This is a genomic window from Pseudomonas gorinensis (assembly GCF_042015035.1).
Taxonomy (GTDB): Bacteria; Pseudomonadota; Gammaproteobacteria; order Pseudomonadales; family Pseudomonadaceae; genus Aquipseudomonas; species Aquipseudomonas gorinensis.
The window spans coordinates 4,120,285-4,350,970 of the sequence record NZ_CP167125.1; the positions used below are offsets into that span (position 1 = coordinate 4,120,285).

Below are 230,686 nucleotides of genomic sequence, written 5' to 3' on the forward strand. Positions count from 1 at the left end.
ACAGAATCGGCCATTAGTGGACGCTCAGGCTCCTTGGTATCGAGCACAATCCCACGTCCAATCGCGGAGAGGCATACCGATAACGGCATCTTAAATTTCCCGAAAAAAGGTAGGGTTGCGGAAGCGATGACCAAATCGCAGACAATAAAAAACCCCGTAGACGCTAATCTACGGGGTTTCTAAGAGTGGAGGCCGAGGTCGGAATCGAACCGGCGTAGGCGGATTTGCAATCCGCTGCATAACCATTTTGCTACTCGGCCTCAAACGATCAATGCTGCTGTTGCTGACATTCACCGCATAAAAACATGAGTGGGCTATAAAACCCTGCCTCTACTCTAACTCATTGAATACATTGAATACATTGAATACATTGAATACATTGAAGTTTTTAACGCTTCATTGCGTTCGATGGGCGCCATTATGTACTCATTTGCCTATGCCTGCAACCCCTTGATTTCAAAAAATATTCTGCCCAGTCATCAAGGGGTTGCGTGTGCGCCCTACTCCTTGATGACCTGTTCCCGGTACTGCGGGTCGGCCTTTATTTGCGCTTCGGTGAATGGCAGCGGGCGGAGTTTTTTCTCGGAGAATGCTTGGGTCTGGTCCTTGGCATAGTTGGACGCGGGGTTGCTGGACTGGGAGAACGCGAGCACGCCCAATGCGTTCGGCCCCTGGTCGTCGAAGCTGACGATTTGCAGGTAACTGCTGCCGCTGACCACTTCGCGTTTGCCATCGGCCCTTGGCACGGTTTGCATGGCGTTATAGATGCCGAGCGCTTGCGGGCCGCCGTGGATGGGGGTTTGCCCGGAGACTTGGATATCGCCCCAGCGGCTGTTGGCGCTGAGACCGAGCCTGGCGACTTCAGCAGCAGAGGCCAGCATGGCTTCGCGCAAGGCCTTGGCAACGTCGGGGCGGTCGATGGCGAGGCCACGGGGGGTGGTCAATGGTTCGGCCGGGTCGAAAGCCACGCGCCAGGCATCGGGGGTTTGTTGCAGGTGCTCCGCGAGGTTGATGAAGTGCACCAGGCCCAGGCCGCTGTCGAGGTTGGCGTGCCGGTCCCAGTGTTTGAGGCTGGTACACAGCGGTTGCAACGCGGCAGCATCGCTGCCCAGTTGCGTGGCGCAGTATTCCAGCAGGTCGGGCATGATTTGGCCCGCCACATACACTTCGTTGTCCATGACCATGTTGTGCAGGTCCGCAACCGTGATCGGCCGTTGCTCCAGGGATTGCAGGCGCTGCACGGCGAAGCGCGCGCGCGGGCCAAGGCCGATGTGGTCCTGGCTGATCACTGGAGAGAAGCCGGTCAAGGGCGCCTTGGGGTTGGCCATCCAGGCCGAGTCGTTGGCGTGTTGCACGTAGTCGGTGCGCTGCAGTTGCGGCAGTTGGGCGGCGGCGAAAATGCCCGGTTGCGCGGCATGCGGGTCGATGTCCCAGGCGCAGGCGCTGCGGGCGCCGTCGAGGATGATAAATTGCAGGCCGGCCCGCGGGTCGCTGCATTGGGCGAGTTTGGCGGCGCTGACGTTGGGCACCACCGACAAGTTCATGTACAGGCTCTGGCCCTGATCATCGGCGGCCACGGTGTTGACCCACGGGATACCTTGCAGGGTGTGCACCGAGGTTTGTAGTGCCTTGAGGCTGGGGGCGCGGTTCATCGCGTACCACTGTTGCAGCACGCGGTCATTGCCCAGGTTGGCGTCGCGCAGGCTGAAGGCGTGCTGGCTGTCCCAATCCAGCTTGCCGGGCCATTGCACCACGGGGCCGAAGCTCGAACTGTAGACCGTACGGGACACGGCCTTGAGGCTGCCGTCGGCCTGTTTGACTTGCACCGTCACCGAGGTTTTCGCCAGGGGGATGGATTGACCGTCCAGCAGGTAGCGCGTGGAATCCTTGGGGTCGAGGGTCAGTCGGTACAGGGTGAAGTGTTTGGACGTGTCGACCGTATGGGTCCAGGCCACATGCTGGTTGAAACCGATGTTGATCACCGGCAGACCCGGCAGCGCCGCGCCCATCACATCCAGTTGGCCGGGGATGGTCAGGTGCATCTGGTAAAAACGCATGCCGCCCACCCAGGGGAAATGCGGGTTGGCCAGCAGCATGCCACGACCATTAAATGAACGATCACGGCCCACCGCGACGGCGTTGCTGCCGCGATCGAGACTGAAGCGCTGCTGCTGGGCCGCCGCCAGTTCAAACGCCCTTGCGCGACGCTGCACGCTGGCGGTGGCCTGGGGTGGCGCCGCACCAACCAGGGCTTCGGCGAATTGGCCAACGCCGCCTTCGACCAGCAGCCTGCGGGTCAGCTTCACCAGATCTTCCACCACCAGCGGCCGCACCCACCCGGCCTGGCATGGCGCCGGGGCGCCCTGCTCTTTGAGATAGCGGTTGTAGCCGGCCACATAACCTTCGATGCGTTGGCGGATCGCCGGGCTCTGCGCGTTCCAGAAGGCGGCTACGGCCTCGGGGGTATTCAGCCAGGTGAAGAACACATCGCTGGCGAGGTTGTTGCGTTCCTCCAGGGTCGCCTGTTCCGGGCCGAAGAACCGCGCGCGCTGGCCATTGACGGTGACCACTTCATTGGCCAGCAGGCACAGGTTGTCCTGGGCGTAGGCGTAACCGATGCCAAACCCCAGGCCGCGCTCATCGCTGGCGCGGATGTGCGGCACGCCGAAGCTGGTGCGCCGGATATCGGCGGACGCCTGCGCCACCTGCTCGCGCGCCGATGCAGCCAGGCTCAAGCCCAGCATCAGTCCCGCCACGCACATCCTGGACAACCGGTTGGAAATAATCACACAGACTCCACAGTCAAATTGAACACCCTTGCCTGGGGTCATTCCCCCACCGTAAGGACGCAACAGACCGTGAATAATTTAGCGACGCAGTCCGTTCATTGAACGCGACTGCGTTGTGACAAAACCGATACCGACAAATTTTCTACATGCGGCACTTCATGATTTCGCTCACTCGTTCGTCTTATTGAATAAGAGCGCCATCATTTTCCTGATCAGGCTCTGATAAGGAGTTTTTTGCATGTACAACTCGCAACTGCCCACGGACGGACACTCAACGACCGCCGATGCCACGTTTGGCAGCGGCGTACAAGCCTTCGGCAAAGCGCCAGAGCAGCAAGGCAACCAACGAATTCGGCATTTACTCAAGTGTTTCGGCTTGCGCACCAGCCTGATCCGGCTGAAGGTCATCGACGCCCTGCTCACGGCCGCCGCCCACCAGCGCACCCTCGGGGTACGCGGCGTGCACAGCCACTTGCTGGAACTGGGCATCCCTTTGTCGTTCCTCAGCGTGCGTGAGGTACTCAAGCGCCTGTGCAGCGAGGGCGTGATCACCCTCAATGCCGATAAAAGCTACAGCCTCCATGAAGAGGCTGCCAAAGTGCTCGAAGGCCGCGCCTGACTCGACGACGTCAATCAGAAGTTAGGCTTGACCTTACGACGCATCACGCCATTGATCACCACCACGGTGACCGCCACCGCAATGGCGATGTACTGGAACGTTTTTTCGCTGATAACCCCAGTGTTCTGCAGGTAGGACAGGCCAAACATCGTCCCCAGTACCACCAGGGAGATCAGGATTGAATATTTCAAGCGTTGCTTTTGGGTCATGACGGGTTCCTGAACCTTGAGAATGTATCCACTTTGTATCGCCGAACATGCCAGGCACATACCCGATGACGGGGATGGAATGGGGTCGGCAGGGTCTCATGTTACAGGCGATGAAAAGCTTTGGCTTGTTCGATGCTTTTATTGAGCCAGCCTGATGTCACCCCGTGAGAACCCTGGAGGATTTTGAAATGTTCCGTCGAATCACCTGGCTGATTCCCCTGCTGATCATGCTGAGCATGAGCGGCTGCATCATATTCCCCCACGGCGGCGGCTGGCATGACCACCGCTATGAAGGTGGCGGACCGGGTTACTACCATCGCTGAGGGGCAGGTTCCCGCCTATCCGTTTCTGCGGTAACGGCGGCTGGTCAGCCATGGATGCATCAACTTCACTCCCTCATCGGGGGCAAGTCGAATCGTCGCACCGCCCCTCCCACATTTTCAACCGAGTACACCAGGCACAACTCCGGTCGGCGCCAGGGCAGCCACAGCCAGAGCAAAGGCAGACTCAGGTCGACCTGATGTATGCAGATCCAAATGTGGGAGGGGGCTTGCCCCCGATAGCAGTGGGTCAGCCACAGACGCATCAACTGACACACACCCGCAAGGACTTTTTCAAAAGTTAACCAACACTAAGCCTTACACAACACGGTATCTCCAGAGGGAACCCCCTCGGGTGTTTTTTGCACCCAAAAGGGGCGTCTGGGGAACAGGGATCCTCCTACTGGCAGGCGCTTATTCTCGGCACGTCTGAAAAGGTACCCTCCGATGACAAGTCTTTCCTCCACGCCCTTACCGCACCTTCTGCCCCAACAGCCTCCCCTCCTGATCGATACACCCACGCCCGCCCTCCCGGGCAACCAGCCCCCCACCACCGACACCGAACAGTCCGATTCAACCCAAACAAACCCCTCAACCACCGATACCGCCAGTGGCAGCTTGGCGCAAACCCTGGCAGACAAGCAGAACCTGCGCAGCCTGGGGCAAAAACTCAACGACATGGCCCAGCGCCTGGGTGTAAACGCCACGCCGCAGGAGATCCTGGCCGCGCTGAAGTCGACCCCCATGGATGTGCAAGCCGCCGCGTCCTATCCCGTCACCCCCGGCCATGCCACGACAATCGAGGCCTTCATCACCTCCATAGGCGTGGCTGTACCGAACAGCCATTTCGCCTTGACCGCATTGGCAGACGCCGTGCTCAGCAGGGCCATTGAACACCCCCTGGGCAATCTGGGCGGTGCCCTGTCCTGGCCGCTGCCGCTGAGTATCGCGGAGCAACGCACGTTGCTCAGTGCCGCCACGCAATATGTCACGCTCCACCCCAACCCACCGTCGATGGGGGCAAGCCTGGGCCCGCTGGATTATCTCAACAGCAATCAGCCACTCAGCGGCGAAGCCGCACGTGATCCAGCGAAGGTGCTGGAAACCCTGCTCAGTACCCCCCGTGCACAAGCGCTGGGGCAAGCCATGCAGACTCAATTGAACGGCATTGCGACTGACACCAGCGTCAATGACTACACACTGGCCGCGCTCAATCTGATGCTGGACCCACAGTCCATCAGCACGCCCCATCGAAACACCGTCGCCGGGTTTGATCTGGCACAGTCGGAGCATTGGGGCAAACCCGCATCAGCCATATTCCCGACCCTGAGCAAGCACTTGAGCGAGCAAGGCCACGCCACGGCCGAAATGGCCAACGTCGGCGCTTACCTGATGCTGGCCCGCAAGGCGCCCGAGTTGCTGATCAAGGACATCCCCAGCAACGTGACCTATGGCAGCCCTGCCTGGGTCAACCTGTCGATCGCCGCGGCAACAATAGAAGCCCAGACACCGGGCAAAGTGCCCAACATGAGCTTTGCCCAGGTCATGAATGCCGCCGAAGACGCCAGCCTGCAAGATCCAGCCATGACCCAACAGGCACAACGCGCCGCCCTGCGGGTGTGGGGCGTGGTGAATGGCGCACTCTCCCAGCAAGAAGCGGATCGCTACAGCCCCGACGACGTCGAGAAGGTCCGCAGCGCGTTCAATCAACAGGCGAATGAACGATTGGAGGCGTCCACCCAGATCCAGGCTGAAATGCCAAGCCGCAAAGACATTGCCCTGGCCGCACTTAAACAACGGTTCGGCTCGGATGTGCCCTTTGAAGAAAAACTGCTGAGCGTCAAGAACACCAAGCAACCCCACATACAGCCGCTCTACGACCCCAATCGTGCCCCGGCAGGCTTGCACTCGTTGCTGGATATCGCCATGAGTGGCTTGCACCAGTACGAATGGGAAAGCACAGACCCACGCATCCTCCGCGCCACGCAAGGCGAGTCCCTGCAATTCGACGTGAACAGCACCTTCAACGATCAGTTCACCCAAGCCATCGATTCAAGAAAAAAGGGCATTGCTACGGCGGTCAAACACATGATTGCCCAATTGCCCCTGGCCGACAGGCAAAACCTGGAGCATGGGGAACTTGAGTTCTACCAGCACAATACCTACAAGCTGGGGCTAGGATTTACCGGAAGAACCCTTCACAGCAAAAACGACAATTTGCTGGTTAAAGCCACAGGGCCAAGCGGCGAGACGGTGTATAAGATCGACCTGAAACAAGGGCGCGTGACCCAGGTTCCCACCACCGTTTTGACCGATCAGCACGAACGTAACGCCAGCCTGGTCTACCCGATTGAGCGGTTCACACCAACCACCTCGCCTGAGGCCGACTTCGCCCAGGACAAGACCGTCAGTTCTCCTCCGCCCACGCCTTCGAGCTACACAAGTGCCCGAACACAGTCCATTGCCGATGCCTTTGTCGAACACCTGGACATTGCCGGCAAAGACGTGGTCCGGCAGGCCAAGGGGGCTACCAGCTACGATCAGCAGATGGACACGGAGTGGAAACTGGTCAGCTTTTTACTGGACCTGATTCCACTCAGGTCGGCCATTGTCAACTTTCAAAACGGTGACTACCTGGATGGCGCGACAGACCTGGGCATGGATATCTTTGGTTTCGTCACTGCCGGCGCAGGGGCGGCAGCGAAAGTGACAAAAGCCGGAACCTCGGCCGTCAGTGCCGCAACCAAGGCCCTGCGGGTGGCCAAAATACTCGGGACCACCGTCATCGGTGAGCTCAACCCCTTCAGTGGTATAGGCGATCTGGTTCAAGGCGGTGCGAGGCTGATCGACAACGGGATTGAACAGGTCAAGCACATAGGTCGTCATCACAACGTGTTGAATGTCGCCAGTGCCGAATATGGACCTATTACCCAAGGCACCTTCAAGGCTGCCGACCAAACCGTCGAGGGAAGCACCATCCTGTTTGATGGCCAACGGTATGCCTATGATCCCGACAAGGGCAAACCTTACGGAGCGCCGATCGAGGCATTCAACCCGCTGCACAGGATGATGCCGCCCTCCCCCCGCGCGCGTGACAGCATGCGCTACGATCCTTTAAGCAGAACCAATCGCCCCATGCAAAACCGCGTTCAACCCAGGGTTCCGTTGCCTATGGATGAGTACGCCACCAGCCCCCATACCGGTGGAGCCCTGATCGAGGACCATTTCACACCCGACAGAATCCGCTTCACCCGAGAAAAGTTCTCGCTTGAAAAGACCGCTTACTTCCAGGATATGGCGGCGGGCGGCATGCCACCACGCCCAGCGCTTCCTGATATCACGCCGGCAATGTCCCCCAACGAGCTGATCGCCAAATCCCTGAAAGAAACTGACGTCCTGGTCTTTGGAGAAGACCATTTAGAAGTCGCCAGCCTGATCACCATGCGTGACGCCATGAAAACCTTCAAGGAAGGAGACGTCAGAGCGTTGTACGTGGAAGGCGCAACGCTCGACGCGTATGGCCTGATCCATGATGAATCACTCGTGGAAGGCATTAAGAGCAGGGTGGGGGGTAACACGCTTTACGATGAACTGAAAAAAGCCGCTGAAGAATTCGATATCGAAATCATGCCTCTCGAGCATCGCTATCTGACTCGGCACTCAGACACTAAGGGTTATTTCTCCGGGCTGAGTACACTGCCCAAATCCTCAGCGGAATACATCGCGTTGTCGAAACAGCGCCTCGAAGAGGTGAACTATTACGGGGCCAGGCAAGTGATGAAAAATGAACTGGGAGGGAAATCGGTCGTGTGGGTCGGGCGGTCCCACATGAACACCACCGAAGGCGTTCCTGGCATTGCCGAATTGACCGGCGGCATCGGTATCGGCGTCTACCAGAAGGCAGACATCGCCCAGAGCGTGGGGCTCAAGGCGGGCAAACAAAGAGACACAACGGCACGCCTATCCACAACGGATGACACGGCGGGCGATCTGCAAATTCAAGTTAAGGTGTAAGGCAGGGTAAAACCAAAACCCCGGGGCGAATCTCCCGGGGTTTTGTCTATTGAGCGATCAGCCTCCATGCACCCATCGCTGATGCAACCATCGCGCGAACGCATCCAGCGCAAAGCCCAGCAGCCCGATCAGCAGCACCATCGCCATCAGTTCCGAATAAGCCAGGCGGTCCCGCGTGTCGAGGATGTAATACCCCAGCCCGGCACTGACCCCAAGCATCTCGCACGGCACCAGCACGATCCACAAAATGCCGATGGCCAGGCGCACGCCGGTCAACACATGCCCGACCACGCCTGGAATGATCACCCGACGCAGCGTCTCCCAGCGCGTGGCACTCAGGCTCTGGCTCAACTGCAACCAGCGTGGGTCCAGCTGGCGCACCCCGGCAGCGGTGTTGAGCATGATCGGCCACACCGCGGCAAACGCCAGCAGGAAGTAGATCGGCTGGTCCCCGACGCCCATCAGCATCACCACGATCGGCATCCACGACAGGGGCGAGATCATCCGCAGGAACTGAAAGGCCGGCGTGGTCGCAGCCTCCAGGTTGCGCGAACTGCCCACCAGCAACCCCAGCGGTACGCCCACCAGCAAGGCAAGAAACAGCCCGACCACAATGCGCTTGAGGCTCACCGCAATGTGCAGGTACAGCTCGCCGCGCCCCAGCAACTCCCACAGGCTGCCGAACGTGGCCGCCAGTGAAAAACGCGCTGACAAGCCGTCGGCAGCGCCAAACACCTTCACACCCAGCCACCAGAGCAACAGCAACCCGGCCAAGCCTCCCAACCCGAGCAACCAGCCCGGCCACGCTACGGTTTTACCTCGGTTCAAGCGCCGATCTCCTCGTGCCGCTCAAAGCCCTCCGGCAAGCCAAAGGTCTTCATGCCACCCACGGCCTCGATAGCGTTGCGCACAAAGCGGTCATCCACGAGGTCCTTGGCGACGAAGGCCGGGTCGAGATCGGCGAGGAACTTCTTGTCGCCTTCGATCAAGGTGTCTTTCAGGCGCCGTACCAGTTCCTCGGTGTAGCTGGGGAAGGGATAGGGCTGGAAGTCGATGCGATGTTCGTCCCAGTTGGCATGCTGGATCGCACCCTCCGCCAGGTACGCAGCGCGGTCGCTGGCCGCCGGTGCCAGGACCTTGCTCAAGACCGGTTCGGCATGCGGCGTGTAGCGGTTCGGGCCATCCTTGGACAACAGCTTCACCGCTTCTTCGCGGTGGTCGCGGGTCCAGACCTGGGCCTTGACGATGGCATTCACCACCTTCTGCGACCATTCCGGGCGGTTGACCAGGTCATGCTCATGCATGAACACCACGCAGCACGCATGGTTGCGCCACACATCGCCGGTAAAACGCTGCACGCGACCGACCTTGAGGTTTTCCGCCAGGGCATTGAACGGCTCGGCGACGATGTAGCCGTCGATGCGCTTGCTGGCCAATGCCGGCGGCATGTCCGAGGGCGGCAGCACGATCAGGTTCACCTCATTGGCGGCAATCGCGCCACCAGCCGCACGGGCAACGGGGGTGAGGCCGTTATCGCGGAACAGTTGCTGCACCACCACGTTATGGATCGAATACCAGAACGGAATCGCCACCGACTTACCGCCCAGTTGCTTCACGTCAGTGATGCCCGGCGCCACGGTCAGCCCGGAACCGCCGACGTGGTTCCACGCCACGACCTTGGCCGGGACCTGGCTGCCATAGCGTGCCCACACGGTCATTGGCGACAGCAGGTGAATCACGTTGACCTGGCCCGAGATAAACGCCTCGATCACCTGGGCCCAACTGCGTAGCAGCACCGGGCGCTCGGCCTTGATGCCCTCGGCCTCGAACAGGCCATTGTTATGCGCCACCAGCAATGGCGTGGCGTCGGTGATCGGCAAATAACCGATGCGTACCGGTGCATCCGGTTCATTGGCCGCGCGTGCCTGCAGGCTGCTCAACAGCGGCAAGGCACCAGCGGCGCTGAGCACCGCAGAGAGTTTGAGAAAATCACGGCGCGAGTGGGTCAGGTCATCCAGACACATGGCTAGGCTCCAGCAGGTCAAGGGGGTTGGGTTGAGGGCGGCTCGCCTGCCGTAGGGTTTTAAGAATCTCGATGCGCAGCGCGCCAATCGCTTCTACCTGTTCCTCGCGGGGTTGCGGCAGGTCGATCCGCCATTCGCCCAGCGTGCGCGCCGGGCGGTTACCCAGTAGCAGGATGCGGTCGGACAGCAGCAAGGCTTCGTCGATGTCGTGGGTGATCAACACCGCCGCCGAACCCTGTTCGCGATTGACCTTGAGCAACAGGTGCTGCATGTCGGCACGGGTCACTTCGTCCAAGGCACCAAAGGGTTCATCGAGCAGCAGTACTTGCGGCTGGCGCGCCAGGCAGCGGGCCAACGCCGTGCGCTGGGCCATGCCACCGGACAACTGCGCCGGGAACTGCTGGCGCGCATGCTCAAGGCCCACGGCCGCGATGGCATGGTCAACGCGCTGGCGCCGCTCCTCGGGGCTCAGGTGCGGCTGACGGGTGAAGTCCAGGCCAAACGCCACATTCTTTTCCAGGCTCAGCCACGGCAACAGGCTTGGGTCCTGGAACGCCACCGCCACACGCGGGTGCGGGCCGCTCAATGGCTCGCCCAGTACCTGTACGCCGCCGCCCTGAGGCGCCTGCAAGCCGGCGAGCACCCGCAACAGGCTGGATTTGCCCACACCGCTGGGGCCGAGGATCGATACCACTTCGCCGGGCTGCAACTGCAGGTCGAAGCCTTGCAGCACCGGGCCGCTGGCGTACCCCAGGGCAATGCCCCGGGCCGTCAGAACCGCCTGGCTCATAACGCGGCCTGGCGTTGCAGTTCGGTGCGCAGTTGCACCAGGCTGGGCGTCACAATCGGCACAAAGGCCGACTCACGCCAGCGCCGGGCAAAACCACTGCCGTGCGCGGTGAGGTAGGCCTTGCCGCCACTGGCCTGCAGCTCAAGTTGCACGGCGCTCGCAGCGGTTTCCGCGAGGGCGATGCGCAGCTTGAACAATGGCACCGGTTCGGCGGCAAAACGTCCGGCCAGCAACCCTTTCTTGAGTTCGGTGACCAGGTGATCGAGGGTCACGCGCAACGCCTCCAACTCTTCACGCAACACGGTGCGGGACGCGCCCAGATGATAGGCCACTTCCGCCAACGAGCGACGCGCCAGGCCAATCGACATGCCGCATTGCAGGCCAAGAAACGCCGGGCGCACCGCCGGCAGGAACTGGCGTGCATCCTCATGCAGCAACCAGTCGCGACTCAGCTCCACACCTTCCAGCCCCAGGGCGGCCGTGTTGCTGGATTGCAAGCCGAGCAAATCAAGGTCGTGTGAGCGCTGCAAGCCCGCCACTGAGTCCGGGATCGCCAGGATAAACGGCGCACCACCGTCGGCATGTTCAATCGCGGCGGCGGCGACGAAGCCGTTCTTGCGCAAGTTGGTCACCCAGTGCAGGCGACCGTTCAGGGTCCAACCGTCGTCGCTCGGCTCGCCGCTGATCTGCAAGGTCTCGATACCCGAGAGGAACTTCATTGCATTCGACAGCCCCGTGGCCCCGGCCAGCTTGCCGCTGAGCAGGTCCGGCAACAACTGCTCACGCAGCCGCTCGTTGGGGCTGTGCAACAGATACTCGATAAACGAACGCTGCCCCCAGCACACAAAGGCTGCCGCCAGGGAATGGCTGGCAACATTCGCGATGGCGTCCACCGCCCCGCCCACATCGCCGCCGAGGCCACCGAGGTGCTTGGGTACGCCGATTCGCAACACGTTGGCGTCTGCCAACCGCGGCAGCACTTCCTGTGGGTCGCAACTGCCCACATCCAGGGCCTGCGCTTGAACATCGAGCCAACGGCTCAAGATTGGGTCAAGCATTCATGTTTCTCCTTGTTAAAGCAGATGACCATCACCGACGCGTGCGCGCCTTCAACTGGCCGGTTGTTCCCAACGGTACTGCGCCAGCTCCGGGTTCAGCGGGGTACGGGCAAACACATTAGCGAAGTTGCACAGAGTGGCCAGGCTGACCCCCAATATAACCTCCAGCGCCTGGCCTTCGGAGTAGCCGGCGGCCCGGAACGCCTCGTAGCCGGCATCGCTCACATCGCCTCGGGTAGCGATCACTTCGCGGGTGAACGCGGCGAGCGTCTCATAACGAGCATCAGGCAGTTCGCCACGCTGGCGCAGGGCTTCGATCACGGTTTCGGGCAGCTTGGCTTTGTTGCGCGCCACGGCGGTGTGGCCGGCCACGCAGAAATCGCAACCGTGGGTGGTCGCGGCAATCAGTTGCACCACTTCGCGATCGGCCAGGCTCAGCTCGGCCTTGGCGTTCAGGCCGGAAACGGTGATGTAGGTCTCCAACGCGGCCGGCGCATTGGCCAGCACGGCCAGCAGGTTGGGGATGAAACCCGAGCCTTTCAGCGCATTTTCCAGGAAGGGTTTGGCCGCTGGCGGAGCGGTTTCGAGGGTGAGCAGCGGTACGCGGGACATGGTGCGGTCTCCTTATTGGTTCGTGTACCAAGTCTGTTGGTTATAAAAAAACGCCTCAATAGGCTAAAGTAGCGATTACTTGCTCTTGAGTCTTTCCATTAGATGAATTCGTCCGGTGCACTTGTCGATTGGTTATTAGACAGCCTTGAACTCGAGACCAGCTTGTTTCATGTCGGGCGTTACTGCGGTGACTGGCACGCCAGCACCCACGGCCTGGCACGGGCCAGTTTCCACCTGCTCGTGCAGGGCCAATGCTGGCTGCATATCGACGGCGAGCCCAGCCCCCAGCACCTGAACAATGGCGACGCGGTGTTTCTGTTGCGTGACCTTGAGTACCGACTGTCCGGCGAAGCCACGGCGGCGGGTGCGCAGGAATGCCCACGTCGTCCGATGGTGCCACTGGACAGCGCGGCCACCGACGGCGTGGGGCTGGTCTGCGGGTTCTTTCACTTCCAATCCGGCTTGTCCGCAATGATTGTCGACAGCCTGCCCGCGTGGATCATCCTGCGTGCCGGCGACCCGTCATTGACCGCCGCGCGCAACCTGTTCGAACTGATCCTGCAAGAGTGCGAACGCACTCCGGCGCCCTCGTCCACCCTGCTCGAACGTCTGTGCCACCTGCTGTTCCTGTATGTACTGCGCCAACAAGTGATCGGCAACACCGACTTGGGCGGCCTCGCCGCGCTGGGCCGGCAGCCGGCATTTGCGCACCTGCTGGAACAATTGATCGCCCGGCCGGCGGAGCCCTGGACCCTGGAAAGCATGGCCGCCTGCACCGGCCTGTCGCGCTCGGCGTTTTTCAAGCGCTTCAATGAGCTGTGCGGGCAATCGCCAGGGCAAGTGCTACTGATGATGCGCATGCGCCATGCCTGCCAGCTGTTCAAAAACGACCAGACCGTGGCCGATGTTGCGCTGGAGGTGGGGTATCAGTCGGTGGCCGCGTTTACGCGGGCGTTCCACAAGGTCATTGGCCAGCAGCCGGGGGCCTATCGCAAGGGCCAGGCGCCAGGCGTGAAGCGCTAAGCCCACGCATCGTAATAAATGGGACGGTTTTGCAGGCGCCCGCCCCTAACGCTGTAACCCACTGCCGGGCCGCGCGCACAGTTCCACCAGCCAATCGACAAACACCCGCACCCGCCGTGATAACTGGCGGTGCGGCGGGTACAGCGCCGTCAGGGCCATTGTCGGGACTGGCAAGTGTGGCAGCACTTCCACCAGCGTCCCCCGGGCCAGTTGCTGCATCGCATGATAATGGGGGGCCTGGATCAACCCGTATCCGGCTTCGCAAGCAGAGAAATAGCCGTCTGAACTGTTCACCGCGACAGTCTTGGCCAGGTTGACGCTCCGCAACTCGTTCGCTAATGCGAATTCCAGCCCGAAGCGTTTGCCGCTGGCGCTGGACACATACTCAACCATCTGATGCCGGGCCAGGTCGTCCAGGGTTTGGGGCACCCCCATACGCTTCAGGTACCCGGGGCTGGCCAAGGTCAGTTGGTCCATCATTGCCAGCGGCCTGGCCACCAGTGATTCGTCCAGGGCCGGGCCACCGCGCAGCACGCAATCCACACCTTCGCGTATCAGGTCCACCGGGCGGTCATTAAGGCTGATCTCCAGTTCAATCTGCGGGTAACGCGAGGTGAACGTCGGCAACGCGGGGATCACGATAAGGCGCCCGATACCCGACGGCATATCAATGCTCAGGGTGCCGCGCGGGTTCTGGCTGCGGGTAGAAAACACCGCTTCGGTTTCCTCCAGGTCTGTCAGCAATTGCACGCAACGCTGGTAATACGCCGTGCCATCCAGGGTCGGACTGACCTGACGCGTCGTGCGCTGCAACAACTGCACGCCCAGGTGCGCTTCCAGTTGCTTGATCAGGATCGTCACCGACGCGCGTGGCAGTTGCAGGCTGTCGGCCGCCTTGGCGAACCCGCCCAACTCGACAATCCGGGTAAACACGCGCATTGCGTTGAAACGGTCCAAATCCCGCCACCTCTATGGATTATTTAGAATTTACGAATAGTGATAGTACTTTTAGCCGGTTTATCCCGGTTTTGTCGAGGGTAACAATAGGCGCCTACCTCAACAGGAGCTGCACCCATGCACACTCGTCAACTCGGTAAAAACGGCCCACGTGTTTCCGCCATCGGCCTCGGCTGCATGGGCATGACCGACTTCTACACCCCCGACACCGATACCACCGAGGCCACGGCCACCCTGCATCGCGCGCTGGAACTGGGGGTCAACTTCCTCGACACCGCGGACATGTACGGCCCGCACACCAATGAACAACTGATCGGCCAGGCGATTGCCGGCAAACGCGAGCAAGTGTTCCTGGCGAGCAAATTCGGCATCGTGCGCGACCCGGCGAACCCGTCGCGGCGCGGCGTCAATGGGCGTCCCGAGTACATCCGCGAGGCCATCGACGGCACGTTGCGGCGGCTGGGCATAGAAACACTGGACCTGTATTACCAGCACCGCATTGACCCTGAGGTCGCCATCGAAGAAACCGTCGGCGCCATGGCCGAACTGGTCAAGCAAGGCAAGGTGCGTTACCTGGGCCTGAGCGAAGCGTCCGCTGCCACCTTGGAACGCGCCCACAAGGTGCACCCGATCAGCGCGCTGCAAAGCGAATATTCCTTGTGGAGCCGCGACCAGGAAGACAACGGCTGCCTGGCCGCCTGCCAACGCCTGGGCATTGCCTTCGTGCCCTACAGTCCGTTGGGCCGGGGCTTTCTCACCGGTGCCCTGCAAAGCCCGGACGATTTCGGCGCCGATGACTATCGCCGTCTCAGCCCACGTTTCCAGGGCGATAACTTTGCGAAAAACCTGCAATTGGTGAAACAGGTACAACGCCTGGCGGCTGACAAAGGCGTCACCGCCGGGCAATTGGCCTTGGCCTGGGTGCTCGCGCAAGGTGACTTCATCATCCCAATCCCCGGGACCAAGCAGCGCAGGTACCTGGAACAGAACGTAGCGGCTGTATCGATCACCCTCACCCCGGCCGAACTGGCGGCGTTGGACGCCATCTTCCCTGCCGACGCCACAGCTGGCCTGCGCTACCCCAAGGAAGTCATGGCAATGCTGGATATCTGACGAGCCCTGCCAGGGAGCCCCTTTATCAAGGGGCTCCCACTTCCTTGCACCCTCGTACCTAAAGCTATTGCGCGCCAAGCCGATAGCCCTACGAAGCTCTAACAAAGCCGCGTCGACAATAAACGCTTCGTAAGGACGACCCCCATGCCCCCACTGCGCTCTATCCAAGCTCGCTACACCGTGTTCCTGGTGCTGTTCGTCCTGATGCTATTAGTGTTGACCGTCGTGGGCATCGGCCAATTGGTCGCGCCCACCCTGCGCCAGACTGAAGAGCAGGTCGTACTCAATCGCATCGCCGAGGTTGCGGTACAGATCCAGGGCGAGTTGAACAAAGTCCAGGCCCAGCAACGCACCATCACCCAAACCATCCCCCTGCTCGACAGCGATGCCATCGACAAGGTCCTGCCAGGCCTGGTGGACCAGTATGGCGAGCTGAAAGTGTTCGGCGGTGGTATCTGGCCGCTGCCCAACCAGCGCACGCCCGGGCGCAACAAGCACAGCACCTTCTGGCACCGTGATGCGTCGGGCAAGCTGGCCGTGAACACCTTCTGGAACAGCGACCCGGCGCCCAACTACTACGACCAGAGCTGGTACAAGGGCGGCCTCGCCGCGCCACGCGGGCAATGTGCCTGGGCCGCGGCCTACAAGGACGACGCCAGCCAGGAGCCGCGCACCAACTGCGCCATGGCCATCCAGCGTGATGGCGCGGCGTATGGCGTTGCCACTATCGACGTGACCCTGGGTTTCTTCAACGACCTGGTGGCGAGCAAGGAAAAAGACATCGGCGGGCAAATGCTGATCGTCGAAGGCGACGGCAAGATCATCAGCAACAGCACACGTATCAACAGCCCGGTGGTGCTGAAGAACATCAGCGAACTGAGCGGCACCTCGGCGTTCGCCGCCATGATCAACAAAGCCCTTGGCCAGCGTGACCAGAAGTTGCAACGCAGCGAGTTCGACAACCAGGGCGTGGCCAGCACCTTCTACATGCGCCCGATCGAAGGCACGCCATGGTTCCTCGCGACCGCCCTGCCCACCTCGCTGATCACCGCCCAGCGCGATGACGTGCTCGGCACCCTGGCGCTGCTGCAAATTCCCATGGTACTGCTGCTGGTGCTGCTGGCGGCCTATGCGATTCGCCAGTTGGTCCAGCGCATGAAAACGCTGAAAAGCAACATCGACGCACTCTCCGCCGGCGACGCCGACCTCACGCGACGCATCACCATCCGCGCCGAAGACGAACTCGGCGCCATCGGCCACTCGGTCAACCGCTTTATCGTCTACCTGCAAAACATGATCGGCGAAGTGACCCTGGCCACCGGGGCCATGTCGTCTGGCCTGGCGCAATTGCAGCAAACCTCGGCGCAGACCAACAGTATCCTGGTGCGGCATGCCTCGGAGACCGACCAGACCGTCACCGCGATCACCGAAATGAGCTCCACCGCCGACACGGTGGCGCACAACGCCGCCGAAACCGCTGCATTCACCCAGCGCGCCAATGAGCACGCCGACCGCTCCCGTGTGGTCGTGGGTGAAGCCTCTACCAGCGTCAGTGCGTTGATCGGTGAAGTCGCCAGTGCCACCCACACCGTGGAAAACATGCGCCAGGACGCCGCGCGCATCACTGAAACCCTCGGGGTCATTGGCGCGATTGCCGGCCAGACCAACCTGTTGGCACTCAACGCGGCGATCGAAGCCGCGCGTGCCGGCGAGCAAGGCCGTGGGTTTGCGGTGGTGGCGGACGAAGTGCGTGCGTTGGCGGCGCGGACCCAGGCCAGCACCTCGCAGATCAATGAGATGCTCGCGCGCCTGACCACGGGCGTGAGTTCGTCCGTGGCGGCCATGGAAAACACCCAGGCCAGCTGCCAGTCGGCGGCGGACGCTACCGCACGGGTGAACAGCGGCCTGGATGAGATGGCTGGCTCGGTCAGCCATATCAACAACCTCAGTACCCAGATCGCCACGGCCGCCGAGCAACAGAGCGCGGTGACCGAAGAGATCAACCGCAGCATGGTGCAGATCCGACATATGGTCGAAGAGCTGGTACAAAGCGGCCATGCCACTGAAACCAATACACAAAGCCTGCTGGATGCGAACGGTCGGGTGATTGCGTTGATGAGCCGATTCAAGGTGCGCTGATAAATGGATGAAACACTCCCGTGCAATACGCGGGAGTGGGACTATTCTGACAGCTCACGGTGCATTGTTTCGCCACACAGGAGGTGTGCCATGCGCGCTGAGCAGTCGATTCGCCTGGAGCGGATCAGTCAGGAACGTTTTATCCAGGCCCCTATCGACGCCGTTTACGACTATGTGACCCAACCGGATCGCTGGCACGAATGGCACCCCACCTCCCTTGGTGCCGAGACCGGCACCAGCGGCTCACTCCCCGCCGGCGCGCGTTTCACCGAGGTCATCGACCTGCTGGGTGTACGGGTTCCCATGAGTTATCGCGTGCAGATCGCGCACAAGCCGGGGGAGTTCAAGACCGTGTTCACCTCCCTGGCTGTCGACGGCTCCCTACACTACGTCTTGCAACCCTATAACGGCGGCACGCTGTTCAAGCGCGTGTTGACCTATGAGACGGAGTTGCAACTGGCGAGCTTGCATGAACGCATGATCGAGTTGTCCACGATCGCGCTGGACCAGCTCAAGCACCGGCTGGAAAATCCCGACTTCGTATAATTTTGAAACATTACCACTGGCGTCGCGCACCGGCGGGCGCTGGCTTGCCCGCGATGACGTGGTCATGATCGCCACCATCCCAATGGCCCCCTCCTGCTGACGAGACCTTCCATGAAAACCCCTTTGCGCCTGGCCCTGCTGTCAGCCCTGTTCACCACCGCCCTGGCCCAAGCCGCCGACTTGATACCCATCGACGTACACCGCGACGCTAATTGCGGCTGCTGCAAAAAATGGATCAGCCACCTGGAAAATAACGGTTTCAAGGTCAATGACCACGTCGAAACCAACATGAGCGCGGTCAAGCAACGCCTGGGCGTCGCCCCGCGCCTGGGTTCCTGCCATACCGCGGTCATCGACGGCAAATTCGTCGAGGGTCATGTCCCCGCCGAACAGGTGTTGGCGTTGCGCAAGCGCGACGACCTGCTGGGCATCGCCGCACCGGGCATGCCCATGGGGTCGCCGGGGATGGAAGTGGACGGTCAAGCCGAGGCCTATCAGGTCATTGGCCTGACGCGTGACGGCCAGGATGTTGTGGTCGCCGAGTATCCGGCGCACTGATCGGTGTTGGTCGGTTACCTCGGGCTGTTCGTCGCGGCCTTTGGTGCCGCGACCCTGCTGCCGCTGCAATCGGAAGCCGTACTGGTGGGCTTGCTGCTCAGCGGCCAGTACAGTTTGTGGTGGTTGCTGGGCATCGCCACCTTGGGCAATGTGCTGGGGTCGCTGGTCAATTGGCTGTTGGGCCGCTGGGTGGATCACTTCAAGGCGCGACGCTGGTTCCCGGTGAGTGCCCGGCAACTGGACAAGGCCCGCGGCCATTACGCGCGTTGGGGGCACTGGACGTTGTTGCTCAGTTGGGTGCCGATCATAGGCGACCCCCTGACCTTGGTGGCCGGGGTGATGCGCGAACCCCTGTGGCGCTTCTTGCTTATGGTCTCTATCGCCAAAACAGCGCGCTATGGCCTCGTAGCCTATCTGACGGGGCCTTGGACATAGTCATCTGTCGGCGCTGACCGGCAGGCCAATCTGTACCAGCTGGCGCAACGATTCATTCAACTCCGGCGTAGAACCCTCAACAATCCGCGGCTCCACGACGTAATAGAGGTACGGTTTGTACCCGTCGAATCGTTCAAGGTCCTGGCGGTAGATCAAACGCTGCACGGGGGCGCCTTCTGGCCACGAGTCGCCGACCAGCTTCGACTCGCTGAACACCACCACATCATTCAATCCACGGACATAGCGCATGATCAGGGTCAATTTATCCTGCGCTTGACGCCATGGGTAATAGGGAATACTCACCAGCGCGGAGTTGGGAATAGGATGCACCGTATGGCCGGGGTATTCGGCAAAATAAGGCGCCTCAAGCCTGACAATCGAGCCGAATACCTTCGCAACGGTGATTCTCGAATACAGATCGACGGCAGGATTCTGCTTCCTCAGCACATACTTGATTTCCACCCGGCCGCCTGCAGCGGCACGCACCACACCATATGGGACATTGTGCGTGACCGTCCTGCCAGCCGTGATGACCCGTTCAAAATCACGATGCACAATCACACCCCCGTTGGGCGGGTAGGACCGGAAGTCTATGTCGTACAGACTTCCCGCCGGGGCGATGGCTGCAGAGTTGTGCATCTCGATGAGCAGGTCCTCGCCATTGAGTCGCTCTATATCGATAGTGTCAACGGGGCCATCGGTGATAATGGCCGGGCCCTCTAGCCGCGTACTATCCAAGTTCACCTGCACCTTGGTATCTGCGGACCTGTCCGTCGACGTGTTGCCTACCTGGTCCACCAGTAAAAACCCTACCAACAGGTCGGTGCCGTCGCCCCCTTCCATCAGTTGGTCACGACTGATGTTGAACACGGTTTCGCGGCCAACCCCCGCCACTTGTTGGATGATAAGGACGCTTGCCCAAGAGAAATGGATCATGTCCCGGGCATGCATGTTCGGATAGGGGGCAACTGTCACCGTTACCCCGCGTATGGCATCCGGAGGGTCAATAATCGTGGTCGACAGGGTGAACTTGAGCTCTGAATGCCCTACGCCAGGGAACGGTGGATTATTGTTTCTTCCACCCGGCAGGTCAGTCTTCACCAACACGCTCAAGGTGTAGGAAGCGGCCTCGCCTCCCTCTTTGAAATGCACCACGTACCCCAGCCGCACCTCACCATCAGGAAGGTTCTTGTGTTCAATGCTGAAGAAATAATGGTTGGCCGCCTCATCGCCCTCCTTGAGCATCAGGGTTGCCAATTGCAGCATATCGGGCATGCGCACGATATTGATCACATCGCCCGGGCTTGCCAGCCAGTTCCTGTCCACCACCACCGTCAAGCCATACGTCAGCAACCAGAGGCCAACGCCCCCGTCATAGCCAATGACGTTTTGCTTCATACCCGGAATATTGAGGCGATCGAGTTGCCTGGGTTGGCGGGGTGATTGGGGGGCCAGGGCAATGTCCATGGATTCTCTCCGACTGATCAAGCGAACACTCAAGCGACGCTATTGAGCGGTTGGTGTTATCAAACAATGATGGGCGGGGCATGGCTACTGTCAGAGTTGACAGGTAGCGACCAGTGGTCTCAACACCGGCCGCTTCTCGTTCCATTCGTCGCCACCTGTCAGAGTTGACAGTAGTCAGCGGTCCTCGCGCAGAGGTTCAATTTCGCCATACGCCTGCGAGGAAATCCTCATGATCAAGCACCCTGCACCGGTCAATCCGTTTGTACCCGATCTGCCACCGGTCGAGATTGGGCTCTTGCAACCCCCTATCGTAGGCGACCACGAGCGGGCCGATGGTGGCATCGGCATTCGGCATACCGAGATTCCCCTGGTGGTGCATATTGCCCGTCCGCCTTCAACGCCCAAAGGCACCAGCTTTGAGTTTTACTGGGCAGGCGTCGCGGTGGCGTTCAACCAGATTCGCGACGGCGACGAAAACCTGACCCGTATCCCCTTTACGATCTCCCAAAATTTCATTCGCGAGTCGTGGGCCGACCCGGTACAGGTCAGGGTCATCCGTCTCAGTGGGAACCCTTCGGAAACCATGCCGTTGCGGTTGCGCGTCAATCTGCGTCGTCCAGGAGGCATCGCGCCGGAACCCACCCAGCCCGGCAATCGAAAACTGGTCCTGGTGCTGCCGCCCGATGTAGAAATTGACGGTATCAATGATGACCGTGCCAAGCTCGGTGTTCAGATAACGTTCCGACACTGGGAGAATATGGCGCCCTATGATCTACTTCGGCTGGCCTGGGGCAACGTGATCATAGAGTACCGAGTGCAACCCGCTGACGTCGGGTCTGACATCAAGCTCACCGTGGAGTACGCCACGATTATCGATGTCGGCGACAGCGAGCAATTGCCAGTCGCTTTCCAAGTGATAGGCCCCACCGGCAATGGTCCCGACCCAAGGGCTCTGTGGTCGGTCATAACCTGGATATCGGTGTACCTGCGCAATGATCGTTTGGACCCTCCCTGGTTGGATTTTCCCGATACGGCCCCCACCATCGACTTGGCTCAGTTGGGCAATCAACACGTAAGAATCGGGCTCTATGTCTCAGCCGCCAATGCCCGGATCTACGAGCGCGTCTTTCTGATTTGGGCCGGGACCAATGAAAATGGCTCTGTACCCCATATTGACGATCAGGTGTTACCTGGGGGCAGGACTTACTATTTCGACGTACCGAATGCCTTGGTCAAGGCCATTGCCAGTGGCAGCGCAACCGTTCACTACTTGCTGGAGGGTAACGGGCAGCCGACCAAGCGCTCGCACAATCTGTTCCTGTCGGTTATCGGTGAAGCGCTGAAATGGCCCGCCCCCTGGGTGGTAGAGGCGGTAGGCGACATTATCCCCCCAGGCCCTGCCAACGCCACCGTCAGCTTTCGTGAACAGGACACCTGGCGACCCGACGACCTCATCCAGATCACGCTGTTGGTCAGCAACCCCAACATCACGACTGAGTACAAGCAGAGCAAACGGTTTGACAGCATCCCGAATGACAAAGGCGTGCTCTCGTTCACCGTACCGGGTGAAGATATCAAGCGGTTTGACGGGTTGCGCGTGCAGGTGTTCTACACCCTTCTGCGCACCGGGCAGGACTCACTGAGCGAAACCTATCAAGTGGGCGAGCCCAAACGCGATATGCCCCCACCCAAGATCGAAAAGGCATCGGGCGCTCAACTGGACCCGGACGATGTAAAGAATGGCGCCAAAGTGATTGCCCCCTTCGCCAGCACGCGCGCAGGCGACCAGATGATCTTGTGGTGGACAGGCCCGCTGGCCAGCACCCAAGTCGACTACGATGTCCACCGGGATGGCGAACTCGCTGAGTTCGTGGTGCCGTACGTCTTTGTCGAACGCAACCTTGATCAGGACGTAATTGTTTCCTACACCCTCAAGCGGGGGCTTGAACCGACGCGTTACTCCGAAATCACGTCCGTGCTGATTGCCCGAGGCCTGATGGACCTGCCACCACCGGACTTGGTCCGAGCCACGATCACCGGGCCAGGCAGGGCTACGCTGGCGCCGCTGGATGCGCTGAATGGCAGCGACCTGGTGGTGCGCTACGTGGGGATGCTCGACACCGACTCCATCAAAGTGTCCATGCTCGGTAGGCAAGGGCAAGGCTCGCCGGACATCCCGGCCAAATTCGGCAACGAATTAGCGGGAGAGGTCGTGTTCGACATCCCCCGGCAGGCCATTGCGGCCAACATAGGCAATAGCGATCAGTTCATGACGTTCAAGTACGTGGTCACCCGCAGGGGTGAACCGTCGCCGGACTCTCAGATATTGACCGTGAAGGTGCTGCCTATTCCGTTGGATGAATTGCAGAAAACCATCATCCGTATCAACGAAGCAGATCAACAAACCCAAATACTCGACCTGGCAAAAGTGATTGACGGGGCGACCGCCCATATTGGCACCTGGCACTTTATTACCGAGTTCTGGCCGGTTTGGCTGACGTTGACGGGCAAGAAGAACGGCGTGAATTACCCGATCACCCTCCTAAACGGCAGCGGGGGTGATCGCGTCAATGCCGACTGGATAAACCAGGGTCGCTACGAACATCCGATCCTGGCCACTTACCTCAATGAATTGGACCACGCTTCGACGCTGACGATGGAGTTCTCGGCCGCGTTCAGCACCAGCCCAGAACGGGCGGATGCGATCGTGTTTCCACCGGTGATCTACTCCGTTTTAAAAGCGCCGCCGTTGACTATTGGCAACTCGACCATGATTTTGAACGGGCGAGCCATCGTCGCTCCCGGCTGGCCACGAAACGGCCAGGAATACCCGGGCAATGCCCAGATACGCGAGGCAGAAGGGGGCTCGCCTCCTTACTCATACCGTTCAAGAAACCCAGGTATCGCGACGGTCAACTTAAACGACGGCAAGGTCAGGGGCATGGCTAACGGAAGCACCTATATTGATGTAGAAGACAGGGCAGGCAATACCGCGTCATACCGTGTAGAGGTCAGCAACGTATGGCAACTGCGTGAAAATCGTGCAGGAATGAATTGGAGCCAGGCCGTCGCCTGGCGCAAATCACTACCTGGCGCTGTAGGTATCTATTATGCCGATGGCATATCGTTTATGCGGACCGTATACGGTTCGCCATTACCCGTTCCGTATGACTCATATTACTGGCTGGGGGTTGAAGAGGGCTGCGACTTCCTCACGGGCGTGTTTTGGGATTCCATGAGGCCGGATATCGTGCGGTGTATCAACAGAAATACATACACATGGGCCTGGTGTCTGCAGCCATGACGTGCGGCCAAACGGGACGAGCGTGATATGCCGGCCTGAGCGACCTCCCCTGCCATATGCTGGTGGCATGGAACTCGGCGTCGATTTGCGACATGATCCTCACCCGGCCAGTGTATTACGCGTTCAAGAACCTGCGGATGGCAACCCTGCTGCTGATCGGCACGTCCGCCACCACCGCCATCGGCAAAGACCTCGGGCCGCCGGTATTCCCCATGCAACCCTGGTGGAATTCCTGGGGTTAGGCCATGCACCGAAAACGCAAGAACCGGCCCAGTTTCACACCGCACTGTTGCAGGGCCTGAGCGCCCTTTAATCCAACCTTTTTCGAGGCACTCGTGAATGTCGGTACAGATTGCAGTCATTGATGATTGGCAGAATGTGGCCCAAGGCGTGGTGGACTGGTCGGTCCTGGACACCGTCGGCCAGGTGCACTTCCTGCACGATTATCCGGCGCAAACCACCACGATGATCGAGCGCCTGAAAGGCTTCGAGGTGATTTGCGTAATGCGCGAACGCTCGACCTTCGATCAACCCCTGCTGCAAGGCCTGCCGAACCTCAAGCTGCTGGTGACCGGCGGCATGCGCAATGCCGCCATCGACATTGCGGCCGCGAAGGCCCTGGGCATCCAGGTATGTGGCACCGACAGCTACAAGCACGCCGCGCCGGAACTGACCTGGGCGCTGATCATGGCCTCCACCCGCAACCTGCTCGCGGAAGCCAATGCCCTGCGCGCCGGCCACTGGCAAGTGGGCCTGGGCGGCGACCTGTACGGCAAGACCCTGGGTATCCTCGGCCTGGGCAGCATCGGCCAGAAAGTCGCACAGTTCGCCAAGGTGTTCGGCATGCGGGTGATCGCCTGGAGTGAAAACCTTACGCCGCAGCGCGCCGCCGAAGCCGGGGTGACCTGGGTCAGCAAGCGCGAACTGTTCGAACAGGCCGACATCCTGACCATTCACCTGGTGCTCAGCGAACGCAGTCGCGGGTTGGTGGATGCGCAGGCGCTGGGCTGGATGAAACCAAGCGCACGGCTGGTGAACACCGCGCGCGGGCCTATCGTGGATGAGCAGGCGCTGGTGCAGGCCTTGACCGCTGGTCGCCTGGCAGGCGCTGCGCTGGATGTGTATGCCGAAGAGCCGTTGCCGGTCGATCACCCGTTCCGCCACTTGCCCAACGTATTGGCCACGCCCCACGTGGGGTATGTGAGTGAGCAGAACTACCGGCAGTTTTATCAGCAGATGATCGAAAGCATCCAGGCTTGGGCTGACGGAGCGCCCATTCGCCTACTCGGCTGACGCACCAATAAGGGGCGGCCTGCACTCATGATGGGAATACCCTCTCTGTGAAGAGCAGGCTTGCCCCGCGGTGGGGCGCGAAACGGCCCTGAAAACTGGCAACGGGGTGCAAGCCGCCAAAACCGTTTGGGAGCGCTTCGCACGCCAGCGCAGGGCAAGCCTGCTCGCCACAACCCTCGTTACAAGTTTTTGTCCTACAAAATTCCCACATAAACCCTACAGGCTCTGGGATCTGTCCTAGACTCATGACTGATGGGTCCGTTCCAAAACAAAAACCCCGCAAAAAATCGAAACTTTACAACTCTGCCGTAGGTCCAGTTTTAAGGTGGCGCGAGCGCACGCAGTTCACAGCCGATGCCCGTCCATCCAATCTATTTCAGCTGACCGTGCATCTGGCATAAGCCTTGCCAGTTTGTATAACGCTTGTGCGCCTGGCCGCAGGATGCGGTCTTCGGAGCTAGTGGCAGCGGGCCATTAGCCGACCAACACGTGGGAGAGAATTATGATCAGTGCCGCTGTAGAGACTCAGGGAGAGCGTTTTAGTAAGCCGGCAGGGGGGCCCACCTCGTTGGCCGACCTGCCCAACACTGTGCGGCCGATCGTGAGTCAGAACCCGAACCGAAAGAAAGTCTTGTTCGTCACCTCTGAATTCGCCGACCTGGTCAAAACCGGAGGCCTGGGCGACGTTTCCGCCGCCCTGCCCCGCGCCATGGCGCACCTGCACGATGTACGGGTGCTGATCCCGGGCTACCCGCAGGTGATGGAAAGCGACAACCCGATCCATATCATCGGCGAACTTGGCGGCCACGCCGCGTTGCCGCCGTGCAAGATCGGGCGCATGGACCTCAAGGATGGCCTCGTCATCTACGTGCTGATCTGCCCCGAGCTCTACGAGCGCGAAGGCACGCCCTACGGCGCCAACAACGGCCGTGACTGGCCCGACAACCATATCCGCTTTGCCCGCCTGGGCCTGGCCGCCGCCGACATGGCCGCCAACCTCGCCCAGATCCACTGGTGCCCGGACCTGGTGCACGCCCACGACTGGCCAGCTGGCCTGGCCCCGGCCTATATGCACTGGCGTGGGTCACGCACGCCAACGCTGTTCACCATTCATAACCTGGCCTATCAAGGCGTGGTCAGCCTGGCCTCGACCCCGGAGCTGGGCATTCCTCCGCACGCCCTGCAACAGGAAGGCATGGAGTTCTACGGCAAGATGTCGTTCCTCAAGGCCGGCATGGCGTACTCCAGCCATATCACCACGGTGAGCGCCACCTACGCCCAGGAAATCACCACCCCGGAATTTGGCTGCGGCCTCGACGGCTTCCTCGCCGCCAAGACCCAGCAAGGCTTGCTCAGTGGTATTCCCAACGGCATCGATGAAAGCTGGGAAACCTCCACCGACACGCACCTGACCCACAACTTCAATATCGGTGACTGGGAAGGCAAGGCAATCAACGCCGCCCACGTGCGTGAGCTGTTCGGCCTGCATGACTCCACCGGCCCACTCTTTGCCGTGGTCTCGCGCCTGGTCTACCAGAAAGGCCTGGACCTCACCGAAGCAGTGGCCAGCTTTATCGTCGAGCACGGCGGCCAGATCGCGATTATCGGGCGCGGGGAGCCGGAGGAAGAACAAGCCATGCGTGAGCTGGCGCTGCGCTTCCCTGGCCAAGTCGGCGTGCGTATCGGCTTCAACGAGACCGATGCGCGCCGCATGTTCGCCGGCAGCGATTTCCTGCTGATGCCTTCACGCTATGAGCCTTGCGGCCTCAGCCAGATGTACGCCCAACGCTTCGGCTCGCTGCCGGTGGCACGCAATACCGGCGGCCTGGCGGACACCATCGAGAATGGCGTCACCGGGTTCCTGTTCAATGAGTCCACGGTGCAAAGCTATGAGGAAGCGCTGAGCCGTGCGTTCAGGGTGTTCGCCAACAAAGGCCTGCTCAATGCCATGCGCAGCCGCGCCATGACCCAACCCTTCAACTGGTGCCAGGCGGTAGAACCCTACGCCGAACTCTACGAACAACTGGTGGCCAAGGCTCTGGGGAAAACCACTAAATAATCAAGGGAGGTCTTCATAGATGCCGTTACGGACTTTGGAAACCTGGCCCCACGGCGCAATCATGTTGGACGCGCAACACACGCGTTTTGCCTTGTGGGCGCCAGACGCGTTTTATGTCAGCGTTGAATTGGAAGACGGCCGGTCCCTCGCCATGTTGCCTCAGGCAGAGGGCTGGTTCGAGATAGAGATCCAGTGCCCGGCGGGCACGCGTTACCGCTACAACATTGATGGCGAAATGGATGTTCCCGACCCTGCGTCCAGGGCGCAAGCCTCGGACGTGCACGGTTGGAGCCTGGTGGTCGACCCGCTCGCCTACCCATGGCGACACAGCCAGTGGCAAGGCCGCCCCTGGCATGAAGCGGTGATCTACGAACTGCACGTCGGCGCGATGGGTGGGTACGCCGGTGTCGAGAAACACCTGCCACGCCTGGCCGAGCTGGGCGTCACCGCAATCGAATTGATGCCTCTGGCGCAATTTCCCGGCGAGCGCAATTGGGGCTATGACGGGGTGCTGCCGTATGCACCGCACGCCGCCTACGGCTCCCCCGAACAGCTCAAGCACCTGATCGACAGCGCCCATGAACATGGCCTGGCGGTGATCCTCGACGTGGTTTACAACCACTTCGGCCCTGACGGCAATTACCTGGGCCAGTACGCCAAGGGCTTCTTCCAGCAGGATGTGCACACACCTTGGGGCGCGGGTATCGACTTCAATCGCCGCGAAGTGCGGGATTTTTTCCTCGATAACGCGCTGATGTGGCTGCTCGAATACCGCTTCGACGGCCTGCGCCTGGACGCGGTACACGCCATCGACAACCCCGGTTTCCTGCAGGAGCTGGCCCACCGCGTGCGCCAACAGGTGGACACCGGCCGGCATGTGTGGCTGGTGCTGGAAAACGAGCTCAACCAGGCCCACCTGTTGAAGCACGATTTCGACGCGCAATGGAATGATGACTTTCATAATGTGTTGCATGTGTTGCTGACCGGCGAAACCGACGCCTATTACAGCGACTTTGCCCAGGAGCCCACCGCCAAACTGGCACGTTGTCTGAGCGAAGGCTTTATCTACCAAGGCCACACCACCCGTCACGGGCATGAGCGCGGCGAACCCAGTGGCGACTTGCCACCCACGGCCTTCGTGGCGTTCTTGCAGAACCATGACCAGATCGGCAATCGCGCCTTGGGCGAACGCTTGCATCAACTGTGCTCGCCGCAGGCGTTGCAGGCCGCCACGACCTTGTTGCTGATGTCACCGATGATCCCGCTGATGTTCATGGGCGATGAAGTCAACGCGAGCGAGCCGTTCCTGTTTTTCACCGACCACCATGGCGAACTGGCCGAAGCGGTGCGTGAGGGCCGGCGCAATGAATTCGCCGATTTCGCCGCGTTCAAGGACCCCGAACGGCGCGAACACATCCCAGATCCCAACGCGCTGCCCACCTTTGTGCAATCGGCGCCGAACCTGGTGGAAAACGAACACGCCCACTTCTACCGCCAGCTGCTGAGCCTGCGCCACCGGCATATCGTGCCGCACCTGCCGGGCAGCGTGGCCTTGGGCGCGCACGTGCTGGCAGACGGCGCCGTCAGCGCGCGCTGGCGCCTGGGCAATGGCAGCCTGTTACAGATCGATCTGAACCTGAGCCGTGCGCCCCTCGATTGCCCCGCGCCGCCGCAGCTTCTGTTCCAAACGCCCGCCCATGAAGGCCCGCACCTGGCGCCCTTCAGCGCGCGCGTCACCTTATCCCCTGTTGGAGAGCACCTTTGAGTGAAGCGAACCTGGAAATACTCGCCAGCCGAGCGGGGTTGGCCGTCGATTGGATCGACGCCAACGGCCGCCCGCAACGCGTGACAGCCGACGCCTTGCGCGCGGTATTAAAAGGCCTGGGTCACCCGGCCGACAACGATGCCCAGGTCGATGCCAGCCTGCTTGAATTGGAGCAGGTGCAACAAGACAAACACTTGCCACCCCTGATGACCGTCGACAGCGGCGATGGCTTGGACCTCGGGCATTTCTTTGCGCCCGACACCCCCTGCCGCGTCCACCTGGAAGACGGCGAAACCCTGCAACTGCGCCTGGACAGCCACGCCGTGTTGCCCGGCGTGATCGCCCTCGGCTATCACCAGGTGCATATCGACGACCAGACCTTCACCCTCGCGGTGGCCCCCACTCACTGCTACAGCGTCGCCGAAGCAGTCGACACCGCCACCGCCCGCGCCTGGGGCCTGAGTGCCCAATTGTATTCTTTGCGCCGCCTCGGCGACGGTGGCTTTGGCGACACCCTGGCCCTGGAACACCTGGCCCGTTCGGCCGCCGAACGCGGCGCCGATGCCTTGGCCATCAGCCCGATGCATGCGATGTTCAGTGCCGACCCCGAGCGCTATAGCCCGTACTCGCCCTCGAGCCGGTTATTTCTCAACAGCCTGTATGCATCGCCTGGCTGCGTCCTCGGCGAACGTGAAGTCCGTAACGCCATTGAGGCCTGCGGCCTGGCGGAGGAACTGCACGCCCTGGAACAACACACCCTGATCGATTGGCCGGCCGCCGCCAAGGCCAAGCAGCGCCTGTTGCGTGCCTTGTATGAAGACTTCCGCCACGGCCACCACCCGCAACACGCCGACTTCCTGAGCTTCCGCCAGGCTGGCGGTGAAGCCCTGGAAAACCATTGCCGCTTCGAAGCGGTGCAGGCCGTACGCGCGGCCGCGGGCGAATCACTCGACTGGCGCCACTGGCCGCAGGAATGGCGTTCGCCACAGAGCCCGGCACTGTTGCATTTCGCTGAAGAGCACGCGGCCGATATCGGCTTTTATGCGTTCAGCCAATGGCTGATCGCCCGTTGCCTGGAGCGCGCGCAACAGGCGGCACGTGGCAGCGGCATGGGTGTCGGGTTGATCGCCGACCTGGCCGTAGGCGCCGACGGCGGTGGCAGCCAGGCCTGGAGTCGCCAGGATGAGTTGCTCGCCGACCTTACCGTGGGTGCGCCACCCGACATTCTCAACCGCGCCGGGCAAGGCTGGGGGATTTCCGCATTTTCCCCCGAAGGCCTCAAGCGCAACGGCTTCCGGGCCTTTATCGAAATGCTGCGGGCCAACTTTGCGCATGCCGGCGGCTTGCGCATCGACCATGTGATGGGCCTGCAACGCCTGTGGGTGATTCCCATGGACGCCTCGCCTCGCGAAGGCGCCTACCTGTATTACCCGGTGGACGACCTGCTGCGCTTGCTCGCCCTGGAATCCCACCGCCACCAGGCCATCGTGCTCGGTGAGGACCTCGGCACCGTGCCCGACGGCCTGCGTGAAAAACTCATTGGCCGTTCGATCCTGGGCATGCGCGTGCTGTTGTTCGAACAAGGCCACGATGGCCAGTTCAAGCCGATCCTCGACTGGCCGGACAACGCGCTGGCCACCACCAGCACCCACGACTTGCCGACCCTCAATGGCTGGTGGCACAGCCGCGATATCGACTGGAACGTCCAACTGGGCCTGATCGACGCCCCCACTGTGGAGCAATGGCGCGAGCACCGCCTGCGTGAGCGCCAGGCGTTGCGCCAGGCCCTGAGCCAGGACCCGCAGAATTTCATCGATGAAATCCGCAATGAGACCGACCACATGATCGACGCCAGTGTGCGCTACCTGGGGCATACCCGCGCACCGCTGGTGTTGCTGCCGCTGGAAGATGCGCTGGGCCTTGAAGAACAAGCCAACCTGCCCGGCACCACCGATACCCACCCGAATTGGCGCCGTCGCTTGCCCGGCGAAGCCTCCAGCCTGCTCGACAATGCCGGCGCCGCCCGCCGCCTCGAACTGCTGGCCGTCGCGCGCAACCAAGCCTATGAGCGTGACCGATGAACGCACTGCCCCTGCGCGCAACCCAGCGCCTGCAATTCCATAAAGGTTTCACCCTGGACGACGCGGTGCCACTGGTGCCGTATTTTGCCCAATTGGGTATCAGCCACCTGTACGCCTCGCCGCTGCTCGCCGCCCGCGCCGGCTCGATGCATGGCTATGACGTGGTCGACCCCACCCGCGTCAACCCGGAACTGGGCGGCGAAGCGGCATTGCGCCGGCTGGTCGCCGCACTGCGTGAACATAAGATGGGGCTGATCCTCGACATCGTCTCCAACCACATGGCCGTCGGTGGCGCCGACAACCCGTGGTGGCTCGACCTGCTGGAATGGGGCCGCCTGAGCCCCTACAGCGAGTTCTTCGACATCCAGTGGCACTCCCCCGACCCGCTGCTCAAGGGCCAATTGCTCATGCCGTTTCTTGGCAGCGACTACGGCGAAGCCCTGCAAACCGGCACCCTGACCCTGCATTTTGACGCCGCCCATGGCACGTTCTACGTCGAACACTACGAGCATCGCTTTCCGGTCTGCCCACGGGATTACGCGGCGATCCTCGGCACTGATGAACTGCTCAAGCCCCTCGCCGACCGCTTCAGCGCCCTCGCCTATCAGGACGACGCCTACGCCGAAGCCGCCTGGCTCAAGCAGGCACTGGTCGAGCGTGCTACCCACGGCGCCGTACGCGAGGCCATCGAACACCGCCTGGGCGAATTCGATGGGCGCCAACCCGACGGTTTCCAGCGCCTGCATCACCTGCTCGAACAACAAGCCTACCGCCTGGCCAGCTGGCGCACCGCGGCCGACGATATCAACTGGCGGCGTTTCTTCGACGTCAACGAACTGGGCGGCCTGCGCGTGGAACGCAGCGCGGTGTTCGAAGCCACCCACGGCAAGATCTTCGAGCTGATCAGCGAGGGCCTGGTGGACGGCCTGCGCATCGACCATATCGACGGCCTGGCCGACCCGCGCGGGTATTGCCGCAAATTGCGCCGGCGTGTCGATTCACTGTCGCCACAGCGCCATCTGCCGATCTTCGTGGAAAAAATCCTCGGCGAAGGCGAAACCCTGCGCGAAGACTGGCAGGTGGACGGCACCACCGGCTACGAATTCATGAACCAACTGTCGCTGCTGCAACACGACCCACAGGGCTTCGAACCGCTGGCCGAGCTGTGGACCCGACACAGCGAACGGCCCTCAGCCTTTATCGAAGAGGCTCGGCTGGCGCGTCAGCAGATTCTCAATGGCTCCCTGGGCGGCGACTTTGAAAGCGTGGCCCAGGCCCTCTTGCAAGTGGCCCGTGACGATGTGATGACCCGCGACCTGACCCTGGGCGCCATTCGCCGCGCCTTGCAGGAGCTGATCGTGCACTTCCCGGTGTACCGCACCTATATCAGCGCCCGAGGCCGCAGCGAGCGCGACGACGTCTTTTTCCAGCAGGCCCTGGCCGGTGCGCGCAGCACCTTGAGCGAGGGCGACTGGCCGGTGCTCGATCACCTGGAAAAATGGCTGGGCGGGCAACCCTGGCGCGACCGCCCCGTCGGTCGCGAGCGCAAGATACTCAAGCACGCCTGCGTGCGCTTCCAGCAACTGACCTCGCCGGCGGCCGCCAAGGCCGTGGAAGACACCGCGTTCTATCGCTCGGCGGTATTGTTGTCGCGCAACGATGTGGGCTTCAGTACCGAGCAGTTCAGCGCCCCCGTGACAGACTTCCACCGCGTCAACCAACAGCGGCTGCAGACGTTCCCCGACAACCTGCTGGCCACTGCCACCCACGACCACAAGCGCGGTGAAGACAGCCGCGCACGCCTCGCGGTACTGAGCGAATGCGCACCGTGGTATGCCGGACAGGTGGAGCACTGGCGCACCCTCGCGGCGCCGTTGCGCAATGACACCAGTAGCCCGTCGGCCGGTGATGAGCTGATCCTCTATCAAGTGTTGCTCGGCAGTTGGCCTTTGGACCTGCATCTGGACGACCGTGAAGCGCTCCAGGCCTATCAACAGCGCCTGTGGCAGTGGCAACAGAAAGCCTTGCGCGAAGCCAAGCTGCAAAGCAGTTGGAGCGCCCCCAACGACACCTACGAACAAGGGGTAGAAGCGTTCCTTTCGCGCCTGCTGCTCAGCGACGACGGCCTGCCCCTGCGCACCGCCATCGCCAGTGCCGCCCAGGCCATCGCACCTGCCGGCGCGGTCAATGGGCTGGCGCAATCCTTGCTTCGCCTTACCGTGCCTGGGGTACCGGACCTGTACCAGGGCGATGAGTTCTGGGACTTCAGCCTGGTGGACCCGGACAACCGTCGCCCGGTGGATTTCAACGCGCGGCAACGTGCGCTGAATGCACCACTCGACCTCGGCGAGTTGCTGTTCAACTGGCGTGACGGGCGGGTCAAACAGGCGGTGATCGCCCAGGCGCTGGCCTTGCGCAAGGCCCACCCCGAGGTGTTTCAACAGGGCCGCTACACGCCCCTGGATGTGGTGGGCCAACACGCCGAACACGTGGTTGCATTTTGCCGCGAGCACCAGGGCAAACGCGTGCTGGTGGTGGTGCCACGCTGGCCCCATCGCCTGCTTGAAAAGGGTGTGCACCCCCAGATCAATGCGCGGGTTTGGGGCGATACACGGGTGAAATTACCGTTCGCCGCGCCAACCGAAAACTGGAAGGGACTTTTTCATACAGTCGCAGTCACACCAGACAAGGAGCTGTTGATCAGCACTGCGCTGGGGGATTTCCCGGTCAATGTCTTTATCAATCCTGATGATCAAGAAAGCTGAAAATTTTCTGTGAGGAGCATTGTGATGAGTACTGAAGACAAACGCATTCGCGAATTGGCGCATCAAATCTGGGAGTCCGAGGGCAAGCCCCACGGTCAAGATGCACGCCACTGGGAGATGGCGCGCAAGCTGGCAGAGGCCGAAGCGCTGACGCCGAGCAAACCCAAGCCGGCCGCCAAGCCCAAGACCGCGCCCAAGCCAGCGGCGAAAGCCAAGCCTGCGGCAGCGGCCCCAAGCAAACCGGCTCCCCCGGCGGCAAAAAAGCCGGCGGCGCCAAAAAAGCCCAAGCCTTAAGCCTCGTGACCTCATGAGCCACCTGCCGATACGGTCGGCAGGTGGTCATTTCACTTTCCCGATTGTCAGCTGAACCATGTCAGCACGGCCGCGTTCGGCCCGAAAAAAGACCCTTGCAGGAGCAACACAATGAGCAAAGCCGATAACCACCAAGCGGCCCCGGCCCACGAGCCATCGCGGATCCGCGAAGGTTTGCCCTTCCCCCTGGGCGCGACCTGGGACGGCCTGGGTGTCAACTTTGCCCTGTTCTCGGCCAACGCCACCAAAGTCGAGCTGTGCCTGTTCGACGATACCGGCGAAGTCGAAATCGAACGCATCGAACTGCCTGAATACACCGACGAAATCTTCCACGGCTATCTGCCCGACGCCCACCCCGGGCTGATTTACGGCTACCGCGTGTACGGTGCGTATGACCCGGCCAACGGCCATCGTTTCAACCACCACAAATTGCTGATCGACCCCTATGCCAAACAGCTGGTGGGCGAACTCAAATGGTCCGAGGCGCTGTTCGGCTATACCATCGGCCACCCGGACGACGACCTCAGTTTCGACGAACGCGACAGCGCCCCCTTCGTGCCCAAATGCAAAGTCATCGACCCGGCGCACACCTGGGGCAACGACCAGCCTGTGCGTGTGCCCTGGGACCGTACGATCATTTATGAAACCCACCTGCGTGGCATCAGCATGCGCCACCCATCGGTGGGCGAGTCGGTGCGAGGTACCTGCGCCGGCCTGATGGAAGATGACGTGCTCAAGCATATCCGTCAGTTGGGCATTTCCTCGGTCGAGCTGCTGCCCGTGCACGCCTTTGTCAACGACCAGCACTTGCTGGAAAAAGGCATGACCAACTACTGGGGCTACAACAGCATCGCGTTCTTCGCCCCCGACCCACGCTACTTGGCCAGCGGCAAGATCGCCGAGTTCAAGGAGATGGTCGCGCACCTGCACGAAGCCAAGCTGGAAGTGATCCTCGACGTGGTCTACAACCACACCGCCGAAGGCAATGAGCGCGGCCCGACCCTGTCCATGCGCGGCATCGACAACGCCTCTTACTATCGCCTGATGCCCGACGACAAGCGCTTCTATATCAACGACTCCGGCACGGGCAACACCCTCGACCTGAGCCACCCGTGCGTCCTGCAGATGGTGACCGACTCGCTGCGTTATTGGGCCAACGAAATGCACGTCGACGGTTTCCGCTTCGACCTGGCGACCATCCTCGGCCGCTACCGTGACGGCTTCGACGAGCGCCACAGTTTCCTCGTCGCCTGTCGCCAGGACCCGGTCCTGCGCCAGTTGAAACTTATCGCCGAACCCTGGGACTGCGGCCCCGGCGGCTACCAGGTGGGTAACTTCCCGCCAGGCTGGGTGGAATGGAACGACCGTTTCCGCGACACCGTGCGTGCCTTCTGGAAAGGTGACGACGGCCAGCTTGCAGATTTTGCCGGGCGCATGACCGCCTCCGGCGAGATGTTCAACCATCGCGGCCGTCGCCCGTACAGCTCGGTGAACTTCATCACCGCCCATGACGGTTTCACCTTGCACGACCTGGTCTCCTACAACGACAAGCACAACGAAGACAACGACGAAAACAACCAGGACGGCACCAGCAACAACCTGTCCTGGAACCACGGCGTCGAAGGCCCCACCGACGACCCTGAAATCAACGCACTGCGCCTGCGCCAGATGCGCAACTTCTTCGCCACGCTGCTGCTGGCCCAAGGCACGCCGATGCTGGTGGCCGGGGACGAGTTCGCCCGCACCCAGCACGGCAATAACAACGCCTATTGCCAGGACAGCGAAATCGGCTGGGTCAACTGGGACCTGGACGACGACGGCAAGGCGCTGCTCAAGTTCGTCAAACGCCTGATCAAGCTGCGAATGGCTTATCCGATCCTGCGTCGGGGTCGCTTCCTGGTGGGCGATTACAACGAAGATATAGGCGTGAAGGACGTCACCTGGCTGTCACCGGATGGCAACGAGATGACGACCGAGCAATGGGAAGACAGCCATGGTCGCTGCCTGGGCATGTTGATGGATGGTCGCGCCCAGGAAACCGGGATTCGCCGCGCGGGCGCCGATGCCACCTTGTTGCTGGTGGTCAATGCCCATCATGACATGGTCAATTTCCGCCTGCCGCCGGTGCCGCAAGGTGAGTTCTGGACCTGCATGCTGGATACCAACCAGCCAGCGGTACGCGGCCAGGAGCGCTTTGAGTTCGAACACGAATACGCGGTCACCGGCCGTTCGCTGTTGCTGTTTGAATTGCAGCGTGACGACGAGGTGTGACATGGCCTTGCATGGATTCCTTCAAGGCTACCCAGGCTATGCGGACACGCAGGCCCTCGGCGCCGCCCTGAAGGCGCTTCAGGCAGAAGGCCTGGATCAGTTGCCGTTGCCCGGCAGCGGCCAGACCCTGGAGCGCCTCAGCGGCCTGGCGCAGGTAGCCGGGCATGACTTGCGCCTGTGCAAGTTGTTCGAAGGCCATACCGATGCCCTGGCAATCATCGCCGAACTGCGCAGCCCCTTGCCGCCCTTGGGCAGTACATGGGGCATGTGGGCAGCCGAACCGCCGACGGCCAAGGTCCGCGTGCGCCGCGATGGCTCGCGCTTGATCCTTGAGGGGCGTAAAGCCTGGTGCTCCGGCGCGGCGGTGGTCAGCCATGGGCTGCTCACCGCTTGGGATGAACAGGATCGCCAGCAGCTGGTCGCGGTGCAGATGCATCAGCCAGGCATCACCGTGACCGATGAGGGCTGGAACGCCGTGGGGATGGCGGCCACGGGCAGTGTCGAGATCCTTTTCGACAATGCCCTGGGCATCGCCGTCGGCGCACCGGGCGACTACCTGGCGCGCCCGGGTTTTTGGCACGGTGGCATCGGTATTGCCGCGTGCTGGTATGGCGCCGCACAGCGCCTGGCCGAAGTGCTGCGCGCGCAGTGCAGCAAACGCCCAGAGCCCCATGCCCTGGCCCACCTGGGCGCGGTCGACAGCGCGTTGAACAGCGCAGCCTGCGTACTGCGGGCCAGCGCCGCACAGATCGACCGGCAACCGCAGGCCGACGCCCGACAACTGGCCCAGCAAGTGCGCGCCGCCCTCGAGGATACGGTTGAGCAGGTAATGCGCCACGTCGGTCGCGCGACCGGTGCCGGGCCCTATTGCAAGGACCCGCACTTCGCCCAGCTGATGGCGGATTTACCGGTGTTTGTGCGTCAAAGTCATGCCGAACGCGACCTGGCCGCCCTCGGCGAGCAGGTGGCGGGCGGCGCCCCAGGGAGGTGGCAGTTATGAAACCCAATCCCATTGTGGGCCAAGGCACCCCGCTGCATCAGTGGCAGGCCTCGCCCCATATGGCGCAGTTGCCCCTGATCAGCGTTGAGCAACTGGTGCCCGAGGGCCATCGCGCCGTGATCATTGCGCCGCACCCGGACGATGAGGTGCTCGGCTGCGGAGGCCTGCTGCAGGGCCTGGCCGCGCTGGGCCGGCCGATCCAACTGATCTCAGTCACCGATGGCCGTGCCAGTCACCCTGGCTCGCGACGCTGGCCGGCGGAACGGCTGAGCGTGGTGCGCCCGCAGGAATCGGCCCAGGCCCTGCACCGCCTTGGCGTGCCGCTGCACCGCTTGAAATGGTTGCGCGCGGGCTTTGACGACAGCCGGGTCGCCGCACAGGAAGCCGCGCTCGCCGCGTTCATCCAGCGCTATCTCAAGCCCAACGATGTGGTGTTCACCACCTGGCGCGAGGACGGCCATTGCGACCATGAAGCGGTCGGCCGCGCCAGCGCCAAGGCCGCCTTGGCCGTGGGGGCGAGCCTGTTCGAACTGCCCGTGTGGACCTGGCACTGGGCAACCCCCGAAGACAGCCAGGTGCCCTGGCACCGTGCGCGCAAACTGCCCCTGGCGCCCGAGGTGGTGGCGCGCAAGCGCCATGCTATCCATGCGTTTGCCAGCCAGTTGGAGGGCGACCCACACATCGGCCTGCCACCGGTGTTGGCGCCCTATGTGGTGGAACGTTTGCTGCAACCCTTTGAAGTGGTGTTTGTATGAGCGTGGCTACGCCGTATTTCGATCAGTTATTTGCCGACAACGATGACCCATGGGCCTTCCGACAGCGCTGGTATGAACGGCGCAAACGCGCGCTGACCCTGGCCGTGTTGACCCGCCCACGTTACGCCTCGATCTTTGAACCCGGCTGCGCCAATGGCGAATTGAGTGCCGAACTGGCGCCGCGTTGCGATAGCCTGGTGTGCTGCGATACCGCCAGCGCCGCCGTGGCACTGGCCAAGACCCGCCTGATGGGCTTTGCCCACGCCCATGTCGAGCAAAGCCGCCTGCCGGAGCAATGGCCCGGCGGCCGCTTCGAGCTGATTGTGCTGAGCGAACTGTGCTATTACCTCGATGCCGACGACCTGGGCCGCCTGATCGAGCGCGCCCTCGCCAGCCTTACCGACGACGGCCAGTTGCTCGCCTGCCACTGGCGCCCGCGGATCGAGGGTTGCCCGCAGACCGCCGAACAGGTACATGCCCTGCTCCATGAACGCCTGGCGATGCGCTCTGTGGTTCAACACCACGAAGAGGATTTCCTGCTCGACCTGTGGAGCCGTGAAGGCCATTCGGTGGCGACCCTGGAGGGGCTGCGTTAAAAAACGGGGTGACTCGATGTGAAAACCATCGATCCTTGACTATGCTGAGGAAGCCTTGCCGGCACTCCAGGGTTGGAGGGCCGAGCAATCGTCGCGGCGGAGCCTGCGGCGAATAACGAGAGTCGTACCGACAACGGGCACGACCCGCACCAACCGACAAGGATGTGACACCCATGAAGCCCGCTTCCCTGAGCGAAATCCGTCGCGGTCCCGCGCAAATCTGGAACAGCGCGCCCCAGCTGGCGCAGATCCCCGCGATTCAACTCAACTCATTGGTGCCGGCCGGCGCGCGCGTGGTGATTGTCGCGCCCCACCCTGGCGATGAAGTGCTGGGCTGCGGCGGTTTGCTGCAACGCCTGAGCACCCTCGGACACCCCCTGCAATTGATCTCCATCACCGACGGCAGCGCCAGCCATCCGGGTTCCCATGTGTGGCCCGCCAGCCGCTTGAGCGTGGTGCGGCCCCAGGAAAGCGTCGAAGCGTTACGACGCCTGGGCATGCCGCTGCACAGCCTGAAGTGGATTCGGGGCGGGTTCCGCGACACTGGCCTGGCCGCTCACGAACAAGCGATGAGCCAATTTATTGCGCGCTACCTGCAACCCGGTGATGTGCTGTTCACCACCTGGCGCAACGATGGCAATGACGACCACGATGCCGTCGGCCGCGCCAGCGCCAAGGCGTGCAGCCTGGTCGGCGCGTGCCTGTATGAGCTGCCGATCTGGGCGTGGCACTGGCCGGCGCGGGAAAGCGCGATGATCCCCTGGCAGCGCGCACGCAAGGTGCGCCTCGACACCTGGAGCGTCGCGCGTAAATTGCACGCCGTCCATGCCTTCGCCAGCCAGTTGGTCGGTGACCCGGCCATTGGCCTGGCGCCAATCCTGGCCCAGGTGCTGCTGGAGCGTATACGCGATCCTTATGAGATCGTGTTGATCTAGCCTTCCACTCGTCCATACCTGTTATTTCTGACAGTAGCGGCCTACGCAATGTGCGTCTAAGGTGCAAAAAGCCCTGCACTGGTTGAGGTGCAGTCGAGAAAGCCATGCCAACCCTTTGCATTGGCCGGTGTTTTCAGATGCAGGTAAGCCGCAGTCCCTGATCCGTATCGCGTTCGTTGTTGCCATGGTTCGGACCGCACCTGGATACCAGGTGCGTGAACAACATGCCTCTGCTGCGAGGACGAATCATGCGCACACCCACTCCTGCTTGGCTGTACGCGGGCATCCTGTCATTGATGGTTCTGACGACCTGGCCGCTTCTCTCCCAGGCGGCGTGTACGATCAACATCACCTCCGGCGACGACACCTCCACCTGCGACAGCGGCACCGCGCCGGGCTTCACCGACAACGCGGGCAACAACACCCTCGACATCCGTGACAGCGGAAGGATCACCGGCAACGTCACCTTCGGTGCGGGTAACGATCTCGTGGATGTGAATGGGGCGACGGCAGGAATCGACGGCGCACTGAATCAGGGCGACGGGAGCAATATCTTTCGGCTTAACCTGGGAACTGTCGGTTCCGTAACCCAGGGCTCAGGCACGGATGTCATACAGATCAGCGGTGGCAAGGCCGGTGCGATCAGCCAGGGGGGCGGGATCGACAGCTACGCCCAAAGCGGTGGGACCGTTGATTCCGTGTCCCAGGGTGACGGCCATGACCGGTTTACCATGAGTGGCGGCACCATTATCGGGATCTTCGATGACGGCGACGACGCGCTGATGACCGACGGGCTGATCGGGTCGGTCAACATGCGGCTGGACAATAACGTGTTTGATATGCACGGCGGCAGGATCGTCAACAACCTGACTACGGGCTTTGGCCTGGACCGCATTTACGTCCGTGGCGGTTCCATCGGTGGCACGATCAGCCTGGGCGACGGCGATGATTTGATCGAGGTTTCAGGTGGCGAGGTGGGTGCAAATGCCGGTTCGGAGATTCGCATGGGTAACGGCGATGACACCCTGCTCTGGACCCGCGCCGGAATCATCCACAGTCCAATACGGATGTCCGCCGGTGACGACAAAGTGGTACTGACGGCCCTTACGGAAACAACGCTGTCCCCTACCCCGCAGATCGACGGTGGGCCAGGTAACGACACACTCAATTTCGTTGCAACGCAATCAGCCACTCCGTCGCGTTACGTCCAATGGGAGAACGTTAATCTCACCAACGCCTCGCAGTTGAACCTGGGTGCTGGCGAACTGGTGCTCGGTGACCTGCTGACCCTGACCGGGACCCTGAATATCGATCCTACCAGCACGCTGTCAGCCACCGCTGGGGCCATATCGCCTTCCGCCGCCGGCCAACTGGCGAACCTGAACAACAGCGGCCTGATCGACATGACCACCGGCAGCACCAGTGCCACCGACACCCTGACAGTCCACGGCAACTACAACAGCACCGGCGGCCGGCTCGCGCTGCAAAGTCAGTTGGGCAGTGATGGCTCGGCCGCTGACAAGCTGGTGATCAGCCAGGGAGCGATCCTGGGCTCCACCGCCATCAGCGTCAGCAACCTCGGCGGAGCCGGCGCCGAGACCTTGCAGGACGGTATCCAGGTGGTTCAGGCGCTCAACGGTGCAACCGGTACCACCAGCAGTTTCTCCCTGGCCGCCCCGGTATCGGCGGGAGCCTATGAATACTTCCTGTTCAAGGGCGGCCTCACGGCGGGCACGGCGGAAAACTATTACCTGCGCTCCACGATACCGGTGACCCCGCTACCGCAGCCCGAAGGCCCGGTGACGCCTTTGCCTAATCCGGTGGAAGACACCCCGGACCTGCCGACCAACCCAGGTATCACCCCCATCCCGATCTACCGCCCGGAAGTGCCGATTTATGCAGCACTCTTCCCCGCTACGCAGCAAGTCGTCCAGGCCATGCTGTCGACCTTCCACGAACGCATGGGCGACCAGCGCCCGCAGCAGGTCGATGCGTCGACGGCCGGTTGGGGCCGGGTCTATGGCAACAGCGGCCGCCAGAGTTTCGCCGGTGCCGTGAGCCCGACGCTGAACAGCTCGGTGACGGGCTTCCAGGTGGGCAGCGATGTGTATACCCACACCCATGACAACGGCCAGGTGCAGCACGCCGGGTTCTTCGTCGGCCACAGCAGGCTCAAAGGCGATATCAAGGGCTTCAACCTCGGCTGGCAGGACAAGGACGCTGGCAACACCACCTTGCGCGGGGACAGCCTGGGGGTTTACTGGACGTTGATCGGCGCCAACCAGGCCTACCTCGACCTGGTCCTGATGGGCACCCGTTTCGACGGCAACAACGAGTCGGACCGTGGCGTGAAGATGAAGACCCGCGGCCACAACGTCACGGCCTCGGCCGAAGTGGGCTGGCCGTTCCCGCTGACGCGCAACTGGGTGTTGGAACCCCAGGCCCAAGCGATCGTCGGCACAACCCACCTGGACAGCCAGAATGACGGAATTTCCGACGTGTCCTACAACGCCGACACCAGCCTCACCACGCGCCTGGGTGTACGCCTGCGCGGCGACTACCAGGTCCGTGGAATGCCCTTGCTGCCCTATGCACGGGCCAATATCTGGCATACCTCCGCCGGGCAGAACACCGTCACCTTCAACGGGGTGACCGATATCGACACCGAGCAGAAGTCCACCACCCTGGGCCTCAGTGTCGGCGCCACGCTACAAGTGACCAAGGACTTGAGCGTGTACGGCGAATTGGGCTACAACAGCAACCTGGACAGCAACGCCTTTGACGGTCGCCAAGGCGCCGCCGGCATGAGAATGAAATTCTGACCTCGCCTGTGTATCGCAGTGTGTACGGCAGCCACTGCGATACATAGGGTTTAACCCGGCGTCGGTGCTGAAACAGTCCGGATACAGCAGCACGATCAACTGTGAGCCATACGCACACCAAGCCGTAGGAGGCTCACCATGCACACGCCGCAGACTCGTCGCTGCAAGCACCCGAGGCGTTTGCCCAGGCGGTGGTGGATGCAGACCATCTGTGACGTGAGCGCGAAGACTGCGACACCGCGTTCACGCGGCCGGTGCCCTGGTGATGGGCGCCGGCCGAACACCGTCCGGCCCCCATCGCCCCCAGGATCATCTGCGCCGTTTTGATCACTGCCATTTCGACTTTGTATGCTCCTACAGTCGAATGATGGCATTATGCCTCCCCCTTTATCGTACGCATGGAGCGACCGTGACCCACGTTTTCACCCCTTCCGACACCCACCTCGCCGCTGGCGTCCCCGCGAATTTTCCGTTCTTCAAGCGCCTCGGGATGTTCGTGCTGGCGGCATTCATTTTCATCTTCGGCACGATTCCCGGATTGTTGCTGGCGCCCCCCGCCACCCAGGCTTACGGGGCATTCATCACCACCCTCGGTCCTGTCGCGCTGCTGCTATGTGCATTGTTCGCCTGGCAACATCGGGCCGATCTGGGCGCTACGTTTCGCGGCAACGACTTGCGCAAACCGCTGCGTGTCGGCGCCATCAGCGTTTTCGCCGTCTATATGCTTTGTGGCCTGTTGGTTGCGGTGCTGGGGCTGCCACGGGAAGCGTTCATGGCTGAGCTGTTTGCAGGCCTGACCACCTGGCAAACGCTGATCAAGCTGGCTTCGTTGATGATCCTGGCGCCTATCACCGAAGAACTGATGATGCGCCACTACGCACTGCGTCTGTTTCCCTATGAACGCAGCCACCTGTGGAAATGGGTTTCGGTTCTTGCCACCTCCGCCCTGTTCACCAGCCTGCATACTCAATACGGCAACTGGCCAACCCTGGCGCTGATATTCGCCGTTGGGTGCATCCTTGCCCTTGCACGCATCGCCAGCGGTGGCCTGCGGGTACCGATCCTGCTGCATATGTTCGCCGAAGTGATCGCCTGCAGCCTGGATTGGACCTGGGCATCAGCAGGGCTCTACGGCTGATCAGAACAGGCCTGATGCCTGGGTGATACCCCGCTCGTAAATCCAGTTGAGCGCGCCGTCAGACCGCCCGGATAGGCGGCCTGCGACGGGCTCATGGGCAAAAGCCGCGCCCCTGCCATGTGAAAAACTTGTTAACCCTCTCTGCCCCAAGGCTTTTTTTGGCCGCCTTGATCTGTCAAGCTGATGAGAACAATTATCAACAGCTTTACTATTTGCCAGGAATGGTATTCAGGGAGAGTCAGGTTCATGTCTGTTCAACACCCAGGCGGCAAGGTTTTTTCACCCAGTTTTATGGCGATGGCGATGTGCCTGGCAACGTCCCAGGCGACCTTCGCAGCCGACACTGAAAAACCAGCACCGCTGGAACTGGGGGCTACCGAAATCTCCGGCCAACAGCTTGGCGAGACCACCGAAGGCACGCAGTCCTACACCACCGGTGAGATGGCCACCGCCACCAAACTGCCCCTGAGCATGCGCGAAACGCCCCAAGCCGTGACGGTCATCACCCGTCAGCGCATGGACGACCAGGCCATGACCAGCGTCAACGACGTGGTCAAGAACACGCCGGGGCTGTTCCTCAGCCAAGCCAGCGGGCCGGGCCGGCAAACCTACAAATCGCGCGGTTTCGACATCGACAACATGATGTTCGACGGCCTGCCCAGCGCCTATTCCGGCTACGCCAACAGTGTGCAACCTAACCTGGCGATGTTCGACCGCGTGGAGGTGATCCGCGGCGCCACTGGCCTGGTTACCGGTGCCGGCAACCCCTCGGCGGCAATCAACTTCGTGCGCAAGCGCCCAACCCTTACCCCTCAGGTGTCGATTACCGGCGCAGCCGGCAGTTGGGATGACTACCGCGGGGAACTCGATGCTTCCAGCGCCTTGAACGACAGCGGCACCCTGCGCGGCCGGGTGGTTGGCTCATACCGCGATGCCAATAGTTTCCGCGACAAGGAAACCAGCGACCACGGCCTGTTCTACGCCATTGGTGAGGCCGACCTCAGCGAAAACACCACCGCCACCCTGGGGTTCTCGCAACAGGAAGACCAGACCAACTACTTCTGGGGCGGCCTGCCGCTGGGCGCCGACGGCCATCACCTGAACCTGCCCCGCTCCACCAACCCCGGCAGCGACTGGGAAAACAAGAAACTGACGATCAATACGGTGTTCGGCGACGTGCAGCATCGCTTCGACAATGGCTGGAAACTCAACCTCGCCGGCTCCGCCTCGCAACTGAACGGCGTGTTCACCGGCACCTACCAGTCGCGCTACCGGACCACACTGGCGAGAACCGCCTACCAGTCGCATCAGGACGACAAACAGTACGCCTTCGACACCTTCGCCAGCGGCCCGGTCGAAGCCTTCGGTCGCACCCACGAAGTAGTGGTCGGGACCAGCAAGCGCATCCTCGACGCCACCTCCAAGGAATACAGCCCCTATGACACCAACTATCCCCTCAATGGTACAAAACCGGACTTCGTGCGCAATGGCAAAGGCCATGCCATCACCAGCCAGGACGGCGTCTACCTGACCACCCGCCTGAACCTGGCCGACCCGCTCAAAGTGATTCTCGGCGGGCGCCTGGACTGGTATGACTACGACGATCGCCAGGGTAACGGCGACTACAAAGTCACCCGCAACCTGACGCGTTACGCCGGTGTGATCTATGACCTGGACGAGCATCACTCGGTCTACGCCAGCTACACCGATATCTTCACCCCGCAAAGCAGCAAGGACCTCTCGGGCAAAGTGCTGGAGCCGATTGTTGGCGAGAACTACGAGGTGGGCCTCAAAGGCGAGTACTTCAACGGCGCCCTCAACGCCAGCGTGGCGGTGTTCCAGATCGACCAGAAGAACCGCGCCACCCAAGCCGCGACCCAGCTCGGTTGCCCTCAGCTCACCTGCTACGACGCCTCCGGGCTGGTGCGCAGCCAGGGTATCGACCTGGAACTGCAAGGCGCACTCACCGAGAACTGGCAGGTCGGCGGCGGTTTCACCTACACCCGCGTGCATTACATCAAGGACACCAACGCCGCCAACAAAAACCAGCGCTTCGACACGGACACCCCAGAACGGATGTTCAAGCTCACGACGTCGTACCGCTTCCAGGGCCCACTGGAAAAACTGCGCATCGGCGGCAACGTCTACTGGCAGAGTCGCATGTACAACGACGTCGTCCTCGCTGACAGCAGTCGCTACCGCCTGGAACAAGGCAGCTATGCCGTCGCAGACGTCATGGCTGGCTACCAGGTGACCCGGCACCTGGACCTGCAAGTGAACGTCAACAACCTCTTTGACCGCACCTACTACTCCGCCATCGGCACCAGCCCTATCTGGGGTTCCACCGACACCTACGGTAACCCCCGCAGCTTCGGCCTGACAGCCAAGTACACGTTCTAAATGCACTGGGCGCCGGTTTCGACCACGAAGTTGAAATCGGCGAACAGATCAAGCTGCAGGAATATTTACCTCGGTATCAGATACGTTACACTCGCCGCCTTAAACATCCGCCAGGGAGGCAACCATGAGCGTTCGCGGTCACGATCGACAGATCGACAATATCGAATTCAATGTGGCCAACATTGCCCGCAGCAAAGCGTTCTACGGCGAAGCGTTCGGCTGGACCTTCGTCGACTACGGCCCGACGTACACCGAATTCAGCGATGGCCGCTTGACGGGCGGTTTCACCACCGGCGAGCCCGTTCGCCCGGGCGGCCCCTTGATCATTTTGTACGCCGATGACCTCGATGACACCCAGCGACGGCTTGAAGCCGTGGGCGCCGTCATCACCCGTGCGACCTTCTCGTTCCCAGGCGGCAGCAGGTTCCACTTCACGGATCTCGACGGCTATGAACTGGCCGTCTGGACCGCTCAGCCATAAATCCCCGCTTGGATGCGCGCGACATTCCCGTACAAGGGAGTCGCGTCGTCATCCGTTGAACACCGACTTTTCTCCATCAGATAAATGCAGGCTGTGTAAATGCGCAAGATTGCCCTCCCGTTTTTGATGCTGTTGCTGTGCCTGCACGGCTGTGCCGAAATGCCCGCCTACTCGAATGTCACCGCCAGCGACGCGAGCGATGAGTCGCGCTATACCGTCGTCGAAACCGACACGTATGCGGGGCGGCCTCAACGGCACCTGCTGGATGACCAAGCCGACCTGAACATCATCAGGGTCAACGATAAGAAGGTCGGGAACATCCCCTTCTCCACGTACTACTACAGGAACGACTCGCCCCAGCGCGCCATCCTTATACCCGGCAAATACAAGATCCAGCTGGAATACCGCTTGCCTCGGTACTTCATGTTTGCAGAACTGGATTTTGAGGGTAAACCCGGCCAGAAGATCATCGCCCGCTCGGAGTACATTGGGCTGAATCGAATCAAAGTCTGGTTGGAAGATGCCGCGACCGGTGAGGTGGTCAGCCAGCGGGCGAGATATTAAAGCCGCCCTCGACGCCTCCCGCTCATCAGCGGCGCACGGTTCACTTATCGCAGCGAGCAAACTCGTCCTCGGGTGGCGGAACGCGAAATGACAAAAGAGACAACACGTCACATCTTGGTCACCGGCGCGGCAGGTACCGGCACCACGACCTTAGCCGATGCGTTAGGCAAGGCGTTGAGCGCAACGCACCTGGAAGCCGATGACTATTTGTGGCTACCCAGTGACCCGCCCTATCAGCACCTGGCAGACAAAACGCAGCGAGGCGCGCGCTTGCGACAAGCAATGCACGCGCATGGCCGCACCGTGGTGGCCGGATCCATCATGGGCTGGGGCCAGCCGCTTGAAAGTGAGTTTGACCTTGTGGTGTTTCTTTATCTTCCTGCCGAACTCAGGTTGGCGCGATTGGAACATCGAGAAGCCAAGCGTTTCGGACAAGCAAGGCCCGAGTTTCTGGCGTGGGCGGCTCAGTATGACGAGGGAGACGCCCCTGGACGTAGCTTGGCCAGGCATCAGCACTGGCTGTCTGCCCTGCCCTGTACGGTATTGATGCTGGAGGGGGATATGTCTGTGGCAGATCGAGTCCGGCGGGTATTGAGCACGCTCGACGGACTGAAGCGCCCGCCGTCAGTCACGTGAAAGGGCATGATAGGCGCTCAGTCTTTAACCTCGGGCAAAGCGTCGCGCTTGGCGAAGATGCCTGCCATTTCCGCCGCGTTCTCAGTGCCCCAGGTACACAGCGGCACGATCGCCTCAGCCAGGCTGCGACCCAGCGGCGTCAGCGTGTAGTCCACGCGCGGCGGCACTTCTTTGTAATCGGTCCGCGCCAGCACGTGGTCGGCTTCCAGATCCTTCAATTGCTGGATCAGCACCTTGTCGCTGACGCCTGGGATCAAACGCTTGAGCTCGCCGTAGCGCTTCGGGCCGTCGCGTAGGAAAAACAAGACCAGCGGTTTCCACTTGCCCGAGATGATGCGCAGCGTGGCGTTGAGCCCGCAACCGGTACCGCAGATTTCAGAGTTTCTGGTCATTTTTTGATACTTACCAAAAGGTGCATACTTGTCCTTAGGTTATTAGCACCGCATCCTCGTCTCAAGCAAGCGATTTCCTGCTTGGGTACAACTCCAACGAAGGATGCACGTCATGACCAGATTGAATGGAAAGACCGCCGTGATCACCGGCGGCGCTACCGGCATCGGCCTCGCCGCGGCAAAACGCTTCATCGAGGAAGGCGCGTTCGTCTTCATCTTCGGCCGCCGGCAGCAAGCGCTCGACGCCGCCGTGGCCGAGCTAGGCCCCAACGCCCGTGCGGTGAAAGGCTCGGTCTCTGATCAGGCCGACCTGGACCGGCTCTACGCAGCGGTGAAGGCCGAGCGTGGAACCCTCGACATCGTCTTCGCCAATGCCGGGGCGGGAAGCCCGCTTGCGCTCGGCACAATCACCGCCGAGCACATTGACGAAGTCTTCGACACCAACGTGAAGGGCTTGATCTTCACGGTGCAGAAGGCGCTGCCGCTGATGGGCCAGGGCGGTTCGATCATCCTCACCGGATCGAGCGCCGGCACCACCGGCGCCCCGGCATTCAGCGCCTACAGCGCGAGCAAGGCGGCCGTACGCAACCTCGCGCGCAGCTGGGCGCAAGACCTGAAGGACACAGGCATCCGAGTCAACGTGCTGTCGCCCGGGCCAACGGCCACCGAACTCGCGAAGGCAGCGCTAGGTGAAGAAGGCATGAAAGTCTTCGCCTCGATGAATCCGCTCCAGCGCATGGCCGATCCAGTGGAGATCGGCGCGGTGGCTGCCTTTCTCGCATCGCACGACAGCAGCTTCATGACCGCCAGCGAGGTCGCCGTCGACGGCGGCCTGGCCCAAATCTGACCTGCTACGCCCGGCTGCTCACTCGATTCGATATTCGCAGCGGCTGGGCGTGGTAAACCTGAGGAGAAACGCTATGAGCTACGCAATTATCGGCTTCGGCAAGCTCGGCCAAGCGCTTGCCAAGGCCTTTGCCCGAAGCGGCATCGACGTATCCGTTGCGACCACTCGCGCTCCGGAAAGCTTTGCATCCCTGGCTGCCGCGATCGGCCCCCAGATCACGCCCACAACGCTGGCGGAGGCCGTCAAGGCGGACATCCTCTTTTTGGCGGTCCGGTACGAGTCGCACGGGGATGTTGCACAGGCGCTGCCGACCTGGACGGGAAAGATCATCATCGACGTGACCAATGCTTACGGCGTGCCCCCAGAAACACTGGGAGGACAGCCCTCTTCCGAGGTCATCGCGCAGGCCTTCACGGGGGCCAGACTGGTTAAGGGTTTCAACCATCTGGTCGCTGCCGTCCTTGACCAGGATCCAGCGGTCCAGGGCGGCAGGCGAGTCGTGTTCCTGGCGAGCGACGATGACAGCGCGGCGGAAGAGGTTGCTGCGCTTGCGAACAATCTCGGTTTCTCGCCGCTGCGACTGGGCGGGCTTTCGGAAGGTGGCCTGCTGGTCCAGGCGCGCGGAAACAGCTGGGGGCCGCTGATCTTCAAGGACCTGGTCAAGTTCGACTGACGTATTGCGCGCGCACATGTCGGTACGAGCCGGCCTCGCGGATAAAGGCCAGCCTCTGACTGATTGAAGCGCGGTCCTGGCTCGATCGCTCGCCCCCTCTCAATTTCGATGCAGCAGCGTATTGGGCGCAACGCCGAATGCCTTGCGGAACGCATGGCTGAAATGGGAAAAATCAGAAAACCCGAAATCCAGTGCCGCCTGGGAAACACTGCGCACCTGGCCGCGTTCAATTGCTTCGCGGCTGGCGTTGAGGCGCTCCTTCCAAATCTCGGCCACGGGGGTCTTCTGATAGCGTGCGAAGGCGCGTGTAACGGTTCTGGTGGACACGTTGTGGGCCTGCGCGATGACTTCAATCGACAGGTCCGGCTCGGTCAGGTGCCGTTGAATGTACTTCATGATGCGACCGTAGAGGTCCAGTTCTTCATGGGTGGTCTTCAAGTCCTGCACTTCCAGGCTGATGACGAGAAGGTCGAGCAAAGCACTGGAATAACGGTTCGAGATGGCCTCATCCTGCAACGATGCCGGTGTACTTGCGGCCTGACGTAACATTTCCCGCAATGGGATTACGCCAGGACGCCGGTCGTCGAGGACCATTGCCGTGTAGTCCGCGATGCGCGGCAGACGTTCGACGAGCAAGCTCCGAGGAATACGGACCAGGTGGTTTTCGGTACCACCGAAGCTGAATCGAAACGCCTGAGTTGCGTCATAAAGAAACAAATTGCCCGACGCCAGATTGGCTTTCCGGCCGCCCTGTTCAATTTGACCATGGCCATTTCGAGAGAAACCCAACCACAGTTCTTCGGCCGGACCGCTGCGCAGGTGGCGCTCGGAACGCTCCCAATAATGCAGGGGCGATGACAATGAACAGATGTCCAGATCGCCTAAGGTATTGACGGCGAGCGCACCATCGAAACTGCTCTGGGACAAGGGTTTGCTATCGGCCGTCAGACAATGGCGGCAAACCACTTCCTTCCAATATTCAAAGCGACGGGGTGCGGCAACGGCAAGGGTCGAATACTGAGTGCTTGGGTTCATGGCACTGACCTCGGTACGGCAATGCAAAAGAGCTCGATGATGTGTAACTGTTTGTCACCGTTAGCAATTAACAGGCCAAGCACACGCAGGGACATCCCAAGGGCTTTACGACGAGGTTTGCATCGAGGTGGCGCCAGCCCGGGGTGGAGATTGAAGCGCCCGCCATCCCCATTGAGAGGCACAGGGCCTCACATTTTCGGCCTGGGTGCACCAACCCCGATCATGGCCCGGCAGTGCCAGCGTTGTCTTTTCCAACCAAACGGTTGTCCTGACGAACAAAGCGACCCATCGCCGTTCCGCCTAGTTTTCACCTCACAGCAGCTCATCCCCGCACTGATGAGGCACCCCATGCATCGACAACGTTCACACCCCTTGCCGGACGCTTCCTGGCCTTTGCACACGCGCGACCTCGTGCCTGAAGAGTCGGTGTACTGGTTGATCGAATGGGGGGCCATGAAGCTGCTGCACCGACAGCGGGAGACCCACCCTGCCACCGGGGCGTTGAATCCTACCCGCATGCCTGAATGAAAATAACGAGGAGCCCAAGATGGAATCTGCGATCGACACGCATCTCAAATGCCCACGCACCCTGTCTCGTCGCGTGCCCGAAGAGTATCAGCCACCCTTCCCAATGTGGGTCGCACGCGCTGACGAACAACTGCAGCAAGTGGTGATGGGTTATCTCGGCGTGCAGTATCGCGGCGAGGCACAACGCGAGGCCGCGCTGCAGGCCATGCGGCATATTGTGAGCAGCTTCAGCCTGCCGGATGGCCCGCAGACCCACGACCTGACCCACCACACCGACAGCAGCGGCTTCGATAATTTGATGGTCGTGGGTTACTGGAAAGACCCGGCCGCCCACTGCCGCTGGTTGCGTTCGGCCGAGGTCAACGATTGGTGGACCTCGCAGGACCGCCTCGGTGAAGGCCTTGGTTATTTTCGTGAGATCAGCGCGCCGCGGGCCGAGCAGTTTGAGACCCTCTACGCCTTCCAGGACAACCTGCCCGGTGTCGGCGCAGTCATGGACAGCACCAGTGGCGAAATCGAGGAGCACGGTTACTGGGGATCGATGCGCGACCGTTTCCCGATATCCCAGACAGACTGGATGAAGCCCACGAACGAGCTGCAAGTGGTCGCCGGTGACCCTGCCAAAGGTGGTCGGGTGGTGATCATGGGGCATGACAACATCGCCTTGATTCGTTCAGGCCAGGACTGGGCGGATGCCGAAGCTGAGGAGCGCTCCCTGTACCTCGACGAGATCCTGCCGACCTTGCAGGACGGCATGGACTTCCTGCGCGACAACGGCCAGCCCCTGGGCTGCTACAGCAACCGGTTCGTGCGCAATATCGACCTGGACGGCAACTTCCTCGACGTGAGCTACAACATCGGTCACTGGCGTTCGCTCGAGAAACTCGAACGCTGGGCGGAATCGCACCCTACCCACCTGCGTATTTTCGTGACGTTCTTTCGGGTGGCCGCGGGGTTGAAAAAGTTGCGGCTGTACCACGAGGTATCGGTCTCGGACGCCAAAAGCCAGGTATTCGAGTACATCAACTGTCATCCGCACACCGGCATGTTGCGGGATGCCGTTGTCGCGCCCACCTGACACTCAACGCTGACCCATCTGTCCTGGAGGGCGTCGCTCCTCCCTCCAGCCTGACGCCGGGTTCACCCCATTATTTTTTGGTCCCTCATCTCTAGCGCATGGGGTGGGGGCCACTTTTTGGCAGAGATTTGATCATGAAACCGAATCGAAGTGTGCTGGTGCTGGGAATGTTGCCGGGAGGTTTCGAACCGTTGCGCGCAGGGGCCAATGCCTCGCTTTTTTTATTATCGGCACGCGCAGCGATCTGATCTTTATCTTCTGAGTGCAGATGTCTTTTTCAACCAAATGAGTGTCCTGCTCAACCATGCAAATACGGCCATAGCGGCCTAATTTTATCTCCATTGCGACCCGGACTCAGTGGGTCCCACGGGCTCGAAACGGTTGTCGAACAATCCCGAGCCGGTGTGTCGATCATCGATCAAAAGACAGGAAAATCATGGCCATTACTCGCCCTACCCTCGACCAGGTTTTAGACATCGCGACCCAGTTGCACATGCAACTGACGCACGAACAGGCAGCGTCCTACCTGGAACTGATGCAACCGAGTTTCGACGCTTACGACCTGGTCGACGAACTGGCTGATTTCGTTCCGCCAATACGCTACGACCGCAGTTCAGGCTATCGCCCATCGGCCAAGGAAAACCCTCTGAACGCCTGGTACTACCGAACAGAAGTGAATGGTGCCCGCGAAGGCCTGCTGGCGGGCAAAACCGTCGCGCTCAAAGATAATATCTCCCTGGCAGGCGTCCCCATGATGAACGGCGCAGCGCCGTTGGAAGGCTTCGTCCCGGGGTTCGATGCCACGGTGGTCACCCGCTTGCTCGATGCGGGGGCGACCATTCTCGGCAAAGCCACCTGCGAGCACTACTGCCTTTCAGGAGGCAGCCACACCTCCGATCCAGCCCCGGTGCACAACCCACATCGTCACGGTTATGCCTCTGGCGGTTCCTCATCAGGCAGCGCGGCATTGGTTGCGGCCGGTGAGGTGGACATCGCCGTGGGCGGCGATCAAGGCGGCTCCATTCGGATCCCGTCGGCCTTCTGCGGTACCTACGGCATGAAGCCCACCCACGGCCTGGTGCCCTACACCGGCGTCATGGCGATTGAAGCCACGATCGATCATGTCGGCCCCATCACCGGTAACGTGCGCGACAACGCGCTGATGCTGCAGGCAATGGCCGGTGCAGACGGACTCGACCCGCGCCAGGCGGCGCCTCAGGTCGATGACTATTGCAGTTACCTGGAAAAAGGCGTGAGCGGACTCAGAATCGGGGTGCTGCAAGAGGGGTTCGCGCTTGCCAACCAGGACCCTCGCGTGGCGGACAAAGTGCGCGACGCCATCGCCCGACTCGACGCGTTGGGCGCTCATGTCGAGCCGGTCTCCATTCCCGAGCACAACCTGGCGGGGTTGTTGTGGCACCCCATCGGTTGCGAAGGCTTGACCATGCAGATGATGCATGGCAACGGCGCAGGCTTTAACTGGAAAGGACTTTACGATGTCGGCCTGCTGGACAAACAAGCCAGCTGGCGCGAGCACGCAGACCAATTATCCGCGTCGCTCAAGCTCTGCATGTTCGTCGGCCAATACGGCCTGTCGCGCTACAACGGACGCTACTACGCCAAGGCCCAGAACCTTGCACGCTTTGCCCGGCAGGGATACGACAAAGCGCTGCAAACCTATGACCTGCTGGTGATGCCGACCACGCCCATCACGGCCCAACCCCACCCGCCAGCGAACTGCTCGATTACGGAGTACGTGGCTCGCGCGTTGGAAATGATCGGCAATACCGCGCCACAGGACATCACCGGGCATCCGGCCATGTCGATTCCGTGCGGCCTGCTGGACGGCCTGCCCGTCGGGCTGATGCTGGTCGCAAAACACTACGCCGAGGGCACGATTTACCAAGCGGCGGCGGCGTTTGAAGCCTCGGTGGACTGGCGCACGCTCTGAGCCTTTTACAGGCGCTGTCACCCCATGAAGAACGATAAGAAAGACCGGCAAGTTGCAATGACTTTTCAACCGCGTTGACTGATAGGAGTTACCCCATGAGTACATCTATTTCCACGACTGCGACACCTTCGACACCCGGCGAGAGGGCATGGGCCTTGTTTCAAGTGCTCAAGAGCAAGGAACTCATCCCAGAGGGCTATGTCGAGCAGCTCACTCAATTGATGGCCCATGACTGGAGCCCGGAGAACGGCGCTCGCGTGGTCGCCAAGGCATGGGTCGATCCGCAGTTCCGGGCGCTGCTGCTCAAGGACGGAACAGCCGCTTGCGCGCAGTTCGGCTACACCGGCCCACAAGGCGAATACATCGTCGCCCTGGAAGATACACCGGGGGTGAAGAACGTCATTGTCTGCAGCCTGTGCTCCTGCACCAACTGGCCGGTCCTCGGCCTGCCGCCCGAGTGGTACAAGGGCTTTGAGTTTCGTGCGCGCCTGGTCCGGGAGGGGCGCACCGTCCTGCGCGAGCTGGGGACGGAGTTGCCGAGCGACACGGTCATCAAAGTCTGGGATACCAGCGCCGAAAGCCGTTACCTGGTGTTGCCGCAAAGGCCTGAAGGCTCTGAGCACATGAGTGAAGAACAGCTTCAACAGCTGGTGACCAAAGACGTGCTGATTGGCGTCGCCCTGCCACGTGTTGGCTGAGAAAAAACAACTCATCATCGTTCAACTTGCGGAGTTTTCATTATGGATGGCTTTCACGATCTCGGCGGTTTCCAAGGCTTTGGCAAAGTGCCGCACACCATCAACAGCCTCAGCTACAAACAGGTTTTCAAGCAGGACTGGGAACACCTGGCCTATAGCTTGATGTTTGTCGGCGTTGACCAATTGAAAAAGTTCAGCGTGGACGAAGTGCGTCACGCCGTCGAACGCCTGGACGTTCGCCAGCATGTCGGCACCCAGTACTACGAACGCTACATCATCGCGACCGCCACGCTGCTGGTGGAAACGGGCGTTATCACCCAGGCGGAGCTCGATCAGGCATTGGGTTCCCACTTCAAGCTGGCGAACCCCGCCCATGCGACAGGTCGCCCGGCGATCACCGGCAGGCCGCCCTTCGAAGTGGGCGATCGGGTTGTGGTTCGAGACGAATATGTGGCGGGGCATATCCGCATGCCGGCCTACGTGCGCGGTAAGGAAGGCGTGGTCCTGCACCGCACCTCAGAGCAGTGGCCCTTCCCCGACGCCATTGGCCACGGCGACTTGAGCGCAGCCCATCAGCCTACCTACCACGTCGAGTTTCGCGTGAAAGATCTATGGGGTGACGCGGCAGATGACGGTTACGTCGTGGTCGATCTTTTCGAAAGCTACTTGGATAAGGCCCCCGGTGCCCAAGCGGTGAACGCATGATTGAAGGCGCCCAGGCGGGCCGACTGCCGGTGACGGTCCTTTCCGGCTTCCTCGGCGCCGGCAAAACCACCCTGCTCAACGCTATCCTGCGCAATCGCCAAGGACTGCGGGTGGCAGTCATCGTCAACGACATGAGCGAAGTCAACCTCGATGCCGAATCGGTGCAGCGCGACGTCTCGCTGCACCGTGGCCGCGATGAGTTGATCGAGATGAGCAATGGCTGCATTTGCTGCACCCTGCGCGCCGACCTGCTGGAACAGATCAGTGACCTGGCACGTCAGCAGCGCTTCGATTACCTGCTTATCGAATCCACGGGGATCTCCGAGCCGATGCCGGTCGCGGAGACCTTCGCCTTCCTCGACACCGAAGGCTTCAGCCTCAGCGAGCTGGCACGCCTTGATACATTGGTGACGGTAGTCGATGGCAGCCAATTTCAGGCGCTGCTGGAATCGACGGATACCGTTGCCCGCGCCGACACCGAGGCGCACACGTCCACGCGTCACCTGGCGGATCTTCTGATCGAACAGGTGGAGTACGCCAACGTCATTCTGGTCAACAAGCGAGACCTGATCGACGAGCCCGGCTACCAGGCAGTGCACGCGATCCTCGCTGGCCTCAACCCGAGCGCGCGGATCATGCCGATGGCTCACGGGAACGTCGCGCTGTCCAGCCTCCTCGACACCCATCTGTTTGATTTACCCAGCCTCGCAGCCTCGCCGGGCTGGATGCGTAAAATGGAGGTTACCGATACGCCGGCCTCCGAGTCGGATACCTATGGCGTGACATCCTGGGTCTACCGGGAGCGCGCGCCTTTTCACCCCCAGCGCTTGCTCGAGTTTCTACAGAAGCCCTGGCACAACGGTCGCTTGTTGCGCAGCAAAGGTTACTTCTGGCTCGCCAGCCGCCACCTGGAAATCGGCCTGCTGGCGCAAAGCGGCAAGCAGTTCCAGTGGGATTATGTCGGGCGCTGGTGGAACTTCATCGAGCCATCGCAATGGCCGCGGGACGAATATCGGTTGCAGGGCATCATGGCCAAGTGGGACAGCGTTGTCGGCGACTGCCGACAGGAGCTGGTCTTCATCGGCCAGGGGCTCGACACCCGCGTCTTGCAGCGCGAACTCGACCATTGTTTGCTGAGTGCCCAGGAAATAGCCGCCGGCCCACTGGCCTGGCAGGCACTGCCGGCGGCGACGGCCTTTGACACCGAGGCCTTATCGGCACGCCCCACGCCCCCCATGGCGGTTCAACCGACTTGACCCGGTAGAGGTACACCATGCTCTTTTTTAGCCGTACCACCCGCTGGGTCTTGGCGCCGCTTGCCGACAGACTGGACCAGCCTGACCAGGCATGCACGCCGTTGTCGTCGAACAACCCTTTGTTGCGACGCATCCTGACCGGCGTCGAGCAACTGCTGCAAGAGCGCAGCGCCCTGAAAGAACAGGCACGCGCGCTGACACAGGAAGTCACCCAACTGGACGAGCGCGTGGCCTGCCGTGACGCGCTTTTGCGGCAATGGGAGGCTCGCTGGGCCCTGGTCAGCCACGGCGCAGGTGAACTGTTCTGGGAGCTGGAGGTGAATGGAACCGCTGCACCGTCACTGGCATGCGCAATGAGGTGGACGGGGTCTGCGTCGATCCTGGCTGCGGGCATTGATCAGCTTGGCCATTGGAACGAACAGCTCCATCCGGCCGACCGTCAACGCCATTTGGATACCCTCGCCAGGCACCTGGCCGATCGCAGCGGGCGTACGCCGTTTGTGTTGGACGTGCGAATACAGCCCCCATCGGGCGACGACTATCGCTGGTGCAGGATCAGCGGTGATTCACGCCGCGATGCGCAAGGCCTGCCTGTGGCGATGGGTGGCAGCCTGCGGGACATTCACCAACAACACCTGCAAGACGAGGTGCTGGAACTGGCGGCGACACGCTTCGACATCTCCCGGGAAATGCTCCATGACGGGCTCTGGGATATCGAGGTCGTGGCCGGCGACCCGGCGAACCCGAAAAATACCATCTGGTGGTCATCGCAAATGCGTCGGCTGCTGGGGTACACCACGGTCGAGGAGTTTCCCAATACATTGGAAAGCTGGACCTCGCGCCTGCACCCCGACGACAGCGAACGGGCTATCGCTGCGTTCGTCGCCCATGTCGACGACCGCAGCGGCAAAACACCGTTTGACGTGGATTATCGACTCAAGCACAACAACGGCACTTACCGCTGGTTTCGCGGCCGCGGCCAAACCCGGCGCGCGGACGATGGCTCCCCGCAAAGAGTCGTGGGCGCCATTACGGATATCCATGCCAGCCATGAAGAGCGTGCGCTGCGCGAGGCTCAGGAACAGCAACACCGCATGATGCAGGAAACCTTGAGCAAGCTGACGCAGATTGTCGCCACCATCCAGGGCATCGCCAGCCAGACCAACCTCCTGGCGCTGAACGCAGCCATTGAGGCGGCGCGCGCAGGCGAAGCCGGACGCGGCTTCGCAGTGGTCGCCGATGAAGTCCGCAAGTTGGCCACGCGAACCAGCCAGGCCACCCAGCAAGCAGCCGACATGATGGACGGCTAGCCCCATGAACACACCCCAGCCGGTGGCGACAGCCAGCCGTTGCCATGCCTGCATGTAGAGGCTGCTGGGGTTTTCGCAAGACCGATCCCCACAATAATAATCAGGTGTCGATATGCGCGATTATGAACACGTTGTTGAATCCTTCGATTATCTGCAGAGCGCCACCCAGGATTTGCATGGCGAACTTACTGCTTTGAACGCCTGCGTCGAATGCTGCGACCGGCATGCCCACGGCGAGGCCGTGGCGTTGTATTGCGAAGCGCAGGATGGCCATGCCGAGCGCTACAGGTTTCGCGACCTGCAACGCCAGGCGGCGCGCTTCGGCAATTTCTTGCGTGAACAAGGCGTCAAGCCGGGCGATCGCGTCGCCGGCCTGATGCCACGCACGGTTGAACTGTTGATTGCCATTTTGGGCACCTGGCGCATCGGCGCGGTCTACCAACCGCTGTTTACGGCCTTCGGCCCCAAGGCCATCGAACAACGCTTGAACTGCTCGAACGCCCGCTGGATCGTGACCGACCCGCACAACCGTCCGAAGCTGGACGACGTCACTGACTGCCCCAGCATCGTTGTGACCGGTGGCGCCCCACAGAACCCCGCTGATCACCACTTCTGGAGCGCACTGAACCGCCAGGCTGACGATTGCGCGCCGGTGCTGCTGGATGCCAGTGCGCCGTTCCTGTTGATGTGTACCTCTGGCACCACGGGGCCGGCCAAACCGCTGGAGGTGCCGTTAAGCGCGATTCTGGCCTTCAAGGGCTATATGCGTGATGCGATTGACTTGCGTGCGGACGACCACTTCTGGAACCTGGCTGACCCGGGTTGGGCCTATGGTTTGTATTACGCGGTGACCGGCCCGCTGGCTTGTGGGTATGCAACGCTGTTCTACGACGGCCCCTTCACGGTGGAAAGTACCCGTCACATCATTGCCAAGTACGCAATCAACAACCTGGCCGGTTCGCCCACCGCCTACCGCTTCCTGATCGCCGCGGGGGCCGAGTTCGCCGACGCCGTTCGTGGGCGCCTGCGGGCCGTCAGCAGCGCCGGAGAACCGCTCAACCCGCAAGTCGTGCGGTGGTTTGCCGAACAGCTTGGCGTGGTGATTCACGACCACTATGGGCAAACGGAAATCGGCATGGTGCTGTGCAATCACCACGGCTTGCGTCACCCGGTCCGCGAAGGCTCAGCGGGTTATGCGGTGCCCGGATACCGCATCGTCGTGTTGGATAAGGCACACCGGGAATTGCCAGCCGGCCAGCCGGGCGTACTGGCCGTTGATCGCGAGCGCTCGCCGTTGTGCTGGTTCGACGGCTACCTCGGCATGCCCACCCAGGCCTTTGCAGGGCGCTATTACCTGAGCGGCGATATTGTGGAGCTCAATGACGACGGCAGTATCAGCTTCGTCGGCCGCAATGATGACCTGATTACCACGTCCGGCTACCGCGTCGGACCGTTCGATGTGGAAAGCGCGCTGATCGAACACCCAGCGGTGGTCGAGGCGGCCGTGATCGGCAAACCCGATCCGCAACGCACCGAGTTGATAAAGGCGTTTGTCGTGCTGAACACACCCTACCGGCCAAGCCCTGAGTTGGCGGAGGAGCTGCGCCTGCATGTACGCCAGCGTCTAGCCGCACATGCTTATCCGCGGGAAATGGAGTTTGTCGACCATCTGCCCAAGACCCCAAGTGGCAAGTTGCAACGGTTCATTCTGCGCAACCAAGAGATTGCCAAGCAACAGGCGCTTGGTTAAGCCCCCTGATCGGTCAAGCTCAGCGCCGCGTCCTTGCATGATCGACACCCCGCCCCGGAGCCGCCATGGACCTCGCCCCCGTCGCCCTCCTCCTCCCCGCCGGCTTCGACCTGTGGGGTTATGGGCACTGGCGCGTCAGGACTTTCTGGTGGTGACAGGCAAGCCTGGTGGTGGGCTATATGAAATATCCTAGACGGTTGCTCCTGGCTGTTTTCAGGCTTTCGTACGGTCGAAAACCGGCCAGCGGTTGCCACTTGGCTGGATCCTTTCGTTTGATTAACGGATAGGGTTTATCCCGTCCTCGACAAGTGAAGAGAACGCTTGAACCGTAGGCTCGACTCTAGGAGTACACGGTACCGGGTGGCATTTTTATACCGCACAGTGTTCGGTAGAAAATACCATTTCCATATACCAAGCATTTATCGTGGGCTTGGGCTTTAAGCATTAACGCTCGCAATCTTTCGACAATCCGAACGGCTCGACGTCTGAATAACAGCGGTTTGATTGGCCGCTTTTCTTGCCCTGGATGTTGGATTTCACCGAGATACTCCTGCCAACTCTTTGGTTGCTGACAGAGCTGTGTTTCGAGATCGTTCAAAATTGCCAGTACGTCAGCTAGATCGTCATTTCTCAAGCGGAACGTTACATTCATTGATTCAATGCCTATCCCTGCATCTCTTTGTGCATATCGTTCAAAAGCAGGTGCTATAAGGGAAAAATATCCAAACGTATGAAAGCAGTCAGACCTAAAAGTAACTCGGTCTTCTGGGTCTAGCGGACCCAAATGCTCTGTTTTTTTCGATGCATATAAGCCGATTATATGACGCATGGTGACTGTACCAAACTACTGACATACTTATGGACGAAGGCAAGCTCACACTCCTGCGAGGACACAGCCTAGAAAGTTCTTGGCATCTATCGGCCACTTCCTCTGACCGTTTTCTGGCGGCTGTCACCGGCAGCTATGGGGTCCAGGTTGTGTGAACAATCTAAAGAGCATTAGACAAACAACCTCAGGTCTTTCACATTCCATCTAAAGCGGGTCAGGAAAAAGACATGCCTTCACGTTTGGCATCCAGCTACCCAAATATTCAACATGCATTGGACGCGATCATTCCAAGCAAAAAATTGGACGTGGCTACTCGTATTGTCCTATGGGCGGCGAGTGACGCCGGGCTAGATCCAGCCGAAATTATGGTCACGCTGTCAAAGCTAGATCCAGTGCTTTTCGACAACCTTTGTTCTGAAATGGAGGTGCAGTATTTCAGACTTTTCGAGCGCGGAGATGAGAGGCACCTATCGTTTTTCTGTAAGGCTCGAGCCTACAGCGCCGGCGCTTGGTTGGCTCGTGAGGCACCCTACGAAGCAATTTACGAGTCAATATTTGCCACAGAGAAACCACTTGTAATTGCTGATTTTTTGTAGGTAAAAATGGACCTAACCGGTTTCTGTAGCCATCCAGGTCAAAAAAAAAATGGAGCTGAGCCGTAAACTCCTTTGGCTTAGCATACGGGCTCCTTGCCTGGGACAAGAAAAAAGAGATCTGCATGCTCATACACGGGTAATGCTGAACAAACAGCTCGACATGTTCTTCGAGTGTTTGCGGCCACATCAGGTCCTTTTCAGAGCGAAGTACTTGAGTTGACCGGATGAGTTTGCGCGAGGCTTCCCGTTGCAAGCGTAGCGATTGCGTCGGTGTGGTCGCCTGATCGATAAGATCGGCATACCGGGTCAATTCGGATTCAAAGTCACCATTCACGGCAATGGCGATATCACGCGACGGCTTGAGCCGGTCGAAGCGCTTGCTCAGATCATTCCCCCATAAGCAACGGCAGTGATGCTTGAGCCAATACCCCCAGCTCAATCGGTTGCCTGCCGCCAATACTTCAGAACGACTACCGATGTCGAAATCGATCTTGATGACTTCGGTATGCCGATTTTCCAGCGTGCGCCTTTTCGACTCGAACATTTCGAGATCCTGCGACGTAGGAGTGCTCTGCAGAACAAGGGTTAGGTCAAGGTCAGAACCCCCCAGCACGGCGTCGCCTCTAGCGACGCTGCCATAAATATAAATCCCGTCCAGCAGAGGTTCCGAGCGAGTGAGCGTCATGCAAACGTCCACCAGTAAATCTTGAAACTGTGGCTGTATCTCGACGTTGGGCACGGTGAGGATATAACCGTCTGCATCGATGCCACGAGGATGGAGTCGTTCCATGAAGCCGTCCGTGAGTTGTGTTCAGAGAGGTACTTTAACAGGGCCAATAGTGACTGCTTCTGGCCCAGAGTGTGTAAAAACAGATGTTCAGCCGGCGTCAGGGGAGACAGGCATCCCGCTGAATGATTTGGAAAGTACCTCCGCGCGACGCTTGTGTTTCTAGGTGGAACTGGCGAAATGTCAGCTTGGGATCGTTTAGCCGAAATCTACATCTGATGCGAGCGCTGGGTACTCAACCTTCATTTCGGTAAGGCATTCATGCATGAGCCTCGCATCCTCAGGTAAGCGCTTGGATAGCATGTTCCACCCTGAAATTTTCAGGTGCTCGGGCATTTCCACTAGACCCGTTATCGCGTCCCAGAAAGCATCCCAATTACAGCCATACCACCCAGGAAAACCGAGCGCATCCTTCAAGACACAATGGAGTTCCTCAGAGCTTGACACCCCACTCAGGTCAATATTTACCATGTGCAATCGGCTCATCGTCATTACCTCAAAAAACTGTTAACCAGCGAACGCATGCCAGCGGCTGAATCAGAATGCTTTTACTATCATTTTTGGCGTGATCCATTCGGGGGTCGGTAATGAAGCGCTTTATTCAAGGTGAGCATCGCGGACAAAGCACTTTGCTTCCCGAAAGCCTTGACGACTACGTCAGCAACACAAATCCGGTGCGAGTAGTCGACGTTTTCGTCGACGAACTCGACCTAGTCAATCTAAGTTTTGAAGGCGTCATTCCAGCCGATACCGGCCGACCTACTTACCACCCCGCAATCTTGCTGAAAATCTACATCTACGGCTATCTCAACCGCATTCAATCGAGCCGGCGTCTTGAACGAGAAGCTCAACGCAACGTGGAGTTGATGTGGCTGACAGGGCGTTTGATGCCCGATTTCAAGACCATCGCGAATTTTCGAAAAGACAACAGCAAGGCTATCCGAGGCGTCTGTCGCCAGTTCGTAGTGCTATGTCAGCAGTTGGGATTATTCGGTGAAAATCTGGTTGCCATTGATGGCAGCAAGTTTAAAGCCGTCAACAACCGCGACCGAAATTTCACCAGTGCCAAACTGAAGCGGCGCATGGAAGAAATCGAATCGAGCATCAACCGTTACCTAACGGCACTTGATACTGCGGATCGGCAAGAGCCCACATCCTCTGAAGCCAAGACGGTGCGGCTGGAAGAGAAAATCGCCAAGCTCAAAGTGCAAATGAAGGAGCTTCAGGCGATTGAAATACGGCTCAACGACTCACCGGATAAACAGGTCTCACTGACCGATCCAGACGCGCGTTCAATGATGACGCGTGGTACAGGAATCGTTGGCTACAACGTGCAAACAGCAGTCGATGCTCAGCACCATTTGATCGTTGCTCATGAGGTGACCAATGTCGGTTCCGACCGTGATCAGCTCAGCTCAATGGCCAAGCAGGCGCGCGAGGCCATGGCATCAGATTCGCTTTCGGTGGTGGCCGACCGAGGCTATTTCAAAGGTGAGGAAATCCTGGCTTGTCACAACGCTGATATCACCGCGTATGTGCCCAAGCCAATGACCTCTGGAGCCAAAGCTGATGGGCGTTTTAACAACGATGCCTTTATCTATGACGCGGCGAAAAATCACTATGTATGTCCAGCTGGAGAAACGCTGATATGGCGTTTCTCCAGCGTCGAGAAAGGCATGAAGCTGCATCGTTATTGGAGTTCAAAGTGTCAAGGCTGCGCCTTGAAAACACAGTGCACACCGAGCAAGCAACGCCGTGTTCGGCGCTGGGAGCATGCGGCGATATTGGAAGAGATGCAGGTCCGGCTGAGCAACGCGCCGGACATGATGCGAGTCCGAAAGCGCACAGTTGAGCATCCCTTCGGGACGCTCAAACAGTGGATGGGCGCCACGCATTTTTTGACGCGAAGGCTGGAAGGCGTCAGTGCAGAAATGAGCTTGAACGTGCTCGCCTAAAACATGAAGCGCGTTATGAAAATCCTTGGCACCAGCAGCTTAATGAAGGCGTTGTCAGCCTGAAATGGTTGGCTTTGTTGCCCACCTGGCATCGTAGGGGCTTTATTGAAGCCTCCAAGACCCTAGTGACGACCCGCAGGGCTTACCCCGAGCGACTACATAGCAAAAACCGTCGGGGCTACGTGCCGACATTGCACTGGCCCGTTTTTACACACTCTGGGCCAGAAGCGGACATTGCCGTAGTTGAAGTTGACCGACCATGAATCCGTATTGCAGCATGGAATTGAAGTGTGGCACCGCTGTGCGCCCACTCTGTAAGCGCTACCTTCGCACCTAACCGGAAGAAGCTCATGATCATGGTGTTATCGAAGGTCGAACTCAAGGAACTGTCGATGAAAGCGGAAGCAGAGGGTTTAACGCTGAGTGATCTAGTCCCCATTTGCGAAAGGTTCGGCGTTGCACCGCATGATGTGCTGAACGGACTGTCCGTCGCGGTTGCGGAAGGCTATCTACAAGGATCTCTACCCTATGATTTTTGCGACGGCGTTATGAACGGGATCATAAATGCTGTGGTTGAAGTTGGCATGACTAACGATATGCCTCAGCCCGCTTTCTCGCTTTACCAGGCATTCGATCAAGGTGAATGGTTCCGCAGTAACGACACACCGGAAACTGACCCCAGTGAGAAATACACGAAGCATGTGGTCGAGGAAATAATGCGTACCCTTAGAGACTAGCTTTCATAGATCGGGAAGTTTCCGCTTTTCGGCTGGAAGGTAGTGGATCGAACGCCGCTTTTGGCCGATCTCTGCCTGTCGCGAGGGCCGTAATCGACCCAAAGCTGACCTTCAGGTGGGTAAATTTTTGTCACCTCGTGAATGGCATCCTCAAGGACTTCGCGATCCGAGCTAAAATTTTTATGCATTTTTCAGAAACAACGAGCGGTGGTTCGTTAATCATGTAAAGCAGGTGTTCGAACGCTACTCCAGCCTCGTTGTGATCGACATAATCCAGAACTATTTCACCACCATTCTCTAAACCTGCCTGAGCTAATGCATGGTCTTCCGGTACAGGGCCGAGCTGGTCGTATGCAATGGACATCAGCGTCGAGATTTCCTCAAGTGCCTCAACGAAATCGGCCCTCAAGTCGTTGTTAAGGTGGCTCATAACAAACATTCCTTCGATTATGGTGACCTGCGTTCCGTTCCCGTCTGGTCGATTGTTGCCCAAGACGTGGTCTTTGCGCACGCGCTTGAGAAGCTAAGGTCGACTGTCCGCTCTTGGGTCACGCTTTACCCATTTCCTCGTACGAAGCATCGACGAACGTGATGTGCTCATCCCAAGCAGCTTCAGCTAGATCCCGGATAATTTCAGCGAGCGTCTCAACATCTACCCCCTGAGCTTCGATGCAGGCCAAGCGTCCGGGCGACCAGTCGATGACGGAACACTGTGGATACTTCCCTAGCAGTGCGGACAGTGCTTCCTGAGGCGGCTCTTTGTGGGTATACATGAAGTCAAAGTACGGGGCACTGGCATTCTGAAGCGGGTACACCAAAGCCCAGGCATTTGATGGGCCGGGAAAGCAAATGTGGACGTTACGATGCACCCATTCCGGCCCACTGTGTTTGATGTGGCGAAGAACTTCGATGATCGAATGACAATCGGCTATTCGGATCATGCGATCAGGGTCAAACGTCCAGCCAGGTCCAGGCTGGGTTGCTGCGTTACTGGTCAGTGGTGCAGTCATTCTTGTTGTTCTCTTCATCGCATTACCTTAGGTTCGAACGTCTGCTCTTGGCCGACTGCAGCCCTTAGAGATAGGCAACCGGCCAAAAGCGGTCACTCCTACTGATCACATGCAATCGCTGGATAATTGGGAGTGTCATCGCCAAAACTTCCACCAAGGACGAACTCGTTCCTCATCCATCGTTGTGCTTGTCTGCCTGTAAACAGCAGTTGCGATCGCATGAGTCTGCGCCGCCATCTCATCCAACCAATCTTGAGGCCCGATCCAGTGATCGTGAACTACCTCCAGAAACTCTCAATCCAAAGGCAGCTCGGAGGCATCGCCAACGACCGTACTGAAAGCCTCGCATTTTGGACACCATGCCGTGGTCTCAGTAAACCGTGTCACATCAGAAGCAGGAAATACCGCATAGCAACCAAAGCAAGCGCAATGGTTGCTGGCGAGGATTTCTGCCTGATTGCGGTTCGCATGATCATGCGCGCTGTAAGTGTCGGGCATTCATACCTCCATCGCAGTGCGCCAGATTAGTTGAGCGGCGATCACAAGGCAGTCAGGCGATTAAGCTGCTCTGCCGAAGGAAATCCTAGTGTCCGATAGCGAGGTGGATAGCCAGTTTCTGTAGTCAGCAGATCGCCAAGCTCGGATTCAAACTCGCTCCATAGAACGGTTTTGACTGTAGGTTCCCCACCCTCAACGGGTTCAACCAACACGATGCGATCACTCTTGGGCAATAGGGTCGGCACACCTTTTGTCCAAGCGCTCATCGATACGGTTTTGCCGTTCTGGTCAGACAGCTCGTAGAGAAGGTACGAGGCAACAAACACATCGACGCTCGTTTCCAGATTGACCTTATCGAGCAACTCTTTCTGATTACTGTAGCTACCCTGGAGCAGCAAATGTTCCAGCGTGGCCAGACGGTTATTGACCCCTTCATCATCAGGGTGAAATGGGACGATATCGCGCCCGTCATAGGTATAAATGTCGGTGGAGACTGCCCTGCCCCTCTCAAGCGCTTTGAAGCTAAGCTCGACCATCTGACGGATGCCTTGCTCGTCCTTGTCGCCCGTGACCATCAAGACGTCACGGCTGGGGATCATGAATACCGGTCGACCTTTAACGGGTGCGCGCTGTAGAACATCTGGCAACAAGACTCTGCTGGTGTCGTATCCGTCCGCCCACTGCGCGGCGTAGAGCCCAGGGATGATCTCACCGAAGGCCTCGTGCGTAGCATCGCGCAAGTTCTCAATGGAGATCGCCACTGCCTCATCCATTGTGACACCCCACTGCGCTTCAGGGCCTCTCGTAAGGGTGGCGGTGGACTCGGGAGAGTCGACGGCAAGCATAATCACACAGTCGCGGCCCAAGGACTGATAAACGACATCGTGCGGCTTGTCGCCACCATTTCTGGCGTGCTCCAGTCGAACTTCCTCAAGCATGGCAAGATTTCGAATCACCGGACGTAATTGTGCTTTCACGTTTTCAAAGACCGTCCCGGTTCTCTGGCCAGACTCCAACAGAGTCGATACGTACCCATTCAGAATTGCGGCCTTCTGGGTCTTGTCTCCATTTTGATAGTCGCGAAAGGCGTTATGAAGATTGAAGTACGAGCCATTGTTATGACGGATGCGAAACTCGCTAGCCTGAAAGTCCATGGCCTCGCTGTAGCCAGCCTTGCGGGCTGACTCGATAAATTTTTTGGCAAATCCTTCCTGAGTCAGAGGACGACTGAAGATTTTGTCGAGCAGGGATTGGAGCATGCACAGGATCCTTCGTGTCAGCAGGTATTTGTAAACAGGGTGGGTTGGACGCGGCTAAACGTGTCCACAGCTTGAACGGCTGCTCTCTATATCGACAGGTATAAGATGAAAAATAGGGTCGCACACCTGGAGCTAGGTTCATGAACCCTAGAACCCTGGACGGGCGTTATTTTGTTGTAAATGGCCGGCTGTGGCGCTGCTCAAACCCCGCTGGCAAAATCGACCAATCAGACGTTCATGTCGATGAATCCGCCAGCCCCTCTCATGCTCGGCCAGCCGGCATGGATATCCCGCAAGTGGGGCAGTCAACGCCATTGCTCGCCATTTGCATAACCTCCTCGCCGCACGTTGGGCAAACCTCCCCCGCCATCTCGCATGGAGATCCGAGAATGAACTCGTCCCCCATAACCGGGAGCCATTTCTCACAGCAACGCGGCTCGCGATGAAACGGCAACAGCCCCTAGCGCAGCGCATGCTCACAATTAGCGCGCCCTAGCTCATCCCCATACAAAATACCTGTACAGAAATTACGCCACGCATTTTTACAGCGCTCGCAGGATTCTATCGGCCCAAAGATGGCCTTGGGCTGTATCGCCGCCAAACAGTCATCAGCCCGATAGCCAGGCCTCTATTTCCCGCGCCTGCCAGAAATCGGAGGTTACTGACCGTTCATCGGGATTGAGTGATGCCATGACGACATCACACCAATATAGTTGTACAAGACTTGTACAAACACTAAAATCTGTACAAGTTTCGACTAGCCAGAAAATAACACCGCTACTGGTTGCCGTCGGACAAAAGAATACCTGCGCAGGATGCGGACCAAGGGCGAATACATACGCTTGCAGGTGTCCCTAAACCGCTCCTCCCACTACGCAGGTACATCATGCCATCGCACACTCCCCGGCTCTCTACACGGACCAGTCTTTATGCCGGCTATGCCAGCCTGCTCGCGTTTATGCTGCTGATCGCCGCTATCTCGCTGTACGCCCTGGCTAACAGCAATAAGGACTTTTTTCTCTACGTTAATGGCATTGATGCGCGCGCCCGCCTCGCCAACACACTGAACGACGCCGCCGCCCAGCGCGCGATTGCCCTGCGTAACATCGCCTTGAACAGCAATGTCACCGCGAGAGGACAGCAGCGAGGCGCAATTGCCATCAACGAACAAATGGTGGCCGGCAGCCTCGCCGCGCTACGCCAGGCAATTGATAGCCATGATGATGTGTCGCCCAAGGCACGTGAACTGTTCTCAACCATCGAGCAGGTCGAGAGCCGCTACAAACCGGTAGCACACACCATTGCCGAACACCTGTTCAAGGGTGAAAACGACGAGGCCCTGCGCATGGTCAGTGAGCAGTGCACACCCTTACTGGCCGAGCTGACCCAGGCAATTGGCGAATTCCTGCGCTACACCAACCAGAAGGCAGACCAGCAGGTCAGCGAAAATGACGCAGACTATCTGTCACAACGCAACCTGCTGCTCGCCATTACTGCGCTGGCCGTCTTACTAGCCGCGGTACTGGGCTACGTCATCAGCCGCAACCTGCTGCGCGCGCTGGGTGCCGAACCGAGTGAACTCAACCAGCTCGCCCAACGAGTTGCCCAGGGCGATTTGCGCGCTAGCGAGCGCACGATTGAGCCACCACAAGCCAGCATCATGGCCGCCCTGCTGAGCATGCAGGAGAACCTGCGGGACATGACCAAGGGCATAAACCTGTCCTCACAGAGCGTGGCCGAATCCAGCCAGGAACTTAGCCAATCGAGCCTGAGAAACGCCGAGAGCGTGGCCATGGCACAGTGCGAGGTCGAGCAGATCGTCACCGCCGTTCACCAAATGGCCGCCACCGTGCAGGATGTCGCGCGCAATGCCGAATCCGCCGCCAGTGCCGCCAGCGATGCCGATAGCGCGGCCCTGTACAGCCAGCAGAAGGCCAAAGATGCCGTCAACATGATCGGCGAGCTGGCCGAGACAATCGAACAGTCCAACATCGCCATGGGCCGGCTGAAGAATGAAACCGGCAATATCGGCGGCGTGCTTGAGGTGATCAAGTCGGTGGCCGACCAGACCAACCTGCTGGCCCTCAACGCAGCCATCGAAGCTGCACGTGCTGGCGAGGCTGGACGCGGCTTCGCGGTGGTAGCCGACGAGGTCCGCAGCCTGGCACAGCGTACCCAGAAGGCCACCTCAGAGATTGAGGGGCTGATCGCCAGTCTGCAGAAAATTGCCGACGAGACCTCGCAGCATATGCAACGCTGCAAACGCTCCAGTGCGCAGTCGGTGTCCGGCGTTTCCGAGGCCGGTGACGCGGTAAGCACGATCGTAACCATGATCGAGCGGATCAACGGCATGAACCACCAAATCGCCGCGGCCGCCGAGCAGCAGAGTACCGTTGCCGAGCAGATCAGCCGGGGCATCGTGACCGTCAGCGAAAGCGCCGAGCAATCCGCTGCCGCCTTCCGCAGCGCTCAGCAGGAAAGCGAAGGATTGGCACGCACCAGCGTGACATTGCGAGAGAACATCTCGCGCTTTCAGCTCTAGGGTCTGTTGCCATTTCATCGCGAGCCGCGTTGCTGCGAGAAATGGCCCCTGGTTAGTCGCAGGACACAGGTATCGTCGTGCCAACGACCAGGCGAACCGGTCTTCCCATCCACAGTTGCGTATCAGCGCAGTGCGAGCTGATCAGATGACTCCTGCGTCGAACCATTCACCGCAGACCGATAGCGTAGTTTGTTCTACCTGGGCATCAGACAATGCTTCAAAACGGGCACGATGCTCTCGGACGGGATTCAAGACGACTTGAAGAAAAACCGGCCGCTCCGTTCCAAACATGCTTTCTTCTCGAGGTGTTTGCTAACGTCAAATGTTGTTGAAGCCTTCCCCCCAGTATTGCCCAAGCTTTTTACAGAGCTTGAAGGGGGGCTGACCGATGATCCATCCCGCAAAAAAGCCAGGCGTGTTGGCCGTACACACATTGTCCAACCGCCCCCAACCCCCTTATCCTCGCCCCTCCCCGTCCGCTCAAACCCGGAGCCGCCATGGACCTCGCCACCCTCGCCCTCTTCCTCCCCGCCTGCTTCGCCCTGAACATGGCGCCTGGCCCGAATAACCTGTTGTCCGTAAGCAACTCCACGCGCTACGGCTACCGCACATCCTGCCTGGCAGGCATTGGCCGCTTGCTCGCCTTCGCCGGTATGATCGCCCTTGCCTCAGCCGGCCTCGCGGTAGTGTTGCAAACCTCTGAGTTGTTGTTCTACGGGATCAAGATTCTGGGCGCGGCGTATCTGTTTTATCTGGCGTTTCAACTGTGGGGTGCGAATCCACAGGCGCACGCGGAGTCAGCAACTCCCAAGGTCAGCCTGTGGGCACTGGCGCGTCAGGAGTTCCTGGTGGCGGCAGGCAACCCCAAAGCCATCCTGATCTTCACCGCCTTCCTCCCCCAGTTCGTGGTACCGGGCCAGCCGATCACGCCGCAGTTCGCTGTACTGGGCGCGCTGTTCCTGGCGCTGGAATGGATCGCGATCAGCGTCTATGCCTATATGGGCCTGCATATGCGCCGCTGGTTTGCCGAGCCGCGGGGCAAGCGTGTCTTCAATCGCTGCTGTGCGGGGTTGTTGTCGGCAGCGGCAACGGTGTTGTTGATGGCGCGACGGGCTTGACGGAGGGTTCGAAATGAATGAGATGGACAGAAATGCGCTGGCCAGTCTTTACCGCGAATACATCCACTGCCTCAACCAGCAGGACTGGGAACGCTTGCCCAATCTGCTGCACCAGGACGTGACCTACAATGGCCGCCTCGTGGGCGTCGCCGGTTACCGCGCCATGCTCGAACGGGACTTTCGCGAAATTCCCGACCTGGTCTTCCACATCCAGTTGCTGGTCGCCGACCCGCCCACCCTCGCCAGCCGGTTGAATTTCAACGTCACGCCCAAGGGTGAGTTCTTCGGCTTGCCGATCAACGGTCGGAAGGTCGCGTTCTCCGAAAATGTCTTTTATGAATACGTCGACGGCAAGATCGCCCACGTCTGGTCGGTGATTGATAAGGCCGCGATCGAACGCCAGCTGTAAGGGCTGTGCCGGGCCGACAAGCGCGACTGCCGCGCCTCAGCCCATTGTCTAGACTCCACACACCCATCCACCGTGGAGCCCTGAGATGACGCATAAAAACACCCTCTGCCTCTGGTACAACGGCACCGCTGAGGAGGCCGCGAATTTCTATGCCAAGACCTTCCCGGACAGCCGGGTCAATGCCATCCACCGCGCGCCTGGCGATTACCCTGCGGGTAAACAGGGCGACGTCCTGACCGTCGATTTCACTGTCATGGGCATCCCGTGTATCGGCCTGAACGGCGGCCCGGCGTTCCCGCACACCGAGGCATTTTCGTTTCAGGTGGCCACCGATGACCAGGCCGAAACCGATCGCCTGTGGCAGGCCATTATCGACAACGGCGGCCAGCCGAGTGCCTGCGGGTGGTGCAAGGACAAGTGGGGGTTGTCGTGGCAGATCACCCCGCGCGTGCTGTCGGCCGCCGTGACCCATTCGGACCCGGCAACGGCCAAGCGCGCCTTCGAGGCGATGATGAGCATGACCAAGATCGACATCGCCACGATTGAGGCCGCAATCGCCAATCGCTGAACACACCCGGCAGCGCCTTGGGGCACTCTACGGCCCAAAGGCCGCTGCACAGGCGTTGTACAGAGCGCGCCACGCTGACTAGACTTTGCCCCCGCCACACCCTGCACGCTAAAGATTCGGCGCCACTTGCCGTCATCCTTACATCCCTGAATGGACTCAAAGAGGCTCCTGTGCGCTTTTTCTCTACCCTTTTGTTAGTGGGCGGCCTTGCCACCCTGTCCGGCTGCGCCACCCAGGCCAGCAAAGTCGACCAGATGCTCGCCGACACCCTCGCCCAGCCGCTGGTGGAAAACAGCATCGTGCGCGAAGGCGATCTGCTCAGTTTCGAGCTGCTGATGCCGCTGTCGACGCCGGGTGCACGCCGCACCATGCAGTTCGAGGCCGCGTGTTCTTCGCCGCAACTGTCCTTGCTGTACCTCGACGGTTCGCAGCGGGTCTACCCACTCAAGGCCGGGCGCTACACCGAAGCCCGCAAATTGTCAGCCGACCTGCACGCGAAGCTGGCCGCCAACCCGACCTTCGTGCGCGCGTGCGCCCAGACCCCCAAGCCAGACTGGCGCCTGGTCAAGACGGATGAACGTGGCAATTGGGTACTGATTGACGCCGCGAGCATCAAGACCGTGGAGGGCGAAGTCCGCTTCTGGGCGGCTTTCGATAACCCAACGGTGCTCAACGACCTGCCCTACGACGCGCCTTACGCGCAAAAGCGCGAGCACTTTGCCGTGTCCTGCGCTAACGGCACCTACAAGGAGCTGGCCGGCTATGACCTGGATGCACGCAATCGGGTCAGTGACGGCCGGGTCGACAGTTTCCCGACGCCACGCAACATTGTCGGCAGCGATACCGACTATGAATTGCTGTTCAACAGCGTCTGCGCCACCCCCGAGAAGATCGCCGCGCTGCCACTGTTCAAGCCGCGCCTGAAGGCCCCGGCGACCATCGCCTTGGGCTCGGTACAGCCACCGGTGCTGGCGGCACTGGCGCAATTTGACCAGGACAAACCGACCCGCAGCCTGAAGTACGTGCACTTCACGGGCACCTCGACCATGAAAGGCAAGACCAGTAACTCGACCAGTGAGCAGTTCATCAGCCGCGACGCCGCCAGCGGCCAGCTGTCGATCGCCCTGCGTGGCGAAGGCTACGAATCCCAATCGGTAAGCTGGCGAAACCTGATCGACCTGGTGTCCAAGAGCACCTTCGGCGGCAGCATGGCCGAAAGCACGACGACGACCCAGCTGAGTTTCACCGGTAACTGGAAAGCCCTGCCGGTGGGCGACACCTTGGTCTACCAAAGCACCCGTTCGACCCTCAACAGTGTGATTGGCAACTACGACAAACAGACCATCACGCGCTGCGTGGTCGAGCGCCAATTGCCGGCCAGTGAACTCAACCCCAACCTGCTGGGCAGCGCCAAGGCCCTGTCGTGCCGCAACGACAACGACAAATACAACCGGGTTAACCACCTGTTCTACCTGACGGACTATGCGTACTTCCTGGAGTCGAGCACGGACAAGAATGAGTTTTTCTACTCCGATACACGCATCGATAAATTCGAGTAACCGTCCACAAGGTGAAAAACACCTTCAATCAGGTTGACACATTTGCTCACACACCCTGAAGATGGAGGCCTTCTTCAGGGTGTGCCCGCTCATGTGCGCAACGTCGCTGGTTAACTTTTCCGTCATTGGCTTGATTGCCAAGGCGCAAGGTTGCGCTGCACACGCCCTCAAATCGAAGAAACAGTCGCTCATGTGACCGGGGCGCGCTGTCCCGTCAGATGAGCTGACAGGACATTGAGCGCGACGGACACCCTCCCCTTGCACAATTCCCTCTGCCCTTCTGGCGGTGACTTAATCGGTCAACCATCAGGAGAAAGAGCATGTCAGCGTTTCAAGGTATCTGGGTTCCCGTGGTCACGCCGTTTCACGACGGCGCCCTCGACTTTATCGGCCTGCGCCGTTTGGTTGAGCATTTGCTGGAAAAGCACGTGGCCGGGATCATGGTCTGCACCACCACCGGTGAAGCCGCGTCGCTGAGCCGCCAGGAACAACTGGCCGTGCTCGATGCCGTGTTGCAGTGGGTGCCGGCGCACCGTGTGGTGATGGGCCTGGCGGGCAATAACCAGATTGAATTGCTGCAGTTCCAGGACCAAGTCCTCAAGCGCCCCGTGGCCGGTTTACTGGTGCCGGCGCCCAGCTATATCCGCCCTTCCCAGGCCGGCCTCGAAGCGTTTTTTCGTACGGTGGCCGATGCGTCCAGTGTGCCGATCATTCTCTATGACATCCCCTATCGCACCGGCGTGACCTTCGAGCAGGCCACCCTGCTGAACATCGTCGCCCATGAGCGCATCAAGGCGGTCAAGGACTGTGGCGGCAACCTCGGCAATACCCTGGCACTGCTGGCCAGTGGCGAAGTGGATGTGCTGTGTGGCGAGGATATCCAGCTCTTCAACGCGCTGTGCCTGGGTGCCAGCGGTGCCATCGCGGCGTCGGCCCACGTGCATACCGAACAGTTTGTGGCGCTGTGGCAGCAGGTGCGGGATAACCAGTTGGCCGAAGCGCGGCAGACGTTTTTCCAGCTGCTGCCGCTGATCCAGACGTTGTTCATGGAGCCCAACCCGGCACCGGTGAAAGCGGCGTTGGCATTGCAGGGCTTGATCGGCAGCGAATTGCGCGCACCCATGCAGCGGGCCAGCGCGGCGCTGATTGCACGGGTGCAGCCGCTCTCCGCCCTGGCACAATGATGCCTGTGTAGGAGCGAGCAAGCTCGCGCCTACGGGCTTGCTCAAGGCGTGCGCGGCTTGGCCATCTGCAACCGATGCAAGGTGATCTCGCGCACTGCCTGCTTGCTCAGTTCGATATGCCGCTTGAGCAAGTGCTGCGCCTGATCGACACGCCGTTGCAGGATCGCGGTGAGTATTTGCCCATGCTCCTCGTACGTCGCCGCAATGCGTGAAGCCTGGGTAAAGTCGAGGCGCCGGATGATGCGGATCTTTTCCGTAAGGGCGTAGTGCATGTGTGCCATCTCACGGTTGCCGGTGGCTTGCACCAGGGCGCAGTGAAAGTGTTCATCCAGCGCCGACACCGCCTGACTGTCCTGCAGGCGCTCACATTCCTCCACCAGCCAGGTCGCCTGCAGCCCTTGCAAGATCGGGTTCGGTTGCTCCATCGCGCATAAACGGCTGACAGCGGCCAGTTCCAGCACGATCCGCACGTCATACAGCTCTTCGAAATAGGTGAAGTCGAACGGTTTCACCTGCCAGCCGCTGCGGAAGTACACCGCCAGGTAGCCTTCCCGTTCCAGGCGGTACAGCGCCTGGCGCACGGGTGTACGGCTGACACTCATGCGCTCGGCCACTTCGCCCTCGCTGAAACGGTCGCCAGGCAACAGGCGAAAGTCGAAGATATCCGCCTTGAGTTGCGCATAGATCTGCTCGGCCAGGCTGTCCGGGCGCTCGCGCGGTTTTTTCAGCGTTGAAAGCGGCATGCTTACCCCTTGCTGGTGACATAGGCGCGCCAGCCGCCAAACTCAGTGACATCCAGCGCATCCGCCAGGGCCCAGGGTTCGCAGATAAAGCCTTTGACACTGCGTCCATCCGCCAGCATCAGGGTGCCGATCCCCAGCGGTGCGGGAATTTCGACGACGAACTCGCCAAAACGGGCGATAGGCATGTCCCACAGCTCGACGATGATCGATCGGCCACCGTCCGCCCTGGCCAGCCCCGGCTTGGGCGGCACGGTGCCGGGCAGCGCATACAAACGATAAGTGCTGGCCGTGAGGGTCTGCTCCACCAGCACGGCGTTGCGTGTGGTCAGTTGGAAGTTCAACGGCATGCCGCTCAGGTGGGCGCCCACCACCGCCACGCGCACGGTACCGGGTGCCTGTTGGGCAGCAGCGGGTGCCGGCAGTTGGCGTTCGGTTGCGCCGAGCGGCAACTCAAGGCTGGCCTGCCAGCGCTGGCCCAGGTGCGCCAGGGCGCTGTCATGCCAGGCCGGTGCGAGCAGGGTAATGCCGCACGGTAGACCGTCCGCTCGCAGGCCCGCCGGCAGCGCCAGCGCCGACAGGTCCGCCAGGTTGGTGAAGTTGGTGTAGTAGCCGAATTGCGCGTTGTAGCGCACCGGCTCCAGCACCATGTCGGCGCGCGTGCGAATCGTCGGCGAGGTCGGCACCAGCAAGGCGTCGAACCCCGCCAAGGTGTCGTTGATGCGGCGACTGAGTTCGGCCCGCAGGTATTCGGCCTTGTAGGCATCGCAGGCGCTGTACTGGAGGCCATTTTCGACAATGCCGCGCACCACCGGGTTGATGGCCTGCGGCTGGTGTTCGAGCATGCCTTCCAGGGCCACCGTGCGTTCTGCGACCCAGGGACCCGAATACAACTGGTCGGCCAGGGCCTTGAACGCACTGAAATCCACCTCGCTGATCACCGCGCCCAACGCCTTGAAGTGCTCGACCGCCTGCTCGAACACCGCCTGGTTCTGCGTATCGCCGAAGAACTCCAGGCTCGCCGGTATTGCCAGCTTGATCGAGGCACCCACGCTCACCGGCGCCGTGTAGGGGTTGCTACGCGAGTATGCGTCGCTGGCGTCATAGCCCTGTGCGACCTGCGCCACCGCGGCGGCATCCTCCACGGTCAGGGCGAACACCGAGATGCAATCCAACGTGCGACAGGCCGACACCAGGCCCGTATTCGAAAACCGGCCCTTGGTCGGTTTCAATCCGACGATATTGTTGAACCCTGCCGGTACTCGGCCCGAGCCTGCGGTGTCGGTGCCCAGCGCAAACGCCACCAGCCCGCGGGCAACCACCGACGCCGAGCCGGAGCTGGAACCGCCGCTGACGTAATCGGCATTGAAACTGTTACCCACCGCACCATACGGCGAGCGCGTGCCCACCAGGCCAGTGGCGAATTGATCCAGGTTGGTCTTGCCCATCAGAATCGCACCTGCCGCTCGCAGTTTGGCGACTACGGCCGCGTCCGACGTTGGGCTGTAGGCGAATTCCGGGCAGGCTGCCGTGGTGTCCCAGCCCGCCGCGTCAATGTTGTCCTTGATGGCGAATGGCACGCCGTACAGCGGCAACTTGTCGATATCGCCGCCCACCGCGTCCAGCCTGTCGTTCAATTGCGCCAGTTGCATGGCCAATTGCTCAGGTTGTGCGCGGGCAATCCAGGCGCTGTCATCCGCGCTGTATTGCGCCGCCAGGCTCAACAACCGGTCGGGGGTCATCGCCCCGCTGCGATAGGCCGCGTGCCATTCGCCAAGGGTCCAGCCGATAACGCTCTGCATAGGGATTCCCATCTTGTATCCAAGTTGACCTGTCTTAAAGCAAACCCCAGGCCAAAGGCCGAAACGCTGTGATGAGCGGGCTCGCGTGCCCATCCAGGTGCTCGGGCCTGCTCGTTGATGGCGCACCCGAGCGTCGCCCATGCGCCAAAAAAAGACACCCAGCCGACCGCTCGGTTGCGAGCCGCCCGATACCGGCCTATGTTCCAAGCCATGCTTTGCCTTTTGCTGTCCCCCACCCTACGCCCATCCCGTAACCAGGTGACGACATGCCTACGCCTTCCCGCCCCGCCGTCCTCGAACTGATCGGCAACACGCCGTTGGTACGCGTCAGCCGTTTCGATACCGGCCCCTGCACCCTGTTTCTCAAGCTCGAATCGCAAAACCCCGGTGGTTCCATCAAGGACCGCATCGGCCTGGCCATGATCGACGCCGCCGAACGCGACGGCCGCCTGCGCCCTGGCGGCACCATTATCGAAGCCACCGCCGGCAACACCGGTCTGGGCCTGGCGCTGGTAGGCCGGGCCAAGGGCTACCGGGTCGTGCTGGTAGTGCCCGACAAGATGTCCACGGAAAAAGTGCTGCACCTCAAGGCCATGGGCGCCGAAGTGCATATCACCCGCTCCGATGTGGGCAAGGGCCACCCCGAGTATTACCAGGACGTGGCCGCGCGCCTGGCCAAGGGCATTCCCGACGCGTTCTTCGCCGACCAGTTCAACAACCCGGCCAACCCCCTGGCTCATGAAACCAGCACTGCCCCGGAAATCTGGGCGCAAACCCAGCACGACGTGGACGCGATTGTGGTGGGGGTCGGCTCAGCGGGCACCCTCACCGGCCTGACCCGCTTTTTCAAGCGCGTACAACCCGACCTGGCCATGGTGCTGGCCGACCCGGTGGGCTCGGTAATGGCGGAATACAGCCGCAGTGGCCGCCTGGAAACGCCAGGCTCGTGGGCGGTGGAAGGCATTGGCGAGGATTTCATTCCGTCGATCGCCGACCTCTCCAGCGTGCGCCAAGCCTATTCCATCAGCGATGAAGAAAGCTTCGACCACGCCCGCCAACTGCTCAAGGCCGAGGGCATTCTCGGCGGTTCCTCCACCGGTACCCTGTTCGCCGCCGCGCTGCGCTATTGCCGTGCGCAGACCGAGCCCAAGCGCGTGGTCACGTTCGTCTGCGACACCGGCACGCGCTACCTGTCAAAGGTCTACAACGACCAATGGATGAAGGATGCGGGCCTGCTGCAATACAAGCACTACGGCGACCTGCGCGACCTGATCGCCCGCCGCTTCGAAGATGGCCGCGTGATCAGCGTGAGCCCCGACGACACCCTGCTCACCGCCTTCCAGCGCATGCGCCTGGCCGATGTCTCGCAACTGCCGGTGCTGGTGGACGGACAGACATTGGTGGGGGTGATCGACGAATCCGACATCCTGCTGGGCCTGCACCATGACGCCGCGGATTTCTCGATGATCGTCGCCAGCGCCATGACCGATAAAGTGCAAACCCTGGCCCCCAGCGCCAGCCTGGCCGAATTGCAGGCGGAACTGGATCGCGGCCTGGTCGCCATCATCGCCGACGCTTCGGGCTTCCACGGCCTGATCACCCGCGTCGACCTGCTCAATCACCTACGGAGGTCCCTTGCATGAGTCAGCCCGATAAAAGCGCGTTTGCCACCCGTGTGATCCACGCCGGGCAATCACCCGACCCGACCACGGGCGCGCTGATGCCGCCGATCTACGCCAACTCCACCTACCTGCAAGACAGCCCCGGCGTACACAAGGGGTTCGACTACGGCCGCTCCCATAACCCCACGCGCTTTGCCCTGGAGCGTTGCGTGGCCGACCTAGAAGGCGGCAGCCAGGCGTTTGCCTTTGCCTCGGGGCTGGCGGCGATTTCCACCGTATTGGAATTACTCGATGCAGGCGCCCATATCGTCTCCGGCAACGACCTGTACGGCGGCACATTTCGCCTGTTCGACAAGGTGCGCCAGCGCAGCGCGGGGCACCGTTTCAGCTTTGTCGACCTGAGCGATGGCGCGGCGTTTGAAGCGTCGTTGCAAGACGACACGCGCATGGTCTGGGTTGAAACCCCAAGCAACCCGTTGCTGCGCCTGACCGACCTCAGCGCCATCGCGCGCATCTGCCGTGACCGCGGCATCCTCTGCGTGGCCGACAACACATTCGCCAGCCCGTGGATCCAGCGCCCGCTGGAGCTGGGTTTCGACATCGTGGTGCACTCCACCACCAAGTACCTCAATGGCCACTCCGACGTGATCGGCGGCATCGCCATCGTTGGCGACAACCCGGAACTGGCCGAACGCCTGGGCTTCCTGCAAAACTCGGTCGGCGCGATCGCCGGGCCCTTCGATGCCTTCCTGACCCTGCGCGGCGTGAAAACCCTGGCCCTGCGCATGGAGCGCCATTGCAGCAATGCACTGGAATTGGCGACCTGGCTGGAACAACAACCGCAAGTGTCACGGGTTCACTATCCCGGCCTGGCGTCCCATCCCCAGCACGCACTGGCGCGTCGACAGATGCGCGGGTTTGGCGGGATGATTTCGGTGGATTTGAACAGCGACCTGGCCGGCGCCCGGCGCTTCCTGGAAAACGTCAGAATCTTCGCTTTGGCCGAAAGCCTGGGGGGCGTGGAAAGCCTGATCGAACACCCGGCAATCATGACCCACGCAAGCATCCCCGCCGCCACGCGCGCGCAATTGGGTATTGGCGATGGGTTGGTGCGGTTGTCGGTGGGGGTTGAGGATGTCGAGGATCTGCGGGCGGACCTGGCGCAAGCCTTGGCCCGGATATAAATCCTCCAGCCCCCATGAATCCCAGGTGGGAGGGGCAAGCCCCAATGCCGTTCAGTTAAGGCTTTTTTGTAGGAGCGAGCTTGCTCGCGAAGAACTCACAGGCGCCGCGTTGATTCAGGAAACACGCGTTATCGTTGACGTTTTTCGCGAGCAAGCTCGCTCCTACAGAAGGCGATGTGCACTTAACTGAACGGCATAGGCATGCGCGACAACACTATCTCGAAGAGGTAGTGGCGCCTCCCACACGGGTCAGTGCGTCAGGCCGAGGTGATATTGGCCCGCGCGCTGTGCAGTTTCTTGTAGCTCTCGATCAAGCGTAGATGCCGGTCCAGCCCTTCCAGCTTGGTGCTGGTCGGCGTCAAGCCATAGAAACGCACGCTGCCATTCACCGAGCCGATCACGGCGTCCATCCGCTCGTTACCGAACATCCGTCGGAAGTTGGCCTCGTAGTCCGCCAGTTCCAGGTCTTCGTCCAGTTCCATCTCCAGCACCGCGTTCACCGCCTGGTAGAACAGGCCGCGCTCGACGGTGTTGTCGTTGTACTGCAGGAACATTTCCACCAGTTCCTTGGCGTCTTCGTACTGCTGCAACGCGAGGTAGATCAGCAGCTTCAATTCCAGGATGGTCAACTGGCCCCAGGCGGTGTTGTCGTCGAACTCGATGCCGATCAAGGTGGTGATATCGGTGTAGTCGTCCAGCTCGCTCTCCACCAGGCGCTCGGCCAGGGCCTTGAGCTCGGCATCGCTGAGGCTGTGCAGGTTGAGGATGTCGGCGCGAAAAAACAGGGCCTTGTTGGTGTTGTCCCAGATCAGGTCGTCCACCGGGTAGATTTCCGAGTAGTCCGGCACCAGGATGCGGCAGGCCGTGGCGCCAAGGTGCTCGTACACCGCCATGTACGACTCCTTGCCCATATTGTCGAGGATGCCGAACAGGGTCGCGGCCTCTTCGGCGTTGGAGTTTTCACCCTGGCCCGAGAAGTCCCACTCGACGAATTCGTAATCCGACTGGGCACTGAAGAAGCGCCACGACACCACACCGCTGGAGTCAATGAAGTGTTCAACAAAGTTGTTCGGCTCGGTGACTGCATGGCCTTCAAAGGTTGGCTGCGGCAAATCGTTCAAGCCTTCGAAGCTGCGGCCTTGCAGCAGTTCGGTGAGGCTGCGCTCCAGGGCCACTTCCATACTCGGGTGCGCGCCGAATGAGGCGAATACGCCTCCGGTACGCGGGTTCATCAAGGTCACGCACATCACCGGGAATTCACCGCCCAGCGACGCATCCTTGACCAGCACCGGGAAGCCCTGGGCTTCCAGGCCTTCGATACCGGCCAGGATACCGGGGTACTTCGCCAGCACCTCGGCCGGCACGTCCGGCAGCGCGAACTCGCCTTCGATGATTTCACGCTTGACCGCGCGCTCGAAGATTTCCGACAGGCACTGCACCTGGGCTTCGGCCAAGGTATTGCCGGCACTCATGCCATTGCTCAGGTAGAGGTTTTCGATCAGGTTGGACGGGAAATACACCACCTCGCCATCGGACTGGCGCACAAACGGCAGCGAGACAATGCCACGTTCTTCGTTGCCGGAGTTGGTGTCGAACAGGTGGGAACCGCGCAGCTCACCGTCGCGGTTGTAGATTTTCAGGCAGTAGGCGTCGAGGATTTCCGGCGGCAGTTCATCCTTGCGCCCCGGCTGGAACCAGCGCTCATCGGGGTAATGCACGAACGGCGCGTTGGCCAATTCCTCGCCCCAGAACTGATCGTTGTAGAAGAAGTTGCAGTTGAGCCGCTCGATAAACTCGCCCAACGCCGACGCCAGGGCGCCTTCCTTGGTCGCGCCTTTGCCGTTGGTAAAGCACATCGGCGAGTGCGCATCACGGATATGCAGGGACCAGACGTTGGGCACGATATTGCGCCACGAGGCGATCTCGATCTTCATGCCCAGGCCGGCCAGGATCCCGGACATATTGGCGATCGTCTGCTCCAGCGGCAGGTCCTTGCCCGCGATATAAGTGCCCGCGTCGGATGGGCTGCCGGGCATCAACAAGGCCTGGGCATCGGCGTCGAGGTTGTCCACTTCTTCGATGACGAATTCCGGCCCGGCCTGCACCACTTTCTTCACGGTGCAACGGTCGATGGAACGCAGGATACCCTGGCGGTCCTTCTCGGAAATGTCCGCAGGCAGCTCGACCTGGATCTTGAAAATCTGGTTGTAGCGGTTTTCCGGATCAACGATGTTGTTCTGCGACAGGCGGATATTTTCCGTGGGGATATTGCGCGTCTGGCAGTACAGCTTCACAAAATACGCCGCACACAACGCTGACGAGGCCAGGAAGTAATCGAATGGCCCCGGCGCCGACCCGTCGCCTTTATAGCGAATCGGTTGATCGGCGATCACCGTGAAGTCATCGAACTTGGCTTCAAGTCGAAGGTTGTCGAGAAAGTTGACCTTAATTTCCATGCGGGATTACCAAAATAGCGAACTTCAAATTGGCCGCCATTATCCGGGATTTGCGTTTTAAGTCTTGTGCTTTCGCCATTCGGCCGCCGACAGGCAAGGCTGATGCGCTATCGACACCGGTATAAAGCCACGCCAGAGCACTTGTCAGACGAAATACCATCAACTTATCTGTACGGTTGCCGATGACCTGCTAGCAATTCAGGGAGTAGTCGAATGCGCAATAACCAGCCAGTGACACAACGCGAGATTTCCCTCGCGCCTTCGCAGAAGCTCATTTCCGCCACCGATGTGGATGGGATGATCACTTACTGCAACGATGCTTTTGTCGATATCAGCGGTTTTGAACGCGCCGACCTGATCGGGGCGCCGCAGAATATCGTGCGCCATCCCGACGTGCCTCCCGCCGTGTTTGCCCATATGTGGCGTGCGCTCAAGCAGGGGCTGCCGTGGATGGGCATCGTCAAGAATCGCTCGAAAAACGGCGATCATTATTGGGTCAACGCCTATGTCACGCCGATTTTCGAGGGCAACCGCGTGGTGGGTTTCGAGTCGGTCAGGGTCAAGCCGACCGCCGATGAGATCCGGCGTGCCCAGGCGCTGTATCGGCGTCTGAGCCAGGGTAAAGCCGCCGTGGCCGCCCTGGACACCTGGGCGCCGGCCTTGATGAGCTGCGTGCCGTATATCGCCACCGGCCTTGCCGGCGCGGTGGGTGGGCTGTTCCTCAGCGCGCCGCTGGCCATTGCCGTGGCGGTGGGCGTCGCGGTTCCGGTGGCGCTGCTCTGCTCACAGTGGCGCCAGCGCGCGACCCTGCGCTTGCTGGTCGGCGTCGAGCCATCCACCTCCGATGCCTTGATCGCACAGATGTACAGCGATGAAGCCGGTCCCCAGGCACGCCTGGAAACCGCGTTCCTCAGCCAGAACGCGCGCCTGAAGACTTGCCTGACCCGTTTGCAGGACAGCGCCGAGCAACTCAGTGCGCTGGCCGGGCAATCCGACCGACTGGCCACGGCCAGCTCCACCGGCCTGGACCGCCAGCGCGTCGAAACCGAGCAGGTCTCGGCCGCCGTCAACCAGATGGCCGCGACCACCCAGGAAGTCGCCAGCCATGTGCAGCGCACCGCCGATGCCACCCAGCAAGCCAACTTGCTGACCGGGCGCGGCCGTGAGGTGGCGCGGGATACCCGCGAAGCCATCGAGCGGCTTTCCGCGGTGGTCGGCGAAACGGGTGTCACCGTGGCGCAGCTGGCCAGGGACAGCGATGAAATCGGCACCGTCGTCGATGTGATCAAAGGCATCGCCGACCAGACCAACCTGCTGGCCCTCAACGCGGCCATCGAAGCGGCCCGTGCCGGCGAGATGGGGCGCGGATTTGCCGTGGTCGCCGACGAAGTCCGACAGCTGGCACAACGCACCTCGCAATCCACCACCCAGATCCACGGGCTGATCACCAAGCTCCAGGCGTCGTCCAACAATGCCGTGCAAAGCATGGAGAACGGCCATCGCCAGGCCCAGGAAGGCGTGGCTTGGGTGCTTGAGGCCGACCAGGCATTGGTGGGCATCAGCGAAGCGGTGTCCCACATCACCGACATGACCACCCAGATCGCCGCCGCCACCGAGGAACAGAGCGCCGTGGCCGAGGAGATCAGCCGCAACATCACAACCATTGCCACACTGGCCGACCAGACCTCGGTCCAGGCGCATCAATCCACCGACCTGAGCAAGGAGCTGACCCGCACCGCGTCCACCCAATATGCATTGGTTGAACGTTTCAATCGCTGACAGGCGACCCACCGCATCCAGCAAAGTCGGGGGCCGGGCTGAAAGATCGTCGGGTGGTCAAGCTCTGGCCACCCGCCACACCATGGCGCAGCGGCTGCCGGGCTCAAAGCCGTGTGCGTACTCGTCTGCCAACATCCCGGCCAAGCGCTGATCCAATGACGCCTCGGCTTGCAGCTCAAACCCCAGGCGGCGATAGAACGGTGCATTCCACGGCACCTGCCTGAACGTCGTCAGGGTCACTGCGCGCAGTGCCTGTGAGCGCGCAGCGTCCATCGCCGCCTCAACCAGCTTGCGCCCCCAGCCCTGGCCATGCAGCGACCGAGCGACCGACACCTCATGGATATGCAGGTCGTCGCCCTGGCGTTCTGCGCACAGAAATCCTTGAGGTTGATCGTTGGCATCGACCGCCACCCAACAGGTCGACAGCGCGATCCACTGCCGATGACGCTCGACGGTCAAGGTGCCTGCGCTGGCCAGCCAGCCCAAGCCATCGATCAGTTGAAAGGCTTGGGCGGCAGAATGCTCGATGGCGGGCAATAACGGCGCGTCATCCAGTCGCGCCAGGCGAATGGGTAGTGGCATTGGGTATCACTGAGCCTCAGAAGGTGGAAGACGCGCGGGTCAAGGCTGCTTGCGGTACATCCCGGTGAAGTAGTCCTGGCTGTCCGGCGCCGAGTTGTGTTCGATCACCGCGAAGTTTTTCACCAGTTGGATGTGGTACGGGCCAACGCGCCGAGACGCCAGGGGTTCCGGCACGATAATCAGGTTTTCGGTTTCCATCGCAACCGTGTGATGCGCGCTGGCGATGGTTTTTGAGGTTCCAGCGGCGTTGAGTGTCAGGGTCAATCGTGCAAGCTCCCGGCCCTGGGCATCACGCTCGGGCAGGATCTCCAGGTCCAGATCACCGTCGCGGCCCAGGAAGTCATCGCGCATCTGGTAGTGGCCGCTGCGCTGGTCACGGGCGACGTCACTGAGTTTTTCGTACTCGGGTTCACGGTCTTCCGGGCGCAACTGGATGGCCAGTTCACGCGGCTGCCCCTTGGCGGAACTGACCCAGGTGCCGCTGTAGTGATAGGGCTCGACGGTTTCCCGGGTGATCCGCCAAATGCCGGTCTGATGACCATCATCGGTATATTCGTGCAGGTAGACGAAAGGCTTGTCGTCATAGTCGCTTTGGTCGCCAACCAACTTGATCGGCTTGCCGCTGCCACTCTTGGTGTAGCGCAGCTCACCGATCAACACGGCGCCCTGTTGCTGATACCAGAGCGCCACCGGGATCTTGCCGTCGAGGGTGCCGGCCAGATACTGCGGATCTTCGTTGACGGGACCTTCCAGGCGCGGTGTTTCCTGCCACTTGCCGTCCTTCAATACACCGGTGGTGCGCAGCATGTAGCCGCTGGGCATGCTGGAGTTTTCACCGTATTCGGTGGGCGGCACTTGTTCCTGGGTATAGGCATCCAGTCGCACCAACTCACCCTCGCGCATTTGCAGGCGGCTGGAGCGCGTCCAGCAGCAGCCACGGTCGGTTTGCGAATGGATGATGCCGTCCTTGTCCACCGAAAACATGCCGCCGAAGGTTTCGTTCGCCAGCTCCGTCAATGGCCGGTTCAGCACCCATTGGGGCTTGTGCGGGTCTTGCAGGTACACATCGTAGTGGTACTGCAGGCTCTCCTCGGCGTCCTCGCCATTGCGGATAGCCAGGTCCTGGCGGCCGTCGGCGTTGATATCGGCGAAATACAACACGCCATACGCCCCCAACAGATGGTCGCTGTCTGTCTTGCCATTGCGATCCAGCGGCACATTGGCGGCAGGGGTTTGCAGCTGTTGCAGGGTTTGGAGGGTGGCCCGGTCACGCACGGTAACCAGGGCGCGGGCCGGCTGGCGGAGGTCTTGCGGCACCTCTGGAAACAACACCTCCACCAGGTATTGACCGCTGGGGTCATTGACCGAGAACGAGCGCGGCTCGGCCATCACAGGAGCCGTGAGGGTCATGGAAAGGAACGCACCGCTCAATAACACACGCATCCAAAGCATCCTTGCTGAAATTTTGCGCCGCAGTGTAATGGGAAATGCTGCGGGCTTCGAATAAATCCCTGCCATGGCCCATGTATCGACTGATATGTTGCGCTTCTCGCCAGTCAAAGGAGCTGCCATGGAACCGTTAGCGACAAACGCCGCCTTGTTGATCATCGACATGCAGCAGGGCATGAACCATCCCAGGCTTGGGCGACGCAACAACCCGCACGCCGAGTTGCAGATGCAGCACCTGCTCAACGCGTGGCGGCGATCCCAGCGGCCCATTGTCCATGTCCGACATATGTCTCGCTCTCCCGACTCGGTCTTTTGGCCGGGTCAGCCTGGCTGTGAATTCCAGCCGGCCTTGTGCCCGTTGGCGCATGAGCAGGTACTGGAAAAGAACGTCCCGGATGCGTTCACCACCACGGGCCTGGAGCGTTGGCTGCATGTGCGCTCGATCAAGCAGTTGGTGATCGTTGGGGTGATCACCAACAACTCGGTTGAAGCCACGGCGCGATCCGGCGGCAACCTCGGCTTCGAGGTAATCGTGGCGGCGGACGCCTGCTACACGTTCGATCAAACCGACTTGGCCGGGCGCCTGTGGCCGGCGGAGGACGTGCATGCATTGTCGCTGAGCAATCTAGCGATGGACTACGCCAGGGTGATCGAGACAGCTGAAATCCTGGCCGCGGCCGCCCCGTTGCAAACGGACTGACCGTGCGTAATCACGTTCACACTTGCCCTACGCCTTAAGTGCAGCGGGCCGCCCATGGGCTTGCAGATAAGCCCGCAACAGCAGCGTGGTCTGCTGTTCAAGACCGGCTTCGAACGTAGGCGAGGCATTGCCTTCGAGCAACGTCCTGACCGGGCCGACGATCGCGCTGAGCGAAATCCCGGCGGTCAGGATCGGGTCTTCGAAATGCGCATCGGGGGCGGTCTCCAGCATCGCGGCGATGGCCGCCACCATGCGCGTATTGATGCGGGCGACCAGCTCCGCACCACCCCGCTCGCCCGCGATGGCATACAAGGCCTTGGACGCGCCCTGATCGCGTAACTTGGCGGCCACCAATGCCGTGACCAGGCCGGCGGCCATCTCAGCCACCGGCACCTGCCGATGGCGAGCGCATGCCTGCTCCACCGCCTCGGCCACCCACTCCAGGTGTTTTGCCAGCACGGCGGCGAGCAGCGCGTCGCGATTCGGGTAGTACTGGTAGAGGCTGCCCACCGACATGCCGGCACGCTCGGCCACTCGGGTGGTTGTGCAGCGGATCAGGCCCTGCTGGGTCAAAACCTGAAGGGTTGCCGTGTGCAAGGCCTCGACAGTCGCGGCTGAGCGCGCCTGAACCGCTGTTTTTCTTGGCTTCAAGGACGCTTTGAGGGTGCTCACGGAATGCGAATTCCAATATCTGAAGGATCCTTCATATTAGAGCCTTACTCCGCTGAAGCAAGGGCGACCCCGATGACAGGTTTGAAAAACAGCAAGACATTCATACTGGGCGACCGCGAGGTCAACCGCATGGGTTACGGCGCGATGCAATTGGCAGGCCCTGGCGTATTTGGCCCTCCCAAGGACCGCGACGCCGCGTTGGCCGTGCTGCGTGAGGCGGTCGCCTGCGGCGTCAACCATATCGATACCAGCGATTTTTATGGGCCGCATATCACCAACCAACTGATTCACGAGGCCCTGCATCCCTATCGGGACGACCTCACGATAGTCACCAAGATCGGCGCCCGTCGTGACGCTGAAGGTGGATGGCTGGCGGCGTCCACCCCGGAAGAACTGACGCAGGCGGTGCATGACAACTTGCGCAACCTGGGGCTGGAGGTGCTGGACGTGGTCAACTTCCGTTCGATGCATTCCACAATGGGCCCGTGCGAAGGCTCGAACGCCGCCGCGTTGGACACCCTCGCTGAACTGCAACACCAGGGGTTGATACGCCATATTGGCATCAGCAATGTCACGCCGACCCAAGTGGCCGAGGCACGCCGCATCGTCAAGTTCGTTTGCGTGCAGAACCTGTACAACATCGCCCATCAACACGACAACGCCTTGATCGACACCCTGGCTGAGGAAGGCATTGCCTATGTGCCGTTCTTCCCGCTGGGTGGATTTACTCCGGTTCAGTCTTCGACCTTATCCAGCGTTGCGCAGGGGCTGGGCGTAACACCGAAGCAATTGGCGCTGGCGTGGTTGTTGCGGCGCTCGCCCAATATCCTGTTGATTCCGGGCACCTCCTCGGTGGCCCATTTGCATGAAAACCTTGCGGTGGGCGAATGGGCTGTGCCGGACGAGGCGCTGGCTGCGTTGAACGCCATCGCGGACTGAAGCGGTCCCTTGTGCATCGATATCCCAGGTGATGCGCAGCGTTGTTCGGCGCATCGCCTGCCAATTGGATACAGAACAATCTAGAATTGTATTGTGTACAAAAAACCCTAAAGCTTTAACCCAAGCGAGCCGAAACATCGGTGAAAGCAAATCGCAGTGTCTCGGCGATTTGGCCGCCCTCTCCGCTGATGGTCGTCTCGATGAAAATAAAGAATAAGCTGGTCATTGCGTTTGTATCTGTCGCGTTTATCCCGGTTAGCCTGGTCGCGGTGATCTCCGTGATGAATACGCGAACCCAGGCAGTCGATCAGTTCATCGATGGCAGTACCCGCGAGATACGCCAGATCGATGGCAATATCCGGCAATTCTTCGAGGGTACGCTGCAGAATGTCGATCAAATGGCGGCAGATCCTGTATACACGTCCGTGAACACCCTCAAGGATTATCGGCCCGACAACGCCGCCAGCCAGCCCCTGCCGGCGCAGGCCCAGCAGGTGATCGAACGGTTCGCGCGTTTTGGCGCGACCCATCCTTCTGCGGCGATCCTGTCCATCGGCCTGGAAGACGGCACTTACGTCAAATGGCCCGACGACCCGCAACTGGCCAAGTACGACCCGCGCACGCGCCCCTGGTACAAGGCGGCGATGGCCAGCCCCGGCAAGACCGTGCGCACCCCGGCTTACTATTACGACAAGGATGACGTCGCGCTGGTCGGCACCGCGCGGGCGCTACTGGATAACGCCGGCAAGGCCAAGGGCGTATTCGTGGTGAGTGTGTCGCTGAAGAACCTCACCGAGCTGGTCAAGAGCATCAAGCTGGGCGAAAGCGGCTATGTGATGCTGATCGAAGACGGCGTGGTCCTGGTTGACCCTCGCGATGCCAAGCACGGGTTCAAGCCGCTCAAGGACCTTGGCGCGCCGTACGCACATTTGGCCGAGACCGCCCAGGGATCGACCGAAGTGGTGATCGATGGCGTGCGCTACATGGCCAATATCTGGACCTCCCCCGGCCTGGGCTGGCGTTATGTGGGGTTGATCGAATACAACGAAGTGATGGCCGCCGCCACGCGCATGACCTACCTGACCACAATCATCGTGGCGGTGCTGGTCCTGATCTTTGGCCTGATCGCCGCGGCGTTCTCCAAGGTGATCGTCAAGCCGATCGGTCAGGTCAGCACCGGCTTGCAATCCATCGCCCAGGGCGAAGGAGACCTGCGCCACGAACTGCGGGTGCAGGGCAAGGATGAAACCGCTGAACTGGCCGGTTGGTTCAACAAGTTCCTCGCTGCGATCCGCCAGTTGATCCAGCATATTGGCGCGGCGTCGACCAACTTGCAGGACGCTTCACGGGTCAACAGCGAAGTGGCGCACAACATGAACGAAGCCGCCGGGCGCCAGCGGGAAGCGGTCGAACTGGTGTCCACGGCATTCAATGAAATGGTGGCCACCGCCAATGAAGTGGCGCGGTCGTGCAGCGGCGCAGCGGAGTCCGCCGAGAACGGCCATCGCCGCGTGGCCGAGGGCAAGCAGCAGATCGAAATGACCACGGACAACGTCAACCGGCTCGGCCGCCGCTTGACCGAGTCGTCCGAAGCCATGGTCGAGCTGGAGGCCGGCAGCCGCAGCATCAACCAGATCATTGGCACTATCCGTGCGATTGCCGAACAGACCAACCTGCTGGCGCTCAACGCGGCCATTGAAGCCGCCCGGGCGGGTGATCAAGGCCGCGGCTTTGCGGTGGTGGCGGACGAAGTGCGGGCGCTGGCCAAGCGCACTTCCGACTCCACCGGCGAGATCGAACAACTGCTCGGTACCCTCGGCAGCAAGACCGAGGAAGTGACGCAGAAGATGAGCAGTTGCCTGGACCTGTCCCGCGCCAGTGTGTCGTCCATCGAAAGCGCGCGGGACAGTTTTGAAGGCATCCAGTTATCGGTCAACGAGATTCGCGACCAGAACCTGCAGATATCGGCCGCCGCCGAGGAACAGCACAGCGTGGCCGAAGAGATCAACCGGCATATCCAGCAGATCTACGACGAGGCACGGCTGGTGGAGAGCCTGGCCAATTCTGCGCAGGATGACTCGGGGCGGTTGGCCGGCTTGTCGGCGGAGTTGAATGGGCTGGTGGGCCGGTTCAAGTCCTAGGGCGCCGCAGACGTTGGGTGGGGACGACACCTTGATGTGCTCCCCCCCCGACCAATCTCCCTGTGGCGAGCGGGCTTGCCCTAATGCCGTTCAGTTAAGCGGACATCGCCTTCTGTAGGAGCGAGCTTGCTCGCGAAAAACGTCAACGATAACGCGTGTTTCCTGAATGAACGCGGCGTCTGTGAGTTCTTCGCGAGCAAGAACTAGGCGTCCCCCTCGCTCCTACAAAAAAACCTTAACTGAACGGCATTAGGGCTTGCCCCGCGTTGGGCTGCGCAGCAGCCCCAGTCAAGAAGAACGCGGTGTATCAGACACACTCTGTAGAGGCTGGTTTTGGGGCTGCTACGCAGCCCAACGCGGGGCAAGCCCGCTCGCCACAAGAGACCTGAACTCAAGGGCGATGCACCTCGATCACCAACCCCTCCTCCACCCGCGGCACGCTGAAGTGCCGCGTGATCAGGTCAAACTCGGCATCGGTCGCCGCAAAATCATGTTCGCCTCGCGCGTTGCGTGCGTGCAGACGAGCGCGGCAGGTGTCGTCGTCCAACTCAAGGTAATGCAGGCAATGCGGCACCTGTGCCACCTGCGCCAGGCCACGCAGCCACTCTCGATTGGCGAGGGTGTTGGCCGGAAAATCCAGCACGACATTGAGCCCTGACTTCAACAGGTCAACCACCAGCGGCGTCAATACGCCACGAATGCGTTGGGCACAGCGCAGGTAATCGGCCACCGAGAGAACCTCCCCAGGGTAGAGCTGCGCCAGCCAAGTGTCTTCACTGAGCAGGATCGCTGCGTGTTCGGCGACCAGTTCTTTGGCGAGGGTAGATTTGCCGGCGGCAATCTTGCCGCACAGCAGATGCAGGGTGGGCATGGCACGGCTCCTTTTGTGAGGCCATGAAGCATGCCAGCTTTCCGGCTGAATCATCATATTTAGACACGAATTACCCTGAACTTTCTGACAGGCACCGCGTTCATTTCCTATGCGCTGCCCCGCCCAGGGGCGTTGGTTTACAAGGAGCCGTTCCCACATGACTACCCTCCCCGCCTATCGCCACACACCCGGACCGCTGCATGCCACCTTGCTGGCGGGTACCGTGCCGCTGTTTCTCGGTGCCCTGATCAGTGACATTGCCTACGGCCAGACCTACCAGATTCAATGGGCCAATTTCGCCTCCTGGCTGATTGCCGGCGCGTTGGTGTTCTGTGGATTCGCCCTGTTGTTCGCCTTGGTCAACCTGCTGCGCGCCGAACACAAGGTCGGCCGACCCGCCGTGTATTGCCTGTTGCTATTGGCGACCTGGGTACTCGGGCTGGTCAACGCTTTCCAGCATGCCAAGGACGCCTACGCCATGATGCCGACCGGCCTGGTGCTGTCGGTGGTCGTGACAGTGCTGAGCGTGGTTGCGACCTGGGTCGGCCTGACTAACCTGCGCTCGGGAGCTGCCCAATGAAAGCGTCCAATACACTCACCCTGTTAAGCGCCGCGCTGCTGCTCAGTGCCTGCGGCGGCGAAGGCGACAACACCCAGGCCCGTGGCCCCGACCCAAAACTGCCGGAGCAGCAAAGCAGCCTGCTGCCCAGCATGAAGATTGCCGAACCCACGCCCTGGGGCAACGAGAAGCCCAAGGTGCCCGACGGCTACAGCGTCACCGCCATCGCCACCGACCTGGCCATCCCGCGCCAGACCCTGGTATTGCCCAATGGCGACATCCTCGTTGCCGAAGGTCGTGGCGGCAGCGCGGCCAAGCTCAAGCCCAAGGATGTGATCGCCAGCGTGATCAAGGCCCAGGGCAATACCAAGGTCAAGAGCGGCAACCGCATTACCCTGCTGCGCGATGCGGACGGCGACGGCACCTATGAACTGAAAACCGTGTTCGCCGACAACCTCAACGCCCCCTACGGCCTGGCCTTTGCCGACGGTAAACTCTACGTCGCCAACCAGGACGCGCTGGTGCGCTTCGACTACACCGACGGCCAGACCAAAGCCAGCGGCGCCCCGGTCAAAGTCACCGACCTGCCGGCGCAGATCAACCACCACTGGACCAAATCCCTGGCCGTGAGTGACGATGGGCGCCACCTGTATGTGGGCATCGGCTCCAACAGCAACATCACTGAACGCGGCATGGAAGTGGAGATCGACCGCGCAATGGTCTGGCAGGTCGATGCCACCACCGGCGCGCACAGACCCTACGCCACCGGCTTGCGCAACCCGACGGCCCTGACGATCCAACCCGACTCCGGGCAACTGTGGACAGTGGTCAACGAACGCGATGAACTCGGCCCCGACCTGGTGCCCGACTACCTGACCTCGGTGCGCGAAGGTGCCTTCTACGGCTGGCCCTACAGCTACTGGGGGCAAAACGTCGACCCGCGTGCACAACCGCAAAACCCGGCCAAGGTGGCCGCCGCGATCAAGCCCGATTACAGCCTCGGCTCCCACGTAGCGGCACTGGGCGTCGACTTTTCCATCCCAGCCATGGGTGAACAATTCGCCGAGGGTGTATTTGTGGGCGAACACGGCAGTTGGAACCGCGACAACCCGGTGGGCTACAAAGTCATCTTCGTGCCGTTCAGCCATGGCAAGCCAGCCGGCCAGCCCATCGACTTCGCCACCGGCTTCCGCGGCGACGACGGCAAGACCCGTGGACGCCCGGTAGGCGTCACGGTCGACCCGAAAGGCGCCCTGATCATTGCGGACGACTTGGCCAATACCATCTGGCGGGTGACGCGCAATCAGTAACAGCGTGAACGGCAGTTGCTCTGCTTCGGCCCCCGTTAAACCGCGCTGGCCGGAGACGGCTTGAATCCGTGGCCCACGGATTCAAGCCCGCCTCCGGCTCGTGCCCACCGTAAGGGCGCAACCACGGATAAGCCCATCGAATCAGCGTCCCCCTTCACGTCGCCGCACCCGCTATGCGCTTCAACCCCATCACCATCAACCCGGCCCCCAACCCCATCGCCGCCAAAAACAACGGGTATGACACCCACCACGGCGTCCCCGCCGTCATCATGCTGAACTCCGACATGCCGCCAATGCTGGCGATCAGGTTAAGCGGCAGGAACACCACGTTGATCAGGGTCAGCTTGCGCAGTAGGTTGTTCATGCTGTTGTTCATCAGGTTGCCGCGCGCGTCGATCAACCCGGAAAACACGTTGGAATAGATCTCGGCCTGTTTGTAGCATTGGTGGTTCTCGATGATCAGGTCGTCGATCAAACCCAGAATCTCGCTGCTGAACTGTTCCTTCCCGGCATGGTTGCGCAGGCGCGAGAGCACCGCGCCGTTGCTGTGCAGCGCGTTGATGTAATAGATCAGGCTTTCACTGAGGTTGAACATCTGCATCAGGTGATGGTTGCTCATGGACGCGTTGAACTGTTGCTGCAACTCCCGCGCGACCAGCTTGATCACCTTGAGGTGGCCGAGGTAGTGGTGGATGTTGTTCAGCAGCAGGTCAAGCAACACGTCGAGCGGCGTATGCAGCGGCCGGCGCTTGCCCAGGCCGGTCAGCGGGGTTTCGTCGGGGGCGATCACCAGCAGGCGGCCAGGCGAAAACAACAAGCCGCAGGATGACACTTCGAACACCAGGTTGCCGCCACCGGAGTAGTTTTCCGGGCGCTTCCAGATCAGGAACAGGTTGTCGGGGTGGAATTCGATACGTGACACTTCGTCGGGATCGAGCGCCGAGGCCAGGGCATGTTCATCCAGCTTGTGGTGGTCGCGCAGCCATTCACGCTCGACCAGGTCAGGGTTGTTGAACAGCAGGATCGGGGCATCGTCATTGTCCCCGCGGCGCAGTTTTCCATCGGTCAGTTCAAAGCGCTGGATCATCCCGACTCACCAGGCCTGGCCCTGACGCTTCAACTCCAGGCGCCGCACAAACTCTTCCAGCACCAGGCTGTACAGGTCGTCCTGCAAGTAGGCATCTTCGATACCCGCGTCCAGGTTGGGGTTGTCGTTGACTTCGATCACCACCACCTTGTCGCCGGACTGCTTGAGGTCTACGCCGTAGAGGCCGTCGCCGATCAGGTTGGCGGTCTTCACCGCCAGTTCCACCACCGCCTTGGGCGCCTCATGGACCGCCAGGGTACGGCATTCGCCGTTGATGTCCTGGCCGATGGCCTTGTGGTTGTAGATCTGCCAATGGCCCTTGGACATAAAGTACTGGCAGGCAAAAATCGGCTTGCGGTTGAGCACGCCAATACGCCAGTCGTACTCGGTATAGAAAAACTCCTGGGCCAGCAGCAGGACCGAATGTTCGAACAGTTCGGCGGTGGCCTTGAGCAAGGCTTCCTGGCTTTCCACCTTGATCACGCCTCGGGAGAAACACCCATCGGGGATTTTCAACACCAGGGGGAAGCCGAGGCGCTCGCCCACCCGTTCGAAGTCTTCCGGTCGCTCCTTGTACAGAATCTCGGTGGCCGGCATGCCCAGTTGATGGCTATTGAGCAAATCGGTGAGGTAGACCTTGTTGGTACAGCGCAGGATCGACGCCGGGTCATCCATCACCACCAACCCTTCGCTTTCGGCTTTCTTGGCAAAGCGGTAGGTATGGTTGTCGACACTGGTGGTCTCACGGATCAGCAAAGCGTCGTATTCGGCCAGGCGCGCGTAGTCTTTGCGCTCGATCAGCTCCACATCGATACCCAGCCCCTTGCCGACCCGCACGAAATTGTCCAGGGCGCGGGCGTTGGACGGCGGCAATTGCTCCTGGGGATCGTGAAGAATCGCCAGGTCATAGCGGGCCATGCGTCGTGAACGTGGCTGGCGCCAGATCTTGCGACTGAAGTTGTCGAGGGCGTGGGCGAATTGATCTTCCTGGTCATCGCGCAACTTGTGCAATACACCGGACTTGACCCCCTCTATGTGCCAGCCGTTATTCTTTCTGAATTCAACTAAGAGGATCGGGCACGGAAAGGCCTCAAACAATTGACGGGCCAATTCCTGCAACGGTTCTATATTGGTTCGACCAAAGTAAAGGGTCAGGGTAAAGCCTTCGGTATTACTGTAGAGATGATGACTCAAGGCTTTATCGAGGGTTTTATCCAGGTCATCCAACGCCAGGCCATACAATGACTTTCGGGTCAGTTCACTGATGGTACGCACCGACGGAATTACCTTGTGACCGCGCGCCTCGGCCAGCAGCGAGCAGTAGTAGCCGTGGCCCAGGTACTTGTAGCTGCGGCACAGGTTGATTACCTGCACGCGCTTGCCCGTCTCGTTTTCCCGGGTGTGTTCCAGGTATTCCTGGGCGGTGACGATGTCTTCGCTGGGGAAATAAGAGGCCCAATCTTCCTTGCGCTCGACAATGATCACGACTTGACTTGCGCCTCTGGGCAAAACAGAAAAATAACCTTTGGAAGTTATTGTCGCCGCGACAGTTTGCTCGGATACTTCACGCCAATGACCTTGTACCGCTGACATAATATTTGATCCGCTTTAGAGAACTCGACCTTTTCTATTAAGCACGATCTTTTAGAGAAGTCCCGTTTCGTTACGCAACTTTTACGGCGGTCATATGGCTCTTTTCTTTCGCGTTGCAACGCCCGGCGATGTGCCGGCATTAGTCGTACTGGAACAGCATTGTTTCACCACCGATCGGCTGTCACCGCGCAGTTTCCAGTGGATGATCAGCCGCGCCCACGGCCAACTGCTGGTGGCCGAACAGGACGGGCAATTACTGGGCTATGCGCTGCTGCTGTTCCATCGCGGCACCTCGCTGGCACGTTTGTACTCCATCGCCATCGCCGCGCACGCACGCGGCCTGGGCCTGGGCAAACAACTGCTGGCCCGCGCCGAGGCCTGTGCCGTAGAGCACGACTGCGCCTACCTGCGCCTGGAAGTGCGCACCGACAACCCCGGCGCCCTCGCCCTGTATGAACGCACGGGCTACCGACGCTTTGCCCTGATCAACGATTACTACGAAGACCATGCCCCCGCCTTGCGCCTGGAGAAGCGCATCGTCCAGCACCACGACGCGCGTCCGCAGAGCGTGCCGTATTACCCGCAAACCACCGATTTCACCTGTGGCGCCGCGTGCCTGTTGATGGCCATGGGCGCGCTGGTGCCTGCGCGCGTGGCGTTGCGCCGCGAAGAGCTGCAAATCTGGCGGGAAGCGACCACCGTGTTCATGACCGCCGGCCATGGCGGCTGCAGCCCCCAGGGCCTGGCACTGGCCGCCTGGCGTCGCGGTTTTCGGGTGCGCATGCAGGTGAATGTCAGCGGGCCGCTGTTTCTCGATGGCGTGCGCGATCAACATAAAAAGGACGTGATGCGCGTGGTGCACGAAGCCTTCGAGGAAGAATTGGCCAGCAGCGACGTCGAGCAGGTACTCGGCGGCGCGCTGGACTTGCCTCGGGTATTACGCGAGGGCGGGCAGCCGCTGGTGTTGATCAGCAGCTACCGCCTCACGCGCTCCAAGTCGCCCCACTGGGTGATGATCACCGACTGCGACGATGACTTCGTCTACCTGCACGACCCGGATGTGGACCACAGCCAGCACCGCCAGCCCCTGGACTGCCAGCATTTGCCGGTCAGCCATGGCGAGTTCGAACGCATGTGCCGCTTCGGCAACAACAAATTGCGCGCGGCGGTGCTCGTGTTTACGCGGTAAACGCTCAGGCCACCTGCTTGATCCCGGCCTTGGCTTCCAGCTCGCGCACCAGCGGCAATACGCGCTTGCCGAAGTACTCCACTTCTTCCTGGAAGTGCAGGAAGCCGGCCAGCACCAGGTCGACGCCCACCGCCTTGAGCGCGACGATGCGCTCGGCAATCTGCTGCGGGGTGCCGATCAGGTTGGTCTTGAAGCCGTCGTTGTATTGCACCAGGTCTTCGAAGCTGGACTTGGCCCAGTTGCCCTCGCCTTCCGGCGAAGCCTTGCCCGCTTGTTTGGCCGCATCACCAAAGGCGTTGACCGCCTCGGGGTCGGCCTTGTCGATGATTTCCGCGAGCACGGCGCGGGCTTCTTCCTCGGTATCACGGGCGATCACGAAGGCGTTGACGCCGACTTTCACCGAATGGTTGTTGGCGGCGGCCTTGGCGCGGATATCGTCGACCTGGGCCTTGATGCCTTCCGGGGTGTTGCCGTTGGTGAAGTACCAGTCGGACACCCGCGCCGCCATATCCCGCGCCGCCCGCGAGCTGCCGCCCTGGAACACTTCCGGTTGGCCCAGGGGCTTGGGCTTGAGGGTGTAGTTGTTGAAGCGATAGAAGTCGCCCTTGAAGGTGAAGTCGTCCTGGCTCCAGATGCCTTTCAAGGCACGGATGAATTCTTCGGAGCGGCGGTAGCGCTCATCGTGTTCCAACCAATGTTCGCCGATGGCCTGGAACTCGCCCTTGAACCAGCCACTGACGATGTTCACCGCGATACGGCCATTGGTCAGTTGATCGATGGTCGCCAATTGCTTGGCCGCCAGCGCCGGTTGCCAGGGGCCGGGCAAAATCGCCGCAATCACCTTGAGCTTGGTGGTCGCTGCCAGCAGGGCATGGCTGAACGCCACGGATTCATGCTGGTTCTCCGCGCCGTAGCCGGCGGTAAAGCGAATCTGCGTCAGGCCATATTCGAAGCCGGCCTCTTCGGCCAATTGCGCCAGTTTGCGGTTGTAGTCGATGCCCCAATGGGTGCGTTGCTCGATTTTGCTGACCACCAGCCCACCACTGACGTTGGGCACCCAATAGGCAAATTTCACGGCTTGTTGACTCATCTGACGATACCTCGCACACAGGGATGTACCCAGGGCTTGAGCAGCAAGCGTGCCAGCCAGCGGCAAACGCCCATGCCATGGGTGCTGCGGCAAACCTGCGGCACCCAGCGGCGGTGAATGCCGATGTCAGGGTTTGCGACGATTTGTCGGTTTGCTGTTGCTGGAGCAACAGCGAACGCGGCAAATCCCCCGTAAACAGGGGCTCCGGCACCCGGCACGGAGTGTGCAATCACTCCTGGCATCGATCACTGCCCCGGAGCCTTTCCCATGACCGAACAACACGTCATCAACCCGCTGTCCATTGGCGTCGACTACCCCACCCTGGCCGCACGCTTCCGGCCGATCTTCCAGCGCATCGCCGAAGGCGCGGTGCAGCGCGAGCAAACCCGCGCCCTGCCCTATGAGCCAATCCAGTGGCTGAAGGACGCCGGCTTTGGCGCAGTGCGAGTGCCCGTGGAATACGGTGGCGGTGGCGCGTCCCTGCCGCAATTGTTTGAACTGCTGATCGAGCTGGCCGCCGCCGACTCCAATGTGCCCCAGGCCCTGCGCGGGCACTTCGCCTTTGCCGAAGACCGCTTGAATGCGCCGCCCAGTGCCGGTCGCGACCTGTGGTTCAAGCGCTTTGTCGACGGCGATATCGTTGGCTGCGCCTGGACCGAAATCGGCAACGTGGCCATCGGTGATGTGGTCACCCAGGTCACCCCGGATGGCGACCAGTGGAAGCTCAACGGCGAGAAGTTCTACAGCACTGGCAGCATTTTCGCCGACTGGATCGATGTCTACGCCCAGCGCAGTGACACCGGTGGCGATGTGATCGCCGCCACCCGCGCGCGCCAGCCTGGCGTGGCCCACAGCGATGACTGGGACGGCTTCGGCCAACGCACCACCGGCAGCGGCACCTCGCGCTTTACTGACGCGGTGGTCGAAGCGGAAAACGTGATCGATTTTGCTACCCGCTTCAAATACCAGACCGCGTTTTACCAGCTCGTGCTGCTGGCCAGCCTGGCCGGGATCGGCCGCGCGGCGCTTAACGATGTGGCGCAGCAGGTGCGCAACCGCAAGCGCATCTACAGCCATGGCAATGCCCCCCATGTCAGCCAGGATGCGCAGATTCAGCAAGTGGTGGGCGAAGTCGCGGCGCTGGTATATGCCGCTCAAGCCACTGCGTTGAAAGCCGCAGTGCCGGCGCAACGGGCGTACCTGGCACGGTTCGCCGGGGATGATGTTGCCGAGCGCGAGGCCAATGTGGCCGCCGAAATCGAGTCGGCCACCGCGCAGGTGGTGGTGTCGGAGTTGATCCAGCGTGCCACCAGTGAGTTGTTCAACGCGCTGGGGGCCTCGGATGTGCGCCAGGGCAAAGCCCTCGACCGGCATTGGCGCAATGCGCGGACCGTGTCGTCACACAACCCGGTGATCTACAAGGCGCGAATTGTCGGGGATTGGGTGATCAATGGCACCGAGCCGCCGTTTGTGTGGCAAATCGGCAATGGCCCGGCGAAAGTTTGAAACTGCCCCCTCTTATCAACCATGGGGCTTCACCACTTTTCATGGCGGGCGGGCGACTGTGGCGAGCGGGCTTGCCACAACGGCGTACACCTCAAAAGGCCAGTTTGTAGCCAATGCTCATCAACATGATCGCCAGGCACGGGCGCAATACCGCGTCCGGCACTTTGCCGGTCATGTGGCTGCCGAGGTAGATCCCCGGCAGCGACCCCATCAGCAAGAAACCCAACAGGTGCCAGTCCATATTGCCCATGCCGGCGTGGCCCAGGCCCGCCACCAGGGTCAGGGGCACGGCGTGGGCGATTTCGGTCCCCACCAGGCGCCGCGTGGCGAGGAACGGGTACAGGATAAACAGCGCCACCGTACCGAGGGCGCCAGCGCCGATGGAGGTCAGGGCGACCATGGTGCCCAGCACGGCCCCCGTCACCACCGTCAGCGTGTTCAGGTTACGCGGGTGCATATGGTAATCGTCGCCGGCATGGCGTTGGGCGAAGGCCAACAGCCGTTGCTTGAACAGGATCGCCAGGGCCGTCAGCAGCAGCACCACGCCGAGAGCCTGCTTGATCACAGCGTTCATGGCGCTGGGGTCGGTGTGCAGGCTGGCGAGGAACCACAGGGTCAGCAACACGGCGGGCACGCTGCCCAGGGTCAGCCACCCGGTGATGGACCAGTCGATGTTCTTGTTCTTGCTGTGCACCAGCACCCCACCGGACTTGGTGATGGCGGCGTACAGCAGGTCGGTGCCCACGGCGGTGGCCGGGTTGATACCGAACCACAACAGGATCGGGGTCATCAAGGAGCCCCCGCCGACACCGGTCATGCCAACGATAAAACCAACGATCAGGCCAGCAATCACAAAACCAAAATTACCCACTTCCATCACTGCTACCTGCGGCCTTATAAATTTCTGGCCGCAGGATAGCGATTTTTCTTATAACGACTTATATCAATGTGATCTGACTTTATGCCTTTTTGGTCAGTTTGTGGCTGACATAGGCTTGGGTCTGATAGGGGAATGCCACGGTGTCGCGGCCTTTCAGCGCGGGGTGGGTCGCGATCAGGGTGCGCAATTGTTCGGTCACCAGGGCTTTTTCAGCAGCGGGCAAGGCAGCGATAAAGCTCACGGAGAGGAAGCGATCCATGATCACTTCCTGCGGGCTGCCGACATGGTTGTAGGGGAAACACGTCACCTGAGGATCGGAAAAGTACTCGCCGGTGAACGCTTCGCGCCAACGCCCGGTGTGAAAACGCGGGGTGTCGCCCTCGTATGGCGTGATGATCGCGGTGATGGCGGCCACCCAATCCACCGATTCATCGCGCACATTCCACACCAACCCCAGGCGCCCGTCGGGTTTAAGCACACGGTGGATTTCCGCCAGCGCGGCCTCGGTGGAAAACCAATGGAAAGCCTGGGCACACACCACCGCATCGGCCGTCGCGCTTGGCAGGGGGATGGATTCAGCTGTGCCGTTGACCAGGCGTACGTCGGGCAGCAGTTTATGCAACTGCGCGGCCATGGCGTCCACCGGCTCGACGGCGATCAGCGTCGGTGCCAGGGTGTTGAGCAAGCGCGTGAATTTGCCAGTGCCCGCCCCCAGGTCGATCACCGTAGAGTGCGCATTGATCTGCAGCGTGTCGCTGAGCCAACCGGTGAGTTGCCGGGGATAATTCGGGCGGCCCTGGGCATAAGTGACGGCCTGGGACGAGAAACCCTGCTGAGCAGACGTGTGGACACCAGTCATTGCCAATCTCTCCTCGGGTAAAACGGGGGCACAGTGTGCGCCCTTCCCGGCCAACTTTCTAATCGGCCTGACTGGGCAACCACACACGGAACCGGGCGCCGCCCAGCGGCGAGGCCTGGGCGGTCAAGGTGCCGCCCTGGGCTTCGAGGGCGCGCCGGCTGATCGCCAGGCCCAGGCCGAAGCCACCGGTGGCGCGGTCGCGGCTGCGGTCAAGGCGATAGAACGGTTCGAAGATGCGTTCGCGCTGATCCAGCGGGATGCCGATACCGTCGTCATCGACCCAGATTTCACAGCCCTTGGGGCATACCTTGACGCCTAACTGAATGCGCTTGTCACAGTAGCGCGTCGCGTTGCGCAACAGGTTTTGCAGGGCACGCGCGGTCAAGCGCGGGTCAAGACTGAAGCGCTCGACGCTGCAGTCGAGGACTACGTCGATGACAATCTCGGGGTTTTCCAGTTCGTCATCGACGCTGCCCAATACGCTGTCGATAAACTCGTCGAGCACCACGTCGACCCGCTCCGGCAGTTGCGCGGGGTTTTGCAGGCGACTGTAGGAAAGCAATTCCAACACCAGCTCATCCAGCTCACGAATATGGGCCACCAGGCTTTGCAGGCGCTCACGGCTAGCCTGCGGCAAGTCTTCGGACAGCGCCAGGGCTAGGCCGAAGTCCAGGCGCGTCAACGGCGTGCGCAGCTCGTGGGACACGGCGTTGAGCAAGTCTCGCTGCTGGTTCAGCAGGTGCTCGATATCGTCGGCCATGGTGTCGAACACCGCCGCCAGGCTGCCGATATTGGAGCTGGGTGGGATATGCGTGCGTGCACCCAGGTTGCCCTTGCCCAATTGCGCGGCGGTGCTTTTGAGGCGCTCCAGGTCGCGCCAATGGGGGCGCAGCCACACCAACAGGCAGGCCAGTAACGCGGCGCCGATCAGCACGTTCATCGACCAGTACAGCAGGTTCATGTCCAGCGGGTCCGGCGGCACGGTCAGCTTGACCGCGAACTGCGCATTGATCGGCGAACTGATTTCCTCCATCCAGCCCCACTCGCCCAGGTGAATCACCGGTTTGCCTTGTGCCAGCAGCGCCTCTTCTTCAGGGGTGTAGCGCGCATCCTGGCGCAGCAGCAGTTCAACTTTCAGCGGTGCGAAATCGCGGCCCAGTTGCTCGGTGACCTGGGACCAGCGCTCCACTGGCGCCCGCTGGTACTGTTTGACGATCAGGGTTTGCATGCCCCGGGACTGCTCGACGTTGTAGGCCAGGTAACGGTGTTCGAAGACCTGGACCACCAGCTTGGGAATCAGGTAGATCGCCGCGCTGAAGGTGACGATGGTGATCAGGTAGAGGCGTAGCAGCACACGAAACATGGATCAGCATTCCCACTCGGAACGACTGAACAGGTAGCCCTTGCCCCACACGGTCTTGATCTTGCGCGCCTCGCCAGCATGGTCGTCGAATTTGCGGCGCAGCTTGGAAATCGCCACGTCCACCGAGCGGTCGGTGCCGTTGAACTCGATGCCGCGCAGGCGTTGCAGGATCTGGTCGCGGCTGAGCACCTCGCCGGCATGCCGTGCCAGCACCACCAGCAGGTTGTATTCACCGCTGGACAACTCCACCGCCTGCTCACGCCAACTCACGGTGCGTTCCGACAGGTCGATGCACAGGTTGCCCATGACGATCTGGTCGTTGGCCACCTGGGGCTCCGACAGACTGCTGCGGCGCAGCAATGTGCGGACACGGGCTAGCAACACGCGCGGTTCGCAGGGTTTGGTCACATAGTCATCGGCGCCCATTTCCAGGCCCAGCACCTGGTCATGGCTGTCATCACGGGCGGTCAGCATCAGGATCGGCAGGCCCGCCGAGTCGGCGCGCAGCAAGCGGCACACTTGCAAGCCGTCGAGACCGGGCAGCATCAGGTCGAGGATCACCAGGTCGGGCGGGTTGAGGCGCGCGCGTTCGCGCACATGATCGCCCCGGCTGAGCACACTGACGTGGTAACCGTTGCGTTCCAGGTAGCTGGCAATCAGCTCGGAGAGAGCGGCGTCGTCTTCGACCAGGAGGATGTTGGGCATGATGTTTCCAGAAATACAGTGATGTGTCGTTCACAAATCCCATGTGGGAGCAGACTTGCCTGCTATGGCGGTGCTTCAGATACAGAGTCGTTGACTGATTCACCGCGATCGGGGGCAAGCCCTCTCCCACATTTGATCCTCATTGTAAGCAAGGTTGTGCAAGGATATACGCCCCCGGTGCCCTGCGGGCTGCACCTTACATTTCTTCACAGACGACCTACACAGCTTCACAGCACCACGGCGCAGGTGACCTTAGGATGTGCCAGTCAATATTGGGATAAGAGCATGTCGAAGAATCTGTTTGCGCCGTTTTGCCTGTTGGCCCTGACGCTGGCACTCGGCGCCTGTGACAAGTCGGCCGGTGAGGCACCGGCAACGCCCCCGGTCAAAGTGAGGATCGAAACCCTTGCAGCCAAGCCCCTGTCCATCACCAGCGAATTGAGCGGGCGTATCGCCGCGCCGCGCATTGCAGAAGTGCGTGCGCGGGTCGCCGGGGTGGTGATGCAACAGGTGTTCAAGGAAGGCCATGACGTCAAACAGGGCGACGTGCTGTTTCGCATCGACCCAGCACCGTTCAAGGCCGACCTGGACAGTGCCCAGGCCAACCTGAGCAAAGCCGAGGCCAATGCGTTCCAGGCGCGCCTGCAGGAGCAGCGCTACAGCCAGTTGGTGGAAGGCAATGCCATCAGCGGCCAGGACTACGACAACGCCCGCGCCGCCGTGCGCCAGACCAACGCCGAAGTCGCCGCCAACAAGGCCGCCGTCGAGCGCGCCAGGCTGAACCTGGGCTATGCCACCGTGACCGCGCCGATTTCCGGGCGCATCGGCCGCGCACTGGTAACCGAGGGTGCGCTGGTCGGCCAGAACGAGGCCACGCCACTGGCGCTTATCCAGCAACTGGACCCGATTCACGCCGACCTGACCCAGTCCACCCGCGAGCTGAACGACCTGCGCCGCGCCTTCCGCGCGGGCAGCTTGAAGCAAGTCGGCCAGGACCAGGCCAAGGCCACGTTGATCCAGGACGACGGCAGCCTGTATCCGCTGCCAGGCAAGTTGCTGTTCGCCGAAATCAGCGTCGACCCGGGCACCGGTCAAATCATCCTGCGCAGCGAGTTCCCCAACCCCGACCTCGACCTGTTGCCCGGCAGCTTCGTGCGCGTGCGCCTGGAACAGGCCGTCGACAAACAAGGCATCAGCGTGCCGCAACGCGCCATCACCCGTGATAGCGCCGGTATCCCCATGGTGCTGTTGCTGGACGCCGAACAAACCGTGAGCCTGCAACCGGTGGAACTGGGCGCGGTCATCGAAGACCGCTGGATCGTCAGCAGCGGCCTCAAGGCCGGCGACCGTATCGTCGTCGAGGGCCTGCAACACGCGCGGCCCGGTGAAAAAGTTGAAGTGGACGACAGCCCGCTCGTAAAGGAATAACCCGCCATGCCGCAGTTTTTTATTGACCGCCCGGTGTTCGCCTGGGTGGTGGCCATGTTCATCCTGCTGGCCGGTGCGCTGGCCATCCCGCAGTTGCCGGTGGCCCAGTACCCCGACGTCGCACCACCGAAAGTGGAAATCTACGCGGTGTACCCGGGCGCTTCGGCCCAGACCCTGGATGAAAGTGTGGTCAGCCTGATCGAGCAGGAGCTCAACGGTGCCGATCACCTGCTGTATTTCGAATCCCAGAGCAGCCTGGGTTCGGCAACCATTACCGCGACCTTCCAGCCGGGCACCAACCCGGAAATGGCCCAGGTCGATGTGCAGAACCGCCTCAAGGCGGTGGAGCCGCGCCTGCCCCAAGCCGTGACCCAGCAAGGTTTGCGGGTGGAGAAAGTGTCTGCCGGCTTCCTGCTGCTGGTCACGCTCACCTCCAACGACGGCAAGCTCGACGACGTGGCGCTCAGCGATTACCTGGCGCGCAACGTGATGAACGAGCTCAAGCGCCTGGACGGGGTGGGCAAGGCCCAGTTGTATGGTGCCGAACGCGCCATGCGCATCTGGATCGACCCGCAGAAGCTGATCGGCTTCAACCTCACGCCGGCCGACGTGAATGCCGCGATCAGCGCACAGAACGCACAGGTTTCCGCCGGCAGCATCGGTGATTTGCCGGGCACCAATACCCAGGAGATCACGGCGGCGATCCTGGTCAAGGGCCAGCTGTCTACGCCGGCGGAGTTCGCCGACATTGTGCTCAAGGCCAACCCGGACGGGTCCACCGTGCGCATCGGCGATGTGGCGCGTGTGGAAGTGGGCAGCCAGGAATACCAGTTCTCCACACGCCTGAACGGCAAGCCCTCGACCGCCGTCAGCGTGCAACTGTCGCCAGGCGCCAACGCCCTGAGTACCGCGACCCTGGTGCGGGCGAAGATGGACGAGTTGTCGCGTTACTTCCCGGCCAATGTGGAATACAAGATTCCGTACGACACCTCGCCGTTCGTCAAGGTCTCGATCACCAAGGTGGTCTACACCCTGCTCGAAGCCATGGCGCTGGTATTCGCGGTGATGTTCCTGTTCCTGCAGAACGTGCGCTACACGCTGATCCCGACGCTGGTGGTGCCGATCGCGCTGATGGGCACCTTCGCCACCATGCTGTTGCTGGGCTTCTCGATCAACGTGTTGACCATGTTCGGCATGGTGCTGGCCATCGGCATCCTGGTGGACGATGCGATCGTCGTGGTGGAGAACGTCGAGCGGATCATGGCCACCGAGGGCCTGTCGCCCAAGGACGCGACCAAGAAAGCCATGGGCCAGATCACCGGCGCCATCATCGGCATCACCCTGGTGCTGGTCGCGGTATTCCTGCCGATGGCATTCATGCCGGGGTCGGTGGGGGTGATTTACCAGCAGTTCTCGCTGTCGATGGCCACCTCGATCCTGTTCTCGGCGTTCCTCGCCCTGACCTTGACCCCAGCCTTGTGCGCGACGCTGCTCAAGCCGATCGCCAAGGGTGATCACCACGCCAAGGGCGGCTTCTTCGGCTGGTTCAACCAGCGTTTTGAAAGCCTCACCAATCGCTACGAAGGCTGGGTGGCCTATGCCCTCAAGCGCAGCGGCCGTTACCTGTTGATTTACCTGGTGCTGCTGGTGGGCCTGGGGTGGATGTTCAGCCGCCTGCCCTCCTCGTTCCTGCCCGTGGAAGACCAGGGCTACACCATCACCGATATCCAGTTGCCGCCTGGTGCGAGCAAGAACCGCACGGTGCAGGTGGCCGAGCAGATCGAAGCGCACAACGCCGGGGAACCCGGCGTGGGTGATACCACCATGATCATGGGTTTCAGTTTCTCCGGCTCGGGGCAGAACGCGGCGCTGGCGTTTACGACGCTAAAGGATTGGTCGCAACGCAGCAGCGACGATTCCGCCGCGTCGATTGCCGACCGCGCCAACATGGCCTTCAGCGAGCTCAAGGACGCGATTGCCTATGCGATCCTGCCGCCCCCCGTGGACGGCCTGGGCACCTCCAGTGGTTTCGAGTTCCGCTTGCAGGACCGCGGCGGTGTTGGTCATGCGGCGTTGATGGCGGCACGTACCGAATTGCTCAACGCCGCCGGCAAAAGCCCGATCCTGGCCAACGTGCGCGAAACCGCCCTGGCCGAAGCCCCGCAGGTACAACTGGAGGTGGACCGCAAGCAGGCCAACGCATTGGGCGTGGCCTTTGCCGATGTGGGCAGCGTGTTGTCGTCGGCCATCGGCTCGGCCTACGTCAACGACTTCCCCAACCAGGGCCGCATGCAACGCGTGGTGGTGCAGGCCGAAGGCGACCAGCGCAGCCAAGTGGCGGATTTGATGAAGATCAATGTGCGCAACAAAGCCGGCAAGATGGTGCCGCTGTCGGCCTTTGTCGAAGCCAAATGGACCCAGGGCCCGGCGCAGTTGACGCGCTACAACGGCTACCCGGCCATCGCCATCAGCGGCGAAGCGGCACCGGGGCACAGCACCGGCGAGGCGATGGAAGAAATCCAGCGCCTGGTCAGCCAGTTGCCGGCGGGGCTGGGCCAGGAGTGGACCGGGTTGTCACTGCAGGAACGCTTGTCCGGCTCCCAGGCGCCGTTGCTATTGGGTCTGTCACTGCTGATCGTGTTCCTGTGCCTGGCAGCGCTGTATGAAAGCTGGTCGATCCCCACGTCGGTATTGCTGGTGGTGCCGCTCGGCGTACTCGGCGCGGTCGTGGCCGTTTCCTTGCGCGGCATGCCCAACGATGTGTTCTTCAAGGTCGGCTTGATCACCATCATCGGCCTGTCGGCGAAAAACGCGATCCTGATCATCGAGTTCGCCAAGGACCTGTACGACCAGGGCGAAGACCTGATGAGCGCCACCCTCAAGGCCGCGCGCTTGCGCCTGCGCCCGATCATCATGACGTCGCTGGCGTTCATCCTCGGCGTGGTGCCATTGGCCATTGCCACCGGCGCCAGTTCCGCCAGCCAGCAGGCGATTGGTACGGGGGTGATTGGCGGGATGATCACGGCGACACTGGCGGTGGTGTTTGTGCCGGTGTTCTTTGTGGTGGTCATGAAGCTGGTGCGCAAAAAGAGCTAAGGCTTTTTGGGGGACACGGTAACTGTCGCGAGCGGGCTTGTCCCGCGTTGGGCTGCGCAGCAGCCCCAATAAGAGCGCTGCAGTGTGCCAGGCAGGTCCGGGGTTATGTTTTGGGGCTGCTTCGCAGCCCAACGCGGGACAAGCCCGCTCGCCACAAAAAATGCGCTAAGGTGCTCACAAATAGCCATTTGTGAGCCCCCATGCCCTTCCTCGCCCGCACCCACCCTCGCCTCTCCGCTGCCGCCGCCCTGGGCCTTGCCGCTGGCATCCTGGTGCCGGCCGACAGCGTCGTCAGCAAGATCCTCATTGGCTGGAACACCGGGGTCTGGACCTACCTGGTGCTGATGCTGTGGCTGACCATCCGCGCCAAGGCCCCGGACGTCAAACGCATCGCCGAGATCGAAGACGAAAACGCCGGCCTGGTGCTGTTCATCGTGTGCATCGCCGCCATTGCGAGTTTGGCGACCATCACCTTCGAACTGGTGGGCAGCAAAGACCTGCCGACCACCGCGCGCCTGCTGCACTACGGCTTTACCGGGCTGACCGTGATCGGCTCATGGCTGCTGATCGGGGTGATTTTCAGCGTGCATTACGCGCGCCTGTATTACACCTGGGAAGGCAAGGAGCCGGCACTGCGCTTTGCCGAAGACCTGCGCACCCCCAACTACTGGGACTTCCTGTATTTCTCCTTCACCATCGGCGTGGCCGTGCAAACGGCGGACGTGGGGGTGGCGACCCGCGCCATGCGCAAAGTGGTGCTGGGGCAATCGTTGATCGGGTTCCTGTTCAACACGGCGATCCTGGGCTTCTCGATCAATATCGCCGCGGGCCTGTTTGGTTGAGGCTCAATCGCTCTTCTATCCGACGAGTGGCTCCCTGACCTGTTAGTTCTGACAGTTGTGTGCAACGTCAATATGGCGCCGAATAGCCTCACGTATGCAGCCGCACTGCGTGCCGTAGAAGCGCTGATGTGCAACTGAAAATCACCGGCTGCAACCACTTTCCGGCGGGAGAAAAAATAATGCCAAGGCGAACGGCCTCAACCAGCAACCTCCTCCTCAACGGTAATTTCAGTCAATACGCAATGCACTGGAATACAACAGGCACTGTCGATTACTCCCGACAATACTGTAGAGCACTTACCGGTCAGGCCTCCCAGCAGGTCAATATCAACCCTGGTGCCAGTTACTTACTGCGCATGTGGAGTCAAGTGATCTTCAAGGGTGCTGGCGCGGTGGTGATCACCTCTGAGCCCTCGGGTACAGCCGATCGTATTGAGCTCGATGCTTTTCATCTGTGGACCAAACGAGAGTTCAACTATTCCCCTCCCGCCGGTACAACCTCCGCTACCGTCACCGTCACGGGCACGACAGGCGAGGTTTGTGTCGACGAGATTGAACTGCTCGTGGACACCACCACTCCAGTTCGACCGGAGCTGATCAGAAATGGCGATTTCATCCAAAATAACGCTGATTGGACCGTAGAAAGGCCTGGGCCAGCGTCAAGCGTCAACTTCACCGCCGGTGTCTGCAGTGCGAACCTGGGGGGCTTGATCTATCAGGACATAGCAGTAGAGCCCGGCAAAACCTACAGTTTTAACCTGATGGCCGCGAACCCCACAAGCGGGGACGGCGCGGCCCGGTTGTACGACGTGGCCAATACCGGCGTTATCTTGCTGGATATTGAATTAAGAGGGCCGGAAACGTTCCAGCCCTATCAACGTAACTTCCAAGTTCCAGCCGGTACGCACCAACTGCGTGTACTGATGGTGGGAATTACCTTTTTGAGACTAGACAGCGTGTCCTTCAAGCTCGCCTGAAGGCACTGCCGACTTGATTGAAAGTATTTGTGTGAAGTCGATAACCCAACACGTTGCGCGTTGATGTGGCAGTCCAGGTGGAGACGTAATCGCCAGGCACTCGACACGCTCCCAGCCCCCAAGGAGAAACGCTCATGACCGCCATCCACCGTCACCGTCCACCAAAACTGCATCTGGCCGCCCAGTATTTTAAAGGCATTATCGACGGCGAAGATTTCACCGCCAATATATTTTCAATCACCTGCACGGCAGGAAAATGGACGATCACCGGCAGTAGAGTCGATAGCAACGGCGTGACCCACAAGTTGCAGTTGTCGCTACCTTCAACTTATGGCATAGGCATCTATCGACTGGAGGACCATCCGGACATTCGGTTTACCTATAGCACTGATGACCTTTTAGAGCCTGTACTGCGATACGGTTTCTCCGGATTAGTCGAATTCAGGGCCATTGACCCTTCAAATACCCACGCCACGGGTGGACTCAGCGATATCCAAACCCGTGACGACGGCAACCCAGTCTCTACCATCTCTGCGCTGTTCAGCCTGGGCTGACGCCCGAAGGTCGTTAAACTGCACATACCAAAAAGGAAGCCGAAGCTTCCTTTTTGGATACATACGTATGAGTTACCAGCTATAACGCACACCCACGTTAGCACCCCATGGTTGATCGACATGTTTACCTTTGCTGTGCTCGAAGTCAGCATGCAGCTGCAGGTTTTTCGACAGTGAGACCGCTACACCAGCACCGAACTCAGCACGAGAACCTGAGACGTCATTGTTGAACACATGGCCGTTGACCGATGCTTTATTGTCTTTCGCAAACTCATGCGCTACCGCTGTACGCAGGTAAGGCTGAACGATGCTGCCGTCATCCATTATAAAATCGCGACCTACCGTTACCCCCAGCTTACCGAGTGCCGAATGGGTGTTCTGGCCTTTGGCTTGCAGGCCATTGTCCAACCCATAGTTCTTGCCCTTGACCACAATAGTGGATGCCTGAGCAAACGGTTCGACAAAGAAATCATTCTCCAGCTTGATGTTGCGACCCACTTCTACCGAAGCACCAATGCCGTTGGTGCCGTATTTACCCTTAGCCTTGGCACCATCGCTGAGGCCGACCTTGGACTCATTCTCAAAGCGGTTGGCTTTGATAACACCGTCGAAGTAGTAGCCGCTGTCTGCATCCATCCAAGTGGCATAGCCGCCCACGTAGTAGCTTTTCACCGTGCCGGAAGTACCACGGCTCAGGTCCAGATCGGAGTTGCTATGCCCTGCCATGACCCCAACCAGCCATTGGCTGTCTTCACTCAGGGGTGCATCGGCGCCGAGAGAGAAACCGCGTTGGCTCTGCTTATAACCCACGCCATTAGCGCCCGACACCGAGTACTTGTTGCCGTAGCTACGAATCCAGCCACCACCTTCAGCGTCATGGTGGCGTAACTCGCCCATGCGGCTGCGCAACGAAGTCATCTCGCCATACCATACGGTCGGCGCGGTGTTAAACAACGCCAGCACCGAGCGAGTACCGGGGCTGATAGTCCGTGCGCTGGGGTCGAGGAACCAATCGTTACCATCCTGCTTCAGCCCATAGGACCATGCACCGACATCCACCGCGCCGCCCACCAGCGAAAACTCGGCATCGCCGCCGCCGGTGTGCACGATATGTACGTCACCGGGCGACACAGGCTCCAGGCCGCTGCTCGCCACCAACAAACTGTGCTGACCGGTTGCATCGCCAGATATATTCAGAAAATCATTCAGGCCCTGGGCAAAATCAGCGCCCATGACGAATGTACCGTTACCACTCAGTGTCTCCAGGTCCAACTGATAAAACGCATCCGTTTCGCCAAACTTCACCGTACCGCCCGCGAGATCAAGCGCACCCACCAGGCTGTTACCCGTCAGGTTCCAGAACGAACCATCACCTATGGCAAGGCTATCGACATTCAACAAGCTGCCGGTCAATGATGAGTGGTTTTGCAAGCTCAGATTGGCACTGCTACCGGCCTCGACGAACACATTGCCGTTCAAATGGCTGTTGTTGACATTCATGTTGGCAGTTGCGCCACCGGTCACTTCCAGCAGGTTACCGTTGCCGCCGATCAACTGCGAGCCGTTACTCACTTCGATGGTGGCTGTAGGAATGCGCCCGGTCTGGCCGGCGACCAAAATGGCCGCCCCCGTCTTGCCCTCAACGGTCGACTGATCGAGTACCAATGTGCCGTCATCGGTAATACCTGCCGCACGGGTGAAACGTACACCATTGCGCTCACCCACTAGCATGCTGTTCTGAGCAGAGGCCGAACCGCCGATCAACAGGACACCGGTACTGCCGACAGCCGTCCCTTGTACCAGCGAGTCAAAAAAATGCAGTTCGCTCAATTGAGTGGCTGAGGCACCCGCCTGAGCGCCCTTTATTGTGCTGTTACTAACATGGGCGGTAGAACCGCCAGGTGTAGAACTGTACCGGTTCAGCACTAAACCAACGGATTGGGCGCTCTCCAAATGGCTGCCGGAAATGGTTGCAGTACCATTGGTAAGTTCCATTGCCGAGGCGCCTGGCGCCGTGGACATGACCGTGGAATTCTGGATAGCAACCGTGGAACCTTCCTGAGCAACGATACGCTCGATAGTACTCCCACTGTTCACAGTGAGCTGCGCACCCAGGCTCCGAATAGCCGCTGTGGTTGCCCCATTGACGGTCAGGCTGGAGCCATTCTGCAGCGCCCAGTTTTTTACGGTTTCACCGGATTCAATGACCTTCGACTCACCAGGCGCTACCACTCCCTGTTCGGAATGAGCCTGCGCCGCAACACCCAGAAGTAATCCGAACGACGACACTTTGACTGCCGCACTTAAAGGTGAAAGTTTGAAAATATGTTTGATGAACATGCTGTAACACTCGCTCTGACAATATGCCTGACCAAATGGCATGGCTCGTTCCGATGGAGTGGAGCCAGACCTGTAGAGGCCGCGAGGTTATAGTTGGAGGGCGTAACGGTAAGTAGGATAAATCTGAAGATAACAAGAGGACGCCATTCAGCCGACTTATTAGAAAAGGCACCGAAGAAGGTTATCCCTCGATGCCTTGCGTACAGCGCTATGGAGCAGAGTCACTACTACCGTCGCAGTAGTTGTTGGCGGTCACCATCCTCGCAGGAATGACTGCTGGTACTGACCTAGCAGGCGTTCCGCTCACGTCCAGAGAATATTGCAACCAGAGCGAGTTATAGGGCGGCTTCGCGCCGGCTACTTTAAGGTGAGGGTCGAAGGGTTGCAGGTGGAAGATGAAGCCGTTGGCTGCGGTGGTTGGATCCAGCGTCACCGAGCTAGTACCCCGTGTTGGCTCGATAGGTTGGTCACCCGCAAGCCCCGTTGAGGCCACATACTCGATCGTTACCACTACTTTATCCGCAAAAAATTCAGCGTTTGGAGGAATTTTCACTTCAAGGTATTCCGGCTCGCTTGTTGGTCGCAGAGATGCACAGCTAACCCTTCCCCGTGGGTCGCCGTTCCAAGGCAGGATATTGAGGAACTCAGCCGCATCCAATGTGTGAGTGATCGCATCGTCGACTTCAACGGGCGTACTTTCTGAGAAATTGCTGTTCGTCGATGCGGGATTGCGCACCCCATAAAAAACATCGATCGCTGGACCATTACCCGCTGCGGCAATCGCTGCCTTGTCGACCACGATAGTGATTGGAGCACCTGCGCCCTCGCCAAAAGCAATAGTATGAGTACCTGCTATGTTCAGCCGGCTTCCCCAATACAACGTAATGACATCACCTTCGGCCGGTGCTGGAGTAACGCTCCAAAGATCGAAGACCGCCAGAATGTCATCTACGTGATCGATGTCAGCGGAATTCAGATAGTTCTCTCTAGGAGGGAAAGATGCAGGCCCCTGTATGGTGACCTGATCCAGGTCAGGACTCGGATCACCCGGCAGGGGAGTCACTGGACCCGCTTTGCTCAGGTCGACATCCACCAATGTTTCATCATCCGGACGGTTTTTTGAACCCGTCCTGAGAATGATGTAGCTCAGAGCTGTCTCTATAGGACCTTCCTGCGAGCCATACTCATCAATGATCAGTTGAGGAGGCGCGGTGAATACAAAATCGAAAACACCGTTCAACGGCGCGGGCGTGGTTTCCTGGCTTCCCCATTTCAGAATGTATTGGTCGCCAGGATCCCATGCATAAAGGGGAATCGCCAACTGGACCCCCGCCGTCCAAGCGTCGATATCGATCAGCGTGCTACCCGCAGGACTGACCACCTTCAGAGGTGCCAGTACCAGATTCGCACTGCGTCTCAAACGACGCCCAGTGGGAACTTTCGAGATTTCACTGTAATTGCCGGCCGCATCTCGCAGTCGATAAAACCAGAAGAAAATCCCATCTACAGCAGTGTCGAAGAACGTAATGGGCAAATTGAAATCCGCTCCCCCCGAAGGCATTGGAAAACTGCCCAGCGAGGGCGAGTCATCCGGAGGCAATTCCGATGTGAACCAGACGTCCGACACCATATCCCCTACGTCCCAATCCCCATAGGAAGGAATCCCTAACTCGAATCCACTGGGATTCAAGTCCAATGTTTCTTGGGTGATATCTGCGCCTTGAGGCAATGAGGCAGGATAAACGCCCCTAGCAGGCGCCTCACTTTTACCTGGGGACTTATAGGGACCATACAGATCGATCTTCACTCGTTGAGCTTTGGAAAAGTCTGAATAATCCCCACCTGATCCAGGTTTTACCTTGAACCTGAGATCAAACTCACCATGGCCTAATAGATTGACTGAAACCGTGACCTCAACATGCGGACCAGAAGGCTCGGTTGGAAAAAAAATCGGGTCCAATGGTGTCCAGGATGAAACCCCGGCAGGGCTGAATTCAACTTGCATTTCATCCCCATCGTCGGGAAACCGCCAAATGGGGCATTCCAGAACAAGGCCGCCATCACGATCCAGAAAAGGACGCCAGACCAAACCTTTACCATCCTCTAGCGCCTGGGGAAAATTCGGTGCTTCCAGATTAGGATTCTCCCAACCACTTACTATCACTTGCTTAACACTTTTAACGGTCATTTCAGTCTCTCCTTGCCTATGTTAATAGCTTGCGGTGAATGGACTGCTGACAACTTTTTATTAAACAGCAGGCCGCACAGAGTCCCTCTCCGATCAAGCACAGCGGAAGATGATTAATTAACTTTTATGCAACTTTATAACTGACCACTTACTATCAACGATCAGATTCCGGACCATTACCATTCGGCCCACAATAAATCGGTGGTGTATGGGCAAACAATCGGTCGATCTTCACGTAACGAATGCGTGAAGTCCCCACACGCATACCAAGGCGCCATACCGTGAACTCGGCATAAGCGCCCGCCCCCTCTCCCGTGGGGTTCTTGATCGGCTCAACGTAAGGACGGTAATCCACTACAAAGTCGTGGTAACCGAGGCGCTCATCATCCCCATTCCACGACTGTGAGAACAATCCTTCGGTTTCTTTAATAGGACCGCTGCCTGCAAAACCCGACGTACCCTGCCAATGCATGCGTATTTCATCATTGATCTCAATGGCCGCATGTTTAAAAACACGAACATGCACACCGTCCCAGAGCGGCGGGACAGTCTGACAGTTGAGCCAACCAAATGAGTTAACGTGAACAAACTCAGCTTGAGGAAAGTTTACCGGTGCTGTCACATTGATATTTACTGCCTGATCAGGGGCCAGTTGTTCATTCACACCATTGCTGGTGCGATAACGCACAGGGAACGCCGGATTGTTTGGCGTCTGCTCAACCACCGACCAGGCGATAGGCGAAAAAGTCACCCGCCTGCCAGCGAAATCCGTGGGCTGTACCGTATAAGAAGCAACGGGGTCCTCTCTATCCCCCCAGTAAAGGAACATTTGCTCGCCTGCATGCGGATCATCAAACAGAAGAACCGAAGCCGTGACAGGTTGATCGGCATCCCGGATATCCAAGTGATTCGGCGTATTGCTCCCCTGCCCGCGGATCTCGACTCGTTCAAGGTGTCGGTTATATTCAGCGGGTGCCTGGTCATGATCTTGCCCGGCCACGCGAAAGTCGCAATCCACATGTTGTATTGGCGATAGAACTCCATCGGGCTTGCCAGCACGGTAAATCTCATACTGCACTGGCATTCTGGTCTGCACGTAGCCTTTCTGGATCAATACCGGCCAACTGATTGAGACGATTTTCGGAAATCCCTCAACCGGTTCTCTTGACAGAGGGATACCATTCCAAAGAGTCACAACCTCATCAGTAGGATCCCAATCAAAATACGCCTCGAATCGCACCGTTACGCCTGCCCGCGCATCCTTGCGATCAATCAAACCGTCGAAATCAAAGGCAAGCACCCGCGGCGGCTTCAGGCCACTGGGCGATGGTTTGAGGTTGATATAAACAGGGGTGGGCCCGGAGGCATCGACGCGTTGGTTACCTGCTCGGTCCCGTAGGGTATACCGTACGATCCGGGGACCGTTCAACAACGTACGGAATTTATCCCCCGGAATAGGCACAACCAAATCGGATACCGCAGAAGGGAACGTGTGCTCATAAGCCGCCTCATAAGGATTGGCCGACTCATCGTTCAATAAAAAAATCAGAACGTCATCGAAGGCTTTTCGATCCAGATATGAAGGAATTTTAAAATCCACCGTCAGGTGATCTGGATCGCTCAAATACTCTTCGGTAATTCCATAGGTGCGGACGTCCGGATCAACAAACTCACCAGGCCCCAGGGGTTGGTTACCCCCTGGCGCTATCCGATCAATGGTGAATGTCGTGGTGTAAGGGCTGTGTTCTATCCCGCCGGGCCCATCAATGTAATAACTAATGTCGTAAGACCCACTGATATTCAACCAATTGCCCTTAATAAACAGCGATACGGGGAAGTCTTTTTCCTGAGTCAATGGGCCTGGCAGAGGAATCGGAGGAAGCGGATACGGAGACTCGGGTGTATGAGGCTTGATCGAGAAATGAACGTAGTCGACTTCCCCGGTATCAGCGGGAAAGGCCCAGATCTGGGTCAATTGGACTTCAATGGGGTCATAAAGATATTTAGTGGGAATCAGCCCGTCAGGGTCATCTTCAAAGGCCTTGACCACAACAGCCTTTTTTAGCTCTGAAACTTGCGCCGTTGCGCTGCGGCTGGAGGGGGGGAAACGGTTGGATGAAAGCGTCATGCGACTCTCCTTATTCAGCCAGCGAACCGATGCATCGTTTAGAAAAAACACGTGTTATGGCGGTATCACTACCTCTTGCACGCTCAAATTAAGCGCCACTTCACAAGCCCTGAATACTGTCAGAACTCACAGGTCCCCCTACCGTTTGTCGGCCAGACCGGTCCCATCCCTGTAGTTGACGCTTGACCATTCACCCGAATCTGGTGTTTCCTGAAACCGGTTTCAAATCAACCATGACCCACCCCCAATAAGAAAGGCCCGCGACCGTGACCTCTTTTTCCGCCGCTCAACGCAGCCGCGTGACCATGCTCGACGTCGCCCTGCACGCAGGGGTCTCAAAGGCCAGCGTGTCACGCTTCATCGGCGACGACCGCGCCCTGCTCTCCGATGCCATTGCCCTGCGCATCGAGCACGCCATCAATGAACTCGGCTACCGCCCCAACCAGATGGCCCGTGGCTTGAAGCGCGGCCGCACGCGCCTGATCGGCATGCTGGTGGCCGATATCCGCAACCCTTATTCCATTGCCGTGATGCACGGTGTCGAAACTGCGTGCCGCCAGCACGGCTACAGCCTGGTGGTGTGCAATACCGACCGTGATGACGAGCAGGAGCGCCAGCACCTGGCGGCGCTGCGTTCGTACAACATCGAAGGGCTGATCGTGAACACCCTTGGCCATCACCTTGACCAACTGCTGGAACTGCAACGGGAAATGCCCCTGGTGCTGGTGGACCGCAAGGTCGAACCGCTGCACAGCGACCTGGTTGGCCTGGACAACCCGGCGGCGGTACGCATGGCGGTGGAACACCTCGAACAGCAGGGCTATCGCGATGTGTTGCTGGTGAGCGAAGCCACCGACGGCACCAGTTCGCGGTTGGAACGCCTGGAGAGTTTCAAGGCCGAGATTGCCCGGCGCCCGGCGTTGACCGGCGCGGTATTGGAGCTGGATGGCGCGCTGCAAAACCACTTGCACACCTTTCTAGCCAAGGCCGGCCCCAAGGCGTTGTTCTGCGCCAACGGCATCGCCGCGCTCGCTTGCACCCAAGCGCTCAAGGCATTGGGTTGCCACCTGTTTGAAGACGTCGGCCTGATCGCCCTGGATGACCTGGACTGGTACCCATTGGTGGGCAATGGCATCACGGCCCTCGCCCAGCCGACCCAGGCAATTGGCGCCAGTGCGTTCGACTGCTTGCTCAAGCGCTTGCGCGGCGATACCGAGCCGACACGCACCCTGGACTTCCTGCCCCAACTGATTCTCCGAGGCTCCACAACCCCTTGTAGGAGCGAGCTTGCTCGCGAAAAACGCCAACGATAACGCAGCGATCCTGGTTTAACGCGGCGCGCTCAGGTTTTTCGCGAGCAAGTTCGCTCCGACAGGAAAGTGTTTTTTTCAGAAAAAATGAAACCGGTTTCAGAGGGACACAACAATGCATAAATACCCCGTTTCCATCAGCCTTTCCAGCTACGGCGCCGACCTCGTACGCCAGCAGGGCCAACTGAGTTTTGTCGAACTGTTGGCGGCTGCCGGCGCCCAGCGTATCGAGTGGCGTGAGGAGCTGCTGACCCGCGAGCAACCCGCCGAACTGGCCCGGGCCGCCGCCGAGCAGGGCCTCGAATCGGTGTTCTCATCGCCCCTTGAGCTGTGGGTCGCCGGCCGCGCCCAACCGAATGCCGAGCTGAGCGCCACCCTGGACCGTGCCCAGGCCTTTGGCGCGCGCTGGCTGAAAGTCTCCCTGGGTTATTTCACCGACACCAACGACCTGGAAAGCCTGCACGCCCTGCTCAACCGCCATCCGGTCCACCTGCTGGTGGAAAACGACCAGACCCTGCACGGCGGGCGCATCGAGCCGATGCAGCGCTTCTTCACTGAAGTGGAGCGCCTGGGCCTGCCGATCAAGATGACCTTCGATATCGGCAACTGGCACTGGCAGGACCAATCCGCCCTCACCGCCGCGCGCCTGCTGGGCCGGCATGTGGATTACCTGCACTGCAAGGCCGTGGCCCGTCGCCCGGACGGCAAGTTGGTCGCCCTGCCGCCCGGCGCCACCGACCTGCATCTGTGGGAACAACTGCTCAAGCATATGACTCAAGGTATTACCCGTGCCGTGGAATTCCCGCTGCAAGGCGAAGACCTGCTCGACGTCACCGCCCGGCAGGTCGCCACCCTCGCCCTGCTTGGCCAACCCCATGCGGAGAACGCCCATGTCTGAGATCGATATCCTGTCGTTTGGTGAAACCATGGCGATGTTTGTCGCCGAACAGACCGGCGAGCTGGCCGAGGTCGGCCACTTTCACAAACGCATTGCTGGCGCCGACAGCAATGTCGCCATCGGCCTGTCGCGCCTGGGGTTCAACGTTGCCTGGCTGAGCCGGGTGGGCAATGACTCCCTCGGGCGTTTTGTGGTCGACACGTTGAAACAGGAGGGGTTGGATTGCCGCCATGTGGCGGTCGACCCGCTGCACCCCACCGGTTTTCAACTCAAGTCCCGTGAAGAGGCTGGCGCCGACCCTCAAGTCGAATACTTCCGCAAGGGCTCGGCGGCCAGCCATTTGTCGATCGCCGCCATCAACCCCGCACTGCTGCAAGCACGGCACCTGCATGCCACCGGTATTCCGCCGGCCTTGTCCGACGCCACCCGCGAGCTGTCCTTTGAACTGATGACGCAGATGCGCACCGCCGGCCGCAGCGTGTCGTTCGACCCCAACCTGCGCCCCTCGCTGTGGGCCAGCCAGGCGCAGATGATCCGCGAAATCAACGCCCTCGCCGGGTTGGCGGACTGGGTCCTGCCGGGCTTGAGCGAAGGTCGCCTGCTCACCGGTTTCGAGGACCCGGCCGATATCGCCGCGTTCTACCTGGACCAGGGTGCCGAAGCCGTGGCCATCAAGCTCGGCCCGGATGGCGCCTACTACCGCACCCAGATGGACCAGGGCTTTGTCGCCGCCGTCAGTGTCGACAAGGTGGTCGACACCGTAGGGGCCGGTGATGGTTTTGCCGTCGGCATGATCAGTGCCCTGCTGGAAAACCTCAGCTTCCCCGAGGCCGTGCAGCGCGGCAATTGGATCGGCAGCCGTGCAGTACAAAGTCGCGGCGACATGGAAGGCCTACCCAGGCGCGAAGCGTTACCCACCCGATCCGTCGCTTGACCGACTACCTGTTGCCACAACTACAACAAGCTCAGGAGCAACCCCATGGAAACCGTGAAACTCGCCACCCGCCGTTGGTGGTACATCATGCCCATCGTCTTTATCACCTACAGCCTGGCGTACCTGGACCGCGCCAACTACGGTTTCGCCGCCGCCTCCGGGATGGCCGAGGACCTGATGATCACCCCCGGCATGTCATCGTTGCTGGGGGCACTGTTTTTCCTCGGTTACTTTTTCTTCCAGGTGCCGGGGGCGATCTATGCGCAGAAGCGCAGCGTCAAGAAACTGATCTTTGTCAGCCTGATCCTCTGGGGCGGCCTGGCCACCCTGACCGGCGTGGTGTCCAACGCCTATATGCTGATCGCGATCCGCTTCATGCTCGGCGTGGTCGAAGCGGCGGTGATGCCCGCCATGCTGGTGTACCTGTGCCACTGGTTCACCCGTGCCGAACGTTCGCGGGCCAACACCTTCCTGATCCTCGGCAACCCGGTGACCATGCTGTGGATGTCGGTGGTGTCGGGTTACCTGGTGCAGCATTTCAGCTGGCGCTGGATGTTCATCATCGAAGGCTTGCCGGCGGTGCTGTGGGCGTTTATCTGGTGGAAACTGGCGGATGAAAGGCCTGCGGACGCCCAGTGGCTGAGCGAACAGCATAAAAAAGACCTGGAAATTGCGTTGGCCGCCGAACAGGTGGGCATCAAGGCCGTGAAGAATTACGCCGAGGCGTTCCGCTCACCCAAGGTGATCATCCTCGCGCTGCAGTTCTTCTGCTGGAGCATCGGCGTGTATGGCTTTGTGCTGTGGCTGCCGTCGATCCTCAAGGCGGGCTTGAAAATGGACATGGTCGAGGCCGGCTGGCTGTCAGCCCTGCCTTACCTGGCGGCGGTGATCGGCATGCTGGCGGTGTCCTGGGGCTCGGACAAACTGCAAAAACGTAAACGCTTTGTGTGGCCACCGTTGCTGATCGCCTCGATCGCCTTCTACGCGTCCTACGTGCTGGGTGCCGAACACTTCTGGTGGTCCTACACCCTGCTGGTCATCGCCGGTGCGTGCATGTATGCGCCCTATGGCCCGTTCTTCGCCATCGTCCCGGAAATCCTCCCCGCCAACGTCGCCGGTGGCGCCATGGCCCTGATCAACAGCATGGGCGCGCTCGGTTCGTTCGGCGGTTCGTACCTGGTGGGTTATCTCAATAGCAGCACCGGCTCGCCCGGCGCTTCATACCTGCTGATGAGCGGCGCGTTGATGCTCTCGGTGGTGCTGACGATTTTCCTCAAGCCTGGCGCCAGCGACCGCGTGCGCGCGCCTTTGCATACCCTCGAATTGAAGGCCAAGATCTGATGAAAAAATCCATCGTGCTGTACAAGAAACTCTCTGCCCCGCTGATGGCCCGCCTGCATGAGCAGGCCGAGGTCACCTTGATCGAGGCGCTGGATGACAGCGGCCTGGCCAAACTGCGCGATGCCCTCCCCGGCGCCCACGGTTTGCTCGGTGCGAGCCTGCGCCTGGATGCCAAGCTGCTGGACCTGGCGCCCCACCTGGAGGCGGTGGCCAGTGTCTCAGTGGGGGTCGACAACTACGATATCGATTACCTGACCCAGCGCGGCGTCCTGCTCAGCAACACGCCCGACGTGCTCACCGAAACCACCGCCGACACTGGGTTCGCGCTGATCCTGGCGACCGCCCGGCGCGTGGTCGAGTTGGCCGACATGGTGCGTGCCGGCCAATGGAACAAAAACATCGGCCCGGCGCACTTCGGCAGCGATGTGCATGGCAAGACCCTGGGCATCATCGGTATGGGCCGCATTGGCGAAGCCCTGGCCCAGCGCGGGCATTTCGGCTTTGGCATGCCGGTGATCTACCACAGCCACTCGCCCAAGCCCTTGGTGGAAGAACGGTTCGGCGCGCAGTACCGCAGCCTGGACGACTTGCTGCGACAAGCGGACTTCGTCTGCCTGACACTGCCGTTGACCGCTGAAACGGAGCAGTTGATCGGCGCCCAGGAATTCGCACTGATGGGCCCGGAGACGATCTTTATCAATATCTCCCGCGGCAAGGTGGTGGATGAAGCCGCGCTGGTCGAGGCCTTGCAGCAGCGCACGATTCGCGCGGCGGGGCTGGATGTGTTCGAGCACGAACCGCTGCCTCACGACTCGCCGTTGCTGCGTTTGAACAACGTAGTGGCAACGCCGCATATCGGCTCTGCGACCCATGAGACGCGCGAAGCGATGGCCCAGTGTGCGGTGGATAATCTGTTGGCGGCGCTGGCGGGCCAGAAGCCGAAAAACCTGGTGAACCCAGGGGCCTGGAAGCAATCGTAGGAGGCAGCGCCGCCCCTGTGGCGAGCGGGCTTGCCCCGCGTTGGGCTGCGAAGCAGCCCCAATAACAACGCTGCAGTGTGCCAGGCCGCTCCGGGGCTGTGTTTTGGGGCTGCTGCGCAGCCCAACGCGGGGCAAGCCCTAATGCCGTTCAGTTAAGCGTACATCGCCTTCTGTAGGAGCGAGGGGGACGCCTAGTTCTTGCTCGCGAAAAACGTCAACGATAACGCGTGTTTCCTGAGTGAACGCGGCGCCTGTGAGTTCTTCGCGAGCAAGCTCGCTCCTACAAAAAAGCCTTAACTGAACGGCATTAGGGCAAGCCCGCTCGCCACAAGCAAGCCCGCTCGCTACAGTTAAAGTGTTTCGCCTTAACTGACTGGCATGAATGGTGGCGGATCAGTCAGTAGATGAGTTGACTGCCCCGCCGCCATCGGGAGCAAGCTCCCTCCCACATTTGGATGGCATTGCAAAGTGGGTCAGATAACGAACCTGGCCACCATCCCATTCAAATCCACCGCCAGGCGCGACAGCTCATGGCTGGCCGCGCTGGTCTGGTTGGCCCCCGCCGCCGACTGAGTCGCCAGGTCGCGGATGTTCACCAGGTTGCGGTCCACTTCGCGAGACACCTGGGCCTGTTCTTCCGAGGCGCTGGCGATCACCAGGTTGCGTTCGTTGATCAGGCTGATGGATTGGGTGATCTGCTCCAGCGCCACACCGGCAGCCCGGGCCATTTCCAAGGTGTCCTGGGTGCGCTGATTGCTTTGCTGCATGGATTGCACGGCTTCGCCGGTGCCGTTCTGGATGCCGGCGACCATTTTCTCGATCTCCTGGGTCGACTGCGCGGTGCGATGGGCCAGGGCCCGCACCTCGTCGGCCACCACCGCGAAACCACGCCCGGCTTCACCGGCACGGGCGGCCTCGATCGCCGCGTTGAGCGCCAGCAGGTTGGTCTGCTCGGCGATGGCGCGGATCACATCCAGTACCTTGCCGATGTCACGGCCCTGGGTCGCCAGGCCTTCGATCATCGCTGCGGTGTTTTGTACGTCCTGGGTCATGGTCTGGATCGCGCCGACGGTTTCCACCACCCGGTCGCGGCCTTCGCGTGCGGCCTGGTTGGACTGGTTCGAAGCCTCGGAGGTGGACACCGCATTGCGCGCCACTTCCTCGACCGCAGCGGTCATTTCGTTGACGGCGGTGGCCGCCTGGTCGATTTCGTTGTTCTGTTGTTGCAAGCCTTTGGAGGCTTCCTCGGTCACGGCGCTCAGTTCTTCGGCGGCGGACGCCAACTGCGTGGCCGAGCCGGCAATATGCTGGATGGTCTGGCGCAGGTTGGCTTGCATGCGCGACAGGGCACTGATCAGGCGTGCCGGCTCGTCCTTGCCAGCGTCTTCAATGACTTTGGTCAGGTTGCCGCCGGCGATGGTCTCAGCCACTTCCACGGCCTTGCGCAGCGGCGTAACAATGCTGCGAGTCAGCAACCAGGCCAGCAGCACCGTCATCAACGCAGCCACCACCGACACGATCACGATCCCGCTGACGGCTTGCTGAAAGCTACCTTCGGCGTTACGGGCGGCCTGGTCGGCGCCGGCGCTATTGATTGCGATCAGCTTGTTCAACTGCTCACCCATCTGGTCCGTGCCGTCCTTGATGCGGGTGTTGATGAGCGTGCGCATTTCCTCGACTTTGTTCTGCTGGGACAACGACAACATCTCGGCCTGGGCAGTAAGGTAGTTGTCGAGGGTCGTGGCGAAGGTTTTATACAGGGCCGCCTCCTCCGGACCGGCGGGCGTTAACGCGTAAGCCTTCTGAGCCACCTTGACCTTGTCCACCAGCACGCCCACACGTGTCTTGGCCTCTTCCAGGGCGGCGGGTTCGCGGTTGATCAGGATCCGGAAGGACAAGATGCGCAGGCGCAACACGTTTTCGGTCAGATTGCCAAGGTACTTCACACTGGGCAGTTGGTTGGCCGACATGTCCAACGATGCCTGGCGGATGGTCGTCATGCGGTTGACCGCGAACACCCCGAGAATAATGACAAGTAGCGCAATGAACGCAAAACCGAGAAAAGCACGGGGGGCAATATTCAAATTACGAAGGGACATAGGGGTACTCTCGAGAAGTAGTGTGGGCGAGCATCCTTGCCGCGACACGATCCGTGGGCGTCAACGCGCAGCCTGGACCTTTGGCGCCACCGTTCTAATTGGAGTGTGGGCCTATCCAGGCTATCGGCAGGGTTGAGAAATTAATTGAAAAAATCCGAAATATTTTTTCACACTTCTGACAACCGGCTGTTTCTGGCATCCTGCGCCTCCCTTTTCGACCCGAGCCTGTATTTTGTCTGACGCTCAAGCCGCCCGCCCGCGCTATAAATCCGACCTGATCTACGGCCTGGAAGACCGCCCGCACTTCACCGCAGCGATGTTTGCCGCGTTGCAGCATGTGTTGGCCAGTTTTGTCGGCATTATCACCCCCACCCTGATCGTCGGTGGCGTGCTCGGCCTGGAAAGCGAAGTGCCCTACCTGGTGAGCATGGCGCTGTTTGTGTCGGGGCTCGGCACCTTCGTCCAGGCGCGCAAGTTTGGCCCGATCGGTTCAGGGCTGCTGTGCCTGCAGGGCACCAGCTTTTCCTTTATCAGCGTGATCCTCAGTGCAGGGTTCATGGTCAAGGCGCGGGGCGGCGGCACCGACGAGATCCTCTCGACGATCTTTGGCATCTGTTTTTTCGCAGCATTTATTGAAGTGGTGCTCAGCCAGTTCATCGGCAAGCTGCGCAAGCTGATCACCCCGGTGGTGACCGGCACCATCATTACCTTGATGGGCCTGTCACTGATCAAGGTGGCAGTCACCGACATGGCGGGTGGTTTTGGCGCCAGCGACCTGGGCGCGGCAAGCAACATGGGCTTGGCGGCGCTGGTGCTGCTGACCATCGTGGTACTCAACCGCTTCAATAATCCGTTCCTGCGCCTGGGCTCGATCGTGATCGGCCTGACCCTGGGCTTCGTGGTGGCCTGGTGGCTGGGCCGCGTCGACTTGGCAGCCCTGCCCCAGGTGCCGCTGATCAGCGTGCCGGTGCCGTTCAAGTACGGTTTCTCATTCGACTGGGTGGCGTTTATCCCGGTGGCGGTGATCTTCCTGATTTCGCCCCTGGAAGCCGCCGGCGACCTGACAGCCAACTCGATGATCTCCCAGCAGCCGGTCAAGGGCCCGCTGTACATCAAGCGTATTAAGTCCGGTCTGTTGGCCGACGGCCTCAACTCGGCGATGGCGGCCACTTTCAACAGCCTGCCCATGGTGACCTTCGCCCAGAACAACGGCGTGATCCAGCTCACCGGCGTGGCCAGCCGTTATGTGGCGTACTTCATCGCCGGCCTGCTGGTGCTGCTGGGGCTGTTCCCGATGATCGGCGCGGTGCTGCAACTGATGCCGAAACCGGTGCTTGGTGGCGCGACGCTGATCATGTTCGGCACCGTTGCGGTGGCCGGCATCAAGATCCTCGCCGAAGCCGGGCTGCACCGGCGCAATGTGTTGATCGTGGCGATCTCGCTGGGCATGGGCCTGGGCGTCGCGGCAGTCCCGGAAGTGTTGCGTGACCTGCCCAAGGCACTGCACAACATCTTTGAATCGCCGATCACCGTGGGCGCGTTCTGTGCAATCCTGCTGAACATTTTCCTGCCCGAAGCGTTCATAGAGCTGGAAGAAGATGAATTTGATCCGGAGTCCTCAACCCTCAAAGTAATGCAGGACCCGGACGTCACGCACTAGGAGCACCTTTGTATGCGCAAGCTCATGGTTCTATCGCTACTGCTGCTCACCCTGAGCGCCTGCGCCCTGTTCCCCAACCGCGACCCGGTGACGATCAATGTGGTGGGCATCGAACCCCTGCAAAGCCAGGACCTGGAAGTACGCTTCGCCGTGAAACTGCGGGTACAGAACCCCAATGAAACTCCGATCGACTACAACGGCGTGGCCCTGGACCTGGAGGTCAATGGCCGGCCGCTGGCGTCGGGGGTGAGTGATCAACGCGGATCCATCCCACGTTTTTCCGAGACGGTGCTGATGGTGCCGGTCAGCGTTTCGGCGTTTTCCGTATTGCGCCAGACCCTGGGCCTGAGCCAGACCCAGAGCTTGAACAACCTGCCCTATGTACTGCGCGGCAAGTTAGCGGGCGGGCTGTTCGGCACCATGCGTTTTGTGGACCGTGGCACCCTGGACCTGCCGAATACCGCGACCTGGTAATGACACCATGCAACCGACACTCTTCACCGAACGCCTGATCCTGTGCCCACTGACCCTGGACGATGCCGAAGGGATCCAGCAGCAATTCCCGCATTGGGAAGTTGTGCGTTACCTCAACGCCCTGGTGCCCTGGCCCTACCCGGCCAACGGCGCGCGCACCTATCTGGAACAGAACGCCCTCCCCGCCATGGCCCGTGGCGAGGAATGGCACTGGTCGCTACGCCTGAAAAGCGCGCCTGAACAGTTGATTGGCAACGTCAGCTTGATGGACGAGCAGGATAACAACCGGGGGTTCTGGCTAGGGCCGCAATGGCAAGGGCAAGGTTTGATGTCCGAGGCCAGCACAGCGGTGACCGACTATTGGTTCGGCGTGCTCAAGCGCCCGCTGCTGCGGGTGCCCAAGGCGGCACCCAACCTGGGCTCGCGGCGTATTTCCGAGCGTACGGGCATGCGTTTGATCCGTACGGATGAAGGTGAGTTTGTGGAAGGTACTTTCCCACGGCATATCTGGGAAATGACCCGCGAGGAATGGCTGAAAACCCAATCGCCCAAAAGCTGAGGGCCAAAGGTGGGACGGGGCTCGCCCTTCTGTAGGAGCGAGAGGGACGCCTAGTTCTTGCTCGCGAAAAACGTCAACGATAACGCGTGCTTCCTGAATGAACGCGGCGCCTGTGAGTTTTTCGCGAGCAAGAACCAGGCGTCCCCCTCGCTCCTACAAAAAAGCCTTAGCTGACGGGCATCAGGCTTCAGTCGGTGATAAAGCGCACGCCTGGCTTGGCGCGTTCATCCACCACCAGCTCGAAAACATCCGGCCGGGCGTAATGCCCCACCACATCGTAGTCATACCGCGCGCGCACTAAATCGTCAGTGTCGATCTGCGCGGTCAGCAGCCCCGCCTCCCCCAGCAACGGCCCAGCCAGGATGTCGCCCATGGGGCCGATAATCACGCTGCCACCTGCGATCAACGGGCGCTCTGAAGGCCAGTTGGCAACCTCGATGCCCAGCGCCTGAGGCGAAGCCTGCACCTGGCACGCACTGACCACAAAGCAACGCCCTTCGTGCGCCACATGACGCATGCTCACCTGCCACATCTCACGCTCGTCCACCGTCGGCGCGCACCACACTTGCACGCCCTTGGCGTACATCGCCGTACGCAGCAGCGGCATCATGTTTTCCCAGCACACCGCGCCGCCGACCCGCCCTACCGCCGTGTCGATCACCGGCAAGGTGGAGCCATCGCCCTTGCCCCAGATCAAACGTTCGGTGCCAGTGGGCATCAGCTTGCGGTGCTTGGCCACCAGACCGCCAGACGGTTCGAAATACAGCACGGTGCAATACAGGGTGCTGCCACTGCGCTCGATCACACCCAGGACCAGGCTCGCGCCGGTACGGGCCGACAACCCCGCCAGCGCCTCGGTCTCGGTGCCCGGCACATCGATGGCATTGGCGAAATAACGCGCAAAGGCTTCGCGCCCCTCGGGCAGGCGATAACCCAGTTGCGTGCCGAAACCTTCACCTTTGGGGTAACCGCCCAGGAGCGCCTCCGGCATCACCACCAGTTGCGCGCCGCTGCGCAGGATTTCGTCTTCATAAGCCAGGATTTGCGCGAGGGTCTCGGCCTTGCCGCCCGGCAAGGCACCGATTTGCAATGCAGCCACAATAGAAACAGGCATCACGATCATTCCAAGTAGTGGGGGGTTGCCCATTCTCGGGCCAGGCTCGATCATGAATAAAGCCCACTTCAGTGCTAAATGATATGAGCCAAATGAATATCGCCCAGGTCGACCTGAACCTGCTGAAAACCTTCGAAGCCCTGCACGATGAGTCCAGCGCCAGCCGCGCGGCGTTGCGCCTGGGTGTGACGCAATCGGCCATCAGCGCGGGGTTGCGCCGCTTGCGCGAACTGTATGGTGATCAGTTGTTCGTGCGTACCGGCCGGGGCCTGGCGCCGACCTTGCGCGCCAATCAACTCAAGCCGGTGATCAGTGAGGCACTGGACCGTTGCCGACAAAGCCTGGCGATGACCCATCCGGATAACCCGAACTATCAAGGGCGATCGATCGTGGTGGGTCTGTCCGACGACTTCGAGATCGCCTATGGCCGTCGGCTGATGGACGTCATCGCACAGCGTCTGCCGAAACTCAGGGTGATCTTCCGTCAGACCCACAGCCAGATCGTCGCCGGTGCCCTGCTCGATCGCACCCTGGACCTGGCGATCACCGCCGGCGGGTTTGCCGAACGCAGGCTGAGCCGGCTAGTACTGGGGGAAGGTGATTATCGCTGCCTGGTGGACGCCCACAGCCTGGCGCCGGGCCAGCATGGCATCAACCTGGCGGAGTTCGTGGCGCGTGAGCACATCCTGGTGTCGTCGGGCGGGTTTATCGGGATCACCGATGAGGGGCTGGCGGCACAGGGGTTGAGCCGCCAGGTGTGCGCCTCGACCAGCCATTTTGCCGCACTGCCATTCCTGCTCAAGGGCAGCCAGGCAGTGGCAACCATTCCCGGGCATGCGGCCGAGGCCATCGCCGGCCTCACCGGGCTTTGCGTACTGCCCTGCCCGCTGGCGCTGCCCCGCTACCCGGTGGAACTGGGCTGGCGTACACAGGCCCAGTTAGACCCGCTGCTGCTCAAGGTGCGCGAAGCGATCAGCGCCAGTTTTACTTGGCCGCCATCAGCTTGTTGACTTCACTGCGCACCATGTTCGAGAACTCCGGCGGCGACATGCCGTCAAGTTCCGCGCGTACCCATTCAGCCCACTTGCCCTTGCGCTTGGCACGTTCGCCGAACAACCGGGCGGCTTCGCCCTTGGCCTTGCCCAGGTTACTTTGCCACAGGTCGTAGAGACGGGACTTTTCATCTTCCAGCTCGGCGCGTTCGGCGAGGGTCTTGTTGGCGAGATTGAAGCTCATGTTGAATTACCTGCTGCACAAATAGGTGACATCTTACACTGTAGGTCGAAATTTCCTGATTCAGATTTTGCCCAGAACCCGTGCCTGGCAAAAAAACTGCAACTTTTGCCATCGCCCGGCACTCCATTGTTCACTGTCACATTTACCTGCAAGGAGTCACACAATGGCCCGCAAAACCGCTGCCCAAGCTGTTGAAGATCAAATCAAGGATCAAGCCTTCAGCGAACTCACGGCGCTGATCGAAGAATCGGACAAACTGCTCAAGAGCAGCGCCTCGCTGGTGGGCGAAGAAGGTGAAACCCTGCGCGAGCAGGTCGCCATCAAACTCAAGCAAGCGCTGGACTCGGTGTCCAACGTGCGCGAGCGCAGTAAGCCGGTGGTCGATGCCACCGAGACCTACATCGGTGGCCACCCATGGCAGACCGTGGCTATCTCGGCGGGCTTCGGCCTGGTCGTCGGCCTGTTGCTCGGCCGCCGTAACTGATGCGCCAGGGGCTGCGCCCATGGCGCCGCCCCTTTCAGTCTTCGAGCAGCGCCTGCAACTGCGCCAGGTCCTGCGCTTGCAGTTCAATCCCCTGCTGTTGCGACTTCGCCCGCGTGCGATGACGTCGATCCCCCGGTAAACGCCGCAACCCCACCGCATGCATCTGCCGCACCAGTTCCTGGCTGCGCTCGGCAAAGCTTTGCCCAGCTGTTTTGCTCGGGTCGATGACAATCAGCAATTGCCCGGTCCAGGGGGTACGCGCGCCTGGGTGATCGGCCCAGTTGAACTCGAAGGAGAAGTTGCCCCCGGTCAGGGCGGCGGCCAGCAATTCGACCATCATCGACAACGCCGAGCCCTTGTGCCCGCCGAAGGGCAACAGCGCGCCGCCTTCCAATATGGCCTTGGGGTCCTGGGTCGGCTGACCGAGGCTATCGACGCCCATGCCCGGCGGCAATCGCTCGCCCTTGCGCGCGGCAATCTGTACGTCGCCATGGGCGATAGCACTGGTGGCCAGGTCGAACACGATGGGCAAGCCATCGGCACGGGGGGCGGCAAAGGCGATGGGATTGGTGCCGAACAGTGGCCGATCGGCGCCATGGGGCACCACGCAGGTCATGCTGTTGACCACGCTCAACGCCACCAACCCTTCCTCGGCAAAGGGCTCGACGTCCGGCCACAGTGCCGCGAAGTGATGGGAGTTATGGATGGCCAGCAGCGCAATGCCGGCGCTGCGGGCCTTGTCCACCAGCAGTGCACGGGCCGCTTCAAGGGCCGGCTGGGCGAAGCCGTTGCAGGCGTCCACCCGCACGAAGCCGGAGGCGACATCCGTGACCACGGGTGTGGCTTTGCCATCGACCCAACCGCTGGCCAGCGTGCTCAGGTAGCCGGGAATGCGGAAGATTCCGTGACTATGCGCGCCGTCGCGCTCGGCGCTGGCGCAATTGCGCGCCAGGATCGAGGCAACCTCAGGCGAGGTGCCGTGTTTCACGAAGATGGCATGCAGCAACCCCACCAGGTCATTGAAACCAATGAACACTGAAGGACTGTCAACTATCGGGGACTGGGCAGACATCTGTAGCTCCGATTTTGTAATTGGAAGAGACAACAAGAATCCAGACCGTTGATTAAACAACGCCCCCTGTGGCTGCTGTCAACGGGCGCTTCAGTTATCTATCGCCATATGCCCTGTGGCGAGCGAGCTTACTGTGATCGAGCTTGTTGTGGCGAGCGGGCTGGTTGTGGCGAGCGGGCTTGCCCCGCGTTGGGGCGCGAAGCGGCCCCATTATAGGCGATGTGTTTTTAACTGACACACTGCGGTGCCTGGTTTTGGGGCTGCTGCGCAGCCCAGCGCGGGGCAAGCCCGCTCGCCACAACAAGCCCGCTCACCACAACAAGCTCGATCACCACAACAAGCCTGCTCGCCACAACAGCCCCATCTGCCGGGCGTTAAGGTTGATCAGCCATGGCCGTTCCGGTGCCTCGCAACACAGGGATGGTAGGAGTGACGGACTCATACCCCCAGTTTTCTCGGCTTTCAAACGAGAATAAATTCCAATTGAAGTGCAATTGCCATCATGGCTGTTCTCGCTATCCGGCTGTGGAGGTTAGAATGTGGGAAATCAGGATGAGTTAATGAGCGAAAAGTCCCTTTCAGAAGCCGAATATGACGCCATCACCGACGCCGCCGCGCATTGGTGCATGCGTATGCATGCGAGTGATTGCACGTCGGGCGAACGGCAGGCCTTTCAGCAGTGGCACGACGCTCATCCGCTGCATGCGTTCGAATACGCAGCGATGCTGGAAATCTGGGACGTGGCCGATCATTTGCCACGCAATGAGGCGGCCTCGGCGGGGATGCCGCTCAAACCACGCAGCCGGCTGCGCACCTATGCCGTTGCCGCAGCGATCAGCCTCGCGGCCCTGCCCCTGTTAGCCTTTACCGGCTGGGAAGCGGGTTGGCTGCCCAGCTCCTATGAGCGCTTCGAGGCCACCAACGGCTTACGCCAGGTCACATTGGGCGATGGCAGCCAGGTGGAACTCAACCTCGGCACCGAACTGGTCTACAGCCACTACAAGGACCAGCGCCAGGTCACGCTGAAAAAAGGCGAGGCGTTTTTCAAGGTCAGCCATGACCGCGCCCATCCTTTTATCGTGCGGGCCGGCGAAGGCCAGGTGCGAGTCACCGGCACGCAGTTCAATGTCTGGAAATATGACGACCAGGTACGGGTGATGCTGCTCGAAGGCTCGGTGCAGATTTCCAGCGACAAGGCGCATGGCAGCGTGCCACTGACGCCAGGCATGCAGGCCAGCTACCAGCAGGGCGATGCCACCCCTCGAATCAGTTCGATGAACCCCAACGACTCCGCCCTGGCCTGGCGCCAGGGCAAGCTGGTGCTCGACAACCTGGCCCTGGCCGATGCCCTGCCCCTGATCAATCGCTACCTCAACAAGCCGGTCATGCTGGCGGATGCCAACACCGGGGCAATCCGCATCGGTGGCATCTACAACACCAGTGAAGTCAATAGCCTTATCCCTTCCCTGCCCAAGGTACTGCCGGTCTACCTGACCCAGAACCAGGACGGCAATCCCGTCCTCAACGCCATCCCGCGTAAAGCCCCCAAAGGCTGAACCCTGCGTTTGCACAGGCAGGCTCGCTTGGGCCTGCGGTGTCCATTTTTGAAACACCTCCCGTCCCTGGACCGCCCGTGCTGAGCCATTTCATCGTTTTGTCATGTGCGGTGTTACAGCACTGATACAACCAGGTGAAGCGTTTTTGCTGGGTTCGGGTCAGTGCGCACCTGGGCAATGGTGTTTCAACCATGAAACAACGCAGCCACTACTTTGCCCGCCAATATTCATAACCCATTGAATAATAAACAATATTAAAAATCGGCACGCGTTCTGCTCTATTCCTCACAGCGCTGTTTAGGGTCAGCGCGCAGAAAAAAGGAATGCTGCCGTGGTCACTCACACTTCGGGCTTATTGAGCCTTCTGCTGATCAGCTGCGTACTCGGTGCCAGCGTGAGCGCTCCAGTGCTCGCTGCAGGTGACGGTGTGATCGTGATTGAACGCCAGGTGCAACCTTACGCCATCGGCCGTTCTCGCGGTGTCGACCCCTACCCCACTACCGCCAATACCAATCCATCGGCACAGGTCTATCGCGCCACCAACAGCGAGCTCAGCGACAACGACTTCGCGGGCATCAGCAGTGGCGCCAGGCTCACGCGCAGCATCATGCCGACCGGCGACATCGCCGGCCTGAACAACAACGGCGGCGGTATCGGCCTGGGTGCCGGCGCAGCGCCTGGTCACAGTGGCGGCGGTATCGCCGGTACGGTCAACAGCGCGGTGTCCAGCGGCCTGCAACCACTGAACAACATCAGCGGCATGGTCGGGGGGGCAATGAAATGAATCGTTCCTGGATGCTTGTGCTCGTACTGGGATGCTCCACGGCAATGGCCGACAACACCGCAACCATTGATAACTCGGGCAGCCAGGGCAATGGGATCGTACTGCTCAACCAGGCGGCCGGCGACCAGCAGCAACTGAGCAATAACGTCGCCATCACAGTGGGCCACAACGCCCAGGCGAATCTCTCGGTCACGCAAAAAATCAACGGTGTGGCCGTCGACCGCTCCCTGAATGCCAAAGCGGCGATTCAGGGCAGCTCTTTCAGCCAAGGCAACGGTGTACTGAGCGTCAATCAGTCGGCCGGAGCCCAGAACCAGATGATCAATGCCGTGCAAATCAGCGTCAGCGCTGGTCCGCAAAGCATCGACGACAGTGTCATGTCGCAACAGACCGTTGCGCTTGCAACCGACTCAGGGGCGACCCCTATCACTGGCAGCCGCCAGGTCGTTACCAGCGACCAGGCCTTCACCGGCAGCCGTGGAGTGGTACAGGTCAACCAGAGCGCCGGGGTGGGGAACCGAGTGGCTAACACCCTGAATGTACGACTCAACTGATGAAGCTGAGTCGCTAGTTAGAAAGGCACCAACACTTAACCAACCAATAGAAGCAAGGAGATACACCATGAAACCTACAATGGCTCTCAAACCACTGGCTTTCGCTCTCGCTGCGCTCATGGCTGTTGCTGCTCAAGCGGGTCAACCCTACCACCACCCAAAACCGCCAACCGTCGCTGCGGCGGCCGCCAATGACGGTCAAAGCAACCATGGCAACGTGGTGATCAACGACAAAACCCAAAATAACGCATCGGCCAACAGTTCCTACAACCACAGCAGTGGCGTAGCCAACGGCAACGTTCTCAGCGGTGACAACAACCAAGGCAAAAACGATGTAGTCGTCCAGTCTGCCGATGCAGACTTCGTGTTCGCCGCTGTGAACTCTGCACAATCGAATACCGGTAACCTGGTGATCAACAGCGGTACCAAAAACAATGCGTCCCTCAACGATAGCGGTAACAACGCTTCGGGCATCATTCAGTTGAACGCCGCAGCGGGCACGTCCAACCAAGCCAGCAACAGCACTGTCGTTCAATCGAACAAAGATGGCTCTGGCGGCCTCGCAACCGTCAATGGTGTGCAGGAAGTTAGCAGCAACCTGACCCTCAATATCAGCAGCGGCCACAGCTGGAGCACCAAACCTGTTGTCAACAACGCCAGCGTGAACAACTCGATGAACTACAGCTCTGGGGTGTCGAACTCTAACGTTCTGTCGGGCAGCAACAACCAAGGTCAGAACAACGTTGTGGTCCAATCCACCACTCGCTTCTGATCCAGATCGGGCCTTGGCAACAAGGCCCTTTTTATTTCCAGTGTCCAACAGGTCATACGATCATGCGCCTCGTCGCCTTCTGCCTGCTGCTAGCACTCACCGGCCCAACCTGGGCAGGACAATTGGCCGTGGTCATGCCCGGCGGTGGGTTGATCTACAAAAAGGTCGAAAGCATTCGCGAGCGCAAATTCGCCAACCTGGTGGAACAGAAAACCGACTTCAGCTGCGGTGCCGCCGCACTCGCCACCATCCTGCGCCAAGCCTATTGGATGGACGTGGACGAAGACCACGTCATCAAGGGCATGCTGCTCAACGCCGACCAGGATCTGGTGCGTACCCAGGGCTTCTCCATGCTCGACATGAAGCGCTACCTGGAAAGCATCCACATGCGTGCCAGGGGCTATCGGATCACTCCAGAAGTGCTGATTACCGTGAAAGTGCCCGTTGTAGTGCTGCTGGACATTCGCGGCTACAAACATTTCGTGGTGTTGCAGCGCGCCGATAAGGACTGGGTGTACATCGGCGACCCCGTGCTGGGTCACAAGCGTTATGCCAAAGACGATTTCATCAAAGGCTGGAACGGCATCGTCTTCGCCGTACTGGGTGAAGGCTACGACAAAGCCAATGCCCTGCTCGACCCGCCCACGCCGCTGACCGCCAAGAAACAGTTGAACGAGTTCAGCCCGGTACGCGACAGCGAATTGATGGATTTCGGTTTTATCTCGAGCGACTTCTTCTAGAAGCGCAAGAAGGAGCAGACGATGAACACTCTCCGTTGGCTGACAGTCATGTGCCTGGCAGCCTCAGCACCTGTGTATGCCTCGTCGGCGTTCAAGCCGATCGAACTCAAGGATTCGGAAATGGCCGAGCTGCGCGGCCGCTATGTGATGCCGGGGCGGATTATCAGCTTTGGCATTGTGATGAGCAGTACCTGGACCAATGCTGCCGGTGCAACGGTCACCGGCACCGCCAACATGCAAGTCAACTCGTCCACTGTCACCCCGCAGTTTTACGTACAGATTACCGGCAACGATGGTTCCGGAGTGGTCAAGCAACCTCAAGGCACTGGCACGGTGGTCGGCGGCGCAGGGCTCGGTACAGGCCAGGGCGTGGTCCAGACGGTGCGGGCCGCGGGTGACGGCAACACGGCCACCAACGGTGTCGACATCAACGTCACCAAAAACGGCTTGGCCCCCGCCAACTACGTACAGTCAGGGCAGGCCCTGGTGGCAGGCCAGTCGATCACCGGTAGCACCGCTGCTGGCCAGGTCACCGTAACCGCCAAGAACGGCGGGCTGCAAATGGCGCTACTGGCCAATAACAACCAGGGCAATGTCGTGCAGCAAATCGGCGGCGGCAACGTGCTGCAAGGCACTGTCATTCAAGGCAACAGCAACTTCGTGAGCAACTTGACCAACCTCAATGTAGTGCTGGGAAACAACGGTTTGAACAACATCACGCAAAACCTTAACTTGGATCAACTTAAAGGCCTCCGTCCCGCCGGTTATTGAACTACGCTGAGCCACGACACTTACGCATTAAAAAAAGGGACGGCTATTTCATGCATCGATCGTTATCGTTACGTGCCGTGGTTTGTTTGAGTACGCTCCTGCCGGCATCCGTGCTGTATGCCGCACCGGAGGCAGATATCGAAACCCTGAAACAGGAGCTGCTGGAACTTAAACAACGCTATGAAGTGCAGCAAAAAGCACTGGCGGTACTGGAGCAACGGGTACGGCAGGTAGAAGACCAACCCGCAACGCCTGCCCCTAAACGCCTGGTCAAATCTCCCGCCGATCTGCGCAAAGGCGGCACCACAGTGGCCGGCAATACACCGGGGGCCGGTGCAGCGACGGCGTCGGGCGGCGCAGGTGGCGGCAGTTCCTACGGGCAAAGCCTGAAGGACGACTCGGCGCCCGCACAAAGTGTGAGCAACTTGTACAACGAGGCCAGCGGCTTTTTCGGCAATGGCAAGTTCAGCTTCGAAACCGGCATTACTTATGCCCGCTACGATGCTCGCCAGTTGTCCCTCAATGGTTTCCTGGCGCTCGATTCGATCTTCCTGGGCAACATCAACCTGGACCGGATCAAGTCGGACAGTTGGACCTTGGACATGACCGGGCGTTACAACGTGGACAACCGCTGGCAATTCGATGTGAACGTGCCAGTGGTGTACCGCGAATCGACTTACCAGTCCGGTGGTGCCGGCGGCAGCTCCAACGTCACCTCGGAAGGTTCGGTCACTCGCAATCCGACCATCGGCGACGTCAACTTCGGCATTGCCTACAAGTTCCTCGACGAGAGCGTCAGCCTACCGGATGCCGTAGTGTCGTTGCGGGTCAAGGCCCCTACCGGCGAGGATCCCTATGGCATCAAGCTGATCGAGCAGCCCGGCAACGACAACCTTGCCGTGCCGGAAAGCCTGCCTACGGGCAACGGTGTGTGGTCGATCACGCCGGGGATATCCCTGGTCAAGACGTTCGACCCGGCGGTGCTGTTCGGATCGCTGTCCTATACCCATAACTTCGAAGACTCGTTCAGCGATATCAGCCCCAACGTCAACCAGAAAATACCCGGCAAGATTCACCTGGGGGACAGCTTCCAGTTCGGTGTCGGCGTAGCCTTCGCCCTGAACGAAAAGATGAGTATGTCGTTCTCGGTGTCCGATCTGGTACAGCGCAAGAGCAAAGTCAAGCAGGACGGCGGCGACTGGCAATCGGTGGTCTCCAGCGACGCCAATGCGGGCTACTTCAACGTGGGCATGACCATTGCGGCATCGGATAACCTGACGATCGTGCCGAACCTGGCGATCGGCATGACGGATGATGCGCCGGACTTCACCTTCAGCTTGAAATTCCCGTATTACTTCTAGCGGCATCGGGACACGGAGCGTCCCAGCCGGTGTTCCTTGGCTGCGCAAGGGGACCTTTAACAAAGGAAAAGCCCCGCAACGATAAGGGTCGTTGCGGGGCTTTTCGGTTTACCCGCCCTAGCGGATCTGGTGTTTGTGCAGCAACCGGTAGAACGTCGGCCGGGAAACGCCGAGCACACGGGCCGCGACGCTCAGGTTGTCACTGTGCCGGTTGAGCACATCGCACAGCGCCTGGCGTTCGGCGCGGTGCTTGTAATCTTCCAGTGTAGCCATCGGCGAAGAAATTGCCTGTTCGCCTTCCAGGCCCAGATCAACGGCTTCGATCTGCCGTCCTTCAGCCAGCACCAGGCCACGCCGTACGCGGTTGGCCAGTTCACGTACATTGCCCGGCCACGGGTGTTGCCCCATGGCGACCAGGGCGCCCTCGCTGAAACTGCGCGGGCGCCGGCCGGTTTCCTGGCTGTAGAAGCGTGAAAAGTGATTGGCCAACATCGCCACATCACCGTGGCGTTCGCGCAGGGGCGCGGTAACCACTTGCAGCACATTCAGGCGGTAATACAGGTCTTCGCGAAACGTGCCCTTGGCCACCGCCGCTTCCAAGTCAACGTGGGTCGCCGCCAGCACACGCACATCCACGGGGATGGGCTGGCTGCCGCCGACCCGTTCAATCTGTTTTTCCTGGAGAAAGCGCAGCAGGTTGGCTTGCAGTTCCATCGGCAAATCGCCGATTTCATCGAGGAACAGCGTGCCGCCGTTCGCCGCCTCGATCCGCCCGACCTTACGCTGATGGGCGCCGGTAAACGCGCCTTTTTCATGGCCGAACAGCTCAGACTGAATCAGGTGTTCGGGGATCGCCCCGCAGTTGATCGCTACAAACGGCTTGGCATGGCGCTGGGATTGCCGATGCAGGGTCTTGGCGACCAGTTCTTTACCCGTACCGCTGTCGCCGCGAATCAGTACCGGCGACTCCGTGGGCGCCAGCTTCGACAATAGTTTGCGCAACTCGCGGATCGGCCGGCTGTCGCCAAGCAATTCATGTTCGGGCTCGTTGACCGGGGCATGGCCCTTGCCTCGCAGGCGCGCCATGCCAAAGGCGCGGCCCAGGGTGACCTGTACCCGAGAGACATCGAATGGCAGGGTGTGGAAGTCGAAGAACCACTCGCAGACAAAATCACCGACGTTCTGCAGGCGCAACACTTCCTGGTTGAGCACGGCGATCCACTCGGTGCCACTGCGGCTGATCAGCTCCTTGACGGCCTCGGGTCGCTCCAGGTGATAAGGCTGCAAACGCAGCAAGCCCACATCGCAGGACCGGTCTCCCACCGCTTCCAGGGTACAGCTGTCCACCTCCCACCCGGCAGTGCGCAGGCCAGGCAATAGCGCATGGCAGTCATCGCAGGGATCGACCACAAGCAAACGGCGCTGGACAGGTGTAACAACCATGACTATTCCTTGGCGCCAAAAATAGTAAAGTTATTTAGAAACAACAGTTTGTGACGCCTGGCGGTAACACTAGCAAGGTATTGACGCGGCGCTTGTACCATTTCGCTATAAGTGCGGGCAAAAAGCCATCTGCCTGCGATTCCGGGTAAAAAGTTGCTTCGCCTGGAGACTTACATTGCGCTTTCAAAACAGCCGCTTACATGACTTCAATCAGGGAAAGTTGAAAATTGTTGCTCTAACATGTGACCCGTACCCCATCATCGTGCATCAGTACAAGTAACCGCCGCACGGACTGCCCAACCGCCGGCACTTAATTGAATGGGCAATGAGAGAGAAGACCCACATGAACGCCCCGCTCCGCATCAACGAAGCTCTTTTGATCGCAGACCGTGCTTTCCAGCCCTTTCAGTGTGTGGCCTGGCACGATGGCAATGGCGCCCTCAGCCTGAGCGTCGTCGACCGCACCAACAAACGTATCGGCCGCAAACAGCTGTCGTCGAGTGCCTACACCGACCCGGCACAACTGGAAGACTTGTTGTTGCAAGCCCGCGCCGAACTCGACAAAGATGGCTACCAGTTACAGTCCTGGGCAATGCCCAAGTAAATCGGCGCGGCAACTTCCGATCATTGCCCCATTGCAAAACAATGATCGGAAGTTCGCTGTTAGAGTACAGCCGGTTTAACTTTTCGCCCTGACTGCGCCGCAAGAATAAACCGTTCGATCGCTTCGGCTGCACCGTCTTCGAGATTACTGCCGGTAACAACATTGGCCTGGCGCTTGACGCTTTCTTCAGCCTGCCCCATGGCAATCGACAACCCCGCCACCTGAAACATCGCCGGGTCGTTGCCGCCGTCGCCGATGACCGCCGTCTGCTCCAGCGGCACCCCGAGGTGCGCCGCCAGGGTCTTCAAGGCTTCACCCTTGTTGGCCTTCATCGCCGTCACATCCAGGTAGATCGGTTGCGAACGCGATACCTGGGCCAGCCCCTGCACCTTGGGCTGCAATTGCGCTTCAAGTTCCACCAGCAATGGCGCGTTGCGGCTGGCGGCGACGATCTTGTCGACCCGATCCAGGTACGGCTCAAAACTCTCGACCACTCGCGGCCCATACCCCAAACCAGCAGCTTCCACCGCTACCATGGGGCCGGACGGATCGCGCCGCAGCCATTCACCGTCGGCAAACACCCAGACTTCCACGTCCGGCACCCCGGAAAACAGCGCCAACGTCACCAGCGCCGCCTCCGCGGGTAAATAATGCGCCACCAGCACAGTGCCATCAGGGTTGACCAACGTGCCGCCATTGAAGCCGGCCACGGGCACGTCGATGCCGAACGCTTCGATCATCTGCAACATCGCCTTGGGCGGGCGTCCGCTGGCCAGGCTGAACAGTACCCCGGCAGCGCGCAAGGCACGCACCGTGTCGAGGGTGCGCTGGGTCGGGGTGTGATCAGGACGCAGCAAGGTGCCGTCCATATCACTCAATACAAACCGGACGGGATGGATCGCTGCGTCACTCATCCGAGCGAATGCCAGGCACGGCCATCGCGGGCCAGCAACGCATCGGCCGCCGCCGGACCATCTTCACCGGCCTTGTAGGCCTGGATCCCGTCGTCCTCTTTCCACGCATCGAGAAACGGCTGCACCGCACGCCAGCCGTTTTCGATGTTGTCGGCGCGCTGGAACAAGGTCTGGTCTCCGGTCATGCAGTCGTAGATCAAGGTTTCGTAACCGGTCGACGGTTGCATCTCGAAGAAGTCCTCGTAGGCAAAACCCAACTCGATATTGGCCATGTCCAATGTCGGCCCGGGCCTTTTAGCCAGCAGGTCGAACCACATGCCTTCATTGGGCTGGATCTGGATCTTCAGGTAGGTGGGCTTGAGCTCATCGACCTCGGTATCGCGAAACTGTGCATACGGCGCCGGCTTGAAGCAGATCACGATCTCGGTGTCGCGAATGCTCATGCGCTTGCCGGTACGCAGGTAGAACGGCACACCGACCCAACGCCAGTTGTCGATCATCACCTTGAGGGCGACAAACGTCTCGGTGCTGCTGTCGGGCGCCACGTTGGCTTCCTCGCGGTAGCCGGGCAGCGCCTTGCCACCGATCTCACCGGCGGTGTATTGCCCGCGCACCGAATTGGCCCGCGCATCTTCCAGGGACCAGGGGCGTACAGCCCCGATCACCTTGGCCTTCTCGCCCCGTACTGCATCGGCGCCAAACGCCGCCGGTGGCTCCATGGCCACCATCGCCAGCAACTGGAACAGATGGTTGGGCACCATATCGCGCAAGGTGCCGGTTTTTTCGAAGAAATTACCCCGGGTTTCCACGCCCACCGTTTCCGCCGCGGTGATCTGCACGTGGTCGATGTAATGGTTGTTCCAGAACGCTTCGAACAGCACGTTGGAGAAACGACTGATCAAGATGTTCTGCACCGTCTCCTTGCCCAGGTAATGGTCGATGCGATAGATCTGCTTCTCGCTCATCACTTTGAGCAGGCTGGCATTCAGCGCTTCGGCAGTGGCCAGGTCGGAGCCAAAGGGCTTTTCGATCACCACGCGGCGGAAGCTGTCATCGGTTTCCGTCAACAAGCCGGCACTGCCCAGGCGCTGCACCACTTCACTGAAGAAGCGCGGCGCGGTGGCCAGGTAGAACACCGCGTTGCCGGTGCCACTGTCGGCGATCTTCTTGCCGATGTCGGCGTAGGTGCTGTCGTCGAGGAAGTCGCCCTCGACGTAGCTGATGCCCTTGGCCAGCTGCGCCCACAGTTTTGGGTCCAGGGCATTGTCGGCGTTACCCCTGACCTTCCCGGCAGCTTCGGTGCGAATGAAGTCCTCGAGTTTCTTGGCGAAGTCGGCATCGCTGATGGCGTTGTGATCAACGCCGACAATGCGCAGGCCATCGCCCAGCAGGCCGTCACGGCTGAGGTTGTACAGCGCCGGCATGAGCAGGCGCTTGACCAGGTCGCCGTGGGCGCCAAACAGAAACAGGGTGGTGGGAGGAGCGGGTTCGGCCTTGGTTTTTTTGCCGTTGGCGGTCATTTTTTGGAAGTCTCCACATGACCACCAAAGCCGAAGCGCATGGCAGACAGCATCTTGTCACCGTAGGTGCTCTGCTGGCGGGAACGGAAACGCGCGAACAGCGACGTGGACAGCACCGGCACCGGCACGGCTTGCTCCATGGCGGCCTCGATGGTCCAGCGGCCTTCGCCACTGTCGGCAACGGAGCCGGAGTAGCCGTCGAGTTTCGGGTCGGTGGCCAGGGCATCGGCGGTCAGGTCCAGCAACCAGGACGACACCACGCTGCCACGGCGCCAGACTTCGGCGATATCGGCAACGTTCAGGTCAAAGCGCTGGTCTTGCGGCAGGTTTTCCGAGTTCTTGGTTTTGAGAATGTCAAACCCTTCGGCAAACGCCTGCATCATCCCGTACTCGATGCCGTTGTGGATCATCTTGACGAAGTGCCCGGAACCCGCAGGGCCCGCATGGATATAGCCATGCTCGGCGCGGGGGTCAGCGGCAGCGGAGCGGTCCTTGGTGCGCGGGATATTGCCCAGGCCCGGCGCCAGGCTGGCGAAGATCGGGTCGAGTCGCTGCACGGTCTCGGTGTCGCCACCGATCATCATGCAGTAACCGCGCTCCAGCCCCCAGACGCCGCCGGACGTGCCGACGTCGACATAGTGCAGGCCTTTTTCCGACAACGTCTTGGCGCGACGAACGTCGTCCTTATAGTTGGTGTTGCCGCCGTCGATGATCACATCACCGTCTTCCAGCAGTTCGCTCAACTCATTGATGGTGTTTTCAGTGGGGTCGCCTGCCGGCAACATGACCCAAACGGCGCGAGGCTTTTGCAGCCCGGCAACCAGGGCTTTCAAGTCGGCGACGCCGGTGGCGCCCTCCTCGCTCAAGCCTTTGACAAATGCTTCGTTACGGTCGTAAACAACGGTGGTATGCCCATTGAGCATCAGGCGCCGTGCAATATTCCCGCCCATGCGGCCTAGTCCGATAATCCCCAGTTGCATGTGCTGATGCTCCTAACTACTCAAAAAATGTGTGCCTAGTTTATAGCGCAATGAAGCTATTGAGGGTTAGTCCAGCGCGGATGGCGGTAGTTTCATGACAAAAAAGTAGCCATCGTTTCACCATCACGCCGACAAAAGTCACACGACCATCAAAAATAAAAAAGTTCCCTTGATACGAAAAAGAATTCAGAATTGCTTCCGACTGATGCCGAGAACCTCGAATCAAGCGTTCTGGCGTCGCGATCTACCGGCTATTTGCGAGGTAAGCAATGAGCACAGCACAGATGAACCGCCCGGCACAGACCCTCTACGTCACCATCCGCCGCGATGAGTTGCGCCAACTGAAGGACGAACGCGATCAACTGCTGATGCAAGTCGCGCAGTTGCAGATGCAATTGCAAGGCCCCAGCGCCGTCGCACTGGCAGCCCCCGCCCACGGCTGAGCCCAGCGGGCATACAGGGGTAAAAACCGCTGTGCCTCTCGCTCCCGGATACCACTGCTGGCGATAACCGCCATCGGCTCTGCGCTTCGCGAAGTTGGTCGTCACAACCGGTCTCGTACCTGAGGCCCGCCAACTTCAAATGCCCTTTGCCCAAGGTCCTCACACCCCGGCGTCCTGAGTGGAAGCGCTTCTCCACCCGCCGTTCGAATCCCTCGATCAATTCCGGCCCTTTGCAGCGGGCGGTCTTATCCGTCCACGCCCAAATGTCGAGCCTCACCGCGAAACGCGGCAGATCCGCCAGCGGCGCCCGGATCAGTACCGGACTCGAGAGGGGCAAACACCGCGTCTTAAACTCACAAACTTTTCACACACGACTGTCGATACTGCGCCCGATGAATGTCCGGTCTGCGGATGAAAACCCGTGCGGGTACTGCTAACCGATGATTGAATTTAAGTTTGCTGGAGCGCTGGATGGCGATGTTCAAACGCAGCACCAAGTCTGCGAAAGGCTTTGATTGGGCCGGCCTTGGCTGGTTGTTTCTGTTTTTCTGGTACTTCTCGGGTATTACCCAACTCCTCATACAACTGACCGGCACCTCCGGTTTCAGCGGCTTTCGCCAAGCCTTCTTCATGAGCGCACTGTGGCTCGCGCCGATGTTGTTATTCCCGCGCCGCACCCGCCTGCTCGCCGCGTTGATCGGTGTGGTGCTGTGGGCCTGCTCCATGGCCAGCCTGGGTTATTTCTTCATCTACCAGCAGGAATTCTCCCAAAGCGTCATCTTCATCATGTTCGAGTCGAACATCTCTGAAGCCGGTGAATACGCGACCCAATATTTTGCCTGGTGGATCGTGCTGGCGTTCATCGCCCATACCGCCCTGGCCGTGTTCCTGTGGACGCGCCTGCGCCCGGTGTACCTGCCCCGTGGTCAATCGATACTGGCGGCGACGGCAATTGTGCTGGCCGTCGTGGGCTACCCGCTGGTCAAGCAGATCGCCACGAGCGACAACATGGAACAGGCCATCGACCGCTTTGAAACCCGCGTCGAACCGGCCGTGCCGTGGCAGATGATCGTGGCCTATCGTCGCTACACCGAGCAGCTCGACAACATGCAGGGCATGCTCACCAGCGCCAGCCAGATTCCGCCCTTGAAGAACCTCAAGGACAGCATGGCCAACCAACCCTCGACCCTGGTATTGGTGATCGGCGAGTCCACCAACCGCCAGCGCATGAGCCTCTATGGCTACCCGCGCAACACCACGCCCGAGCTGGACAAGCTGCGCGACCAACTGGCGGTATTCGACAACGTCATCACCCCGCGCCCCTACACCATCGAAGCGCTGCAACAGGTGCTGACCTTCGCCGACGAAGAAAACCCGGACCTGTACCTCAAGACGCCGTCGATCGTCAGCATGATGAAACAGGCGGGCTACAAGACCTACTGGATCACCAACCAGCAGACCATGACCAAGCGCAACACCATGCTCACGACCTTTTCCGAACAGGCCGACGAGCAGGTGTACCTCAACAACAACCGCAACCAGAACGCCCGCCAGTATGACGGCGACGTACTGGAGCCATTCGCCAAGGCCATGGCCGACCCGGCCGAGCGCAAGTTCATCGTGGTGCACCTGCTGGGCACGCACATGAGCTATCAGTACCGTTATCCGCCGACCTTCGACAAATTCACCGATCGCCAGGGGGTTCCGGCAGGCATCAGCGACGCCCAGCTGCCCACCTACAACAGCTATGACAACGCCGTGCTGTACAACGACTTCGTGGTCTCCAGCCTGATCAAGAGCTACGCCAAGACCGACCCCAACGGCTTCTTGCTGTACCTGTCCGACCACGGTGAAGACGTCTTCGACTCCGCCGGCCACAGCACCCTGGGGCGCAACGAAGGCAAACCCACCGCACCGATGTACACCATCCCGTTCATGGCCTACGCCTCTCCCAAGTGGCGCGAAACCCACGACTGGAGTTTTGCCGGCGACCTGCAGCGCCCCTATAGCAGCTCGCAGTTGATTCATACCTGGGCAGACCTGGCCGGGCTGAGTTTCGACGAGCTGGACCGCAGCAAAAGCCTGGTCAGCGACAGTTTCAAGCCGCGCCCGCTGCTGATCGGCAACCCTTACGAGCGCCAGCAGAAAGCCTTGATCGACTTCAGCCTGATCAAGCCAAAGAAAGCTGACGGGGCAGAAGTCGTAGCGAAGTGACCACCAGCGTCGCCCCAGCGACGATAACAATCATTCTCGTTTAAGCCTAAAGTTTCACGCCTCCTTTCGTCTTTGAGCCAAGGCCTTTTCTTACTGGGAAGGCTTCAAAGACGACAAGGAGTCTTCCGCGATGTTCGCGCCTCTCACCCGTTCCATGACCTTCACCCTCGGCCTGTTCAGTATCGTACTGAGCCCCGACCTGCTGGCTGAAAACGACCCCGAGCAAACACCCGCCACCGCGTTGGAGCTGGGCAGCACCCGCGTCACCGCCGAAGGCCTGGGGGCCACTACCGAGCACACCGGGGCCTACACCACCGGTTCGATGAGCACCGCCACGCGGCTGAACCTATCGATCAAGGAAACCCCTCAATCCATTTCGGTGATCACCCGCCAGCAAATGGATGACTTCAATCTCAATACCCTGACCGACGCCCTGCGCCAGACCACCGGGGTCACGGTGCAGCACCTGGATTCCGACCGTGCCGGTTATTCCTCCCGGGGCTATTCCATCAATAATTTCCAGGTGGATGGCATGCTCAACACGTTCGGGCGCATGAAGTCCGACGCCGACACCATCATTTACGACCGTATCGAAGTGGTACGCGGCGCCACCGGCTTGACCACCGGCGCGGGCGATCCCTCAGCCACCGTGAACATGATCCGCAAGCGCCCGACCGCGCAATGGCAGGCCAGGGCCGGTGTCAGCGGCGCCAGCCATGACAATTACTACAACTATCTGGACGTCGGCGGTCCGCTGGGCTTTGAGGGGCGCCTGCGCGGGCGTAGCGTCATGGCCTACCGAGACAGCCAATCCTTTCGCGACAATTACGCGCTGCAACGGGAAGTGGGCTACGGGGTGCTCGAGGCCGATTTGACGGACGATACCGTGGTGGCAGTCGGGTTCGATTATCAGAACAAGCATGTGCAAGGCACCTCCTGGGGCACCCTGCCTTACTGGAACAGCGACGGTGGTAAAGCTCGGCTGTCACGCTCGGCCAATATGGCCGCCGATTGGAGTTCCTGGCCGCTGAAGGACCAGACCACCTTTGCATCCGTCGATCACAAGCTGTCCGCCGACTGGCGCCTCAAGGCCGCCTACACCCACCGCCAGAGCGACACCGATGGCAAGGTGTATTACGGTGGCGCGGGATTCCCTAATGCCGATGGCAGCGGCATGACCGCCTGGACCAACCAGATGGTCGGCACCTCGAAAATGGACGTGGTGGATTTCAACCTGGCCGGCGCCTATTCGCTGCTGGGCCGCGAGCATGAATTGATGGTGGGATATGGCGAGTCGCAGCAGCGCGACACTTCGCCCTTCCAACGCAATCGCTCTCCCGCCGATTACGTCACCATCCCTGATTGGCAACACATGGGCGGTATCGCCAAATTTCCCGACCGCACCACCGGGCTCAAAGGCTCCCACTCCAGCAAACAGCAGAAAGCCGGCTACCTGGCCACTCGCCTGAGCCTGACCGACAAGTTGCACGCCGTGCTGGGCAGCCGCTATGGCAGTTGGGAAATCGAAAGCGTCGCGCCAGAATACGATGCCAACAACCAACTGACCCTAGCCCCCAAGACCCGTCAGACTCACAACGACATGTTGACCCCGTATGCAGGGCTGCTCTACGACATCACCTCGCAGTACACGCTTTACGCCAGCTACACCGATATCTTCAACCCACAGGATGAGCGCGACGCCAGCCGCAAGTACCTGGAGCCGGTGGTGGGCAGCAATTACGAGGTGGGCCTCAAGGGCAGCCTGCTGGACGAGCGTTTGAACCTGGCCGCCGCCTACTTCTGGAGTACCCAGGACAACGTGGCCGAGTTGGACAACAGCGCCGAGCCCGACCGGGAAACGGGCGAGCAGTTCTACACATCCGGCGGCAAGGGCAACCAGGTGCAAGGCTTTGAAGTTGAAGTGTCGGGCGAGGTCATGCCGGACTGGAACCTCACGGCGGGCTACACCTACACCCATTCGCTCAACGGCAACAAACAGCGCAGCAACACTGACCAGCCGATGAACCTGTTGAAGCTGTCCAGCACCTATCGCCTGCCGGGCGAATGGCGCGGATTGACGGTGGGCGGTGCGGTGAACTGGCAAAGCGACTTCTACGCATTTGCCGACCGTCCGATCGGCGGTCGCGACGCGGACGGCTACCTGATCACCGAATCAACGAAGATCACACAGCAGGCTTATACCGTGGTCAATCTGATGTCTCGCTATCAATTCGACGAACATGTTTCGGCGTCAGTTAACGTCAACAATTTATTTGATGAAAAATATTACGAGCGCGTCGGCTTTTATAATGGTGTGTATTGGGGCGAACCCCGCTCGATCACCTTGGCATTGGACTGGAGACTGTAAGACTTTTTAACCCGAAGTTAACGAAAATGTTAACTTCGGGGGCAGTTCCGCGTTAATTCCCACTTAATAAGATCACTCCACACTCGCCCCATGAATCTGATCAAGGACAGAGCGGATACCGATCACTCTTAACGGGAACACTGCCATGAAACTCTCCACCCTGATGCTTGCCAGCCTGATGACCCTGACCTCCGCCGCCGCATTCGCAGAAGGCGGCTCAGAGCGTTCGAAGGCGTTTTACAACGACTTCAGTTTCGTCCAGCAAAAACTCCACGGCACCGCCGAACAAACGGAAGTCGCCGACGGCAAGACATTAAAAATCGACTCTGCCGAACAAAAAACGGCCGAGCCACAATCAAAGAGTTAATTAACGCTGACTTAATCCGCAACACCCTGTGCCATTCCGCTCCGTTGGCAAAGGTTTAATAGGCGCCATTTGATGGCGCCTTTTTTTTCGCCGGTTATTTATTACAGCGGCTTGTTCCAGAACAACATGCGCCCATGGGCCGGATCGAACACCGAGTCGTCAAAACCGAACTTGCGGTAGGCCGACTGGGCCACGGCATTGCCCTCCAGCACTTCCAGGGTGATCTTGCAGCAGCCGCGCTGGCGAGCGATTTCCTCGACCTTGTGCAGCATCTTCTGGCTCAGCCCCAGGCCACGAAATGGATTCATCACCACCACGTCGTGAACATTGACCAATGGACGGCAGGCGAACGTGGAAAACCCTTCAAAACAGTTCACCAACCCGGCCGGTTCGCCACCGACAAACGCCAACACGCTAAAAGCATGGGGGCGTTTCGCCAGTTCCGCCGGGAGTTGGCGCAGCAAGTCCGACGGCAGGCTGTGCCCGCCCCCCATAGGGTCTTCTGCATAGTGGTTGAGCACACGACCAATGGCATCGGCATGCACGGGATTGGTGTAGCTGGCTTGCAGCACCAGAATGTCAGGGGTGTCCATTTCCTTCCTCAATCAAAAACAAAAAAGGGAATTCAGCTCCCTCCGAAGGGCACGATTGTAAGCATGGCGCCGGTAATAGATGAAGGAGATTAACTACAAATACCTGCCTGAAAACGCGAAGGTTATGCCGATCAAAATAGGTTGCCAGGTCATTCCAGGGCCTTTTTCGTACGCTCATACGCCAAAACGCTGTAATTGCATTTCCTGCAATCGGCTCAGGGTGCGACGGAACGGAAACTCCAGGTAGCCTTCCGTGTAGAGGCTTGCCAACGGGACCTTGGCTTCGATGAATAACGGCACCTTGCGGTCGTAGCATTCATCCACCAGCGCGATAAATCTGCGCACGCTGTCATCGTGTACCGAGAGCTCAGGCAATTCGCGATCCCCGGCCACCACGCGCTGGGCAGCGTCCTCGGTGCCACGGGCAATCCGGCCAGGGCGCCTTTGCGCACTGAGGTTGGGCACCTCCCCCAGCAAAATCGCTTTGAAACGGTCGCACAGCAGCATGAAGTCCATGGCGGCCAGGGGTTGTTCGCACAGGTCGGCATAGCGGCACCACAGCACGGTGTCACTGGCCTGCACAGCCACAATCGAGCGGTGCCCAACGCTGACCGCCCCACTGCTCACCCGTTGCCCCTGGCTCAGTTGTTTGAACAGCGTGGCCAACGCCTCCGGTTGGTTGACCCAATAACGCTGCACACCCACACCCGGATGCAGTCGATGATCCTCGCCACCGTCCACCGCCACCACGCGCATATGCTGCTTGATGGCCTCGATACCTGGCAGGAAACGCTCACGATTGAAACCGTCTGCATACAGTTGGTCGGGCGGCTGGTTTGAGGTGCAGACCATGACCACCCCCTCCTCGAACATGACCTGGAACAGGCGGCCAAGGATGATCGCATCACCAATGTCGCTGACGAATAACTCGTCGAAGCACAACACCCGCACCTCCCGGCCCAGTTCACGGGCCAGGGCCTGCAACGGGTCGGGAATGCCGGAGAGCTGGAACAAGCGCTGATGCACCCAGCCCATGAAGTGATGGAAATGCTGGCGCCGCGCGGGTACACGCAGGCTGTGGTAGAACTGGTCCATCAACCAGGTTTTGCCCCGGCCCACCGGCCCCCATAGATACACCCCGGTGATCGGTGGGTGGCCCCGGTGCAGGGCTTCGTGACAGGCTTGCAGGGCATCCACTGCCTGGCGCTGGGCGTCATCGGCAACGAAGCCCTGCTGGGCGATGGCATGTTGATAAGCGGCGAGAGGCGAGTCGAAAGTCATGCGCGCCAGTATGACTTACACAGAGATATCCAGCCGTGAAATCTTGCCCTGCTCGTTCAGGCGAAAGGTGTAGCGCAACGCCAGCGGGCTGCCAGGGAAATTGCCCGAGACACTGTTGCTGACCAGCACCTTGCCGGTGCGGTGCTGTACGTTGAGCACCTCGACCCGCGGCTCGTAGCGCCGCCCGGTGTCTTCCATCCAGCGGGCGATGGCAGCAGGACCGACCTGATGCTCGCCCTCATCGAACACGTGGGCATCGTCGGCAAAACAATCGGCGACGGTCGAGGTGTCACCGCTGTTGGTCGCGGCGAGATAGGCAACGATGGCCGGGGCCAGCAGTGAATGGTGACCGGACATGGCACAGCTCCTTCTGAGTGGTTGTGGGGCCATGCTAAGCCAGGGTCGTGTCAGTTTTTGTCAGGAGTGAATGGCCCGGTGTCATTCTGTTCCAGCAATTTACGCCAGGCGCGCAGCCAGTCACTGCGTCGCCCCGGGTAGCGCTCGCCACGGGCTTGCGCGGTGGCGACACGGTCGGTCCGAAAGGTGCGATACGCGCCCCGCAGTTCGCACCAGGCCACGATCACCCGCACCTCATTGAGAAAACCCAGGGCTAAAGGCCAGATCAGGCGTTGACTCTGGGTCTGGCTGGCATCCGCGTAATCGATATGCAGCTTGGCCTGGCTGCGAATGGCCTCGCGAAACACATTCAACGGTACGCGGTTTTCCGGATAGCCGAACCCTGGCGGCCCCGGCAGCAGCGTCGGGTTGCGCAACGCCTCCTGGGCGGCGGGGTCCAGCACATCGGCAATTTTTGCCAGGGCGTTGGCCGCGGCGCGGCTGAGCACATCATCGCCACGCTGATCCACATAACGCAGGCCGAGCACGATGGCTTCAGTTTCCTCGGCGTTCAGCATCAAGGGCGGTAGAAACAAGCCACTGCGCAACACATACCCGACGCCCGCCTCCCCGAAGATCGGCGCGCCCAAGGCAGTCAAAGCGGCGATATCGCGATACAAGGTGCGCTCGGACACCTCCAACTGTGCGGCGAGCACAGCCGCGGTCACCGGGCGTTTCTTGCCTCGCAGGGCCTGGAGCAAAGACAGTAGACGAGTGGTACGCGACACGTTGATCCCGCCGGCAAAAGGAAAAATGTGCAGCAGCTTAGCAGAGCGTCCTGCCAGAAAATGTCAGGAGTAAAAAGCGCCTCATCACACCACAGGCCCACGTGAGAAACCGGTGTGACCGCCCTGATGAGCTTCGTTCTTTAAAGTGTTTGACATAGTTGCCTTAAGCAACAATATTATTGACTCAGGCAACCATAAGAGCATGCGCCATGTCCACATCCTTGCTTGTCGAACGCGCCGGCATCGTGCGCGGCTTCAATCGTTTCTATACCCATCAGATCGGCGTACTGCAGGAGCACCTGCTGCAAAGCGACTATTCCCTCACCGAGATCCGGGTGCTGTATGAGCTGTCGTCGCGCGGCGACCTGACCAGCGCCGACCTGTGCCAGATGCTCAGCCTGGATGCGGGCTACCTGAGCCGGTTGACCAGCGGTTTCGAAAAGCAAGGCTTGATCCAAAAGCTCCGCTCACCCACCGATGCGCGCGCGGTGCAATTGCACCTCACCGAACAAGGCCGCTCCGTGCTGGCACCCCTGGAGCAACGGACCCAGGACGAAGTCATTGCCCTGCTGCAAGCCCTGCCTGAGCCACAACAACAGCAACTGACCGCCGCCATGCAGCGCATTCAATCCTTGTTGCAAGGCACCTCGCCGAGCTACCTGCTGCGTGACCCGCAGCCAGGCGACATGGGCCTGGTGGTGCAGCAGCAATCGGCCCTGTATGCGCGGGAATATCAATGGAACTGGGAGTTCGAAGCACTGGTGGCGGAGATCGTCGCCAAGTACCTGCGCGAGTTCGACCCAACGCGTGAGCGCTGCTGGATCACCGAAAAGGATGGCGCGGTGGTGGGTTCGGTATTCGTGGTGCGTCATGACGACAGCACCGCCCAACTGCGCATGCTCTACGTCGACGCCAGCGCCAGGGGCCTGGGTATCGGCCAGCGCCTGGTCGATGAATGCCTGCGCTTTGCCCGCGATGCCGGCTACACGCGCATGATGTTGTGGACCATGAGCGCGCTGACCGATGCGCGCAGGCTCTACCAGAAAGCCGGTTTCGAGCTGGAGGAAGAGGAACCTACCCTCAGTTTTGGCAAGGCCCTGGTCAGCCAGACCTGGGCCCGCGCACTGTAAAAAAAGGGCCTGGAGAACCCAGGCCCTGGCCCTTTTACAGGTCGGTGATTTCCTTGTGGCGCGGCACCAGCGTCTTCATCACGCTCCAGGCCACCAGGTAAGCCAGCGCGCAGATCGCGAACATGATCATGTAGCCGGTGTGGATATCGCCGATGGACTTGTAGTAATCGAACACCCAGCCCCCGATCTTGGTCATCACCACCCCGCCCAGGCCACCGGCCATGCCGCCAATGCCGACCACCGACGCCACGGTTTTCTGCGGGAACATGTCGGACACGGTGGTGAAGATATTGCACGACCACGCCTGATGCGCCGAGGCGCCCACACCAATCAACAACACCGGCACCCAGAAGCTGATATAGCCCAGGGGCTGTGCCAGCAATACCACCAGCGGGAACAACGCGATCACCAGCATGGCTTTCATCCGCCCGTCATAGGGCGCGTCGCCACGGGCCATGAAGTAGCTGGGGAACCAGCCGCCGCCGATGCTGCCGACCATGGTCATGCTGTACAGCACCGCCAGCGGCATGACGATATCGGCGCCTTTCATGCCGTATTGCGCCGACAGGTAGGTGGGCAACCAGAACAGGAAGAACCACCACACGCCGTCGGTCATGAACTTGCCAAAGGCAAACGCCCAGGTCTGGCGGTAGGTGAGCAACTTGAACCATGAGACTTTCTTCTCGACCGCGCCCGCCATTGCCGGGGGGAATGGCTGCACCGTCTGGTCGCTGCGAATGTACGCCAGCTCCTCGGCAGACAGGCGTTTTTGCTGCTCCGGCTTTTCGTAGACCGCTGCCCACACCGCGACCCAGACGAAGCCGAGCATGCCGATGACCATAAAGGCCGCTTCCCACCCCCACATCCCGGCGATCAGCGGCACGCAAATCGGTGCCAGGATCGCGCCGACGTTGGCGCCCGAGTTGAAAATACCGGTGGCCAGGGAGCGCTCTTTCTTTGGGAAATACTCGGCAGTGGCCTTGATCGCAATCGGAAAGTTACCCGCTTCGCCAATCGCCAATACCGCGCGCGACAGCATGAAGCCGGCGATGGAGACCGGGATCACCGCCAGACCGATCGCCCCGCTCACGGCAGCAATCCCCTCACCCATCGGTACCGAGAACGCATGCATGATGGCGCCGGTGGACCAGATCGCAATCGCGATCACGTACGCCGCCTTGGTGCCGATCTTGTCGACGAACCGCCCGGCAAACAGCATGGAAATCGCATAGACAAACTGAAACACCGCCGCAATGTTGGCGTAGTCGGTGTTGCTCCAGCCGAATTGCGTGGACAACTGCGGCGCCAACAGGCTGAGCACCTGGCGGTCGAGGTAATTGACGGTGGTGGCGAAGAACAGCATCGCGCAGATGGTCCAGCGATAGTTGCCTACAGCTTGGCCAACGCGCTGGGCGTTGATGGGCTCGATCAAGTTCATGGCATCACTTTTTATTTTTGTTAGGTAGGACACATGTAACGTCATATGTCGTCGTACAACTGTGGCTTTTATATCGGGCTGCCTACTCGCTGTCAATGTGAAATATTGAGGCTTTTGTGGGCTATCGCGCGGGGGTGAAAAATGTCAACGCAGCTATGTTGTAGGACAACAAACGCGCATCACCCGGCTCGTCGCTTTGCCGGGCACATCATCGAGCACACCGAATGGCTGCATGCCGACCTTCTCCAGCACACGGATCGACGCCGCGTGGTCGGGCCGCACCAGGCCGAACACCTCCGGTAAACCGAGGGTGTCAAACGCCAGCGCCAGGGCATCGCGTGCCAACTCTGTGGCATAGCCCTGCCCCCAGGCTTCCACGGCGAAGCGATAGCCCAGGTTGATGCGCGGTTGCGTGAGGTAGTTGAACGGCGCAATACCGCCGAAGCCGATGATGTGCTCCGGGGCTTGCCGATGGGCAATCGCCCACCAGCCATAGCCGTGGGTGGCCCACTGTGCGATCCAGTGGTCGAGCAGGTGTTGGGCAGCGGACAGGCTGGGCATGGGCCCGGCGGGATTGAAGAGGTTGGTTTGGGAATCGCCGAAGATCGCAAACAATCGCTGCACGTCCCCAGGCAGTGGCTGACGGTAGACAAGACGGGAAGTGGTGGCGGGCATCGGGATCAGTCCTCTTCAAAACTGTGGCGAGCGGGCTTGCCCCGCGTTGGGCTGTGAAGCAGCCCCAAAACCAGGCGCCTCGGCGTACCTGATGTTTAACCGTTGTGCTGATGGGGGCTGCTGCGCAGCCCAACGCGGGGCAAGCCCTAATGCCGTTCAGTTAAGAGTACATCGCCTTCTGTAGGAGCGAGCTTGCTCGCGAAAAACGTCAACGATAACGCGTGTTTCCTGAATCAACGCGGCGCCTGTGAGTTTTTCGCGAGCAAGCTCGCTCCTACAAAAAAGCCTTAACTGAACGGCATTAGGGCAAGCCCGCTCGCCACAACAGGCGCGCTCACCACAACTGGTCCGCTCGGCACTGGGGAAGCGCCTCCCCCGAAAATCCTGGCGATTGCAGGCAAATTGCGCCCCAGGCAAAAAAACGTAAATAACGGTGAATTATTTCGTGTCCGCTTATATCTGAACTGACAGAGCGGTGCCATCGCAACGATGGCACCTCCCCTGTTCTGTTTTAGAGTGGCCCGCATGAAATTACGTAAGAAAAGCGTCAAACCCATCGGTTTGAAAGACATCACCATCGTCGACGACGCCAAGATGCGCAAGGCGATCACCGCCGCGGCATTGGGCAACGCCATGGAATGGTTCGACTTTGGTGTCTATGGGTTTGTTGCCTATGTGCTCGGCAAGGTGTTCTTCCCCGACGCCTCCCCCAGCGTCCAAATGATCGCCGCCCTGGCCACCTTCTCCGTGCCCTTCCTGATTCGCCCCCTCGGTGGCCTGTTCTTCGGCGCGCTGGGGGACAAATACGGGCGACAAAAAGTCCTCGCCGCCACCATCGTGATCATGTCGTTGAGCACCTTCGCCATCGGCTTGATTCCCGGTTATGCCTCGATTGGCATCTGGGCACCGATCCTGCTGCTGTTGTGCAAGATGGCCCAAGGGTTCTCGGTAGGCGGTGAATACACCGGCGCCTCGATTTTCGTTGCCGAATACGCGCCCGACCGCAAGCGCGGCTTCCTCGGCAGCTGGCTGGACTTCGGTTCCATCGCCGGTTTTGTCCTCGGCGCCGGTGTGGTTGTACTGATCTCCAGCGTCCTCGGCGAAGCCGACTTCGAGTCCTGGGGCTGGCGCTTGCCGTTCTTTCTCGCCCTGCCCCTGGGCCTCATCGGCCTGTACCTGCGCCATGCACTGGAAGAAACCCCTGCCTTCCAACAACATGTCGATAAGCTCGAACAGGGCGACCGCGAAGGCCTGACCCATGGCCCCAAGGTGTCCTTCAAGGAAATCGCCACCCAGCATTGGCGCAGCCTGCTGACCTGCATCGGGATCGTCGCGGCGACCAACGTGACGTACTACATGCTGCTCACCTACATGCCCAGCTACCTGTCCCATAACCTGCATTACAAAGAAAACAGCGGCGTGCTGATCATCATCGCGATCATGGTCGGCATGCTGTTCGTGCAGCCGTTCATTGGCTTTATCAGCGACAAGGTCGGGCGCAAGCCGTTCATCATCGCGGGCAGCATCGGCCTGCTGTTTCTCTCGATCCCGGCGTTCATGCTGATCACCAGCGGCAAGATCGGCCTGATCTTCAGCGGCTTGCTGATCCTGGCCATCGTGCTTAACTTCTTCATCGGCGTGATGGCCTCGACCCTGCCTGCGATGTTCCCCACCCACCTGCGCTACAGCGCCCTGGCCAGCGCGTTCAACGTCTCGGTATTGATCGCCGGCGTAACGCCGACCGCCGTGGCCTGGCTGGTGGAAAGCACCAACGACCTGTACATGCCCGCCTATTACCTGATGGTATTTGCCGTGGTGGGCCTGGTCACCGGCCTGACCATGAAGGAAACCGCCAACAAACCCCTGCGCGGCGCGGCACCAGCGGCTTCCGACATGGCAGAAGCCAAGGAGCTGCTGCAAGAGCACCACGACAATATCGAGCAGAAAATCGAAGACATCGACGCCGAGATCGCCGAGCTGGAAGCCAAGCGCCAGAACCTCGTGCAGCAGCATCCGCGCATTAATTAAGACCTTATCGCGCGTGGCGACCGGGGTCGCCACGCCATTGGATTGGAGTGTTGAGCATGGTTCCAAGCGTCACTGCTACACACGCGTTACTCAGCGCCGATGAACGCGCTGCCATCGCCGAAATAGAAGCCACCACCAGCATCCTGCAACTGGTTACCCGCCTGACGGGCATGCGCTTCGCCGGCATCGCCAAATTCACCGACCTGGAATGGATCGTCTGCTCCGTGCACGACCCCCTCGACATGGGCATCCATGTCGATGACGTGCTCGACCTGGAAACCACCCTGTGCAGTGAGTTCTGTATCAACCCCCATACCTTGTTCATCCCGCAAGTCAGCCAGAACGGCCGCTTTGCCGCACGCCCGGTGGTCAAGCAATACGCCATCGAGAGCTACGCTGGCGCACCGATTTTCCTCCCCGACGGCCGCCTGTTCGGCGCGCTGTGCGCACTGGATTCGAGGGCAATGCTGTTCGATGACCCCAACCTGCCGGAAACCCTCAGCCTGTTCGCCCGCCTGATCGGCTGCATCTTCTACGCTAACTTGACGACGACTGAGCATTGATCTCTGACTTGCCGCGCAACGCGGCAATGTCTCGCTTGGGTGGCGCGCCAAACAGGCGGCTGTATTCGCGGCTGAACTGGGACGGGCTTTCATAACCCACCTTGAACGCTGCACGGGAGACATCCTGGTGCTCGTTCAACATCAATCGTCGCGCCTCGTTCAAGCGCAACCACTTCTGGTACTGCAACGGGCTCATCGCCGTCAGTTGGCGGAAGTGATGGTGAAAGGTGGCGGCGCTCATCTGCACGCGCGCCGCCAGTTCCTCTATACGCAGCGTCGCGTCGTAGTTGAGCTTCAGCCAGTCGACGGCCTTGGCGATTCGATAGCCCTGCCCGTCAACCGCACAGATCTGGCGCAGCCGAACCGCCTGGTCGCTCTTGAGCAGCCGGTAATGAATTTCACGGCTGATCAGCGGGGCCAGAACCGGTATCGCTTCCGGCTCATCGAGCAGCGCCACCAGGCGCGCAAAGGATGCAAGCATCCCGTCGGTGATCGCGCCAATCCCAACCCCCTTCATCACCGCGGGTTCACGCAGCGGCGGCAGCTCACTCTGGGCGATCAGTTCGGTCAATACGCGCAGGTCCAACTGGAACGTCAGCCCCAGGCAAGGGTTAGCGGGACTGGCGACCCGCACTTGCGAATTGGCCGGGATGTCCAGGGAAGTGAGCAGGAAACGGGACGTGTCATACGGGTACCCCTCGCCGCCGACCCACAGCTGTTTCTCGCCCTGGGCCACGAGGATGACGCTGGGCTCAACCATGCACACCACTGGCGCCGAAGGATGCTCACGTCGATAAAACCCCAGGCCCGGGATCGGCATGGCGTAGTCGCCGGGTGTCGAGATACGCGAGCCGATGGACTGCACCAGCGTCGCCAGGAGGGAATGATTGATCGTCATGACAGGCTCTTTGCTTTCGTCTCGGAACTGTAGCGCGCCAGCCGTTGGGCGTCCCCGACAAACCTCAAAACTCAGAGGATCAGGCAAGTAATCCAGTGGAACGCACTACAGGACCACGGGCTGCATCGGGAAATGGGCACACCAACTTCGCCAAGGGAACCGCCAATGAAAAGCCTCTTGTTCGCCCTGGGTTTGTTGGTGACCTCTTTTTCCTCACTGGGAGCCGACATGTCCAACGGTGCAAGTAACTTCTACACCAGCGACAAGGTGAGCGTGGAAAAGGTCACCTTCAACAACCAATACGGCATGCGGGTGGCGGGCAATCTGTTCGTGCCCAAACACCTCGCACCCACCACAAAGAATGCCGCAATCATCGTGGGCCACCCGATGGGAGCCGTCAAAGAACAAAGCGCCAACCTGTACGCCACCAAGATGGCCGAACAGGGCTTTGTCGCCCTGTCCCTGGACCTGTCGTTCTGGGGTGAAAGCGCAGGCAAGCCGCGCAATGCGGTGCTGCCCGACCTCTATAGCGAAGATTTCAGTGCCGCCGTGGATTTCCTCGGCAGCCGCCCGATGGTCGACCGTGAACGCATTGGCGTCATCGGCGTGTGTGGCAGTGGCAGCTTCGCCATCAGCGCGGCGAAAATCGACCCACGCCTCAAGGCCATCGCCACGGTCAGCATGTACGACATGGGCGCGGCCAACCGTAACGGGCTCAAGCACGGCGTGACCCTGGAACAACGCCGGCAGGTGCTGCTCCAGGCCGCCAACCAGCGCTATGTTGAGTTCCAAGGTGGCGAAACCCTCTACACCGGTGGTACGCCGCATGTGCTGACCGGCGATGCCGTGGGGGATGAGTTCTACGATTTCTACCGCACACCACGTGGGGAGTTCACCCCGTCCGGAGCCTCGGCACGGACCACCACCCGGCCAACGCTGACCAGCAACGTGAAGTTCATGAACTTCTACCCGTTCAACGACATCGAGACGATCTCCCCACGCCCGCTGTTGCTGATTGCCGGCGCCAATGCCCACTCCCGTGAATTCAGCGAGGACGCCTACGCCCGTGCCGCGCAACCCAAGACGCTGCTGATCGTGCCCAACGCCGGGCACGTGGATCTCTATGACCGAGTCGACCTGATCCCCTTTGCCCAGCTCACCACCTTCTTCCGCACGTACTTGAAATAACCGCCTCGATGCGCGGCCTCACTGTCGAGGCCGCCGCTCACACCGAAGGACTCCCCCATGGACCACTCCTCCTCTCGCCCACGCTGGGGCGCCGTGCTCGCCTTGTCCCTGGCTGCCTTTGCCCTGGTGGCCTCCGAGTTCATGCCCGTAAGCCTGCTCAGCCCCTTGGCCGCCGACCTGAACATCAGCGAAGGCCAGGCCGGCCAAGGTATTTCCGTCTCCGGGTTGTTTGCCTTGTTGACCAGCCTGGTTATCGCCAACGTCGCTGCCCGGGTCGATCGCAAGCGCCTGCTGATCGCCCTGACCCTGCTGATGATCCTGTCCGGCACGGTGGTGGCGTTGGCCCCGAATTACGGGGTGTTCATGCTGGGCCGCGCGTTGATCGGCGTCGCCATCGGCGGCTTCTGGTCGCTGTCGGCCGCCACCGCCATGCGTTTGGTACCGACACCCCAGGTACCGCGTGCCTTGGCCATCGTCAACGGCGGCAACGCCCTCGCAACGGTGATCGCCGCACCGCTGGGCAGCTTTGTCGGCGGACTGATCGGTTGGCGAGGCGCATTTTTCTGCGTGGTTCCGGTCGCCATCGTCGCCGTGGCATGGCTGCTGATAAGCCTGCCGTCAATCAAGCCGCGTGCTGAAGGGGCGTCCGCCAATGGCCTGCGCCTGATGAACCATCGGCCGGTGGCCTTGGGCATGCTCGCCGTCAGTGTGTTTTTCATGGGCCAGTTCATGCTGTTCACCTACCTGCGGCCGTTCCTGGAAGGCGTGACCCGGGCCAGCGTTTCTACGCTCTCGCTGATGTTGCTGGTGCTTGGCCTGGCCGGCCTGGCGGGCACGTTCCTGATCGAGCGTTTCCTGAAAAACCACCTGTACGCCACGTTGACCGTCATTCCTGTATTGATGGCGCTGACCGCCGTGGCCTTGGTCGCCTTTGGCGGTTCATCGCTCATCACCGCAATGCTGCTGGGCGTTTGGGGCCTGGTGGCCACCGCCGCACCGGTTGGCTGGTGGACCTGGCTGGCCAAGGTCCTGCCGGATGATGCGGAAGCCGGCGGCGGCTTGATGGTGGCGATCATCCAATTGGCGATCGCCCTGGGCGCCATCGTCGGCGGTTGGGTATTCGACCTCAGCGGCTACCGGGCCACGTTCGAGTCAAGTGCCGCGGTACTGAGCGCCGCGGCGTTGCTGGCCTGGCTGGCTGGGCGCGCCAGCCACTATCGCGCGCTGTCGATGATTTGCCCGCCATCGGGGGTCAGGCTGTAGCCGGTAATGAACTGCGCGTCCTGGCTGGCCAGGAAAAGCGCGACTGGCGCGATGTCCTCCTCCGGCGAGCCATAGCGCCCCAGTACATTGGTCGGCGCGGGCGCGTCATAAGCGTCGCCCCAGGTGTCGGCCACCGGTAACAGGTTATTCACCGTGATGTTGTCCACGCCCCATTCCCGCGCCGCCGAACGCGTCAAGGCGCGCACCGCTTCCTTGGCGATGTTGTAGGGCGCGTAGCCTTGCAGGCCGATAATGCCCGCCAACGACCCGAAGTTGATCACCCGCCCTGCGCCGCTGGCCTTCAGATACGGGTAACACGCCTGCATGGTCCGCAGGTAGGCGATGGGCCCCATGTCGAAATTGCGTTGCAGTTGCTCCACGGGCAGGTCGAGGACCGATGAAAACACCACACTGGGGTCGAATGCGTTGTTCACCAGGATATCGATGCCGCCGTAGGTGGCCACAACGTCCTGCACTGCTGCGCTGACCTGCGCGACGTCGGACAGATCGCACACGACGCCCAGCGCTGTGCCGCCAGCGGCCTGGATATCGGCCACCACGCGCTCGACGTTTGCCGCCGTACGCGAGACCACCGCGACCTTGGCGCCCTGCGCCGCAAATAACTGCGCCGTGGCACGGCCGATACCGCGTCCGGCGCCGGTCACGATGGCTACTTTTCCGTTGAGTCGGGACATGTGTTTTCTCCATGGGATACAGGGTTTATTGCAGCGGGTTTGCGCTAAGATCCCTGGCAACATGAATCGACACAAGTAGGATGAAAAAGTGGCAGTCAGTATGGAAAACCAGACTAAAAGCGCTGAAAAGCCGAATATGCACGAAGAAATGCGACGCGCATTCTCACTGCTTTCAGGCAAGTGGAAGCTGGAAATCATGTGGCTGTTGAACCAGCGTGTTTATCGGTTTGGTGAGCTGCGCAAGGCGATCGGTGGCATTACCCAGCACATGCTCACGGCGCAACTGCGGGAACTGGAAAACGACGGCTTGATCACCCGCACGGTGTTCGCCGAAGTGCCACCCCGGGTCGAATATGAAATGACCGAAAAAGCCCGCGCACTGGGGCCGACGATGCAGGCATTGATGCAGTGGTGGAGCGAATACGGCGACAGTGTTCCAGTGAAGCCCAACCCGCGCGGGCGCACGGCGCTCCAGCGCGAACGACAACCGCTGAAACCCTAATTGTTTTGCCCGCGCCGCCGATAACCAGGCATCCCCCCTGACTTGCAGCAATACGCTGCGGGAAACAATGCCGAACTCTCTTACCCCGATGGTGCGCAAGCTTTCCAACCGTACCAGCCTGTCGCTGACGCGTACCTCGCTGTTCAATTTCATCGCCTTGCTGACGTTGGTATTTGCAGCCGCTGCCTATTCGTTGGTTTACCTCGCCCATGACCTGGACCATTCCGAGCAGCAAGAGAGCGCGTTCTATACCCGCAAAGCGGTGCAATCCCTGGAGAAATCGCTGCGGGTCACCGTCAAGGACTACGCGTTCTGGAGCGATGCCTATAAGCACCTTCATATGACGGTGGACAGCGACTGGGCCTATAGTCGCGGCAACGTCGGGGCAACGCTGTACCAGGACTTCGGCTTCCAGGGCCTGTTTGTGGTCAACGACGTCAATCACACCGTTTACGCCGTGATTGGGGGCAAGCTGCGCAGCATTGAACTCAGCCAATGGCTCGACCAACCCCTGACCGAGATTATCGAACAGGCGCGTGCAGGCGCTGAAAATGAAACGCCGGTCACGGCCTTCATCAACGTGCGTGGCAGCCCCGCGCTCGTGGCCGCTGCGGCGATCACCCCGGGCACCGACCCGACGGTCATAGCGGACGACCGGCCAGCGTCAGTGCTGATCTTCGTCGACATCCTCGACAGCGCCAAACTGACCACGATCGGCGATGACTTTGGCGTCAGCAAACTGCACGTCGCCACTGCCGATGACATCGGCCAGACCCTGGTTTTCCCCCTCGGCGATAACGGCGCCGCCGGCAGCCTGCACTGGGAGCCTGCCCGTCCCGGCCTGCGGCTGATGGGCGTAGGCTTGCCACTGTTGGGGCTGGCCGCGTTGCTGGTGTGCCTGATGACGTGGGTGATTTTGCGCCGAGCCACTGCTGCGGCCCTCGCCCTGGATGCCAGCCACGCTTCGCTGCAAGACAGCCAGAATGCCTTGGCCACCAGCGAAGCACGCTTTCGCGATGTGGTGGAGGCCAGTTCTGACTGGGTCTGGGAAATCGACGCCCAATGGCGCTTCACCTACTTGTCGGAGCGTTTCGAAAGTGTCACCGGCCTGGCGCGGCAAGCCTGGATCGGCGCCGCGATGAGCGACTTGCTGGACACCGAAGCCGGCCTGCTTTCGCAATGGCTGAACACCCCGGGCCGATGCGTGGATATCAGCGTGCAGTGCCGCTACTTCGATGCTCAGGGGCAGGAACGCACCACGCGGCTATCGGCACGGGAAATGCCCTGCGGCGGTTTTCGCGGTACGGCCACCGACGTGACTGAAGAGGTCGAATCACGTCGGCGCATCGAGTTTTTGTCCCAGCATGATGCCTTGACCGGGCTGCCTAATCGCACGCGCCTGCAAGCGTTCCTGGATGGCAAACTCAAGGCCCTGCCCCACGCCGGACACCCCTTGGTAATGCTCAGCCTGGACCTGGATCGGTTCAAGCCGGTCAATGATCTGCTGGGCCACGCCGCCGGTGATCGGGTGCTCAATGAAGTGTCGAGCCGCCTGACCAACTGTGTGCGCCATGGCGACCTGGTTTCCCGCGTCGGCGGCGATGAATTTGTGCTGATCCTGAGCGAAGCAGGCACTCAAGACGAAGTCGAAAGCCTCTGCAAGCGCTTGATCGAGTCTATCGAGCACGCCATCCGAATCGACGAACAGGAGGTCTTCATCAGCGCCAGTATCGGCATTGCCATCGCCCCCGACGACGCCCACGAAGCCAGCGAACTGCTGCGCTACGCCGACATTGCGTTATACGAAGCGAAAGCGGCCGGCCGCAACACCTGGCGGTTTTACTCCGGCGAAATGAACACGCGGATCATCGAACGTCGGCGCCTGGAAAGCGACCTGCGCTATGCGATCAAGCACGCAGAATTACGCCTGCACTTCCAACCGCGCTATCGCATTGCCGATGGGCTGATGGTGGGAGCCGAAGCGCTGGTTCGCTGGCAGCATCCGCAGCGCGGCTTGATCGCGCCGGACACCTTCATTCCGATTGCCGAAGAGTCCGGGCTGATCCTGTCGCTGAGCGACTGGGTGCTTGAAAACGCCTGCACCTGCGCGGCCCAGTGGCCGGACACGCTGTTTGTCTCGGTCAACCTGTCGCCCACCGAATTCAAGCGCGGCAACCTGGTGGAGCGCGTACGACACGCCCTGGACAGCTCAGGCATCGACCCTTCACGCCTGGAATTGGAAGTGACCGAAAGCGTGATGCTCGAGGATGCCGTCGGCGCGCTGGAGGTGATGCACACGCTCAAGCAATTGGGCATCCGCATCGCCATGGATGACTTCGGTACTGGCTATTCGTCCCTGAGCTACTTGCGCGCCTTCCCGTTCGACGGCTTGAAAATAGACCGCAGTTTCTTGACCCGGCTGGCAGAAAGCGCCGACGACAAGGCAATCATCCAAGCCATCGTGGGGTTGGGCCGTGCCCTGGCGTTGACGGTCACCGCGGAGGGCATTGAAACCGCCGAACACCTGGCCATGCTCAAGGCCGTGGACTGTGACGAGGGGCAAGGCTACTTCCTCAGCCGGCCGCTGGACCTCGATACATTCAACGGCCTGCTGGGCGTGGACCGCGTTATCGGAAAAAATGACTCGGCGTCTTGCCAAACTGTTTCTTGAACATGCTGGTAAAGGCACTCGGGCTTTCGTAGCCCAGCCCGAGGGCGACGTCGATAATCTTCTGCCCCACGGCAAGGCGTTCCAGTGCCAGCAGCAACCGCGCTTGCTGGCGCCACTGGCCAAAGGTCATGCCGGTTTCCTTGCGAAACAGGCGCTGGATGGTTTTCTGGTCCAGGTCCAGGCGCTCGCTCCAATCGGCGACAGTGGAGGCATCGCCGGGGTCATCCTGCCACGCCACGCAGATCTGGTTGATTCGCGGGTCGGCGGGCTGCGGCAGCGACAACGGCAAGGCCGGCAACAGCGCGAGCTCGTCGAGTATCAGGTGCATGATCCGCGCATCGCGCGAGTCTTCGGCATACGGCGGCTTCAGGCTCACCGACGCCTTGATCAATTCGCTGAGCAGCGGCGAAACGCTCACCGCCTTGGTCTCGGTGGGCAGGTTCGGGAAACTGTCGGGGCGTACAAACACACTGCGCATCTTCAGCGGCCCCACACACCGCAGGGAATGCCGATGGCCACAGGGCATCCAGAAACCGCGATTGGGCGGCACCGTCCACTGGTTGTGCGCCGAATGCACCACCATCACGCCCTCGATGGCGTAGAGCAGTTGATGCTTCTCATGGCTGTGCTCGGGGATCACCCAGTTCTCGGGATAGTCAGTGGCCGAACTGATGACGGTCCAGGCGCCCTCATCGATTTCTTGCAGAAATAGATCCAGTGATTTGATGATTTCGCCCTTTTTGCAATGGTTACTGCCCGAATTTCGCGAGACAGGCATTTTCGGCAAATCTAGCATAAACGCCGTACCTATAAATGGAGCAGCGCTTCACATCATCGCTGCCCGCTCCACACCGTTCGCTGCCTTGCATGGAATACCTGTATGTCCACCCTGACCGCGTCACCCGCCGCCACGGCGAGCACTCCTCAAGCCAGTGCTGCGCAAACAAGCCCCTTGGTCATGCGTATCCTCGGCGCCTGCGCCCTGGCCCACCTGATCAATGACCTGATCCAGGCCGTGCTGCCGTCGATTTACCCGATGCTCAAGGCCAACTACGGCCTGACCTTCACCCAGGTCGGCCTGATCACCTTGACCTTCCAACTGACCGCGTCGCTGCTACAACCGTGGATCGGCTACCACACCGACCGTCACCCCAAGCCCTGGCTACTGCCGGCGGGCATGGTGTGCACCTTGATCGGCATCCTGATGCTGGCATTTGTCGGCAGTTTCCCGGCGATCCTGCTGGCAGCGGGCCTGGTGGGCGTGGGCTCGTCGACCTTCCACCCGGAAACCTCGCGCGTCGCCCGCCTGGCCTCCGGCGGACGCTACGGCCTGGCGCAATCGACCTTCCAGGTAGGCGGCAATACAGGCAGTGCCCTGGGGCCCTTGCTGGCGGCGGCGATCATCATTCCCTACGGCCAGGGTCATATCGCCTGGTTCGGGCTGTTCGCGGTCTTCGCCATCCTGGTGCTCTACGGCCTGAGCCGCTGGTACCGCAACCACCTCAACCTGTTCAAGCTCAAACAAGGTGGCCAGGCCAGCCATGGCCTGTCGAAAGGCCGCGTGGCCTTTGCCCTGGTGGTGCTGGCCGTCCTGGTCTTCTCCAAATACTTCTACATGACCAGCCTGACCAGCTACTTCACGTTCTACTTGATTGAAAAATTCCAGCTGTCGGTCTCCAGCTCCCAGATGTACCTGTTCCTGTTCCTCGGCGCGGTTGCCGTCGGCACCTTCGCCGGTGGCCCGATCGGCGACAGGATCGGCCGCAAGAAAGTCATCTGGTTCTCGATTCTCGGCGCTGCGCCGTTCACCCTGGCCCTGCCTTACGTCGACCTGTTCTGGACCGCTGTCCTCAGCGTGATCATCGGCTTTGTCCTCGCCTCGGCATTCTCGGCCATCGTGGTGTTTGCTCAGGAACTGGTACCAGGCAATGTCGGCATGATCGCCGGGATATTCTTCGGCCTGATGTTCGGCTTCAGCGGGATTGGCGCGGCGCTCCTGGGCCTGCTCGCCGATAGCCATGGCATCGAGTACGTCTACACACTGTGCTCGTTCCTGCCGCTGGTGGGCATCCTCACGATACTGCTGCCCTCGACCAAAGGCGTCTGACTGGCCGATCATCAGATGGCTGTATGCCATGCGATGAGGGCTCTGAAAAAACCTGCGTGTGCGCTTACAATCCCGGTTCAAACGCACACCCAGGCAGACCCGGCACGAAATGACGCTCGACCCTCCCACGATTTTGGCACTCACCGTTGCCCTGGCAGCCGCTGCCGCCTTGTACCTGGCCATTGAATGGCGCAGCGTACGCGAACCGTCGCTGCTGTACTGGAGCGCCGGTTTCGCCATCATCACGATCGGCTCCACCCTGGCGCTGCTGCGCAGCAGCGGCTTTCTGATGATCGGTATCTGGTTCGCCAACGGCTTGCTGGTGAGCGCACACTTTCTGTTTTTGCTCGGTGTGGCGCGGTTCACCCACGTGCGGCTGTCGCGGTTATGGCTGCTGATGCTGTTCGCCTGGTTCGGCATGCTGATGTTGCCGGCCGACCTGCCCTGGTCCAAAGCCATGCTGGGGGTGCAGTCGCTACTGGTGGCACTGCCGACCTTGCGCGCCAGTTTCCTGCTGCGGCCCCATGGCAAATCGTTAAGCATCGGCGCGGTGCAACTGCGTTATGTGCTGCTGGCCCACGGCGTGTTCTACGTGGCCAAGGCGCTGTCTGTGCTGATCCCCGGCACGTTGATCGACCTGGCGGCGTTCAAGGGCGAGATCATCCAGATCTCCCTGGTGGAAGGCGCCATGGCGATCATGCTGATCGCCCTGTCCATGACCGGCTCCGAACGCTATCGCCGCGAACAGCAGATCGCCCGCCTGGCCGCCCGCGACCCACTCACCGCCCTCTACAACCGCCGCGCCCTCGACCTGCGCGCACCACGGCTGCTGGCCCAGGTGTCACCGTCGCAGCCGGGGGCGTTGCTGCTGATCGATATCGACAACTTCAAAGGGGTCAACGACCACCACGGCCATACTTCCGGCGACCGCTTGCTGATCGCCTTGAGTGAAATGATCCGCAGCCTGGTGCCCCAGGGCGCACTGGCGGCGCGACTGGGCGGGGACGAATTCGTCATCCTGCTGAACCCGGTCTCCAAGGAGCAGGTGATCGAACTGGGCAGCGACCTGCGCGAGCAGTTTCAGCAACTTGCCGCACAGACCTTTGCCACCCCCGAACGCGTCACCTTGAGCATCGGCGCCAACCTGTTCGACCAACCGCCCCCGAGCCTGGCCGCCTTGATCGAACAAGGCGACACCACGCTGTATGAATCCAAGCGGGGTGGACGTGACAGCATCCGGCTGGTGGATCGTACGGGCGTCGGCACCTACCGCTAGAGGTGGAGCAGATCATTCATCCTTAAACCCCTTCACCACGAGATAAAGCAACGGCCCAAGCGAAACGAACACCGCCGTCAGCAAAAAATACGGCAACAGCGACGCTGTCGAGCGCCCTCGCCTCCGCCCATCCTTATACATCCACACACAGGCCAGCAGCGCCATCAGGTACAGGTCGATCACCACTTGCGCCGTGTCCGGTCGTGACAGCAATTCGCGTCCGAACGCGATCAACGACTGTTCGGCGGTCAGCATCGTGGCCAGGGTATACAGCGAAAAACCCAGCAAACCCGCCAGGGCAATATAAGGTCTATGCATGGTCTTGTCCTTGGTGTGATCGAGGCCCAGGTTAGTGATAGGGTTGGCCCCCTCGCAATGACCTCGGAGGTCATGAACACGCCATGGATACTCCCGCTACCGCCGGCGAGCACCTGCGCCAGCTACGCCGACAGGCACGCTTGAGCCAGCTCGATCTGGCCCTGATCACCGGCATTTCCCAGCGCCACCTCAGCTGTCTCGAAACCGGCCGCGCCAAGCCAAGCCCGGCCACCCTGCACACCTTGCTGAGTGCCCTGGAGACGCCGCTGGAGCAGTGCAACCGCGTGTTCCTCGCCGCTGGTTTCGCGCCCCGCTACACCGCCACCCCGCTCACCTCGCCGGCCATGGCGGCGATTCGTGAAGCGGTCGAGCATGTACTGCACGCCAACAATCCGGCCCCCGCAATCCTGCTGGGCAGCCACTGGGACGTGTTGGCGGCCAATGCCAGTACCGGCGTGCTGTTTGAACTGCTGGGGATCGAGCCACGCGCAGACGGCTTGAACCTGCTGACCACCCTGCTGCAACCCGGCGGCCTCGGCGATCACCTGGTCAACGCCGAAGAAATCCGCAGCCTCGCCTGGCAGCGGGCAACCCGTGAAGCGCTGGGCGATCCCACGTTGGCGGCGTTGCTGGCGAACCTGCCGAAACCAGGCAACGCCGATCTGCCCAAGGCACTGCCACCCCTGGTGCTGACCCGCATCCGCTCACCCCAGGGCGAGCTGAATTTCCTGTCGATCTTCACCACCTTTGGCATGCCCCAGGACATCACCCTGGCCTCGCTGCGTATCGAACATCTGATTCCTGCAGACGCCGCCACCTGGCAGGTCATGCGTGCCGCCTATGAAGCGTATTCGGCGCTGGTTTTGTGAAATATCTGTACGTAGACTGCCGCCATACCCCCACCTGAAGGCGGCGAAAAAAACTCATGCAAGTTACCGAAGTCTCCATTGCCCAATTGCGCGCGGCGCTTGAAACCGGCCAGACCACGGCCGTTGAACTGGTCCAGGCTTACCTGGCACGGATCGATGCCTATGACGGCCCGCAGACGCCGACCGCGCTGAACGCGGTGGTGGTGCGCAACCCCGAAGCCTTGCAGGAAGCCGCCGCGTCCGATGCGCGCCGGGCACGGGGCGAAACGTTGGGGCCACTGGATGGCATCCCCTACACCGCCAAGGACAGCTACCTGGTCAAGGGCCTGACGGCCGCGTCCGGCAGCCCGGCGTTCGCCCAACTGGTCGCCCACCGCGACGCCTTCACCATCGAGCGCCTGCGGGCCAGTGGCGCCATCTGCCTGGGCAAGACCAACATGCCGCCGATGGCCAATGGCGGCATGCAACGCGGCGTGTATGGCCGCGCGGAAAGCCCGTATAACGCCGCCTACCTCACCGCACCGTTCGCCTCCGGCTCCTCCAACGGCGCCGGTACTGCAACCGCCGCCAGCTTCGCGGCTTTCGGTATGGCCGAAGAAACCTGGTCAAGCGGACGCGGGCCGGCATCCAACAATGGTTTGTGTGCCTACACACCCTCCCGTGGCGTGATTTCGGTGCGCGGCAACTGGCCGCTGACCCCGACCATGGACGTGGTGGTGCCCTACGCACGCACCATGGCCGACCTGCTGGAAGTGCTCGACGTGGTGGTCGCCGAAGACCCCGACACCCGTGGCGACTTATGGCGCCTGCAACCCTGGGTGCCGATCCCCAGCGTCGCCTCGGTGCGCCCGGCGTCCTACTCGGCACTGGCCGCGTCGCCCGCCACCCTCGCCGGCAAACGTTTCGGCGTACCCCGCATGTACATCAACGCCGACCCTGACGCCGGCACCAGCGAAAAGCCCGGAATCGGCGGCCCGACCGGGCAAAAGATCCACACCCGCGCCAGCGTCATCGCATTGTGGCAAGCCGCCCGCCAGGCCCTCGAAGCCGCCGGCGCCGAAGTGCTCGAAGTGGATTTTCCGCTGGTGTCCAACTGTGAAGGCGATCGCCCCGGCGCGCCGACGGTGTTTACCCGCGGCCTGGTGTCCAAGGAGTTCCTGCACGATGAGTTGTGGGAGCTTTCCGCATGGGCTTTCGATGACTTTCTGCGCGCCAACAATGACCCGCACCTGAACCGCCTGGCGGACGTCGATGGGCCGAAGATTTTCCCCCACGACCCCGGCACCTTGCCCAACCGCGAAGACGACCTGGCCGCCGGCATGGACGAGTATGTGCGCATGGCCCAGCGCGGCATCACGCCCTGGGACCAGATCAGCAGCCTGCCCGATGGCCTGCGCGGCCTTGAACAGACACGCCGGATCGACCTGGAAGAGTGGATGGAAACGCTCGGGCTCGACGCGGTGATCTTTCCGACCGTGGCCGACGTGGGACCGGCGGATGCCGATGTGAACGAGGTGTCGGCGGATATTGCCTGGAGCAACGGCGTGTGGGTGGCCAACGGCAACCTCGCCATTCGCCACCTGGGCGTGCCCACGGTGACGGTGCCAATGGGGGTGATGGCCGATATCGGCATGCCGGTCGGGCTGACGTTTGCTGGCCGCGCCTACGATGACTCGGCGCTGCTGCGGTTCGCTTCGGCGTATGAAGCGACCGGCAGCAAACGCCTGATCCCCCCGCGCACCCCGGCGCTGGCAACGAACTGACGCAGACAGTGCACTCAACCCATTGATTATCAAGGATTAAAGTCACCGCTCAAACGACCGGTTTTTTGTGGCAAGCGGGCTTGCCTGTGGCGAGCGGGCTTGCCCCGCGTTGGGGCGCGAAGCGGCCCCATTACAGGCGATGTGTTTTTAACTGACACACCGCGGTGCCTGGTTTTGGGGCTGCTGCGCAGCCCAACGCGGGGCAAGCCCGCTCGCCACAGGCAAGCCCGCTCGCCACAACAGCCCCGCTCGCCTCACACCGTGAGCGGCACTGCAATCAACAGGATCGCCGTGCCATGGGTCAATATCGCCGCCAACACGCCGTAACGCATGCGCACCAACGCACAGGCCAGCCCTTCGATCAGAGTAAACAGCAACACCGGCCAGCCCAACTGAGTGACGCTCAGGGCCAGGAATGCATGGCAGGCCGCAAAGGCCACGCCACTGATCAAGGCCGCCCGTAATGGCGTCAGTTGCTGCTCGAGATACCCCTGCAAATAACCGCGAAACAGCACTTCTTCCAAGGCGTTGGCGCCATAAGCCAACACCACCATGCCCGGCAGCCATACCCAGTAGCCAGGGATCCCATGCGCCTCGATGCCCTGATACAGCCGCAACGGCACTCCGATCAGGCAGCCCACGACAAGCCCCACCGCAAGGCCCAGCGCCCGATGCCCCCTGGACCAGACAACCCACCGCGACCATTCCGGCGCCACTTGGGCAAGCAGCGCAATCAGCAGCAGCGACAGACCACCCAGCGCCGCCAGCACAAACGTATTGGCCGTGAACGCAATCTGCACGGCGTCACTGAGCGCCCACAGCCCCAGCGGCGTCATGACATCGCGCATCAGCACAAAGGCCACCAGCAGAATCAGGATACGCATCGCCGGCAATGACCTGGGCGTCAGCACGAACCACAGGCCGAGCAGCAGCACGCCCGGCGCCACGTAAGCGGTGTAGTGGAGCAATACCGCCATGCCTTGGGCGATCATCGGCGGTTCAATCGTGGGTGACGGCCGTCAGTTCGATCCATGGTCATGCCCCCTTGTGGCGACGCTGCCATTCATCCACGACGTCGCCCAGGGTCTTAGGCTGCTCGTTGCGGATCCAGGCCATGAACGGCCGATCGAACCTGAACCCAGGGCCGCAGTGTTCGAGCATGAAACGGCGCACGTTCTGAGTGTTTTTATAGCGTGGGGTGACGGGGGTGCTACGGGTGATGGGGTCGCTGTGCCAATTGAAATCCATTTGCCTGTGCCTCTGATCCCTCGGGAGCACGCAGCATAGCGCCAAAATGCCACTGCGGGCGCCGCTCAACCGACGCCCACAGTGGTTTTTTTCAGCGCCCGGTCAGGCGAAACTGGCGTCTCGCGTGTTGACGAATAGCGCATAGATCGAATGGCTGCCGGCCATGAACAGGCGGTTGCCTTCGCGGCCGCCAAAGCACAGGTTGGGGCAACGCTCCGGCAACGAGATGTGCCCGATCGCCTTGCCCTGCGGGTTGAATACGCGCACGCCATCGAGCTTTTCCAGGTCAGCCTTGGGGTCGCCATTCCCGCCCCAGCCACACCAGAGGTTGCCGCTCTCGTCGCACTTGATACCGTCCAGCGCGGCGTAATCCAGCCCCTCGATGTGTTTGCGGCGTGCGCCGAGGGTGCCGTCGGCGTTGACGTCGATCGCCCAGATCAGCCGGTTGGGCTTGGCCCGCCCCTCCACCACGTACAGGGTCTTTTCATCCGGCGAAAAGCACAGTCCGTTCGGCCCATTGAGGTCCTCGATCACCCGCGTGACCATGCCGCTTTCGCCGTCGATACGATAGACCCCATGGGGCTGGGTGGGCGTGATCTTGTGCCCTTCGTAGTTGTTGCCGGTCTGGAATGGCGGGTCGCTGAACCACACCGAGCCATCGCGCTTGCACACGATATCGTTGGGTGAGTTGAAAGGTTTGCCGTCATAACTGTCCGCCAGCACGGTAATGCTGCCGTTGTGCTCGGTGCGGGTGATACGCCGCCCCTCGCGGGAGGTGGTCGAGCCTTCGCACACCAGCAGCCGGCCCTGGCGATCCCGGCACATGCCGTTGGAGAAGTTGGCATTGTCGCGGTACACCGACAGGCTATCGGTCACTTCGTCCCAGCGCACGATGCGGTTGTTGGGAATATCGCTGAGCAGCAGGTAGCGGCCATCGCCGATCCAAACGGGCCCCTCGGCCCAGCGCAAACCGCTGGCAAGCCGTTCGACGCTGGCATTGAACAGGCGCAACTCGAGGAAACTGTCGTCGAGCACCTTGATCAGTGGGTCGGGGTAACGCTGGCTCAACGGCTCCGCCGCTTGCGCCAACTCGGGCAGATTGCCCAGCACCGCCACCGACGCCGAAACCGCCAGGGAGCGCTTGAGAAATACGCGGCGGCTGTGGTCGGTGCGGGCAGGCAAAGGGGGAAAATCCATGGGTATCTCCGTTATTTTATTGTTAGACGGGACACTAGTTTTAACCTGTGATGAGACATCGTACAAGATAGAAAACCTAGCCAACCCTCCACAACCCAAGCCAATGCGCAAATTGTCTAAATTTTACTTTCCAAAAGCCCTGCGACTATTGCAATGTTGTACGACAACATGACTAGCGACATGTTGCCCTTACACCTCCCCACAACAATAAGGAAACACCCATGCAAAACGTCAAAGTGCTGATCGGTTTTCTCTGCCTGTTCAGCGGGTATGTGGCCGCTGCCCCTGCCGCCGACAAAGACGTCGCCCAAGCGGTCGACCACCTGACCCAGGCCATGCTGCATAAAGACCTCAAGCAGCTCCAGAGCCTGACCGCCGAGAACCTCACCTACGGCCACTCCAGCGGCAAGATCCAGAACAAGCAGGAGTTCATCGCCGATATCGAGACCGGTCGCAGTGGCTTCAAGACCCTGGAAATGCAGAAGCAGACCATCACCTTGAGCGGCGATACCGCCCTGGTGCGCAACCACTTCTCGGCCCTGGCGGTGAACAGCGGTAAGGAAGTGCCGACCGAAATCGAGAACTTCCAGATCTGGCAGAAGCAAAAAGGCCACTGGCTGCTGATCGGTCGCCAGGCGTTTAAATTCTGATGGCTAGCGGTGAGCCATCGGGCTCACCACTGCACCACCTTGCGCACCTTCACCAACGCCTCGCGCAGCGCCGGCATGTCCACCGAACCCAAGGCCAGGCGCAACGCATGGGGCACGTGCACCGAAACGGCGAAGGGCTCGGCGGTGGAGACGGAAATGCCGTCGCGCTGCAAGGTCATGGCCACTTGATCGGCGCGAGCCTCTTCCGCCAGGGGCAACCACAGGAAATACGATGACGGGTGGCTGGTGTAGGCCACCCCCTTCAGTACCTGCGCCGCCAAGGCTTGCCGCGCCCGCGCATCCTCGCGCTTTTGTGCTTCAAGTTGCGCCACCGTGCCATCCTCGAGCCAGGCAACCGCAATCGCACTCATCACCCCCGGCACGTTCCAAGTGGTAGCCATGATGGTGCGCTCCAGTGCCTTCACCCAATCCAGAGGGGCGGCGATAAACCCCACGCGCAAGCCGGTCGCGACACTTTTCGACAACCCGCCCACGTAGACCGTGCGCTCCGGCGCCAACCTCGCCAAGGGCAGCGGCACGTCCTCGGCGAGGAACGCGTAGGCCGCGTCCTCGATGATCATCAGGTTGTACTGACGGGCAATCGCCACCAACTGCTCGCGCTGCGCCAGGCTCATCACCCAGCCCAACGGGTTATGCAGGGTCGGCATGCTGTAAACCGCGCGCACCGGGCGTTTGCGACACAAACCTTGCAGATGGTCCAGGTCCGGGCCGTGGGCCGTGACCGGGATGGCGACGATCTCCAGGTGCAGGGTCTCGGCCAGTACTTTGAACCCCGAATACGTCAAGGCGTCGACAGCGATCACATCACCGGGCTTGAGCAAGGCCATCATCGTCACGGCCAACCCGTGCTGGGCACCGCTGACCACCAACACCTGTTCGGCCTCGACCGTCAGCCCTCGGTTCAACAGATGCCGCGCGACGGCGGCGCGCTCATGCAGGCGACCGGCGTGGGGCTGGTAACGCAGCAGCGCTTCGAGGTCGCCGGACAGCGCCAACTGGCGCAATGCGGTGCGCAGCAAGTCGGCCTGGCCCGGCAAGGACGGGTAGTTGAAATTCAGATCGAGCATGCCCGCCGCCACGCTCATCTGCCCGCTGCCCTGCCCCGGCGGCAGCGCGATTTCGCGCACAAAGGTGCCCCGGCCGGTCTCGCCACTGACCAGGCCCATGGCCTCCAGCTCGGCATATACCCGGCTGGCGGTGACCAGCGCCAGGCCATGCTCGGCGGCCAGTTGGCGGTGGGTCGGCATCCGCGTGCCGGGTGGCATGCTGCCCGAGCGAATGGCCTCGGCGAAGCGATCGACCAACGACTTGTAACGCGCGCGCGGCATAAGCGATGTATCCATGACAATTTTTTGATTGTCTTTATCTTCGACCCTAGGATGCCTTCCACGCAACTCATCCTTTCCGGACGCCCCTCATGGAACGTACATCTCCCCTGCGCACCCTGGATACCAGCACCCAAGGCTGGATCAACGGCTTTATCGGCGTGGTGATCTTCAGCGGCTCGTTGCCGGCCACGCGCCTGGCGGTGATGGAATTCGACCCAGTGTTCCTCACCATGATCCGCGCCGCCATCGCCGCTCTATTGGGGCTGGCCTTGCTGTGGCTGTTCAAGGAGAAACGCCCCGCGCGCCATCAATGGAGGCCCCTGGTCATCGTCGCCCTCGGCGTGGTCATCGGCTTTCCCCTGCTCACTGCGCTGGCGCTGCAATACGTCACCTCCGCGCACTCCATCGTCTTCATCGGCCTGCTGCCGCTGGCGACCGCGGTGTTTGGCGTACTGCGCGGCGGCGAGCGCCCGCGCCCGGTGTTCTGGCTGTTTTCGATCCTCGGCAGTGTGCTGGTGATGGGTTACGCCTTTGCCCAAGGCTTGAGCGCCGCACCTGCGGGTGATGTGCTGATGCTGTTGGCGGTGCTGGTGTGCGGCCTGGGGTATGCCGAAGGCGCCACATTGTCGCGCAGCCTGGGCGGCTGGCAGGTGATCTGCTGGGCGCTGGTGGTGTCGTTGCCGGTGGTGGTGCCGTTGAGCCTGGTCATGGCGCCGCCTGGCTTCAGCGGCATCAGCCTGCCGGCCTGGCTGAGCCTGGGCTATGTGTCGCTGTTCAGCATGTTGATCGGCTTCGTGTTCTGGTATCGCGGCTTGGCCCAGGGCGGCATTGCCGCGGTCGGCCAGTTGCAGCTGTTGCAACCGTTCTTCGGCCTGGCGCTGGCCGCGGGCGTGCTGCATGAACAGGTCAGCCTGGGCATGCTGCTGGTGACGGTCGCGGTGATCGGCTGCGTAGCCGGGGCCAAGCGGTTCGCGCGCTAACGCTGCGGCGCGACCATCTTGAACTTGATGTTGATATCGTCGGACACCACGCTGTTCCCGGCCCACTCACCTTCGCCGATCTTGAAGTCGCCGCGCTTGAGAATGAACTCCCCGTCGAACACGCCGATGCCATCCAGCTCCTTGAGCACCACGCTGAGCAGCACCGGACGCGTAGTGCCCTTGATCGTCAGGTTGCCACTGATTTTGAAGCGGTTATCGCCCAGGGCCGTGATACCGGTGGACTCATACACGCCCACCGGATAGGCCGCGGTATCGAACCACGAGACCCGTTGCAGCTCGTTGTTCGCATCGGCGCTGCCGGCATCGATACTCGCCAGTTGGATCTTGAGCAAGGCATGTCCGGTCTCGGGCTTTTGCGTGTCAAAGCTCAGCGTGCCTTCAAAGTCGCCGAAGGTGCCATACACCCGCTGCCCCAACTGCGTATAGGTAAAACTGATCTGGCTGGCGGTGCGGTTGACGTCCGTGTACTCCGCCGCCTGGACACAGCCGATAAATCCAAGGACAACGGCTAACGACAGCATTCGACGCTTCATGCCACGCTCCGCAAAAAAAATGGATGTATTCCCATCAGGTGCATGTCCTGCTAAACAGAATAGTCACCCACAACAATAAGGACGCCGCATGCACGCCCCTTCGCTACAGGACACCACCGCGCCGGAAGGCATCTGCTACGGCTGCGGCGGCAGTAACCCCCATGGCTTGCACATCAAGAGCCGCTGGGATGCCGATGGTGTCCATGTCGTCGCCGAACATCACCCCGAGGCAAAATACAGCGGCTGGCCCGACCTAGTCTACGGCGGCTTGATCGCCATGTTGGTGGACTGCCATTCCAACTGGACCGCCATGGCTTACCACTACCGCGCCGAACAGCGCGAACCCGGCAGCCTGCCGCGCATCGACTGCGTCACCGGCAACCTGGGCATCAAATTTATCAAGCCCACGCCGATGGGCGTGCCCCTTATCCTGCGCGCTCGGGTCGAGGGTGAGGTGGGGCGCAAAAGCCGCGTGGTCTGCGAGGTGTACGCCGGCGAGGTGCTCACGGCCATCGGTGATTCGCTGTTCGTGCGCGTCGATACACGCCAACTGGCCGCCGCCGCCCATGGCCGTGACAGCTGATCCTGGTCTACATTGACTGGCACCGCTAATCGAGGACCGAACCGATGACTCGTCTCACCGCGAAAGACTTTGCCCCCGAATTGCTGGAACTCTACGACGGCTATGCGCACGGCAAGATCAACCGCCGCGAATTTCTCGACCGCGCCGCGCTGTTCACCTTGGGCGGCCTCACCGCCTCGGCCCTGCTGGCCGCCCTGAGCCCCAACTATGCCCTGGCCGAACAGGTGAAATTCACCGACCCGGACATCGTCGCCGACTACATCACCTACCCCTCGCCCAAGGGCAACGGCACGGTGCGTGGCTACCTGGTGCGCCCGGCCAAGGCCGCCGGCAAGCTGCCAGCGGTGGTGGTGGTCCACGAAAACCGTGGCCTCAATCCCTACATCGAAGACGTCGCCCGACGCCTGGCCAAAGCCGGGTTTATCGCCCTCGCGCCAGACGGCCTGACCTCGGTGGGCGGCTATCCCGGCAACGATGAAAAAGGCGTGGAACTGCAACAGAAAGTTGACCCGACCAAGCTGATGAACGACTTCTTCGCCGCCATCGAATGGCTGATGCACCACGACAGCAGCACCGGCAAGGTCGGCATCACCGGCTTCTGCTATGGCGGCGGCGTGGCCAATGCCGCAGCGGTGGCCTACCCGGAGCTGGGCGCGGCGGTGTCGTTCTACGGCCGCCAACCGGAAGCCAAGGACGTGCCGCGCATCAAGGCGCCGATCATGCTGCATTACGGCGAGCTGGATACGCGGATCAACGAGGGTTGGCCGGCGTATGAAAAGGCCCTGAAGGCCGCCGGCACCACCTATGAAGCGTATATCTACAAGGGCGCCAACCATGGTTTCCATAACGATTCGACACCGCGTTATGACGAGGCAGCGGCGAATCTGGCGTGGGAAAGGACGCTGGGCTGGTTCCGTAAATACCTGGCCTGATCGCAATCCAAATGTGGGAGGGGGCTTGCCCCCGATGGCGGTGGTTCAGTTATAGATAAGTTGACTGACACACCGCAATCGGGGGCAAGCCCTAATGCCGTTCAGTTAAGCGTACATCGCCTTCTGTAGGAGCGAGCTTGCTCGCGAAAAACGTCAACGATAACGCGTGTTTCCTGAGTGAACGCGGCGCCTGTGAGTTCTTCGCGAGCAAGCTCGCTCCTACAAAAAAGCCTTAACTGAACGGCATTAGGGCAAGCCCCCTCCCACATGGGACAACTTCACATTCCAGATCAGTGTTCCAAGGCATACCGGCGGCAATGGTTGAGATAGCCCTGCTCATGACTGCCCACCAACTGCACCACACTGGTCCATAACCAGGACGGCGCATCCAGCTGTCTGGAGCGGTTTTGCTGCAACACCGCCATCCAGTCCTTGCGCGTCGCCCGGTCCATCTGCCGGGCATGGGCGATACCGACCACGCGCGCCAGGTAGCCGGCGGCGTGCATGGCATCGAGTTCACTCAGTTCATCCAGTTCCAGCTTCATGTCCTGGGGCAGCAGTTCGCGGATGAAGAAGCCATGATCCAGAAACCGTGTCGCCACCATGCGTTCACCCAAGCCCGGCGACAGTTGGCGTGCGCCCTCCACCACCCGGCGGCCGTTATCCCTGGGCATCTTCGCCCGCGCCGCGCGCGGTGCAGCGGCGCCGACCGCTTCCTTGATGTCGATCAGGCAGTATTCCTCATCGTCCTTGTCGCCCACCCCCAGCAATACGGCATAGCGCAACAGGCCCAGGGAACTGCAGCCCTTGACCCAATAGGCCGAATCCAGCAGTTCGACCTTGGCGTCCTTGGGGCGGCCCTTGAGGGAAGTGACCAACTGATGGATTTCATCCGACGCGCAGACACTTTCCAGCGCATTTTTTTCCGCCCGCGACAGCGACCAGAAATGCTTGCCCAACGGGATGGTCGGTCGCACGTTGTCGATACGCTCGCGGGCCAGGCTTTTCCAGGTGCGCTCCACAGCGCTGCGCATTCCCGCATTGACCTGGGACGGACGCGGCGGTGCCTCATCGGGCTTGTCCTTGAACGCCTGTTCATAGCCCACCATCATTTCTTCGAGCATACGCGCGGTGGTCACCCCCGGCAGGTCCGAGCCGCGCGCGGCGGTGGCCAGGGACAGCGCCAGGCGCACCAGGTCGTGGGCCGGGTTGCCGATCACGGCCTGGTCAAGGTCGCGGATATGCATATCGATGCGCCCTTTGGCGTCACCGGTAGGCCCCAGGTTGCCGGCGTGGCAGTCACCACAGATCCAGATCGCCGGGCCTTGAGGCAGGCGCCTGCCCATCTGGCTGTGCAGCCATTCGTAGAATTGCACGGTACTGCCGCGCACATACGCGTGGGCGGAGCGTGCCATCTTCAGGTTTCGCAGTTGGATCAGGTGGGGCATACGGGCGGAGGGACGCGGGATTTTCATTGATTAACTCAGTGCAGGTGTAGCGGTAGAACGCCGGCCCCGAGCAAATGTTTCATTATGTTTCAAAAATAAACTCAGACACGCCCACCCTCCTCCAGCAACCACGCCTTGAACGCCAGCATCGCCGAGGTCTCGGCCCGTGACTGCAAGCGCGTCAACCAATAGCTGCCGGTGCTGATGCCGACGTCGAACGGCTGGCGAATCACATCACTCTCCAGTTGCCGCGAGAACATCAGCGCCGGTGCCAGCGCCACGCCGATGCCTTGCAGCGCCGCTTCCATCATGGCCAGCGACGAGTCGAACACAATACTGCGCGGCACCAGCGTATCGGCGGGCAACCCGGCAGCCTGGAACCACAGGTTCCACTCATCGGCGCGGTAGGAGCGCAGCAACGTGTGCTTCAGCAGGTCGGCTGGCGCGTGCAATTGCTCGGCAAGCGTGGGCACACACAGTACGCTCAGCGGTGCTTCGAGCAACTGGCAAGCGTCGGTGCCGTGCCAGGCCCCGGCGCCGAAGCGGATCGCGTAATCGAGACCTTCGGCGGCCACGTCGACACGGTTGTTGTGGGTGGACAGGCGCAGGTCGATGAACGGGTAGCGGCTCTGGAAGTCCGGCAGGCGTGGCAACAGCCAGCCCACGGCAAAGGTGCCGACCGCTCCCACCGTGAGCACCTCACGGTAGTGCCCGCCTTCGAACTGGCCCAAGGTATGGGCAATGCGGTCGAACGACTCGCGTACCACCGGCAGCAGGGTTTCGCCTTCGCGGGTCAGCATCAGGCCGCGCGGCAGGCGCTTGAACAGGGCGACATTGAGCTGCGCCTCCAGGCTTTTCACCTGATGGCTGACCGCCGCCTGGGTCACGCACAACTCGATGGCCGCGCGGGTAAAGCTCAAATGCCGGGCAGAGGCCTCGAAGGCCCGCAAGGCATTGAGGGGCAAATGGGAACGGAGCATGTTGACCCCAGATTTTCTAATGGCTGGTGCGAGATATCATCGTTTGCTCGTGACCGGCGAACTGCCTACATTGGCCGCGCCCGCGCAGGCTCTTCATTCAATCGATCATTCTCATGGAAGCCTTATCATGCCCCAACATTTATTGTCTGGCGTGCGTAATTTCACGGCCCTCGCGGTCTTTATCGCCGCCGGCAACTGCCTGGCCGCCACCGACCTGCAGGCGGTGGTGGATGCCAACGTCAAACCGCTGATGCAGCAGCAGGCGATTCCGGGCCTGGTGGTGGGTGTGGTGCAGGACGGCAAGGCGCAATACTTTAACTACGGCGTCGCAGCCACCGACACCCGCCAGCCGGTCAGCGAAAATACCTTGTTCGAAGTCGGCTCGGTGAGCAAAACCTTCACCGCCACCCTGGCCGGTTACGCCGTCGCCACGGGCGCACTCACGCTTTCAGACCCGGCCAGCCACTACCTACCGGCACTGGGCGGCGGCCCGTTCGAGCACATCAGCGTGCTCAACCTCGGCACCTACACTGCTGGCGGCTTGCCCCTGCAATTCCCCGCCAAGGCGGATAACAGCCAGGGCATGATCAGCTACTTCCAGCACTGGAAACCCGACTTCGCCCCCGGCACCCAGCGCCTGTATTCCAACCCAAGCCTGGGGCTGTTCGGCTACCTGGCGGCGCAGAGCCTGAAGCAGCCGTTCGATCAGGCGATGGAGAAAACCCTGTTGCCCGCACTCGGGCTCAAGCACACCTTCGTCAAGGTGCCCCAGAGCCAGATGAGCCTATACGCCCAAGGCTATGGCAAAGACGGCAAACCCGTGCGCGTCGGCCCCGGCGCCATGGACAGCGAAGCCTACGGCATCAAGACCAGCGCTGCGGACCTGCTGAAGTACGTTGACGTGAACATGCACCCGGCGAACCTGGATAAAACCCTGCAGCAGGCGATTACCGTCACTCACACGGGTTACTACAGCGTTGACGGCATGACCCAGGGCCTCGGCTGGGAAATGTACCCCTACCCGATCCAGCTCGATGCGTTGATTGCCGGCAACTCCACCCCCATGGCAATGGAGCCGCACAAGGTCAACTGGCTGACCCCACCACAAGCGCCCCGCGCCGACACCCTGGTGAACAAGACCGGCTCCACCAATGGGTTTGGCGCCTATGTGGCGTATGTGCCGAGCAAGGGCGTGGGCGTGGTGATATTGGCGAACAAGAACTACCCGAACGCCGAACGGGTAAAAGTTGCCCATGCAATCTTGAGTGGGATGGACCAATAGAGCCGGACGCAAAACCAATATGGGAGGGGCAAGCCCCAATGCCAGTCAGTTAAGGCACTTTGTAGGAGCGAGCTTGCTCGCGAAAAACGCCCAGGCAACGCGTTCATTCTCGATAAACGGGGTGGCCCTGAGTTCTTCGCGAGCAAGAACTAGGCGTCCCCCTCGCTCCTACAGTGAATCACCTGTGGAGTCGCGTTACATCCCCAGCCAGTGCGGCAAGGCCAGCGAGATGAACGGCAAGTACGTGACCATGATCAGGAACACCAACAGGATCATCAGCCACGGCAACGCCGCGCGGATGGTCTGCCCCAGCGTCAAGCCGGTCACCGCCGAGGTCACGAACAGGTTCAGCCCAACGGGTGGGTGCACCAGGCCGATTTCCATGTTGACCACCATCACGATGCCCAGGTGAATCGGATCGATGCCCAGCTTCATGGCGATCGGGAAGAAGATCGGCGCCAGGATCAGCACGATGGCCGAAGGCTCCATGAAGCTGCCGGCGATCAGCAGCACCACATTGACCATGATCAAAAAGCCAATCGGCGTAAGGCCCTCGGACAGCACCCACGCCGTGATTTCCTGGGGGATCTGCTCGGTGGTCAGTACGTGGGCAAAGAGCATGGCGTTGGCGATGATAAACATCAGCATGATCGCCAGGCGCCCGGACTCCAGCAGCACCTTGGGGCAGTCGCGCAGCTTCATGTCCTTGTAGACGAACAACGCCACGAACGCCGAATACACCGCCGCTACCGCCGCCGCTTCGGTGGGCGTGAACATGCCGCTGTAGATGCCACCGAGGATGATCACCAGCAACAGCAGGCCCCAGAACGCCCGGCGCGCGCAGCTCAGCCATTCGCGCAAGGTCGCACGTGGCTGGGCCGGCAGCTTCTTGATGCGCGCGACGATGTAGATCGCGACCATCAGCATCAGGCCCAGCAGCAGCCCGGGGATCACCCCGGCCATGAACAGCTTGCCCACTGAGGTTTCCGTGGCCGCCGAGTACACCACCATCACGATCGACGGAGGTATCAGGATGCCCAGGGTGCCGGCGTTGCAGATGATCCCGGCGCCGAATTCCTTCGGGTAACCCGAACGCACCATGCCTGCCACGGCAATCGAACCCACTGCCGCCACCGTCGCCGGGGATGAGCCGGACAGCGCCGCAAACAGCATGCACGCCAGTACCGCCGCAATCGCCAGGCCGCCACGGATATGCCCGACACAGGCGTTGGCAAAATCGATCAGCCGCTGTGCCACGCCGCCGGTGGTCATGAATGCACCGGACAACAGGAAGAATGGAATCGCCAGGAAGGTGTAGGCGTCGGAGGTCTCGAACAGTTTGATCGCCAGGGAGCTGACCGAGTCCGGGCTGAACATCAGGATCGATACCGCCCCCGACAAACCCAGCGCAATGGCAATCGGCACGCCCAGGAACATGAACACGAACAGCAGCAGGAACAGACAGAGCACGGCCATCAGTGACGCTCCTCATGGCTGCCGGCCAACTTACTGGCCTCACCGGCCTCATCGGCCAGCCCCAACCCCACCTGACGGCGGGTAAAGATGCGGTAGAAAATTTCCAGGTAGCGGATAAACACCAGGGCAAAACCGATGGGCACGATGACCACGATGTCACCCACGTCGATGCCGAACTGGTCGAGGTCTTCGGCGCCGATATGCGCCGTCATTACCGCACTGACCCACTTGTAGCTGGCGACCATGAACAGCCCGGCGTAGGCCAGGCAGCAGAGGCACGCGAGCATGCCGAGCACGCGCTGCACCGGGCGCGGGGTCAGCTTGACCAGCGCATCCACGCCGAGATGGCCAGCGGTGCGCACGCCGTAGGAAATACCGAAAAAGATCAGCCAGCCGAACATGGCCTTGGTCAGCGCCACGCTCCAGGTCATGTCCTGGGCCCAGGTCATGGTGGCGTCGCCCAGGGCACCGAAGAAGTCGCTGCTGAAGGCCCACTTGTCGGCCAGGGCAAAGAACAGCGTGTAGATGTTGTTGAGCATGACGTAGACGAATGTCACCAGGGTCATGGCGGCCAACAGGAAGGCAATAACGCCTTCCTCCAGGTGCTCCCAGACGCGCCTTAGCGTTTGCATGGCAAAACCTCGCGAAAACAAATGAGATGTCAGGGTGGAAACCGGATCGAAATGTGGGAGGGGCGGTGCGAGGATTCGACTTGTCCCCGATGGCGGTGGGTCAGATATAGATAAGGTAACCGTCACACCGCTATCGGGGGCAAGCCCCCTCCCACAGGGGATCTCGGTACGCCCTGGCATTACTGGTTGGAGGCATCCGCCGCCTTGATCAGATCAGCCCCGATCTCCCCTTCGAACTTCTGCCACACCGGGCGCATGGCTTCGCGCCACAGCTGGCGTTGCGCGGGGGTCAGCTCGATGATTTCGCTGGTCTTGGCGTCGATGATCTTCTGCTTGGCCGACTGGTTCAGCGCTTCGGCCTGTTTGTTCACCTCGACAGTGACCTCGACCATGATCTGCTCCAGGGTGCTGCGAATATCCGGTGGCAGGCCGTTCCAGAACTTGGCGTTGGTGATGACCATGTAGTCGATCAAGCCATGGTTGGACTCGGTGAAGTACTTCTGCACTTCGTTGACCTTCTGGCTTTCATAGTTGGACCAGGTGTTCTCGGTACCGTTGACGGTGCCGGTCTGCAGGCCCTGGTACACCTCGGCAAAGCTCATCTTGCGCGGGTTGGCGCGGATCGCCTTGAACTGCTCTTCCAGCACGCTGGAAGCCTGCACGCGGAACTTCAGGCCACGGGCATCCTTGGGTTCATGCAGGGCCTTGTTGGCCGAAAGCTGCTTGAGGCCGTTGTGCCAATAGGCCAGGCCGAGGATGTTCTTTTCCTGCATCGAAGTCAGCAGTTGCTTGCCCTGGGCGGCCTGGAAGCGGTCGACGGCGGCCAGGTCGTTGAACAGGAACGGCAGGTCATAGATCTGCACTTGCTTGGTGTATTGCTCGAACTTGGCCAGGGACGGCGCCAGCATCTGCACGTCGCCCAGCAGCAGCGCTTCCATTTCCTTGCCGTCACCGAACAGCGACGAGTTGGGGTACACCTCGACCTTGACCTTGCCCGGCAAGCGTTCTTCGGCGAGCTTCTTGAACAGCAAAGCGCCCTGGCCCTTGGGGGTGTTTTCAGCGACCACGTGGGCGAACTTGATCACGATCGGGTCGGCCGCCTGGGCCAGGCCCGCGGCAAACAAGGTGGCGGCGCAGAACAGCGCCCGAGAAAGCTTGAGCATGGAAAATCACCTTCTTATTGTTGTGTTGTAGGGCAAGGTGCCTGATATGACGCGTGTAGTGAATTTCGAATTTTTGATACCTGCGTTCGGCCATGCCGAACACCAATCCCAAGAAAAAATGGAGAACCCCTGTGGGAGGGGGCTTGCCCCCGATGGCGGTGTGTCAGCTTGCACACTTGTCTCGGACCTACCGCTATCGGGGGCAAGTCGAATCGTCGCACCGCCCCTCCCACATTTGATTCGGTTTCGTCAGCTATAACTGTGCAAGCAACCGTTGCGCACGCAACAGCACCGGCGCATCCACCATCTGCCCATCAATCTGGTAAGCCCCTGCCCCATGGGCCCCGGCATCCACCACCCGTTGCGCCCAGGCCAGGTCTTCGGCGCTCGGCGCCATGGCGGCATGGATCACCGCCACCTGCCTGGGGTGGATACACAAGGCCCCGGCAAAGCCCATTTCATAGGCATGCCGGATCGAGCGGCGCAGGCCCTCGGGGTCGTCGATGGCCGGGTGGACACCGTCCAGCGGCGCGACCAGGCCCGCGGCGCGGGAGTGCACGATCAGCGCCAGGCGGGCCTGGTCGAGGGCGAACTGCGCGGCCGGGGTATGGCTGCTCAGGTTGAGGTCCAGCGCCAGGTCCAGGCCACCGAATGACAAGCGCTGCACCTGCGGCGCATGGGCGATCTCGGCCACGGCCAGCAGGCCCTTGGCACTTTCGATAATCGGCCAGATCCCTTTGCCCGTGGCGGCTACCACCGCCACCTGGGCCGCGCTTTCCACCTTCGGCAGCAGCACGCCGGCAACGTTTGCATGGGCCTTGCAAAACGCCACATCGGCAACGTGCTCGGCGTGCTCGGGCGCGTTGATACGTACCCACACCTGGGCCTCTGGATGTGCCTGCAAAAACACCCCAAGGTTATCCCGCGCCTGACGCTTGAGCGGTTCTTCCACCGCGTCTTCAAAATCCACAATCACCGCGTCGGCACCACTGGCCAACGCTTTGGAAAACCGCTCCGGGCGGCTGCCGGGCACAAACAGGGCCGAACGAGCTAGAGACTTGGGCATCATGGCTTCCTTGTTAGATAACACCGCGCGCGCGCAGGCTGTCGATGGCATCGCCCGAATACCCGAGCTGGTCGAGAATGCCCTGGCTGTGCTGCCCCAGTGCGGGTACGGCGTCCATACGTGGGGTAAAGGCGGCATTGCGTGCCGGTGGCAGCAGCGAGGGCAAAGGCCCCGCCGGGCTGTCGACTTCACGCCAGCGGTCACGCGCCTTGAGCTGCGGGTGATCCCACACGCCCTGCATATCGTTGACGCGGGCGCTGGCGATCTGCGCGGCCTCCAGGCGCTGGATCAGCGCTTCGGCGTCCAATTGCGCAAAACGGTCGACGATGATCTGACGCAACACCTCACGGTTGGCCGAACGCTTGAAGTTGGCGCTGAAGCGTTCATCCGTCGCCAGTTCCGGGGTAAGCAAAACCTTGTCGCAGAACGCCGCCCATTCGCGCTCGTTTTGCAAGCCGAGCATCACCGTGCCGCCGTCGCCGGTGGGGAACGGCCCATACGGGTAGATCGTCGAATGCGCCGCGCCGGCACGCGGTGGCGGCGGCGCACCGTCAAAGGCGTAGTACATCGGGTAGCCCATCCACTCCACCAGGCTTTCAAGCATGCTCACGTCGATGCGGCTGCCCTGCCCGGTCTTGCCACGCAATAGCAACGCCGAAAGGATGCCGCTGTAGGCGTACATGCCGGCGGCGATGTCGGCAATGGAGCAACCGGCCTTGGCCATCTGGTCGTCGCCCGGGCCGCCGGTCACCGACAGGAAGCCGCCCTCGCTCTGGATCAGCAGGTCGTAGGCTTTCTTTTTCTCGTAGGGCCCGCCTTCGCCATAGCCGGAAATATCGCAGACGATCAGGCGCGGGAAACGCGCATGCAGCGCCTCGAACGACAACCCCATGCGCGCCGCCGCGCCGGGTGCGAGGTTCTGCACCAGCACATCGGCGTCAGCCAGCAGGCTTTGCAGAATGTCGCCCGCCTCGTCGTGCTTGAGGTCCAGGGTCAGGCTTTCCTTGGAGCGGTTGGTCCACACGAAATGCGAGGCCAGGCCACGTACACGCTCGTCGTAGCCACGGGCGAAATCACCGGCACCGGGGCGTTCGACCTTGATCACGCGGGCGCCGAGGTCGGCCAGTTGACGGGTGCAGAATGGCGCGGCAATCGCGTGTTCCAGGCTGACAACGGTAATGCCGTCCAGCGGTCGTTGATTAGCAGTCATGACGGTTCCTTAAAGCCAATGGGCCATGGATGCGGCGTTGCGCAGGTTCCAGACCTTGTCGATCAATGCGTGGGCCTGGGCCGGTGAGCGCGCGCCGCTGAACTGGGTCAGGCGCTGGAATTTATCCGCCAGCTCAGCGCGGCTCAGGGTGTTGCCGGGGTCGCCCTTGGGCTCGTCGATGGCGCCGTGCAGCGAGCGGCCATCAACGGTGCTGACGATGACCCGGCCCAGCCAGCGCTGCGGGTAGGCGCCGTCGACTTCGGCGTCGAGGGCCATGCTGACGTTGTCGCGAAAGGCCGAAACAGCAGGATCGCTCAGTGCCCACTGGTGGAACTCGGTCAAGCCGGCCTTGCCATGCACAGCGATCAGGCCGAGCACGGTGCCCATGGAGAACTTGGCCTGGTGCACGCTGGTGGGCACCGTCACGCGCCCGAGCACATCGATGGCGCCTTGGTGCACGCGGGTTTCCACATGCGCGATATCGGCGGCGCCCAGGCCTTCACGCTGCATCACCTCCAACAGCGCATCGGCGGCAGGATGGGTATGGCGGCACGAGGCGTGAAACTTGAACGAGGTTTCCAGCAGCGCCCAGCGACGGCCAAGGTCGGCGGACAACTTGCTCGGCTCGGCATCCGTGGACATGCCCGCCGCCAAGCCCTGGTCGCCTTCGAGGATATTGCGCGCACCGGTCAGGCCATCGGCCGTCAGGTATGCGGCGAGCAAACCGTCGGCGGCCGCCTTGGCCGTGTGCAGTTGCTTGGAGTCGGCGGCATCGCGCAGGAACTCCCACAGCCCGGCGGCCTGGGTGCCGGCGCTGCCGAGCAGGTTGATGAACTGTTCCTCATTGAAATCCAGCAACTTGCCTACCGCCACCGCCGCCGCCAGGGTGCCCACCGTGGCCGTGGTGTGGAAGATGCGGTAGTGGGAGCGGCCCATGAATTCGCCGATGCGGATCCCGGCTTCATAACCCGCCACCGAGGCCAACAGCAGGTCGCGGCCGGATTTGCCCAGGTCTTGCGCGGCCGCCAAGGCCGCCGGAAACACCACGGTGGCCGGGTGCAGCACCGAGCTGTTGTGCAGGTCATCCTGCTCCACCAGATGGGACGAGGCGCCATTGACCAGCGCGGCAAAATACGCGCTGCTGCTGCCGCCATTGACGATCACCTGCGCCGGGCCGCTGCTGGGCCCCATCTTCTGCGCATAGCGTTCAAACAACGGGATCGGGTGCGCGCCCTGGCTGGCCAACGCGGAGGCCAGCCAATCCAGGTACAGGTCTTCGGTGCGCGCCAGCACGGGCTCGGGCAATTGCGCGTAGGCCAGGTCGGCCAGGAACCGACACAGGGCTTGGGTATGGCTCATGCTCAGGCCCTCAGAAGCTGCGTGGCAGTTCGAGCAAATGCTCGGCCACGTAGGACAGGATCAGGTTGGTGGAGATCGGCGCCACCTGGTACAGGCGGGTCTCGCGGAATTTGCGCTCCACGTCGTATTCGCAGGCAAAGCCGAAGCCACCGTGGGTTTGCAGGCAGGCATTGGCCGCTTCCCAGGACGCCTTGGCCGCCAGGTACTTGGCCATGTTCGCGCTGGCCCCGGCATTGGCGCCGCGGTCGTATTCGTCGCAGGCACGCCAGCGCATCAGGTCCGCCGCTTCGATTTCAATGTGCGCTTCGGCAATCGGGAACTGCACGCCCTGGTTTTGCCCGATGGGCCGGCCAAACACCACGCGGTCGCGAGCGTAGGCACTGGCTTTTTCGATGAACCAGCGGCCGTCACCGATGCACTCGGCGGCGATCAGCGTGCGTTCGGCATTCAGGCCATCGAGGATGTATTTGAAACCCTTGCCTTCCTCGCCAATCAGGCTGTCCAGGGGCAGTTCCAGGTTGTCGAAGAACAGCTCGTTGGTTTCGTGGTTGACCATGTTGGCGATGGGTTGCACGGTCAGGCCGTTGCCGATGGCTTCGCGCAGGTCGACCATGAAGATCGACATGCCCTCGGACTTTTTCTTCACCTCGGCCAACGGCGTGGTGCGCGCCAGCAGGATCATCAAGTCGGAATGCTGCACCCGTGAGATCCACACCTTCTGGCCGTTGATCACATACTTGTCGCCGCGCTTGATCGCAGTGGTCTTGATCTTGGTGGTATCGGTACCGGTGGTGGGCTCGGTGACGCCCATCGATTGCAGGCGTAATTCGCCGCTGGCCAGCTTGGGCAGGTAGAAGCTTTTCTGCGCCGCGCTGCCGTGACGCAACAGGGTGAACATGTTGTACATCTGGCCATGCACGGTGCCGGAGTTGCCGCCACAGCGGTTGACCTCTTCAAGGATCACCGAGGCCTCGGCCAGGCCCAGGCCCGAGCCGCCATACTCTTCCGGGATCATCGCCGACAGCCAGCCGGCATCGGTCAGGGCCTTGACGAAGGCTTCGGGGAAGCCTTTTTCCTCGTCGATCCGGCGCCAATAAGCGGCATCGAATTCGGCGCACAAGGCACGCACCCCTTCGCGGATGGCATTGAGTGCTTCGTTGTCATTCGGGTTCATCTAACGGCTCTCCGCCTGTTGTTCTTGGATTATTCGAAATGCACTTCGGCCTGCTGGGCCAGGCCGTCCGCGTTACCGGCCCACAGCGCGGCAACGCCTGGCTGCGTGACGTGCCCGCCCACCTCGAACGGCTGAGGCGCGATCAGTGGGCGCACCCCGCGATAGCTGAAACGACGCAAGGTGGCTTCAGGGTGGGCGCGGCAAAACGCGCGCAGGCTCAAGGTCGCGATCAGCGGGCCATGTACCACCAGCCCGGCGTAGCCTTCGGTGCCGGTGACATAGGGGTAGTCGTAGTGGATGCGGTGGCCGTTGAAGGTCACGGCGCTGTAGCGAAACAGCAGGGTCGGCGTGGGGGCGATCGTTTCGTGCCATTCGCCTTGGGCCAGGGCCTCGCCGCTGCCCTGCTTGGGTGGCGTGGGCTCGCGGTAGACGATGTCCTGTTCTTCGCGGATCGCCAGGCGGCCGTCCTGGGAATAGTCGTGACGCACCGTGACAAACAACAGTGAACCGCTGCGGCCGGTTTTCTCCTCGACCTGGGTGATGGTTGACACCCGGGTGGCCGCCTCGCCGGCACGCAGTGGGTGCAGGAACTCGATCCGCCCACCGGCCCACATGCGATTGCGCTTATCCGCCGGCGGCAGGAAGCCGCCACGGGCCGGGTGGCCGTCGGTGCCCAGGGCCGACTCGGGCAGCGGGTCCTGGAAGAAACACCACTGCCACAGCGGCGGCAGATCCTGGCCCTGCTCGGGGACGGCTTGGCCAAGGGTGGCGGCAATGCGTTTGAGCAGGTTATGGCTCAGGTGGTCGTGGGCGGTTTCGCTTCGGCCGATCCAATCAGTGGCGCTCATCAGGTACAGGTCCTCGGGCAGTGAGTGTCTGCCCCGGATCATGCAAGCGCCTGGCCGTTCTGAGAATTTGCATTTCAATAAACCAGCGTTCGGCTATGCTGAACGCCAATCGTCCGATCAGCCCCTCTTGTGGCGAGGCAGCAAGCCCCCGCCACAGGTGGTCGTACACCTGGAGTTTTGCATGCACTTCGATCTCGCCGACCTGCGCCTGTTCATCCATATCGCCGAATCCCCCAGCCTGACCCAGGGCGCCAAGCGCGCATTCCTCTCGCCTGCCGCCGCGAGTGCACGGATCAAGGCCCTGGAAGGCCAACTCGATACCCGCCTGCTGTACCGTGACAGCCGTGGCGTGGAAATCACCCCGGCGGGCGAACGCCTGTTGCACCACGCCCGGCTGATCATGCGCCAGGTGGACTACCTGAAAAGTGAGTTCACCCAATATGGCGTGGATTCCGCCGGGCATATCCGCATCTTTGCCAACACCACGGCGGTGACCGAATTCCTGCCCGAGGTGCTGGCCGGTTTCCTGTCACAGCGCCCCGGCGTCACCGTCGATCTACAGGAACGCTTGTCGCGGGATATCGTGCGTGGCGTGCTCGATGGCACCAGTGACATGGGAATCATCGCCGGCCCGGTAGAAGCGGCAGGCTTGCAGGTGCTGCATTTCAGCACCGATGAGCTGGTCTTGATGGTGCCGGTGGGCCACCCCTTGGCCGGGCAACCCTCGGTCACCCTGGAACAGACCCTGGCCTACCAGCATATCGGCCTGCACGAAGGCAGCACCTTGCTCAGCTTCCTGCGCGAGCACGTGGAGCGGATCGGCAAGCACTTGTCGCTGCGCATCCAGGTCTCGAGCTTCGAGGCAATCTGCCGGATGGTCGAGGCCGGCGTGGGCATTGGCATCATCCCGGAGTCCGCCGCCGTCCGGCACAGCCGTACCATGCAACTGGTGGCGGTGAAGCTGGATGAACCCTGGGCGATTCGTGAGCGCAGCATTCTGGTGCGGGAGCTGGAGGCATTGCCGGGCACGATCCGCGCCCTGATCGCAACCCTGATGCCGAAGAGCGCCTAAGCTGAACAGTCACCCAGCCAGAGGAGACACCTTATGCAACTTGAAGGATCCTGCCACTGCGGCGCCGTCACGTTCAGCCTGAGCAGTGCCCACCCTTACCCGTACCAGCGTTGCTACTGCTCGATCTGCCGCAAGACCCAAGGGGGTGGTGGCTACGCCATCAACCTCGCGGGCGATGCCAGCAGCCTGAAAGTGCGCGGGCGCAAACTGATCTCGATCTACCATGCCCGGCTCAAGCCAGAAGGTGCCAGCCGGGCCCATGCCAGCACCGCCGAACGGCATTTCTGCTCGCAGTGCGGCAGTGCGCTATGGCTGTTCAGCCCGGAGTGGCCGGAGCTGATCCACCCGTTTGCCTCGGCCATCGACACGCCGTTGCCGGTGCCGCCGGAGCATACGCACCTGATGCTGGGCTCGAAGGCGCCGTGGGTTGAAGTCAGCGTGCGCGAGGGCGACCTTCAATTTGATGAATACCCCGAGGAATCGATTGCACAGTGGCATGAGCGACTGGGGTTGACTCGTTAACAATCTTTGACAGTTTCCCGACAAAGCTTGCAAAGATTGTTGGACGGCCCTCCCCTAGCATTCGAGCATCCAAACAACCATCCGGGTGCTCTTCATGTTTCGCACATTGCGCGGTATTCCGTTGCTGGGTTGCCTGTTGGGCAGTATCGGTTGCCATGGCCAACCCTCTGCCCCGCCGCCGATTGCCAAGGGTGACTACAGTGCGATCATCCGTTATCTGCAAGCGCGCATTCCACGGGAAATGGCCCGGGAAAATGTGCCGGGGCTGTCCATCGCGTTGGTCAATGGCCAGGAACTGATCTGGGCCCATGGCTTCGGCCTGGCGGACAAAGCCCGTGGCGTGCCGGTAACCCCCAACACGGCATTTCGCGCAGGGGCCATTTCCAAATTGCTCACCGCCACCGCGGCCCTGCAATTGGTAGAACAACAACGGCTGGAGCTTGATGCACCGATCCAGCACACCCTGCGCGAGTTCTATGTGCGCTCGCGCTTTCATAGCGACCAGGCCGCCGCCGACCGCGATATCACCCTGCGCCGCCTGCTCAGTCATCAGTCGGGCTTACCCAGCGAGCACCTGCGAGACCTGCGCAGTTCCTTCGCCATGAGCCAGATGCCAATGCGCGTCTCGGGGGTGTGGCTGAGCAGCCCGCCAGGATCCCAGGTGGCCTATTCCAATCTCGGTTATGCGCTGGTCGGCGCTGCGATTGAACGCAGCACCGGCAAGGACTTCGAAACCCAGCTGCAAACCAGCCTGCTCAAGCCGTTGCGAATGAGCCAGTCGAGTTTTGTCGGCACCGGCACCCAACTGGGCTACCGCGCCCTGGGTTATCAGGACGGCAGCGCCAGCACTGACGCCCAGGTGCGTGACCTCGCCGCCGCCGGTTTATGGACCAGCCCCAAGGACCTGAGCCACTACGTGCAGATGCTGTTTGCCCAGGGTATCTACCGGGACCATCGCGTAGTGGGCAGCGCCTCCATCGAACAGATGTTCACCCAGCAAAACACCGGGAACGCCCTGGACTTCGACTGCCAGATCGGCCTCGGGTGGTTTCTCGCCCCCTGTGGCGACGAGCCGGTCGCCCCCGGTGTACGCACCTACCAGCACAGTGGCGGTGGCGACGATTTTGCCGCGCAATTGACCCTGCTGCCGGACCCGCAACTGGCGGTCATCATCATGGCCAACGACAGCAACGCCGAAGACATGGTGGTCGCGCTGTCCAACGACGCCCTGCGCCTGATGCTCCAGGCGCAGACAGGCCGCCCTGTGTGCGCCGATAACTGCGCGGCCCCCACCCATGGGCTCAAGTTGCGCCAGGTGCCGGCAGCCGTCGACCGCAAGCGCCTGGCTGGGTTTTACGCCACGGCCTGGGGCGTGTTCCGCATCCGGGACGAGCACTCGCGCCTGTCCGGTGAGCTGTCGGGGTATACCTTTGACTTGCTGCGCGATGAGGACGGCTGGCTGCGCGCGCAGAAAAAGTTCCTCGGTTTCTGGCTCGAGGATCTCGGCGAACTGGGGCGTGTGCAACTCGACGTCGTCACCGTACAGGGCCGGCAAATGCTGACTGCGCGCAGCCACGGCCAGCGCATTGCCCTGGGTGAGCGGATCGACCCGCCAACCCTGCCCCTGGCCTGGGCCGACACCATCGGCACCTACCAGGTACTCAACACCCATGAGCCTGACGCGCCGCTGAGCGGCGTCAGCGTGCGCCTGGAGGACGGCTTCCTGGTAATCCGCGGGCAACTGCACGACGAGCCGCTGACCGATTACATCCTGCTGCCCGTGGACAACGCCCATGCCGTATTGGCCGGCAACGGCTATGGCCTGGGCGACACCGTCAGCCGCCAGGTCAACGGCCTCAGCGCTTCGGGCTACGCCTTCAAACGCACGCAATCGCCGCACAAACCGCTGATTTTTTAACCCTGGAGGAACACTGTAACTGTGGCGAGCGGGCTGGCGTGTGGCGAGCGGGCTTGTTGTGGCGAGCGGGCTTGCCCCGCGTTGGGGCGCGAAGCGGCCCCATTACAAGCGATGTGTTTTTAACTGACACACCGCGGTGCCTGGTTTTGGGGCTGCTTCGCAGCCCAACGCGGGGCAAGCCCGCTCGCCACAACAAGCCCGTTCGCCACAACAAGCCTGCTCGCCACAGGATGACCCGCGGGAGGCTTATTCGGCGTACGCCCACGTCATCCGAAACGACGCCCCGCCCCACTCCGAATCCAGCACTTGCACCTGGCCGCCGTGCCACTGCGATACCCGCTGCACAAGCGCCAGGCCCAGGCCGAAGCCGCCGGTGCGGCGGTCACGGCTGGCGTCGAGGCGCATGAACGGCTGGAAGATTTTTGCCCGGCCCTCCTCGGGCACGCCAGGGCCGTCATCGCAGACCCGCACTTCGTAGCCGCTGCCGAACTTGACCAGTGACACTTCCACGCGGCGGTCGGCGTAACGGATGGCGTTGCGCAGCAGGTTGATCACCGCGCGCGCCATAAAACGTGGCTCGATCTGGATAATGTCGACTTCACAGGTGCGCAGTGACAGGTGCACACCTTCCGCCTCGGCCTCCAGGGCGACGCTGCCAATCACGCTGTCGAGCCAGCTGTGGGCTTCGATATTTTCCCGGGTGACCTGGGTGGCGCCGCGCTCGAGGCTGGCGTAGGTCAGCAGCTCGGAGACCATTTCTTCCAGTTCGCCCAAGTCGGCGTACATGTCCGTGATCAGCGCGCGGCTCTGGCGCGGGTCGGCCTGTTGCCGGAGTTGGTCGAGCTCGAACGACAGGCGCGCAATCGGCGTGCGCAACTCATGGGAGACTGCGTTGGTCAGTTCGCGCTGGTTGGCGATCAGGCTTTCGATGCGTTCGGCCATCTGGTTGAAGTGCCCGGCCAGCTCGCGCACGGTGGAGCGGCGCGGCAGCAGGATGCGCGAACCGAGGTCGTTGTCACCGAAGCGCTGCGCGGCCAGGCGGATATGTTCCAGGTCGCGCCAATGGGGACGAACCCAGAAGTACAGCACGATGGCCAGGCACACCCCGAGGAAACCATAGGCCCACAGGTACAGCCACTTGGGCTCTTCCGGCAACTTGATTTCCAGCAGTTGCGAGCTACCGTCGATGGTCGCGAGAAACTCCATGAAGTCGCCGCGCACCACCAACTGCCCCTTGTCCAAAAGCGCCTGTTCACGCTCGGTCAGGGCCTGGGTATCCTTCTGCACCAGCTTCAGGCGCAGCCCGTAATGGGGCTGCAACTCGGCCAGCCGGGCCTGGCGCGCGTCCCCTTGCAGAGGACGCAATTGCTCTACCAGTCCATACGCCGGACCCCGCACGGCTTCGCGGTTATAGGTTTCGTTGGCTTCGGGCATCAGCTCATCGAAGGTGTAGTTGACCAGCCAGATAGCCCCCGCCAGGTCCAGGGCCAGAATCACATACAGGCGCAGAAACAGGCGCAGCATCTAGACCTCCCACGCAAATGGATTGAACAGATAACCCTTGCCCCAGATGGTCTTGATGCACACCGGCTCACGCGGGTTGTCATTGAGTTTGCCGCGCAGTTTGCTGATGTACACGTCGACGCTGCGGTTCAGGCCATCGAAGGCAATGCCGCGCATGCGGTTGAGGATGTCATCGCGGGACAGGATCTTGCCGGCGTTGCTGGCCAGCAACCACAGCAATTCGAATTCCATGGTGGTGAGGTCGATCTGCTCCTCCCCCAGGCTGACTACCCGGCAACTGCGGTCAATCGACAGTCGGCCGAACTCCACGGCGCCGCGCACCGTTGGCTCCGGTGACTGGCGACGTTGCAGGGCACGCAGGCGTGCGAGCAGCACCGGCGGCTTGATCGGCTTGATCACGTAATCGTCGGCGCCGGATTCCAGGCCCAGGATATGGTCCAGGTCATCTTCCTTGGCGGTGAGGATCACGATGGGCGTGTCGGACACCGTGCGAATCTCGCGACACACATGCAGGCCGCTCTGGCCGGGCAGCATCAGGTCGAGCACGACAATCTTGGGCTTGAAGTCGAGAAACACCGCCAAGGCCAAATCGCCCCGGTGCACCACCCGCACCTCAAAGCCATGCTGCGCCAGAAAATGCGCGATCAGCGCTGCCAGCTTCTCATCGTCCTCAACGAGCAGGACCTTGCCCAGACCCAGGTTTTCCATACGTTCTCAATATGCGACGCCGATTGAAGTGCGGGCATTATAGGTGGCAAGCTGCCCGACAGCAGCGCTTGGCCCGTAGCGGGTGACCAAGCTTCATGCTTTTAAGAGTTTTTAACAAATAGCCTGCAATCTTTAACGCCATTCACAGGGAGTTGTATGCGCAAGGATTACCTGGCGTTCTTCGTTTCGCTGTTCCTGTCACGGCTGGCGGACCAGATTCTGCTGTTTATCGTGCCGCTCATCGTGTTCCAGACCACCAACAGCGTGAGCTGGGCGGGCCTGGCATTTTTTCTCGAGTCGCTACCGCGCTACCTGGCGTTCCCGGTGTGCGGGGCATTGTGCGACAAGTTCTCGCCAGTCCGCATCCTGCATATCAGCCAGGTCTACCGAGCACTGGCCTGTGTGGTCGCGGTAGCGCTGTACGGGGTGTTCGACGGCTTTTACTGGATTGTGCTGCTGTCGGCGCTGTGCGGGGTGTTGACCACCCAGGGCATCATGGCGCGGGAAGTGCTGATGCCGCACATCTTCAGGCAGTACAGCTATACCAAGACGTTGTCCTATTCGCAGATTGCCGACCAGAGCGGCCTGGTGCTGGGCCCCTTGGTCGCGGCGCTGATGCTGCAAGTGTGGGCCTGGCATTGGGTGGTAGTGGGGGTTGCCGGGCTGTTTGTCCTGGCAGACCTGGCGATGCTGATCTGGCAACGCCATAGCCGGGTGCACCTGGAAACCTTCGAGCAACACCAGGATATCTGGCTGCAACCGCTGCGCATTGCCTTCCGGCATATCCGCAACCTGACGCAATTGAAGCGGATCATCACCCTGGCGGTCGGCGTCAACCTGATCATCGGTGTGACGCTGGCGACTTCGGCGGCAATGGTCACGGGGCACTTTGCCGCCGACAAGGACGCCTATGCGTTGCTGCAAGCCGCGGGGGCCGTGGTGACCATCGCGATTCTGTTTTACCTGGCGCGCTGCAGCCTGCCGTTGAAGGTACTGGGTGGGTTGTCGTATTCGATGATTGCACTCGGGGCGCTGATCACCGCGCTCAGCCCCGGGCTCATGACCTACGCCGTGGGCTTCTTGCTGGTCACCGGTTTCGACAAAATGTTCAACGTGTACCTGCGCAGCACCCGCCAGCGCGTGATACCAGTGCAGGACTTTGGCAAGACGGTGGGCGTGCTCACCCTGCTCAACAACCTGGCCCAACCGCTGGCGGGCTTGCTGATCGCGTTGCTGGCGGCGCCCTGGGGCACGCAAACGGTGATCCTGCTGTTGACCGGGATCACCGCGCTGATCGGCGTCGCCGTGGCCTCAGGCTGGCACGCCACTGTGAAAGCGGAACTCGACGTCGGGTGACTCGATCAGTGCCTGCTCGGCCGCCCGCACCCGCTCGATCACCTGGGCGATGTCCTTGGCGTCGCCATACTGGTAGGCCAGCTTCAGGTAACCCTGGTAGTGCCGCGCTTCGCTCTTGAGCAAGCCGAAGTAAAACTTGCCGAGTTCCTCGTCCAGATGCGGTACCAGGGCTTCGAAACGCTCGCAACTGCGCGCCTCGATAAACGCGCCGACCACCAGGGTATCCACCAGCTTGACCGGTTCATGGCTACGCACAACCTTGCGCAACCCGGAGGCGTAACGCCCAGCATGCAACTGGCGCAACTCGACCTTGCGCTTCTTCATCAGGCGCATCACTTGCTCGTGGTGCACCAGCTCTTCCCGGGCCAGGCGCGACATCATGTTGATCAGGTCCACATGGCCGTGGTACTTGGCGATCAGGCTCAGGGCAGTGCTGGCGGCCTTGAATTCGCAGTTCTTGTGGTCGATCAGCAGGGTGTCCTGATCGGCCAGCGCGGCCTGCACCCAGGCGTCGGGGGTGGGGCAACCGAGGAATTCGTGGATTTCGGGCAGGTTCATCGGGCTCACGGGCAAAGGGTCACAAAAGGGCGCCGATTATACCGACCACGCCGCAGACCACCAGCCACTGGCCTTGATGTGCATCAACATGACGGCTGGCGAGCAGCAACTATAGTTGTCTAACGCCCCTTTTCTGGAGATCCCGACCATGCAAGCTATCCGCAGCATCCTGGTGGTCATCGAGCCCGAGCATTCGGAAAGCCTGGCCCTCAAGCGCGCCAAGCTGATCGCCGGGGTCACCGACGCGCACCTGCACTTGCTGGTCTGCGACAGGAAACACGAGCATTCGGCGCTCTTGAGCCTGCTCAAGACCGGTTTGCAGGGTGACGGCTATAGCGTCACCACCGAGCAAGCCTGGAATGACAGCCTGCACAAAACCATCATCGACGTGCAGCAGGCCGAAGGCTGTGGGCTGGTGATCAAGCAGCACTATCCCGACAGCCCGTTGAAAAAGGCCCTGCTGACGCCCGCGGACTGGAAGCTGCTGCGCTATTGCCCGACGCCGGTCCTACTGGTCAAGACCTCGACGCCGTGGGCCGACGGCGTAATCCTCGCGGCCATCGACGTGGGCAACAGCGATGTCGAACACCGCGCACTGCACCACTCGATCATTGACCACGGTTTTGATATCGCCAGCCTGGCCAAGGCCCAACTGCATGTGATCAGCGCCCATCCGTCGCCCATGCTGTCGGCGGCGGATCCGACCTTCCAGCTCAAGGAAACCATCGAGGCGCGCTATCGCGAGCAATGCCAGGCGTTCCAGGCCGAATTCGACGTGGATGACGCGCACCTTCATATCAAGGAAGGCCCGGCAGATGTGCTGATCCCGCATACGGCGCACGCGCTCCAGGCCGCGGTGACGATCATCGGCACTGTCGCACGCACCGGGATTTCCGGAGCGCTGATCGGCAACACCGCCGAAGTGGTGCTGGATGCGCTGGAGAGTGACGTGCTGGTGCTCAAGCCGCAGGCGTTGATGGACCAACTGGAAGAACTCGCAACCACGGCCTGACGCTGATCCTCGAAGGCAACCGAGATCCAATGTGGGAGGGGGCTTGCCCCTGATAGCGGTGTGTCAGTTACAGGTTAGCTGACTGATACACCGCTATCGGGGGCAAGCCCTAATGCCGTTCAGTTAAGGCTTTTTTGTAGGAGCGAGCTTGCTCGCGAAGAACTTACAGGCGCCGCGTTCATTCAGGAAACACGCGTTATCGTTGACGTTTTTCGCGAGCAAGAACTAGGCGTCCCCCTCGCTCCTACAGAAGGCGATGTACGCTTAACTGAATGGCATTAGGGCAAGCCCCCTCCCACATGTTGCTCCCCGTATGTTCGCGATTAATGCAGTGCCCGCACTCGTTCGAAAGTAGCATTCGCACCCCCATCCCAAGAGCCTGCTGGTGAGCTACGACATCAATCCGCTGGGGTTCTTCTACCCCTTTGATGCAACGCGGTCCCCTGTGGGAGGGGGCTTGCCCCCGATGGCGGTGTGTCAGTCACAGCTGTTTGAGCTGACACTCCCTCATCGGGGGCAAGCCCCCTCCCACATTTGGATTTGTGTTGTCAGTCGGCGAACGCATCCCTCAGGAACGCCGGCGCGATATAGCGCTGGTAGTGCGCCTCGGACAGGATGAAGAACTCACGGTCGATGGCATCGCGCAGCTCTGGGAGCGCCCAGTCGCGAAACTCCGGCAGCAGCACCATGCCATAAGCCTCCAGGTTGTTGATCACCCGCGCCCCACGGGCAATCAACTGGTACGCCCAGCAGTACTCGGACTGGTGCGGCACAAAGCGAATCTTGCGTTGCTCCAGTTGCCCACGCAGGGTCTTGGGGTCGAAAACCTCCAGCTTGCCGGCCATCACCTGTACCAGCAGCTGCTCAAGCCTTAGCCATACGGCGCGTTTTTGCTCTTCGTTATACCCATTCCATTGGATCACTTCGTGGTGGAAGCGCTTGCAGCCGCGGCACACGAGATCGCCGTAAACCGTTGAGCACAGGCCTACGCAGGGGGTCTTGATGGTTTGATTGGACATGGGTGGCAACACACAAATCAGCGAAACAGTGCGCCATGTTAGCCCTTTGTCTAAGGTTGATCACCCAGCAAACTTAGTCAGGCAACTTACCTTTAGAAATTTTTTGCCGTAGAATCATCCGGCCTTGTAAGGCGCCAAACAATCCGCTGGAAGCTGTTTTCAAAGCGTCACGAGCACAGTCGTTCCTTCAGAACGGTGTTGGCGATGGTGATTACCCGGTAGGTAGTCCCAGCGCCAACCCTCATCAGCTCCGTTCTGCAGGCGTAAAACTTTGAAAGCAGCTTCTGTGAGGAATGCCGGCAGCGCTGGCTTTGCGGCCCAAAAAGCCCCCGAGCGCATGCGTGCCGTTCATTTCTGGATGAGCGTCCCGTGGGACCACTGATGAGGGTAATAACTGTGCTTGAAGCCTACCGCAAACATATCGAAGAGCGTGCAGCACTGGGTATCGTTCCCCAGCCGCTTAACGCCGAACAAACCGCAGGCCTGGTCGAGCTGCTGAAGAATCCTCCGGCTGGCGAAGAAGAACTCCTCGTTGACCTGATCACCAACCGCATTCCACCAGGCGTTGACGAAGCTGCCTACGTCAAGGCCGGTTTCCTGTCTGCCCTGGCCAAGGGCGAAGCCACTTCTCCCCTGATCGACAAGAAACGCGCTGTTGAACTGCTCGGCACCATGCAAGGCGGCTACAACATCGTGACGTTGGTCGAGCTGCTGGACGACGCCGAGCTGGCACCTGTCGCCGCCGCCCAACTCAAGCACACCCTGCTGATGTTCGATGCGTTCCACGACGTGGCCGAGAAAGCCCGCAACGGCAACGAACACGCCAAAGCCGTGATCCAGTCCTGGGCCGACGGCGAGTGGTTCAAGAACCGCCCGACCCTGGCCGACAAGATCAGCCTGCGCGTATTCAAGGTCACCGGCGAAACCAACACCGACGACCTGTCCCCTGCCCCGGACGCCTGGTCCCGCCCTGATATCCCGCTGCACGCCCTGGCCATGCTGAAAATGGCGCGCGAAGGCATTGTGCCGGACGAGCAAGGCAAGACCGGCCCGATGAAGCAGATCGAAGAAATGCGCGGTCAAGGCTTCCCGATCGCCTACGTCGGTGACGTGGTCGGTACCGGTTCTTCGCGTAAATCCGCGACCAACTCGGTACTGTGGTTCTTCGGCGACGACGTTCCTTACGTGCCGAACAAGCGCGCCGGCGGCTTCTGCTTCGGCAGCAAGATCGCTCCAATCTTCTACAACACCATGGAAGATGCCGGCGCACTGCCGATCGAATTCGACGTCACCAACATGAACATGGGCGACGTGATCGACCTGTACCCGCATGCTGGCAAAGTCTGCAAACACGGCACCGACGAAGTCCTGACCACCTTCGAAATGAAGACCCCGGTCCTGTTGGACGAAGTTCGCGCCGGCGGCCGTATCCCGCTGATCATCGGCCGTGGCCTGACCGACAAGGCTCGCGCCGAGCTGGGTCTGGGCCCTACCGACCTGTTCAAGCTGCCTGAAGCACCGGTCGACACTGGCAAGGGTTTCACCCTGGCCCAGAAAATGGTCGGCAAGGCGTGCGGCCTGCCGGAAGGCAAAGGCGTTCGCCCAGGGACTTACTGCGAACCGAAGATGACCACCGTGGGTTCCCAGGACACCACCGGTCCGATGACCCGTGACGAACTGAAAGACCTGGCGTGCCTGGGCTTCTCGACCGACCTGGTGATGCAGTCCTTCTGCCACACCGCGGCTTATCCAAAGCCGATCGACGTGACCACCCACCACACCCTGCCTGACTTCATCATGACCCGTGGCGGTGTATCGCTGCGTCCAGGCGACGGCATCATCCACAGCTGGCTGAACCGCATGCTGCTGCCGGATACCGTCGGCACCGGTGGTGACTCCCACACCCGTTTCCCGATGGGCATCTCGTTCCCGGCCGGTTCCGGTCTGGTCGCGTTCGCCGCAGCCACTGGCGTTATGCCACTGGACATGCCGGAATCGATCCTGGTGCGCTTCAAAGGCAAAATGAAACCTGGCATCACCCTGCGTGACCTGGTTCATGCCATTCCTTACTACGCGATCCAGGCTGGCCTGCTGACCGTAGAGAAGAAAGGCAAGAAAAACGCCTTCTCCGGCCGCATCCTGGAAATCGAAGGCCTGAACGACCTGACGCTGGAGCAGGCTTTCGAGCTGTCCGACGCCTCGGCCGAACGTTCGGCTGCCGGTTGCACCATCAAGCTGTCGAAAGAATCCGTCACCGAGTACCTGAACTCCAACATCACCCTGCTGCGCTGGATGATCGGTGAAGGCTACGGCGACGCACGCACCCTGGAACGTCGCGCCCAAGCGATGGAAGCCTGGGTTGCCAACCCGGAACTGATGGAAGCCGATGCCGACGCGGAATACGCCGAAGTCATCGAGATCGACCTGGCCGAAATCAACGAGCCGATCCTCTGCGCACCGAACGACCCGGACGACGCCCGTCTGTTGTCCAACGTTGCCGGCGAGAAGATCGACGAAGTGTTCATTGGTTCGTGCATGACCAACATCGGTCACTTCCGTGCTGCCGGTAAGCTGCTGGAGCAGGTCAAGGGTCAGCTGCCAACTCGTCTGTGGCTGTCGCCGCCGACCAAGATGGACGCTCACCAGCTGACCGAAGAAGGCTACTACGGCATCTACGGCAAGGCTGGCGCGCGCATGGAAATGCCGGGCTGCTCGCTGTGCATGGGTAACCAGGCACGTGTAGAGCCGAACTCGACCGTCGTATCGACCTCCACCCGTAACTTCCCGAACCGTCTGGGTGATGGCGCGAACGTCTACCTGGCGTCGGCTGAGCTGGCGGCAGTGGCCTCCACCCTCGGTCGCCTGCCGACCGTCGAAGAGTACATGGGCTACGCAGCGAAACTGGACACCATGGCCAGTGACGTCTACCGCTACCTGAACTTCGACCAGATCGCCGAGTTCCGCAAAATCGCAGCAAGCGCCAACATCCCGGTGATTCAAGCCTAAGGTGTGTTGATGTAAAGGACGCCGCGTATCGCAAGGTACGCGGCGTTTTTTTGTGCCTGGAATACTGTGCGTAGTGTGGGAGGGGGCTTGCTCCCGATAGCGGTGAATCAGTCACTGGAGCTATTGACTGAACATACCGCTATCGGGGGCAAGCCCCCTCCCACAAGCCCTCCCACACCATGCCTGCGTCACGCGTTGCTCGCCTCAAGCGCCAACTGCACCGCGTCGTCGACACTCAAGCCGCTGAGCAGTACATGCGGCGCCAACGCTTCAGGCAGTACCTGCAACACCTCGCGGGCATCATGCCGCACACGGGCCAGCACCAGGCGCTTGCCCTCCCCCCGCACCTGGGCAAAAAACACCGCCAGCGCTTCGATACTGGTGCCATCGAGGTCGGGCGACTCTTCCAGGCTCAGTACCACCGCCTGAACGGGTGCCTGGCGCATCAGGCGCAAGGCCGCCCCCAGGATGCGCTCGGCGTTCGCGAAAAACAGCGCTTCACTGGGCCGCACGATCAGCACGCCTGGCACTTCCACAGCATCGGCATGGTGCTGGCGATCGACAAAATCATGACTGTCACCCAGGCGCCCGAGCACCTGGATGTCCGCTGAGGACATCTGGCGCAACATCAACATCACGCTGATCGCCACGGCGAGCAACAAGCCATCCAGCACACCCAGCACCAGCACTGCCGCCACCGCGCAGACCACCAGCAAGCGATCGCGTCGCCACAGGAAATAGCGCCCCAGGGGCTGCAGGCTCAAACCACGCCCCAAGGCATAGATGACTACCGCCGCGAGCACCGGCTCCGGCGTCAGCGCCACATACGGCAGCACCGTCAGCACGATCACCAATATCACCAGCGCCGCAACGATCCCCGCGAACCGTGAATAGGCGCCGGCCGCCTCATTGGCCGATGTCGCCGAATACCCGGCCCCCGCCGGCATGCCGTGGAACAACCCCGACACCAGGTTGGCCGCCCCCAGCGCCAGCAAATCACGGTTGGATGACACTCGGTCGCCATGCTTGAGGGCGAATGAACTGATGGAGCCGTAGGACTCTGCGTACAAAATCATCACCAAGGCAAATGCCAGTTCACCCAGGCGCAACCAGTCGGCAAACGGCAGTACCGGCAAATGCCCGAGTTCCAGGCGCAGGTCGATCATGCCGATCAGCGCCACGCCCTGGGCCTGCAGGCCCAGTAACTGCCCGGCCACGATGCCCAGCACCACGACCACCAGGCCACCGGGCACCCGTGGCAAGCGTGCGCACAGCCGCAACACCAGCAACGCCGCCGCCGCCACCAGCGCGGCGGGCCAGTTCCAGCGTGGCAACTGTTCGAGCAGTTGCGGCAGGAAGCGGATCAGGTTGTTATCAGTGAGATGGACGCCCACCACATTGGCCACTTGCTTGAGGATGATGGTCAACGCCAGGCCGAAGGCAAAGCCGCGCAACACCGGCTTGGCGATGAACGAGGTGACGCCGCCGAGCTTGAACAGCCCGGCCAGGAGAAAAAATACCCCAATGATCAGCACCAGCCCAAAGGCCAGGGAAAGCCTCAGCGCCGGGTCGTCACCGGCCAGGCTGGCCGTGGCCGCCGCCAGCACCGCCGCCGACGATGAGGTGGCCGAGACAATCGCAAAGCGGCTGCTGCCAAACAGGCCGTAGCACACCAGCCCGGCAAACAAGGCAATCACCCCGGCCTGGGGTGGCAGTGCGGCAATGCTGGAATAGGCTACCGCTTCCGGCAGCAGCAAACCGGCAATGGATAAGCCGGCGAGAATGTCCTGGGTGCGATTCGGCGGTATGACAACGGGCGTCTCGGTTGCAGTTTTCAAGCGGCCCCACTCCTCCTGGCAAAAACGTGCTCCAGCTTAGCGCTCATTGGCGTGTCGTGGTTGAGCCCCGTCAGGTTTTGCACGCGCAAAAAAAAGCCGATTCGCGGTATGCGCGAATCGGCCTTGTGGGGTACAGCCGGGTGTCAGGACAGCAGCGAGTAAATCAGCGCGGTAATCGCCACCAGGCCGACGGCCGTGACGAATACGTTGGACGCCTGCCCACGGTACTTGGCCATGGCCGGCACCTTGCGGATCGCATACATCGGCATCAGGAACAGGATCGACGCAATGATCGGCCCGCCCAGGGTCTCGATCATGCCGAGGATGCTGGGGTTGAGCGTGGCCACCATCCAGCACACCACCAGCATGAAGGCGGCGGTCATGCGGTCCAGGGTCTTGGCTGCAGGGCGGCGGCCGCTCTTGACCACCAGGCCTTTCAAGCCTTCGCTGGCACCGATGTAGTGGCCCAGGAACGACTTGGCAATCGCCACGAACGCAATCAACGGCGCCGCGAAGGCGATGGTCGGGTTGTCGAAGTGGTTGGCCAGGTACGACAGGATCGACAGGTTTTGCGCCTTCGCTTCAGCCAGCTGTGCCGGCGACAGGGTCAGCACGCAGCTGAACACGAAAAACAGCACCATCACCACCATCAACAGGTGCGCACGGGACAGGATCTGCGAGCTGCGCTCATCGGCATGGGCGCCGTACTGGCGCTTCTGGTCCACCGCAAAGGCCGAGATGATCGGCGAGTGGTTGAACGAGAACACCATCACCGGAATCGCCAGCCACAGGGTATTGAGCAAAGCCGACGGTGCCGGGACCACGCTTGCCGTGCTGAGAATGCCGCCGGTCCAATGGGGGATCAGGTACACCGCCAGGAACAGCAAGGCGACGATAAACGGATACACCATCAGGCTCATGGCCTTGACGATCACCTGCTCACCGCAGCGAACCACTGCCAGCAGGCCGAGGATCAGCACGAATGCCAGGATCGCCCGGGGCGGCGGCATGATGTGCAACTGGTGCTCCATGAAACTGCTGACGGTGTTGGTCAACGCCACGCTGTAGATCAGCAGGATCGGGAAAATTGCGAAGAAGTACAGCAAGGTGATCAGGGCACCGGCCTTGACGCCGAAGTGCTCTTCGACCACATCGGTAATGTCGGAGCCTTCGCGGCCGGACAAGACGAAACGGGTCAGGCCACGGTGGGCAAAGAACGTCATCGGGAAGGCCAGCAGCGCCAGGATCACCAGCGGCCAGAAGCCCCCCAGGCCCGCGTTGATCGGCAAGAACAAGGTGCCGGCGCCAATGGCGGTGCCGAACAGACCGAGCATCCAAGTGGTGTCCTGGTGGCTCCAGTTTGTGAGGGTTGCAGGTGTCGTTGCATAGCGTTCGTCGACGCTATTGGCCTGATCATTCATCCGGTCGGATCTCCGCATTTCCACAGCCGGGACGAGTCAGAAAAACCTGACAGGCAGCGCCCCAGCCATAACAGGGGCGCGATTGTCCGGGATTCTCCTGAAGAAGCAAAGACTTAGCTGAGGAACGGTTATGCGACGCAGACGCGCAGGGGCGGCTACAGGCGGCGGTTTTAAAGGGCTCTGGCGTGACGCAGGATAATCCAGCCGTGCACAATTCTATTGGGGATGCGTGCTCGCACCCTGCACGTTGGCGGGCGTTCGTAAAACGGGTGAGAGCGACCGAGAGAGTGTCCTGACAATACGAACCGTCGCGCCTACAGTAATTTTTCCATCCAGACAAAACGCGCCGTCCTGCAAATCCCGCATACTCATGCTCTCAAACCCTTCAGGAAGAGCCTTCCGATGACCACCACTGTTCTGGTTCTGGTTGAAACCATCAACGAATACCTGCAAATCATCGAGAGCAACGACTTTCATGTGATCCTGGCACCGACGCCCGCCGAACGCGCCCAGGCCATCAAGACCCACGGCGGGCAGATCAAGGCCGTGCTGACCCGTGGCCCGCTGGGGCTGTATGCCGAGGAAATCGCCGCGCTGCCGTTGCTGGAGATCATTTGCGTGATCGGCGCCGGCTACGAACACGTGGACCTGCAGGCGGCGAGCAACCGCGGGATTGTGGTCACCAACGGTGCCGGGGTGAACGCACCGTCGGTGGCCGACCACGCCATGGCCTTGCTGCTGTCGCTGGTGCGCGGCATTCCGCAGACGGACGCAGCGGTGCGGCGCAGTGAATGGCCCAAGGTGATGCGCCCTTCCCTGGGCGGCAAGCAACTGGGCATTCTCGGGCTCGGCGCCGTGGGCCTGGAGATCGCCAAGCGTGCCGCCCTGGGGTTCGACATGCAGGTGAGTTACCACAATCGCCAGCCGCGCGATGACGTGGACTACACCTACTGCGCCAGCGCGGTGGAACTGGCGCGCACCTCGGACTTCCTGATCCTGGCCACACCCGGTGGCGCCGGAACTCGCCATCTGATCGATCGCATCGCCCTGGATGCGCTGGGCCCCAACGGCTACCTGGTCAATGTCGGGCGTGGCAGTGTGGTGGTGACCGCCGATCTGATTACCGCCCTTGAACAGCGCCGTATCGGCGGCGCGGCACTGGACGTCTTCGACGATGAACCCAAGGTCCCGGATGCCCTCAAGCGCCTGGGCAATACCGTGCTGACCTCCCACGTGGCCGGCCTGTCGCCGGAAGCGGCCCACGACACCGTGCAGCGGGTGGCTGACAACCTGGTGGAATTCTTCGCCGGCCGACCGGTACTGACGCCAGTGACCTTGCCGCCGCCCAATAAATGACCGATCAGGCACGCTGATCATCATCCAACACGCTAACCTATTAAGCCGCCCCGACCTTGTCGTTGGGCGGCTGTGCGCATTAGATTAGGAAATAGTCCAAGGCCTTTAGAATAAGCAGAAGGGATAAGCATGGCGCTGAACGACCAATCGACCCAGATTCGCCCAGGCGAAGAACTTGATGCCAGCCTGATCGATCCCTACCTCAAGGCCCACATCCCTGGCCTGAGCGGCACGCCCACCATCAGTCAGTTCCCCGGCGGTGCGTCCAACCTGACCTATCTGCTGGAATACCCTGGCCAGGAATTCGTCCTGCGTCGCCCGCCCTTCGGCCACAAGGCCAAGTCCGCCCACGACATGGGCCGTGAATACCGCATTCTGAACCAGCTCAAGGATGGCTTCCCGTATTGCCCCAAGGCCTATGTGCATTGCACCGACGAGTCGGTGATCGGCGCCGAGTTCTACGTGATGGAGCGTGTCAACGGCATCATCCTGCGCTCCGACCTGCCGGCCGAGCTGGGCCTGGACGCGACCAAGACCGAAGCCTTGTGCAAAAGCTTTATCGACAAGTTCGTCGAGCTGCACCAGGTGGACTACGCCGCCTGTGGCCTGGCCGACCTGGGCAAGCCCGAAGGCTATGTGGCGCGGCAGATTCGTGGCTGGAGCGACCGCTATGAAAAAGCCCTGACCCCCGACGCTCCGCGCTGGGAGGCCGTGCGCACCTGGCTTAACGACAAGATGCCGGCCGACCACCCGACCTCCAGCATCGTGCACAACGACTACCGCTTCGATAACGTGATCCTCGACCCGCACAACCCGATGCAGATCATCGGCGTGCTGGATTGGGAACTGACCACCCTGGGCGACCCGTTGATGGACCTGGGCAACACCCTCGCCTACTGGATCGAAGCCGCCGACCCGGCGCCCGTGCAACGGATGCGCCGCCAGCCGAGTAACGCCCCCGGCATGCTCACCCGTCGCCAGTTTGTCGACTACTACGCCGAGCGCTCGGGCCTTGAGATCGACAACTTCGACTTCTACTACACCTACGGCCTGTTCCGCCTCGCCGGCATCGTGCAGCAGATCTACTACCGTTTTTTCCATGGCCAGACCCAGGACAAACGCTTTGCGCAATTCATCCAAATGAACACGCTGCTGGAGCAGATGAGCCTGAATGTCATCGGCAAATCCGCGCTCTGATCGCCTATAACAAGGAGTCCCCATGTCCAAGACCCACCTGTTCGACCTCGATGGCAAGATTGCTTTTGTGTCCGGCGCCAGCCGTGGCATCGGTGAAGCCATCGCCAAGTTGTTGGCCCAGCAAGGCGCCCATGTGATTGTGTCCAGCCGCAAGCTCGAAGGCTGCCAGCACGTGGCGGACGCGATCATCGCCGACGGCGGCAAGGCCACCGCAGTCGCCTGCCACATTGGCGAAATGGAGCAGATCACCCAGGTGTTCGCCGGCATCCGCGAGCAGTTCGGGCGCCTGGACATCCTGGTCAACAACGCCGCGACCAACCCGCAGTTCTGCAACGTACTGGACACCGACCTCGGGGCCTTCCAGAAGACCGTTGACGTGAACATTCGCGGCTACTTCTTCATGTCGGTGGAAGCCGGCAAGCTGATGCGCGAGAACGGCGGCGGCAGCATCATCAACGTGGCGTCGATCAACGGCATTTCGCCGGGCGTGTTCCAGGGCATCTACTCGGTAACCAAGGCCGCCGTGATCAACATGACCAAGGTGTTCGCCAAGGAATGCGCCGAATTCGGCATTCGCTGCAACGCCCTGCTGCCGGGCCTGACCGATACCAAGTTCGCCTCGGCGCTGGTGAAGAACGACGCGATCCTGAAAATGGCCCTCGCGCAGATCCCGCTCAAGCGCGTGGCCGACCCAAGCGAGATGGCCGGCGCCGTGCTGTACCTGGCCAGCGATGCGTCGAGCTACACCACCGGTGTGTCGCTGAATGTGGATGGCGGCTTCCTGTCCTGAACACATGCCTGGGAGCAAGGGCGCTTGCTCCCAGGCGTGCCGGCAGGACTAGAAGTCCACGGGACTCATATCAATCTTGAACATGACAAGTTTGCCGTCCTTGGACGTCGCACCTAATAACTTGAATAACTGGCCACGCCTCAACGCGTCGGAAACGCGCATGGCCGCCAGCGTATCGGGTTGGGATAACGCCAGTACTTGCCGCACCCAACTGTCGGTCATTTGACGTGAGCTCGTCGTCCCTCCCAGGCTGACACTGGCAAGCTCGCCGGTGGAGGTAAAACTGACATGCTTGGCTTCCAGAATGTAGATATCGCCTGCCGGGCCTTCAAACACCCGGTCAAAGCCATTCTGCCCACCTCCGTAGGTTCCGCCTGGAAGCACCGTATAGCCATCTTCCGTCAACCGGGCCTCATACATCGCTTCATTCACTTCGCCCTTGCGCTTATTGTCCCGGGCAGCGTCTTTTTCCAGCCATGTCTTCAGTAACCTCTCTTCGACCAACGACCGTCGTCTATCGGGATAGTGCAGTTGCATCGCTCGGCTGATACGCGCCACATTGAAGTTACCGTCTTTTGAGCACGTGACCGTGCCCAAACCTTGAAACGCATCGAATATCGGCATCCCCGGAGGCAATGGGCGGCGGTTTTCCAAGGCGCTGCAGATGGAAGCCAGACAGTCATACGGGTAACCATTGCGCCAGATATAGGCATCGATCAGCGCCCCTTTTTGCGCCGTTGGCGCACTGCGGATAGCCGGCTCGCAAAACCCGACTATTTGACGCAAGTAGCCCTGCATATAGCGATAAACCCACTGGTCGATACTGCTATTCCTCAGATCGACCGCCCCCACATGCCCGGCATAACCTTTGATATTCCGGACCGATTGAAAAAGATCCGAGAGTTGATCAACAGCCAGCATCGGCACCCAGCTATCGGGCGCGCCACCCATTTCAATTAAAATCTCTGCCCTGCCATGACCGCCTGCATCTACCACCTTCCAACGCAGCCTTGCGCTATCGAAGTTCACTGTGCAAAAGCCGGTGCCCACCGGCAAATAATGTCGGTTGTCGTTTAACCTGAACAAGCCATCCAGTTCGATACGCCCGGCGTTTACCAGATTGCCTCCCGCCCCCACAGAAAACAGATGGGGTCGCGCATTCGGCACGGCACCTGATGGGTTGCCAAAATTGGCATCCATAAAATATTGCTCAGCCCCGATCATGAAGGCTCTCTTGCCGGGGAACGTCAGGGTGTCGGCGGGGGCCGGACTCACCGGCAACGTGTAGAGCCCCAGATTCCATACCGGATCAATACGCAGGGTCGCCGACAAGCTCACAGGGCTCGGTGTGGCGGTAAGCGAGGAAGACGAAGCACTGTGGCTCAATGACGACGCCGATGAGCTACGACTGAGGCTCGGGGAAGAAGAGGACGAACTGGCCGCAGAACGACTGCGCCAGGTGTTCGTCTGCGGCACCCGGTGAAGTGCAGGACCTCGTGGCAAGCGTGAATCCGGCGCTCTTTCACGCCATTCCCCGGTCTGCGGATCACGCACCGCCAGAACGGTCGTCCCGTCGTCCAGGTTCAGGTAACTGCGCGATTCATATTCACGCGATCCAGTCGCTGGATCAGGTGCGGGTATGGGGTCACCGTCGGGGGCAAAAATAGCGTCTCGGGTTACGGCGGGGGTCGTCGGCAGATCGGTAATGCGCTGATAAGTCGCGCTCGGAACAGCTGCGGTTGGCCTGTTGCGCACGGGTATCGCTTCAGGCGGCAGGGGCCCGCCAGCGAAGTCAACGACAGGAAACGCAGTACGCGCACTGGGTGCCGCGCCGCTGGGTCGATCGACCGGGCGCCCTGCTACCGGTTGCACGGAAGGGGAAGTAAATTGCTTCATAGAATGTCCTTAGACTATGTTGTTCAGCCGCCCGTAAGAACCACCTCGGCAGCTTATGGATTCAAGTTGAAACAGCCAGCTCATCACTGGATACCTGCCGATGCCTGTCAGCGTCCAATCTCCAGCAATCAGCCATGACGTCATAATAAACAGTGCCCGTTGTCCCATCGGCCATGCCGATGCCCGTCACGTTAACGCGTGGCGTAAACACTGCGGCTCTTTGTCGGCAGTGACGCAAGGCCTTCAACAGTTGCGCAATCGAACTATTGCCCGAAGCGGCGACCCTGGCGAGATACACCTTGCCAAGGTCCAGCCTGACGTCGAAACGTCCGCCGTCCTTTGAATGAATCCGGATGTTTTCCAAGGGAACGTCGGGGTCGTCATACTTGGGGACCCTAATCGACACGCTGCCCACCTTGATGTGGCCAGGGCTGACAACAATGCTGTCGAGCTGAATATCTTCCGCCAGCGCTGTACAAAAGAAGTCCCAGGTCGATGCATCGGACTCTTTACTCAGCGCCTGCGGTGTCGATAGTTCAACGGTCGCCCAGGACGTCAGATAGATTTCGTACACCCCGCCCCGTCCGCATAACACACAGGTTGCCAGCTGAGGCGCCGCGCCCAGGTGCACCCGTTGTGAGTGAGCGGTCAGATTTATGCTTTTAGGCGTGCGCGGCCTCAAGAACGGGTAATGCCCGTACCTCAGGTTCAACGAAGCCATTGCGTCCTTGATTTTATAACCTGGAGTGGCGAAATCACCGACGTAAGACTGCACCGGCGGTAATAGCCGGTACGAAACACCATCACGCATCACCACGACGAACTCAGCCTTCAACTTCAAGGCTGACGCTTGCAATGAACCGCCCACGCTCGTCCACGTCGCTGAGGATTGCGCCGCGTATTCGTCCAGATAAAGCGTGCGGCCATCAGCCCACTCAAACTTTATCTTCGCGCCCGTGTAATCCAGGTAGTCGAAGTTGCTCACGCGTCGCGTGGTCACATGATAGGTGGTATACACCCCTGCCAATTCCTGGCTGTCATAGTCCACATACACACAGCATCGGCCCTGCTCCTGACTTGCATGGGCATCAATGGCCGTCATCCCGTGGCCGCGACTGACAAAGTAACTGGGCGTGCCTGCCGCCAAGGCAACCGACTGACCGGGGCCCAGAATAATCGGGGAGATCCTGGGTCCGGGAGGCGCCAGCACTTCCATGCTCACTTGCGGCTCCCCGGTCGGTTCCAACGCTTCAGGCAACAAGGGCGTTATTCGATAGCCGTCCTGCGTGAGAAAGCTGAAAAGTTCGTTGACCAGATGGCGTTTACCCTCACGCAACGTGTAGACATTTTCGATCCCGACACAAGGGCCTGGCAGTTCACCGTCCAGCCCCAGGGTAGACTCCACCTTCAGAGCGTTGCCCGAGATCCACCAGCGTTGAATCCGGCTGAAGGGCCAGTTGAGCATGATGAGGCTCCGCTGCTGGCCGTCCTCCTCGATGACGACATCCTTGGCGCTCTCAAGAATCTCGAAGTAGTCGGCGCCTGGACCGCCATTCACCCTGGCACTGCCCCGCTGTATCAACAACTGGTCGTCTCCGGCCATTGCGTGGGCCTTGTCGTGCTCCCCCTTCAAGACAATACGGTTGGCCTCGTTACTGCCGGTAATCACGCTGGAAGCGCCGGCAAGGGACGCAACATTCTCAATGCTCCACAACCCCATGCACTTGAGACCGTCGCGGCCATTGTCGGTCATCAATGTCACGCTGCCCGCCCCCAGGTTGACGTTGAAGCCTGCTGCACGCGGCCATGTCGCCTCGCCGAGAAAGCTCAGGGTGTCAGCCCCGGTACCGCCCACCAACACCGAGATCGGCACCCGCCCTTCTGCGCCAGAAAAAGTATCCGGCGGTACCTCGAACATGAATTCGTCGTCCTGGCTGCCGCCCACCAGGTACTTGCGGCCACCGCTGTAGCGAAAGTGGTTCGGGCGGGTGGGCACCCCCAACACCGTGTCATCCCCGCCACCCAGCAGCCAGAGCACACCTTTTTCGGGCCCCTTCGTCCCCCAGGTGGCCTCGGGCAATAAATCGACGGCCCCTTCCTTGGTCGCATCGAAGTGGTCATCCACCTCGTGGATGACCGGTTCACGGACCAACGTGTGGGGGGCCTCACCCGCCTGCTCATCCCATTGATGTTTCCAGTGCCGTATCGTCTGCAGGTGGACCTCGAACGTGCCATTGACGATGGCCTGCACACTGTTCTTCATCTCACCGCCAAGCAATGCCCTGGCTTGGGCCTTGAGGCTTTCTGCGTATACAGTGCGCGCGCGGCTGGTCGTGTAGCGATCGAGTACGCCTTCATCCAAGTCGATACCGGTAAACGCGAACCAGCCGCTGCGCAGGCGCTCATGGGTGCTCAACTCGATGTAATCATCGATATCATCCACCACCCGGCACGCGGCATAAATCCGGGTACCGACAATCAGCACCGCTGCGGCGATAAGGCCTACGGGCCCGGTCGCGCTGAAGCCGGCCAACGCCGAGACGCCCAGTGCAAGACTGAGGGTTGCGCTGACGAGACTGAAACCGGCCTCGACGTAGAGATCCTGCGCCTGTTTGCCTTCTGCTTTCAGCGCGTTTGAAAGCGCAATGCCCGCCTGGGCAAGGTCAAACGGCACGGTCAATACCGAGGCGATCAATCCAGCACCACGGCGTAACAGCAATCCCGCGCGTGATGCACAGAACCCGCGATAAACCGTATGGCCGGCGCTCATCATTTTCTGGCCGATACGCTCCAGCGCCAACTCCACGCCGAGGGACGTCATTTCTGCGGAAAAGGCGCTGCCCTCGAACAACAGCTCGCCCGCATCCCCCGTTCTGAGCGCTTCGCCTATTCCTCGAATGGCACTGTAAAAACCGTAGAGCTGCAGCCCGGCTCCCAAGGTTTGGGCACTCCCGCTTCTAAGCTTATCGGCCCAGCCGGGCAGGCTTTCCATGGCACCCACGTCGTTGAGGTTGACGTCCTGTACCCGCCGCAGCAGTCGATCGAGCTTGACAATCGCCCCGTCCGAAACATCAGGCGTGCTCAACATAGCGGGCGCCCAATCCGAACGTAATGACGCCAGTTCAAACAGTGCGGCGGTGGCCTGGTCACAGGTTGCACTGCTGGCGGACGCCAGATAGTCCTTAAGGTGCACAGCAGAAAACGTGATCTGATCGATCAATGCCTGATCAGCTTCCTTGACACGATACCGCGCCACGTCAAGGTCCGCGCCCTCCACGCGCGCGCCCATATTATCCAGGGCCACGCGGCCAACCGAGATCTCACCGATACGCATCGATCCCCATGCTGCATCCAGATCCATCAAGGTCTTTTGACGCAGCTGTAAGGCAGACGCGCCTTCGTCCTGCAATTCTTCCATTACGGTACTCCAGTCACTGACGAAGAACGCTTCGTCGTTATCAACGCGAACACCCTGTGCGCGCACTGCGTCGATACTGAAGTGTTGAGGCATGAACCTGAGGTGTATACGTAGAGCGCTGGTGAATATCCCGATCAAGCGTTCGGCGGTTGCTGGCGAAAACTCACCGCCAGGCGGTTCCAGCCACTGATGCTGGATACCGCCATGGTCAGGTCCACCAGTTCCTGCTCGCTGAACTCCACGCGCACGGCGCTGAAGAGTTCGTCTGAAACACTGGAAGTCGGCAGCATCGCCACCGATTCGCACCAGGCCAATGCCGCCTTCTCCCGCGGCGTAAAGAACGGCGAGTCACGCCATACGCACAGCGCGAACAAACGTCGCTCCGTCTCGCCGCGCTGACGCGCCGCCATCGAATGCATATCGGTGCAAAAGCCGCAGTGGTTGAGCTGCGAAACGCGGATCTTGATGAGTTCCAGCAGCGGCCGCTCGATGGACAGGCCAAAGGTGTTCGCCTCCAGCAGCAACATGCCCTTGAGCGCTTGTGGTGACGCGGTGTAGTAGTCCAGACGGGATTCCATGGGGCAGTTCTCGGGCAATGACACCTCAGCCTAGAACCCTCACGGTATAAGCCCTATAGCCAATTCGACGGTTTACCCAGGGACCATTTTGAGCGCGCCTCGCGAGCGAGTAACCTTGGCACAGAACGAAGACCCCGGGATGAAACATGGAACTGCACGTCATCATCAATGGCCGCAAGGATCTGGCCGAACAGCTGTACCAGCAGTTGCACGAAGCCATTGTCTCCGGGCGCCTGGCCGCCGGCGCGCAACTGCCGCCCAGCCGCTTGCTCGCCGAACAACTGGGGGTATCACGCAAGACCGTATCCGACACCTACGCCACCCTGACCTACGAAGGCCTGCTGGTCGGCAAGACTGGCCGCGGCACCTTCGTCAACGCCCGTACGCCGCAGACCGAGCGCCTGCAAACCGCTACCGACCTGGCCTGCGCCGCCAACCTGAAAAAGTGGCAGTCACTGCCTTCGCCCATGCGCCACCCCACTCGCGACAGCACGTTGCGCTGTGAATTTATCGGCGGCGCCACCAGCCGCAACCAATTCCCCCAGGATGAATGGCGGCGTTGCACCCAGGACGCGTTGCGGCGCATCGCCCAGGACAGCGGGTTCTACAGCCAGCCCGAAGGGTTGCCGGCCCTGCGCAGCGCCATTGCCGGGCATATCGCGTTTTCCCGTGGGGTCAAATGCCGCGACAGCGACATCGTGGTCACCAACGGTGCGCAACAGGCGTTGGACCTGATCGCCCGCGTGGTGCTGGAACCGGGCAGCATCGTCGCCATGGAAGACCCCGGCTACAGCCCCGCGCGCCAATTGTTCATGGCGATGGGGGCCTTGGTTATTGGCGTTCCCGTCGATGAACACGGCATCCAGGTCGACCGGATCCCCGATGGCACACGACTGATCTATGTCACGCCGTCACACCAATTCCCACTCGGCATGCCCATGAGCCTGGCACGTCGCGAAGCCTTGCTGGCCCGCGCATTCGAGCTGGGGGCGATCATTATCGAGGATGACTACGACAGCGAGTTCCGCTACGAAGGCCGCCCCACCGATTCCCTGCAAAGCCTGGACACCCGTGGCGTGGTCACCTACGTCGGCACCTTCTCCAAAACCCTGCTGCCCGAGCTGCGCCTGGGTTATGCGGTGCTGCCCCCGGCGATCTACGGTGCGGTGCTCAAGGCCAAGCAATTGACCGACCAGCACAGCTCCACATTGCCGCAATGGGCGCTGGCCAAGTTCATCAGCGAAGGCTATTTGCTCAAGCATATTCGCCGCTGCCACACCGTATATGCCGGGCGCCGCGAGCGCATTTTGCAACGCCTGGCGGGCGACCTTGCGCCGTGGTTCGAAGCGGTGCCCACCGTCGCCGGGTTCCATATGGCGGCGTTGTGCAAAGTACCGGTGAATATCCCGTTGCTGATGGAATTGGCGCGCCAGGTGGAAGTCGGCCTGTACCCGCTGGACGTGTTCTTCCACGACACGCCGGTGCGTCCGGGCCTGATCATCGGGTTTGGGGCCATCGAGACCCTCGACATCGACCCGGCGCTGGACAAGGTGCGCGATATCCTCCAGCAGATTGGCTAAGGGGTTTTCCACCGGATTGGTCATTGGTCGCGCGAAAAACCCGGCGTACGGTGGGCAGGTCTCGAACTTTTCGGAAACGTCGCCATGAAACGCCTGCTCGCCACCACCCTGATGCTCGCCTCGCTCAGCGCCTTTGCCCACGAGCCCGTGTACAACCAGGAATCGATCAAGGTCCTGCAAGAACACGCGCTGACCAATGTGCCCGGCAAGAAAACCCTCATGCTCACCGTGGACTACGCCCCCGGCCAAGCCACCGTGCCCCATAGCCACACGGGCACAGCCGTGGCCTACGTGCTCGAAGGCGCGATCACTTCGCGGGTCAATGATGAGAAAGCGAAAACCTACAAGGTCGGCGAATCGTTCTACGAGCCGGCCGGCTCGCGACACTTTGAATCCAGCAATGCCAGCCAGACCCAGCCGGCCAAGTTGCTGGTGGTGATAGTGCTGGACGACAAGGCCGAAGTGCTGACCCCTCTTCCAAAATAATCAGCCGCACCCCCAATCAGAAGTTTGGGTGGGGTGCTGAATGTGGGAGGGGGCTTGCCCCCGATAGCAGTGGGTCAGCCATAGATGCATCCACTGACACTCCCTCATCGGGGCAAGCCCCCTCCCACATTTTTTACCGAGTACACCAGGCACAACTCTGGTCGGTTCCAAGGCAGCCAAAGCCAGAGCAAAAGCAGACTCAGATCGACCTGATGTATGCAGATCCAAATGTGGGAGGGGGCTTGCCCCCGATGGCGCTGGGTCAGTTAACAAATAAGTGACTGACACTCCCTCATCGGGGGCAAGCCGAATCGTCGCACCGCCCCTCCCACATTTTTTAACTGCGGTTTGTCTGTGGCTCACGGGCGTTTGAACTGGCGGCGCAATTCTTCGATCTTTGGGCGGCACGCACACCCATCAAGGTGATCGTTGACCATCCCCATCGCCTGCATCAGCGCATACATCGTGGTCGGCCCCACGAACGTCCAGCCGCGTTTCTTCAAGGCCTTGGATAAGCGCACCGAGGCGGGTGAAGTCGGATTGCCGGTCCAGTAGGCCAGGTCCACCACTGCCGGACGCTCTTCAGGGCCGGGTTCGAACGCCCACAACCACTGCGCCAGCGAGCCGGTCTCGTCCACCAGCTCACACGCCCGGCGTGCATTGTTGATCGTGGAAACGATCTTCGCCCGATTACGCACGATGCCCGGATCTTGCATCAACCGCTCGACATCCGCCGCGCCGTACTGCGCCACCCGGCGAAAATCAAAGCCCTCGAACGCCACCCGAAACTGCTCACGCTTGCGCAGGATGGTGATCCACGCCATGCCCGCCTGAAAGCCCTCCAGGCAAATCTTCTCGTACAGCTGAACATCATCGGCCACCGGCACGCCCCACTCGCGGTCGTGGTATCGAGGGTATTCCGGCGCCGCCGTGCGCCAGGTGCAGTAGACCTGTCCGGTCTCATCGGTGCTCAGTCCTGGTGTATCCATCCATCACCTCACATGCCAGGTCGCGGATGATAAGCGAAAAAATTTCCACGCGGCCAACCGCTCAAGCGCCGCCCTCCACGACCAACTGGTCAGACCGGGACCTGTCAACCGACGAAGAATGACTTGTTATTTCAAAAATACCTGGCCTAGACTGGCGACGCACTGGACTTACCGGTATGACCACAACAATTAAGCCCTGGAACCACCGGGGCACCGAATAGAGATCACTCCCATGCTCAGATGGTGCTCGCGTTCGATTTTCCTGCAAGTCGTGATTGGCCTGATGCTCGGCATCGCCTGCGGCCTTGCCCTTCCCGAATTCTCCTCGCAACTCAAACCCCTGGGTGACGGCTTTATCAAGCTGATCAAGATGCTGATTGGCCTGATCGTGTTCTGCGTGGTGGTCAGCGGTATCTCCGGCGCCGGTGACTTGAAGAAAGTCGGGCGCATCGGCCTCAAGTCAGTGATCTACTTTGAAGTGCTGACCACGGTTGCCCTGGTGATCGGCCTGGTCATGGCCTTCAGCACCGGCATCGGCACCGGAGCCAATATCCACCTGGAACAGCTCTCCTCCGCGGGCCTGCATGAACTGGCCGACAAGGGCCAGCACATCAAGGGCACCAGCCAGTTCCTGATGGACCTGATCCCCAACTCGGTGATCGGCGCCTTTGCCGATAACAATGTGCTGCAAGTGCTGCTGTTTTCGGTGTTGTTCGGCAGCGCGTTGAACCTGGTGGGCGAAGCGGCTTCCGGTATCACTCGGCTGATCAATGAACTGAGCCACGTGATTTTCCGCATCATGGGCATGATCGTGCGCCTGGCGCCGATCGGCGTGTTTGGCGCGATCGCCTTCACCACCAGCACCTACGGGCTGGACTCCCTGCAACACCTGGGCAGCCTGGTGGGCCTGTTCTACCTGACCTGCTTTGCGTTTGTCGCGCTGATCCTCGGCCTGGTGATGCGCCTGTCGGGCCTGCGCATGTTGCCGTTGCTCAAGTACCTGCGTGAAGAGCTGCTGATCGTGATGGGCACCGCCTCCTCCGACGCGGTGCTGCCGCAGGTCATGCGCAAACTCGAACACCTGGGCATTGGCAGCTCCACCGTGGGCCTAGTGATTCCGACCGGGTATTCGTTCAACCTCGACGGTTTCTCGATCTACCTGACCCTGGCCATCGTGTTTATCGCCAACGCCACCGGCACGCCACTGTCGATGACCGACCTGCTGACGATCTTGCTGGTGTCGCTGATCACCTCCAAGGGCGCCCATGGGATTCCCGGCTCGGCGCTGGTGATTCTGGCGGCCACCCTTACGGCCATCCCGGCGATTCCGGTGGTCGGCCTGGTGCTGGTATTGGCGGTGGACTGGTTCATGGGCATCGGCCGTGCGTTAACCAACCTGATCGGCAACTGCGTCGCCACCGTGGCCATCGCCCGCTGGGAAAAAGACATCGACATCCAGCGCGCCAACAAAGTGCTGGACGGCCAGCAGGGTTATGCCTTCCAGGCTAAAAAGCCGGTAGTGCCAGCGCATCAGGAATTCTAGAACGCTAACGCCTTCCACTGTAGGAGCGAGCTTGCTCGCGAAGATCGTCAACGATAACGCGGGCATTCTGGATGCACGCGGTGACTTGAAGTTTTTCGCGAGCAAGCTCGCTCCTACAGTGCAGGGATTATTCATTTTTAAGGAGCGCACGACGTGATCAGCACCTCAACCGTCGTCAATTCAGTCGTAGAAAAACTCCGCGCCGCCTTGGCGCGGGGTCAGTGGCGCCGGGGCGAAATGTTGCCCGGCCAGCGTGAACTGGCCGAACAGATGGGCATCAGCCGCCCCAGCCTGCGCGAGGCCGTGATTGTGCTGGAAACCCTCGGCCTGGTGCGTTCCATGCCCGGCAAAGGTGTGGTCGTGCTGGAAACCAGCATCAGCGAACCGCAATCGAGCGACGCTGTGGCCGACGCCAGCCTCGAAGACATCCTGCAACTGCGCTACACCCTCGAACCCTTCATCGTCGGCCTGGTGGCCCAGTCCATCAGCAGCAAGGAAGTCGGCCAACTGCGCCTGACCCTGATGGACATGCGCGAAGCCCTCGACGCCGGGGATGCCGAAGCCGGCATGAACGCCTACCTCGATTTTCACGAAGAACTGTTTGCGCTCACCTCCAACCCGATCTTCCAGAACGTGGTGCAACAAACCAGCAACGCCCTCAAGCAAAGCGCCCAGGTGCTGCGCAATTCCCCCGAGCACCTGGCCGAACGCCTTCAGGAAAACGAAGCCGTAGTACGCGCCATCCGCAACAAAAACAGCGCCCTGGCCAGTGCCGAAATGCGCCGGCACATCCTCCAGGAAGGCCTGCGCATGGGCATTCGCTTGAACATCCCGGACGACCATCTGGGCAGTTGATTTTTTTGGAGACCGGCCATGACCGCCCACGCCTTGCAACGTGCCCCCCTTGTCACTGCCCTGCCCAGCATGCGCCTGGTGGGCGCTAAAAAAACCTCGGTGGATGACATCTACCCACGGCTGTTCGACGCCATCCTCGAACAACGCATCGCCCCCTCCAGCCGCTTTACCGAAGAGGGCCTGGGTGAAACCTTTGGCGTCAGCCGCAGTGTGATTCGTCGCGTGCTGGCCAAGCTTTCCCATCAACAAGTGATCATCCTGCGCCCCAACCAACGCGCCCAGGTGGCGGCGCCGGACGCGCAGCAAACACGGCAGATCCTGGAAGCGCGGCGACTGACCGAAATCACCGTGGTGCAACTGGCCTGCGCCCAAGCCACGCCGATGCAAATCCGGCAGTTGCGCGAATTGATCGCACGCGAGCGTGACGGCATCGAACGGGACCTGCGTGGGCCGGCGATTCGCTTGTCGGGGGAGTTTCATCTGAATTTGGCGGCCATTGCCGGGAATGGGCCACTGGCGCAGTTTCTCAACAGCCTGGTGCCGTTGACGTCGCTGATCATTGCCCAGTACGAAACGAAAGCCTGCACGTATTGCGCGTGGCAGGAGCATGAGGCGATTGTGGATGCGGTGGAGCAACGCGACTCAAGCACCGCAGTGGTCCTGATGACCCAGCACCTGGATCACCTGGAAGCCAAGTTGCTGAAACACCATTAATCTCCAGATAAAACGAGATCAAAATGTGGGAGGGGGCTTGCCCCCGATAGCGGTGGGCCAGTCATGAAGAGGCTGGCTGACACTCTGCTATCGGGGGCAAGCCCCTCCCACAGTTTTTGGGGTGTTTGATAAAGGGCATTCCAACAAAAAGCCCCTGCATCTCACAATGCAGGGGCTTTTGTTTCAGGCGCTAAATCAAGCCGGTTGCAGCCCCGACTGACCACTCAACGCCAGGTCCAGCAACTCACGGTTGGCCACCGCATACATGGCGTAGTCCGTGCCGACCGCAGCACGGATTTCCACCATCATGGCGCGCCAGCGATCAGCCATGTCCTGGTGTTGCTCAAGCCACAGGGCCACGCGGGCTTCCATGTCTTGTGGCGCGTCGGCCATTTGCAGTACCGAGATGGTGATCGCCCGCTGCTGCCAGTCCACGTCGTCGCGGAACGCTTCGCGAGCCTGGGCCTGCCAGTTGTTGGCCACCGGCAGATCGCTGATCTGCTGCAGGTACCACGGCAAGTCCAAGGCGCTGCCGACAGCGAAGTAGGCCTTGGCCACTTCGGCGGCGTCATGCCCGGTGACGTCGGCGGCTTCGATGATCGGCAGCAAGGTGTACAGGTGAGTCGTGCCTGCAACCATGCGCGCCAACAATTCCGGCACGCCGGCTTCGGTGTAGGCCTGGTAGCGGGTCTGCCAACCTTCACGGGTCGGGCCTTCCAGCAGTTCGTCGAGCTTGAGGCCCAGCGCGGCCAGGTGCGGACCGAAGTGTGCGGTATCGCGGCCAGCATCCTGTTCGTTGCGACGGCTGCGCAGGAACCAGCGCGTCGCGCGGCGGCCCAGGCGCATCAGTTCGTCCATCAGCTCCAGTTGCACGTCGGCGGAGACCTGGTGGTCCAGGGCTTCGATCTGGCGGAACCAGTGCGGGAGATGGAAGATGTCCCGCACGATCACATAGGCGCCCGCCACGTTCGCCGGGCTCATGCCGGTCGACTCTTTGAGGCGTTGAACGAAGGTGATGCCCATGTGGTTGACCAGGTCGTTGGCGATCTGGGTGCTGACGATCTCACGCTTGAGGCGGTGGCGACGCATCGCTTCACCGAACTTGGCGACCAGGCTCGGTGGGAACGCGGTCTCCATGTCACGGGTCAGGTACTCGTCATCCGGCACCAGCGACTTGAGCAGTGCTTCCTTGAGGTCGATCTTGCTGTACGAGATCAACACCGACAGCTCCGGACGGGTCAGGCCCTTGCCGGCGGAAGCGCGCTCGGTGAGCTGTTCCTCGGTCGGCAGGTACTCGATGGCGCGGTCCAGCTTGCCACGGCTTTCCAGGTCGCTCATCAGGCGCTTGTACTCGGCGGCACGCTCGTAGGCACGGCGCGCGGCCAGGGACAGGGCCTGGGTCTGCTTGTAGTTGTTGCCCAACACCAGGCTGCCGACTTCGTCGGTCATGCTCGCCAGCAACTGGTTGCGTTGCTTGTCGGTCATGTCGCCGGCCTGCACCACTTCGTTGAGCAGGATCTTGATGTTCACTTCGTGGTCGGAGCAGTCCACACCACCGGCGTTGTCGATGAAGTCGGTGTTGGAGCCGCCGCCATTGAGGCCGAACTCCACACGACCCAGCTGGGTCATGCCGAGGTTACCGCCCTCGCCCACCACCTTGCAGCGCAGCTCGTTGCCGTTGACGCGCAGCGCGTCGTTGGCCTTGTCGCCCACATCGGCATGGCTTTCGGTGCTGGCCTTGACGTAAGTGCCGATACCACCGTTCCACAACAGGTCCACCGGCGCCTTGAGCAAGGCGTTGAGCAGTTCGGTCGGGGTCAGCTTGTCGGCCTGGATGTCGAAGCGTTCTTTCATCTGGGGCGAGATGGCAATGCTCTTCGCGCTGCGCGAGAAGATACCGCCGCCTTCGGACATGATGCTGGTGTCGTAGTCGCTCCACGCCGAACGAGGCAGCTCGAACATGCGCTGGCGTTCGACAAAGCTGGTGGCCGGGTTCGGGTTTGGATCGATGAAGATATGCAGGTGGTTGAAGGCCGCGACCAGTTGCAGCTTGTCGGACATCAACAGGCCGTTACCGAATACGTCACCGGCCATGTCGCCGATGCCCACCACGGTGATGCTGTCTTCCTGCACGTTGATGCCGCGCTCACGGAAGTGACGCTGCACGCCGACCCACGCGCCCTTGGCGGTGATCCCCATTTTCTTGTGGTCGTAACCGGCCGAGCCACCGGAGGCGAACGCATCGCCCAGCCAGAAGCCGTAGTCGATAGCGATGCCGTTGGCGATGTCGGAGAAGGTCGCAGTGCCCTTGTCCGCCGCGACCACCAGGTACGGGTCATCGCCGTCATGCCGCACCACGTTGGCCGGCGGCACCAGGGCGCCGTCCTTCAGGTTGTCGGTGATGTCCAGCAGCCCGGAGATGAAGATGCGGTAGCAGGCAATGCCTTCGGCCGCGATCTCGTCACGGGAACCGCCCAATGGCAGACGACGCGGCAGGAAACCGCCCTTGGCGCCCACCGGCACGATCACCGAGTTCTTCACTTGCTGGGCTTTTACCAGGCCGAGCACTTCGGTACGGAAGTCTTCTTCACGATCGGACCAGCGCAGGCCGCCACGGGCAACGTTGCCAAAGCGCAGGTGCACGCCTTCGACCCGTGGCGAGTAGACGAAGATTTCAAACTTCGGCACCGGCTTGGGCAGCTCGGGAATCGCGCGCGGGTCGAACTTGAAGCTGAAGTACGACTTGTTCTGGCCGTTGGCGTCGGTCTGGTAGAAGTTGGTGCGCAGGGTGGCCTTGATCAGGTCCAGGTAGCGACGCAGGATGCGGTCTTCGTTGAGCACCTGGACGTCGTCCAGGGCCGTGAGGATCGCTTGCTCCAGACGTTGCTGCTTGTCTTCCAGGTCGTCGGCGTTGAGCTTGCGCGCCAGGTAGAAGCGGGTCTTGAACAACCGGGTCAACTCGCGGGCGATGTCGGTGTGGTTGTTCAGGGTACTGGCGATGTAGCCCAGGTCGAAGCCCAGGCGAATCTGCTTGAGGTAACGGGCATAGGCACGCAGCAGCGCGACGTCACGCCATGGCAGGCCAGCGGTGAGCACCAGGCGGTTGAACGCATCGTTCTCGGCATCGCCATGCACGATATGCACGAACGCGTCCTGCAGGGTGTCGTTGAGCTGCTGGATGTCCAGGTTCACGCCTTCGGCGGCGATGAACGCAAAATCGTGGATCCAGAACTCGCGGCCATTGGCATGGCGCAGGCGATACGGGAATTCACCCAGCACACGCAGGCCCAGGTTTTCCAGGATCGGCAGGACGTCGGACAGGGCCAGCGGGGTATCCGCGTGGTAGAGCTTGCAATGCAGCTCGCGCTGGCCGGACACCTGGCCCAACGGCTGGTAGAAACTCATCACCAGCGGGTTGGCTTCGGTGAGGCTGAGCAGGTGCTGCATGTCGACCACGGCCGAATGCGCCGCGAAACGCTCGCGGTAACCGGCCGGGAAGCCTTTCGGGAAGTCGGCCAGCACGTTGGTGCCGTGGGCTTCGCCGAAGCTTTCCACGACCAGGCTGGAGTAGTCGTCCTGCCAGCTGCGGCAGGCCTGCACCACTTCTTTTTCCAGTTGCAGCGGGTCGATGTCCAGGCGGTTCTTCGGGTCGACCCGCAGAATCAGTTGTACACGGGCCAACACGGACTCGGAGAAGAAGGTCCAGAATTCGCAGTCCGAGGCTTTCAGGCGATCCATCAGCACTTGCTGGATCTTCTGGCGCACTTCGGTGGAATAGATATCGCGTGGCACATAGGCCAGGCAGTAGCAGAAACGACCGTACGGGTCTTTGCGCAGGAACACGCGGATCTTGTTGCGCTCCTGGATCTGCACGATCGACATCACGGTGCTGAACAGCTCGTCGACCGGGGTCTGGAACAGGTCGTCACGGGGCAATACTTCAACGACCTGGGCCAGCTCCTTGCCCAGGTGCGCCTTGGCCTGGAAGCCCGAACGGCGTTCGATTTCCGCGACCTTGCGACGGATATAAGGGATCACCCGCACGCTTTCGCCATACACCGACGAGGTGTACAGGCCCATGAAGCGGCATTCCTTGACGACCTTGCCGTCGGCATCGATCTGGCGGATCGACACGTAGTCCGGGTACGCCGGGCGGTGTACGCGGCTCGGGTGCGCGGCCTTGGCGAACGACAGCACGGTCGGCTCGCGCAGGTAGGACACGGCATAGTCTTCGATGCGCAGGTCGTCGGCGGTCAGGCCGGCGCGCAGCAGCTTGGTCAGGCCGAGGAACGAGCTGGCGTCATATTCGATATGACCGCCATCCGCCTCGTCACGTACCACGAATTCCTCATAGCCCAGGAACGTGAAGTGGTTGCCCACCAGCCATTCCAGGAAGTTCTTGATCTCGGCCTTTTCTTCGCCGTCGATACCGAACGGGCTGGCGTCGATGCTTTCCAGCAGCTGCTGGACCTTGGCCTTCATCGGCTCGAAATCGGCCACGGCCACGCGCACTTCGCCCAATACCTGCTCCAGCTCTTTGCTCAGCACGTTGAGTTCGGCGGCGTTGGCGCAGCGGTCGATTTCCAGGTACATCAGCGATTCTTGCTGGATGCCTTCGCCCTGGGTGCCTTTAGGCAGGATTTCCAGCAATTCGCCCTTGCTGCCACGGCGTACGCTGAGCACGGTGGTTTGCAGGGTGTGAATGCTGTAGCCACGGCGGTTCAGCTCGGTGCGTACCGAGTCCACCAGAAATGGCAGGTCATGGTGCAGCACTTCGACCGCAGTGTGGGTCGACTGCCAGCCATGACGTTCATAATCGGGGTTATAGACCCGCACTTGCGATTCGGTGTGATCAAAGCGCTCAAGCAGGCGCCAGGCAGACAGGGTGCAACCGGCCAGGTCGGAAAGGCGACGCTGGGTCAGTTCGTCCAGGGAAATAATGCCGAAGAATTGCTCAGCGAACAGCGCCACTTGTGGCAGTGCCTGTTCACTGATGTGCTGCGCCAGTGCCGCTTGCAGTTGATGCTGGAAGTCGGCCTTGCTGGCTGCGGTGAAGAACGCCATCTGTGGTACTCCGCTTGGGCTTGTTATTGATGGAAGCGTCGCGTGTTATCCCCTTGCGGGGAGACCGTCAGCTCTGTTCGCAGGTAACGAGTTAAGCACCTTAAACGAATCAGGGTGACAGGTGGGTGAAGCTGGACAAGACAGTCAGGTCACATACAACGTCCATTGAACGTACACCTTGCCGGGCGACGGTACGACGGGCAGGTCAGGCTCCCGGCACAGGGCACATCCGTTGCGCAGCTTAACGAGTGTAGGAAGACCGCTGCTTGCGGTGCTGCGACATATTCGGTCATCGGTAAGCAGGCTTGCGGTTGCGACTTGGACAACCCGGATTTTCCCGCAGAAAAACCGGCTGTTTTCGCCGCAGCGAGTACCAGAAATGACCGATCTTGCCCATCAGGTCATGCACTGGGTCTGACACAGGATGCAGCACAAAATTCGCCGCAATGGCACAATTGCCCACGCAACACCCTCCCCCACACAGGATTCCCCATGCTGCAGCTGAAAACCGACGCATTGATGGCCACCCCGTGCGACGACGAAGAAGACAACATGGCCATGCTCTGCTGCCACGGTAAAAACGGCGAGATGTTCATGTTGACCCGGTATCCGGATGAAAACGAAGTCGAGCTGACCTGGGATTACGAGCCGTCGACCCTGGACGGCCTGAAGGTCACCCTGAGTGATACCACGCTGCAGGTAGAACTCGCCGCAGGCGACGCCGACGCCCTGGGCGGCAAGGACCACCTGGCAATCACCCATGCCACAGCCGCCTCGGACTTGGCCGAAGTCGAGCAAACCCTGCAAAACATCCTCAAAGGCACCGGCACTTTCATCCGGATTTAAGCTGCACCATCGATCAAATGTGGAAGGGGGCTTGCCCCCGATAGCATCGGGTCAGTTAATACATCTGTGACTGACGCGCCGCCATCGGGATGTAGCCCCCTCCCACATTGACTGTGTTCCCACACAAAAACCCTACAAGTTTTTCTGAAAATACCCGTGACGCCGTTAGTCGCCACCCCCTTCGATGCATTAAAGTAAGCCTCCCAAGCCTGGCGCTCGCGCTCGACCACCAGGCTCATCTCTCCAGGAACCGTCATCGATGGAACATCGTGAAGCGCTGCTTGCGCTGCGAACCTTTCTTTCTACGCAGATTCTCGGCCAGGAAAAACTCATCGATCGCCTGCTCATCGCCCTGCTCGCCGACGGCCACATGCTGGTGGAAGGCGCGCCGGGCCTGGCCAAGACCAAGGCGATCAAAGAGCTGGCCGAAGGCATCGAAGCGCAGTTCCATCGCATCCAGTTCACTCCCGACCTGTTGCCGGCCGATATCACCGGCACCGAGATCTATCGCCCGGAAACCGGCAGCTTCGTGTTCCAACAGGGGCCGATCTTCCACAACCTGGTGCTGGCCGACGAAATCAACCGTGCCCCGGCCAAGGTGCAATCCGCCTTGCTGGAGGCCATGGCCGAGCGCCAGGTCAGTGTCGGGCGCAGCACCTATGAGCTGTCGCCGCTGTTTCTGGTGATGGCCACGCAGAACCCCATCGAGCAGGAAGGCACCTACCCGTTGCCCGAAGCCCAGCTCGACCGCTTCCTGATGCATGTCAAGATCGGCTTCCCGGACGCCGCCGTGGAGCGGCGCATCCTGCAACAGGCGCGGGGCGAAGCGCTCAACGGCGAAACCAAGCCTGAACGCCGCGTCAGCCAGCAGGCGATCTTTGCCGCGCGCAAGGAAATCCTCGGCCTGTACATGGCCGATGCGGTGGAGGAATACCTGGTGCAGTTGGTCATGGCCACGCGCACCCCGGCCAAGTTCGACCCGGAGATGGCCGAATGGATCGCCTACGGCGCCAGCCCGCGCGGCTCCATCGCCCTCGACCGCTGCGCCCGTGCCCATGCCTGGCTGGCCGGGCGTGACTTCGTCAGCCCGGAAGATATCCAGGCGGTGCTGTTCGACGTGCTGCGCCACCGCATCATCCTGTCCTTCGAAGCCGAAGCCGCCGGGATCGACCAGGACCGCGTGGTACAACGCATTCTCGACGTCGTTGCCGTCGCTTGAAGTCGATGAACGCCAGCGATGGAATCCGCGTCACCCTCAGCGAATTGATTGAGATGCGCCACCGCGTGCGCGAAGTGCAGCTGTTTTCCACGCCGAGCCAGCGCAGCCCGCTGATCGGCCTGCACCACTCCAAACTGCGCGGGCGCGGCGTCGACTTCGACCAGGTGCGCGTGTACCAGGCCGGGGACGACGTGCGCACCATCGACTGGCGTGTGACCGCGCGCACCCAGGAACCGCATACCAAGCTGTTCCACGAAGAACGCGAACGCCCGATCTTTATTATGGTGGAGCAAAGCTGCCGGCTGTTTTTCGGTTCGGGGCAGATGTTCAAGTCGGTGCTGGCGGCCCAGGCCGCCAGCCTGATCGGATGGGCAGCCCTGG

Annotated in this window: 193 protein-coding genes, 1 tRNA gene and 7 pseudogenes (1 of these 201 cut by a window edge); 121 read left to right on the top strand and 80 right to left on the bottom strand. The window is 60.9% G+C overall.

Going from position 1 to position 230,686, the window contains the following annotated elements; all coding sequences use genetic code 11:
* Window positions 1-186 precede the first annotated feature (186 nt).
* Both AB7933_RS18765 and AB7933_RS18770 read right to left on the bottom strand, forming a co-directional pair.
* Window positions 187-260, bottom strand: a tRNA-Cys gene (locus AB7933_RS18765).
* A gap of 240 nt (window positions 261-500) precedes the next feature.
* Window positions 501-2,789, bottom strand: coding sequence for an acylase (locus tag AB7933_RS18770; RefSeq protein ID WP_041160950.1), 2,289 nt, complete (start codon window positions 2,787-2,789; stop codon window positions 501-503).
* 238 nt (window positions 2,790-3,027) lie between these two features.
* Between AB7933_RS18770 and AB7933_RS18775 the strand changes: the two genes are divergently transcribed.
* Complete coding sequence (locus AB7933_RS18775) at window positions 3,028-3,408, top strand: fe2+ zn2+ uptake regulation protein (RefSeq protein ID WP_024075720.1); 381 nt, start codon at window positions 3,028-3,030, stop codon at window positions 3,406-3,408.
* A gap of 14 nt (window positions 3,409-3,422) precedes the next feature.
* Here the strand turns inward: AB7933_RS18775 and AB7933_RS18780 are convergent, their stop codons facing one another.
* Window positions 3,423-3,617 (bottom strand): hypothetical protein, encoded by a 195-nt coding sequence (locus AB7933_RS18780; RefSeq protein WP_017846379.1) that lies wholly within the window; start codon window positions 3,615-3,617, stop codon window positions 3,423-3,425.
* Between the two features lie 188 nt (window positions 3,618-3,805).
* Here AB7933_RS18780 and AB7933_RS18785 point away from each other — a divergent pair, with 188 nt between their 5' ends.
* Together AB7933_RS18785 and AB7933_RS18790 are read left to right on the top strand one after the other, a co-directional pair.
* Window positions 3,806-3,940 carry a hypothetical protein gene (locus AB7933_RS18785; RefSeq protein WP_024075722.1) on the top strand — a complete coding sequence of 45 codons (135 nt, stop codon included), beginning with the start codon at window positions 3,806-3,808 and terminating at the stop codon, window positions 3,938-3,940.
* A gap of 675 nt (window positions 3,941-4,615) precedes the next feature.
* Window positions 4,616-7,951, top strand: a complete 3,336-nt coding sequence (locus tag AB7933_RS18790) for a hypothetical protein (protein ID WP_143036942.1) — start codon at window positions 4,616-4,618, stop codon at window positions 7,949-7,951.
* A gap of 57 nt (window positions 7,952-8,008) precedes the next feature.
* On the opposite strand, the gene AB7933_RS18795 is transcribed toward AB7933_RS18790, so the two are convergent.
* From AB7933_RS18795 to AB7933_RS18815, 5 genes are read right to left on the bottom strand one after another with little or no spacing between them, the layout of a single operon-like run.
* On the bottom strand, window positions 8,009-8,779 hold the full coding sequence (locus AB7933_RS18795; protein ID WP_024075724.1) for an ABC transporter permease: 771 nt from the start codon (window positions 8,777-8,779) through the stop codon (window positions 8,009-8,011).
* Window positions 8,776-9,975, bottom strand: a complete 1,200-nt coding sequence (locus tag AB7933_RS18800; protein WP_024075725.1) for an ABC transporter substrate-binding protein — start codon at window positions 9,973-9,975, stop codon at window positions 8,776-8,778. The genes AB7933_RS18795 and AB7933_RS18800 overlap by 4 nt, the downstream gene beginning before the upstream one ends.
* Entirely contained in the window at window positions 9,962-10,765 is an 804-nt protein-coding gene (locus tag AB7933_RS18805) for an ABC transporter ATP-binding protein (RefSeq protein WP_024075726.1), read from the bottom strand. The genes AB7933_RS18800 and AB7933_RS18805 overlap by 14 nt, the downstream gene beginning before the upstream one ends.
* The gene (locus tag AB7933_RS18810; protein WP_024075727.1) at window positions 10,762-11,823 is read right to left on the bottom strand and encodes an acyl-CoA dehydrogenase family protein; all 1,062 of its coding nucleotides are present in this window, start codon (window positions 11,821-11,823) and stop codon (window positions 10,762-10,764) included. Before AB7933_RS18810 ends, AB7933_RS18805 begins: the two co-directional genes overlap by 4 nt.
* A gap of 51 nt (window positions 11,824-11,874) precedes the next feature.
* Window positions 11,875-12,435, bottom strand: a complete 561-nt coding sequence (locus AB7933_RS18815) for a carboxymuconolactone decarboxylase family protein (RefSeq protein ID WP_024075728.1) — start codon at window positions 12,433-12,435, stop codon at window positions 11,875-11,877.
* A 102-nt stretch (window positions 12,436-12,537) separates the two neighbouring features.
* Here AB7933_RS18815 and AB7933_RS18820 point away from each other — a divergent pair, with 102 nt between their 5' ends.
* On the top strand, window positions 12,538-13,458 hold the full coding sequence (locus AB7933_RS18820; RefSeq protein WP_024075729.1) for an AraC family transcriptional regulator: 921 nt from the start codon (window positions 12,538-12,540) through the stop codon (window positions 13,456-13,458).
* Between the two features lie 45 nt (window positions 13,459-13,503).
* On the opposite strand, the gene AB7933_RS18825 is transcribed toward AB7933_RS18820, so the two are convergent.
* Window positions 13,504-14,415, bottom strand: a complete 912-nt coding sequence (locus AB7933_RS18825) for a LysR family transcriptional regulator (protein ID WP_024075730.1) — start codon at window positions 14,413-14,415, stop codon at window positions 13,504-13,506.
* A 117-nt stretch (window positions 14,416-14,532) separates the two neighbouring features.
* On the opposite strand from AB7933_RS18825, the gene AB7933_RS18830 reads away from it, so the two are divergent.
* The 5 genes from AB7933_RS18830 (at window position 14,533) to AB7933_RS18850 (ending at window position 19,206) form a co-directional block, all read left to right on the top strand.
* On the top strand, window positions 14,533-15,528 hold the full coding sequence (locus AB7933_RS18830) for an aldo/keto reductase (protein ID WP_024075731.1): 996 nt from the start codon (window positions 14,533-14,535) through the stop codon (window positions 15,526-15,528).
* A gap of 144 nt (window positions 15,529-15,672) precedes the next feature.
* A complete protein-coding gene (locus AB7933_RS18835; protein WP_024075732.1) occupies window positions 15,673-17,667 on the top strand; it encodes a methyl-accepting chemotaxis protein in 1,995 nt (664 codons plus the stop codon).
* 90 nt (window positions 17,668-17,757) lie between these two features.
* Window positions 17,758-18,213: an SRPBCC family protein gene (locus AB7933_RS18840; protein WP_024075733.1), complete on the top strand. Its 456-nt coding sequence runs from the start codon at window positions 17,758-17,760 to the stop codon at window positions 18,211-18,213.
* Between the two features lie 111 nt (window positions 18,214-18,324).
* Window positions 18,325-18,771, top strand: a complete 447-nt coding sequence (locus AB7933_RS18845; protein WP_024075734.1) for a DUF411 domain-containing protein — start codon at window positions 18,325-18,327, stop codon at window positions 18,769-18,771.
* A gap of 3 nt (window positions 18,772-18,774) precedes the next feature.
* Entirely contained in the window at window positions 18,775-19,206 is a 432-nt protein-coding gene (locus tag AB7933_RS18850; protein ID WP_024075735.1) for a YqaA family protein, read from the top strand.
* Here AB7933_RS18850 and AB7933_RS18855 read toward each other — a convergent pair whose 3' ends face one another.
* A complete protein-coding gene (locus AB7933_RS18855; RefSeq protein WP_024075736.1) occupies window positions 19,207-20,673 on the bottom strand; it encodes a hypothetical protein in 1,467 nt (488 codons plus the stop codon).
* Between the two features lie 229 nt (window positions 20,674-20,902).
* Between AB7933_RS18855 and AB7933_RS18860 the strand changes: the two genes are divergently transcribed.
* The 14 genes and pseudogenes from AB7933_RS18860 (at window position 20,903) to AB7933_RS18925 (ending at window position 42,631) form a co-directional block, all read left to right on the top strand.
* Complete coding sequence (locus AB7933_RS18860) at window positions 20,903-23,977, top strand: hypothetical protein (RefSeq protein ID WP_024075737.1); 3,075 nt, start codon at window positions 20,903-20,905, stop codon at window positions 23,975-23,977.
* A gap of 29 nt (window positions 23,978-24,006) precedes the next feature.
* Window positions 24,007-24,290 (top strand): annotated as a pseudogene (locus AB7933_RS18865) (alpha/beta hydrolase); the annotation flags it as partial.
* Window positions 24,291-24,316: 26 nt separating this feature from the next.
* Window positions 24,317-25,270, top strand: a complete 954-nt coding sequence (locus AB7933_RS18870; protein WP_024075739.1) for a D-2-hydroxyacid dehydrogenase family protein — start codon at window positions 24,317-24,319, stop codon at window positions 25,268-25,270.
* Between the two features lie 502 nt (window positions 25,271-25,772).
* Window positions 25,773-27,329, top strand: a complete 1,557-nt coding sequence (glgA, locus tag AB7933_RS18875; protein ID WP_024075740.1) for a glycogen synthase GlgA — start codon at window positions 25,773-25,775, stop codon at window positions 27,327-27,329.
* A gap of 19 nt (window positions 27,330-27,348) precedes the next feature.
* Entirely contained in the window at window positions 27,349-29,094 is a 1,746-nt protein-coding gene (treZ, locus tag AB7933_RS18880) for a malto-oligosyltrehalose trehalohydrolase (protein ID WP_024075741.1), read from the top strand.
* A complete protein-coding gene (gene malQ / locus AB7933_RS18885; protein ID WP_024075742.1) occupies window positions 29,091-31,175 on the top strand; it encodes a 4-alpha-glucanotransferase in 2,085 nt (694 codons plus the stop codon). Before treZ ends, malQ begins: the two co-directional genes overlap by 4 nt.
* Complete coding sequence (locus AB7933_RS18890) at window positions 31,172-33,940, top strand: malto-oligosyltrehalose synthase (RefSeq protein ID WP_024075743.1); 2,769 nt, start codon at window positions 31,172-31,174, stop codon at window positions 33,938-33,940. Before malQ ends, AB7933_RS18890 begins: the two co-directional genes overlap by 4 nt.
* 24 nt (window positions 33,941-33,964) lie before the next feature.
* Complete coding sequence (locus tag AB7933_RS18895) at window positions 33,965-34,234, top strand: DUF2934 domain-containing protein (protein ID WP_024075744.1); 270 nt, start codon at window positions 33,965-33,967, stop codon at window positions 34,232-34,234.
* 129 nt (window positions 34,235-34,363) lie between these two features.
* The gene (gene glgX / locus AB7933_RS18900) at window positions 34,364-36,523 is read left to right on the top strand and encodes a glycogen debranching protein GlgX (RefSeq protein WP_024075745.1); all 2,160 of its coding nucleotides are present in this window, start codon (window positions 34,364-34,366) and stop codon (window positions 36,521-36,523) included.
* 1 nt (window position 36,524) lies between these two features.
* Window positions 36,525-37,523, top strand: coding sequence for an acyl-CoA dehydrogenase family protein (locus tag AB7933_RS18905; RefSeq protein ID WP_024075746.1), 999 nt, complete (start codon window positions 36,525-36,527; stop codon window positions 37,521-37,523).
* Window positions 37,520-38,278, top strand: a complete 759-nt coding sequence (locus AB7933_RS18910) for a PIG-L deacetylase family protein (protein WP_024075747.1) — start codon at window positions 37,520-37,522, stop codon at window positions 38,276-38,278. Before AB7933_RS18905 ends, AB7933_RS18910 begins: the two co-directional genes overlap by 4 nt.
* Complete coding sequence (locus AB7933_RS18915) at window positions 38,275-38,874, top strand: SAM-dependent methyltransferase (protein ID WP_024075748.1); 600 nt, start codon at window positions 38,275-38,277, stop codon at window positions 38,872-38,874. The genes AB7933_RS18910 and AB7933_RS18915 overlap by 4 nt, the downstream gene beginning before the upstream one ends.
* A 173-nt stretch (window positions 38,875-39,047) precedes the next feature.
* Entirely contained in the window at window positions 39,048-39,809 is a 762-nt protein-coding gene (locus AB7933_RS18920) for a PIG-L deacetylase family protein (protein WP_024075749.1), read from the top strand.
* A gap of 248 nt (window positions 39,810-40,057) precedes the next feature.
* Window positions 40,058-42,631: an autotransporter outer membrane beta-barrel domain-containing protein gene (locus tag AB7933_RS18925; RefSeq protein ID WP_024075750.1), complete on the top strand. Its 2,574-nt coding sequence runs from the start codon at window positions 40,058-40,060 to the stop codon at window positions 42,629-42,631.
* A gap of 133 nt (window positions 42,632-42,764) precedes the next feature.
* Here AB7933_RS18925 and AB7933_RS18930 read toward each other — a convergent pair whose 3' ends face one another.
* Window positions 42,765-42,968, bottom strand: a complete 204-nt coding sequence (locus AB7933_RS18930) for a hypothetical protein (protein ID WP_144113508.1) — start codon at window positions 42,966-42,968, stop codon at window positions 42,765-42,767.
* A gap of 72 nt (window positions 42,969-43,040) precedes the next feature.
* On the opposite strand from AB7933_RS18930, the gene AB7933_RS18935 reads away from it, so the two are divergent.
* From AB7933_RS18935 to AB7933_RS18955, 5 genes are all read left to right on the top strand, one after another.
* Window positions 43,041-43,769, top strand: coding sequence for a CPBP family intramembrane glutamic endopeptidase (locus AB7933_RS18935; protein WP_024075751.1), 729 nt, complete (start codon window positions 43,041-43,043; stop codon window positions 43,767-43,769).
* A 246-nt stretch (window positions 43,770-44,015) separates the two neighbouring features.
* Window positions 44,016-46,169, top strand: a complete 2,154-nt coding sequence (locus AB7933_RS18940; RefSeq protein WP_024075752.1) for a TonB-dependent siderophore receptor — start codon at window positions 44,016-44,018, stop codon at window positions 46,167-46,169.
* 124 nt (window positions 46,170-46,293) lie between these two features.
* On the top strand, window positions 46,294-46,650 hold the full coding sequence (locus tag AB7933_RS18945) for a VOC family protein (protein ID WP_024075753.1): 357 nt from the start codon (window positions 46,294-46,296) through the stop codon (window positions 46,648-46,650).
* A gap of 99 nt (window positions 46,651-46,749) precedes the next feature.
* Window positions 46,750-47,214 carry a hypothetical protein gene (locus AB7933_RS18950; protein ID WP_024075754.1) on the top strand — a complete coding sequence of 155 codons (465 nt, stop codon included), beginning with the start codon at window positions 46,750-46,752 and terminating at the stop codon, window positions 47,212-47,214.
* An 87-nt stretch (window positions 47,215-47,301) separates the two neighbouring features.
* Window positions 47,302-47,850 (top strand): AAA family ATPase, encoded by a 549-nt coding sequence (locus AB7933_RS18955; RefSeq protein ID WP_024075755.1) that lies wholly within the window; start codon window positions 47,302-47,304, stop codon window positions 47,848-47,850.
* Between the two features lie 17 nt (window positions 47,851-47,867).
* On the opposite strand, the gene AB7933_RS18960 is transcribed toward AB7933_RS18955, so the two are convergent.
* The gene (locus tag AB7933_RS18960) at window positions 47,868-48,242 is read right to left on the bottom strand and encodes a winged helix-turn-helix transcriptional regulator (RefSeq protein WP_024075756.1); all 375 of its coding nucleotides are present in this window, start codon (window positions 48,240-48,242) and stop codon (window positions 47,868-47,870) included.
* Between the two features lie 112 nt (window positions 48,243-48,354).
* Here AB7933_RS18960 and AB7933_RS18965 point away from each other — a divergent pair, with 112 nt between their 5' ends.
* Entirely contained in the window at window positions 48,355-49,089 is a 735-nt protein-coding gene (locus AB7933_RS18965; protein WP_024075757.1) for an SDR family NAD(P)-dependent oxidoreductase, read from the top strand.
* A gap of 49 nt (window positions 49,090-49,138) precedes the next feature.
* Entirely contained in the window at window positions 49,139-49,762 is a 624-nt protein-coding gene (locus AB7933_RS18970) for an NADPH-dependent F420 reductase (protein WP_371128918.1), read from the top strand.
* A 99-nt stretch (window positions 49,763-49,861) separates the two neighbouring features.
* Here AB7933_RS18970 and AB7933_RS18975 read toward each other — a convergent pair whose 3' ends face one another.
* Window positions 49,862-50,797, bottom strand: a complete 936-nt coding sequence (locus tag AB7933_RS18975) for a helix-turn-helix domain-containing protein (protein ID WP_024075759.1) — start codon at window positions 50,795-50,797, stop codon at window positions 49,862-49,864.
* A 348-nt stretch (window positions 50,798-51,145) separates the two neighbouring features.
* Here AB7933_RS18975 and AB7933_RS18980 point away from each other — a divergent pair, with 348 nt between their 5' ends.
* From AB7933_RS18980 to AB7933_RS19020, 9 genes and pseudogenes are all read left to right on the top strand, one after another.
* Entirely contained in the window at window positions 51,146-51,325 is a 180-nt protein-coding gene (locus AB7933_RS18980) for a hypothetical protein (protein ID WP_081329218.1), read from the top strand.
* A gap of 19 nt (window positions 51,326-51,344) precedes the next feature.
* Complete coding sequence (locus AB7933_RS18985; RefSeq protein ID WP_024075760.1) at window positions 51,345-52,403, top strand: phenylacetaldoxime dehydratase family protein; 1,059 nt, start codon at window positions 51,345-51,347, stop codon at window positions 52,401-52,403.
* Window positions 52,404-52,839: 436 nt separating this feature from the next.
* On the top strand, window positions 52,840-54,354 hold the full coding sequence (locus AB7933_RS18990) for an amidase (RefSeq protein WP_024075761.1): 1,515 nt from the start codon (window positions 52,840-52,842) through the stop codon (window positions 54,352-54,354).
* 95 nt (window positions 54,355-54,449) lie between these two features.
* Window positions 54,450-55,052 (top strand): nitrile hydratase subunit alpha, encoded by a 603-nt coding sequence (gene nthA, locus AB7933_RS18995; protein ID WP_024075762.1) that lies wholly within the window; start codon window positions 54,450-54,452, stop codon window positions 55,050-55,052.
* 42 nt (window positions 55,053-55,094) lie between these two features.
* A complete protein-coding gene (gene nthB, locus AB7933_RS19000) occupies window positions 55,095-55,757 on the top strand; it encodes a nitrile hydratase subunit beta (RefSeq protein ID WP_024075763.1) in 663 nt (220 codons plus the stop codon).
* On the top strand, window positions 55,754-57,013 hold the full coding sequence (locus tag AB7933_RS19005; RefSeq protein ID WP_024075764.1) for a GTP-binding protein: 1,260 nt from the start codon (window positions 55,754-55,756) through the stop codon (window positions 57,011-57,013). The genes nthB and AB7933_RS19005 overlap by 4 nt, the downstream gene beginning before the upstream one ends.
* A 353-nt stretch (window positions 57,014-57,366) precedes the next feature.
* A pseudogene (locus AB7933_RS19010) lies at window positions 57,367-58,029 on the top strand (PAS domain-containing protein); the annotation flags it as partial.
* A gap of 30 nt (window positions 58,030-58,059) precedes the next feature.
* Window positions 58,060-58,299: pseudogene (locus tag AB7933_RS19015) on the top strand (methyl-accepting chemotaxis protein); the annotation flags it as partial.
* 136 nt (window positions 58,300-58,435) lie between these two features.
* Window positions 58,436-60,073, top strand: a complete 1,638-nt coding sequence (locus tag AB7933_RS19020; protein WP_024075766.1) for an AMP-binding protein — start codon at window positions 58,436-58,438, stop codon at window positions 60,071-60,073.
* A gap of 1,264 nt (window positions 60,074-61,337) precedes the next feature.
* Here the strand turns inward: AB7933_RS19020 and AB7933_RS19025 are convergent.
* Window positions 61,338-62,288, bottom strand: coding sequence for a nucleotidyltransferase domain-containing protein (locus tag AB7933_RS19025; protein WP_370694613.1), 951 nt, complete (start codon window positions 62,286-62,288; stop codon window positions 61,338-61,340).
* A gap of 195 nt (window positions 62,289-62,483) precedes the next feature.
* Window positions 62,484-62,771 (bottom strand): barstar family protein, encoded by a 288-nt coding sequence (locus AB7933_RS19030; RefSeq protein WP_024075769.1) that lies wholly within the window; start codon window positions 62,769-62,771, stop codon window positions 62,484-62,486.
* Between the two features lie 101 nt (window positions 62,772-62,872).
* On the opposite strand from AB7933_RS19030, the pseudogene AB7933_RS19035 reads away from it, so the two are divergent.
* Window positions 62,873-64,303, top strand: a pseudogene (locus tag AB7933_RS19035) (IS1182 family transposase).
* 287 nt (window positions 64,304-64,590) lie between these two features.
* Window positions 64,591-64,977, top strand: coding sequence for a hypothetical protein (locus tag AB7933_RS19040; protein WP_024075771.1), 387 nt, complete (start codon window positions 64,591-64,593; stop codon window positions 64,975-64,977).
* A gap of 130 nt (window positions 64,978-65,107) precedes the next feature.
* On the opposite strand, the gene AB7933_RS19045 is transcribed toward AB7933_RS19040, so the two are convergent.
* The 4 genes from AB7933_RS19045 to AB7933_RS19060 all read right to left on the bottom strand — a co-directional run bounded on the left by AB7933_RS19045 (window position 65,108) and on the right by AB7933_RS19060 (window position 67,744).
* A complete protein-coding gene (locus AB7933_RS19045; RefSeq protein WP_041160952.1) occupies window positions 65,108-65,407 on the bottom strand; it encodes a MafI family immunity protein in 300 nt (99 codons plus the stop codon).
* A gap of 118 nt (window positions 65,408-65,525) precedes the next feature.
* On the bottom strand, window positions 65,526-65,987 hold the full coding sequence (locus tag AB7933_RS19050) for a hypothetical protein (RefSeq protein WP_024075773.1): 462 nt from the start codon (window positions 65,985-65,987) through the stop codon (window positions 65,526-65,528).
* Between the two features lie 294 nt (window positions 65,988-66,281).
* Complete coding sequence (locus AB7933_RS19055; protein WP_143036941.1) at window positions 66,282-66,485, bottom strand: cytoplasmic protein; 204 nt, start codon at window positions 66,483-66,485, stop codon at window positions 66,282-66,284.
* Between the two features lie 41 nt (window positions 66,486-66,526).
* Window positions 66,527-67,744 (bottom strand): DUF1444 family protein, encoded by a 1,218-nt coding sequence (locus AB7933_RS19060; RefSeq protein WP_024075774.1) that lies wholly within the window; start codon window positions 67,742-67,744, stop codon window positions 66,527-66,529.
* Window positions 67,745-68,630: 886 nt separating this feature from the next.
* Between AB7933_RS19060 and AB7933_RS19065 the strand changes: the two genes are divergently transcribed.
* The 6 genes from AB7933_RS19065 to dapA all read left to right on the top strand — a co-directional run bounded on the left by AB7933_RS19065 (window position 68,631) and on the right by dapA (window position 75,124).
* Window positions 68,631-70,286: a methyl-accepting chemotaxis protein gene (locus AB7933_RS19065; protein ID WP_024075775.1), complete on the top strand. Its 1,656-nt coding sequence runs from the start codon at window positions 68,631-68,633 to the stop codon at window positions 70,284-70,286.
* Between the two features lie 497 nt (window positions 70,287-70,783).
* Window positions 70,784-71,404 (top strand): LysE family translocator, encoded by a 621-nt coding sequence (locus AB7933_RS19070; protein ID WP_024075776.1) that lies wholly within the window; start codon window positions 70,784-70,786, stop codon window positions 71,402-71,404.
* A gap of 22 nt (window positions 71,405-71,426) precedes the next feature.
* Window positions 71,427-71,813 (top strand): ester cyclase, encoded by a 387-nt coding sequence (locus AB7933_RS19075; RefSeq protein WP_093235662.1) that lies wholly within the window; start codon window positions 71,427-71,429, stop codon window positions 71,811-71,813.
* 85 nt (window positions 71,814-71,898) lie between these two features.
* Entirely contained in the window at window positions 71,899-72,381 is a 483-nt protein-coding gene (locus AB7933_RS19080; protein ID WP_024075778.1) for a VOC family protein, read from the top strand.
* A gap of 170 nt (window positions 72,382-72,551) precedes the next feature.
* Window positions 72,552-73,940 (top strand): hypothetical protein, encoded by a 1,389-nt coding sequence (locus tag AB7933_RS19085; RefSeq protein ID WP_024075779.1) that lies wholly within the window; start codon window positions 72,552-72,554, stop codon window positions 73,938-73,940.
* A 320-nt stretch (window positions 73,941-74,260) separates the two neighbouring features.
* Window positions 74,261-75,124, top strand: a complete 864-nt coding sequence (gene dapA, locus AB7933_RS19090) for a 4-hydroxy-tetrahydrodipicolinate synthase (protein WP_024075780.1) — start codon at window positions 74,261-74,263, stop codon at window positions 75,122-75,124.
* Between the two features lie 41 nt (window positions 75,125-75,165).
* On the opposite strand, the gene AB7933_RS19095 is transcribed toward dapA, so the two are convergent.
* Both AB7933_RS19095 and atzF read right to left on the bottom strand, forming a co-directional pair.
* On the bottom strand, window positions 75,166-75,867 hold the full coding sequence (locus tag AB7933_RS19095; protein WP_024075781.1) for a GntR family transcriptional regulator: 702 nt from the start codon (window positions 75,865-75,867) through the stop codon (window positions 75,166-75,168).
* A 2-nt stretch (window positions 75,868-75,869) separates the two neighbouring features.
* Window positions 75,870-77,666: an allophanate hydrolase gene (gene atzF, locus AB7933_RS19100; protein WP_024075782.1), complete on the bottom strand. Its 1,797-nt coding sequence runs from the start codon at window positions 77,664-77,666 to the stop codon at window positions 75,870-75,872.
* Window positions 77,667-77,932: 266 nt separating this feature from the next.
* Between atzF and AB7933_RS19105 the strand changes: the two genes are divergently transcribed.
* Window positions 77,933-79,309 (top strand): pyridoxal-phosphate dependent enzyme, encoded by a 1,377-nt coding sequence (locus AB7933_RS19105; RefSeq protein WP_024075783.1) that lies wholly within the window; start codon window positions 77,933-77,935, stop codon window positions 79,307-79,309.
* Window positions 79,306-80,472, top strand: a complete 1,167-nt coding sequence (locus tag AB7933_RS19110) for a cystathionine gamma-synthase (protein WP_024075784.1) — start codon at window positions 79,306-79,308, stop codon at window positions 80,470-80,472. The genes AB7933_RS19105 and AB7933_RS19110 overlap by 4 nt, the downstream gene beginning before the upstream one ends.
* A gap of 257 nt (window positions 80,473-80,729) precedes the next feature.
* On the opposite strand, the gene AB7933_RS19115 is transcribed toward AB7933_RS19110, so the two are convergent.
* On the bottom strand, window positions 80,730-82,928 hold the full coding sequence (locus AB7933_RS19115; protein ID WP_024075785.1) for an OsmC domain/YcaO domain-containing protein: 2,199 nt from the start codon (window positions 82,926-82,928) through the stop codon (window positions 80,730-80,732).
* 297 nt (window positions 82,929-83,225) lie between these two features.
* Here AB7933_RS19115 and AB7933_RS32515 point away from each other — a divergent pair.
* Together AB7933_RS32515 and AB7933_RS19120 are read left to right on the top strand one after the other, a co-directional pair.
* Window positions 83,226-83,414, top strand: a pseudogene (locus AB7933_RS32515) (PAS domain-containing protein); the annotation flags it as partial.
* Window positions 83,415-83,609: 195 nt separating this feature from the next.
* Window positions 83,610-84,707 (top strand): methyl-accepting chemotaxis protein, encoded by a 1,098-nt coding sequence (locus tag AB7933_RS19120; protein ID WP_410524631.1) that lies wholly within the window; start codon window positions 83,610-83,612, stop codon window positions 84,705-84,707.
* Window positions 84,708-84,764: 57 nt separating this feature from the next.
* On the opposite strand, the gene AB7933_RS19125 is transcribed toward AB7933_RS19120, so the two are convergent.
* Window positions 84,765-85,289 (bottom strand): GNAT family N-acetyltransferase, encoded by a 525-nt coding sequence (locus tag AB7933_RS19125; protein WP_024075787.1) that lies wholly within the window; start codon window positions 85,287-85,289, stop codon window positions 84,765-84,767.
* A gap of 39 nt (window positions 85,290-85,328) precedes the next feature.
* Window positions 85,329-86,732: an XAC2610-related protein gene (locus AB7933_RS19130; protein ID WP_024075788.1), complete on the bottom strand. Its 1,404-nt coding sequence runs from the start codon at window positions 86,730-86,732 to the stop codon at window positions 85,329-85,331.
* Between the two features lie 127 nt (window positions 86,733-86,859).
* Between AB7933_RS19130 and AB7933_RS19135 the strand changes: the two genes are divergently transcribed.
* Window positions 86,860-87,438, top strand: a complete 579-nt coding sequence (locus AB7933_RS19135) for a cysteine hydrolase family protein (RefSeq protein WP_024075789.1) — start codon at window positions 86,860-86,862, stop codon at window positions 87,436-87,438.
* Window positions 87,439-87,465: 27 nt separating this feature from the next.
* Here the strand turns inward: AB7933_RS19135 and AB7933_RS19140 are convergent, their stop codons facing one another.
* Complete coding sequence (locus AB7933_RS19140; RefSeq protein ID WP_024075790.1) at window positions 87,466-88,110, bottom strand: TetR/AcrR family transcriptional regulator; 645 nt, start codon at window positions 88,108-88,110, stop codon at window positions 87,466-87,468.
* A gap of 72 nt (window positions 88,111-88,182) precedes the next feature.
* Here AB7933_RS19140 and AB7933_RS19145 point away from each other — a divergent pair, with 72 nt between their 5' ends.
* The 3 genes and pseudogenes from AB7933_RS19145 (at window position 88,183) to AB7933_RS19155 (ending at window position 91,190) form a co-directional block, all read left to right on the top strand.
* Complete coding sequence (locus AB7933_RS19145) at window positions 88,183-89,049, top strand: aldo/keto reductase family oxidoreductase (RefSeq protein WP_024075791.1); 867 nt, start codon at window positions 88,183-88,185, stop codon at window positions 89,047-89,049.
* A gap of 281 nt (window positions 89,050-89,330) precedes the next feature.
* Window positions 89,331-90,287: pseudogene (locus tag AB7933_RS19150) on the top strand (cache domain-containing protein); the annotation flags it as partial.
* Between the two features lie 198 nt (window positions 90,288-90,485).
* Window positions 90,486-91,190: a methyl-accepting chemotaxis protein gene (locus AB7933_RS19155; protein ID WP_370694642.1), complete on the top strand. Its 705-nt coding sequence runs from the start codon at window positions 90,486-90,488 to the stop codon at window positions 91,188-91,190.
* A 391-nt stretch (window positions 91,191-91,581) separates the two neighbouring features.
* Here AB7933_RS19155 and AB7933_RS19160 read toward each other — a convergent pair whose 3' ends face one another.
* Window positions 91,582-92,061, bottom strand: a complete 480-nt coding sequence (locus tag AB7933_RS19160; protein ID WP_024075793.1) for an AAA family ATPase — start codon at window positions 92,059-92,061, stop codon at window positions 91,582-91,584.
* 157 nt (window positions 92,062-92,218) lie between these two features.
* Here AB7933_RS19160 and AB7933_RS19165 point away from each other — a divergent pair, with 157 nt between their 5' ends.
* A complete protein-coding gene (locus AB7933_RS19165; RefSeq protein ID WP_024075794.1) occupies window positions 92,219-92,641 on the top strand; it encodes a DUF2231 domain-containing protein in 423 nt (140 codons plus the stop codon).
* A complete protein-coding gene (locus AB7933_RS19170; RefSeq protein WP_024075795.1) occupies window positions 92,638-93,930 on the top strand; it encodes a PQQ-dependent sugar dehydrogenase in 1,293 nt (430 codons plus the stop codon). The genes AB7933_RS19165 and AB7933_RS19170 overlap by 4 nt, the downstream gene beginning before the upstream one ends.
* A 154-nt stretch (window positions 93,931-94,084) precedes the next feature.
* Here AB7933_RS19170 and AB7933_RS19175 read toward each other — a convergent pair whose 3' ends face one another.
* Window positions 94,085-95,017 (bottom strand): magnesium transporter CorA family protein, encoded by a 933-nt coding sequence (locus tag AB7933_RS19175; RefSeq protein ID WP_024075796.1) that lies wholly within the window; start codon window positions 95,015-95,017, stop codon window positions 94,085-94,087.
* Window positions 95,018-95,023: 6 nt separating this feature from the next.
* Window positions 95,024-96,610, bottom strand: a complete 1,587-nt coding sequence (locus AB7933_RS19180) for a RimK family protein (protein ID WP_024075797.1) — start codon at window positions 96,608-96,610, stop codon at window positions 95,024-95,026.
* Window positions 96,611-96,704: 94 nt separating this feature from the next.
* Here AB7933_RS19180 and AB7933_RS19185 point away from each other — a divergent pair, with 94 nt between their 5' ends.
* The gene (locus tag AB7933_RS19185; RefSeq protein WP_024075798.1) at window positions 96,705-97,799 is read left to right on the top strand and encodes a peptidase C39 family protein; all 1,095 of its coding nucleotides are present in this window, start codon (window positions 96,705-96,707) and stop codon (window positions 97,797-97,799) included.
* A gap of 4 nt (window positions 97,800-97,803) precedes the next feature.
* Here AB7933_RS19185 and sfnG read toward each other — a convergent pair whose 3' ends face one another.
* A complete protein-coding gene (sfnG, locus tag AB7933_RS19190) occupies window positions 97,804-98,889 on the bottom strand; it encodes a dimethylsulfone monooxygenase SfnG (RefSeq protein ID WP_024075799.1) in 1,086 nt (361 codons plus the stop codon).
* Window positions 98,890-99,156: 267 nt separating this feature from the next.
* On the opposite strand from sfnG, the gene AB7933_RS19195 reads away from it, so the two are divergent.
* A complete protein-coding gene (locus AB7933_RS19195) occupies window positions 99,157-100,395 on the top strand; it encodes an acyl-CoA dehydrogenase family protein (protein WP_024075800.1) in 1,239 nt (412 codons plus the stop codon).
* A gap of 91 nt (window positions 100,396-100,486) precedes the next feature.
* Here the strand turns inward: AB7933_RS19195 and AB7933_RS19200 are convergent, their stop codons facing one another.
* The 4 genes from AB7933_RS19200 to AB7933_RS19215 form a co-directional block, all read right to left on the bottom strand.
* Window positions 100,487-101,272, bottom strand: coding sequence for a sulfite exporter TauE/SafE family protein (locus AB7933_RS19200; protein WP_024075801.1), 786 nt, complete (start codon window positions 101,270-101,272; stop codon window positions 100,487-100,489).
* 82 nt (window positions 101,273-101,354) lie between these two features.
* A complete protein-coding gene (locus tag AB7933_RS19205) occupies window positions 101,355-102,134 on the bottom strand; it encodes a class I SAM-dependent methyltransferase (protein ID WP_024075802.1) in 780 nt (259 codons plus the stop codon).
* Window positions 102,135-102,192: 58 nt separating this feature from the next.
* The gene (locus AB7933_RS19210) at window positions 102,193-103,497 is read right to left on the bottom strand and encodes an ATP-binding protein (RefSeq protein WP_024075803.1); all 1,305 of its coding nucleotides are present in this window, start codon (window positions 103,495-103,497) and stop codon (window positions 102,193-102,195) included.
* Between the two features lie 3 nt (window positions 103,498-103,500).
* Window positions 103,501-104,202, bottom strand: coding sequence for a response regulator transcription factor (locus AB7933_RS19215; protein ID WP_024075804.1), 702 nt, complete (start codon window positions 104,200-104,202; stop codon window positions 103,501-103,503).
* On the opposite strand from AB7933_RS19215, the gene AB7933_RS19220 reads away from it, so the two are divergent.
* From AB7933_RS19220 to AB7933_RS19240, 5 genes are all read left to right on the top strand, one after another.
* Entirely contained in the window at window positions 104,095-105,630 is a 1,536-nt protein-coding gene (locus tag AB7933_RS19220) for an efflux RND transporter periplasmic adaptor subunit (protein ID WP_367268730.1), read from the top strand. The two genes, AB7933_RS19215 and AB7933_RS19220, sit on opposite strands and share 108 nt — an antisense overlap.
* A gap of 6 nt (window positions 105,631-105,636) precedes the next feature.
* On the top strand, window positions 105,637-108,726 hold the full coding sequence (locus AB7933_RS19225; protein ID WP_024075805.1) for an efflux RND transporter permease subunit: 3,090 nt from the start codon (window positions 105,637-105,639) through the stop codon (window positions 108,724-108,726).
* Between the two features lie 200 nt (window positions 108,727-108,926).
* Complete coding sequence (locus AB7933_RS19230; RefSeq protein WP_024075806.1) at window positions 108,927-109,568, top strand: DUF1345 domain-containing protein; 642 nt, start codon at window positions 108,927-108,929, stop codon at window positions 109,566-109,568.
* Between the two features lie 128 nt (window positions 109,569-109,696).
* On the top strand, window positions 109,697-110,545 hold the full coding sequence (locus AB7933_RS19235) for a hypothetical protein (protein ID WP_143036940.1): 849 nt from the start codon (window positions 109,697-109,699) through the stop codon (window positions 110,543-110,545).
* A gap of 134 nt (window positions 110,546-110,679) precedes the next feature.
* Window positions 110,680-111,099 (top strand): hypothetical protein, encoded by a 420-nt coding sequence (locus AB7933_RS19240; protein ID WP_024075808.1) that lies wholly within the window; start codon window positions 110,680-110,682, stop codon window positions 111,097-111,099.
* 72 nt (window positions 111,100-111,171) lie between these two features.
* Here AB7933_RS19240 and AB7933_RS19245 read toward each other — a convergent pair whose 3' ends face one another.
* The 3 genes from AB7933_RS19245 to AB7933_RS19255 all read right to left on the bottom strand — a co-directional run bounded on the left by AB7933_RS19245 (window position 111,172) and on the right by AB7933_RS19255 (window position 117,755).
* A complete protein-coding gene (locus tag AB7933_RS19245) occupies window positions 111,172-113,481 on the bottom strand; it encodes an autotransporter outer membrane beta-barrel domain-containing protein (protein ID WP_404943209.1) in 2,310 nt (769 codons plus the stop codon).
* A 166-nt stretch (window positions 113,482-113,647) separates the two neighbouring features.
* On the bottom strand, window positions 113,648-115,627 hold the full coding sequence (locus AB7933_RS19250) for a hypothetical protein (protein ID WP_024075810.1): 1,980 nt from the start codon (window positions 115,625-115,627) through the stop codon (window positions 113,648-113,650).
* Window positions 115,628-115,781: 154 nt separating this feature from the next.
* The gene (locus AB7933_RS19255) at window positions 115,782-117,755 is read right to left on the bottom strand and encodes a hypothetical protein (RefSeq protein WP_024075811.1); all 1,974 of its coding nucleotides are present in this window, start codon (window positions 117,753-117,755) and stop codon (window positions 115,782-115,784) included.
* 305 nt (window positions 117,756-118,060) lie between these two features.
* Between AB7933_RS19255 and AB7933_RS19260 the strand changes: the two genes are divergently transcribed.
* The 5 genes from AB7933_RS19260 (at window position 118,061) to AB7933_RS19280 (ending at window position 123,218) form a co-directional block, all read left to right on the top strand.
* Entirely contained in the window at window positions 118,061-119,068 is a 1,008-nt protein-coding gene (locus tag AB7933_RS19260; RefSeq protein WP_201770119.1) for a LacI family DNA-binding transcriptional regulator, read from the top strand.
* 112 nt (window positions 119,069-119,180) lie between these two features.
* The gene (locus AB7933_RS19265) at window positions 119,181-119,963 is read left to right on the top strand and encodes a sugar phosphate isomerase/epimerase family protein (RefSeq protein WP_024075813.1); all 783 of its coding nucleotides are present in this window, start codon (window positions 119,181-119,183) and stop codon (window positions 119,961-119,963) included.
* Window positions 119,956-120,897, top strand: coding sequence for a sugar kinase (locus AB7933_RS19270; RefSeq protein ID WP_024075814.1), 942 nt, complete (start codon window positions 119,956-119,958; stop codon window positions 120,895-120,897). Before AB7933_RS19265 ends, AB7933_RS19270 begins: the two co-directional genes overlap by 8 nt.
* A 45-nt stretch (window positions 120,898-120,942) precedes the next feature.
* Window positions 120,943-122,238 (top strand): MFS transporter, encoded by a 1,296-nt coding sequence (locus tag AB7933_RS19275; protein ID WP_024075815.1) that lies wholly within the window; start codon window positions 120,943-120,945, stop codon window positions 122,236-122,238.
* Window positions 122,238-123,218: a 2-hydroxyacid dehydrogenase gene (locus AB7933_RS19280; RefSeq protein WP_024075816.1), complete on the top strand. Its 981-nt coding sequence runs from the start codon at window positions 122,238-122,240 to the stop codon at window positions 123,216-123,218. The genes AB7933_RS19275 and AB7933_RS19280 overlap by 1 nt, the downstream gene beginning before the upstream one ends.
* A gap of 473 nt (window positions 123,219-123,691) precedes the next feature.
* Here AB7933_RS19280 and AB7933_RS19285 read toward each other — a convergent pair whose 3' ends face one another.
* Window positions 123,692-125,317: a methyl-accepting chemotaxis protein gene (locus AB7933_RS19285; protein ID WP_024075817.1), complete on the bottom strand. Its 1,626-nt coding sequence runs from the start codon at window positions 125,315-125,317 to the stop codon at window positions 123,692-123,694.
* A gap of 232 nt (window positions 125,318-125,549) precedes the next feature.
* Between AB7933_RS19285 and AB7933_RS19290 the strand changes: the two genes are divergently transcribed.
* The 3 genes from AB7933_RS19290 to AB7933_RS19300 are packed head-to-tail and all read left to right on the top strand — an operon-like array spanning window position 125,550 to window position 128,010.
* Window positions 125,550-126,977, top strand: a complete 1,428-nt coding sequence (locus AB7933_RS19290; RefSeq protein ID WP_024075818.1) for a nucleobase:cation symporter-2 family protein — start codon at window positions 125,550-125,552, stop codon at window positions 126,975-126,977.
* 12 nt (window positions 126,978-126,989) lie between these two features.
* The gene (locus AB7933_RS19295) at window positions 126,990-127,451 is read left to right on the top strand and encodes an LEA type 2 family protein (RefSeq protein WP_024075819.1); all 462 of its coding nucleotides are present in this window, start codon (window positions 126,990-126,992) and stop codon (window positions 127,449-127,451) included.
* A gap of 7 nt (window positions 127,452-127,458) precedes the next feature.
* Complete coding sequence (locus AB7933_RS19300) at window positions 127,459-128,010, top strand: GNAT family N-acetyltransferase (RefSeq protein WP_024075820.1); 552 nt, start codon at window positions 127,459-127,461, stop codon at window positions 128,008-128,010.
* A gap of 187 nt (window positions 128,011-128,197) precedes the next feature.
* On the opposite strand, the gene AB7933_RS19305 is transcribed toward AB7933_RS19300, so the two are convergent.
* Complete coding sequence (locus AB7933_RS19305) at window positions 128,198-129,124, bottom strand: carbon-nitrogen hydrolase family protein (RefSeq protein WP_024075821.1); 927 nt, start codon at window positions 129,122-129,124, stop codon at window positions 128,198-128,200.
* Between the two features lie 92 nt (window positions 129,125-129,216).
* Here AB7933_RS19305 and AB7933_RS19310 point away from each other — a divergent pair, with 92 nt between their 5' ends.
* Window positions 129,217-130,134: a LysR family transcriptional regulator gene (locus AB7933_RS19310; RefSeq protein WP_024075822.1), complete on the top strand. Its 918-nt coding sequence runs from the start codon at window positions 129,217-129,219 to the stop codon at window positions 130,132-130,134.
* Here AB7933_RS19310 and AB7933_RS19315 read toward each other — a convergent pair.
* The gene (locus AB7933_RS19315) at window positions 130,109-130,360 is read right to left on the bottom strand and encodes a hypothetical protein (RefSeq protein ID WP_024075823.1); all 252 of its coding nucleotides are present in this window, start codon (window positions 130,358-130,360) and stop codon (window positions 130,109-130,111) included. The two genes, AB7933_RS19310 and AB7933_RS19315, sit on opposite strands and share 26 nt — an antisense overlap.
* Window positions 130,361-130,523: 163 nt before the next feature.
* On the opposite strand from AB7933_RS19315, the gene AB7933_RS19320 reads away from it, so the two are divergent.
* Window positions 130,524-130,844 (top strand): DUF883 family protein, encoded by a 321-nt coding sequence (locus AB7933_RS19320; protein WP_016979401.1) that lies wholly within the window; start codon window positions 130,524-130,526, stop codon window positions 130,842-130,844.
* A gap of 34 nt (window positions 130,845-130,878) precedes the next feature.
* On the opposite strand, the gene AB7933_RS19325 is transcribed toward AB7933_RS19320, so the two are convergent.
* Window positions 130,879-131,916 (bottom strand): Ldh family oxidoreductase, encoded by a 1,038-nt coding sequence (locus AB7933_RS19325; protein WP_024075824.1) that lies wholly within the window; start codon window positions 131,914-131,916, stop codon window positions 130,879-130,881.
* Between the two features lie 560 nt (window positions 131,917-132,476).
* On the opposite strand from AB7933_RS19325, the gene AB7933_RS19330 reads away from it, so the two are divergent.
* From AB7933_RS19330 to AB7933_RS19360, 7 genes are all read left to right on the top strand, one after another.
* Entirely contained in the window at window positions 132,477-133,472 is a 996-nt protein-coding gene (locus AB7933_RS19330) for a FecR family protein (RefSeq protein ID WP_024075825.1), read from the top strand.
* Between the two features lie 331 nt (window positions 133,473-133,803).
* Window positions 133,804-134,256, top strand: a complete 453-nt coding sequence (locus tag AB7933_RS19335) for a hypothetical protein (protein ID WP_024075826.1) — start codon at window positions 133,804-133,806, stop codon at window positions 134,254-134,256.
* A complete protein-coding gene (locus tag AB7933_RS19340) occupies window positions 134,253-134,810 on the top strand; it encodes a hypothetical protein (RefSeq protein WP_024075827.1) in 558 nt (185 codons plus the stop codon). Before AB7933_RS19335 ends, AB7933_RS19340 begins: the two co-directional genes overlap by 4 nt.
* Window positions 134,811-134,877: 67 nt before the next feature.
* Complete coding sequence (locus tag AB7933_RS19345) at window positions 134,878-135,582, top strand: hypothetical protein (RefSeq protein WP_024075828.1); 705 nt, start codon at window positions 134,878-134,880, stop codon at window positions 135,580-135,582.
* Window positions 135,583-135,644: 62 nt separating this feature from the next.
* Window positions 135,645-136,322 (top strand): C39 family peptidase, encoded by a 678-nt coding sequence (locus AB7933_RS19350; RefSeq protein WP_024075829.1) that lies wholly within the window; start codon window positions 135,645-135,647, stop codon window positions 136,320-136,322.
* A gap of 21 nt (window positions 136,323-136,343) precedes the next feature.
* Entirely contained in the window at window positions 136,344-137,093 is a 750-nt protein-coding gene (locus tag AB7933_RS19355; protein WP_024075830.1) for a hypothetical protein, read from the top strand.
* 50 nt (window positions 137,094-137,143) lie between these two features.
* Window positions 137,144-138,454 carry a transporter gene (locus AB7933_RS19360; RefSeq protein WP_024075831.1) on the top strand — a complete coding sequence of 437 codons (1,311 nt, stop codon included), beginning with the start codon at window positions 137,144-137,146 and terminating at the stop codon, window positions 138,452-138,454.
* A 117-nt stretch (window positions 138,455-138,571) separates the two neighbouring features.
* On the opposite strand, the gene AB7933_RS19365 is transcribed toward AB7933_RS19360, so the two are convergent.
* Window positions 138,572-139,897, bottom strand: coding sequence for a sigma-54 dependent transcriptional regulator (locus AB7933_RS19365; RefSeq protein ID WP_024075832.1), 1,326 nt, complete (start codon window positions 139,895-139,897; stop codon window positions 138,572-138,574).
* A gap of 343 nt (window positions 139,898-140,240) precedes the next feature.
* Between AB7933_RS19365 and AB7933_RS19370 the strand changes: the two genes are divergently transcribed.
* Window positions 140,241-140,501, top strand: coding sequence for a hypothetical protein (locus tag AB7933_RS19370; protein ID WP_024075833.1), 261 nt, complete (start codon window positions 140,241-140,243; stop codon window positions 140,499-140,501).
* Between the two features lie 59 nt (window positions 140,502-140,560).
* On the opposite strand, the gene AB7933_RS19375 is transcribed toward AB7933_RS19370, so the two are convergent.
* From AB7933_RS19375 to gnd, 3 genes are read right to left on the bottom strand one after another with little or no spacing between them, the layout of a single operon-like run.
* Window positions 140,561-141,415, bottom strand: a complete 855-nt coding sequence (locus AB7933_RS19375; protein WP_024075834.1) for a Cof-type HAD-IIB family hydrolase — start codon at window positions 141,413-141,415, stop codon at window positions 140,561-140,563.
* On the bottom strand, window positions 141,412-142,935 hold the full coding sequence (gene zwf, locus AB7933_RS19380; RefSeq protein WP_024075835.1) for a glucose-6-phosphate dehydrogenase: 1,524 nt from the start codon (window positions 142,933-142,935) through the stop codon (window positions 141,412-141,414). Before zwf ends, AB7933_RS19375 begins: the two co-directional genes overlap by 4 nt.
* Window positions 142,932-143,915, bottom strand: coding sequence for a phosphogluconate dehydrogenase (NAD(+)-dependent, decarboxylating) (gnd, locus tag AB7933_RS19385; protein WP_024075836.1), 984 nt, complete (start codon window positions 143,913-143,915; stop codon window positions 142,932-142,934). The genes zwf and gnd overlap by 4 nt, the downstream gene beginning before the upstream one ends.
* Window positions 143,916-144,184: 269 nt before the next feature.
* Here gnd and AB7933_RS19390 point away from each other — a divergent pair, with 269 nt between their 5' ends.
* The 4 genes from AB7933_RS19390 to AB7933_RS19405 all read left to right on the top strand — a co-directional run bounded on the left by AB7933_RS19390 (window position 144,185) and on the right by AB7933_RS19405 (window position 149,307).
* The gene (locus AB7933_RS19390; protein WP_024075837.1) at window positions 144,185-144,358 is read left to right on the top strand and encodes a DUF6026 family protein; all 174 of its coding nucleotides are present in this window, start codon (window positions 144,185-144,187) and stop codon (window positions 144,356-144,358) included.
* Between the two features lie 471 nt (window positions 144,359-144,829).
* Window positions 144,830-146,572: a phosphoethanolamine transferase CptA gene (locus AB7933_RS19395; RefSeq protein ID WP_024075838.1), complete on the top strand. Its 1,743-nt coding sequence runs from the start codon at window positions 144,830-144,832 to the stop codon at window positions 146,570-146,572.
* Window positions 146,573-146,702: 130 nt separating this feature from the next.
* Window positions 146,703-148,940, top strand: coding sequence for a TonB-dependent siderophore receptor (locus AB7933_RS19400; RefSeq protein ID WP_024075839.1), 2,238 nt, complete (start codon window positions 146,703-146,705; stop codon window positions 148,938-148,940).
* Window positions 148,941-149,085: 145 nt separating this feature from the next.
* Window positions 149,086-149,307, top strand: coding sequence for a hypothetical protein (locus tag AB7933_RS19405; RefSeq protein ID WP_024075840.1), 222 nt, complete (start codon window positions 149,086-149,088; stop codon window positions 149,305-149,307).
* 101 nt (window positions 149,308-149,408) lie between these two features.
* On the opposite strand, the gene AB7933_RS19410 is transcribed toward AB7933_RS19405, so the two are convergent.
* The 4 genes from AB7933_RS19410 to AB7933_RS19425 all read right to left on the bottom strand — a co-directional run bounded on the left by AB7933_RS19410 (window position 149,409) and on the right by AB7933_RS19425 (window position 152,305).
* Window positions 149,409-149,900, bottom strand: a complete 492-nt coding sequence (locus AB7933_RS19410) for a GNAT family N-acetyltransferase (RefSeq protein WP_024075841.1) — start codon at window positions 149,898-149,900, stop codon at window positions 149,409-149,411.
* 174 nt (window positions 149,901-150,074) lie between these two features.
* Window positions 150,075-151,181, bottom strand: coding sequence for a cell division protein ZapE (gene zapE / locus AB7933_RS19415; protein ID WP_024075842.1), 1,107 nt, complete (start codon window positions 151,179-151,181; stop codon window positions 150,075-150,077).
* A gap of 15 nt (window positions 151,182-151,196) precedes the next feature.
* The gene (locus AB7933_RS19420; RefSeq protein WP_024075843.1) at window positions 151,197-151,538 is read right to left on the bottom strand and encodes a nuclear transport factor 2 family protein; all 342 of its coding nucleotides are present in this window, start codon (window positions 151,536-151,538) and stop codon (window positions 151,197-151,199) included.
* Window positions 151,539-151,588: 50 nt separating this feature from the next.
* Complete coding sequence (locus AB7933_RS19425; protein WP_024075844.1) at window positions 151,589-152,305, bottom strand: helix-turn-helix transcriptional regulator; 717 nt, start codon at window positions 152,303-152,305, stop codon at window positions 151,589-151,591.
* A gap of 209 nt (window positions 152,306-152,514) precedes the next feature.
* Here AB7933_RS19425 and AB7933_RS19430 point away from each other — a divergent pair, with 209 nt between their 5' ends.
* Entirely contained in the window at window positions 152,515-153,435 is a 921-nt protein-coding gene (locus tag AB7933_RS19430) for a bifunctional helix-turn-helix transcriptional regulator/GNAT family N-acetyltransferase (protein ID WP_024075845.1), read from the top strand.
* Between the two features lie 34 nt (window positions 153,436-153,469).
* On the opposite strand, the gene AB7933_RS19435 is transcribed toward AB7933_RS19430, so the two are convergent.
* Both AB7933_RS19435 and AB7933_RS19440 read right to left on the bottom strand, forming a co-directional pair.
* Window positions 153,470-154,873, bottom strand: a complete 1,404-nt coding sequence (locus AB7933_RS19435) for an MFS transporter (protein ID WP_024075846.1) — start codon at window positions 154,871-154,873, stop codon at window positions 153,470-153,472.
* A 153-nt stretch (window positions 154,874-155,026) separates the two neighbouring features.
* Window positions 155,027-155,548 carry a GNAT family N-acetyltransferase gene (locus AB7933_RS19440; RefSeq protein WP_024075847.1) on the bottom strand — a complete coding sequence of 174 codons (522 nt, stop codon included), beginning with the start codon at window positions 155,546-155,548 and terminating at the stop codon, window positions 155,027-155,029.
* Window positions 155,549-156,073: 525 nt separating this feature from the next.
* On the opposite strand from AB7933_RS19440, the gene proP reads away from it, so the two are divergent.
* Complete coding sequence (gene proP / locus AB7933_RS19445) at window positions 156,074-157,576, top strand: glycine betaine/L-proline transporter ProP (RefSeq protein WP_024075848.1); 1,503 nt, start codon at window positions 156,074-156,076, stop codon at window positions 157,574-157,576.
* Window positions 157,577-157,632: 56 nt separating this feature from the next.
* Window positions 157,633-158,139: a GAF domain-containing protein gene (locus AB7933_RS19450; protein WP_024075849.1), complete on the top strand. Its 507-nt coding sequence runs from the start codon at window positions 157,633-157,635 to the stop codon at window positions 158,137-158,139.
* Here the strand turns inward: AB7933_RS19450 and AB7933_RS19455 are convergent.
* Entirely contained in the window at window positions 158,114-159,037 is a 924-nt protein-coding gene (locus tag AB7933_RS19455; protein ID WP_024075850.1) for an AraC family transcriptional regulator, read from the bottom strand. The two genes, AB7933_RS19450 and AB7933_RS19455, sit on opposite strands and share 26 nt — an antisense overlap.
* Window positions 159,038-159,202: 165 nt before the next feature.
* Between AB7933_RS19455 and AB7933_RS19460 the strand changes: the two genes are divergently transcribed.
* Complete coding sequence (locus AB7933_RS19460) at window positions 159,203-160,225, top strand: alpha/beta hydrolase (RefSeq protein ID WP_024075851.1); 1,023 nt, start codon at window positions 159,203-159,205, stop codon at window positions 160,223-160,225.
* Between the two features lie 57 nt (window positions 160,226-160,282).
* Window positions 160,283-161,488, top strand: a complete 1,206-nt coding sequence (locus AB7933_RS19465) for an MFS transporter (RefSeq protein ID WP_024075852.1) — start codon at window positions 160,283-160,285, stop codon at window positions 161,486-161,488.
* Here AB7933_RS19465 and AB7933_RS19470 read toward each other — a convergent pair.
* Window positions 161,440-162,183, bottom strand: a complete 744-nt coding sequence (locus tag AB7933_RS19470) for an SDR family NAD(P)-dependent oxidoreductase (RefSeq protein WP_024075853.1) — start codon at window positions 162,181-162,183, stop codon at window positions 161,440-161,442. The genes AB7933_RS19465 and AB7933_RS19470 overlap by 49 nt on opposite strands.
* Window positions 162,184-162,283: 100 nt before the next feature.
* Between AB7933_RS19470 and AB7933_RS19475 the strand changes: the two genes are divergently transcribed.
* Both AB7933_RS19475 and AB7933_RS19480 read left to right on the top strand, forming a co-directional pair.
* A complete protein-coding gene (locus tag AB7933_RS19475; protein WP_024075854.1) occupies window positions 162,284-162,685 on the top strand; it encodes a winged helix-turn-helix transcriptional regulator in 402 nt (133 codons plus the stop codon).
* Window positions 162,686-162,752: 67 nt separating this feature from the next.
* Entirely contained in the window at window positions 162,753-165,356 is a 2,604-nt protein-coding gene (locus tag AB7933_RS19480) for a bifunctional diguanylate cyclase/phosphodiesterase (RefSeq protein ID WP_051448891.1), read from the top strand.
* Here AB7933_RS19480 and AB7933_RS19485 read toward each other — a convergent pair.
* The gene (locus AB7933_RS19485; RefSeq protein WP_024075856.1) at window positions 165,313-166,134 is read right to left on the bottom strand and encodes an AraC family transcriptional regulator; all 822 of its coding nucleotides are present in this window, start codon (window positions 166,132-166,134) and stop codon (window positions 165,313-165,315) included. The genes AB7933_RS19480 and AB7933_RS19485 overlap by 44 nt on opposite strands.
* 102 nt (window positions 166,135-166,236) lie before the next feature.
* Here AB7933_RS19485 and AB7933_RS19490 point away from each other — a divergent pair, with 102 nt between their 5' ends.
* The gene (locus tag AB7933_RS19490; protein ID WP_024075857.1) at window positions 166,237-167,463 is read left to right on the top strand and encodes an MFS transporter; all 1,227 of its coding nucleotides are present in this window, start codon (window positions 166,237-166,239) and stop codon (window positions 167,461-167,463) included.
* A gap of 109 nt (window positions 167,464-167,572) precedes the next feature.
* Complete coding sequence (locus AB7933_RS19495) at window positions 167,573-168,739, top strand: GGDEF domain-containing protein (RefSeq protein WP_024075858.1); 1,167 nt, start codon at window positions 167,573-167,575, stop codon at window positions 168,737-168,739.
* 12 nt (window positions 168,740-168,751) lie between these two features.
* Here the strand turns inward: AB7933_RS19495 and AB7933_RS19500 are convergent, their stop codons facing one another.
* The gene (locus tag AB7933_RS19500; RefSeq protein ID WP_024075859.1) at window positions 168,752-169,057 is read right to left on the bottom strand and encodes a DUF2834 domain-containing protein; all 306 of its coding nucleotides are present in this window, start codon (window positions 169,055-169,057) and stop codon (window positions 168,752-168,754) included.
* A gap of 83 nt (window positions 169,058-169,140) precedes the next feature.
* On the opposite strand from AB7933_RS19500, the gene AB7933_RS19505 reads away from it, so the two are divergent.
* Entirely contained in the window at window positions 169,141-169,926 is a 786-nt protein-coding gene (locus AB7933_RS19505) for a helix-turn-helix domain-containing protein (RefSeq protein ID WP_024075860.1), read from the top strand.
* 56 nt (window positions 169,927-169,982) lie between these two features.
* Entirely contained in the window at window positions 169,983-171,689 is a 1,707-nt protein-coding gene (locus AB7933_RS19510; protein ID WP_024075861.1) for an amidase, read from the top strand.
* A 254-nt stretch (window positions 171,690-171,943) separates the two neighbouring features.
* Here AB7933_RS19510 and AB7933_RS19515 read toward each other — a convergent pair whose 3' ends face one another.
* From AB7933_RS19515 to AB7933_RS19525, 3 genes are all read right to left on the bottom strand, one after another.
* Window positions 171,944-172,681 (bottom strand): CPBP family intramembrane glutamic endopeptidase, encoded by a 738-nt coding sequence (locus AB7933_RS19515; protein ID WP_024075862.1) that lies wholly within the window; start codon window positions 172,679-172,681, stop codon window positions 171,944-171,946.
* Between the two features lie 43 nt (window positions 172,682-172,724).
* Window positions 172,725-172,937, bottom strand: coding sequence for a DUF6434 domain-containing protein (locus tag AB7933_RS19520; protein WP_024075863.1), 213 nt, complete (start codon window positions 172,935-172,937; stop codon window positions 172,725-172,727).
* A gap of 102 nt (window positions 172,938-173,039) precedes the next feature.
* A complete protein-coding gene (locus AB7933_RS19525) occupies window positions 173,040-174,134 on the bottom strand; it encodes an SMP-30/gluconolactonase/LRE family protein (protein WP_024075864.1) in 1,095 nt (364 codons plus the stop codon).
* A gap of 221 nt (window positions 174,135-174,355) precedes the next feature.
* Between AB7933_RS19525 and AB7933_RS19530 the strand changes: the two genes are divergently transcribed.
* Window positions 174,356-174,784: a nuclear transport factor 2 family protein gene (locus tag AB7933_RS19530; RefSeq protein WP_024075865.1), complete on the top strand. Its 429-nt coding sequence runs from the start codon at window positions 174,356-174,358 to the stop codon at window positions 174,782-174,784.
* Between the two features lie 23 nt (window positions 174,785-174,807).
* On the opposite strand, the gene AB7933_RS19535 is transcribed toward AB7933_RS19530, so the two are convergent.
* A complete protein-coding gene (locus AB7933_RS19535) occupies window positions 174,808-176,133 on the bottom strand; it encodes a PLP-dependent aminotransferase family protein (RefSeq protein ID WP_024075866.1) in 1,326 nt (441 codons plus the stop codon).
* A gap of 89 nt (window positions 176,134-176,222) precedes the next feature.
* Here AB7933_RS19535 and AB7933_RS19540 point away from each other — a divergent pair, with 89 nt between their 5' ends.
* Window positions 176,223-177,113, top strand: a complete 891-nt coding sequence (locus AB7933_RS19540; protein WP_024075867.1) for a DMT family transporter — start codon at window positions 176,223-176,225, stop codon at window positions 177,111-177,113.
* On the opposite strand, the gene AB7933_RS19545 is transcribed toward AB7933_RS19540, so the two are convergent.
* The gene (locus tag AB7933_RS19545; RefSeq protein ID WP_041160956.1) at window positions 177,110-177,667 is read right to left on the bottom strand and encodes a YceI family protein; all 558 of its coding nucleotides are present in this window, start codon (window positions 177,665-177,667) and stop codon (window positions 177,110-177,112) included. The genes AB7933_RS19540 and AB7933_RS19545 overlap by 4 nt on opposite strands.
* Window positions 177,668-177,755: 88 nt before the next feature.
* On the opposite strand from AB7933_RS19545, the gene AB7933_RS19550 reads away from it, so the two are divergent.
* A complete protein-coding gene (locus AB7933_RS19550; RefSeq protein WP_024075869.1) occupies window positions 177,756-178,250 on the top strand; it encodes a PaaI family thioesterase in 495 nt (164 codons plus the stop codon).
* 44 nt (window positions 178,251-178,294) lie between these two features.
* Window positions 178,295-179,182, top strand: a complete 888-nt coding sequence (yghX, locus tag AB7933_RS19555) for a YghX family hydrolase (RefSeq protein WP_024075870.1) — start codon at window positions 178,295-178,297, stop codon at window positions 179,180-179,182.
* Between the two features lie 290 nt (window positions 179,183-179,472).
* Here yghX and AB7933_RS19560 read toward each other — a convergent pair whose 3' ends face one another.
* Complete coding sequence (locus tag AB7933_RS19560) at window positions 179,473-180,657, bottom strand: DUF2252 family protein (protein ID WP_024075871.1); 1,185 nt, start codon at window positions 180,655-180,657, stop codon at window positions 179,473-179,475.
* A gap of 74 nt (window positions 180,658-180,731) precedes the next feature.
* Entirely contained in the window at window positions 180,732-181,610 is an 879-nt protein-coding gene (locus AB7933_RS19565) for a LysR family transcriptional regulator (protein ID WP_024075872.1), read from the bottom strand.
* Between the two features lie 127 nt (window positions 181,611-181,737).
* On the opposite strand from AB7933_RS19565, the gene ampC reads away from it, so the two are divergent.
* Window positions 181,738-182,892: a class C beta-lactamase gene (ampC, locus tag AB7933_RS19570; protein WP_024075873.1), complete on the top strand. Its 1,155-nt coding sequence runs from the start codon at window positions 181,738-181,740 to the stop codon at window positions 182,890-182,892.
* 195 nt (window positions 182,893-183,087) lie between these two features.
* On the opposite strand, the gene dctM is transcribed toward ampC, so the two are convergent.
* The 8 genes from dctM to AB7933_RS19610 all read right to left on the bottom strand — a co-directional run bounded on the left by dctM (window position 183,088) and on the right by AB7933_RS19610 (window position 191,820).
* Window positions 183,088-184,368 (bottom strand): C4-dicarboxylate TRAP transporter large permease protein DctM, encoded by a 1,281-nt coding sequence (gene dctM / locus AB7933_RS19575; RefSeq protein ID WP_024075874.1) that lies wholly within the window; start codon window positions 184,366-184,368, stop codon window positions 183,088-183,090.
* The gene (locus AB7933_RS19580) at window positions 184,368-185,000 is read right to left on the bottom strand and encodes a TRAP transporter small permease (RefSeq protein WP_024075875.1); all 633 of its coding nucleotides are present in this window, start codon (window positions 184,998-185,000) and stop codon (window positions 184,368-184,370) included. Before AB7933_RS19580 ends, dctM begins: the two co-directional genes overlap by 1 nt.
* A gap of 179 nt (window positions 185,001-185,179) precedes the next feature.
* Window positions 185,180-186,163: a TRAP transporter substrate-binding protein gene (locus AB7933_RS19585; protein WP_024075876.1), complete on the bottom strand. Its 984-nt coding sequence runs from the start codon at window positions 186,161-186,163 to the stop codon at window positions 185,180-185,182.
* Between the two features lie 253 nt (window positions 186,164-186,416).
* Complete coding sequence (locus AB7933_RS19590) at window positions 186,417-187,229, bottom strand: HpcH/HpaI aldolase/citrate lyase family protein (protein ID WP_024075877.1); 813 nt, start codon at window positions 187,227-187,229, stop codon at window positions 186,417-186,419.
* 13 nt (window positions 187,230-187,242) lie between these two features.
* On the bottom strand, window positions 187,243-188,439 hold the full coding sequence (locus AB7933_RS19595) for a CaiB/BaiF CoA transferase family protein (RefSeq protein WP_024075878.1): 1,197 nt from the start codon (window positions 188,437-188,439) through the stop codon (window positions 187,243-187,245).
* 9 nt (window positions 188,440-188,448) lie between these two features.
* The gene (locus tag AB7933_RS19600) at window positions 188,449-189,798 is read right to left on the bottom strand and encodes an MmgE/PrpD family protein (RefSeq protein WP_024075879.1); all 1,350 of its coding nucleotides are present in this window, start codon (window positions 189,796-189,798) and stop codon (window positions 188,449-188,451) included.
* A gap of 10 nt (window positions 189,799-189,808) precedes the next feature.
* Window positions 189,809-190,972 (bottom strand): acyl-CoA dehydrogenase family protein, encoded by a 1,164-nt coding sequence (locus AB7933_RS19605; protein ID WP_024075880.1) that lies wholly within the window; start codon window positions 190,970-190,972, stop codon window positions 189,809-189,811.
* Window positions 190,973-191,001: 29 nt separating this feature from the next.
* Window positions 191,002-191,820, bottom strand: a complete 819-nt coding sequence (locus AB7933_RS19610) for an FAS1-like dehydratase domain-containing protein (protein ID WP_024075881.1) — start codon at window positions 191,818-191,820, stop codon at window positions 191,002-191,004.
* A 181-nt stretch (window positions 191,821-192,001) separates the two neighbouring features.
* On the opposite strand from AB7933_RS19610, the gene AB7933_RS19615 reads away from it, so the two are divergent.
* The 3 genes from AB7933_RS19615 (at window position 192,002) to AB7933_RS19625 (ending at window position 195,332) form a co-directional block, all read left to right on the top strand.
* Window positions 192,002-192,892, top strand: coding sequence for a LysR family transcriptional regulator (locus AB7933_RS19615; protein ID WP_024075882.1), 891 nt, complete (start codon window positions 192,002-192,004; stop codon window positions 192,890-192,892).
* Between the two features lie 33 nt (window positions 192,893-192,925).
* Window positions 192,926-193,414 carry a GFA family protein gene (locus tag AB7933_RS19620; protein WP_024075883.1) on the top strand — a complete coding sequence of 163 codons (489 nt, stop codon included), beginning with the start codon at window positions 192,926-192,928 and terminating at the stop codon, window positions 193,412-193,414.
* A gap of 94 nt (window positions 193,415-193,508) precedes the next feature.
* A complete protein-coding gene (locus tag AB7933_RS19625; protein ID WP_024075884.1) occupies window positions 193,509-195,332 on the top strand; it encodes a serine hydrolase domain-containing protein in 1,824 nt (607 codons plus the stop codon).
* Window positions 195,333-195,578: 246 nt separating this feature from the next.
* Here AB7933_RS19625 and AB7933_RS19630 read toward each other — a convergent pair whose 3' ends face one another.
* Both AB7933_RS19630 and AB7933_RS19635 read right to left on the bottom strand, forming a co-directional pair.
* On the bottom strand, window positions 195,579-196,856 hold the full coding sequence (locus AB7933_RS19630; RefSeq protein WP_305452068.1) for an ATP-binding protein: 1,278 nt from the start codon (window positions 196,854-196,856) through the stop codon (window positions 195,579-195,581).
* Window positions 196,857-197,564, bottom strand: a complete 708-nt coding sequence (locus AB7933_RS19635; protein WP_024075886.1) for a winged helix-turn-helix domain-containing protein — start codon at window positions 197,562-197,564, stop codon at window positions 196,857-196,859.
* A 156-nt stretch (window positions 197,565-197,720) separates the two neighbouring features.
* Here AB7933_RS19635 and AB7933_RS19640 point away from each other — a divergent pair, with 156 nt between their 5' ends.
* Window positions 197,721-198,920, top strand: a complete 1,200-nt coding sequence (locus tag AB7933_RS19640) for an MFS transporter (protein WP_024075887.1) — start codon at window positions 197,721-197,723, stop codon at window positions 198,918-198,920.
* On the opposite strand, the gene AB7933_RS19645 is transcribed toward AB7933_RS19640, so the two are convergent.
* Window positions 198,876-199,478, bottom strand: coding sequence for a tRNA-(ms[2]io[6]A)-hydroxylase (locus AB7933_RS19645; RefSeq protein ID WP_024075888.1), 603 nt, complete (start codon window positions 199,476-199,478; stop codon window positions 198,876-198,878). The genes AB7933_RS19640 and AB7933_RS19645 overlap by 45 nt on opposite strands.
* A gap of 148 nt (window positions 199,479-199,626) precedes the next feature.
* On the opposite strand from AB7933_RS19645, the gene AB7933_RS19650 reads away from it, so the two are divergent.
* On the top strand, window positions 199,627-200,490 hold the full coding sequence (locus AB7933_RS19650; RefSeq protein ID WP_024075889.1) for a universal stress protein: 864 nt from the start codon (window positions 199,627-199,629) through the stop codon (window positions 200,488-200,490).
* 548 nt (window positions 200,491-201,038) lie between these two features.
* Here the strand turns inward: AB7933_RS19650 and AB7933_RS19655 are convergent.
* The gene (locus tag AB7933_RS19655) at window positions 201,039-201,509 is read right to left on the bottom strand and encodes a DUF1289 domain-containing protein (protein WP_024075890.1); all 471 of its coding nucleotides are present in this window, start codon (window positions 201,507-201,509) and stop codon (window positions 201,039-201,041) included.
* A gap of 396 nt (window positions 201,510-201,905) precedes the next feature.
* Between AB7933_RS19655 and acnB the strand changes: the two genes are divergently transcribed.
* Window positions 201,906-204,515 carry a bifunctional aconitate hydratase 2/2-methylisocitrate dehydratase gene (acnB, locus tag AB7933_RS19660; RefSeq protein WP_024075891.1) on the top strand — a complete coding sequence of 870 codons (2,610 nt, stop codon included), beginning with the start codon at window positions 201,906-201,908 and terminating at the stop codon, window positions 204,513-204,515.
* Window positions 204,516-204,703: 188 nt separating this feature from the next.
* Here acnB and AB7933_RS19665 read toward each other — a convergent pair whose 3' ends face one another.
* Together AB7933_RS19665 and AB7933_RS19670 are read right to left on the bottom strand one after the other, a co-directional pair.
* The gene (locus AB7933_RS19665) at window positions 204,704-206,353 is read right to left on the bottom strand and encodes a SulP family inorganic anion transporter (protein ID WP_024075892.1); all 1,650 of its coding nucleotides are present in this window, start codon (window positions 206,351-206,353) and stop codon (window positions 204,704-204,706) included.
* Window positions 206,354-206,496: 143 nt separating this feature from the next.
* Window positions 206,497-207,774 (bottom strand): serine/threonine transporter, encoded by a 1,278-nt coding sequence (locus tag AB7933_RS19670; RefSeq protein WP_024075893.1) that lies wholly within the window; start codon window positions 207,772-207,774, stop codon window positions 206,497-206,499.
* Between the two features lie 402 nt (window positions 207,775-208,176).
* On the opposite strand from AB7933_RS19670, the gene AB7933_RS19675 reads away from it, so the two are divergent.
* The 3 genes from AB7933_RS19675 to AB7933_RS19685 all read left to right on the top strand — a co-directional run bounded on the left by AB7933_RS19675 (window position 208,177) and on the right by AB7933_RS19685 (window position 211,117).
* The gene (locus tag AB7933_RS19675) at window positions 208,177-209,130 is read left to right on the top strand and encodes a 2-hydroxyacid dehydrogenase (RefSeq protein WP_024075894.1); all 954 of its coding nucleotides are present in this window, start codon (window positions 208,177-208,179) and stop codon (window positions 209,128-209,130) included.
* Window positions 209,131-209,259: 129 nt separating this feature from the next.
* Window positions 209,260-210,327, top strand: coding sequence for a phosphotransferase family protein (locus AB7933_RS19680; protein WP_024075895.1), 1,068 nt, complete (start codon window positions 209,260-209,262; stop codon window positions 210,325-210,327).
* Between the two features lie 22 nt (window positions 210,328-210,349).
* Window positions 210,350-211,117 (top strand): SDR family oxidoreductase, encoded by a 768-nt coding sequence (locus AB7933_RS19685; protein ID WP_024075896.1) that lies wholly within the window; start codon window positions 210,350-210,352, stop codon window positions 211,115-211,117.
* Between the two features lie 48 nt (window positions 211,118-211,165).
* Here AB7933_RS19685 and AB7933_RS19690 read toward each other — a convergent pair whose 3' ends face one another.
* Window positions 211,166-212,449: a hypothetical protein gene (locus AB7933_RS19690; RefSeq protein ID WP_143036965.1), complete on the bottom strand. Its 1,284-nt coding sequence runs from the start codon at window positions 212,447-212,449 to the stop codon at window positions 211,166-211,168.
* 16 nt (window positions 212,450-212,465) lie between these two features.
* Here AB7933_RS19690 and AB7933_RS19695 point away from each other — a divergent pair, with 16 nt between their 5' ends.
* Window positions 212,466-212,600 carry a hypothetical protein gene (locus AB7933_RS19695; protein WP_256335363.1) on the top strand — a complete coding sequence of 45 codons (135 nt, stop codon included), beginning with the start codon at window positions 212,466-212,468 and terminating at the stop codon, window positions 212,598-212,600.
* Window positions 212,601-213,074: 474 nt separating this feature from the next.
* Here AB7933_RS19695 and AB7933_RS19700 read toward each other — a convergent pair whose 3' ends face one another.
* Window positions 213,075-216,431, bottom strand: coding sequence for a hypothetical protein (locus tag AB7933_RS19700; protein ID WP_041160957.1), 3,357 nt, complete (start codon window positions 216,429-216,431; stop codon window positions 213,075-213,077).
* A gap of 134 nt (window positions 216,432-216,565) precedes the next feature.
* Window positions 216,566-217,009, bottom strand: a complete 444-nt coding sequence (locus AB7933_RS19705) for a carboxymuconolactone decarboxylase family protein (RefSeq protein ID WP_024075899.1) — start codon at window positions 217,007-217,009, stop codon at window positions 216,566-216,568.
* 146 nt (window positions 217,010-217,155) lie between these two features.
* On the opposite strand from AB7933_RS19705, the gene AB7933_RS19710 reads away from it, so the two are divergent.
* On the top strand, window positions 217,156-218,589 hold the full coding sequence (locus tag AB7933_RS19710) for a PLP-dependent aminotransferase family protein (RefSeq protein ID WP_024075900.1): 1,434 nt from the start codon (window positions 217,156-217,158) through the stop codon (window positions 218,587-218,589).
* An 84-nt stretch (window positions 218,590-218,673) separates the two neighbouring features.
* On the top strand, window positions 218,674-219,075 hold the full coding sequence (locus tag AB7933_RS19715) for a cupin domain-containing protein (RefSeq protein WP_024075901.1): 402 nt from the start codon (window positions 218,674-218,676) through the stop codon (window positions 219,073-219,075).
* 359 nt (window positions 219,076-219,434) lie between these two features.
* Here the strand turns inward: AB7933_RS19715 and AB7933_RS19720 are convergent, their stop codons facing one another.
* Window positions 219,435-220,064 carry a DNA-3-methyladenine glycosylase I gene (locus AB7933_RS19720; protein WP_024075902.1) on the bottom strand — a complete coding sequence of 210 codons (630 nt, stop codon included), beginning with the start codon at window positions 220,062-220,064 and terminating at the stop codon, window positions 219,435-219,437.
* Between the two features lie 232 nt (window positions 220,065-220,296).
* Between AB7933_RS19720 and AB7933_RS19725 the strand changes: the two genes are divergently transcribed.
* From AB7933_RS19725 to AB7933_RS19740, 4 genes and pseudogenes are all read left to right on the top strand, one after another.
* Window positions 220,297-221,607 (top strand): C4-dicarboxylate transporter DctA, encoded by a 1,311-nt coding sequence (locus tag AB7933_RS19725; RefSeq protein ID WP_024075903.1) that lies wholly within the window; start codon window positions 220,297-220,299, stop codon window positions 221,605-221,607.
* A gap of 31 nt (window positions 221,608-221,638) precedes the next feature.
* Window positions 221,639-221,728 (top strand): annotated as a pseudogene (locus AB7933_RS19730) (outer membrane lipoprotein carrier protein LolA); the annotation flags it as partial.
* Window positions 221,729-221,760: 32 nt separating this feature from the next.
* A complete protein-coding gene (locus AB7933_RS19735) occupies window positions 221,761-222,462 on the top strand; it encodes a FadR/GntR family transcriptional regulator (RefSeq protein WP_024075905.1) in 702 nt (233 codons plus the stop codon).
* Between the two features lie 18 nt (window positions 222,463-222,480).
* Window positions 222,481-223,176, top strand: coding sequence for a GntR family transcriptional regulator (locus tag AB7933_RS19740; protein ID WP_024075906.1), 696 nt, complete (start codon window positions 222,481-222,483; stop codon window positions 223,174-223,176).
* Between the two features lie 195 nt (window positions 223,177-223,371).
* Here the strand turns inward: AB7933_RS19740 and AB7933_RS19745 are convergent, their stop codons facing one another.
* The gene (locus AB7933_RS19745) at window positions 223,372-228,240 is read right to left on the bottom strand and encodes an NAD-glutamate dehydrogenase (RefSeq protein ID WP_024075907.1); all 4,869 of its coding nucleotides are present in this window, start codon (window positions 228,238-228,240) and stop codon (window positions 223,372-223,374) included.
* Between the two features lie 492 nt (window positions 228,241-228,732).
* Between AB7933_RS19745 and AB7933_RS19750 the strand changes: the two genes are divergently transcribed.
* From AB7933_RS19750 to AB7933_RS19760, 3 genes are all read left to right on the top strand, one after another.
* Window positions 228,733-229,086, top strand: a complete 354-nt coding sequence (locus tag AB7933_RS19750; RefSeq protein WP_024075908.1) for a hypothetical protein — start codon at window positions 228,733-228,735, stop codon at window positions 229,084-229,086.
* A 259-nt stretch (window positions 229,087-229,345) separates the two neighbouring features.
* The gene (locus tag AB7933_RS19755) at window positions 229,346-230,305 is read left to right on the top strand and encodes an AAA family ATPase (RefSeq protein WP_017739127.1); all 960 of its coding nucleotides are present in this window, start codon (window positions 229,346-229,348) and stop codon (window positions 230,303-230,305) included.
* A gap of 5 nt (window positions 230,306-230,310) precedes the next feature.
* A protein-coding gene (locus tag AB7933_RS19760) for a DUF58 domain-containing protein (protein ID WP_024075909.1) crosses the window boundary here: on the top strand, window positions 230,311-230,686 show its 5' end (the start). It continues 557 nt past the right edge of the window; the window shows 376 of its 933 coding nt (coding positions 1-376); it begins with the start codon at window positions 230,311-230,313; its stop codon lies off the right edge, out of view.

Excerpts from the sequence above, each read along its gene's own strand:
- AB7933_RS18775 (WP_024075720.1), top strand. The coding sequence starts at position 3,028 with ATGTACAACTCGCAACTGCCCACGGACGGACACTCAACGACCGCCGAT.
- AB7933_RS18780 (WP_017846379.1), bottom strand. The coding sequence starts at position 3,617 with ATGACCCAAAAGCAACGCTTGAAATATTCAATCCTGATCTCCCTGGTG.
- AB7933_RS18785 (WP_024075722.1), top strand. The coding sequence starts at position 3,806 with ATGTTCCGTCGAATCACCTGGCTGATTCCCCTGCTGATCATGCTGAGC.
- AB7933_RS18790 (WP_143036942.1), top strand. The coding sequence starts at position 4,616 with ATGGCCCAGCGCCTGGGTGTAAACGCCACGCCGCAGGAGATCCTGGCC.
- AB7933_RS18800 (WP_024075725.1), bottom strand. The coding sequence starts at position 9,975 with ATGTGTCTGGATGACCTGACCCACTCGCGCCGTGATTTTCTCAAACTC.
- AB7933_RS18805 (WP_024075726.1), bottom strand. The coding sequence starts at position 10,765 with ATGAGCCAGGCGGTTCTGACGGCCCGGGGCATTGCCCTGGGGTACGCC.
- AB7933_RS18810 (WP_024075727.1), bottom strand. The coding sequence starts at position 11,823 with ATGCTTGACCCAATCTTGAGCCGTTGGCTCGATGTTCAAGCGCAGGCC.
- AB7933_RS18815 (WP_024075728.1), bottom strand. The coding sequence starts at position 12,435 with ATGTCCCGCGTACCGCTGCTCACCCTCGAAACCGCTCCGCCAGCGGCC.
- AB7933_RS18820 (WP_024075729.1), top strand. The coding sequence starts at position 12,538 with ATGAATTCGTCCGGTGCACTTGTCGATTGGTTATTAGACAGCCTTGAA.
- AB7933_RS18830 (WP_024075731.1), top strand. The coding sequence starts at position 14,533 with ATGCACACTCGTCAACTCGGTAAAAACGGCCCACGTGTTTCCGCCATC.
- AB7933_RS18835 (WP_024075732.1), top strand. The coding sequence starts at position 15,673 with ATGCCCCCACTGCGCTCTATCCAAGCTCGCTACACCGTGTTCCTGGTG.
- AB7933_RS18840 (WP_024075733.1), top strand. The coding sequence starts at position 17,758 with ATGCGCGCTGAGCAGTCGATTCGCCTGGAGCGGATCAGTCAGGAACGT.
- AB7933_RS18845 (WP_024075734.1), top strand. The coding sequence starts at position 18,325 with ATGAAAACCCCTTTGCGCCTGGCCCTGCTGTCAGCCCTGTTCACCACC.
- AB7933_RS18855 (WP_024075736.1), bottom strand. The coding sequence starts at position 20,673 with ATGGACATTGCCCTGGCCCCCCAATCACCCCGCCAACCCAGGCAACTC.
- AB7933_RS18860 (WP_024075737.1), top strand. The coding sequence starts at position 20,903 with ATGATCAAGCACCCTGCACCGGTCAATCCGTTTGTACCCGATCTGCCA.
- AB7933_RS18870 (WP_024075739.1), top strand. The coding sequence starts at position 24,317 with ATGTCGGTACAGATTGCAGTCATTGATGATTGGCAGAATGTGGCCCAA.
- glgA (WP_024075740.1), top strand. The coding sequence starts at position 25,773 with ATGATCAGTGCCGCTGTAGAGACTCAGGGAGAGCGTTTTAGTAAGCCG.
- treZ (WP_024075741.1), top strand. The coding sequence starts at position 27,349 with ATGCCGTTACGGACTTTGGAAACCTGGCCCCACGGCGCAATCATGTTG.
- AB7933_RS18890 (WP_024075743.1), top strand. The coding sequence starts at position 31,172 with ATGAACGCACTGCCCCTGCGCGCAACCCAGCGCCTGCAATTCCATAAA.
- AB7933_RS18895 (WP_024075744.1), top strand. The coding sequence starts at position 33,965 with ATGAGTACTGAAGACAAACGCATTCGCGAATTGGCGCATCAAATCTGG.
- glgX (WP_024075745.1), top strand. The coding sequence starts at position 34,364 with ATGAGCAAAGCCGATAACCACCAAGCGGCCCCGGCCCACGAGCCATCG.
- AB7933_RS18905 (WP_024075746.1), top strand. The coding sequence starts at position 36,525 with ATGGCCTTGCATGGATTCCTTCAAGGCTACCCAGGCTATGCGGACACG.
- AB7933_RS18910 (WP_024075747.1), top strand. The coding sequence starts at position 37,520 with ATGAAACCCAATCCCATTGTGGGCCAAGGCACCCCGCTGCATCAGTGG.
- AB7933_RS18915 (WP_024075748.1), top strand. The coding sequence starts at position 38,275 with ATGAGCGTGGCTACGCCGTATTTCGATCAGTTATTTGCCGACAACGAT.
- AB7933_RS18920 (WP_024075749.1), top strand. The coding sequence starts at position 39,048 with ATGAAGCCCGCTTCCCTGAGCGAAATCCGTCGCGGTCCCGCGCAAATC.
- AB7933_RS18925 (WP_024075750.1), top strand. The coding sequence starts at position 40,058 with ATGCGCACACCCACTCCTGCTTGGCTGTACGCGGGCATCCTGTCATTG.
- AB7933_RS18930 (WP_144113508.1), bottom strand. The coding sequence starts at position 42,968 with ATGGCAGTGATCAAAACGGCGCAGATGATCCTGGGGGCGATGGGGGCC.
- AB7933_RS18940 (WP_024075752.1), top strand. The coding sequence starts at position 44,016 with ATGTCTGTTCAACACCCAGGCGGCAAGGTTTTTTCACCCAGTTTTATG.
- AB7933_RS18945 (WP_024075753.1), top strand. The coding sequence starts at position 46,294 with ATGAGCGTTCGCGGTCACGATCGACAGATCGACAATATCGAATTCAAT.
- AB7933_RS18950 (WP_024075754.1), top strand. The coding sequence starts at position 46,750 with ATGCGCAAGATTGCCCTCCCGTTTTTGATGCTGTTGCTGTGCCTGCAC.
- AB7933_RS18955 (WP_024075755.1), top strand. The coding sequence starts at position 47,302 with ATGACAAAAGAGACAACACGTCACATCTTGGTCACCGGCGCGGCAGGT.
- AB7933_RS18960 (WP_024075756.1), bottom strand. The coding sequence starts at position 48,242 with ATGACCAGAAACTCTGAAATCTGCGGTACCGGTTGCGGGCTCAACGCC.
- AB7933_RS18965 (WP_024075757.1), top strand. The coding sequence starts at position 48,355 with ATGACCAGATTGAATGGAAAGACCGCCGTGATCACCGGCGGCGCTACC.
- AB7933_RS18975 (WP_024075759.1), bottom strand. The coding sequence starts at position 50,797 with ATGAACCCAAGCACTCAGTATTCGACCCTTGCCGTTGCCGCACCCCGT.
- AB7933_RS18980 (WP_081329218.1), top strand. The coding sequence starts at position 51,146 with ATGCATCGACAACGTTCACACCCCTTGCCGGACGCTTCCTGGCCTTTG.
- AB7933_RS18985 (WP_024075760.1), top strand. The coding sequence starts at position 51,345 with ATGGAATCTGCGATCGACACGCATCTCAAATGCCCACGCACCCTGTCT.
- AB7933_RS18990 (WP_024075761.1), top strand. The coding sequence starts at position 52,840 with ATGGCCATTACTCGCCCTACCCTCGACCAGGTTTTAGACATCGCGACC.
- nthA (WP_024075762.1), top strand. The coding sequence starts at position 54,450 with ATGAGTACATCTATTTCCACGACTGCGACACCTTCGACACCCGGCGAG.
- nthB (WP_024075763.1), top strand. The coding sequence starts at position 55,095 with ATGGATGGCTTTCACGATCTCGGCGGTTTCCAAGGCTTTGGCAAAGTG.
- AB7933_RS19005 (WP_024075764.1), top strand. The coding sequence starts at position 55,754 with ATGATTGAAGGCGCCCAGGCGGGCCGACTGCCGGTGACGGTCCTTTCC.
- AB7933_RS19020 (WP_024075766.1), top strand. The coding sequence starts at position 58,436 with ATGCGCGATTATGAACACGTTGTTGAATCCTTCGATTATCTGCAGAGC.
- AB7933_RS19025 (WP_370694613.1), bottom strand. The coding sequence starts at position 62,288 with ATGGAACGACTCCATCCTCGTGGCATCGATGCAGACGGTTATATCCTC.
- AB7933_RS19030 (WP_024075769.1), bottom strand. The coding sequence starts at position 62,771 with ATGAGCCGATTGCACATGGTAAATATTGACCTGAGTGGGGTGTCAAGC.
- AB7933_RS19040 (WP_024075771.1), top strand. The coding sequence starts at position 64,591 with ATGATCATGGTGTTATCGAAGGTCGAACTCAAGGAACTGTCGATGAAA.
- AB7933_RS19045 (WP_041160952.1), bottom strand. The coding sequence starts at position 65,407 with ATGAGCCACCTTAACAACGACTTGAGGGCCGATTTCGTTGAGGCACTT.
- AB7933_RS19050 (WP_024075773.1), bottom strand. The coding sequence starts at position 65,987 with ATGACTGCACCACTGACCAGTAACGCAGCAACCCAGCCTGGACCTGGC.
- AB7933_RS19055 (WP_143036941.1), bottom strand. The coding sequence starts at position 66,485 with ATGCCCGACACTTACAGCGCGCATGATCATGCGAACCGCAATCAGGCA.
- AB7933_RS19060 (WP_024075774.1), bottom strand. The coding sequence starts at position 67,744 with ATGCTCCAATCCCTGCTCGACAAAATCTTCAGTCGTCCTCTGACTCAG.
- AB7933_RS19065 (WP_024075775.1), top strand. The coding sequence starts at position 68,631 with ATGCCATCGCACACTCCCCGGCTCTCTACACGGACCAGTCTTTATGCC.
- AB7933_RS19070 (WP_024075776.1), top strand. The coding sequence starts at position 70,784 with ATGGACCTCGCCACCCTCGCCCTCTTCCTCCCCGCCTGCTTCGCCCTG.
- AB7933_RS19075 (WP_093235662.1), top strand. The coding sequence starts at position 71,427 with ATGGACAGAAATGCGCTGGCCAGTCTTTACCGCGAATACATCCACTGC.
- AB7933_RS19080 (WP_024075778.1), top strand. The coding sequence starts at position 71,899 with ATGACGCATAAAAACACCCTCTGCCTCTGGTACAACGGCACCGCTGAG.
- dapA (WP_024075780.1), top strand. The coding sequence starts at position 74,261 with ATGTCAGCGTTTCAAGGTATCTGGGTTCCCGTGGTCACGCCGTTTCAC.
- AB7933_RS19095 (WP_024075781.1), bottom strand. The coding sequence starts at position 75,867 with ATGCCGCTTTCAACGCTGAAAAAACCGCGCGAGCGCCCGGACAGCCTG.
- atzF (WP_024075782.1), bottom strand. The coding sequence starts at position 77,666 with ATGCAGAGCGTTATCGGCTGGACCCTTGGCGAATGGCACGCGGCCTAT.
- AB7933_RS19105 (WP_024075783.1), top strand. The coding sequence starts at position 77,933 with ATGCCTACGCCTTCCCGCCCCGCCGTCCTCGAACTGATCGGCAACACG.
- AB7933_RS19110 (WP_024075784.1), top strand. The coding sequence starts at position 79,306 with ATGAGTCAGCCCGATAAAAGCGCGTTTGCCACCCGTGTGATCCACGCC.
- AB7933_RS19115 (WP_024075785.1), bottom strand. The coding sequence starts at position 82,928 with ATGGAAATTAAGGTCAACTTTCTCGACAACCTTCGACTTGAAGCCAAG.
- AB7933_RS19125 (WP_024075787.1), bottom strand. The coding sequence starts at position 85,289 with ATGCCACTACCCATTCGCCTGGCGCGACTGGATGACGCGCCGTTATTG.
- AB7933_RS19130 (WP_024075788.1), bottom strand. The coding sequence starts at position 86,732 with ATGCGTGTGTTATTGAGCGGTGCGTTCCTTTCCATGACCCTCACGGCT.
- AB7933_RS19135 (WP_024075789.1), top strand. The coding sequence starts at position 86,860 with ATGGAACCGTTAGCGACAAACGCCGCCTTGTTGATCATCGACATGCAG.
- AB7933_RS19145 (WP_024075791.1), top strand. The coding sequence starts at position 88,183 with ATGACAGGTTTGAAAAACAGCAAGACATTCATACTGGGCGACCGCGAG.
- AB7933_RS19155 (WP_370694642.1), top strand. The coding sequence starts at position 90,486 with ATGGTGGCCACCGCCAATGAAGTGGCGCGGTCGTGCAGCGGCGCAGCG.
- AB7933_RS19160 (WP_024075793.1), bottom strand. The coding sequence starts at position 92,061 with ATGCCCACCCTGCATCTGCTGTGCGGCAAGATTGCCGCCGGCAAATCT.
- AB7933_RS19165 (WP_024075794.1), top strand. The coding sequence starts at position 92,219 with ATGACTACCCTCCCCGCCTATCGCCACACACCCGGACCGCTGCATGCC.
- AB7933_RS19170 (WP_024075795.1), top strand. The coding sequence starts at position 92,638 with ATGAAAGCGTCCAATACACTCACCCTGTTAAGCGCCGCGCTGCTGCTC.
- AB7933_RS19175 (WP_024075796.1), bottom strand. The coding sequence starts at position 95,017 with ATGATCCAGCGCTTTGAACTGACCGATGGAAAACTGCGCCGCGGGGAC.
- AB7933_RS19180 (WP_024075797.1), bottom strand. The coding sequence starts at position 96,610 with ATGTCAGCGGTACAAGGTCATTGGCGTGAAGTATCCGAGCAAACTGTC.
- AB7933_RS19185 (WP_024075798.1), top strand. The coding sequence starts at position 96,705 with ATGGCTCTTTTCTTTCGCGTTGCAACGCCCGGCGATGTGCCGGCATTA.
- sfnG (WP_024075799.1), bottom strand. The coding sequence starts at position 98,889 with ATGAGTCAACAAGCCGTGAAATTTGCCTATTGGGTGCCCAACGTCAGT.
- AB7933_RS19195 (WP_024075800.1), top strand. The coding sequence starts at position 99,157 with ATGACCGAACAACACGTCATCAACCCGCTGTCCATTGGCGTCGACTAC.
- AB7933_RS19200 (WP_024075801.1), bottom strand. The coding sequence starts at position 101,272 with ATGGAAGTGGGTAATTTTGGTTTTGTGATTGCTGGCCTGATCGTTGGT.
- AB7933_RS19205 (WP_024075802.1), bottom strand. The coding sequence starts at position 102,134 with ATGACTGGTGTCCACACGTCTGCTCAGCAGGGTTTCTCGTCCCAGGCC.
- AB7933_RS19210 (WP_024075803.1), bottom strand. The coding sequence starts at position 103,497 with ATGTTTCGTGTGCTGCTACGCCTCTACCTGATCACCATCGTCACCTTC.
- AB7933_RS19220 (WP_367268730.1), top strand. The coding sequence starts at position 104,095 with ATGATCGCCCCGGCTGAGCACACTGACGTGGTAACCGTTGCGTTCCAG.
- AB7933_RS19215 (WP_024075804.1), bottom strand. The coding sequence starts at position 104,202 with ATGCCCAACATCCTCCTGGTCGAAGACGACGCCGCTCTCTCCGAGCTG.
- AB7933_RS19225 (WP_024075805.1), top strand. The coding sequence starts at position 105,637 with ATGCCGCAGTTTTTTATTGACCGCCCGGTGTTCGCCTGGGTGGTGGCC.
- AB7933_RS19230 (WP_024075806.1), top strand. The coding sequence starts at position 108,927 with ATGCCCTTCCTCGCCCGCACCCACCCTCGCCTCTCCGCTGCCGCCGCC.
- AB7933_RS19240 (WP_024075808.1), top strand. The coding sequence starts at position 110,680 with ATGACCGCCATCCACCGTCACCGTCCACCAAAACTGCATCTGGCCGCC.
- AB7933_RS19245 (WP_404943209.1), bottom strand. The coding sequence starts at position 113,481 with ATGCCATTTGGTCAGGCATATTGTCAGAGCGAGTGTTACAGCATGTTC.
- AB7933_RS19250 (WP_024075810.1), bottom strand. The coding sequence starts at position 115,627 with ATGACCGTTAAAAGTGTTAAGCAAGTGATAGTAAGTGGTTGGGAGAAT.
- AB7933_RS19255 (WP_024075811.1), bottom strand. The coding sequence starts at position 117,755 with ATGACGCTTTCATCCAACCGTTTCCCCCCCTCCAGCCGCAGCGCAACG.
- AB7933_RS19260 (WP_201770119.1), top strand. The coding sequence starts at position 118,061 with ATGCTCGACGTCGCCCTGCACGCAGGGGTCTCAAAGGCCAGCGTGTCA.
- AB7933_RS19265 (WP_024075813.1), top strand. The coding sequence starts at position 119,181 with ATGCATAAATACCCCGTTTCCATCAGCCTTTCCAGCTACGGCGCCGAC.
- AB7933_RS19270 (WP_024075814.1), top strand. The coding sequence starts at position 119,956 with ATGTCTGAGATCGATATCCTGTCGTTTGGTGAAACCATGGCGATGTTT.
- AB7933_RS19275 (WP_024075815.1), top strand. The coding sequence starts at position 120,943 with ATGGAAACCGTGAAACTCGCCACCCGCCGTTGGTGGTACATCATGCCC.
- AB7933_RS19280 (WP_024075816.1), top strand. The coding sequence starts at position 122,238 with ATGAAAAAATCCATCGTGCTGTACAAGAAACTCTCTGCCCCGCTGATG.
- AB7933_RS19285 (WP_024075817.1), bottom strand. The coding sequence starts at position 125,317 with ATGTCCCTTCGTAATTTGAATATTGCCCCCCGTGCTTTTCTCGGTTTT.
- AB7933_RS19295 (WP_024075819.1), top strand. The coding sequence starts at position 126,990 with ATGCGCAAGCTCATGGTTCTATCGCTACTGCTGCTCACCCTGAGCGCC.
- AB7933_RS19300 (WP_024075820.1), top strand. The coding sequence starts at position 127,459 with ATGCAACCGACACTCTTCACCGAACGCCTGATCCTGTGCCCACTGACC.
- AB7933_RS19305 (WP_024075821.1), bottom strand. The coding sequence starts at position 129,124 with ATGCCTGTTTCTATTGTGGCTGCATTGCAAATCGGTGCCTTGCCGGGC.
- AB7933_RS19310 (WP_024075822.1), top strand. The coding sequence starts at position 129,217 with ATGAATATCGCCCAGGTCGACCTGAACCTGCTGAAAACCTTCGAAGCC.
- AB7933_RS19315 (WP_024075823.1), bottom strand. The coding sequence starts at position 130,360 with ATGAGCTTCAATCTCGCCAACAAGACCCTCGCCGAACGCGCCGAGCTG.
- AB7933_RS19320 (WP_016979401.1), top strand. The coding sequence starts at position 130,524 with ATGGCCCGCAAAACCGCTGCCCAAGCTGTTGAAGATCAAATCAAGGAT.
- AB7933_RS19325 (WP_024075824.1), bottom strand. The coding sequence starts at position 131,916 with ATGTCTGCCCAGTCCCCGATAGTTGACAGTCCTTCAGTGTTCATTGGT.
- AB7933_RS19330 (WP_024075825.1), top strand. The coding sequence starts at position 132,477 with ATGAGCGAAAAGTCCCTTTCAGAAGCCGAATATGACGCCATCACCGAC.
- AB7933_RS19340 (WP_024075827.1), top strand. The coding sequence starts at position 134,253 with ATGAATCGTTCCTGGATGCTTGTGCTCGTACTGGGATGCTCCACGGCA.
- AB7933_RS19345 (WP_024075828.1), top strand. The coding sequence starts at position 134,878 with ATGAAACCTACAATGGCTCTCAAACCACTGGCTTTCGCTCTCGCTGCG.
- AB7933_RS19350 (WP_024075829.1), top strand. The coding sequence starts at position 135,645 with ATGCGCCTCGTCGCCTTCTGCCTGCTGCTAGCACTCACCGGCCCAACC.
- AB7933_RS19355 (WP_024075830.1), top strand. The coding sequence starts at position 136,344 with ATGAACACTCTCCGTTGGCTGACAGTCATGTGCCTGGCAGCCTCAGCA.
- AB7933_RS19360 (WP_024075831.1), top strand. The coding sequence starts at position 137,144 with ATGCATCGATCGTTATCGTTACGTGCCGTGGTTTGTTTGAGTACGCTC.
- AB7933_RS19365 (WP_024075832.1), bottom strand. The coding sequence starts at position 139,897 with ATGGTTGTTACACCTGTCCAGCGCCGTTTGCTTGTGGTCGATCCCTGC.
- AB7933_RS19370 (WP_024075833.1), top strand. The coding sequence starts at position 140,241 with ATGAACGCCCCGCTCCGCATCAACGAAGCTCTTTTGATCGCAGACCGT.
- AB7933_RS19375 (WP_024075834.1), bottom strand. The coding sequence starts at position 141,415 with ATGAGTGACGCAGCGATCCATCCCGTCCGGTTTGTATTGAGTGATATG.
- zwf (WP_024075835.1), bottom strand. The coding sequence starts at position 142,935 with ATGACCGCCAACGGCAAAAAAACCAAGGCCGAACCCGCTCCTCCCACC.
- gnd (WP_024075836.1), bottom strand. The coding sequence starts at position 143,915 with ATGCAACTGGGGATTATCGGACTAGGCCGCATGGGCGGGAATATTGCA.
- AB7933_RS19390 (WP_024075837.1), top strand. The coding sequence starts at position 144,185 with ATGAGCACAGCACAGATGAACCGCCCGGCACAGACCCTCTACGTCACC.
- AB7933_RS19395 (WP_024075838.1), top strand. The coding sequence starts at position 144,830 with ATGGCGATGTTCAAACGCAGCACCAAGTCTGCGAAAGGCTTTGATTGG.
- AB7933_RS19400 (WP_024075839.1), top strand. The coding sequence starts at position 146,703 with ATGTTCGCGCCTCTCACCCGTTCCATGACCTTCACCCTCGGCCTGTTC.
- AB7933_RS19405 (WP_024075840.1), top strand. The coding sequence starts at position 149,086 with ATGAAACTCTCCACCCTGATGCTTGCCAGCCTGATGACCCTGACCTCC.
- AB7933_RS19410 (WP_024075841.1), bottom strand. The coding sequence starts at position 149,900 with ATGGACACCCCTGACATTCTGGTGCTGCAAGCCAGCTACACCAATCCC.
- zapE (WP_024075842.1), bottom strand. The coding sequence starts at position 151,181 with ATGACTTTCGACTCGCCTCTCGCCGCTTATCAACATGCCATCGCCCAG.
- AB7933_RS19420 (WP_024075843.1), bottom strand. The coding sequence starts at position 151,538 with ATGTCCGGTCACCATTCACTGCTGGCCCCGGCCATCGTTGCCTATCTC.
- AB7933_RS19430 (WP_024075845.1), top strand. The coding sequence starts at position 152,515 with ATGTCCACATCCTTGCTTGTCGAACGCGCCGGCATCGTGCGCGGCTTC.
- AB7933_RS19435 (WP_024075846.1), bottom strand. The coding sequence starts at position 154,873 with ATGAACTTGATCGAGCCCATCAACGCCCAGCGCGTTGGCCAAGCTGTA.
- AB7933_RS19440 (WP_024075847.1), bottom strand. The coding sequence starts at position 155,548 with ATGCCCGCCACCACTTCCCGTCTTGTCTACCGTCAGCCACTGCCTGGG.
- proP (WP_024075848.1), top strand. The coding sequence starts at position 156,074 with ATGAAATTACGTAAGAAAAGCGTCAAACCCATCGGTTTGAAAGACATC.
- AB7933_RS19450 (WP_024075849.1), top strand. The coding sequence starts at position 157,633 with ATGGTTCCAAGCGTCACTGCTACACACGCGTTACTCAGCGCCGATGAA.
- AB7933_RS19455 (WP_024075850.1), bottom strand. The coding sequence starts at position 159,037 with ATGACGATCAATCATTCCCTCCTGGCGACGCTGGTGCAGTCCATCGGC.
- AB7933_RS19460 (WP_024075851.1), top strand. The coding sequence starts at position 159,203 with ATGAAAAGCCTCTTGTTCGCCCTGGGTTTGTTGGTGACCTCTTTTTCC.
- AB7933_RS19465 (WP_024075852.1), top strand. The coding sequence starts at position 160,283 with ATGGACCACTCCTCCTCTCGCCCACGCTGGGGCGCCGTGCTCGCCTTG.
- AB7933_RS19470 (WP_024075853.1), bottom strand. The coding sequence starts at position 162,183 with ATGTCCCGACTCAACGGAAAAGTAGCCATCGTGACCGGCGCCGGACGC.
- AB7933_RS19475 (WP_024075854.1), top strand. The coding sequence starts at position 162,284 with ATGGAAAACCAGACTAAAAGCGCTGAAAAGCCGAATATGCACGAAGAA.
- AB7933_RS19480 (WP_051448891.1), top strand. The coding sequence starts at position 162,753 with ATGCCGAACTCTCTTACCCCGATGGTGCGCAAGCTTTCCAACCGTACC.
- AB7933_RS19485 (WP_024075856.1), bottom strand. The coding sequence starts at position 166,134 with ATGCCTGTCTCGCGAAATTCGGGCAGTAACCATTGCAAAAAGGGCGAA.
- AB7933_RS19490 (WP_024075857.1), top strand. The coding sequence starts at position 166,237 with ATGTCCACCCTGACCGCGTCACCCGCCGCCACGGCGAGCACTCCTCAA.
- AB7933_RS19495 (WP_024075858.1), top strand. The coding sequence starts at position 167,573 with ATGACGCTCGACCCTCCCACGATTTTGGCACTCACCGTTGCCCTGGCA.
- AB7933_RS19500 (WP_024075859.1), bottom strand. The coding sequence starts at position 169,057 with ATGCATAGACCTTATATTGCCCTGGCGGGTTTGCTGGGTTTTTCGCTG.
- AB7933_RS19505 (WP_024075860.1), top strand. The coding sequence starts at position 169,141 with ATGGATACTCCCGCTACCGCCGGCGAGCACCTGCGCCAGCTACGCCGA.
- AB7933_RS19510 (WP_024075861.1), top strand. The coding sequence starts at position 169,983 with ATGCAAGTTACCGAAGTCTCCATTGCCCAATTGCGCGCGGCGCTTGAA.
- AB7933_RS19515 (WP_024075862.1), bottom strand. The coding sequence starts at position 172,681 with ATGATCGCCCAAGGCATGGCGGTATTGCTCCACTACACCGCTTACGTG.
- AB7933_RS19520 (WP_024075863.1), bottom strand. The coding sequence starts at position 172,937 with ATGGATTTCAATTGGCACAGCGACCCCATCACCCGTAGCACCCCCGTC.
- AB7933_RS19525 (WP_024075864.1), bottom strand. The coding sequence starts at position 174,134 with ATGGATTTTCCCCCTTTGCCTGCCCGCACCGACCACAGCCGCCGCGTA.
- AB7933_RS19530 (WP_024075865.1), top strand. The coding sequence starts at position 174,356 with ATGCAAAACGTCAAAGTGCTGATCGGTTTTCTCTGCCTGTTCAGCGGG.
- AB7933_RS19535 (WP_024075866.1), bottom strand. The coding sequence starts at position 176,133 with ATGCCGCGCGCGCGTTACAAGTCGTTGGTCGATCGCTTCGCCGAGGCC.
- AB7933_RS19540 (WP_024075867.1), top strand. The coding sequence starts at position 176,223 with ATGGAACGTACATCTCCCCTGCGCACCCTGGATACCAGCACCCAAGGC.
- AB7933_RS19545 (WP_041160956.1), bottom strand. The coding sequence starts at position 177,667 with ATGAAGCGTCGAATGCTGTCGTTAGCCGTTGTCCTTGGATTTATCGGC.
- AB7933_RS19550 (WP_024075869.1), top strand. The coding sequence starts at position 177,756 with ATGCACGCCCCTTCGCTACAGGACACCACCGCGCCGGAAGGCATCTGC.
- yghX (WP_024075870.1), top strand. The coding sequence starts at position 178,295 with ATGACTCGTCTCACCGCGAAAGACTTTGCCCCCGAATTGCTGGAACTC.
- AB7933_RS19560 (WP_024075871.1), bottom strand. The coding sequence starts at position 180,657 with ATGAAAATCCCGCGTCCCTCCGCCCGTATGCCCCACCTGATCCAACTG.
- AB7933_RS19565 (WP_024075872.1), bottom strand. The coding sequence starts at position 181,610 with ATGCTCCGTTCCCATTTGCCCCTCAATGCCTTGCGGGCCTTCGAGGCC.
- ampC (WP_024075873.1), top strand. The coding sequence starts at position 181,738 with ATGCCCCAACATTTATTGTCTGGCGTGCGTAATTTCACGGCCCTCGCG.
- dctM (WP_024075874.1), bottom strand. The coding sequence starts at position 184,368 with ATGGCCGTGCTCTGTCTGTTCCTGCTGCTGTTCGTGTTCATGTTCCTG.
- AB7933_RS19580 (WP_024075875.1), bottom strand. The coding sequence starts at position 185,000 with ATGCAAACGCTAAGGCGCGTCTGGGAGCACCTGGAGGAAGGCGTTATT.
- AB7933_RS19585 (WP_024075876.1), bottom strand. The coding sequence starts at position 186,163 with ATGCTCAAGCTTTCTCGGGCGCTGTTCTGCGCCGCCACCTTGTTTGCC.
- AB7933_RS19590 (WP_024075877.1), bottom strand. The coding sequence starts at position 187,229 with ATGCCCAAGTCTCTAGCTCGTTCGGCCCTGTTTGTGCCCGGCAGCCGC.
- AB7933_RS19595 (WP_024075878.1), bottom strand. The coding sequence starts at position 188,439 with ATGACTGCTAATCAACGACCGCTGGACGGCATTACCGTTGTCAGCCTG.
- AB7933_RS19600 (WP_024075879.1), bottom strand. The coding sequence starts at position 189,798 with ATGAGCCATACCCAAGCCCTGTGTCGGTTCCTGGCCGACCTGGCCTAC.
- AB7933_RS19605 (WP_024075880.1), bottom strand. The coding sequence starts at position 190,972 with ATGAACCCGAATGACAACGAAGCACTCAATGCCATCCGCGAAGGGGTG.
- AB7933_RS19610 (WP_024075881.1), bottom strand. The coding sequence starts at position 191,820 with ATGAGCGCCACTGATTGGATCGGCCGAAGCGAAACCGCCCACGACCAC.
- AB7933_RS19615 (WP_024075882.1), top strand. The coding sequence starts at position 192,002 with ATGCACTTCGATCTCGCCGACCTGCGCCTGTTCATCCATATCGCCGAA.
- AB7933_RS19620 (WP_024075883.1), top strand. The coding sequence starts at position 192,926 with ATGCAACTTGAAGGATCCTGCCACTGCGGCGCCGTCACGTTCAGCCTG.
- AB7933_RS19625 (WP_024075884.1), top strand. The coding sequence starts at position 193,509 with ATGTTTCGCACATTGCGCGGTATTCCGTTGCTGGGTTGCCTGTTGGGC.
- AB7933_RS19630 (WP_305452068.1), bottom strand. The coding sequence starts at position 196,856 with ATGCTGCGCCTGTTTCTGCGCCTGTATGTGATTCTGGCCCTGGACCTG.
- AB7933_RS19635 (WP_024075886.1), bottom strand. The coding sequence starts at position 197,564 with ATGGAAAACCTGGGTCTGGGCAAGGTCCTGCTCGTTGAGGACGATGAG.
- AB7933_RS19640 (WP_024075887.1), top strand. The coding sequence starts at position 197,721 with ATGCGCAAGGATTACCTGGCGTTCTTCGTTTCGCTGTTCCTGTCACGG.
- AB7933_RS19645 (WP_024075888.1), bottom strand. The coding sequence starts at position 199,478 with ATGAACCTGCCCGAAATCCACGAATTCCTCGGTTGCCCCACCCCCGAC.
- AB7933_RS19650 (WP_024075889.1), top strand. The coding sequence starts at position 199,627 with ATGCAAGCTATCCGCAGCATCCTGGTGGTCATCGAGCCCGAGCATTCG.
- AB7933_RS19655 (WP_024075890.1), bottom strand. The coding sequence starts at position 201,509 with ATGTCCAATCAAACCATCAAGACCCCCTGCGTAGGCCTGTGCTCAACG.
- AB7933_RS19670 (WP_024075893.1), bottom strand. The coding sequence starts at position 207,774 with ATGAATGATCAGGCCAATAGCGTCGACGAACGCTATGCAACGACACCT.
- AB7933_RS19675 (WP_024075894.1), top strand. The coding sequence starts at position 208,177 with ATGACCACCACTGTTCTGGTTCTGGTTGAAACCATCAACGAATACCTG.
- AB7933_RS19680 (WP_024075895.1), top strand. The coding sequence starts at position 209,260 with ATGGCGCTGAACGACCAATCGACCCAGATTCGCCCAGGCGAAGAACTT.
- AB7933_RS19685 (WP_024075896.1), top strand. The coding sequence starts at position 210,350 with ATGTCCAAGACCCACCTGTTCGACCTCGATGGCAAGATTGCTTTTGTG.
- AB7933_RS19700 (WP_041160957.1), bottom strand. The coding sequence starts at position 216,431 with ATGGAAGAATTGCAGGACGAAGGCGCGTCTGCCTTACAGCTGCGTCAA.
- AB7933_RS19705 (WP_024075899.1), bottom strand. The coding sequence starts at position 217,009 with ATGGAATCCCGTCTGGACTACTACACCGCGTCACCACAAGCGCTCAAG.
- AB7933_RS19710 (WP_024075900.1), top strand. The coding sequence starts at position 217,156 with ATGGAACTGCACGTCATCATCAATGGCCGCAAGGATCTGGCCGAACAG.
- AB7933_RS19715 (WP_024075901.1), top strand. The coding sequence starts at position 218,674 with ATGAAACGCCTGCTCGCCACCACCCTGATGCTCGCCTCGCTCAGCGCC.
- AB7933_RS19720 (WP_024075902.1), bottom strand. The coding sequence starts at position 220,064 with ATGGATACACCAGGACTGAGCACCGATGAGACCGGACAGGTCTACTGC.
- AB7933_RS19725 (WP_024075903.1), top strand. The coding sequence starts at position 220,297 with ATGCTCAGATGGTGCTCGCGTTCGATTTTCCTGCAAGTCGTGATTGGC.
- AB7933_RS19740 (WP_024075906.1), top strand. The coding sequence starts at position 222,481 with ATGACCGCCCACGCCTTGCAACGTGCCCCCCTTGTCACTGCCCTGCCC.
- AB7933_RS19745 (WP_024075907.1), bottom strand. The coding sequence starts at position 228,240 with ATGGCGTTCTTCACCGCAGCCAGCAAGGCCGACTTCCAGCATCAACTG.
- AB7933_RS19750 (WP_024075908.1), top strand. The coding sequence starts at position 228,733 with ATGCTGCAGCTGAAAACCGACGCATTGATGGCCACCCCGTGCGACGAC.
- AB7933_RS19755 (WP_017739127.1), top strand. The coding sequence starts at position 229,346 with ATGGAACATCGTGAAGCGCTGCTTGCGCTGCGAACCTTTCTTTCTACG.